The 230,686-nt window shown below is 41.3% G+C and carries 241 protein-coding genes, 1 pseudogene, 2 riboswitches and 1 other annotated feature (2 of these 245 running past the window's edge); of the genes and pseudogenes, 203 read left to right on the top strand and 39 right to left on the bottom strand.

The window, feature by feature from the left end; translation table 11 throughout:
* The 12 genes from MKY17_RS19100 to deoC all read left to right on the top strand — a co-directional run.
* A protein-coding gene (locus tag MKY17_RS19100) for a stage II sporulation protein P (protein WP_144526672.1) crosses the window boundary here: on the top strand, nucleotides 1-555 show its end. Its footprint begins 645 nt before the window's first position; 555 of the gene's 1,200 nt are visible here — the last part of the coding sequence; its start codon lies off the left edge, out of view; its stop codon occupies nucleotides 553-555.
* Nucleotides 556-576: 21 nt separating this feature from the next.
* The gene (locus MKY17_RS19095; RefSeq protein ID WP_098369759.1) at nucleotides 577-900 is read left to right on the top strand and encodes a YqxA family protein; all 324 of its coding nucleotides are present in this window, start codon (nucleotides 577-579) and stop codon (nucleotides 898-900) included.
* Nucleotides 901-1,076: 176 nt separating this feature from the next.
* Nucleotides 1,077-2,912, top strand: a complete 1,836-nt coding sequence (lepA, locus tag MKY17_RS19090; protein WP_144526673.1) for a translation elongation factor 4 — start codon at nucleotides 1,077-1,079, stop codon at nucleotides 2,910-2,912.
* A gap of 89 nt (nucleotides 2,913-3,001) precedes the next feature.
* Nucleotides 3,002-4,153: a radical SAM family heme chaperone HemW gene (hemW, locus tag MKY17_RS19085; RefSeq protein WP_339200321.1), complete on the top strand. Its 1,152-nt coding sequence runs from the start codon at nucleotides 3,002-3,004 to the stop codon at nucleotides 4,151-4,153.
* A 124-nt stretch (nucleotides 4,154-4,277) separates the two neighbouring features.
* On the top strand, nucleotides 4,278-5,306 hold the full coding sequence (gene hrcA / locus MKY17_RS19080) for a heat-inducible transcriptional repressor HrcA (RefSeq protein ID WP_144526675.1): 1,029 nt from the start codon (nucleotides 4,278-4,280) through the stop codon (nucleotides 5,304-5,306).
* Between the two features lie 101 nt (nucleotides 5,307-5,407).
* Nucleotides 5,408-5,998 carry a nucleotide exchange factor GrpE gene (grpE, locus tag MKY17_RS19075; RefSeq protein ID WP_098369763.1) on the top strand — a complete coding sequence of 197 codons (591 nt, stop codon included), beginning with the start codon at nucleotides 5,408-5,410 and terminating at the stop codon, nucleotides 5,996-5,998.
* 37 nt (nucleotides 5,999-6,035) lie between these two features.
* A complete protein-coding gene (dnaK, locus tag MKY17_RS19070; protein ID WP_098369764.1) occupies nucleotides 6,036-7,868 on the top strand; it encodes a molecular chaperone DnaK in 1,833 nt (610 codons plus the stop codon).
* Between the two features lie 306 nt (nucleotides 7,869-8,174).
* Complete coding sequence (gene dnaJ / locus MKY17_RS19065) at nucleotides 8,175-9,290, top strand: molecular chaperone DnaJ (RefSeq protein ID WP_339200319.1); 1,116 nt, start codon at nucleotides 8,175-8,177, stop codon at nucleotides 9,288-9,290.
* Nucleotides 9,291-9,326: 36 nt separating this feature from the next.
* Nucleotides 9,327-10,268 carry a 50S ribosomal protein L11 methyltransferase gene (gene prmA / locus MKY17_RS19060; protein WP_076365212.1) on the top strand — a complete coding sequence of 314 codons (942 nt, stop codon included), beginning with the start codon at nucleotides 9,327-9,329 and terminating at the stop codon, nucleotides 10,266-10,268.
* A 138-nt stretch (nucleotides 10,269-10,406) separates the two neighbouring features.
* Complete coding sequence (locus MKY17_RS19055; RefSeq protein ID WP_098369767.1) at nucleotides 10,407-11,159, top strand: 16S rRNA (uracil(1498)-N(3))-methyltransferase; 753 nt, start codon at nucleotides 10,407-10,409, stop codon at nucleotides 11,157-11,159.
* 6 nt (nucleotides 11,160-11,165) lie between these two features.
* Entirely contained in the window at nucleotides 11,166-12,503 is a 1,338-nt protein-coding gene (mtaB, locus tag MKY17_RS19050; protein ID WP_098369768.1) for a tRNA (N(6)-L-threonylcarbamoyladenosine(37)-C(2))-methylthiotransferase MtaB, read from the top strand.
* 159 nt (nucleotides 12,504-12,662) lie between these two features.
* On the top strand, nucleotides 12,663-13,334 hold the full coding sequence (gene deoC / locus MKY17_RS19045) for a deoxyribose-phosphate aldolase (RefSeq protein ID WP_063233000.1): 672 nt from the start codon (nucleotides 12,663-12,665) through the stop codon (nucleotides 13,332-13,334).
* A 613-nt stretch (nucleotides 13,335-13,947) separates the two neighbouring features.
* On the opposite strand, the gene MKY17_RS19040 is transcribed toward deoC, so the two are convergent.
* Entirely contained in the window at nucleotides 13,948-14,880 is a 933-nt protein-coding gene (locus MKY17_RS19040) for a Na/Pi symporter (protein WP_339200316.1), read from the bottom strand.
* Between the two features lie 236 nt (nucleotides 14,881-15,116).
* On the opposite strand from MKY17_RS19040, the gene rpsU reads away from it, so the two are divergent.
* From rpsU to MKY17_RS18910, 26 genes are all read left to right on the top strand, one after another.
* Entirely contained in the window at nucleotides 15,117-15,290 is a 174-nt protein-coding gene (gene rpsU, locus MKY17_RS19035; RefSeq protein WP_028391853.1) for a 30S ribosomal protein S21, read from the top strand.
* 14 nt (nucleotides 15,291-15,304) lie between these two features.
* Nucleotides 15,305-15,748 (top strand): GatB/YqeY domain-containing protein, encoded by a 444-nt coding sequence (locus MKY17_RS19030; protein WP_098369770.1) that lies wholly within the window; start codon nucleotides 15,305-15,307, stop codon nucleotides 15,746-15,748.
* A gap of 300 nt (nucleotides 15,749-16,048) precedes the next feature.
* Nucleotides 16,049-17,374 carry a nodulation protein NfeD gene (locus tag MKY17_RS19025; RefSeq protein WP_260397974.1) on the top strand — a complete coding sequence of 442 codons (1,326 nt, stop codon included), beginning with the start codon at nucleotides 16,049-16,051 and terminating at the stop codon, nucleotides 17,372-17,374.
* Between the two features lie 35 nt (nucleotides 17,375-17,409).
* On the top strand, nucleotides 17,410-18,420 hold the full coding sequence (gene floA, locus MKY17_RS19020; RefSeq protein WP_179890990.1) for a flotillin-like protein FloA: 1,011 nt from the start codon (nucleotides 17,410-17,412) through the stop codon (nucleotides 18,418-18,420).
* 22 nt (nucleotides 18,421-18,442) lie between these two features.
* Nucleotides 18,443-18,946 (top strand): hypothetical protein, encoded by a 504-nt coding sequence (locus MKY17_RS19015; RefSeq protein WP_098369772.1) that lies wholly within the window; start codon nucleotides 18,443-18,445, stop codon nucleotides 18,944-18,946.
* Between the two features lie 128 nt (nucleotides 18,947-19,074).
* Nucleotides 19,075-19,359: a sporulation protein YqfC gene (gene yqfC / locus MKY17_RS19010; RefSeq protein ID WP_339200315.1), complete on the top strand. Its 285-nt coding sequence runs from the start codon at nucleotides 19,075-19,077 to the stop codon at nucleotides 19,357-19,359.
* Between the two features lie 15 nt (nucleotides 19,360-19,374).
* Nucleotides 19,375-20,562: a sporulation protein YqfD gene (gene yqfD / locus MKY17_RS19005; RefSeq protein ID WP_339200313.1), complete on the top strand. Its 1,188-nt coding sequence runs from the start codon at nucleotides 19,375-19,377 to the stop codon at nucleotides 20,560-20,562.
* A 3-nt stretch (nucleotides 20,563-20,565) separates the two neighbouring features.
* Nucleotides 20,566-21,528 (top strand): PhoH family protein, encoded by a 963-nt coding sequence (locus MKY17_RS19000; RefSeq protein WP_339200311.1) that lies wholly within the window; start codon nucleotides 20,566-20,568, stop codon nucleotides 21,526-21,528.
* 178 nt (nucleotides 21,529-21,706) lie between these two features.
* Nucleotides 21,707-23,881, top strand: a complete 2,175-nt coding sequence (locus MKY17_RS18995; RefSeq protein WP_098369776.1) for an HD family phosphohydrolase — start codon at nucleotides 21,707-21,709, stop codon at nucleotides 23,879-23,881.
* Entirely contained in the window at nucleotides 23,878-24,354 is a 477-nt protein-coding gene (ybeY, locus tag MKY17_RS18990) for an rRNA maturation RNase YbeY (protein WP_076365237.1), read from the top strand. The genes MKY17_RS18995 and ybeY overlap by 4 nt, the downstream gene beginning before the upstream one ends.
* Nucleotides 24,332-24,709, top strand: a complete 378-nt coding sequence (locus MKY17_RS18985) for a diacylglycerol kinase family protein (RefSeq protein WP_063233011.1) — start codon at nucleotides 24,332-24,334, stop codon at nucleotides 24,707-24,709. The genes ybeY and MKY17_RS18985 overlap by 23 nt, the downstream gene beginning before the upstream one ends.
* Before the next feature lie 39 nt (nucleotides 24,710-24,748).
* The gene (locus tag MKY17_RS18980; RefSeq protein WP_076365241.1) at nucleotides 24,749-25,147 is read left to right on the top strand and encodes a cytidine deaminase; all 399 of its coding nucleotides are present in this window, start codon (nucleotides 24,749-24,751) and stop codon (nucleotides 25,145-25,147) included.
* Nucleotides 25,140-26,069: a GTPase Era gene (gene era / locus MKY17_RS18975; protein WP_034308493.1), complete on the top strand. Its 930-nt coding sequence runs from the start codon at nucleotides 25,140-25,142 to the stop codon at nucleotides 26,067-26,069. The genes MKY17_RS18980 and era overlap by 8 nt, the downstream gene beginning before the upstream one ends.
* A 99-nt stretch (nucleotides 26,070-26,168) precedes the next feature.
* Nucleotides 26,169-26,312 (top strand): YqzL family protein, encoded by a 144-nt coding sequence (locus MKY17_RS18970; RefSeq protein WP_098369777.1) that lies wholly within the window; start codon nucleotides 26,169-26,171, stop codon nucleotides 26,310-26,312.
* A gap of 33 nt (nucleotides 26,313-26,345) precedes the next feature.
* Nucleotides 26,346-27,098, top strand: a complete 753-nt coding sequence (gene recO / locus MKY17_RS18965) for a DNA repair protein RecO (RefSeq protein ID WP_098369778.1) — start codon at nucleotides 26,346-26,348, stop codon at nucleotides 27,096-27,098.
* Between the two features lie 58 nt (nucleotides 27,099-27,156).
* Nucleotides 27,157-27,333: a binding site (T-box leader), on the top strand.
* Nucleotides 27,334-27,432: 99 nt separating this feature from the next.
* On the top strand, nucleotides 27,433-28,329 hold the full coding sequence (gene glyQ, locus MKY17_RS18960) for a glycine--tRNA ligase subunit alpha (RefSeq protein WP_034308488.1): 897 nt from the start codon (nucleotides 27,433-27,435) through the stop codon (nucleotides 28,327-28,329).
* Entirely contained in the window at nucleotides 28,316-30,385 is a 2,070-nt protein-coding gene (gene glyS, locus MKY17_RS18955; protein ID WP_339200306.1) for a glycine--tRNA ligase subunit beta, read from the top strand. Before glyQ ends, glyS begins: the two co-directional genes overlap by 14 nt.
* 162 nt (nucleotides 30,386-30,547) lie before the next feature.
* A complete protein-coding gene (locus MKY17_RS18950) occupies nucleotides 30,548-31,186 on the top strand; it encodes a helix-turn-helix transcriptional regulator (RefSeq protein WP_034308483.1) in 639 nt (212 codons plus the stop codon).
* 28 nt (nucleotides 31,187-31,214) lie between these two features.
* Complete coding sequence (locus tag MKY17_RS18945; protein ID WP_076366287.1) at nucleotides 31,215-32,024, top strand: pyruvate, water dikinase regulatory protein; 810 nt, start codon at nucleotides 31,215-31,217, stop codon at nucleotides 32,022-32,024.
* Between the two features lie 514 nt (nucleotides 32,025-32,538).
* A complete protein-coding gene (locus tag MKY17_RS18940) occupies nucleotides 32,539-32,994 on the top strand; it encodes a YaiI/YqxD family protein (RefSeq protein ID WP_076366289.1) in 456 nt (151 codons plus the stop codon).
* A gap of 51 nt (nucleotides 32,995-33,045) precedes the next feature.
* Nucleotides 33,046-34,851, top strand: a complete 1,806-nt coding sequence (gene dnaG / locus MKY17_RS18935) for a DNA primase (protein ID WP_098370092.1) — start codon at nucleotides 33,046-33,048, stop codon at nucleotides 34,849-34,851.
* A 35-nt stretch (nucleotides 34,852-34,886) separates the two neighbouring features.
* A complete protein-coding gene (gene rpoD, locus MKY17_RS18930; RefSeq protein WP_034308477.1) occupies nucleotides 34,887-36,020 on the top strand; it encodes an RNA polymerase sigma factor RpoD in 1,134 nt (377 codons plus the stop codon).
* A gap of 209 nt (nucleotides 36,021-36,229) precedes the next feature.
* The gene (locus MKY17_RS18925) at nucleotides 36,230-36,760 is read left to right on the top strand and encodes a hypothetical protein (protein ID WP_339200304.1); all 531 of its coding nucleotides are present in this window, start codon (nucleotides 36,230-36,232) and stop codon (nucleotides 36,758-36,760) included.
* A 221-nt stretch (nucleotides 36,761-36,981) separates the two neighbouring features.
* Nucleotides 36,982-37,350, top strand: coding sequence for a cytochrome c550 (gene cccA, locus MKY17_RS18920; RefSeq protein WP_098369781.1), 369 nt, complete (start codon nucleotides 36,982-36,984; stop codon nucleotides 37,348-37,350).
* Between the two features lie 214 nt (nucleotides 37,351-37,564).
* The gene (locus MKY17_RS18915) at nucleotides 37,565-38,272 is read left to right on the top strand and encodes a tRNA (adenine(22)-N(1))-methyltransferase TrmK (RefSeq protein WP_339200303.1); all 708 of its coding nucleotides are present in this window, start codon (nucleotides 37,565-37,567) and stop codon (nucleotides 38,270-38,272) included.
* A complete protein-coding gene (locus tag MKY17_RS18910; RefSeq protein WP_098369782.1) occupies nucleotides 38,269-39,387 on the top strand; it encodes a Nif3-like dinuclear metal center hexameric protein in 1,119 nt (372 codons plus the stop codon). Before MKY17_RS18915 ends, MKY17_RS18910 begins: the two co-directional genes overlap by 4 nt.
* 47 nt (nucleotides 39,388-39,434) lie before the next feature.
* Here MKY17_RS18910 and MKY17_RS18905 read toward each other — a convergent pair whose 3' ends face one another.
* Together MKY17_RS18905 and vrrA are read right to left on the bottom strand one after the other, a co-directional pair.
* Nucleotides 39,435-40,379: a 4-hydroxy-3-methylbut-2-enyl diphosphate reductase gene (locus MKY17_RS18905; RefSeq protein WP_098369783.1), complete on the bottom strand. Its 945-nt coding sequence runs from the start codon at nucleotides 40,377-40,379 to the stop codon at nucleotides 39,435-39,437.
* A 126-nt stretch (nucleotides 40,380-40,505) separates the two neighbouring features.
* Nucleotides 40,506-41,192, bottom strand: a complete 687-nt coding sequence (vrrA, locus tag MKY17_RS18900; protein ID WP_098369784.1) for a VrrA/YqfQ family protein — start codon at nucleotides 41,190-41,192, stop codon at nucleotides 40,506-40,508.
* Between the two features lie 643 nt (nucleotides 41,193-41,835).
* On the opposite strand from vrrA, the gene MKY17_RS18895 reads away from it, so the two are divergent.
* Nucleotides 41,836-43,149 carry a DEAD/DEAH box helicase gene (locus MKY17_RS18895; RefSeq protein WP_098369785.1) on the top strand — a complete coding sequence of 438 codons (1,314 nt, stop codon included), beginning with the start codon at nucleotides 41,836-41,838 and terminating at the stop codon, nucleotides 43,147-43,149.
* Nucleotides 43,150-43,161: 12 nt separating this feature from the next.
* A complete protein-coding gene (locus MKY17_RS18890) occupies nucleotides 43,162-44,058 on the top strand; it encodes a deoxyribonuclease IV (RefSeq protein ID WP_098369786.1) in 897 nt (298 codons plus the stop codon).
* Nucleotides 44,059-44,167: 109 nt separating this feature from the next.
* Here MKY17_RS18890 and MKY17_RS18885 read toward each other — a convergent pair whose 3' ends face one another.
* Nucleotides 44,168-44,428 carry a DUF2624 family protein gene (locus MKY17_RS18885; protein ID WP_098369787.1) on the bottom strand — a complete coding sequence of 87 codons (261 nt, stop codon included), beginning with the start codon at nucleotides 44,426-44,428 and terminating at the stop codon, nucleotides 44,168-44,170.
* Between the two features lie 214 nt (nucleotides 44,429-44,642).
* Here MKY17_RS18885 and MKY17_RS18880 point away from each other — a divergent pair, with 214 nt between their 5' ends.
* The 3 genes from MKY17_RS18880 to MKY17_RS18870 are packed head-to-tail and all read left to right on the top strand — an operon-like array spanning nucleotide 44,643 to nucleotide 46,703.
* Nucleotides 44,643-45,407: a metal ABC transporter ATP-binding protein gene (locus MKY17_RS18880; protein ID WP_286176880.1), complete on the top strand. Its 765-nt coding sequence runs from the start codon at nucleotides 44,643-44,645 to the stop codon at nucleotides 45,405-45,407.
* A 21-nt stretch (nucleotides 45,408-45,428) separates the two neighbouring features.
* Nucleotides 45,429-46,262: a metal ABC transporter permease gene (locus tag MKY17_RS18875; protein WP_098369789.1), complete on the top strand. Its 834-nt coding sequence runs from the start codon at nucleotides 45,429-45,431 to the stop codon at nucleotides 46,260-46,262.
* Between the two features lie 15 nt (nucleotides 46,263-46,277).
* Nucleotides 46,278-46,703 (top strand): Fur family transcriptional regulator, encoded by a 426-nt coding sequence (locus MKY17_RS18870; protein ID WP_034308449.1) that lies wholly within the window; start codon nucleotides 46,278-46,280, stop codon nucleotides 46,701-46,703.
* Nucleotides 46,704-46,739: 36 nt separating this feature from the next.
* Here MKY17_RS18870 and MKY17_RS18865 read toward each other — a convergent pair whose 3' ends face one another.
* On the bottom strand, nucleotides 46,740-47,324 hold the full coding sequence (locus MKY17_RS18865; RefSeq protein WP_098369790.1) for a hypothetical protein: 585 nt from the start codon (nucleotides 47,322-47,324) through the stop codon (nucleotides 46,740-46,742).
* Nucleotides 47,325-47,491: 167 nt separating this feature from the next.
* Between MKY17_RS18865 and MKY17_RS18860 the strand changes: the two genes are divergently transcribed.
* Nucleotides 47,492-47,962: a DUF4190 domain-containing protein gene (locus MKY17_RS18860; protein ID WP_286176881.1), complete on the top strand. Its 471-nt coding sequence runs from the start codon at nucleotides 47,492-47,494 to the stop codon at nucleotides 47,960-47,962.
* A gap of 89 nt (nucleotides 47,963-48,051) precedes the next feature.
* Here the strand turns inward: MKY17_RS18860 and ispG are convergent, their stop codons facing one another.
* The 4 genes from ispG to MKY17_RS18840 form a co-directional block, all read right to left on the bottom strand.
* Nucleotides 48,052-49,164: a flavodoxin-dependent (E)-4-hydroxy-3-methylbut-2-enyl-diphosphate synthase gene (gene ispG / locus MKY17_RS18855; RefSeq protein ID WP_185150796.1), complete on the bottom strand. Its 1,113-nt coding sequence runs from the start codon at nucleotides 49,162-49,164 to the stop codon at nucleotides 48,052-48,054.
* Between the two features lie 212 nt (nucleotides 49,165-49,376).
* On the bottom strand, nucleotides 49,377-49,709 hold the full coding sequence (locus tag MKY17_RS18850; protein ID WP_098369792.1) for a hypothetical protein: 333 nt from the start codon (nucleotides 49,707-49,709) through the stop codon (nucleotides 49,377-49,379).
* A gap of 112 nt (nucleotides 49,710-49,821) precedes the next feature.
* On the bottom strand, nucleotides 49,822-49,956 hold the full coding sequence (locus MKY17_RS18845) for an anti-repressor SinI family protein (protein ID WP_260397970.1): 135 nt from the start codon (nucleotides 49,954-49,956) through the stop codon (nucleotides 49,822-49,824).
* Nucleotides 49,957-50,353: 397 nt separating this feature from the next.
* Entirely contained in the window at nucleotides 50,354-51,121 is a 768-nt protein-coding gene (locus MKY17_RS18840; RefSeq protein WP_098369793.1) for a DUF1189 domain-containing protein, read from the bottom strand.
* Between the two features lie 162 nt (nucleotides 51,122-51,283).
* Here MKY17_RS18840 and MKY17_RS18835 point away from each other — a divergent pair, with 162 nt between their 5' ends.
* From MKY17_RS18835 to phoU, 9 genes are all read left to right on the top strand, one after another.
* The gene (locus MKY17_RS18835; RefSeq protein ID WP_098369794.1) at nucleotides 51,284-51,769 is read left to right on the top strand and encodes a DUF456 domain-containing protein; all 486 of its coding nucleotides are present in this window, start codon (nucleotides 51,284-51,286) and stop codon (nucleotides 51,767-51,769) included.
* Between the two features lie 143 nt (nucleotides 51,770-51,912).
* The gene (gene sodA / locus MKY17_RS18830; protein ID WP_034308436.1) at nucleotides 51,913-52,521 is read left to right on the top strand and encodes a superoxide dismutase SodA; all 609 of its coding nucleotides are present in this window, start codon (nucleotides 51,913-51,915) and stop codon (nucleotides 52,519-52,521) included.
* 526 nt (nucleotides 52,522-53,047) lie between these two features.
* Nucleotides 53,048-54,268, top strand: a complete 1,221-nt coding sequence (locus MKY17_RS18825) for an MFS transporter (RefSeq protein ID WP_098369795.1) — start codon at nucleotides 53,048-53,050, stop codon at nucleotides 54,266-54,268.
* A gap of 193 nt (nucleotides 54,269-54,461) precedes the next feature.
* Complete coding sequence (locus tag MKY17_RS18820) at nucleotides 54,462-56,636, top strand: penicillin-binding protein 2 (RefSeq protein ID WP_098369796.1); 2,175 nt, start codon at nucleotides 54,462-54,464, stop codon at nucleotides 56,634-56,636.
* A gap of 332 nt (nucleotides 56,637-56,968) precedes the next feature.
* Nucleotides 56,969-57,934 (top strand): PstS family phosphate ABC transporter substrate-binding protein, encoded by a 966-nt coding sequence (locus MKY17_RS18815; RefSeq protein WP_098369797.1) that lies wholly within the window; start codon nucleotides 56,969-56,971, stop codon nucleotides 57,932-57,934.
* A gap of 84 nt (nucleotides 57,935-58,018) precedes the next feature.
* Nucleotides 58,019-58,960: a phosphate ABC transporter permease subunit PstC gene (pstC, locus tag MKY17_RS18810; protein ID WP_098369798.1), complete on the top strand. Its 942-nt coding sequence runs from the start codon at nucleotides 58,019-58,021 to the stop codon at nucleotides 58,958-58,960.
* Between the two features lie 3 nt (nucleotides 58,961-58,963).
* Entirely contained in the window at nucleotides 58,964-59,842 is an 879-nt protein-coding gene (gene pstA, locus MKY17_RS18805; RefSeq protein ID WP_098369799.1) for a phosphate ABC transporter permease PstA, read from the top strand.
* A 22-nt stretch (nucleotides 59,843-59,864) separates the two neighbouring features.
* Nucleotides 59,865-60,686, top strand: a complete 822-nt coding sequence (gene pstB, locus MKY17_RS18800) for a phosphate ABC transporter ATP-binding protein PstB (RefSeq protein ID WP_141993875.1) — start codon at nucleotides 59,865-59,867, stop codon at nucleotides 60,684-60,686.
* Between the two features lie 18 nt (nucleotides 60,687-60,704).
* Nucleotides 60,705-61,358, top strand: coding sequence for a phosphate signaling complex protein PhoU (gene phoU / locus MKY17_RS18795; protein WP_098369801.1), 654 nt, complete (start codon nucleotides 60,705-60,707; stop codon nucleotides 61,356-61,358).
* A 68-nt stretch (nucleotides 61,359-61,426) separates the two neighbouring features.
* On the opposite strand, the gene MKY17_RS18790 is transcribed toward phoU, so the two are convergent.
* From MKY17_RS18790 to MKY17_RS18780, 3 genes are read right to left on the bottom strand one after another with little or no spacing between them, the layout of a single operon-like run.
* Nucleotides 61,427-61,600: an endolytic transglycosylase MltG gene (locus MKY17_RS18790; protein ID WP_142323935.1), complete on the bottom strand. Its 174-nt coding sequence runs from the start codon at nucleotides 61,598-61,600 to the stop codon at nucleotides 61,427-61,429.
* Nucleotides 61,601-61,608: 8 nt separating this feature from the next.
* Nucleotides 61,609-61,878, bottom strand: a complete 270-nt coding sequence (locus MKY17_RS18785) for a hypothetical protein (RefSeq protein WP_142323936.1) — start codon at nucleotides 61,876-61,878, stop codon at nucleotides 61,609-61,611.
* 2 nt (nucleotides 61,879-61,880) lie between these two features.
* Complete coding sequence (locus MKY17_RS18780; protein WP_098369803.1) at nucleotides 61,881-62,261, bottom strand: hypothetical protein; 381 nt, start codon at nucleotides 62,259-62,261, stop codon at nucleotides 61,881-61,883.
* A 418-nt stretch (nucleotides 62,262-62,679) separates the two neighbouring features.
* Here MKY17_RS18780 and MKY17_RS18775 point away from each other — a divergent pair, with 418 nt between their 5' ends.
* The 5 genes from MKY17_RS18775 (at nucleotide 62,680) to MKY17_RS18755 (ending at nucleotide 66,286) form a co-directional block, all read left to right on the top strand.
* Complete coding sequence (locus MKY17_RS18775; RefSeq protein ID WP_142323937.1) at nucleotides 62,680-63,288, top strand: hypothetical protein; 609 nt, start codon at nucleotides 62,680-62,682, stop codon at nucleotides 63,286-63,288.
* A gap of 117 nt (nucleotides 63,289-63,405) precedes the next feature.
* Complete coding sequence (gene rpmG / locus MKY17_RS18770) at nucleotides 63,406-63,555, top strand: 50S ribosomal protein L33 (protein ID WP_028391797.1); 150 nt, start codon at nucleotides 63,406-63,408, stop codon at nucleotides 63,553-63,555.
* A 177-nt stretch (nucleotides 63,556-63,732) separates the two neighbouring features.
* Nucleotides 63,733-64,305, top strand: a complete 573-nt coding sequence (locus MKY17_RS18765; protein WP_098369805.1) for a 5-formyltetrahydrofolate cyclo-ligase — start codon at nucleotides 63,733-63,735, stop codon at nucleotides 64,303-64,305.
* A 76-nt stretch (nucleotides 64,306-64,381) separates the two neighbouring features.
* Nucleotides 64,382-64,570, top strand: coding sequence for a hypothetical protein (locus tag MKY17_RS18760; protein ID WP_098369806.1), 189 nt, complete (start codon nucleotides 64,382-64,384; stop codon nucleotides 64,568-64,570).
* A 177-nt stretch (nucleotides 64,571-64,747) separates the two neighbouring features.
* Nucleotides 64,748-66,286, top strand: a complete 1,539-nt coding sequence (locus MKY17_RS18755; protein WP_339200297.1) for a rhomboid family intramembrane serine protease — start codon at nucleotides 64,748-64,750, stop codon at nucleotides 66,284-66,286.
* Here the strand turns inward: MKY17_RS18755 and MKY17_RS18750 are convergent.
* The gene (locus MKY17_RS18750; protein ID WP_098369808.1) at nucleotides 66,281-67,138 is read right to left on the bottom strand and encodes a hypothetical protein; all 858 of its coding nucleotides are present in this window, start codon (nucleotides 67,136-67,138) and stop codon (nucleotides 66,281-66,283) included. The genes MKY17_RS18755 and MKY17_RS18750 overlap by 6 nt on opposite strands.
* A 191-nt stretch (nucleotides 67,139-67,329) precedes the next feature.
* Between MKY17_RS18750 and MKY17_RS18745 the strand changes: the two genes are divergently transcribed.
* The 5 genes from MKY17_RS18745 to MKY17_RS18725 all read left to right on the top strand — a co-directional run bounded on the left by MKY17_RS18745 (nucleotide 67,330) and on the right by MKY17_RS18725 (nucleotide 73,213).
* Nucleotides 67,330-67,539, top strand: a complete 210-nt coding sequence (locus MKY17_RS18745; RefSeq protein ID WP_076365307.1) for a YqgQ family protein — start codon at nucleotides 67,330-67,332, stop codon at nucleotides 67,537-67,539.
* Between the two features lie 14 nt (nucleotides 67,540-67,553).
* Entirely contained in the window at nucleotides 67,554-68,525 is a 972-nt protein-coding gene (locus MKY17_RS18740) for an ROK family glucokinase (RefSeq protein ID WP_098369809.1), read from the top strand.
* A 181-nt stretch (nucleotides 68,526-68,706) separates the two neighbouring features.
* The gene (locus MKY17_RS18735) at nucleotides 68,707-70,560 is read left to right on the top strand and encodes an LTA synthase family protein (RefSeq protein ID WP_098369810.1); all 1,854 of its coding nucleotides are present in this window, start codon (nucleotides 68,707-68,709) and stop codon (nucleotides 70,558-70,560) included.
* A 141-nt stretch (nucleotides 70,561-70,701) separates the two neighbouring features.
* Nucleotides 70,702-71,868, top strand: coding sequence for a M14 family metallocarboxypeptidase (locus MKY17_RS18730; RefSeq protein WP_339200296.1), 1,167 nt, complete (start codon nucleotides 70,702-70,704; stop codon nucleotides 71,866-71,868).
* A gap of 172 nt (nucleotides 71,869-72,040) precedes the next feature.
* Nucleotides 72,041-73,213 carry a hypothetical protein gene (locus tag MKY17_RS18725; RefSeq protein ID WP_098369812.1) on the top strand — a complete coding sequence of 391 codons (1,173 nt, stop codon included), beginning with the start codon at nucleotides 72,041-72,043 and terminating at the stop codon, nucleotides 73,211-73,213.
* Between the two features lie 41 nt (nucleotides 73,214-73,254).
* Here MKY17_RS18725 and MKY17_RS18720 read toward each other — a convergent pair whose 3' ends face one another.
* Complete coding sequence (locus MKY17_RS18720; RefSeq protein WP_034308396.1) at nucleotides 73,255-73,428, bottom strand: DUF2759 domain-containing protein; 174 nt, start codon at nucleotides 73,426-73,428, stop codon at nucleotides 73,255-73,257.
* 232 nt (nucleotides 73,429-73,660) lie between these two features.
* Between MKY17_RS18720 and MKY17_RS18715 the strand changes: the two genes are divergently transcribed.
* Complete coding sequence (locus MKY17_RS18715) at nucleotides 73,661-74,287, top strand: MBL fold metallo-hydrolase (RefSeq protein ID WP_098369813.1); 627 nt, start codon at nucleotides 73,661-73,663, stop codon at nucleotides 74,285-74,287.
* A gap of 397 nt (nucleotides 74,288-74,684) precedes the next feature.
* On the top strand, nucleotides 74,685-75,785 hold the full coding sequence (locus MKY17_RS18710) for an SAM-dependent methyltransferase (RefSeq protein ID WP_179890979.1): 1,101 nt from the start codon (nucleotides 74,685-74,687) through the stop codon (nucleotides 75,783-75,785).
* 52 nt (nucleotides 75,786-75,837) lie between these two features.
* Here MKY17_RS18710 and MKY17_RS18705 read toward each other — a convergent pair whose 3' ends face one another.
* Together MKY17_RS18705 and MKY17_RS18700 are read right to left on the bottom strand one after the other, a co-directional pair.
* Nucleotides 75,838-76,080, bottom strand: coding sequence for a DUF2626 domain-containing protein (locus MKY17_RS18705; protein ID WP_076365317.1), 243 nt, complete (start codon nucleotides 76,078-76,080; stop codon nucleotides 75,838-75,840).
* Between the two features lie 85 nt (nucleotides 76,081-76,165).
* Nucleotides 76,166-76,867, bottom strand: coding sequence for a helix-turn-helix domain-containing protein (locus MKY17_RS18700; RefSeq protein ID WP_098369815.1), 702 nt, complete (start codon nucleotides 76,865-76,867; stop codon nucleotides 76,166-76,168).
* A 212-nt stretch (nucleotides 76,868-77,079) separates the two neighbouring features.
* On the opposite strand from MKY17_RS18700, the gene MKY17_RS18695 reads away from it, so the two are divergent.
* The 9 genes from MKY17_RS18695 to MKY17_RS18655 all read left to right on the top strand — a co-directional run bounded on the left by MKY17_RS18695 (nucleotide 77,080) and on the right by MKY17_RS18655 (nucleotide 81,932).
* Nucleotides 77,080-77,460 (top strand): Spx/MgsR family RNA polymerase-binding regulatory protein, encoded by a 381-nt coding sequence (locus MKY17_RS18695; protein ID WP_098369816.1) that lies wholly within the window; start codon nucleotides 77,080-77,082, stop codon nucleotides 77,458-77,460.
* A gap of 103 nt (nucleotides 77,461-77,563) precedes the next feature.
* Nucleotides 77,564-78,640 carry a competence type IV pilus ATPase ComGA gene (gene comGA, locus MKY17_RS18690; RefSeq protein WP_098370095.1) on the top strand — a complete coding sequence of 359 codons (1,077 nt, stop codon included), beginning with the start codon at nucleotides 77,564-77,566 and terminating at the stop codon, nucleotides 78,638-78,640.
* Nucleotides 78,624-79,658: a competence type IV pilus assembly protein ComGB gene (comGB, locus tag MKY17_RS18685; RefSeq protein WP_179890980.1), complete on the top strand. Its 1,035-nt coding sequence runs from the start codon at nucleotides 78,624-78,626 to the stop codon at nucleotides 79,656-79,658. The genes comGA and comGB overlap by 17 nt, the downstream gene beginning before the upstream one ends.
* 77 nt (nucleotides 79,659-79,735) lie before the next feature.
* Complete coding sequence (gene comGC / locus MKY17_RS18680; protein WP_063233178.1) at nucleotides 79,736-80,047, top strand: competence type IV pilus major pilin ComGC; 312 nt, start codon at nucleotides 79,736-79,738, stop codon at nucleotides 80,045-80,047.
* Between the two features lie 7 nt (nucleotides 80,048-80,054).
* Nucleotides 80,055-80,498, top strand: a complete 444-nt coding sequence (gene comGD / locus MKY17_RS18675; RefSeq protein ID WP_098369818.1) for a competence type IV pilus minor pilin ComGD — start codon at nucleotides 80,055-80,057, stop codon at nucleotides 80,496-80,498.
* A complete protein-coding gene (locus tag MKY17_RS18670; protein ID WP_098369819.1) occupies nucleotides 80,485-80,823 on the top strand; it encodes a hypothetical protein in 339 nt (112 codons plus the stop codon). Before comGD ends, MKY17_RS18670 begins: the two co-directional genes overlap by 14 nt.
* Nucleotides 80,771-81,250, top strand: coding sequence for a competence type IV pilus minor pilin ComGF (gene comGF / locus MKY17_RS18665; protein WP_098369820.1), 480 nt, complete (start codon nucleotides 80,771-80,773; stop codon nucleotides 81,248-81,250). Before MKY17_RS18670 ends, comGF begins: the two co-directional genes overlap by 53 nt.
* The gene (gene comGG / locus MKY17_RS18660) at nucleotides 81,243-81,629 is read left to right on the top strand and encodes a competence type IV pilus minor pilin ComGG (RefSeq protein WP_179890981.1); all 387 of its coding nucleotides are present in this window, start codon (nucleotides 81,243-81,245) and stop codon (nucleotides 81,627-81,629) included. Before comGF ends, comGG begins: the two co-directional genes overlap by 8 nt.
* Before the next feature lie 117 nt (nucleotides 81,630-81,746).
* Nucleotides 81,747-81,932, top strand: a complete 186-nt coding sequence (locus tag MKY17_RS18655) for a YqzE family protein (RefSeq protein WP_063233067.1) — start codon at nucleotides 81,747-81,749, stop codon at nucleotides 81,930-81,932.
* A gap of 47 nt (nucleotides 81,933-81,979) precedes the next feature.
* Here MKY17_RS18655 and MKY17_RS18650 read toward each other — a convergent pair whose 3' ends face one another.
* The gene (locus MKY17_RS18650; RefSeq protein ID WP_098369822.1) at nucleotides 81,980-82,780 is read right to left on the bottom strand and encodes a YqhG family protein; all 801 of its coding nucleotides are present in this window, start codon (nucleotides 82,778-82,780) and stop codon (nucleotides 81,980-81,982) included.
* On the bottom strand, nucleotides 82,758-84,446 hold the full coding sequence (locus MKY17_RS18645; protein ID WP_098369823.1) for an SNF2-related protein: 1,689 nt from the start codon (nucleotides 84,444-84,446) through the stop codon (nucleotides 82,758-82,760). Before MKY17_RS18645 ends, MKY17_RS18650 begins: the two co-directional genes overlap by 23 nt.
* A 375-nt stretch (nucleotides 84,447-84,821) precedes the next feature.
* A riboswitch (glycine riboswitch) is annotated at nucleotides 84,822-84,909 on the top strand.
* Nucleotides 84,910-85,134: 225 nt separating this feature from the next.
* Between MKY17_RS18645 and gcvT the strand changes: the two genes are divergently transcribed.
* From gcvT to gcvPB, 3 genes are read left to right on the top strand one after another with little or no spacing between them, the layout of a single operon-like run.
* Entirely contained in the window at nucleotides 85,135-86,241 is a 1,107-nt protein-coding gene (gcvT, locus tag MKY17_RS18640) for a glycine cleavage system aminomethyltransferase GcvT (protein WP_098370096.1), read from the top strand.
* Between the two features lie 17 nt (nucleotides 86,242-86,258).
* Complete coding sequence (gene gcvPA / locus MKY17_RS18635) at nucleotides 86,259-87,605, top strand: aminomethyl-transferring glycine dehydrogenase subunit GcvPA (RefSeq protein WP_098369824.1); 1,347 nt, start codon at nucleotides 86,259-86,261, stop codon at nucleotides 87,603-87,605.
* Entirely contained in the window at nucleotides 87,598-89,055 is a 1,458-nt protein-coding gene (gene gcvPB, locus MKY17_RS18630; protein ID WP_098369825.1) for an aminomethyl-transferring glycine dehydrogenase subunit GcvPB, read from the top strand. The genes gcvPA and gcvPB overlap by 8 nt, the downstream gene beginning before the upstream one ends.
* A gap of 161 nt (nucleotides 89,056-89,216) precedes the next feature.
* Here the strand turns inward: gcvPB and MKY17_RS18625 are convergent, their stop codons facing one another.
* Nucleotides 89,217-89,600: a rhodanese-like domain-containing protein gene (locus tag MKY17_RS18625; RefSeq protein ID WP_076365383.1), complete on the bottom strand. Its 384-nt coding sequence runs from the start codon at nucleotides 89,598-89,600 to the stop codon at nucleotides 89,217-89,219.
* 202 nt (nucleotides 89,601-89,802) lie between these two features.
* On the opposite strand from MKY17_RS18625, the gene MKY17_RS18620 reads away from it, so the two are divergent.
* Entirely contained in the window at nucleotides 89,803-90,639 is an 837-nt protein-coding gene (locus MKY17_RS18620; RefSeq protein ID WP_098369826.1) for a biotin/lipoate A/B protein ligase family protein, read from the top strand.
* A 393-nt stretch (nucleotides 90,640-91,032) separates the two neighbouring features.
* Entirely contained in the window at nucleotides 91,033-93,603 is a 2,571-nt protein-coding gene (locus MKY17_RS18615; protein ID WP_098369827.1) for a vitamin B12-dependent ribonucleotide reductase, read from the top strand.
* A gap of 136 nt (nucleotides 93,604-93,739) precedes the next feature.
* On the opposite strand, the gene MKY17_RS18610 is transcribed toward MKY17_RS18615, so the two are convergent.
* Nucleotides 93,740-93,925, bottom strand: coding sequence for a hypothetical protein (locus tag MKY17_RS18610; RefSeq protein WP_098369828.1), 186 nt, complete (start codon nucleotides 93,923-93,925; stop codon nucleotides 93,740-93,742).
* A 137-nt stretch (nucleotides 93,926-94,062) separates the two neighbouring features.
* On the opposite strand from MKY17_RS18610, the gene splB reads away from it, so the two are divergent.
* Together splB and MKY17_RS18600 are read left to right on the top strand one after the other, a co-directional pair.
* Complete coding sequence (splB, locus tag MKY17_RS18605; RefSeq protein WP_098369829.1) at nucleotides 94,063-95,088, top strand: spore photoproduct lyase; 1,026 nt, start codon at nucleotides 94,063-94,065, stop codon at nucleotides 95,086-95,088.
* An 85-nt stretch (nucleotides 95,089-95,173) separates the two neighbouring features.
* Entirely contained in the window at nucleotides 95,174-96,055 is an 882-nt protein-coding gene (locus MKY17_RS18600) for a patatin-like phospholipase family protein (RefSeq protein WP_098369830.1), read from the top strand.
* Nucleotides 96,056-96,078: 23 nt separating this feature from the next.
* Here the strand turns inward: MKY17_RS18600 and MKY17_RS18595 are convergent, their stop codons facing one another.
* Together MKY17_RS18595 and MKY17_RS18590 are read right to left on the bottom strand one after the other, a co-directional pair.
* Nucleotides 96,079-96,453 carry an SA1362 family protein gene (locus MKY17_RS18595; protein ID WP_081395494.1) on the bottom strand — a complete coding sequence of 125 codons (375 nt, stop codon included), beginning with the start codon at nucleotides 96,451-96,453 and terminating at the stop codon, nucleotides 96,079-96,081.
* Between the two features lie 138 nt (nucleotides 96,454-96,591).
* Nucleotides 96,592-97,545: a DUF1385 domain-containing protein gene (locus MKY17_RS18590; RefSeq protein WP_098369831.1), complete on the bottom strand. Its 954-nt coding sequence runs from the start codon at nucleotides 97,543-97,545 to the stop codon at nucleotides 96,592-96,594.
* 334 nt (nucleotides 97,546-97,879) lie between these two features.
* Between MKY17_RS18590 and MKY17_RS18585 the strand changes: the two genes are divergently transcribed.
* The 28 genes and pseudogenes from MKY17_RS18585 (at nucleotide 97,880) to MKY17_RS18450 (ending at nucleotide 123,576) form a co-directional block, all read left to right on the top strand.
* Nucleotides 97,880-98,392: a YqhR family membrane protein gene (locus MKY17_RS18585; protein WP_098369832.1), complete on the top strand. Its 513-nt coding sequence runs from the start codon at nucleotides 97,880-97,882 to the stop codon at nucleotides 98,390-98,392.
* Nucleotides 98,393-98,486: 94 nt separating this feature from the next.
* Complete coding sequence (gene aroQ, locus MKY17_RS18580) at nucleotides 98,487-98,933, top strand: type II 3-dehydroquinate dehydratase (RefSeq protein WP_076365401.1); 447 nt, start codon at nucleotides 98,487-98,489, stop codon at nucleotides 98,931-98,933.
* Complete coding sequence (locus MKY17_RS18575; protein WP_098369833.1) at nucleotides 98,934-99,995, top strand: aminopeptidase P family protein; 1,062 nt, start codon at nucleotides 98,934-98,936, stop codon at nucleotides 99,993-99,995. It abuts the gene before it with no gap.
* A 26-nt stretch (nucleotides 99,996-100,021) separates the two neighbouring features.
* Nucleotides 100,022-100,579: an elongation factor P gene (efp, locus tag MKY17_RS18570; RefSeq protein WP_034308328.1), complete on the top strand. Its 558-nt coding sequence runs from the start codon at nucleotides 100,022-100,024 to the stop codon at nucleotides 100,577-100,579.
* A gap of 778 nt (nucleotides 100,580-101,357) precedes the next feature.
* Complete coding sequence (gene spoIIIAA / locus MKY17_RS18565) at nucleotides 101,358-102,290, top strand: stage III sporulation protein AA (protein ID WP_098369834.1); 933 nt, start codon at nucleotides 101,358-101,360, stop codon at nucleotides 102,288-102,290.
* Nucleotides 102,283-102,798 carry a stage III sporulation protein SpoIIIAB gene (gene spoIIIAB / locus MKY17_RS18560; RefSeq protein WP_098369835.1) on the top strand — a complete coding sequence of 172 codons (516 nt, stop codon included), beginning with the start codon at nucleotides 102,283-102,285 and terminating at the stop codon, nucleotides 102,796-102,798. The genes spoIIIAA and spoIIIAB overlap by 8 nt, the downstream gene beginning before the upstream one ends.
* A gap of 21 nt (nucleotides 102,799-102,819) precedes the next feature.
* Entirely contained in the window at nucleotides 102,820-103,023 is a 204-nt protein-coding gene (gene spoIIIAC, locus MKY17_RS18555) for a stage III sporulation protein AC (protein ID WP_034308319.1), read from the top strand.
* A 14-nt stretch (nucleotides 103,024-103,037) separates the two neighbouring features.
* Entirely contained in the window at nucleotides 103,038-103,427 is a 390-nt protein-coding gene (gene spoIIIAD / locus MKY17_RS18550) for a stage III sporulation protein AD (RefSeq protein WP_094246647.1), read from the top strand.
* A gap of 33 nt (nucleotides 103,428-103,460) precedes the next feature.
* On the top strand, nucleotides 103,461-104,669 hold the full coding sequence (gene spoIIIAE, locus MKY17_RS18545; RefSeq protein ID WP_098369836.1) for a stage III sporulation protein AE: 1,209 nt from the start codon (nucleotides 103,461-103,463) through the stop codon (nucleotides 104,667-104,669).
* Between the two features lie 16 nt (nucleotides 104,670-104,685).
* Entirely contained in the window at nucleotides 104,686-105,294 is a 609-nt protein-coding gene (gene spoIIIAF / locus MKY17_RS18540) for a stage III sporulation protein AF (RefSeq protein WP_098369837.1), read from the top strand.
* A 7-nt stretch (nucleotides 105,295-105,301) separates the two neighbouring features.
* Entirely contained in the window at nucleotides 105,302-105,973 is a 672-nt protein-coding gene (gene spoIIIAG, locus MKY17_RS18535) for a stage III sporulation protein AG (RefSeq protein WP_063233088.1), read from the top strand.
* A gap of 14 nt (nucleotides 105,974-105,987) precedes the next feature.
* Nucleotides 105,988-106,575 (top strand): SpoIIIAH-like family protein, encoded by a 588-nt coding sequence (locus MKY17_RS18530; protein ID WP_098369838.1) that lies wholly within the window; start codon nucleotides 105,988-105,990, stop codon nucleotides 106,573-106,575.
* Between the two features lie 620 nt (nucleotides 106,576-107,195).
* Nucleotides 107,196-107,687 carry an acetyl-CoA carboxylase biotin carboxyl carrier protein gene (accB, locus tag MKY17_RS18525; RefSeq protein WP_098369839.1) on the top strand — a complete coding sequence of 164 codons (492 nt, stop codon included), beginning with the start codon at nucleotides 107,196-107,198 and terminating at the stop codon, nucleotides 107,685-107,687.
* A gap of 14 nt (nucleotides 107,688-107,701) precedes the next feature.
* On the top strand, nucleotides 107,702-109,054 hold the full coding sequence (gene accC, locus MKY17_RS18520) for an acetyl-CoA carboxylase biotin carboxylase subunit (RefSeq protein ID WP_098369840.1): 1,353 nt from the start codon (nucleotides 107,702-107,704) through the stop codon (nucleotides 109,052-109,054).
* Nucleotides 109,055-109,082: 28 nt separating this feature from the next.
* Nucleotides 109,083-109,496: an Asp23/Gls24 family envelope stress response protein gene (locus MKY17_RS18515; RefSeq protein ID WP_034308298.1), complete on the top strand. Its 414-nt coding sequence runs from the start codon at nucleotides 109,083-109,085 to the stop codon at nucleotides 109,494-109,496.
* Between the two features lie 449 nt (nucleotides 109,497-109,945).
* A complete protein-coding gene (nusB, locus tag MKY17_RS18510) occupies nucleotides 109,946-110,338 on the top strand; it encodes a transcription antitermination factor NusB (RefSeq protein WP_098369841.1) in 393 nt (130 codons plus the stop codon).
* 69 nt (nucleotides 110,339-110,407) lie between these two features.
* Nucleotides 110,408-111,283, top strand: a complete 876-nt coding sequence (gene folD / locus MKY17_RS18505) for a bifunctional methylenetetrahydrofolate dehydrogenase/methenyltetrahydrofolate cyclohydrolase FolD (protein ID WP_098369842.1) — start codon at nucleotides 110,408-110,410, stop codon at nucleotides 111,281-111,283.
* A 148-nt stretch (nucleotides 111,284-111,431) separates the two neighbouring features.
* Complete coding sequence (gene xseA / locus MKY17_RS18500) at nucleotides 111,432-112,784, top strand: exodeoxyribonuclease VII large subunit (RefSeq protein ID WP_098369843.1); 1,353 nt, start codon at nucleotides 111,432-111,434, stop codon at nucleotides 112,782-112,784.
* Nucleotides 112,781-113,014 carry an exodeoxyribonuclease VII small subunit gene (locus MKY17_RS18495; protein ID WP_034308286.1) on the top strand — a complete coding sequence of 78 codons (234 nt, stop codon included), beginning with the start codon at nucleotides 112,781-112,783 and terminating at the stop codon, nucleotides 113,012-113,014. Before xseA ends, MKY17_RS18495 begins: the two co-directional genes overlap by 4 nt.
* A 1-nt stretch (nucleotide 113,015) precedes the next feature.
* Nucleotides 113,016-113,909, top strand: coding sequence for a polyprenyl synthetase family protein (locus MKY17_RS18490; RefSeq protein WP_098369844.1), 894 nt, complete (start codon nucleotides 113,016-113,018; stop codon nucleotides 113,907-113,909).
* A 249-nt stretch (nucleotides 113,910-114,158) separates the two neighbouring features.
* A complete protein-coding gene (gene dxs, locus MKY17_RS18485; RefSeq protein WP_098369845.1) occupies nucleotides 114,159-116,051 on the top strand; it encodes a 1-deoxy-D-xylulose-5-phosphate synthase in 1,893 nt (630 codons plus the stop codon).
* Between the two features lie 4 nt (nucleotides 116,052-116,055).
* Nucleotides 116,056-116,883, top strand: a complete 828-nt coding sequence (locus MKY17_RS18480; RefSeq protein WP_098369846.1) for a TlyA family RNA methyltransferase — start codon at nucleotides 116,056-116,058, stop codon at nucleotides 116,881-116,883.
* A 327-nt stretch (nucleotides 116,884-117,210) separates the two neighbouring features.
* Entirely contained in the window at nucleotides 117,211-117,660 is a 450-nt protein-coding gene (argR, locus tag MKY17_RS18475) for a transcriptional regulator ArgR (RefSeq protein ID WP_034308279.1), read from the top strand.
* Between the two features lie 22 nt (nucleotides 117,661-117,682).
* Entirely contained in the window at nucleotides 117,683-119,398 is a 1,716-nt protein-coding gene (gene recN / locus MKY17_RS18470; RefSeq protein ID WP_098369847.1) for a DNA repair protein RecN, read from the top strand.
* Between the two features lie 161 nt (nucleotides 119,399-119,559).
* Complete coding sequence (gene spoIVB / locus MKY17_RS18465) at nucleotides 119,560-120,852, top strand: SpoIVB peptidase (RefSeq protein ID WP_076365437.1); 1,293 nt, start codon at nucleotides 119,560-119,562, stop codon at nucleotides 120,850-120,852.
* A gap of 330 nt (nucleotides 120,853-121,182) precedes the next feature.
* Nucleotides 121,183-121,974, top strand: a pseudogene (spo0A, locus tag MKY17_RS18460) (sporulation transcription factor Spo0A).
* Nucleotides 121,975-122,382: 408 nt separating this feature from the next.
* A complete protein-coding gene (locus tag MKY17_RS18455) occupies nucleotides 122,383-122,607 on the top strand; it encodes a hypothetical protein (protein WP_098369848.1) in 225 nt (74 codons plus the stop codon).
* Nucleotides 122,608-122,841: 234 nt separating this feature from the next.
* On the top strand, nucleotides 122,842-123,576 hold the full coding sequence (locus MKY17_RS18450; protein ID WP_098369849.1) for a glycerophosphodiester phosphodiesterase: 735 nt from the start codon (nucleotides 122,842-122,844) through the stop codon (nucleotides 123,574-123,576).
* A 43-nt stretch (nucleotides 123,577-123,619) separates the two neighbouring features.
* On the opposite strand, the gene MKY17_RS18445 is transcribed toward MKY17_RS18450, so the two are convergent.
* Nucleotides 123,620-123,856, bottom strand: a complete 237-nt coding sequence (locus MKY17_RS18445; RefSeq protein WP_098369850.1) for a DUF2627 domain-containing protein — start codon at nucleotides 123,854-123,856, stop codon at nucleotides 123,620-123,622.
* 205 nt (nucleotides 123,857-124,061) lie between these two features.
* Between MKY17_RS18445 and MKY17_RS18440 the strand changes: the two genes are divergently transcribed.
* The 15 genes from MKY17_RS18440 to MKY17_RS18370 all read left to right on the top strand — a co-directional run bounded on the left by MKY17_RS18440 (nucleotide 124,062) and on the right by MKY17_RS18370 (nucleotide 143,345).
* Entirely contained in the window at nucleotides 124,062-126,119 is a 2,058-nt protein-coding gene (locus MKY17_RS18440) for a sigma-54-dependent Fis family transcriptional regulator (protein ID WP_098369851.1), read from the top strand.
* A 368-nt stretch (nucleotides 126,120-126,487) separates the two neighbouring features.
* Entirely contained in the window at nucleotides 126,488-127,585 is a 1,098-nt protein-coding gene (gene bcd / locus MKY17_RS18435) for a branched-chain amino acid dehydrogenase (RefSeq protein ID WP_098369852.1), read from the top strand.
* Between the two features lie 132 nt (nucleotides 127,586-127,717).
* Nucleotides 127,718-129,139, top strand: coding sequence for a dihydrolipoyl dehydrogenase (gene lpdA, locus MKY17_RS18430; RefSeq protein ID WP_098369853.1), 1,422 nt, complete (start codon nucleotides 127,718-127,720; stop codon nucleotides 129,137-129,139).
* A gap of 24 nt (nucleotides 129,140-129,163) precedes the next feature.
* The gene (locus tag MKY17_RS18425) at nucleotides 129,164-130,159 is read left to right on the top strand and encodes a thiamine pyrophosphate-dependent dehydrogenase E1 component subunit alpha (RefSeq protein WP_098369854.1); all 996 of its coding nucleotides are present in this window, start codon (nucleotides 129,164-129,166) and stop codon (nucleotides 130,157-130,159) included.
* A gap of 12 nt (nucleotides 130,160-130,171) precedes the next feature.
* The gene (locus MKY17_RS18420; protein ID WP_098369855.1) at nucleotides 130,172-131,155 is read left to right on the top strand and encodes an alpha-ketoacid dehydrogenase subunit beta; all 984 of its coding nucleotides are present in this window, start codon (nucleotides 130,172-130,174) and stop codon (nucleotides 131,153-131,155) included.
* Nucleotides 131,156-131,181: 26 nt separating this feature from the next.
* Nucleotides 131,182-132,468 (top strand): dihydrolipoamide acetyltransferase family protein, encoded by a 1,287-nt coding sequence (locus MKY17_RS18415; RefSeq protein ID WP_098369856.1) that lies wholly within the window; start codon nucleotides 131,182-131,184, stop codon nucleotides 132,466-132,468.
* Nucleotides 132,469-133,121: 653 nt separating this feature from the next.
* Complete coding sequence (locus tag MKY17_RS18410; RefSeq protein WP_098369857.1) at nucleotides 133,122-135,032, top strand: methylmalonyl-CoA mutase family protein; 1,911 nt, start codon at nucleotides 133,122-133,124, stop codon at nucleotides 135,030-135,032.
* A gap of 1 nt (nucleotide 135,033) precedes the next feature.
* Nucleotides 135,034-137,226, top strand: a complete 2,193-nt coding sequence (gene scpA, locus MKY17_RS18405; protein WP_098369858.1) for a methylmalonyl-CoA mutase — start codon at nucleotides 135,034-135,036, stop codon at nucleotides 137,224-137,226.
* Nucleotides 137,226-138,353: a methylmalonyl Co-A mutase-associated GTPase MeaB gene (gene meaB, locus MKY17_RS18400; RefSeq protein ID WP_098369859.1), complete on the top strand. Its 1,128-nt coding sequence runs from the start codon at nucleotides 137,226-137,228 to the stop codon at nucleotides 138,351-138,353. The genes scpA and meaB overlap by 1 nt, the downstream gene beginning before the upstream one ends.
* A gap of 202 nt (nucleotides 138,354-138,555) precedes the next feature.
* Nucleotides 138,556-138,993, top strand: a complete 438-nt coding sequence (locus MKY17_RS18395) for a BrxA/BrxB family bacilliredoxin (RefSeq protein ID WP_034308239.1) — start codon at nucleotides 138,556-138,558, stop codon at nucleotides 138,991-138,993.
* A gap of 309 nt (nucleotides 138,994-139,302) precedes the next feature.
* Entirely contained in the window at nucleotides 139,303-140,112 is an 810-nt protein-coding gene (locus tag MKY17_RS18390; RefSeq protein WP_098369860.1) for a transporter substrate-binding domain-containing protein, read from the top strand.
* Nucleotides 140,113-140,242: 130 nt separating this feature from the next.
* Entirely contained in the window at nucleotides 140,243-140,902 is a 660-nt protein-coding gene (locus MKY17_RS18385; RefSeq protein WP_063233181.1) for an amino acid ABC transporter permease, read from the top strand.
* Nucleotides 140,895-141,617, top strand: coding sequence for an amino acid ABC transporter ATP-binding protein (locus MKY17_RS18380; RefSeq protein ID WP_098369861.1), 723 nt, complete (start codon nucleotides 140,895-140,897; stop codon nucleotides 141,615-141,617). Before MKY17_RS18385 ends, MKY17_RS18380 begins: the two co-directional genes overlap by 8 nt.
* 191 nt (nucleotides 141,618-141,808) lie before the next feature.
* On the top strand, nucleotides 141,809-142,798 hold the full coding sequence (locus MKY17_RS18375) for an aromatic acid exporter family protein (protein ID WP_098369862.1): 990 nt from the start codon (nucleotides 141,809-141,811) through the stop codon (nucleotides 142,796-142,798).
* A gap of 31 nt (nucleotides 142,799-142,829) precedes the next feature.
* Nucleotides 142,830-143,345 (top strand): L,D-transpeptidase, encoded by a 516-nt coding sequence (locus MKY17_RS18370; RefSeq protein WP_098369863.1) that lies wholly within the window; start codon nucleotides 142,830-142,832, stop codon nucleotides 143,343-143,345.
* Between the two features lie 42 nt (nucleotides 143,346-143,387).
* On the opposite strand, the gene prli42 is transcribed toward MKY17_RS18370, so the two are convergent.
* Complete coding sequence (prli42, locus tag MKY17_RS18365) at nucleotides 143,388-143,483, bottom strand: stressosome-associated protein Prli42 (RefSeq protein ID WP_155726463.1); 96 nt, start codon at nucleotides 143,481-143,483, stop codon at nucleotides 143,388-143,390.
* Between the two features lie 167 nt (nucleotides 143,484-143,650).
* Here prli42 and mce point away from each other — a divergent pair, with 167 nt between their 5' ends.
* The 5 genes from mce to gndA all read left to right on the top strand — a co-directional run bounded on the left by mce (nucleotide 143,651) and on the right by gndA (nucleotide 150,220).
* Entirely contained in the window at nucleotides 143,651-144,076 is a 426-nt protein-coding gene (gene mce / locus MKY17_RS18360; RefSeq protein WP_098369864.1) for a methylmalonyl-CoA epimerase, read from the top strand.
* Nucleotides 144,073-145,623, top strand: a complete 1,551-nt coding sequence (locus MKY17_RS18355; protein ID WP_098369865.1) for a carboxyl transferase domain-containing protein — start codon at nucleotides 144,073-144,075, stop codon at nucleotides 145,621-145,623. The genes mce and MKY17_RS18355 overlap by 4 nt, the downstream gene beginning before the upstream one ends.
* A gap of 230 nt (nucleotides 145,624-145,853) precedes the next feature.
* Entirely contained in the window at nucleotides 145,854-146,975 is a 1,122-nt protein-coding gene (locus tag MKY17_RS18350; RefSeq protein ID WP_098369866.1) for a tripeptidase T, read from the top strand.
* Nucleotides 146,976-147,490: 515 nt separating this feature from the next.
* Nucleotides 147,491-148,765: a DNA polymerase IV gene (locus MKY17_RS18345; protein ID WP_098369867.1), complete on the top strand. Its 1,275-nt coding sequence runs from the start codon at nucleotides 147,491-147,493 to the stop codon at nucleotides 148,763-148,765.
* A 42-nt stretch (nucleotides 148,766-148,807) separates the two neighbouring features.
* The gene (gene gndA / locus MKY17_RS18340) at nucleotides 148,808-150,220 is read left to right on the top strand and encodes an NADP-dependent phosphogluconate dehydrogenase (protein ID WP_098369868.1); all 1,413 of its coding nucleotides are present in this window, start codon (nucleotides 148,808-148,810) and stop codon (nucleotides 150,218-150,220) included.
* A 124-nt stretch (nucleotides 150,221-150,344) separates the two neighbouring features.
* Here gndA and MKY17_RS18335 read toward each other — a convergent pair whose 3' ends face one another.
* Nucleotides 150,345-150,518: a hypothetical protein gene (locus MKY17_RS18335; protein ID WP_034308217.1), complete on the bottom strand. Its 174-nt coding sequence runs from the start codon at nucleotides 150,516-150,518 to the stop codon at nucleotides 150,345-150,347.
* Nucleotides 150,519-150,812: 294 nt separating this feature from the next.
* Between MKY17_RS18335 and MKY17_RS18330 the strand changes: the two genes are divergently transcribed.
* Entirely contained in the window at nucleotides 150,813-150,974 is a 162-nt protein-coding gene (locus tag MKY17_RS18330; RefSeq protein ID WP_179890982.1) for a hypothetical protein, read from the top strand.
* A 43-nt stretch (nucleotides 150,975-151,017) separates the two neighbouring features.
* Here the strand turns inward: MKY17_RS18330 and zwf are convergent, their stop codons facing one another.
* Nucleotides 151,018-152,517: a glucose-6-phosphate dehydrogenase gene (zwf, locus tag MKY17_RS18325; RefSeq protein ID WP_339200286.1), complete on the bottom strand. Its 1,500-nt coding sequence runs from the start codon at nucleotides 152,515-152,517 to the stop codon at nucleotides 151,018-151,020.
* A gap of 229 nt (nucleotides 152,518-152,746) precedes the next feature.
* Here zwf and rnz point away from each other — a divergent pair, with 229 nt between their 5' ends.
* From rnz to MKY17_RS18300, 5 genes are all read left to right on the top strand, one after another.
* Nucleotides 152,747-153,688 carry a ribonuclease Z gene (rnz, locus tag MKY17_RS18320; protein ID WP_339200284.1) on the top strand — a complete coding sequence of 314 codons (942 nt, stop codon included), beginning with the start codon at nucleotides 152,747-152,749 and terminating at the stop codon, nucleotides 153,686-153,688.
* 63 nt (nucleotides 153,689-153,751) lie between these two features.
* Nucleotides 153,752-154,570 (top strand): phytoene/squalene synthase family protein, encoded by an 819-nt coding sequence (locus MKY17_RS18315; protein ID WP_339200283.1) that lies wholly within the window; start codon nucleotides 153,752-153,754, stop codon nucleotides 154,568-154,570.
* Nucleotides 154,571-154,777: 207 nt separating this feature from the next.
* Nucleotides 154,778-155,773, top strand: a complete 996-nt coding sequence (locus tag MKY17_RS18310; protein WP_063233125.1) for an ABC transporter substrate-binding protein — start codon at nucleotides 154,778-154,780, stop codon at nucleotides 155,771-155,773.
* 33 nt (nucleotides 155,774-155,806) lie between these two features.
* Nucleotides 155,807-156,838, top strand: a complete 1,032-nt coding sequence (locus tag MKY17_RS18305; RefSeq protein WP_098369872.1) for an ABC transporter permease — start codon at nucleotides 155,807-155,809, stop codon at nucleotides 156,836-156,838.
* Entirely contained in the window at nucleotides 156,813-157,607 is a 795-nt protein-coding gene (locus MKY17_RS18300) for an ABC transporter ATP-binding protein (RefSeq protein WP_076365488.1), read from the top strand. Before MKY17_RS18305 ends, MKY17_RS18300 begins: the two co-directional genes overlap by 26 nt.
* Before the next feature lie 160 nt (nucleotides 157,608-157,767).
* Here the strand turns inward: MKY17_RS18300 and MKY17_RS18295 are convergent, their stop codons facing one another.
* Nucleotides 157,768-158,319, bottom strand: coding sequence for a MerR family transcriptional regulator (locus MKY17_RS18295; RefSeq protein WP_098369874.1), 552 nt, complete (start codon nucleotides 158,317-158,319; stop codon nucleotides 157,768-157,770).
* Nucleotides 158,320-158,557: 238 nt separating this feature from the next.
* On the opposite strand from MKY17_RS18295, the gene MKY17_RS18290 reads away from it, so the two are divergent.
* On the top strand, nucleotides 158,558-158,995 hold the full coding sequence (locus tag MKY17_RS18290; RefSeq protein ID WP_098369875.1) for a VOC family protein: 438 nt from the start codon (nucleotides 158,558-158,560) through the stop codon (nucleotides 158,993-158,995).
* 108 nt (nucleotides 158,996-159,103) lie between these two features.
* Here MKY17_RS18290 and proC read toward each other — a convergent pair whose 3' ends face one another.
* A complete protein-coding gene (gene proC, locus MKY17_RS18285) occupies nucleotides 159,104-159,949 on the bottom strand; it encodes a pyrroline-5-carboxylate reductase (protein WP_339200281.1) in 846 nt (281 codons plus the stop codon).
* Between the two features lie 512 nt (nucleotides 159,950-160,461).
* Here proC and MKY17_RS18280 point away from each other — a divergent pair.
* The 3 genes from MKY17_RS18280 (at nucleotide 160,462) to MKY17_RS18270 (ending at nucleotide 162,934) form a co-directional block, all read left to right on the top strand.
* Nucleotides 160,462-161,430 carry an MBL fold metallo-hydrolase gene (locus MKY17_RS18280; protein ID WP_098369876.1) on the top strand — a complete coding sequence of 323 codons (969 nt, stop codon included), beginning with the start codon at nucleotides 160,462-160,464 and terminating at the stop codon, nucleotides 161,428-161,430.
* A gap of 23 nt (nucleotides 161,431-161,453) precedes the next feature.
* Nucleotides 161,454-162,245 (top strand): SDR family oxidoreductase, encoded by a 792-nt coding sequence (locus MKY17_RS18275; RefSeq protein ID WP_260399628.1) that lies wholly within the window; start codon nucleotides 161,454-161,456, stop codon nucleotides 162,243-162,245.
* 161 nt (nucleotides 162,246-162,406) lie between these two features.
* Nucleotides 162,407-162,934 (top strand): DUF3221 domain-containing protein, encoded by a 528-nt coding sequence (locus MKY17_RS18270; protein WP_098369878.1) that lies wholly within the window; start codon nucleotides 162,407-162,409, stop codon nucleotides 162,932-162,934.
* Between the two features lie 80 nt (nucleotides 162,935-163,014).
* Here the strand turns inward: MKY17_RS18270 and MKY17_RS18265 are convergent, their stop codons facing one another.
* On the bottom strand, nucleotides 163,015-163,674 hold the full coding sequence (locus MKY17_RS18265; protein WP_098369879.1) for an NlpC/P60 family protein: 660 nt from the start codon (nucleotides 163,672-163,674) through the stop codon (nucleotides 163,015-163,017).
* A 414-nt stretch (nucleotides 163,675-164,088) separates the two neighbouring features.
* Between MKY17_RS18265 and MKY17_RS18260 the strand changes: the two genes are divergently transcribed.
* The 3 genes from MKY17_RS18260 (at nucleotide 164,089) to MKY17_RS18250 (ending at nucleotide 166,234) form a co-directional block, all read left to right on the top strand.
* The gene (locus tag MKY17_RS18260; protein WP_339200279.1) at nucleotides 164,089-165,348 is read left to right on the top strand and encodes a UV damage repair protein UvrX; all 1,260 of its coding nucleotides are present in this window, start codon (nucleotides 164,089-164,091) and stop codon (nucleotides 165,346-165,348) included.
* Nucleotides 165,349-165,374: 26 nt separating this feature from the next.
* Entirely contained in the window at nucleotides 165,375-165,707 is a 333-nt protein-coding gene (locus tag MKY17_RS18255) for a YolD-like family protein (protein ID WP_098369881.1), read from the top strand.
* Between the two features lie 203 nt (nucleotides 165,708-165,910).
* Nucleotides 165,911-166,234: an iron-sulfur cluster biosynthesis family protein gene (locus MKY17_RS18250; protein ID WP_098370098.1), complete on the top strand. Its 324-nt coding sequence runs from the start codon at nucleotides 165,911-165,913 to the stop codon at nucleotides 166,232-166,234.
* 40 nt (nucleotides 166,235-166,274) lie between these two features.
* On the opposite strand, the gene MKY17_RS18245 is transcribed toward MKY17_RS18250, so the two are convergent.
* Complete coding sequence (locus MKY17_RS18245; RefSeq protein WP_098369882.1) at nucleotides 166,275-167,174, bottom strand: alpha/beta hydrolase; 900 nt, start codon at nucleotides 167,172-167,174, stop codon at nucleotides 166,275-166,277.
* A gap of 130 nt (nucleotides 167,175-167,304) precedes the next feature.
* Here MKY17_RS18245 and MKY17_RS18240 point away from each other — a divergent pair, with 130 nt between their 5' ends.
* From MKY17_RS18240 to MKY17_RS18230, 3 genes are all read left to right on the top strand, one after another.
* Nucleotides 167,305-167,565, top strand: coding sequence for a YqkE family protein (locus MKY17_RS18240; protein WP_098369883.1), 261 nt, complete (start codon nucleotides 167,305-167,307; stop codon nucleotides 167,563-167,565).
* 161 nt (nucleotides 167,566-167,726) lie between these two features.
* Nucleotides 167,727-168,164 (top strand): MarR family transcriptional regulator, encoded by a 438-nt coding sequence (locus tag MKY17_RS18235; protein WP_098369884.1) that lies wholly within the window; start codon nucleotides 167,727-167,729, stop codon nucleotides 168,162-168,164.
* A 148-nt stretch (nucleotides 168,165-168,312) separates the two neighbouring features.
* The gene (locus tag MKY17_RS18230) at nucleotides 168,313-168,441 is read left to right on the top strand and encodes a hypothetical protein (protein WP_339200278.1); all 129 of its coding nucleotides are present in this window, start codon (nucleotides 168,313-168,315) and stop codon (nucleotides 168,439-168,441) included.
* Between the two features lie 310 nt (nucleotides 168,442-168,751).
* On the opposite strand, the gene MKY17_RS18225 is transcribed toward MKY17_RS18230, so the two are convergent.
* The 3 genes from MKY17_RS18225 to mciZ all read right to left on the bottom strand — a co-directional run bounded on the left by MKY17_RS18225 (nucleotide 168,752) and on the right by mciZ (nucleotide 170,586).
* Nucleotides 168,752-169,177 (bottom strand): Ohr family peroxiredoxin, encoded by a 426-nt coding sequence (locus MKY17_RS18225; protein ID WP_053535641.1) that lies wholly within the window; start codon nucleotides 169,175-169,177, stop codon nucleotides 168,752-168,754.
* Nucleotides 169,178-169,459: 282 nt separating this feature from the next.
* The gene (locus tag MKY17_RS18220) at nucleotides 169,460-170,368 is read right to left on the bottom strand and encodes an aldo/keto reductase (RefSeq protein ID WP_098373677.1); all 909 of its coding nucleotides are present in this window, start codon (nucleotides 170,366-170,368) and stop codon (nucleotides 169,460-169,462) included.
* A gap of 56 nt (nucleotides 170,369-170,424) precedes the next feature.
* A complete protein-coding gene (gene mciZ / locus MKY17_RS18215) occupies nucleotides 170,425-170,586 on the bottom strand; it encodes a Z-ring formation inhibitor MciZ (RefSeq protein ID WP_076365517.1) in 162 nt (53 codons plus the stop codon).
* A 75-nt stretch (nucleotides 170,587-170,661) separates the two neighbouring features.
* On the opposite strand from mciZ, the gene MKY17_RS18210 reads away from it, so the two are divergent.
* Together MKY17_RS18210 and MKY17_RS18205 are read left to right on the top strand one after the other, a co-directional pair.
* Nucleotides 170,662-171,213 (top strand): NUDIX hydrolase, encoded by a 552-nt coding sequence (locus MKY17_RS18210; protein ID WP_098373676.1) that lies wholly within the window; start codon nucleotides 170,662-170,664, stop codon nucleotides 171,211-171,213.
* Complete coding sequence (locus MKY17_RS18205; protein ID WP_339200277.1) at nucleotides 171,214-172,395, top strand: endonuclease Q family protein; 1,182 nt, start codon at nucleotides 171,214-171,216, stop codon at nucleotides 172,393-172,395.
* A 36-nt stretch (nucleotides 172,396-172,431) separates the two neighbouring features.
* Here the strand turns inward: MKY17_RS18205 and MKY17_RS18200 are convergent, their stop codons facing one another.
* Nucleotides 172,432-172,995, bottom strand: a complete 564-nt coding sequence (locus MKY17_RS18200) for a GNAT family N-acetyltransferase (RefSeq protein WP_098373674.1) — start codon at nucleotides 172,993-172,995, stop codon at nucleotides 172,432-172,434.
* Nucleotides 172,996-173,136: 141 nt separating this feature from the next.
* On the opposite strand from MKY17_RS18200, the gene spoIIM reads away from it, so the two are divergent.
* From spoIIM to lysA, 17 genes are all read left to right on the top strand, one after another.
* Nucleotides 173,137-173,784: a stage II sporulation protein M gene (spoIIM, locus tag MKY17_RS18195; protein ID WP_048680177.1), complete on the top strand. Its 648-nt coding sequence runs from the start codon at nucleotides 173,137-173,139 to the stop codon at nucleotides 173,782-173,784.
* 119 nt (nucleotides 173,785-173,903) lie between these two features.
* Complete coding sequence (locus tag MKY17_RS18190; RefSeq protein ID WP_034311309.1) at nucleotides 173,904-174,353, top strand: Fur family transcriptional regulator; 450 nt, start codon at nucleotides 173,904-173,906, stop codon at nucleotides 174,351-174,353.
* A 168-nt stretch (nucleotides 174,354-174,521) separates the two neighbouring features.
* On the top strand, nucleotides 174,522-174,749 hold the full coding sequence (locus MKY17_RS18185; RefSeq protein WP_057914302.1) for a YqzK family protein: 228 nt from the start codon (nucleotides 174,522-174,524) through the stop codon (nucleotides 174,747-174,749).
* A 5-nt stretch (nucleotides 174,750-174,754) separates the two neighbouring features.
* Nucleotides 174,755-175,648, top strand: coding sequence for a site-specific tyrosine recombinase XerD (gene xerD, locus MKY17_RS18180; RefSeq protein WP_214789564.1), 894 nt, complete (start codon nucleotides 174,755-174,757; stop codon nucleotides 175,646-175,648).
* A 303-nt stretch (nucleotides 175,649-175,951) separates the two neighbouring features.
* A complete protein-coding gene (deoB, locus tag MKY17_RS18175; RefSeq protein ID WP_339200276.1) occupies nucleotides 175,952-177,154 on the top strand; it encodes a phosphopentomutase in 1,203 nt (400 codons plus the stop codon).
* Nucleotides 177,155-177,967, top strand: coding sequence for a purine-nucleoside phosphorylase (locus MKY17_RS18170; RefSeq protein ID WP_098373672.1), 813 nt, complete (start codon nucleotides 177,155-177,157; stop codon nucleotides 177,965-177,967). It begins immediately after the preceding gene.
* Nucleotides 177,968-178,032: 65 nt separating this feature from the next.
* Nucleotides 178,033-179,337 carry a pyrimidine-nucleoside phosphorylase gene (locus tag MKY17_RS18165; protein WP_076365531.1) on the top strand — a complete coding sequence of 435 codons (1,305 nt, stop codon included), beginning with the start codon at nucleotides 178,033-178,035 and terminating at the stop codon, nucleotides 179,335-179,337.
* A gap of 206 nt (nucleotides 179,338-179,543) precedes the next feature.
* Complete coding sequence (locus MKY17_RS18160) at nucleotides 179,544-180,710, top strand: D-alanyl-D-alanine carboxypeptidase family protein (protein ID WP_098370830.1); 1,167 nt, start codon at nucleotides 179,544-179,546, stop codon at nucleotides 180,708-180,710.
* A gap of 131 nt (nucleotides 180,711-180,841) precedes the next feature.
* The gene (spoIIAA, locus tag MKY17_RS18155) at nucleotides 180,842-181,192 is read left to right on the top strand and encodes an anti-sigma F factor antagonist (protein ID WP_076365535.1); all 351 of its coding nucleotides are present in this window, start codon (nucleotides 180,842-180,844) and stop codon (nucleotides 181,190-181,192) included.
* Between the two features lies 1 nt (nucleotide 181,193).
* A complete protein-coding gene (gene spoIIAB / locus MKY17_RS18150; RefSeq protein WP_098370829.1) occupies nucleotides 181,194-181,634 on the top strand; it encodes an anti-sigma F factor in 441 nt (146 codons plus the stop codon).
* Nucleotides 181,635-181,647: 13 nt separating this feature from the next.
* Nucleotides 181,648-182,415, top strand: a complete 768-nt coding sequence (sigF, locus tag MKY17_RS18145; RefSeq protein ID WP_098370828.1) for an RNA polymerase sporulation sigma factor SigF — start codon at nucleotides 181,648-181,650, stop codon at nucleotides 182,413-182,415.
* A gap of 284 nt (nucleotides 182,416-182,699) precedes the next feature.
* Nucleotides 182,700-183,995 (top strand): NCS2 family permease, encoded by a 1,296-nt coding sequence (locus MKY17_RS18140; protein ID WP_144526745.1) that lies wholly within the window; start codon nucleotides 182,700-182,702, stop codon nucleotides 183,993-183,995.
* Nucleotides 183,996-184,149: 154 nt separating this feature from the next.
* Nucleotides 184,150-184,770 (top strand): stage V sporulation protein AA, encoded by a 621-nt coding sequence (locus MKY17_RS18135; RefSeq protein WP_144526821.1) that lies wholly within the window; start codon nucleotides 184,150-184,152, stop codon nucleotides 184,768-184,770.
* On the top strand, nucleotides 184,760-185,182 hold the full coding sequence (locus tag MKY17_RS18130) for a stage V sporulation protein AB (protein ID WP_144526820.1): 423 nt from the start codon (nucleotides 184,760-184,762) through the stop codon (nucleotides 185,180-185,182). Before MKY17_RS18135 ends, MKY17_RS18130 begins: the two co-directional genes overlap by 11 nt.
* 43 nt (nucleotides 185,183-185,225) lie before the next feature.
* Nucleotides 185,226-185,807, top strand: a complete 582-nt coding sequence (locus MKY17_RS18125) for a stage V sporulation protein AE (protein WP_098370826.1) — start codon at nucleotides 185,226-185,228, stop codon at nucleotides 185,805-185,807.
* Nucleotides 185,788-187,278: a spore germination protein gene (locus MKY17_RS18120; protein WP_339200272.1), complete on the top strand. Its 1,491-nt coding sequence runs from the start codon at nucleotides 185,788-185,790 to the stop codon at nucleotides 187,276-187,278. Before MKY17_RS18125 ends, MKY17_RS18120 begins: the two co-directional genes overlap by 20 nt.
* A 273-nt stretch (nucleotides 187,279-187,551) precedes the next feature.
* The gene (lysA, locus tag MKY17_RS18115) at nucleotides 187,552-188,880 is read left to right on the top strand and encodes a diaminopimelate decarboxylase (protein ID WP_098370824.1); all 1,329 of its coding nucleotides are present in this window, start codon (nucleotides 187,552-187,554) and stop codon (nucleotides 188,878-188,880) included.
* A 38-nt stretch (nucleotides 188,881-188,918) separates the two neighbouring features.
* Here the strand turns inward: lysA and MKY17_RS18110 are convergent, their stop codons facing one another.
* Entirely contained in the window at nucleotides 188,919-189,788 is an 870-nt protein-coding gene (locus MKY17_RS18110) for a DUF1002 domain-containing protein (RefSeq protein WP_098370823.1), read from the bottom strand.
* 581 nt (nucleotides 189,789-190,369) lie between these two features.
* Between MKY17_RS18110 and MKY17_RS18105 the strand changes: the two genes are divergently transcribed.
* The gene (locus MKY17_RS18105; RefSeq protein WP_076365552.1) at nucleotides 190,370-190,714 is read left to right on the top strand and encodes a GNAT family N-acetyltransferase; all 345 of its coding nucleotides are present in this window, start codon (nucleotides 190,370-190,372) and stop codon (nucleotides 190,712-190,714) included.
* 28 nt (nucleotides 190,715-190,742) lie between these two features.
* On the opposite strand, the gene MKY17_RS18100 is transcribed toward MKY17_RS18105, so the two are convergent.
* Entirely contained in the window at nucleotides 190,743-191,279 is a 537-nt protein-coding gene (locus MKY17_RS18100; protein WP_098370822.1) for a DUF309 domain-containing protein, read from the bottom strand.
* Nucleotides 191,280-191,446: 167 nt separating this feature from the next.
* Nucleotides 191,447-191,539 carry a YjcZ family sporulation protein gene (locus MKY17_RS18095; RefSeq protein WP_081108854.1) on the bottom strand — a complete coding sequence of 31 codons (93 nt, stop codon included), beginning with the start codon at nucleotides 191,537-191,539 and terminating at the stop codon, nucleotides 191,447-191,449.
* Between the two features lie 215 nt (nucleotides 191,540-191,754).
* Here MKY17_RS18095 and MKY17_RS18090 point away from each other — a divergent pair, with 215 nt between their 5' ends.
* The 18 genes from MKY17_RS18090 (at nucleotide 191,755) to MKY17_RS18005 (ending at nucleotide 209,736) form a co-directional block, all read left to right on the top strand.
* Nucleotides 191,755-192,522 carry a segregation/condensation protein A gene (locus MKY17_RS18090; protein ID WP_098370821.1) on the top strand — a complete coding sequence of 256 codons (768 nt, stop codon included), beginning with the start codon at nucleotides 191,755-191,757 and terminating at the stop codon, nucleotides 192,520-192,522.
* A complete protein-coding gene (scpB, locus tag MKY17_RS18085) occupies nucleotides 192,509-193,090 on the top strand; it encodes an SMC-Scp complex subunit ScpB (protein ID WP_098370820.1) in 582 nt (193 codons plus the stop codon). Before MKY17_RS18090 ends, scpB begins: the two co-directional genes overlap by 14 nt.
* A gap of 55 nt (nucleotides 193,091-193,145) precedes the next feature.
* Nucleotides 193,146-193,562: a hypothetical protein gene (locus MKY17_RS18080; RefSeq protein WP_260399630.1), complete on the top strand. Its 417-nt coding sequence runs from the start codon at nucleotides 193,146-193,148 to the stop codon at nucleotides 193,560-193,562.
* 22 nt (nucleotides 193,563-193,584) lie between these two features.
* The gene (locus MKY17_RS18075; RefSeq protein WP_339200269.1) at nucleotides 193,585-194,073 is read left to right on the top strand and encodes a YpuI family protein; all 489 of its coding nucleotides are present in this window, start codon (nucleotides 193,585-193,587) and stop codon (nucleotides 194,071-194,073) included.
* 119 nt (nucleotides 194,074-194,192) lie between these two features.
* Nucleotides 194,193-195,068, top strand: coding sequence for a superoxide dismutase (locus tag MKY17_RS18070; protein ID WP_098370817.1), 876 nt, complete (start codon nucleotides 194,193-194,195; stop codon nucleotides 195,066-195,068).
* Between the two features lie 443 nt (nucleotides 195,069-195,511).
* Entirely contained in the window at nucleotides 195,512-196,075 is a 564-nt protein-coding gene (ahpC, locus tag MKY17_RS18065) for an alkyl hydroperoxide reductase subunit C (RefSeq protein WP_063233159.1), read from the top strand.
* A 178-nt stretch (nucleotides 196,076-196,253) separates the two neighbouring features.
* On the top strand, nucleotides 196,254-197,900 hold the full coding sequence (locus MKY17_RS18060) for an FAD-dependent oxidoreductase (protein ID WP_339200268.1): 1,647 nt from the start codon (nucleotides 196,254-196,256) through the stop codon (nucleotides 197,898-197,900).
* Between the two features lie 148 nt (nucleotides 197,901-198,048).
* Nucleotides 198,049-199,209: a D-alanyl-D-alanine carboxypeptidase family protein gene (locus tag MKY17_RS18055; protein ID WP_098370815.1), complete on the top strand. Its 1,161-nt coding sequence runs from the start codon at nucleotides 198,049-198,051 to the stop codon at nucleotides 199,207-199,209.
* A complete protein-coding gene (locus tag MKY17_RS18050; RefSeq protein ID WP_076365572.1) occupies nucleotides 199,202-199,795 on the top strand; it encodes a nucleoside recognition domain-containing protein in 594 nt (197 codons plus the stop codon). Before MKY17_RS18055 ends, MKY17_RS18050 begins: the two co-directional genes overlap by 8 nt.
* A gap of 4 nt (nucleotides 199,796-199,799) precedes the next feature.
* The gene (locus MKY17_RS18045) at nucleotides 199,800-200,336 is read left to right on the top strand and encodes a spore maturation protein (protein ID WP_098370849.1); all 537 of its coding nucleotides are present in this window, start codon (nucleotides 199,800-199,802) and stop codon (nucleotides 200,334-200,336) included.
* A gap of 315 nt (nucleotides 200,337-200,651) precedes the next feature.
* Nucleotides 200,652-201,392, top strand: coding sequence for a 23S rRNA pseudouridine(2605) synthase RluB (rluB, locus tag MKY17_RS18040; RefSeq protein WP_034308106.1), 741 nt, complete (start codon nucleotides 200,652-200,654; stop codon nucleotides 201,390-201,392).
* A 208-nt stretch (nucleotides 201,393-201,600) separates the two neighbouring features.
* Nucleotides 201,601-202,131 (top strand): thiol-disulfide oxidoreductase ResA, encoded by a 531-nt coding sequence (gene resA / locus MKY17_RS18035; protein WP_098370814.1) that lies wholly within the window; start codon nucleotides 201,601-201,603, stop codon nucleotides 202,129-202,131.
* Between the two features lie 18 nt (nucleotides 202,132-202,149).
* The gene (locus MKY17_RS18030; RefSeq protein WP_339200267.1) at nucleotides 202,150-203,799 is read left to right on the top strand and encodes a cytochrome c biogenesis protein ResB; all 1,650 of its coding nucleotides are present in this window, start codon (nucleotides 202,150-202,152) and stop codon (nucleotides 203,797-203,799) included.
* On the top strand, nucleotides 203,792-204,970 hold the full coding sequence (gene ccsB / locus MKY17_RS18025; protein WP_098370812.1) for a c-type cytochrome biogenesis protein CcsB: 1,179 nt from the start codon (nucleotides 203,792-203,794) through the stop codon (nucleotides 204,968-204,970). The genes MKY17_RS18030 and ccsB overlap by 8 nt, the downstream gene beginning before the upstream one ends.
* A gap of 295 nt (nucleotides 204,971-205,265) precedes the next feature.
* Nucleotides 205,266-205,982 (top strand): response regulator transcription factor, encoded by a 717-nt coding sequence (locus tag MKY17_RS18020; protein WP_098370811.1) that lies wholly within the window; start codon nucleotides 205,266-205,268, stop codon nucleotides 205,980-205,982.
* Nucleotides 205,979-207,772, top strand: coding sequence for an ATP-binding protein (locus tag MKY17_RS18015; protein WP_098370810.1), 1,794 nt, complete (start codon nucleotides 205,979-205,981; stop codon nucleotides 207,770-207,772). The genes MKY17_RS18020 and MKY17_RS18015 overlap by 4 nt, the downstream gene beginning before the upstream one ends.
* A gap of 214 nt (nucleotides 207,773-207,986) precedes the next feature.
* Nucleotides 207,987-208,547, top strand: coding sequence for an RNA polymerase sigma factor SigX (sigX, locus tag MKY17_RS18010; RefSeq protein ID WP_098370848.1), 561 nt, complete (start codon nucleotides 207,987-207,989; stop codon nucleotides 208,545-208,547).
* Entirely contained in the window at nucleotides 208,513-209,736 is a 1,224-nt protein-coding gene (locus tag MKY17_RS18005; RefSeq protein WP_098370809.1) for a GerMN domain-containing protein, read from the top strand. Before sigX ends, MKY17_RS18005 begins: the two co-directional genes overlap by 35 nt.
* Nucleotides 209,737-209,826: 90 nt before the next feature.
* Here MKY17_RS18005 and serA read toward each other — a convergent pair whose 3' ends face one another.
* Nucleotides 209,827-211,401 carry a phosphoglycerate dehydrogenase gene (serA, locus tag MKY17_RS18000; protein WP_098370808.1) on the bottom strand — a complete coding sequence of 525 codons (1,575 nt, stop codon included), beginning with the start codon at nucleotides 211,399-211,401 and terminating at the stop codon, nucleotides 209,827-209,829.
* A gap of 308 nt (nucleotides 211,402-211,709) precedes the next feature.
* A riboswitch (FMN riboswitch) is annotated at nucleotides 211,710-211,846 on the top strand.
* 164 nt (nucleotides 211,847-212,010) lie between these two features.
* Here serA and MKY17_RS17995 point away from each other — a divergent pair.
* Entirely contained in the window at nucleotides 212,011-212,592 is a 582-nt protein-coding gene (locus tag MKY17_RS17995) for an ECF transporter S component (protein ID WP_141993586.1), read from the top strand.
* Between the two features lie 129 nt (nucleotides 212,593-212,721).
* Here the strand turns inward: MKY17_RS17995 and MKY17_RS17990 are convergent, their stop codons facing one another.
* Nucleotides 212,722-212,970, bottom strand: coding sequence for a ferredoxin (locus MKY17_RS17990; RefSeq protein WP_034308087.1), 249 nt, complete (start codon nucleotides 212,968-212,970; stop codon nucleotides 212,722-212,724).
* 290 nt (nucleotides 212,971-213,260) lie between these two features.
* On the opposite strand from MKY17_RS17990, the gene MKY17_RS17985 reads away from it, so the two are divergent.
* From MKY17_RS17985 to rpsA, 19 genes are all read left to right on the top strand, one after another.
* Nucleotides 213,261-214,322: a helix-turn-helix domain-containing protein gene (locus MKY17_RS17985; RefSeq protein WP_098370806.1), complete on the top strand. Its 1,062-nt coding sequence runs from the start codon at nucleotides 213,261-213,263 to the stop codon at nucleotides 214,320-214,322.
* Between the two features lie 2 nt (nucleotides 214,323-214,324).
* Nucleotides 214,325-215,830 (top strand): ATP-dependent DNA helicase RecQ, encoded by a 1,506-nt coding sequence (locus tag MKY17_RS17980; protein WP_339200264.1) that lies wholly within the window; start codon nucleotides 214,325-214,327, stop codon nucleotides 215,828-215,830.
* A complete protein-coding gene (locus MKY17_RS17975) occupies nucleotides 215,820-216,446 on the top strand; it encodes a CPBP family intramembrane glutamic endopeptidase (RefSeq protein WP_098370804.1) in 627 nt (208 codons plus the stop codon). Before MKY17_RS17980 ends, MKY17_RS17975 begins: the two co-directional genes overlap by 11 nt.
* Entirely contained in the window at nucleotides 216,424-217,215 is a 792-nt protein-coding gene (locus MKY17_RS17970) for a LysM peptidoglycan-binding domain-containing protein (protein WP_185151420.1), read from the top strand. The genes MKY17_RS17975 and MKY17_RS17970 overlap by 23 nt, the downstream gene beginning before the upstream one ends.
* Before the next feature lie 142 nt (nucleotides 217,216-217,357).
* Nucleotides 217,358-217,816, top strand: coding sequence for a YpbF family protein (locus MKY17_RS17965; RefSeq protein ID WP_141993581.1), 459 nt, complete (start codon nucleotides 217,358-217,360; stop codon nucleotides 217,814-217,816).
* A 95-nt stretch (nucleotides 217,817-217,911) separates the two neighbouring features.
* Nucleotides 217,912-218,727: a metallophosphoesterase gene (locus MKY17_RS17960; protein WP_098370801.1), complete on the top strand. Its 816-nt coding sequence runs from the start codon at nucleotides 217,912-217,914 to the stop codon at nucleotides 218,725-218,727.
* Nucleotides 218,728-218,825: 98 nt separating this feature from the next.
* Nucleotides 218,826-219,719, top strand: a complete 894-nt coding sequence (locus tag MKY17_RS17955; RefSeq protein WP_098370800.1) for a MerR family transcriptional regulator — start codon at nucleotides 218,826-218,828, stop codon at nucleotides 219,717-219,719.
* 91 nt (nucleotides 219,720-219,810) lie between these two features.
* Nucleotides 219,811-220,386 carry a genetic competence negative regulator gene (locus MKY17_RS17950; RefSeq protein ID WP_098370799.1) on the top strand — a complete coding sequence of 192 codons (576 nt, stop codon included), beginning with the start codon at nucleotides 219,811-219,813 and terminating at the stop codon, nucleotides 220,384-220,386.
* Nucleotides 220,387-220,653: 267 nt separating this feature from the next.
* On the top strand, nucleotides 220,654-221,931 hold the full coding sequence (locus MKY17_RS17945; protein WP_048681753.1) for a Glu/Leu/Phe/Val dehydrogenase: 1,278 nt from the start codon (nucleotides 220,654-220,656) through the stop codon (nucleotides 221,929-221,931).
* Between the two features lie 152 nt (nucleotides 221,932-222,083).
* Nucleotides 222,084-223,052 (top strand): YpdA family putative bacillithiol disulfide reductase, encoded by a 969-nt coding sequence (locus MKY17_RS17940; protein WP_098370798.1) that lies wholly within the window; start codon nucleotides 222,084-222,086, stop codon nucleotides 223,050-223,052.
* 27 nt (nucleotides 223,053-223,079) lie between these two features.
* Entirely contained in the window at nucleotides 223,080-224,045 is a 966-nt protein-coding gene (locus tag MKY17_RS17935; RefSeq protein WP_098370797.1) for an asparaginase, read from the top strand.
* Nucleotides 224,046-224,143: 98 nt separating this feature from the next.
* Nucleotides 224,144-224,830, top strand: a complete 687-nt coding sequence (gene prsW / locus MKY17_RS17930) for a glutamic-type intramembrane protease PrsW (RefSeq protein WP_098370796.1) — start codon at nucleotides 224,144-224,146, stop codon at nucleotides 224,828-224,830.
* Nucleotides 224,831-224,955: 125 nt separating this feature from the next.
* Entirely contained in the window at nucleotides 224,956-225,795 is an 840-nt protein-coding gene (sleB, locus tag MKY17_RS17925) for a spore cortex-lytic enzyme (protein ID WP_098370795.1), read from the top strand.
* Nucleotides 225,796-225,809: 14 nt separating this feature from the next.
* Nucleotides 225,810-227,165 (top strand): germination protein YpeB, encoded by a 1,356-nt coding sequence (ypeB, locus tag MKY17_RS17920; RefSeq protein WP_098370794.1) that lies wholly within the window; start codon nucleotides 225,810-225,812, stop codon nucleotides 227,163-227,165.
* Nucleotides 227,166-227,323: 158 nt separating this feature from the next.
* Nucleotides 227,324-227,809 (top strand): flagellar brake domain-containing protein, encoded by a 486-nt coding sequence (locus tag MKY17_RS17915; protein WP_098370793.1) that lies wholly within the window; start codon nucleotides 227,324-227,326, stop codon nucleotides 227,807-227,809.
* A gap of 193 nt (nucleotides 227,810-228,002) precedes the next feature.
* Nucleotides 228,003-228,188 carry a YpfB family protein gene (locus tag MKY17_RS17910; protein ID WP_098370792.1) on the top strand — a complete coding sequence of 62 codons (186 nt, stop codon included), beginning with the start codon at nucleotides 228,003-228,005 and terminating at the stop codon, nucleotides 228,186-228,188.
* Between the two features lie 191 nt (nucleotides 228,189-228,379).
* A complete protein-coding gene (gene cmk / locus MKY17_RS17905; RefSeq protein WP_098370791.1) occupies nucleotides 228,380-229,054 on the top strand; it encodes a (d)CMP kinase in 675 nt (224 codons plus the stop codon).
* 2 nt (nucleotides 229,055-229,056) lie between these two features.
* The gene (locus tag MKY17_RS17900) at nucleotides 229,057-229,638 is read left to right on the top strand and encodes a lysophospholipid acyltransferase family protein (protein WP_098370847.1); all 582 of its coding nucleotides are present in this window, start codon (nucleotides 229,057-229,059) and stop codon (nucleotides 229,636-229,638) included.
* Between the two features lie 213 nt (nucleotides 229,639-229,851).
* Nucleotides 229,852-230,686 carry the 5' portion of a 30S ribosomal protein S1 gene (rpsA, locus tag MKY17_RS17895; protein WP_098370790.1) on the top strand. Its footprint extends 305 nt past the window's final position, so the window shows 835 of its 1,140 coding nt (coding positions 1-835); it begins with the start codon at nucleotides 229,852-229,854; its stop codon lies beyond the right edge, outside the window.

The raw sequence follows: 230,686 nt of genomic DNA, 5'->3' as shown, positions 1-230,686 counted from the left end.
GGGGAACGGATGGTTGAAGATTTGGCTGATAAAGGGATTGGCTCCTCGCTCGATAAAACGGATATCATGGGAAATCTGAATAATAAAGGCTTGAATTTTTCCAAATCCTATCAAGAATCCAGAAGTTCTGTTCAGACGGCATTGGCCAATAATAAAGATTTAGAATATCTGATCGATATTCACCGCGATTCAAAGCGGAAAAAAGATACGACAATTACGATTAAAGGTAAAGAGTATGCCAAAATCGCCTTCGTAATCGGTGGGAATAACCCGAACTTTGAAAAAAATGCGGCGCTTGCCAATAAACTTCATAAAGCTCTGGAAAAAAAATATCCCGGAATTTCACGAGGGGTTATGAAACAAGGCGGATCTAGCCATAATGGTATATATAATCAAGATTTATCAGGCAATGCCATGCTTATTGAAGTTGGCGGTGTTGATAATACTTTTGAGGAAATGTACTTGACCGTTGATGCCTTTACCGATGTTTTCAGTGAATTTTACTGGGATGCCAAAGCAGTGGATAACCCGACCGGGGATTCGGAAGCGAGGTAATTTGAAAGGAGTTCTCTTATCATGGTTCGATTTTGGTTGAAATGTACAGGGATCGTGCTCGTATTATTTTTAGGTGTTCTGATTGGGATGCAGCAAGCGAACGACGGGATGAAAAAAATGAAGGGGTATGAAGATCCCTCTTTGAATAGTGCATTCATGATTAACCAATCGGACCAAGGGGAGATGGAAGCGGATATCCTTGGCGAAAAAGTAACAAGTCATGATTTGGAGACGAAAAAAGAAAAACTTGAAGAAATGAAAGCCTTCAACTTTTTTTCATCGATCGGCAAAACGCTCGGAGAGTCCATATCAGGGGCCTTTCAAGCACTAATTGATATGATTTAGGTATGTAATAAGTTGAGTGTGCCCTGCCAAAAGGCTGCATCCGAATCCGGAATGCAGCCTTTTTTAATCCTTTGCCCTGCAATGATGCTTCTTTTGTAACTATTCTGTTGAATCTTGCATTTTCTATTGATATAATAAAAAATAGTGTATTGTGTCGACTAGTGGGAGTGAACGTCATGAATAGAGAAGAAAAATTAAAAAGACAATCAAAAATTCGTAACTTTTCCATCATCGCTCATATTGATCATGGTAAATCTACATTGGCGGATCGTATCATTGAAAAAACGAACGCCATGACTCAGCGTGAAATGAAGAGTCAGCTGTTGGATTCCATGGATTTAGAGCGTGAGCGCGGAATTACGATTAAATTGAATGCGATTCAATTGAAATATAACGCGAAAGATGGAGAAGAATATATCTTCCATCTTATTGATACACCGGGACATGTCGATTTTACGTATGAAGTGTCACGAAGCCTTGCAGCGTGTGAAGGCGCTGTCCTTGTTGTCGATGCGGCACAAGGTATTGAGGCCCAAACGCTTGCAAACGTGTATTTAGCTTTGGACAACAACCTTGAAATCATTCCGGTCATCAATAAAATTGATTTGCCGAGTGCAGATCCGGAACGGGTGCGTGGAGAAATCGAGGAAGTGATCGGATTGGATGCTTCCGATGCAGTCTTGGCTTCGGCTAAAGCCGGAATCGGAATCGAGGAGATTTTGGAACAGGTCGTTGAATTGGTTCCAGCTCCACAAGGTGATCCGGATGCTCCTTTCAAGGCGCTTATTTTCGATTCACTGTTTGATGCGTACCGCGGTGTAGTTGCCTATATCCGTGTTGTCGAGGGTTCCGTTAAAGTGGGCGACAAAATCAAAATGATGTCCACAGGCAAGGAATTCGATGTTACCGAATTGGGTGTCTTCAACCCTAAGACACAGCTGTTGGATGAGCTGAACGTCGGTGATGTAGGTTTCCTTACGGCAGCCATTAAAAACGTTGGTGATACGACTGTTGGTGATACGATTACAAGTGCCGTGAACAGTGCGACAGAACCATTGCCGGGTTACAGGAAGATGAATCCGATGGTATATTGCGGTTTATACCCAATTGACGCATCGAAATTCAATGATTTACGGGATGCGTTGGAGAAATTGGAATTAAACGATTCAGCGCTGCAGTTCGAAGCGGAATCATCGCAAGCGTTGGGCTTCGGTTTCCGTTGCGGATTCCTTGGACTCCTTCATATGGAAATTATCCAGGAACGTATCGAACGTGAATTCAAAATTGATCTGATCACAACTGCACCGAGTGTTATTTATGATGTGGTCCAAACAGACGGAACGGTCCTGAAAGTTGATAATCCGTCGAATATGCCGGATGCTCAAAAGATCGAACGGGTCGAGGAGCCATATGTCAAAGCAACGATGATGGCACCGACGGAGTTCGTCGGAGCGATCATGGAAATCTGTCAAAATAAACGCGGTAACTTCATTGATATGGAATATATCGATGAGACTCGTGTAAGCATTCATTACGAAATACCATTATCGGAAATCGTGTATGATTTCTTCGATCAATTGAAATCCAATACAAGAGGCTATGCTTCATTCGATTATGAGATGATTGGCTATCAACCGTCCAAGCTTGTGAAGATGGATATCTTGCTGAATTCTGAAACTGTCGATGCTTTAAGTTTCATCGTTCATAAGGACTTTGCTTATGAACGCGGTAAAGTCATTGTTGAAAAATTGAAGAAACTGATTCCAAGACAACAATTTGAAGTGCCGATCCAAGCGGCAATCGGGCAAAAAATCGTGGCTCGTTCTTCGATTAGTGCAATGCGCAAAAACGTATTGGCTAAATGTTACGGCGGCGATATTTCCCGTAAACGTAAGTTGCTCGAAAAACAGAAAGAAGGTAAAAAGCGGATGAAACAAGTAGGTTCAGTTGAAGTTCCGCAAGAAGCTTTCATGGCTGTTTTGAAAATGGATGACACGACACCCAAAAAATAAATAAAATAAACGATAGTTAGAAAAAAGAGGGTAGAGGAAATCTAGCCTCTTTTTCTATCGACTCATTCGATTAAAAGGTTGTGAACACAATGATCAAAAGCGCCTACCTCCATATACCATTTTGTGAACATATTTGTCATTATTGTGATTTCAATAAAGTATTTTTGCAGGGACAGCCGGTCGACGAATATTTACAGATGATGAAAAGGGAAATGGTGATGCAGCTTTCCAAATACCCGACTGCAGGTTTGGAGACGGTTTTCGTCGGTGGAGGGACACCGACCTCTCTAGATGAAAAGCAGCTTGCATTCTTATGTGAAGCAATCAATGAAACCCTGCCCTTTGATCCTAAAAAGGCTGAATATACATTCGAAGCCAATCCGGGGGATCTTTCGAGGGAAAAACTCGAGATACTTTATGATTCGGGGGTCAATAGACTTAGCTTTGGAGTGCAAAGCTTCAATGATGAATTATTAAAACGAATTGGCCGGACTCACCGGGCCTCTGAAGTATATGAAACGATTCATTTGGCCCAAGAGGTTGGCTTTACGAATATAAGCATCGACTTGATTTATGGATTGCCGGGCCAAACGATGGAAGATTTCAAGGATACGCTGGATAAAGCGATTGCCCTTCAATTGCCGCACTATTCCAGCTACTCGTTGATCGTTGAGCCGAAGACGGTTTTTTATAATCAGATGCGAAGGGGTAAATTAAACCTGCCGCCTCAGGAGCTCGAGGCTTCGATGTATGAGAGGCTGATGGAAGAGATGGAGAAGCATGGTCTGCATCAATATGAAATCAGTAATTTTGCCCGAGCGGGGTTTGAAAGCAGGCACAACCTGACATATTGGGATAATGTGGAGTATTATGGGATTGGTGCAGGTGCACATGGCTATACTGGAGGTAAAAGGGTGGCCAATCATGGGCCTGTGAAGAAATATATCACGCCATTGCTGGCGAACGAGCTGCCTGTGTTGGAAGAACATCCGGTACCGCTTCATGAACGGATGGAAGAGGAGATGTTTTTGGGGCTCCGGAAAACGGAAGGAGTCTCATTGGAAATCTTTAAGAATAAATTTTTTGTTGAAATGACGGATATTTTCAGTAAACCGCTCGAAGAAGGGTCGGTAAAGGGTCTGCTAAAGGTGGAAGACGGGTTTGTACGCTTGACTGAGCGGGGCAAACTGCTGGGAAATGAAGTGTTCCAATCATTTTTAGGCGTTATTGATTCCGACTGAAGGAAATCTATGTTATTTTAACGATGAATTAGCGGTTTTCATTGTTGACATCATAAGCTTCATTTGATAATTTATTAGTATATTAGCACTCGATGAGACAGAGTGCTAACAGAGGTGATCATACATGCTAACTGATCGTCAATTATTGATTCTACAAGTGATAATCGAGGATTTCATCCATTCTGCCCAGCCAGTCGGGTCACGAAGCTTGTCGAAGAAAGATGAAATTACGTTCAGCTCTGCCACAATTCGCAACGAAATGTCTGATCTAGAAGAAATGGGATTTTTAGAAAAAACCCATACTTCTTCCGGTAGGATCCCTTCTGAAAAAGGGTATAGATATTATGTGGATCATTTACTTTCTCCTCAAGCTCCGAAAAAGAATGAAATGAAGATATTAAAATCCGTTTTTGTAGAACGAATTTATGAATTGGAAAAGATCGTTCAGAAGTCAGCGAAAATACTTTCGGAACTGACGAATTATACGGCGATTGTACTCGGGCCAAAAGTGAATGAGCATAAGCTGAAAAAAATTCAGATCATTCCTTTAAGTCCTGAAACGGCAATAGCCATCATTATTACGGATACAGGTCATGTGGAAAATCGAATGATTTCCTTACCGCCTTCTTTTGATATAAACGAAATTGAAAAGATGGTGAACATATTGAATTCCCGCTTGGTCGATGTTCCGCTAGTTGATCTAAAGGATAAGATCTATAAGGAAGTTGCAGTTCTATTGAGCCGCCACATTCATAACTATGGATCGATGGTCTCGAACCTTGCGGAGACCCTGACGGACACAAAGCCCGAAAAAATATTTTTCGGCGGGAAAACGAATATGCTGAGGCAGCCGGAGTTCCATGATATTGCTAAAGTAAGCACGCTTTTATCGATGATTGAGCAGGAACAGGGATTTTATGAACTTATTACCCAAAATCCATCGGGCATCCACGTCAAAATCGGCCGTGAAAATCAAAACACAGTGCTCGATGACTGCAGTTTGATTACGGCAACCTACTCAATCGGGCAGGAGCAAGTTGGCACATTGGCCATATTGGGTCCAACGAGAATGGAATATTCGAGAGTGATCAGTTTGCTTTCGTTTTTCTCGAAAGATTTAACGGCCCTGATGACAAAACTGTATCAAAAATAGTAGCAAAGGTAATATTGTTAAGGTGGCGGAGGAGTATTTTCCGCGGCCTGGCATATATTACTTTAGCATAAATTGTATTACCCTTTTAGGGAGGTGAGATTGTGACAGAAAATAAAAACGAAGAACAAACATTGGAAAATGAAACAATCGAGGAAAGCGCTGCAGAAGCAGTTTTCGCTGAAGAAGAAATTCCAGCGGAAGAAAACCATGGTCAGGTTGAAAAAGATGAACTTCAATTGGCTCAAGAAAAGATTGCCGAACTTGAGGCGAAAATCGAAGAAATGGATAACCGTTATCTTCGTCTGCAGGCCGATTTTGATAATTCAAGACGCCGTGCCAAGCTTGATATGGAGGCGGCTCAAAAATATAGAGTTCAAAGTATTGCTAGTGATTTGGTGGAGGCTCTTGATAATTTTGAAAGAGCTACAAAAATCGAAGCGGATAATGAACAGACAAAATCCTTGCTATCCGGCATGGAAATGGTCTATAAAGCGATTACTGATGCATTGACTAAAGAAGGCATCGAACCGATCAGTTCGGTTGGTGAAGAGTTCGATCCGCGTTTGCATCAAGCGGTCATGCAAGTTCAAGATGAAAACTTCGGTTCGAACATCGTCGTCGAGGAATTCCAAAAAGGATACATCCTTAAAGACCGTGTGATTCGACCTGCAATGGTAAAAGTGAACGAATAGAGTTATTACATATAAATAATTGGGAGGTAGTGAAACTATGAGCAAGATTATTGGTATTGACTTAGGTACAACAAACTCTTGTGTATCTGTACTTGAAGGCGGGGAACCAAAAGTAATCCCGAATCCAGAAGGAAACCGTACAACTCCATCCGTAGTGGCATTCAAAAATGGAGAAAGGCAAGTAGGGGAAGTGGCGAAACGCCAAGCGATTACAAACCCTAACACGATCATTTCCATTAAACGCCATATGGGTACCAACCATAAAGAAGTAATTGAAGGAAAAGAATACTCACCTCAAGAAGTTTCTGCAATCATCCTTCAATACTTGAAATCATACGCTGAAGAGTATCTTGGCGAAAAAGTTACTAAAGCGGTTATCACTGTTCCTGCTTACTTCAATGATGCAGAACGCCAAGCAACTAAGGATGCTGGTCAAATTGCTGGCCTTGAAGTGGAACGTATCATCAACGAACCGACAGCTGCAGCTCTTGCATACGGTTTGGATAAAACGGAAGAAGATCAAACGATCCTTGTATTCGACCTTGGCGGCGGTACATTTGACGTTTCGATCATGGAACTTGGAGACGGCGTTTTCGAAGTTAAGTCCACAGCTGGTGACAACCGTCTAGGTGGGGATGATTTCGACCAAGTCATCATCGATTACCTAGTTGAAGCATTCAAGAAAGAAAACGGAATCGACCTTTCAAAAGATAAAATGGCGGTTCAACGTTTGAAAGATGCAGCTGAAAAAGCGAAAAAAGATCTTTCCGGCGTAACTTCAACTCAAATTTCTTTACCGTTCATCACTGCAGGAGAAGCTGGCCCGCTTCACTTAGATGTAACGATGACTAGAGCTAAATTCGATGAGCTTTCTACAGGACTTGTGGAACGTACTATGGGACCAACTCGTCAAGCGTTGAAAGATGCTGGTCTTTCAGCATCTGAAATCGACAAAGTAATCCTTGTTGGTGGATCTACACGTATTCCCGCGGTTGTTGAAGCGATCAAAAAGGAAATCGGTCAAGAACCAAGCAAAGGTGTAAACCCTGATGAAGTAGTGGCTATGGGGGCTGCAATTCAAGGTGGCGTATTGACAGGGGATGTTAAAGACGTTGTCCTTCTTGATGTAACACCACTTTCACTTGGAATTGAAACGATGGGCGGAGTATTCACGAAACTAATTGACCGTAATACTACGATTCCGACAAGTAAATCACAAGTATTCTCGACAGCGGCTGATAATCAAACAGCAGTTGATATCCATGTCCTTCAAGGTGAGCGTCCAATGTCAGCGGATAACAAGACTCTTGGTCGTTTCCAATTGAGTGACATTCCACCGGCACCGCGTGGAGTTCCACAAGTTGAAGTGACATTCGATATCGATAAAAACGGTATCGTGAACGTTCGTGCGAAAGATCTTGGTACGAACAAAGAACAAGCGATCACCATTAAATCATCTTCAGGACTTTCTGATGAAGAGATCGAACGCATGGTGCGTGAAGCGGAAGAAAATGCCGATAGCGATAAACAACGTAAAGAAGAAGTCGAACTTCGTAACGAAGCTGATCAATTAGTTTTCCAAACGGAAAAAACGCTTAAAGATCTAGAAGGTAAAGTGGACGAAGCGGAAGTAACAAAAGCGAATGAAGCGAAGGATGAACTGAAAGCTGCAATCGAGAAAAATGAGCTTGAAGAAATCCGCGTGAAAAAAGATGCGCTTAACGAAATCGTTCAAGCTTTGACTATGAAGCTTTATGAAGAAGCGGCAAAAGCTCAGCAAGCTGGCGAAGCCGGTGCTGGCGAGTCTGCTAAAGACGATAATGTGGTTGATGCTGAATACACGGAAGTTAACGAAGAAGAGAAAAAATAAATAGTGGCCCAATCGGGACACTGATATATTGGGCAGTATTTCTGCCTGCCATTGTAAAAAAGTCAAAGTCAGGTTATCTTGACTTTGGCTTTTTTTACAGTGAATGGAATCATTGTCGGAAAGTGTTACAATCACAATCACTGGTGGGGAATCGTTGGATTTTAAAGGGAAATGTGTGCAAATTGGCGCTGGCAATACCATTTGCAAAAATGTGTTAAAGCCGTTTGTACTTTTCTAGTTGATTATTATCTTCGTTCAGTGATAATATTACCTTTATGTGAATCGAATCGGGAGTGGATTTTAGATATGAGTAAACGCGATTATTATGAGGTGTTAGGCCTTTCGAAGAGTGCTTCGAAGGATGAAATCAAAAAAGCGTATCGAAAGCTCTCCAAACAATATCACCCTGATATTAATAAAGCGGACGATGCTGCGGATAAATTCAAGGAAATCAAGGAAGCTTACGAAGTATTGAGTGACGAACAGAAAAAGGCCCATTATGACCAATTCGGACACACAGATCCAAATCAAGGCTTTGGCGGTCAAGACTTTGGCGGTTTCGGCGGTTTTGAAGATATTTTCAGTAGCTTTTTTGGTGGCGGCGGACGCAGGAGAGATCCTAATGCACCGCGTCAAGGGGCGGATTTACAGTATACGATGACGCTATCTTTTGAAGAGGCTGCATTCGGAAAAGATACTGAGATCGAAATTCCGCGTGAAGAGAATTGTGATACTTGTAAAGGATCCGGTGCCAAACCAGGTACAAAAGTGGAAAACTGTTCACATTGCCATGGAACCGGTCAATTGAATGTTGAACAAAACACAGCGTTCGGAAGGATTGTGAACCGGAGAGCATGTCACCATTGTCAAGGAACAGGAAAAATCATTCCTAATAAATGTTCAACATGCGGCGGTGACGGAAAAGTCCAAAAACGTAAAAAGATCCAAGTCAAGGTGCCAGCAGGAATTGATGATGGCCAGCAGTTGCGTGTAACCGGCCAAGGAGAGCCAGGAATCAATGGCGGTCCGGCAGGAGACCTGTATGTAGTCTTCCATGTGCGCAGCCATGAATTCTTTGAGCGGGATGGCGATGATATTTATTGTGAAATGCCGGTTACTTTTGCCCAGGCAGCATTAGGGGATGAAATAGAAGTTCCGACGCTTCATGGAAAAGTGAAACTGAAGATTCCTGCAGGTACACAAACAAGCACTCGTTTCCGTTTAAAAGGCAAAGGGGTTCCGAATGTCAGAGGATATGGCCAAGGAGATCAGCATGTGGTCGTATTAGTTGTCACGCCTAAGAAATTAACGGAAAAACAAAAGGACCTGCTTCGTGAGTTCAGTGATATCAGCGGACAAGGTGTAGATGAACATGATGATGGCTTTTTCTCAAAAGTAAAGCGTGCTTTTAAAGATAGGTAAATAAAAGTAAAAGAACAAATTGGGAGTTGGTAGATTATGAAGTGGTCTGAATTTGCAATCCAAACAACGAATGAAGCGGTTGAACCTGTTTCGAATATTCTTCATGAGGCAGGTGCGAGTGGTGTTGTCATTGAGGATCCTCTAGAATTAGTCAAGGAACGAGAAAATGTTTTTGGCGAGATCTACCACTTAAACCCAGATGATTATCCGAATGAAGGTGTAGTCATTAAAGCTTATCTGCCTGTTAACAGTTTCCTTGGCGATACCATTGATGCTATTAAGGAATCAATCAATAATCTCCTTCTTTTCGATATAGACCTTGGGAAAAATGTTGTTTCAATTAGTGAAGTGAATGAAGAAGAGTGGGCGACGGCTTGGAAAAAGTATTATAACCCTGTCAAGATATCAGAACGTTTTACCATCGTGCCAACATGGGAAGACTACACTCCAGTAAGCAGTGACGAATTGATCATTGAACTTGATCCAGGCATGGCCTTCGGAACGGGTACACACCCGACGACGGTCATGTGCATCCAAGCGCTGGAGCGTACAGTACAGCCTGGGGATTTAGTGGTTGATGTAGGAACTGGTTCTGGTGTTCTGAGTATTGCAGCTGCATTATTGGACGCAAAACGGATTCAGTCCCTTGATTTGGATGAAGTGGCAGTACAGTCAGCCAAACAAAATGTGGAACTGAATAACGTGCAGGATAAAGTGTCAGTTTCACAAGGCAATTTACTGGATGGTGTGAATGAACAAGCGGATATCGTCGTCGCAAATATTCTTGCCGAAGTGATCATGCGTTTTACGGATGATGTAGCGAAAGTGGTTAAACCTGGCGGATATTTCATCGCTTCCGGAATCATTCAAACTAAGAAACAAGATGTGAAGGAAGCGATTATAGCATCTGGATTCACCGTTGAGGAAACGATCTTGATGGAAGATTGGGTGGCAATAATCGCGAAAAGAAATGATTAATTGAAAAAGTTACTCTGATTATCGGGTTTTTTGATAGTCAGAGTACCTTTTTTTAGCTTGAATCTTTGCACGGCTTGCATTCTGGATTCCTGACTGTTAGCCTGTGAGTTTTTTAGACTAGACGAAGTGGGTGGCAGTGTGCAGCGGTATTTTCTTAACGAAGTAGACATCAATGGAAACACGGTGAAGATATCAGGCGATGATTTTCACCATATCGCCAGGGTGATGAGAATGGGACCAGGGGAACGGATCATCACGGTGAAAGGTAATGGCATGACAGCTATCGCGGAAATTTCGGAAATTACTGATGATGCTGTTATAGGGACAGTTACCGAATGGAAGAATGAAGAAAAGGAACTTCCTGTAAAGGTTGTGATAGCGAGCGGTCTGCCTAAAGGGGATAAGTTGGAATATATCGTTCAAAAGGGTACTGAACTGGGTGCCGTTGAATTTATCCCTTTTATTGCTGCTCGTTCGGTGGTAAAATGGGACCACAAAAAGGTAGGTAAGAAATTGGAGAGACTCCAGAAGATTTCAAAAGAGGCGGCTGAGCAATCCCACCGCACGGTTATCCCTGCCATCAAGGAACCGATGACGGCAGATCAGCTAGCTGGGTATGCTTCCGGTTTCGATCATAAATTAATCGCTTTTGAAGAAGAGGCAAAACGGGGGGAAACTTCTGTACTCGCTTCTGTCTTGAAAGATATTACCGCTGGGCAATCCATCCTATTCGTATTTGGGCCTGAAGGTGGTTTAGCAGATAAGGAAATTGAAAAACTGACTGATGCCGGTTTTATGGCTTGCGGTCTTGGACCAAGAATATTAAGAACTGAAACAGCACCTTTATATGCACTTTCCGCTGTTTCTTATCATGTAGAACTTTTGAGGTGATGAAAAATGGCAACGGTCGCTTTCCATACATTAGGCTGTAAAGTGAATCATTATGAAACAGAGGCTATATGGCAATTATTCAAAACTGGGGGATATGATCGTGTTGAGTTTGAAAATGCATCAGATGTATATGTCATCAACACATGCACGGTGACAAACACTGGCGATAAGAAAAGCCGTCAGGTCATCCGTCGTGCCATTCGTAAGAACCCGAATGCCGTCATAGCGGTAACGGGATGTTATGCACAGACGTCGCCGGCAGAAATCATGGCCATACCAGGTGTGGATATTGTTGTAGGAACACAAGACAGGGTTAAACTCCTTGATTACATTGAGCAATTCAAGGTGGAACGTGAACCAATCAATGCCGTAGGAAATATCATGAAAAACCGTGTCTACGAAGAGTTGGATGTACCTGCTTTTACAGACCGTACACGCGCTTCACTTAAGATTCAGGAAGGTTGCAATAATTTCTGCACTTTCTGCATCATCCCTTGGGCTCGTGGCTTGATGCGTTCCCGCGATCCAAAAGAAGTCATTCACCAAGCTGAACAGCTTGTCGAGGCAGGCTATAAAGAGCTAGTCCTCACCGGAATTCATACTGGCGGCTACGGAGATGATTTAAAAGACTATAATTTGGCGATGCTGCTGCGGGACTTGGAAAAAGTCGATGGGTTGAAACGTATCCGTATTTCATCCATTGAAGCCAGCCAAATTACAGATGAAATCATTGAAGTGCTGACGAATTCGAAAAAAGTGGTACGTCATTTGCATATACCCATCCAATCGGGTTCCGATACAGTTCTAAAACGAATGAGACGTAAATATACGATGGATTTCTTCGGTGATCGAATCGAAAAGTTGAAAATTGCACTTCCGGGTCTTGCTGTTACCTCTGATGTCATCGTAGGTTTCCCAGGTGAAACTGAAGAAGAATTCATGGAGACATATAACTTTATAGAAAAATATAAATTCTCCGAACTTCATGTTTTCCCATATTCAAAACGGACAGGGACTCCGGCTGCCCGTATGGAAGATCAAGTGGATGAAGATATCAAAAATGAACGCGTCCACCGCCTTATCGCGTTGTCGGATCAGCTGGCAAAAGAGTATGCCTCCCGATTCGAGGGGGAAGTTCTGGAAGTCATTCCTGAAACGAAATTGGAAAATGGCCTTTATGAGGGCTACTCCGATAATTACATGAAAATCGTCTTTCCGGCTTCGGATGAAATGGTCGGTGAAATTGTCAAAGTGAAGATCACAAAGTCTGGCTATCCATTTAGTGAAGGTCAGTTCGTGACGGTAGTGAAGGATTTTCCGTTGCAACAAGCATCCAATATCTAAGACAGCGGTTAATCGCTGTCTTTTTTTTTTATCCTCTTTTTAATGTGTTTTCTTGGCACTTTCGGGTAAAGACTATATATATCGTCAAAGTGGATAAACTATGGTATCATGAGAGGTACGTACAACTAGTTATAGATTGTTTTTGAGGAGGATTTATTAATGTCACAAAATGTAGCAGGTTTAATTGACCACACGTTATTAAAAGCAGATGCAACCAAAGAGCAAATAAAGGTATTATGCGAAGAAGCGAGAGAGTATAACTTTGCTTCCGTATGCGTAAACCCGACTTGGGTGAAATATGCAAGCGAACTTTTGGAAGGTTCAGAAGTGAAAGTTTGTACGGTCATCGGCTTCCCTCTAGGTGCAACCACACCGGAAACCAAAGCTTTTGAAACGAAGGACGCCATCTCCAATGGCGCTCACGAAGTCGATATGGTGATCAATATCGGCGCATTGAAGGACAAGGATGATGAGTTGGTAGAGCGGGATATTCGTGCTGTGGTAGCGGCATCCACTGGTAAGGCTCTTTCAAAGGTGATCATTGAAACTTCTTTATTGACTGATGAAGAAAAAGTCCGTGCATGTGAATTGGCCGTAAAAGCAGGAACGGATTATGTGAAAACATCAACTGGTTTTTCGACCGGCGGAGCGACTGTTGAAGATATCACGCTTATGAGAAAAACGGTTGGCCCGGATATCGGTGTCAAAGCTTCAGGCGGAGTCCGCAATACGAGTGATGCCCAGAAAGTGATTGAAGCTGGTGCAACAAGAATTGGAGCGAGTGCAGGTGTCTCCATCGTAAAGGGCTTAACGGCTGATTCCGATTATTGATTTTAAAAAGGGACCGTATAATAACTCCCTGAAATAAAAAAGGCGGAGAAAAATATTTTATTTTTCTCCGCCTTTTTTTTATTACTTCCATAAAAAAATCGGTTTGTAATTCAACTGGTGATATCCCATGTGTTTGTGCATTGCGCCTATTTCTTCCGTGAAAAAATAGGACCCGTATCATTTTTGGACTTGTACTTGTCATTTTTGGAACCCATAAATTCAAAAAAAAGCTTATTGTGGATTTAATAAATATTAGGGGGGATCAACAGTGAGTAAACTTGCTTATATTAAATGCATGAACATGGGGAGGGAAATGAAAAAAGGTTTTTAATTTTTTCATTTATCATTAACACTACTTTAGATGAGTGGTGAAATTTTGGGTATATGACACTTCAATAACCATTTTATTTATAGGTTTGATTATTTTGATATTAGCTCCTGTTATATCGAGTGGTTTGAGCTTATTGAATCATAAAACTAATTATAAAAAGATTAGCTAAAAAACCTCCCAGTAATCATTTATCCTTTTATATCTGGTGCAGCTACATTTGATGTCCAATCTTCACACGAAGCTGCCCTAAAAGAAAGTCACTAATGACTTTTGGACAGCTCCTTATTTTTTTAAGTTTGGCCGATGCACCAAAAGAATGAGGTTGGAGAATTGCCGTGCGAATGGCAAGACGGCAAAAGAAGTCAAGATATTGAAAATGACACTGGCATGGGCCAGCTGTGTCCCCTTGTTTTCGGTGAAAAAGGCAGCGGTTCTTTCCAGGATGTCCACAAAAGGCAGGAATGCGGCAACCCCTATGACGTTTAGCCAAATATGTGAATAAGCTGTGAAGGCAGCTTGTCTACCGGAACCGATGCTGGCCATGTATCCGGTGATGCATGTGCCTATATTCGATCCGAGCATGATGATGATTGCGGAAGAGACGGATAACTCCCCATTCATCAAAAAGCTCATGGCTATCCCAATGGTTGCCGAACTGGAGTGAATGAGTGCCGTCAATAATATCCCGGCTAATAGGGCATAGCTCATGTGGCCCTCTATGTAATGGATGAGCGTTTGTATGGATGGATAGGCTGCAATCGGTGTCGAAAGCGTTTTAAAACCACTCATCGCCGCGAAGATGGCCGAGATTCCGATCAGTGACATCCCTATGCTTCTCGGTAATGCTTTTGGCATGAAGCAAAGGAAAGCGCCGCTTCCGACACCGGGAATGATCCAACGATCCAGAGAGAAGGTCATGAACTCTGCTGTAAAGGTGGATCCGATATTCGTTCCAAGAATAATCCCGATCGTTTGCGGGAACGTTAAGCTTCCTGCGGAAACGAGGCCGACCGTCATGACCATTACCGCCGAGCTGCTCTGCAGGATCCCGGTAAAGATGGTTCCGGCCATGAAGCCTTTCCATGGCTTATCCGTAACCTTTGAGAGAAAAGTTTTTAATGCTGCACCCGACATATTGAACAGTCCGATTCGTAAAACCGACATACCTGCCAAAAATATCGCAATGAATAAAAGGAATAAAAATAGCTCATGCATGACTGTCACCTCATAGTAAGCTTATGGCCCAATGACGGGAGACATGCTATAAATTGGATTTTCATGCAAGTTGAATCATCGTTTCGTGAAAAATTATGATAATAACATGATGATATTCAAAATAAGTTTGATTTTATTGGTTGACCTGCTAAAGATGATATATTATAATTGTTTAGTACATGTATAACATGTTGACAACTTGAGTTAGTGTGTTGTTTTCGGAGGGAGGGAAAGAGATGTCTAAAACCGTCGTTCGTAAAAACGAATCGCTTGAAGATGCTCTTCGTCGTTTCAAACGTACTGTATCTAAAGCAGGATCGCTTCAGGAAGCTAGGAAGCGTGAATTTTATGAAAAACCAAGCGTAAAACGTAAGAAAAAGTCTGAAGCTGCAAGAAAACGTAAATTCTAAGAGAGGGTGGAAAGATGAGTCTTCTCGAGCGTTTAAATAATGATATGAAACAAGCGATGAAGAACAAGGAAAAGGACAAACTATCTGTTATTCGGATGCTGAAAGCTTCTATTCAAAACGAAGCCATGAAGCAGAGACAAGATTTAACAGATGATGAAGAATTGACAGTGCTCTCTCGCGAATTAAAACAACGCAAAGACTCCCTCCAGGAGTTTGAAAACGCAGGTCGTTCAGATCTCGTGGATAAAGTCCGCACCGAACTAGTATACGTAGAGGCATATATGCCTGAGCAACTTTCAGAAGAAGACATTTCTAATATCGTTAAACAAACGATTGAAGAAGTCAATGCAACATCCAAAGCAGATATGGGCCGAGTTATGGGAGCTTTAATGCCTAAAGTTAAAGGTAAAGCGGATGGTTCACTAGTAAACAAATTAGTACAACAACATCTATCTTAAACTCTAAACTTAAAACTCGAAACCTAACCGCAGGCAAATTGCCTGTGGTTTTTGTGTATTTCATGAATTTTATGCGTATATTATTGAAACGTAGCCCAAGATAATGGGGGCACTTTTAATTTTATTTGCTTTTTTTTGAAACCTTTTTCATATACATACGTAATAACTAAAGAACAGAGTAAAGGGTTGCTTCATTTGCTCCTTATTCGAATTTTAGTTGCGTGCTGAATTTACTGGTAGGTTCTCCTCCTGAATACTGGAGGCACTTACCGCGTCTAATACGGGAAAGGGGGCGTTCCGTTGAAAATTTGGCGTTATTTATCTGTACTCTTATTTGGATTGCTGTTCACCATGTCTTCTTTTGGGGGATCACCGGTATCTGCAAGCGAGAAGATCGTTTACCATGTACCAATAGAAGAAACGGTGGAAAAGGGACTCTCGGCCTTTTTGGAGCGCGCGCTGACCACTGCTGAAGCAGCTGATGCAGATCTTGTCGTTTTCGAGGTGAATACCCCTGGAGGTGCTGTGGATGCAGCAGGGGAAATTGCAAAGTTACTCTCGGATTCACCAATCAAGACAGTTGCCTACGTCAATAACAGGGCTTTATCTGCAGGGGCATACATTTCTCTAAGTGCAGATGAGATCTATATGGTTCCGAGTGCCACCATGGGATCTGCGGCTGTGATTGATTCAGCAGGGAACGCTGCAGGTAAGAAAGCGCAATCTTATTGGTTAGCTGCCATGAAGACAGCTGCTGAACAAAATGGACGTGATCCCATCTACGCCCAGGCGATGGCGGATGTTGACATCGATCTACCCGAATATGGAGCGGAAAAAGGGAAGTTGCTGACATTTACAGCTGAACAGGCAAAAAAGGCAGGCTATAGTGAAGGCACCGTCTCTGGGAAAGCGGAGCTGTATAGTATACTTGGAGTTGAGGATGCTGATATTCGGTCAATCGAAGAAAGCTTTCCTGAGAAACTTGCCCGCTTTTTGACCAACCCGATCGTCGTTCCCATTTTGTTAACGATAGCGGGAATCGGGATTGTGATGGAATTATTTTCACCCGGTTTTGGTATTCCGGGGGTCATTGGAATCACCAGTCTTGTCTTATTCTTCTATGGTCATCTTGTCGCCGGTATCACCGGATACGAATCGTTAGCGATGTTCATCATCGGGGTCATTCTCGTACTAATTGAATTTTTTATCCCAGGGGGGATTATCGGGCTGCTCGGATTTACCGCGATAGTGGGGAGTCTGTTCCTCGCAACAGGTGATCCGGTCCATATGACGATATCCTTGCTAATTGCGGTTACCGTATCCATTTTGGTATTCATCCTACTTGTAAAGGTGTTTGGAAAACAGATGAAATTTTTCAGGAAAATGATATTAACCGATGCAACAAAAACGGAACAAGGGTATGTCAGCAATCCGAATCGTTTGGATTTATTAGGTGTAGAAGGGAAGGCCCTTACAGACTTGAGGCCTTCAGGAACAGCTTTGGTCAAAGAAGAAAGAGTGGATGTCGTGACCGAAGGAAGCTTTATCTCGAAAGGTTCGTCAATCATTATCGTAAAAGTTGAAGGATCAAGGGTAGTCGTCCGGGAAATTCCGGATTCAAATTAAAATTAAGAGATACAGGAAGGATGAATCATTAAGTGATAACTTCAGGAACGATATTTATTGTACTGGCAGTGATTGCTGCCATCATCGTGTTGGCAGTGTTTTTCACATTCGTACCAGTAATGTTATGGATTTCCGCTTTAGCGGCAGGAGTCAAAATCAGTATATTTACATTAGTTGGGATGAGGCTTCGCCGCGTTATACCAAGCAGGGTCGTCAACCCGCTTATCAAGGCCCATAAGGCTGGAATCAATGTTTCAACGAATCAATTGGAGAGCCATTACCTTGCAGGCGGTAATGTCGATCGAGTTGTGAATGCATTAATTGCTGCAGAACGCGCCAATATCACATTACCTTTCGAACGGGGTGCAGCTATTGACCTTGCCGGTCGTGATGTATTGCAGGCTGTTCAAATGAGCGTTAACCCGAAAGTGATTGAAACTCCGTTCATCTCTGGTGTGGCGATGAATGGTATTGAAGTGAAAGCTAAGGCAAGGATCACGGTCCGGGCCAACATTGAACGTCTAGTCGGTGGTGCCGGTGAAGAGACGATCATTGCCCGTGTAGGGGAAGGGATCGTATCGACGATCGGTGCTTCGAAAATGCACACGGATGTCCTGGAACATCCCGATTTGATTTCACGAACGGTTCTATCAAAAGGGTTGGATTCAGGAACGGCATTCGAAATTCTTTCCATTGATATCGCTGAAGTGGATATCGGTAAAAATATCGGGGCCATATTACAGACGGACCAAGCCGAAGCCGATAAGAAAATAGCCCAGGCAAAGGCCGAAGAACGCCGTGCAATGGCTGTTGCGCTTGAACAGGAAATGGTTGCCCGTGTTCAGGAAATGAGAGCGAAGGTTGTTCAATCCGAAGCGGAAGTTCCGTTGGCCATGGCCGATGCACTGAAAAGCGGAAACCTTGGAGTGATGGACTATATGAATATCCAAAATATCACGGCCGATACGGATATGCGCGGTTCCATCAGTAAAATATCCGAAAATCCAAAAGATAACAACAATAACCATAATAATAATAATAATTAGGTCAGGGAAGGGAGGTCTTTAAATGGGAGATTTTATTGATTTCTTTCTCAAGAACCCATTCCTTATCATTGTCTTGATCGGTATTTTAACGTCCATGTTAGGAAAGAAAAAGCAGCCTCAGCAATTTGATGATCCTAACACGCCTCCGAAAAAGAAATGGCAGGAGGTCATGCGGGAGCTTCAAGGTGAAATGCAGCAAGGGAATCCGCAGCAAAGGCCTGCCCCTGCTCCTGTAAGGAAAGTCGAACAGCAGGCAGCTCAGGCTGTTGAAGTGATCGATGAGACGACGAACGATGCGAACAAAAGGATTGCGGAGCTTAGAAGGCTTCAGCAGAAGTACGATCAGGAGCGTTTATATCAAAAAGCGAAGGCGGATCAACTTACATCAACGATTTCTGATAATAAAAGTCCGGTCTATCGCCAAGGGCCGTCTTTTGGTAAAAAACAGCTGATTGATGGCATCATCATGTCAGAAGTGCTGGGACCGCCAAGGGCGAAGAGAAGTCTTCAGAGGTCCAGAAGGTGATTCGGAGCCCCGGGCTTTTTTAAGCCCGTCATTAATTGAGCATGAAAAAATAGACTCTCATTCACTTATAATTTTGTGCTAGAACCCTCTTTCATTTCATACATTGAGATGAAAGGGGGTTCTTTTTTATGGCACACAATTGGGGAAAAAGAGTGAAACAGCTTATGACCAAAACAATGGACCTTCCGCAAGATGTCATGATGGACCTGCCGCGAATTACAATGATCGGACAATTACATATTTATATTGAAAACCATCGTGGCTTATTGGCTTTTACAGACAGCGAAGTGCGATTGATGCTTAAAAATGGGCAGTTGCTGATAAAGGGAAATGCCTTTGTCATAAAGACGATTTTGCCGGAAGAAATCATGCTCGAAGGCAAAATCGATAAGGTCTATTTTATCAATGAATGATCCCGGGAGGTCTCCATGAAAAACCAATGGACAAACTATTATACAGGCTATGTAAAGGTGAAGGCTTATGGCAAAGGTGCAGAACGGCTGATTAATATGCTGACGAGAAGGGGGCTTCATATCTGGGATGTGAAGCGTGTCGGAAGTGAAGCCCTGATTTTCCATATGGATATCAGGGATATCCCCAAACTCCGTCAGGTCATGCGTAAGAGCGATTGTAAAGTAAAGTTCATGCAGGGAAAGGGTTTCCCTTTCCTAATGAAGAGAGTCATGAAAAACAGCGGGTTTTTAGCGGGGATGATCGCTTTCCTGCTTTGTATATTTGTACTTTCCAATATGGTTTGGGGCATCGAGGTTCAAGATGCCAAACCTGCAACCGAGCATGCCATCCGGAAAGAATTGGACAAGATGGGCGTGAAGATTGGGAAAGTGCAATTCTTTGTGGATGATGTGGATACGATTCAGCGTAAGCTGTCGGACCGGATTGGTGCATTGACATGGGTAGGGGTAGAGCTAAAGGGAACGACATACCATTTTCGGGTTGTAGAAAAACGGCAACCTAAAGAGGTCGAGGAAACATCTCCGCAAAATTTGGTAGCTTCCAAAAAGGCGATCATCACTGATATGTTCGTTGAAAAGGGACAATCTATTGTTAATGTGAATGATTATGTAGGAAAAGGACAGCTTCTTGTTTCGGGATTGATTGGAAAAGAGGATAAACAGGAAATTGTATCCGCACAGGGAGTAATAAAAGGGAAAACGTGGTATAAAGCGAAAGTGGAAGTTCCGTTAAAAACCAAGTTTTCTGTTTTTAACGGAGATGAAACGAGCAGGCACTTTTTGAAAATGGGGGGCTTTTCCCTTCCGGTATGGGGTTTCAAGGATCCGGGATATGAAAAACAGGAAAAAGAAACGACAGTGAGGCCATTTCACTTTCTTCAATGGGAACTTCCCATTTCCTATAAACAAGTGACCTTGAGGAGCAAGGAAGATATTGTACGAAGTTATACGGAGAAAGAAGCGGTGAAGGAAGGCAGGAAAATGGCTAAAGCAGAATTGAAAAAGCATTTAGAAGAGGAAGATGAAATCGTCGAGGAAAAAATTTTGCACGAAAGCATGGACAATGGTAAAGTTAAATTATCTATACATTACCAAGTTATTGAAGATATAGCGATTGGACAGCCAATCATTCAAGGAGACTAACGAATGGCAGATGATGTGAAAGTAATTAAGCTCGAAATAGAATCACCCAATGAAGCGATCGCATTATTGGGCAATGGGGATTCAAATGTAAAAGTGCTCGAAGAGGAGCTTGGCATTTCCGTCATAACCCGAGGTGAAGCGGTGAGTGTTGCCGGGGATATCGAGCGGGTATCGATGGGGGAGGAAATCCTCAAGGCATTATTGACAGTGGTCAGAAAAGGAATTGCAATCAGTTCCAGGGATGTGCTTTATGCAATTGAATTGGCAAGAAAAGGCACATTGGAGTATTTCGGTGAATTATATGATGAGGAAATCGCTAAAACGGCTAAGGGGAAATCCATAAAAGTCAAAACGATCGGGCAAAGATACTATATCCAGGCTATAAAGAAACAGGATCTTGTATTTGGAATTGGGCCTGCCGGAACCGGGAAGACCTACCTTGCTGTAGTGATGGCCATCAATGCATTGAAAAATGGACATGTTAAACGGATCATCCTGACACGGCCTGCCGTCGAAGCAGGGGAAAGCCTTGGTTTTCTGCCTGGAGATCTGAAGGAAAAGGTAGATCCTTATCTACGACCGCTGTATGACGCTCTCCATGACCTTCTAGGGATGGAACAGACGCTAAGGATGATAGAGCGCGGAACGATCGAAATAGCTCCTCTGGCTTATATGAGGGGCCGTACGCTTGAAGATGCCTTTGTCATATTGGATGAAGCCCAGAATACGACGGAAGCCCAAATGAAGATGTTCTTGACCCGGCTTGGTTTCGGATCGAAAATGGTCATTACGGGAGATCGGACCCAGATTGACCTTCCGAAAGGTATGAAGTCAGGTCTGATCCGGGTAGAAGAGATCTTGAAGAATGTTAAAGGCCTTTCCTTTGTTTATTTTGAACAAAGTGATGTAGTAAGACATCCGCTTGTCGCCAAAATCATTACTGCTTACGAGCAGGCGAAGTCATAAGAAAAAATCCGCCATTTCAATCGGCGGATTTTTCGTGATGTGTCTAAATGACAAACTTTATGGGGAAAAAGTGGATAAGAAGCTTCATTTATCAATACGAAGGTGAAAATTCACATAAAAACTGTTATGATTTTACATATCTAGAATAATAAACATCATTTTTTTAGGAGGACCTTCCTTGAATCGTATCCAGAAATTTTTCACTCAAATAAAAGGGCTGTTGGTCCATCGCTTTTTTCAAGTGCTTTTGTTCATCATACTTGGTTTGTTTGCGTATGGGTTAATGTTCTCCAATGTTAAGCCGGAAAGGGTTCAGGTAGAGCTTTTTAAGCCTGCGGAACAAACAATACGTTCAACCAAGACTGTGGAAGATACCTATAAGACGGAACAGGAAAAAGAAGAGATTTCAAAACAGGTGGCGGATGTTTATTCTTTAAAAAAGGAATATGCCAAAAATAAAGTCGATCTGATTTCATCCATTTTCGATTCAGCAATAGAGGTGAATAAAGAAACGGACCCCGATGGAGATCATAAAGAAGATGAGGAAAAAGATGATAAAAAAGAGCCCGTAAAGACGGATGCTCAAAAAGTTTCCATATTAAAAGAAAAATTGACCGATGAAGTGAATAAAAATATCGAGGAATCCGTTTTCCTGGCATTAGTGCAGGCGGATGAAGATGAGTTGAAAATAGCGAAGGATTCAACCATTACTGCCGTGAATAATGTGATGGGCTCCCGAATCGCTGCAAGTGACGTCGAAAATGCCAAGAAGAAGGTTGTAGAGGAATTGGGTTATATGAGCATTAGTGGCGATATGAAAAAAGCCTCCACTTCCCTTGCACGTACGGCAATCATTCAGAATGTATTTTTCGATAAGGACAAAACCGAAGAACAGCGAAGGAAAGCGGTTGAAAGCGTGGAGCCAATCAGGATCCTTCAAGGTCAAATCATCGTTGAAGAAAATCAATTAGTGGACAGGGATGTATATAGGCAGCTTGAACTGGCAGGCTTCTTAAATACGGAGTCTACCATTTACCCGTATATCGGCCTGCTGTTATTCATATTCCTGACTTTTGCCGCTTTTTATTACTATTTCTACTATTCCATTTCCCAAAAGGATAACAAGTACAATCAGTTATTGATCTTCAGTCTTGTCTTTATCCTTTCAATGGCTACCATGAAAACGGTCAGCATTCTGGCAGACCTGAAAAACTCGAACCTGGAATACATTTTTCCGGGTGCCATGGCGGCGATGCTCATCAAGATATTATTGAATGATAAGTTAGCGGTGGCAATGATCATATTGCTAGGTTCGTATGGTACGATTATATTTAATGGCGATACACCTGGAAATCTGGATTTCTCGATGGGGCTTTATATCATTTTCGGGGGATTGACGGCAATCATCATTCTATCTAGGCCAAATTTCAAATCAAAGGTGCTGGTAGCGGGGCTGCTATTGTCTTTAATCAATATGGCATTTGTTTTTTCGCTCATCTTTATTATGGACAGCCATTATACTAGAATGGAGTACTTATATTATGCTGCTGCTGCCATAGGTTCTGGAGTGGGTTCAGCCGTTTTGACAATGGGCCTGTTACCGTTTTTCGAGGCTGGTTTCGGGATCTTATCATCAATAAAGCTTATCGAACTCGCGAATCCCAATCATCCGTTATTGCGGAGGATCTTGATTGAGGCACCGGGGACATATCATCATAGTGTAATGGTTGCCAATTTGGCGGAATCCGCTTGTGAAGCCATCGGGTCGAATGGATTGCTGGCAAGGGTCGGCAGCTATTATCATGATATAGGTAAAACGAAGCGGCCGCACTTCTTCATCGAAAATCAGATGAATGAAGAGAACCCGCATGATCGGCTGCAGCCGGAAACGAGCAGGGATATCATTATTGCCCATGCCGTAGATGGCGGGGAGATGCTGCGCAGTCACAAATTTCCGAAAGAGATTGTGGATATTGCAGAGCAGCATCACGGTACGACTTTATTGAAGTTTTTCTACCATAAGGCAAAAAAACAGGATGAGACCACCCTCGAAGCGGCCTACCGATATCCCGGTCCGAGGGCGATAATGAAGGAAGTAGCCGTCATCGGCATAGCCGATAGTGTTGAAGCTGCAGTGAGATCGATGAAGCACCCAACTCCAGATAAGATTGAAGAGCTGGTAAGTTTCATCATTCAGGACAGGATTTCTGATGGTCAATTTGATGAATGTGACATTACTATGAGAGAATTGAGTATCGTGAAGCATTCCTTATGTGAATCGCTGAATGGTATCTTCCACTCCAGGATTGAATATCCGGAGCCGGATAAATTAGGACAGAAGGTGAAAGAATGATTTTAGCTATCGATTTAATGGATGAAACGAATGAAGTAACGGAGGAAGCTCAGCGGCTTGTTGAGAGCATTCTGCAATTTGCGGCAAGAAAAGAAAACATTGAAAAAGACACCGAGCTGTCAGTTACATTTGTAGACAATGATAGGATTCGGGAAATCAATAAAGAATATCGACATAAAGATTCAGCTACAGATGTCATTTCCTTTGCACTTGAAGAAATGGGAGAAGATGAAGTGGAAATTGTCGGTGCGGAAATGCCCCGCATGTTAGGGGATATCATCATTTCCATTGAACGCACGAAAGAACAGGCTGAAGAATATGGCCATTCATTTGACCGGGAACTTGGATTTTTAGCACTGCATGGTTTTCTGCATTTATTAGGATTCGACCATATGAATGAAGAAGATGAAAAAGTGATGTTCACTAAACAAAAGGAGATCTTGGAAGAATATGGACTTTCAAGAGAAGGATAAAAAAAGGTATCCTTTATTAAAAAGTTTCTCTTTTGCCTGTCAGGGAATTTTGGAGGCTGTTCGGACTGAACGCAATATCAAGATACATTTCGCGTTAACGGCAATCGTCGTATTCTTTGGCTGGTACTTCTCATTGAATGGGATGGAGTGGCTTTTCATTTTAGCGGCCATAGCCGGTACGATTACGTTGGAGCTCGTTAATTCAGCGATTGAAAGGGTAGTGGACCTGGTAACGGATCAAATCCATCCGCTAGCCAAGCAGGCAAAAGATATTGCAGCCGGAGCTGTATTCATATATGCTATATTTTCTATAATAGTTGGATTGATTATCTTTTTGCCTAAGTTTGGCCTGTAGGTTGCCGAAATGGTACTCAATTTGAAAGGAAGATGTGAATTGAATACAAAAGAATTGATTGAGGAAGCTAAAAAAGCAAGGGATAAAGCATATGTGCCTTACTCCAAATTTAAGGTGGGGGCAGCCCTTTTAACCGCTGATGGAAAGGTCTATCATGGTTGTAATATAGAAAATGCTGCATATAGCATGTGTAACTGCGCCGAAAGGACAGCTTTATTCAGTGCTTATGCCCATAACGATAAAAAATTCACTAAACTTGCAGTCGTGGCAGATACCGATGGTCCCGTTTCCCCATGCGGGGCATGCAGGCAGGTTATTTCGGAACTGTGTGAAAAGGATATGCCGGTCGTTTTGACCAACTTACATGGGGATATAAAAGAACTAACAGTACAGGAATTGCTTCCAGGAGCTTTTTCACCGGAGGATTTAAATGGATAAACTATTTGATGATACACAAGTAAAAGGTTACAAATCAGGTTTCATTTCGATTATTGGACGACCTAATGTTGGAAAGAGTACATTTCTGAATCGGGTCATCGGTCAAAAGATCGCCATTATGAGCGATAAACCGCAAACTACAAGAAATAAAGTCCAGGGTGTACTTACGCAAAACGATTCACAAATGATTTTCATCGATACACCCGGCATTCATAAACCAAAGCATAAGCTTGGTGACTTCATGATGAAAGTGGCAACGAATACATTGAAGGAAGTCGATTTGATTCTCTTCATGATCAATGCGACTGAAGGATACGGACGCGGTGACGAGTTTATCATCGAAAAACTTCAATCCGTAAAAACGCCTGTTTTCCTGGTTGTAAACAAAATCGATGCAATGCATCCAGATGATTTACTTCCGATCATTGAAAAATACCAACAGCTTTACCCTTTTGCGGCGGTCGTTCCGATTTCTGCACTTGAAGGAAATAATGTTGATACACTGCTTGAACAAATCAAGGAACATCTGCCAGAAGGTCCTCAGTTTTATCCAGCTGACCAAGTGACCGACCACCCGGAACGTTTTATCATTTCCGAATTGGTCCGTGAGAAGGTACTGCACCTGACACGTGAAGAAATTCCGCATTCAGTGGCTGTTGTCATCGATTCAATTAAAAAAATGGACAACAGTGACACCATTAATGTCATGGCGACGATCGTTGTCGAACGTGATTCACAAAAAGGGATTGTCATCGGAAAGCAAGGGAAAATGCTTAAAGAAGTCGGTAGCCGTGCCAGAGTGGATATCGAAAACTTATTGGGCTCGAAAGTTTTCTTGGAACTATGGGTGAAGGTACAGAAGGATTGGCGGAACAAAGCAAGCCAGCTCCGCGATTATGGCTTCAATGAGAGCGAGTATTAATTAACAAAATTTACGCGTCATGAAAGTTCGGAAAACGGTCAAGCTAACCATATGGTCGGATATTCATATTGCTAGTTAAAAATGAAAGGTGGGCTTTATATGTTGGATTTTACCTGGGAGTTATTTACTGAAACAGGTAATGTGGACACCTATTTGCTGTTTAAGGAGATAGAAGTCGAGAGACAGGAAAGACACTTGGTATTGAATGATGAGCTAGCAGAATTTGATTTTCCTGTTTCATAGGTTAGTCTTGGCGAGCATGGGTGGTGTCTTGGTATGCTCCAAAAATGTGAGGGCATTGTCATAAGGCGAACTGCATATGGAGAAAATAACAAAATCATTACTATATATACCCGTGAGTTGGGAAAAATTGGCGTTATGGCTAGAGGAGCCAGTAAACCTAACAGCAGGCTTTCTGCCGTCACACAGCTTTTTTGCTCCGGGTATTTTCTTGTAACCACATCAACCGGACTCGGTAGTCTTCAGCAAGGCGAAATGGTCGATTCACTCCGTTTCATAAGGGAGGATCTTTTTGCCACTGCTTATGCTTCATATATTGTTGAATTGCTTGATAAAAGCGTCGAGGATAAGAAACCGAATCCATATTTGTATGAATTGCTTTCGCAAACATTGCATTACATAAACGAGGAATATGACGCAGAGGTTTTGAAATTCATTTTTGAAATGAAGATGCTGCCCGTCAATGGGATTAACCCAGTGCTGAATCAGTGTGCTGTATGTGGTGAAACGGAAGGGGAATTCTCCTTCTCGCTTCGGGAAGCGGGCTTTATCTGTCACCGCTGTCTGGGGAAAGACCCTTATCATTATAAAATTTCACCTTCAGCCGTCAAATTGCTTCGAATCTTTTATTATTTCGATTTATCAAGGCTCGGAAACATTTCCGTTAAGCCTGAAACGAAAAAAGAACTTCGGAAGATCATCGATGCATATTATGAGGAATATTCCGGTCTGCATTTGAAATCAAAAAAGTTCCTGAAACAGATTGATACGATGAAAGATATGTTTTAGGATCTGACCTATTGACATTCCATGCTAGTTTGTATAAAATTCTAATCATTAAAATAAGAAGATTGCGTTGATGGAAAAGAGTATCTGTCATTCTCCATAAAAAGCGAACCCGGGACGGTGGAAGCCGGGATATGGATTTACAGGGAAGGGCGTTTCCGGAGCATGTAGCTTTGAAAAGAGGCCGTTTTATAAACGGCAATTAGGGTGGAACCGCGGGTATACTCTCGTCCCTATGCATTTCGCATAGGGACGGGAGTTTTTTGTTTGCCAAAATGTAATGGTTTCCGATCCTTAATTTTAAAAAGAGCCGTTTTAAATAACCTGGAGGTGTACGATGAATATTCAAAATATGATTTTAACGTTACAAAAGCATTGGTCTGAACAAGGCTGCATATTGATGAATGCTTATGATGTAGAGAAAGGGGCAGGAACGATGAGCCCATACACGTTCCTGAGAGCCATTGGACCGGAGCCTTGGAGCGTTGCTTACGTAGAGCCTTCCCGCCGTCCTGCTGACGGCCGTTATGGAGAGAACCCTAATCGACTGTATCAGCATCATCAGTTCCAAGTGATCATGAAGCCGTCACCTGACAATATCCAAGAGTTATATTTGGATTCATTGCGTGCTTTAGGGATAAATCCGCTTGAGCATGATATTCGCTTTGTGGAGGACAACTGGGAAAATCCATCACTAGGGTGTGCTGGTCTAGGTTGGGAAGTATGGCTTGATGGAATGGAAATCACTCAATTTACATATTTCCAACAAGTGGGCGGCCTTGAGTGTAAGCCGGTTTCCGTGGAAATTACGTACGGGATCGAACGTCTCGCCTCTTACATTCAAGATAAGGAAAACGTATTTGACCTAGAATGGACAGATGGATTCACAGTTCGGGATATATTTGGTCAGCCGGAATACGAACATTCGAAATATACGTTCGAAACCTCCGACCTTGATATGCTGTTTCAGCTTTTCACGATGTATGAAAAGGAAGCGCATCGCCAAATGGAAGAAGGACTTGTGCATCCTGCATATGACTATGTTTTGAAATGTTCACATACATTTAACCTTTTGGATGCCAAAGGTGCCATCTCGGTGACGGAAAGAACGGGTTATATTGCCCGGTGCCGTAACTTAGCGCGTAAGGTTGCCAAAACCTTCTATGAAGAGCGGGAAAAATTAGGCTTCCCGATCCTGAAAGTGAAAGGGGAGAATACAAATGAGCAAGCGTGATTTGTTATTGGAGATTGGATTGGAAGAGCTGCCTGCCCGTTTTGTGACAGCATCAATGAAACAGTTGTCAGATAAAGTACAGCAATGGCTAACGGAAAAAGCGATTGAATTCGGAACGGTTGAAGCTTTTTCAACACCAAGACGTTTAGCCGTATTGGTGAAAGACGTGGAAGAATCCCAAAAGGATATCGAAGAAGAAGCAAAAGGTCCGGCCAAGAAAATCGCTTTGGACAGTGAAGGCAACTGGTCTAAAGCCGCATTGGGATTCGTCAGGGGTCAAGGCATGACTTCAGAGGACATTTATTTTAAAGAACTCAAGGGTGTGGAATACGCCCATGTGAATAAATTCATAAAAGGACAGCAGACTGCTCAGCTTTTATCTGAGCTGAAGGAAATCATCAGTGGCATGACGTTCCCGAAAAATATGCGCTGGGCCAATCAGGAGCTCCGCTTCGTCCGTCCGATTAAATGGCTGATTGCCTTATTCGGCAATGACACAGTTCCATTTAGCATTGCTGACGTGGAAACGGGCCGTGAAACAAAAGGTCACCGTTTCTTGGGCGATAGCGCAATCATCGAGCAGCCGGAACGGTATGAAGATACGCTAAAAGAACAATTTGTAATGGCGGATCCAGATAAACGCCGACAAGTTATATTGGATCAGATTAAAGAGCTTGAGCAGGAGAAAGGCTGGATCATCCCGGTCGATGAAGATCTGCTTGAAGAAGTCAATAATTTGGTAGAGTATCCAACGGTGTTATTTGGACATTTTGAAGAAGAATTCCTTGAGCTTCCTGCTGAGGTACTTATCACATCAATGAAGGAACACCAACGTTATTTCCCTGTTAAAGATAAGGACGGGAAACTGCTTGCTTACTTTGTAACCGTGCGTAACGGCGATGACCGCCATTTGGATAAGGTTTCTAAAGGTAATGAAAAAGTATTGCGTGCCCGCTTATCGGATGCAGCATTCTTCTATCAAGAAGATCAGAAAAAAGAGATTTCAGATGCTTTGAAAAAGCTTGACAGCATCGTTTATCATGAAGAAATTGGTACATTAGCCGAGAAAACTGCCCGGGTAACAGCAGTGACCGGTGCCCTTGCGGATGCTTTGAATTTAAAAGCGGAAAAAGAAATGGCGCTTCGTACAGCGGCAATTGCCAAGTTCGATTTGGTGAGTCATATGGTTTATGAATTCCCTGAATTGCAAGGGTATATGGGTGAAAAATATGCTCTCTTAAAAGGGGAAGCCAAAGAAGTGGCCGCGGCTATCAATGAACATTATATGCCAAGACATGCGGATGACAATGTACCGCCTTCAGTCATTGGAGCAGTTGTGAGTTTAGCTGAAAAAATTGATACTTTGTCTTCATTCTTCGCTATTGGTGTCATTCCGACAGGTTCCCAGGATCCTTACGCATTAAGAAGGCAGGCGAGCGGGGTCGTCCAAATCTTAGCTGAGAAGAAATGGAATATTTCTTTAGAGGAGCTTATTGTATTAGGCCTTAAAGGCCTGGAATCAAAAGGCATCTTAAAACGTGATCTTGAAGAAGTTAAAGCGGATATGTTCACATTCTTTAAAGCCCGTGTCAAACACCTGCTTCAAGAACAGCAAATCCGTTACGATTTGATTGATGCAGTTCTGTTCAATGAGATAGGCTATATCCACTCTATCGTGGAACGTGCACATGTCTTGAATGCGAAAAAAGACGAAGCTGGCTTTAAAGAAAGCCTGGAAGCTTTAAGTCGGGTCATGAACATTGCCGTGAAATGTGACAATAAGGTGACAGTCGACCCTAGTGCCTTTGAAAATGATCAAGAAAATGCGTTATATGTAAAATATCAAAAAGTGGCAATGCGTTATATGGAATCCAAAGAAGAGAATGAGCGGTTTGAACAGCTTGTTTCGCTTCAAACGGAAATAGAGTCATATTTCGAGAATACAATGGTCATGGCAGAAGATGAAGCAATCCGTAATAACCGTTTATCCTTAATGAAGGAAATCAGTGATTTGGTTGCAGGTTTTGCTGCCATGAATAAGATCATCCTTACATGATCGAAAGGATGTAAGGAAATCGGAAACACTTTAAATAAGGGTTTCCGATTTCTTAAAAAGATAAATGGTCAATAAATAGGACAAAAATGCCCTAATTAAATAATTTAGTATATAATTATTAAATGAATAACTTTTGTTACTTTACTCTGCGAAAGCAGTGGGGTGGTGATTATAATCCAATTGAATAAGCGTCAGGAACAAATTTTACAAATCGTAAAAGAAAACGGACCGATTACTGGAGAACATATTGCGGATAGATTGAACCTTACCAGGGCGACACTTCGTCCAGATCTAGCGATTTTAACGATGGCAGGTTTTCTTGATGCCAGGCCCCGAGTGGGGTATTTCTATACAGGCAGGTCAGGAACACAGCTTTTGACAGATAGCCTCAACCATCTTTATGTACGAGACTACCAATCGATACCTGTCGTTGTTGACGAGGGCATTTCCGTATATGATGCAATAGTCATGATGTTTTTAGAAGATGTCGGAACAATGTTCGTCGTCGATAAGCATGCATTGCTTGTTGGTGTCTTATCAAGGAAAGACTTGTTGCGTGCTAGTATTGGGAAACAAGAGCTTAACTCCATTCCAGTCAATATCATCATGACTAGGATGCCCAATATTACAATGTGTTCAAAAGAAGACCTTTTGATTGATGTTGCCAAAAAATTGATTGATAAACAAATCGACTCATTACCGGTCGTCAAAGACACAGAAAAAGGCTATGAAGTAATTGGAAGGATTACAAAAACCAATATTACGAAAGCATTCGTAGCTTTGGCTGATGAAGGCTATTAGGGGGCTTGCAAAAGGAATGACGGAGAATATGAACGGTTCTATTATATATGTTGTATCGGATTCAGTAGGAGAAACAGCGGAATTGGTTACAAAAGCCGCTGCAAGCCAGTTCTCGGGATCTGCTTTTTCCATAAAGAGAATTCCGTATATTGAAGATGAACAAAATGTGGATGAAGTGATATCACTGGCTAAGTTGGATGGGGCGATCATTGCTTATACTCTTGTCAAGCCAGCCATTAGAGCGTATATGAAAGCACAGGTCGAGAAAGAAAACCTGTCTGCTTATGACATTTTAGGGCCGCTCATGGACATCCTTCAGGAAAGGGCGCCAAAAGGGCCGCTTAATGAACCTGGTCTGGTGAGAAAGCTGGATGATGACTATTTCAAACGTGTGGAAGCCATTGAATTTGCTGTAAAATATGATGATGGACGTGACCCTCGGGGCATTTTACGTGCAGATATCGTCCTTGTGGGTGTTTCACGCACTTCCAAAACGCCATTATCACAGTATTTAGCCCACAAACGCTATAAAGTGGCAAACGTACCTTTAGTGCCTGAAGTGGAACCTCCAGAAGAGCTGTTCCTGGTACCTCCTGAAAAATGCATTGGTTTAAAGATCAGTCCGGAAAAGCTGAACCATATTCGTAAAGAACGATTAAAGTCACTTGGGCTCAATGATCATGCCATTTACGCAAATGTGGAGCGCATAAAAGAAGAATTGACATACTTTGATACAATCATATCAAGGTTGAACTGTCCTATCATTGATGTAACCAATAAAGCTGTTGAAGAAACAGCCAATTTGATAATCAATATCCTTCAAAACAAAAACCGTTGATCCTTATAATTAAGGCAAATCAAAATGTGAGCTAGACACTCTATGTGTCAGCTCACATTTTAATGCCAAGGTCGAATAAGGGAATAACAAGAATAAGTTCAAAATAATTACATAAAATACATCTTGGTTTCCAAGTGTGAATCCGTTGATTTACATGAAAAAACATTCGGAATTTAAATGTTGGCATCTTCTAATCAAATAGACTATAATAAAAAATTGTGAGAAAAAAGTAATCTTAAGGTTTAGACTTAATTAATAAGGAATAAACTAAAGGTTAATGAGATGTCAAGGTTTTTATCATAAAAATAATTCGACATGTTCCGTATAATTCAGGAAGGGCTGGTCTTTTTCAAGGCAAAAGAGGTGCTTTCACTTAAATAAGCAGGTATTCTTTGAAGAATGATGTGCGCTCATTTTAGAGGGAACCCTCTGAATCAATGCTAAAAATTCACCATATCTTCATAAAGTTTAGGGGAGAAAAAGGATTATGCAGAAAGATGTAGAATTAGAAGGTATGAATAATAAACCTACGATACACGTCGATGCCGATGCATGTCCGGTGAAAGACGAAATCCTTCATTGTGCAAGTTTGCACGATGTTGAAGTCTGTTTTGTTGCATCATATAAAAATATGATGAATAACCCTGAAGGTAAATGGGTTTATGTCGATGCAGACAAAGAAGCGGCAGATCTTTATATAGTAAACTCAGTAAAAAAGGGTGATATTGTCGTTACTGCAGATATTGGTTTGGCTGGAACCCTGCTTCCTAAAAACGTTTATGTCCTTTCACCAAGGGGAAAAGAATACACAGACGAGAATATTTTCATGCTCTTGGATATGCGTTATCAGTCGGCGAAACTCCGCAGGCAGGGTAAGCATACGAAAGGGCCGAAAGCATTCACAAAGGAAGATCGGGCATGTTTTACAAATAAACTTATGAAAACATTGTCGAATTTTGCAGGGAATTAGGAACCAGTATCGAATTAGAAACTATCACCAATATTGCAAGGTGGAAAAATGATAAATGGCCGTATAGAAGATGAGAAAATTAATCAAATTCGTGAAGCTGTTGACATTGTTGATTTAATTGGGGAGTATGTCCAGCTGAAGAAGCAGGGGCGCAATTACTTTGGCCTATGTCCTTTTCATGGTGAAAACTCGCCCTCGTTTTCCGTTTCTACGGAAAAACAAATCTTTCACTGTTTTGGTTGCGGGGCAGGCGGAAATATTTTTACCTTCTTGATGGATATTGAAGGCTACAGCTTTGTGGAATCTGCAAAAGTTTTAGCTGAAAAAGGAAATGTTCCTTTGGATGTTGAAATCAATAAGGACTCCAAGCGATCTAACATGCCGGCAGGCTCTCAGCAAATGGTTGAAGCTCATGACCTGCTGAGGAAGTTTTATCATCATCTCCTCGTTAATACGAAAGAGGGGCAGGATGCTCTCGAATATTTACTTAAACGCGGGTTTACTGAAGAGACGATAGAAAAGTTCCAAATTGGCTACTCTTTGGATTCATGGGACTTCGTGTCCAAGTTCCTTTTAAAACGCGGGTTTCCAGCGGAATACATGGAGCAGGCAGGGCTTATTATTTACAGGGAAAAAGACGAGTCATATTTTGACCGTTTCAGAAATAGAGTCATGTTTCCAATTATGGATCATCAAGGAAATACGATTGCGTTTTCAGGAAGAGCGATGGGGGACGATGAGCCCAAATATTTGAATAGTCCTGAAACGCCAATCTTTAATAAAAGTAAAACTTTATATAATTTCCATCATGCAAGACCACACATACGAAAGAAAGAACAAGCAGTCATTTTTGAAGGCTTTGCCGATTGCATTTCAGCAGTTGGCGCAGGTGTGGAGAATGCGGTCGCTACAATGGGTACTGCCCTGACGGACCAGCATATCCAGCTTTTAAAAAGAAATACTGACCAGATACTTATTTGCTACGATTCGGACTCTGCGGGATTGAACGCTGCCAATCGTGCAGTTAATATGCTACAGGACCATGAGTTTTCCGTGAAAGTCGCTCTCATGCCTGATAACTTGGACCCCGATGACTACATAAAGGAATTCGGTGAAAAAAGCTTTGTTTCTGAAGTAATAGGGGCCAGTTTAACCTACATGGCATTCAAAATGCATTATTTGCGTCGAGGGAAAAATGTAAATAATGAAGGAGATCGAATTCAATATATCGAAGAAGTCCTTAAAGAAATTTCGCGATTGCCCAATGCAGTGGAGAGGGATCATTATCTCCGGCAGCTATCCTCTGAATTTTCCCTTTCATTGGATGCGCTGGAACAGCAGCAGCGTCAGGTGTTCTTTACGGAACGCAAGAAGGGGACACTGCCGCAGCCAGCGGCTCCAAAGAAAATGGCCCTGCAATATGAGCATAAGTTAAAGCCTGCTCACCATAATGCTGAAATGAAGTTGATTGCCCATATGCTAAAAAGCAGGGATATGACTTTCAAAATTCAGCAGTTGCTTGGGCAAACGGTCTTTCATGTAGATGAACATCAGGCAATCATCACCTATTTATATGCGTTCTATGAAGATGGACACGAACCGGATACAAGCTTTTTCCTTACTTATTTACCGGATCCAAACTTGAGAAGGATCGTTTCGGAAATAGAAATGATGTCAGTGAATGAGGAAGTTACCGATAAAGAACTGACCGATTGTATAAATCAAGTGTTGAAATATGAAAAGTTGTTAAAGATAAAAGAAAAACAAGTTGAAGAAAAAGATGCAGTTAGACGAAGTGATTATGTCACTGCTGCACAAATTGCCATGGAAATCATTAAATTGCGTAAAATGTTGTAGTCGTTTAGGTGTAAGTCCTGGAAGGAGGGGAACTAATGGCTGAAAAACCAGCACGTTCCAAACAAGTTGATAATGAATTTAGCCTTGAACAGGTGAAAGAAAAATTACTAGAGCTAGGTAAAAAACGGGGCTCTTTGACTTTAGAAAAAATTGCTGAAATGATTGGCGGTTTTGAGTTGGATTCCGATCAAATGGATGAGTTCTATGAGGTGTTAGCAGAAAACGGCGTCGAAATACTCACTGATGGTGAGGAAGACGAAGATGAAGACGATCCAGATGAGAAGAAACTTGCAAAAGAAGAAGAGTTTGACTTAAATGATTTAAGTGTTCCTCCTGGCGTTAAAATTAATGACCCAGTACGCATGTATTTAAAGGAAATTGGTCGGGTCGACCTTTTATCGGCAGAAGAGGAAATATCACTGGCGACGAGAATTGAAGATGGAGATGAAGAAGCGAAACGCCGTTTGGCAGAAGCTAACCTTCGTCTTGTTGTCAGTATCGCCAAGCGCTATGTCGGACGCGGAATGCTTTTCCTTGATTTGATTCAGGAAGGTAATATGGGACTTATCAAAGCAGTGGAAAAATTTGATTACCGCAAGGGATTCAAATTCAGTACGTATGCAACATGGTGGATTCGCCAAGCGATAACCCGTGCCATTGCCGACCAAGCAAGAACGATCCGGATACCGGTGCATATGGTGGAAACCATCAATAAATTGATCCGTGTCCAAAGACAGCTTCTTCAGGATTTAGGACGTGAACCTTCTCCGGAAGAAATTGCGGAGGATATGGACTTAACTCCTGAAAAAGTTCGTGAAATCTTGAAAATAGCTCAGGAGCCTGTTTCATTGGAAACGCCAATAGGTGAAGAAGACGATTCACATTTAGGTGATTTCATTGAAGATCAGGATGCGACTTCCCCATCGGAACATGCAGCATATGAACTTTTGAAAGAACAGCTTGAAGACGTATTGGATACTCTTACTGACCGTGAAGAGAACGTCTTGAGACTCCGCTTTGGACTTGATGATGGCCGCACCCGCACACTTGAAGAGGTAGGTAAAGTGTTTGGGGTCACCCGCGAGCGTATCCGTCAAATCGAAGCGAAGGCGCTACGTAAACTGAGACATCCAAGCCGCAGCAAACGCTTGAAAGATTTCCTGGAGTAGAATATATATGCCCTTAACAGAGCCCTCTTGAATGCCCAGCGTTCGGGAGCGGCTCTTTTTTTCAATTTTGATGTAAAAATATCCTTGTAAGAACAATCCTTTTCCATTTTTTGCTTATAATGGAAATTGAATTTAAAACAGAAACAATTTTACATAGCTAAAAAGCTAAGCTGCTAAAAAGAAATGATCATCATGAGGATGTGAAATTCATGGATGAGATGAGAAAGAAAATCATCATTAAAGAAATAAACTCCTGGAAGGAAAGTCGTATGCTTCCAGAGCAATATTGTAATTACCTGCTTGCGTTATACTGTCAAGGCGAACTGCCGCCATCTAAATCGAATAAAACCGAGAGCAAAAAAAACGACATCTTTTCCGGGGTGTTGCTTGGGGCTCTTTTTGCATTTATTGTATTTTTGAATTATTTTACTGAAATACCCATAAGAATGCAAATGCTTATGACAACAATTTCAATACTTGTTTTTTGGCTGGCGGTCCGCCGCTTTAACGGCAGGAAAATCATTTTTCAAATGTCGTTGATGGGAATGGCCCTATCATTGCTTTTATTAACTGTCAGTTTTGCAGAATTCATGGCGCCCGGCAAAGTGGGTATCCTTTATATTTTCTTGTTCATTAATTGCGGACTCTGGATACTAATGGGCGATAAACTGAAGCTGCTCCATTTTTCCATAGCGGGAGGCCTGGGAGCACTGGTCACTCTTTACTTTTTATTAATATAACCAGCGGTTTTAAATAATGATTTTAGGGTATTATGAACATATGTAAGAAAAAGTAAAATGTTTGGAAATATACATAAGTTTTTGACAATTTTAAGAAATTATATAATATCTTCTATTTTTGGGCTTTTACTTGAAACTCTTTTCAAGTAAAATAATATATAGCTGTTTGTATATAATATTAATTATGGTAAGTTTAGGTTCTACATAGGGGAGGAAATACTATGAATCGCAATCCAGTAATGCCTTTTATTATTATCATGGTTTTTGGTATTGGACTTATGTTTTTACTTTCGTTTAAAGGTTTGGGTGATGCCAAAGATCTTGCTAAGGAGAAAGAGGGCGGCGAAAAGACAGAAGAAACAGAAAATGCCTCAGCATCACCTGAGGACATTTATAAGCAAAACTGTATCTCTTGTCATGGTAACGCCTATCAAGGCGGTGTCGGGCCTGCTCTAAAAGGAGTTGGCGATCGTCTGTCGGTGGACGAGGTTAAAAACGTGATCACTAATGGACGAGGTGCAATGCCACCAGGTTTAGTCGAAGAACAGAACATTGACGCCATGGCCGAATATATTCATGGACTGAAATAAGTCATGAAACTGACTCAAGAAATCGTTGGAAAGCGAACTCTTTGAGTCAGTTTTTTCATTTTTCGGAAAAGGAAGATTCCAGATGGAAGGTTTCTTTTGCCCTGATAGAAAGGGCCCTATTTCTCCTTTCTTCAATTTTTCGATTGAACTTGGTATAATCGAATGGGAAACTAATTATAGTAAGACATTATTTGAATTAAGAGAGTTGATAAATATGAATCATGAAAAACTATCGATGAGATTAGAACGTGTTGCCATACATATACCAAAGGGAAGCATCCTTGCAGATATAGGTTCAGACCATGCTTACTTGCCGTGCTATGCGGTGACTAACGGCTTGTGTGACAGCGCTATAGCAGGTGAGGTTGTAGAAGGTCCCTATCAGTCAGCACGCAAGCAAGTGGCAATGACGGGGCTTGGGGACAAGATAGAGGTCCGTAAAGGAGACGGTCTTGAAGTATTGAATCCTGATGAAGCGACATGCATTACGATTGCAGGCATGGGCGGGACTTTAATATCAAGTATATTGGAAAGCGGAAAAGGGAAACTCGGCAAGGCAGAAAGGCTCATCCTTCAGCCTAATGTCGGTGCAGCGAATGTTCGCAGCTGGCTAATCGAAAACGGCTGGGAACTTAGTGGAGAGGAAATCCTTGAGGAAGATGGAAAAATCTATGAGATCTTAATTGCCAAAAAAGGAGACCCGCTCCGCCCTTATGGGATAAACAAGCAAGCCGGCCTCACTTTCGGTCCATACTTAAGAGAGCAATTCAGTGACATTTTCATAAAAAAATGGCAGCTTGAGAAAAAACATTTGGAAAGAATCATCGCACAATTAGATGAAAGCGGAAGAAGCGGACTGGAAACGAAGCGCAATGAATTAAAATCTCAAATTTCAGTAATTGAGGAGGTGCTTAAAGGGTGAAGACAGTGAATGGCCACGAAATCATTGAAACGTTTGAACAATTCTCCCCAAAGCATTATGCAATGGAGGGAGATCCAATCGGGCTGCATGTCGGGCGGCTCAATAAGCCGGTTACTAAAGTGCTGATTGCCCTTGATGTGCTGGAAGAGGTTGTAGACGAAGCGATAGAACATGGCGTGGAATTGATCATCGCCCACCATCCGCTTATATACCGACCATTGAAAAGGATCGATACAAACGCAGCTGGAGGCCGCATCATCGAAAAGCTGATCAAACATGATATTGCTGTTTATGCTGCACATACCAATTTGGATGTTGCTAAGGGCGGGGTGAATGATTTACTTGCCGAAGCGCTACAATTGCAGGACACAGAGGTATTGATTCCAACTTACGAGACACATCTAAAGAAATTGGTCGTATATGTTCCAAAGACCGACGAACAAAAGGTGAGGGAAGCCCTAGGTAAGGCAGGGGCCGGAGCGATCGGGAACTACAGCAATTGTTCGTTTTCGGGGGAAGGTACCGGACGCTTCTTGCCAGGTGAAGGCAGTGAACCGGTAATTGGCTCTAAAGGAAAGCTTGAAGAAGTAGCTGAAATGCGGGTTGAAACGATATATCCGGAAAATATCGAGAAGAAAGTGCTAGCTGCGATGATTAAAGCCCATCCATATGAAGAAGTTGCTCACGATATATATAAACTGGAGAATAAAGGGGAATCTCTTGGCTTAGGAAAGATTGGTGTACTTGCTGAAGAAATGACACTTGAACAATTTTCCGAACATGTGAAGCGGACTCTCGATGTTGAAAAGGTGCGTGTCGTTGGAGATTTGCAAAGTCCGATAAAAAAAGTGGCCGTTTTGGGCGGAGACGGCAATAAATACTTTACGACAGCGAAATTCAAGGGAGCTGATGTTTACGTTACAGGTGATATGTATTACCATACAGCCCATGACGCGATGATGATTGGATTGAATATCGTGGATCCGGGCCACAATGTTGAAAAGGTGATGAAAAAAGGTGTAGCACGAATTCTTGAAAAAATGTGCCGCGAAAAGAACTACGATGTGGAATTCATTCCATCCCGGCTGAATACCGACCCTTTCCGCTTTATTTAAATAACACGAAAAAGGCAGCCTTAGTGGCTGCCTTTGTTTTTGTGCAATCATTTCTTCACTTTAATCTTAGGTAAAATCTTATGCAATGGCGTTTTCTTTTCGGTATTCCAAGTCGATTCATCATTTTCTTCGTATTGCTCTAGAAATGCGATAACTTCCTTCGTGATCGGAGTTGGTGTAGAAGCTCCCGAAGTGACGGCAACCGTTTTTGCATCCTTTAACCATTCAAGGTTCAACTCGGAAATGTCAGCGATTCGATAAGCTCTCGTGCCGGCAATCTCTTGGGATACTTGTGCAAGACGGTTTGAATTATTACTCTTGGGATCTCCGACAACGATTAAAACATCAGCTTCGCCAGCTTGCTCGGCAACCGCTTCTTGGCGAACCTGTGTCGCTAAACAAATTTCTTTATGGACTTCGGCATGCGGGAACTTTTCCTTGACCTTATCCATGATATCCAAAACATCCCATTGGCTCATCGTTGTTTGATTGGTGACAATGATTTTATCACTATTCAAAGTCAAGGCTTCCACATCTTCATCTTTTTGAACCAGGTGAACGACATCAGGAGCAACTCCGACAGCACCCTCTGGTTCCGGATGGCCTTTTTTGCCTATATAAATGATTTGATAGCCTTCCGATTGTTTTTCCCGAATTAAGTCATGTGTTGCGGTAACATCGGGACAAGTTGCATCGAGCGTCACAAGACCTTTTTTCTCAGCAATCTTCCTAATCTCAGGTGAAACGCCGTGAGCAGTAAAGATGACGGTTCCGCTGTCCACCTGTTCGATGATATCGTTGCGGTTGCTTCCGTCCAACGTGATGATGCCTTCTTCTTCGAACGCATCCGTCACATGTTTGTTATGCACGATCATTCCTAAAATGTAAATGGGACGTGGCAAGGTTTTATCTAAAGCCGCATTACGGGCGATGACCATGGCATCGACAACGCCATAACAATAGCCGCGCGGGGAAATTTTAATCACTTTCATCTATGTGTCCTCCTTCAAGGCAAGAAACTCTCACTTTTTATACCTTTCTATTATATAAGACCATAGATGATATTACAAAACATCATATTTACATAAAATCAGTTATTGGAAAATTTTTTGCAGGCATTATATATAAAGCTTGGGACCGGATCTTTTTTCCCTTTTCGTTTCGGTACGAACTTGGGCGATGGGGCTAGCTTCTTTAGCTTTATCTTTTTTCTTGGAATCCGTTTTTACCTCACTGTTTTTTTGTTCCTCAACCTTTGGACCGCTTTCAACGGAAGCTCCCTCGTCCTCGGTCCCACCGGCTGATGATATGCTCTTGAAAACTTTCCACATGGAAGGCAAATTTTTAACAACTGGCCCGTATTGTTCCACCATAGGCGTGAATTGTTCCGCCGCCTGCAACACTTTTTGCGTGTTGGAAAGCATATTATTAAGCGAATCGGGGTTTTTTAATGTTTCTAAAATACCGCCTCCGCTGCTTCTTGAAGAACTTTTGTTAGTGGAAGCGGCTGGAGCAAACAAATTGGGAGAAGCTCCTTTTTGTTTCGACTTACCGAGTATTTTTGACAATAACCCTTCTTTCTTTGCTGGCGGCATTTCCTGCCGCTGCGGTTGGGTGAAAGGGCCTCGGAAACCTTGGGGTCCCTGTGGCATTTGCGGTCTGTTTTGGACCATCGGCCGCTGCATCTGCTGATAAGGATGGGGAATTTGCCGTGACTGTCCGAATGGAGCAGGGTGCTGCTGCATCCTTCGACCATTGGGTGGCTGAAAACCGGGTCCGGGTTGACGATTTCTATTTGGGAACATAGGTTTCACCTCCTCAGTTTTTATATGCGGTGTAATCTTCTATATAAATTATGCAACTCGGCAAAAAAGGTTTGAGGAAAGAGTGACTGGGCAGTTGTGAAGTAACCGGAAAGAAGGTAAGATGGTAACGGTAGTCTTTTAGCTCCATGTCTGCGGGGGATACGCTATGACCAGGACAGGGGCTTTTCGTTTGCAAGAGTCCATTTTAAGAGAACTAACCTCAGCGCATGCGCTTTTGTGATTTAATTAAATGGGTCACAGGGAAAAAAGTAGATGGCCTGACCTATGGGACAATCCCTATTTTCTTCACGAGCAACCCAAGGCGCTTGCGCTTTTTGTGTAATCCAGCTTCAGCGCCTAGCTCGATGTGAAAAAGAGGATAGCCCTCACAAGGCAAAAAACGCCTTATGGGACAATCCCTATTTTCTTCACGAGCAACCCAAGGGGCTTGCGCTTTTTGTGTAATCCAGCTTCAGCGCCTAGCTCGATGTGAAAAAGAGGATAGCCCTCACAAGGCAAAAAGCGCCTTATGGGACAATCCCTATTTTCTTCACGAGCAACCCAAGGCGCTTGCGCTTTTTGTGTAAAATTTATTATAATAACAGGACATGTCTAATGACTGACAGGATAAAGGAGTTTTTTGATGAAACAAAATCAATTTGAACGATTTAATTTGAAAAGCTACATTCTAGATGCGGTTCGCACTTTAGGGTTCGATAAGCCGACGGAAATTCAAGAGCGCGTGCTTCCGTCGCTTTTAAAGGGAAGTAGCTTAATTGGCCAGTCGCAGACAGGTACAGGAAAGACACATTCCTATTTGCTGCCAATCATGAACAGGCTTGATGCTGGTAAAAATGAGGTACAAGCGATTATTTCCGCACCAACCCGTGAGTTAGCGAACCAAATCTACAAAGAAGCTTTGAAAATTGCTGACCATTTCCCTGAGGATGAGCAGATTCAAGTCCGTTGTTTCATCGGTGGCACTGATAAACAGCGAATGATAGATAAATTGAAGACACAGCCACAATTGGTAATTGGTACGCCGGGCCGGATCAAGGACTTGGTTGAAGCTCAGGCATTACAGGTGTATACAGCTAAAATGCTTGTAGTCGATGAAGCGGACCTTATGCTAGACATGGGATTCATTGAAGATGTCGATTTATTTGCATCACGTATGGCTGAAAAAATTCAAATGCTTGTCTTTTCGGCAACCATCCCAGAAAAGTTGAAGCCGTTTTTGAATAAATACATGGAGAATCCAAAGTATGTTCAAGTGAATCCCAAGCAGGCGACAGCTTCGAAAATTGAACATGTTCTTATACCGCTTCGTCACCGTAACAAAGAGCAGTTACTTCATGATATCATCGTTCGTTATAATCCATATTTGGCGATTGTTTTCACGAACACAAAGAAAATGGCGGATCATGTGGCTAATTCCTTGAGCGAAAAAGGATTGAATGTCGGTCGTATTCATGGGGATTTAACGCCTCGTGAGCGTAAAAAAATGATGAAGCAAATCAATGATTTGGAATATCAATTCATCGTTGCGACAGATCTGGCTTCCCGTGGAATCGATATTGAAGGTGTAAGTCATATCATTAACTATGAATTGCCTTCAGATTTGGATTTTTATATCCATAGGACGGGTAGGACGGCTCGTGCAGGATATTCAGGCATTGCCACTACCATTTATGATACTTCTGATGAAGATTCATTGAACCGCCTTGAAAAAATGGGCATTCAGTTCCGTGATGCCGATATCCAAAACGGTGATTGGGTTGATATCGACGAACGTAATAAACGGAAAAACCGTAAAAAACAAAAATCTGATATTGATGTTAAAGCGAGTAGGCACGTCAAGAAGCCAACTAAAGTCAAGCCAGGATACAAGAAGAAAATTCAACGTGATGTGGAAAACTTTAAAAAACGCGAACGTCGTATACAGAGAAAGAAATAGGGGAGAAATCAGATGCTGAAGATTGGATCGCATGTTTCAATGAGCGGGAAAGGTATGCTTCTTGCTGCGAGTCAAGAAGCGGCTTCGTATGGCTCCAACACATTCATGATCTATACAGGGGCCCCTCAAAACACAAGACGTAAAAAAATCGAGGATTTAAATATCGAAGCCGGAAGACTGCATATGGAGGAGAATGGAATCAGCGATATCGTAGTCCATGCTCCGTATATCATTAATATAGGAAATACCACGAATCCAGCCACATATGAGCTTGGAGTCAACTTTTTACGCAGCGAAATCGATCGGACCGAAGCGATTGGCGCAAGGCAAATCGTACTTCATCCAGGTGCGCATGTTGGTGCAGGCAGTGAACTGGGAATCAAGAGAATCATCGAAGGTTTGAATGAAGTGCTGACTGCCGACGATAAAGTTCAGATTGCCCTTGAAACGATGGCGGGTAAAGGTTCTGAATGTGGCAGGTCTTTCGAGGAGCTGGCGATGATCATTGATGGTGTAACCCATAATGAAAAATTATCGGTATGCTTCGATACTTGCCATACTCACGATGCCGGATATAATATCATCGAGGATTTTGATGGCGTACTGAATGAATTTGATAAATTGGTCGGTGTTGACCGTATCAAGGTTCTTCATATAAACGATAGCAAAAACGAACGCGGCACCCGTAAGGACCGCCATGAAAACATTGGATTTGGTCATATTGGTTTTAAGGCGTTGAATGATATTGTGCACCATCCTCAATTAAGCAATGTTCCGAAAATCCTGGAAACACCTTATGTAGGGGAAGACAAAAAAGACAAAAAGGCACCTTATAAATTCGAAATTGATATGTTCAAGAATAATCAATTTGAAGAAGATGTATTGGAAAAGATCAGATTCCAACAATAATCATAATAGAAAAAGGACGATTCATTGAAATAAAGATGAATCGTCCTTTCATTTTGCATTTGGAGTAAATATGCTCAAATAAAGACTGTCAGCAACAGGCTTAAGATCTTTAAAAAGTGGAAGTAAGGTTGTTGAAGAGGGATTCTATCTCCCTGGCTGTGCTTGCTCCGGCAACTTTTGCAATTTGACCAAGTACATTCTGTCTTTGACGTATATCAAAAATGTTAATATTTTTACCGGCTAGAAGTGCAGTGATATCCTGTGCCTGTTTTTGAGTGAGTGAAACCTTATGCTGTTTAGCAAGGGAAAGCAGTTCATCGGGGCGTATATTGTTGATTTTATGATTGACCATCATTTCAAATAATTTCAAACGATCTCCTCCTTTGTTAAAACATATGAAGGAGGAAGACGTATTTGAACATGAAACTTCGTTTTGGTTACGGTAAATTAGTTCAGTTGCCTTTTTTTGGTGATTCGGGGCGTTTCGGCACTTGTTAAGAAGACCGGATTCTTTACATCTGGACTTCTTTGATTTATACTAACGATTGTTAATCGTAATGATTCTTAAAAAAAAGGTGATCTCTTTGGATAATGTAGTAAACCCCATAGTTAAATTTGAAGATATATCTTACAAATATACAAAAGATCTAGTGCTGGAACATGTTTCACTTGAAATTCCTAGAGGGGCCTTCTTAGCTATCGTCGGGCCGAATGGATCCGGTAAGTCAACGCTTTTGAAGTTGCTGCTTGGTCTGTTCAAGCTTCAAAAGGGCAAAATTGAAATATTCGGGGAAGACATACGACGCTTTAAAGATTGGCAAAAGGTCGGGTTCGTTTCCCAAAAGGCGAATTCCTTCAACTCAGGATTCCCTGCCACTGTTTTTGAAGTGGTTCAGAGCGGTTTGACCAAAAAAATTGGCTTGTTTAAGTTTGCAGGCAAAGAGGATAAGCAAAAGGTGAAGAAGGCTCTGGAATCCGTGGATATGCTTGAATATCAGAACCGTAATATCGGGGAATTGTCCGGAGGCCAACAGCAAAGGGTATTCATTGCCCGTTCACTGGTCAGCGAACCGGAATTGATGATATTGGATGAACCCACGGTTGGCGTTGATTCAAAAAACGTCCATCAATTTTATGAAATGCTTGAGATGTTGAATAAAAAATTAGGAATAACCCTGATTTTAGTAACCCATGATGTTGGTACTGTGACCGATAAAGTCACACATGTCGCTTGTTTGAATAAAAAGCTTCATTTTCATGGGGATGCCCGTGAATATAATGAATTGGATGAAGGTGAGCTCTCGTCCATTTATGGACATGGGGTCCAATTTTTAAATCATAATCATTAATATGTTTTGGAGGATAGCCCAATGATATCGGGGATATTGCAATTTGAATTTTTGCAGAACGCATTCTTGACCGGAATCATCATCGGAGCGATTGCGCCATTAGTGGGCGTTTTTGTCGTGGTAAGGCGGATGTCGATGATTTCCGATGCGCTCAGTCATGTAGCGCTTGCTGGTATAGCGTTTAGTTTATTGCTGCAGAAGAGCTTTCTATCTTTAGCAGGATTGAATCCACTTTATATTGGAATGGCGTTTTCTGTAGGTGGTTCATTATTCATTGAAAAATTAAGAGGGGTGTACAAGCATTACCAAGAGCTTGCAATCCCGATCATAATGTCCGGCGGCATGGGTCTTAGTGTCATTTTCATATCCATTGCAGATGGTTTCAATACCGATTTATATAGTTATTTATTCGGCAGTGTCAGTGCCGTCAGCCGGGCGGACCTGTATGTCATTTTGGCAGTGGGGATAGTCGTAGCCTTGATGCTTACCTTATTGTATAAAGAATTATTTCTGTTATCTTTTGATGAAGAGCATGCCAAAGCGTCTGGAATACCTTATAAGGCGATTCATTTTATTTTTATTGTCATGGTCGCATTGGTCATTGCGGCTTCCATGAAAATCATTGGCATATTACTTGTTTCTTCGCTCATGACGCTCCCGGTAGCAGCTAGTCTCCGCTTTGCGAAGGGCTTTAAGCAGATGATTGGTTATTCGGTATTATTCGGTGAAGTTTCTGTCATTGGCGGATTATTCTTATCATACAACCTTGACCTCGCTCCTGGTGGGACCATTGTAATAATAGCTGTACTAATTCTCATCTTGTCAATTTTGTTTGATAAGTGGAAAAATCGATAGATGGGGTGATGTATTTTGAACGTAACTACTGCCATGCAACTTTTAAAAGATAAAGGTTTTAAGCATACAGGAAAGAGGGAAGAAATGCTTCAGCTTTTCTCTTCCAGTGATAAATATTTAACGGCCAAAGATGTATTGGAGAATATGAAACAGGATTATCCAGGTTTAAGCTTTGATACGATTTACAGGAACCTTTCCTTATTTGTCGAGCTTGGCATCTTTGAAGCAACCGAGTTGGAAGGGGAAAAGCGTTTTCGTTTTACATGCGGTCATTCTTCCCACCATCACCACTTCATCTGTTTGAATTGTGGAAAAACGAAAGAAATCGAACTGTGCCCGATGCAGGAACTTCAGGAAAGCTTGAAGGACTACGATGTTTCGGGGCATAAATTTGAAATTTACGGACGCTGTCCCGCATGTAGCGTATCTTTGGAAGCATAAAAACCATTGACCTCCAGTCAATGGTTTTTTCTTGTCTCATTTTATAGTCGTCACTTTCCCTGTCATCCAATTATTCACCCAGGCTGAGGCTTCTTGCCAATTGTTGACCCGAATCACCCTTTCAGGCACGGGATCTTGATTGTAGGGGGTATTAAATAAAATCACGGGTATTTTACACTCTTCCGAAATCGCCACTGCGTTATCGTGCTTGTCCTCTAAAAAGAGATCGACTTCGAATTTTTTGGCTGCAGCAATCTTATCGTGAGAACCTACAAGTTCTATATGATCATATAGGACTTGATTAGTCGAAAACCAATCCTTCGTTACATCCAATAGGCGGGTGCTCCTGGCACTGATGAAATAAAGGTTGGCTTGTTCTGTCCATTTTTCCAAAACATCTTTCGCACCCTCAGCCAATAATGATTCGGAATATATGAGTGGCTCGGTCTCAATGAACCATTTAGTGAAATCCTCTTTTGGAACATTCACGAAAGGGAATAAGTCATATTCTGTAATGTCTTCATAAGCTAAATTCAGCTGAAAAGCTTTATTTAAAAAGGGGACCATGGAATCAGGTCTTGTGACAGTCCCGTCTATATCGATGCCAAAACGTTTTTTCATGATGAATCTCTCCTCATTTTCAATACTTGTAATAGTGTAACATATCCCCTCATAGCTTTGGTAAAAACCCGTATTTATTTCCAAGACATGAAACCATTTTCACGGTGGTTCCTGCAATTTTTACATACACTATAAATGCTTCACAAACGAAAGTGAGGGATGCGCGAATGGAAAAAGATCAATACTCCAGTATTGACGATGAAATGCAATTGGCGAAAGAGGGAAGTGAACCATCCGTTGTGGATGATCAGCATCATGAACGGTATTATAATGAAGATACACCTGAAGATGACAGACGATATGAGAGTCGTGGGACCATAACCAATATGGATAACCGGTATCAGGAAGAAACGTCTGCCGAGATTTCAGCACCACCTCAGCGAATCAGGTCATATAGAAATGATGAACCTGTAGAGGATAATGTTTCGGGGGATGTGGCATCAAGAGGAAAAGCGATTGGTGTCATATCATTGATCATCTCCATTTTATCGTTATTCATGATGCCTTTCATTTTAGGGATTGTAGGTATCATTGTAGGAATAGTGGCCAGAAGCCGGGGATCGAACCTGGGTACATGGGCCATCGGCATAGGTGCAGTCTCCATCATCGTTGCCATATTCATCCTGCCGTTCTTTTAGCATCATTAAACCCTTTGATGTCATTATGCATCAAAGGGTTTTTCAAACAAAAAAAATCCCGATAATGAAAATTCGGGATTTTTTTTGTTTTATTTATTTAGTGTAGCTGCAGCAGCAGCTTCGGCTCTTTGTTTTTCATAGTACTCTTCAGCGATTTTGTCAATTTCCTTTTTCAGTTCCTCGACCATCGTCTCTTCAGGCACTTTACGTACGATTTGACCTTTTCTAAACAATAAACCTTCACCACGTGCCCCGGCAATGCCGATATCAGCCTCACGGGCTTCTCCAGGGCCGTTTACCGCACAACCAAGCACTGATACCTTTATTGGTGCTTTAACCGTCTGGATGTACTCTTCAACTTCATTGGCGATGGAAATCAAATCAATCTCGATTCGACCGCAAGTAGGGCAGGAAATTAAAGTGGCCATGTTAGAAGCAAGGCCAAATACTTTTAGAAGCTCCCTTGCCACCTTCACCTCTTCGACAGGGTCGGCACTTAAGGAAACACGCATCGTGCTCCCGATTCCTTGACTTAGGATGGCACCTAATCCGGCAGCGCTTTTTACGGTCCCGGAGAACAGTGTTCCTGATTCCGTGATCCCAAGATGTAAAGGATAATCGAATGCTTTTGAAGCTTTTTCATATGCTTCGATGGCTAAATTGACATCGGAAGCTTTCATGGAAACGATAATGTCATGAAAATCGAGGTCTTCCAGGATCTTGATATGGTGTAAAGCACTTTCCACCATTCCATCAGCCGTCGGGAAGCCATATTTCTCGATGATTTTCTTCTCGAGAGAACCAGCATTTACCCCTATGCGGATTGGGATTCCTTTAGCCTTTGCAGCTTTCACGACTGCTTCAACCTTTTCACGGCGTCCGATGTTACCAGGATTTATCCTGATTTTATCCGCTCCGCCTTCAATGGCCTTCAAAGCAAGTTTGTAATCGAAATGGATATCGACTACAAGAGGGATGTTTATCCGTTTTTTTATCTCAGAGATTGCATCAGCTGCCCTTTCATCCGGACAGGCGACACGTACGATTTGACATCCCGCTTCTTCAAGACGAAGGATTTCTGCAACCGTTGCTTCAACATCATGTGTTTTTGTCGTTGTCATGCTTTGTACGATAACTTCATTATTGCCGCCAATCGTTAAGTTTCCGACTTTAATTGGCCGCGTCTTGGTGCGATGTATGATTTCACTCAAGTGGAATTCTCTCCTTTAGGAAAAAATCAGTTTTGATTTTTAATTTGCTTCTCTGAAATATTGTATCAATGTACATACCGCTTGACAAGGAAATAGGACGCATAATCTTTTTTCAATATGAGATATTTCCTATTTCAGGATATACCTGGTGCTTGGAAAACCCCTTTAATGGTACTTGTGAAGGCGCAGAACCCTTTTGACAGTTATTTATAAACGGGTATCTTATATGTTTTGCCAATCTGCATATTTTCGGGCATCAATCCTTCATTCAAACTTTGAAAGTCAGCGATGATCGTTTCGATTGGCTGATTGGATCCGTCTTTTTCCGTTTCAACAATGGAGAGTAAGGTATCCCCGGGTTTCATGGTGATTTCTTTATAAGCGGCAGATGGTTTGGATGCAGGCTGGCTGGCCGGCACGGCCGGTTCGCCTGTAGAGGCCGGTGGATGGGAAGCCGGCAGGGTACCCGTAGTCAAATCAAAATAAATAATAAATAAAGTGAAACAGAATGAGATAAAAAGCAGTAGCCGTTTCAATTTTCCATCCTCCCAAGCTTGTCTTTAATTCATCATACTTGGAGGGGACAAAAAATATGCCTAAAAATGGGCAATTTTTCAAATGGAATGTGAGAGTGACCAATCAAATTTTCTATTTCGGTTGAGTAACATCCTTATTATTTGAATGTGTGCTAAGAAAGGAGCGAATTTCCTTTAGGGTCAGACCGCTCGTTTTTGCCTCCATTATGAGTAACAACCACTGTACATCAATATGACTCTCCTTCACGTCTATCACCCCTTAAATACTATTTCAACCATAAGTATAGGAATAACTTGGTGAGTATTTTGTCGAATTAAGTAAATATAAAAAATGATTACTGTAGTCATATGCGGGAAAGGCATGGATTACTCGATTTTATCCAAAAGCAAAAAGATCCGAACCAGGCGGGTCGGATCTTGGTTTGTAGACTAATGAGTTCTATCAAAATTTACAAGATGATTGGAACGGGTGTGCGGGACTCCTGCTTAGAAAAGCGCGTCTAAGGGAGAACCCGCAGGCGCAAAGAGGACCGCGCGCGGAAAGTCAGTGCCCTACGTTCCAATTTTACAAACCCATAAAAGACTGTAGGCAAACTTGATTCTCATCGAGTTTGCCTACAGTCTGAGTTCGAAATTTTTTAATGTCAATTTCCGATCTTATTGGCTGATGTTTCTTTAATGGATAAATATAACATCATCAATGTCACAAACCAGCTAATGATGGAAGCGAATGGTACATTTGCTTGAAAAGCATCCATGATGGTGAAGAATATGGTGGCAAGCGTTATGCTGTATGCACCGATTCTCCAAAGATGCCGATAGGAAAGAGGACGGCCAAGAGCATTTTTGAAAAAAAGACCGAAAGCGGCAAGGATTGTCACTTTAATGAAGATTCCGCTAGCAGTAAACAGGTATAATATAAGTAGAAGCAATGGAAGGATGATCGGCAGCACAGATTCAACTGAATCAAGCCAAGTGGATATTTCCTGATTATCTCCCTCCAGAACTGAATATGGAGAGGATTGCACGTTGCCTCCGGATACGAAAACCAGATCAGACTTTAAAAGCGCGACAGCCTCATCAGCTTTTGCAGCTACTTCTTCCGGGGTCAAGGCTCCCGTGCCATCTACAAAAATTTGATATCCGTTTTTATTCAGGCTAAATGGCTCATCTTTTTCAGTCGTCAACGTTCCATTTTTGATTTCAAATGGCGGCAAGTCTTCGGATACTGTTTCGTGCATGGCATCTATTCCGTCAGCTACCATTGTACCGAAATAAAAAGCTGAAGGGAGAAAGGCGATGAGACTTATAAAGAAAACGAATAAAATCGTTTTCCCGATACCTTGGTTTTGAAAGGAAGCGATATCTTTTGGAGAATATAAGCTTACCCACAGTTGTTTGAATATGTTCATGTTTTCAGCACCTAACTATATAAGATTCCTAACCAATTTTAACTATATGGGAAAAATAAAACAACCTGTATTCCGCTTCATTGGTTTCAACCATCAGTAATGAGGTAATTATGGAGAGATAAAGTCAAATTATAAATGAAATGAGAAAGGGGCGTTTTAGTTATGGATACACTATTTTGGATAATAATTACCCTCATGTTCATAATGGGATTTGTCGGTCTGATTTTTCCAATCATCCCAAGTGTTTTGTTCATTTTCGGTGGAATATTGTTATATGGACTATTTTATTCTTTTGAACCATTTGGCTGGTTTTTCTGGACGGTCCAAATTTTATTCGTCATCCTTTTATTCGCAGCTGATTATATTGCGAACATGGTCGGGGTCAAAAAGTATGGAGGCACGAAAGCGGGAATTTGGGGCAGTACGATTGGGCTTCTGGTCGGGCCATTCGTGATTCCGTTCGTCGGAATACTAATAGGTCCATTCATCGGGGCATTCCTGGCTGAGATAATAGTACATAAAAAAGACCCGGTTACTGCTTCAAAAATCGGCCTTGGTTCCGTTGTAGGCTTTATAAGCAGCGTAATCACAAAAGGGATCATTCAACTTTTGATGATTGGATATTTTATATTCGTGGTATTCTCATAGGAAATAAAATCGAAAAATGAAAAATTGAGGCATAAGGTTTGAAACGGTTACAAAAATTTGATACTCTATTGCTAGCGAGCTTTAGGTATCTTTCGAGAACTGAAGCCCTCAAAAAAACAGCTTACATAGGGAGGAATTTTATTATGGCTTTTGAACTTCCACAATTACCGTATGCATATGATGCATTAGAACCACACATCGACAAAGAAACAATGAACATTCACCACACTAAACATCACAACACATATGTGACAAACCTGAACAATGCGCTAGAAGGCAACCAAGAACTTCTAAGCAAAAGCGTTGAAGAAATCGTCGCTAACCTTGACGCAGTACCTGAAGCTGTTCGTACAGCTGTACGCAACAATGGTGGCGGACATGCTAACCACACTTTATTCTGGGAAATCCTTTCACCTAACGGCGGCGGACAACCAACTGGTGAATTAGCGGATGCTATCACTTCAAAATTCGGAAGCTTTGACAGCTTTAAAGAAGAGTTCGCTAAAGCGGCTACTACTCGTTTTGGATCTGGCTGGGCTTGGCTTGCAGTCAACAATGGCGAGTTGGAAGTAACAAGCACACCGAACCAAGACAATCCATTATCAGAAGGTAAAACACCGCTTCTTGGATTGGACGTTTGGGAACATGCTTACTACTTAAACTACCAAAACCGCCGTCCTGAATACATCAATTCTTTCTGGAATGTTGTAAACTGGGATGAAGTTGCAAAACGTTACAGTGCTGCAAAATAATTTGTAATTAAAAAAGACAGGATTCCTTTTGTGAAAAGGAATCCTGTCTTTTTTTTGTTTCTTTTATCCGAACGGGAACATTAAAGAAAAACAATATAAAGGCAACTCGTATTGCTGTTTCGCCAAAAGAAGTGAAAGAAACTCACGAGTAAAAGCATCGAATTCACGAGTAACGCACAACTTTACGAGTAAACACTCCAATTCCTGAGTGAAATCTCGAAACTCACGAGTAAACACTCCAAATTCATTAACATACCCTTCGTCTTCGCCAATCGAAGAGTTTTCTTTACACTGTTTTTATTTTTCAAGTTCAAAAGGAAAACAGTGTAAGTGCAACTACTTCTCTGTCTTCGCCAATCGAAGAGTTTTCTTTACACTGTTTTTATTTTTCAAGTTCAAAAGGAAAACAGTGTAAGTGCAACTACTTCTCTGTCTTCGCCAATCGAAGAGTTTTCTTTACCTTTTTTTACATAAATTCTTTTGTTTTTTCAAACACTAGAGTGGAATTTAAAGGAGAGTTAAAACAATGAGTATTTTAGAGAGATGGTTGGGTGAAGCGGGAGGGAAGAAGGATCTGCACCTCCTTTTGTTTATTGGCGGGCTGTACAGCCTAAGTATTGCTTTATCCAATACATTCGTTAATGTGTACTTGTGGAAACAATCCGGTCAAATTGTTGATATTGCCGTATATAATCTAACCGTGGTGCTTTTTCAACCGCTTACTTTTGTCTTTGCTGGCAGGCTGGCGAAAAAGGTTGATCGAATCATTGTTTTGCGTCTGGGTGTTATCTTTTTGGCCCTATTTTATTTATCAGTCTTATTGGTCGGCACACGGGCTACGGATTTCCTTTGGTTGCTTGGAGGACTGTTAGGAATCGGTTATGGGTTTTATTGGCTTGCCTATAATGTATTGACTTTTGAGATTACTGAACCGGAAACAAGGGATTTCTTCAATGGTTTTTTAGGGATTTTATCATCACTTGGGGGAATGGTCGGTCCGATTCTTTCAGGGTTCATCATTTCGAGGCTAGAAAAATTCACGGGTTATTCCATTGTATTCGGATTGTCTTTGCTTTTGTTTTCCGTTGCGGTGTTTCTTAGCTTTTCGTTAAAAAGACGTCCAGCGCATGGCAGGTACTGTTTCCTTCGGATATTGCAGGAGCGGAAAAATAATCGGAATTGGCTCTTGATCACTCGTGCTCACTTTTTTCAAGGAATACGAGAGGGCACATTCATGTTCATCATTTCGATTACCGTTTTCATTCAGACGGATAGTGAACTTGCCTTAGGGAGCTATGGTCTTTTAAATTCGGCCATATCATTCGTTGCGTATTTTTTTGCTTCACGGTATATAAAACAGCCGATGCGAAAAAAAGCAATTCTTATTGGAGGAATCATGTTGTATGCAGGGGTCTTATTGATCGCATTTGATATCACATTCGGGAAGCTTCTCGTTTATGGGGCAATTGTCGCTACCGCTTATCCTATTCTTTTGGTCCCTTATATATCATTGACTTATGACATTATAGGCCGCGCTTGGAAAGCAGCGGAAATGAGGATTGAATATATCGTTGTCAGGGAACTGTTCGTTCATATTGGAAGGATTGTATCCATATCAGGATTCATACTTTCCGTCATGTTATTCGACCTAAAGCAATTACTGCCGATTTATCTGTTAATCGTAGGTGCAGGGCATACCGTGATATATTGGTTTGTACGGAAAATCGATATCATTGACCAAGATTGAATAGAGGCCATAGAGGCCTCTTTTCAATATACATGACTTACGGTTTTAGGATTTATGAGCCGTAAGTCACTTTTTATGTAAAGTTCGTTAGATGTTTAATATTTCTAGAACACTAAGGTAGAAAAAAATATAAATGTTCTATAGAATAGTATAGGACCTATTATGACTATGTAAAAAGGATGTGTGGCTTAGTGTGAATAAAAAGAAAAAGAAAAAGACGCATGTGCCTTTCAGATTGAATATTCTTTTCTTTTTAGTGTTTGTTTTGTTTTCCGCTTTAATTTTACGTTTGGGTGTTGTACAGATTGTTTATGGTGATGATTACCGGCGTGAGATTGAAAGAACAGAGGAAGTGACCGTGAATAATTCGGTGCCCCGTGGGAAAATGTATGACCGGAATTTAAAATTGATGGTCGATAACCAACCACTGGATGCAATTACATATACACGAAAGCAAGGTACGAAACAAACAGAAATGGTGGAAACGGCTGAGAAACTCGCGAAGTTGATCGAAAAGGAAACAAACAAAGTGACTGAGCGCGATAAAAAGGATTTTTGGATTTTGAAAAATCCAAAGCTGGCCGAGAAAAAGATTACGGATAAAGAACGGAAAAAAGTGGAAGAGGGCGAGATGGAAGAAAGTGATTTGTATAAGCTTCAGCTTGATCGGATAACTTTAGATGAAATGAAGCTTTCGGAAAAAGATCTGGAAGTCCTTGCCATCTACAGGGAATTTGCAAGCGGATATGCCCTTACCCCGCAAATTGTGAAAAACAAGAAAGTAACAAAAGAAGAATTCGCCAAGGTGAGTGAAAACCTTGATTCGCTCCCAGGGGTCGATATATCAACAGATTGGGATCGTTTTTATACATATAATAAAACACTCAAATCTGTATTAGGTAAAGTTTCCTCATCTGAAGAAGGATTGCCTAGTGAAAGCCTGGACTACTACCTTGCACGTGATTACAGCCGGAATGACCGAGTAGGAAAGAGTTATATTGAGGCGCAATATGAAGATATTCTCCAAGGGCAGAAAGCGAAAGTAAGGAATGTGACCGATAAATCAGGAAATGTGGTCGATTCCGAAGTGATTACTGAAGGTTCGCGAGGAAAAGATCTTATATTGACAGTTGATATGGATTTACAGCTTGCAACAGAGGAAATCATTGAAAAGCAATTGATTGCCAAGAAAAAAATGGGTAACACCAAATTCTTGGACAGGGCCTTTGTCGTCATGATGGATCCCGATACAGGGGAAGTATTAACGATGGCTGGGAAGAAATATGAGAAGGACCCAAAAACGGGGAAATCCTCGATTGAGGACTTCGCATTAGGAAATATCACGACTTCCTATACAATGGGATCTGCAGTCAAAGGGGCTACCGTTTTAACCGGTTATCAGCAAGGTGCGATCCAGCCAGGTACGTACTTTTATGATACGAAGCTGAAAATCAAAGGTACACCAGCAAAAGGTTCATATAGTGACTTCGGGAACATTAATGATTTGACCGCATTGAAAGTATCTTCGAACGTTTATATGTTCAGAACGGCAATAAATATTGCAGGTGCGCATTATGTGCCGAACGAACCGTTGAATATTAGTTCAAGCGCCTTTTCGACCATGCGAAATTCATTCGCCCAGTTTGGCTTGGGAGTCCGTACAGGGATTGATCTTCCGAATGAAATGAGCGGGTTCAAAGGTTCCGACGTATCTCCTGGTAAACTGCTTGACCTTGCTATCGGACAGTATGATACGTACACACCAATGCAGCTCGTGCAATATGTTTCATCCATCGCAAATGGCGGTAACCGCATGAAGCCGCATATGGTTAAGGAAATCCGCGATCCTGTTGATAATAATGAGGAATTGGGACCTGTTGCCGAAGACGTTTCACCGACTGTCCTTAATCGTCTTGATATGAAGGAAGAGTGGATTGAACGTGTTCAGAGCGGTTTCGATAAAGTTGCGATGGAACAAGGCGGAACGGCTTATAAGTATTTTGGGAATAAACCGTATACAGTGGCAGCTAAAACCGGGACGGCGGAAGCATTCTATGACGGCCCGAACCGGTTGGATTATAGCGAGCCCCAAGAAACGATGAACATCACGCTTGTTGGCTATGCCCCAGCCAAAAATCCGGAAGTCGCTTTTGCGGTCGTTGTACCGTGGGCATACCAAGGACATACAGGCCACAGCATGAGTAAAGAGATAGGTGAAGAAATTATGGATACTTATTTCGAACTGAAAAAAGAACGGGCTAAGAAGGCTAAGGAAAATACCGAAACTTCGACTGATTTGAAAGTGGAGAATGGTAAAGACGTTCAAAAGGACCAGGCTGAAGTTAGGGAAAGTCAAGAAAATGAATAAAAGGTTAAAACACGTTTTTGGGTAAAACCGAAAACGTGTTTTTTTTGTCATAAAATAAAATTGCTCAGTGATGCTATCAGTATGACTCGAGCTTTGCAATTTCCCCTTATGAAAGAGATTTATAATCACTTCAGTTGGAGTAATTTCCCGCACATGTATATACCCTTTGGCCACAAAATAAGAGAGTGATTAAAAGACTTTGACTACCTTTACAATATAAACACAATTATTTACTGAACATTTACAATTGCTTTAAACGGAATTTACAGTCTGAAAGTATGATGTGAGAGTAGGACAAAATATTCATATAAAATTCTTAGGGGGATATACAAATGAGACGTTTCAAATTTATGGCAATGACTGCAGTAATGGGTGGAGTAATCGCAGTGGCAGCTGGATGTGGATCTAATGATACTACAAATAGCGGTAAAGGAAATGAAACGGCTTCAGATCAACTCAAGGGCGAAGTGATTATGGATGGTTCATCGACTGTATTTCCAATCATGGAAGCAGTTGCTGAAGAATATATGGCGGAACAACCTGATGTTAAAGTATCTGTAGGATCATCGGGAACAGGTGGCGGATTTAAAAAATTCATCGCTGGTGAAACGGATCTAAGTAATGCGTCCCGACCAGTCAAAGACGAAGAAAGTGCGTTACTTGATGAAAAGGGAGTTAAGTATACAGAAATGAAGCTTGCGTTTGATGGTATTTCTATCGTTGTCAATAAAGATAATGAGTTCATTGATAAAATGACAGTTGACGAACTAAAAAAGCTTTGGGTTGACAATGGATCAGTGAAGAAATGGTCTGATATACGTCCGGAATGGCCGAAGGAAGAAATTAAATTTTACTCTCCGGGAACTGATTCTGGCACATACGATTATTTCAACGAAGTTATTTTAGAGGAAAAACCAATGGTCGAAAATGCGACTCTTTCTGAAGATGATAACGTTCTTGTACAAGGGGTCGAAGGTGACAAAAATGCGATTGGTTTCTTCGGATTTGCTTACTATGCAGAAAATAAGGATAAATTAAAAGTTGTATCAATCGATAATGGTAAGGGTGCTGTTGAGCCTACCCATGAAACGATTAAAAGCGGAGAGTATGCACCACTGTCTCGTCCTCTGTACACATATGTATCCAATAAAAGTGTAGCTGAAAAGGAACAAGTGGCTGATTATACTCAATTCGTCATTGAAAATGCTGGAGAGCTTTCTGAAGAAGTAGGCTACGTTAGCTTACCGGAAGAAGAGTACAAGAAGGATCTTGAAAAATTGAACGAACTAAAAAAATAATCTGTTTAACAGGCTGCCCAATCTCTTCGTATAAATAGAGGGATTGGGTAGCCCCTTAATATGCTTGTCTGAAATGGAGGATACATGTTGGAACCGAAACAAACAGACACCTATTCCGTACAGCGATTGATTTTAGAAAAGAAAAGCAAAAAAAGATGGAATATAGAGAAAATCATTCCTAAGCTGTTGTTCCTTACAGCTGTGATTTCTGTATTTATAACCATTGGGATAATCCTTACGTTGATTTTTGAAACTTTTATATTTTTTGATAAAGTGTCCATCGTGGAGTTTTTAACAGGACAGAAATGGTTACCTTTTGCATCCACGCCTTCCTATGGGGTTATGCCACTTGTTGTTGGAACGTTGAAGGTAACGGTAATAGCGGCGTTAGTTGCAGTTCCGGTAGGTCTCGCAACAGCCATTTTCTTGAGTGAATATGCATCAGAGAAAACACGGAGAATCATTAAGCCGATTTTAGAAGTTTTAGCTGGGATCCCTACTATCGTTTACGGCTTCTTTGCCTTAACCTTTGTAACGCCAGTATTGCGGGATATTTTTCCTTCCCTTGACATGTTCAATGCCTTAAGTCCTGGGATTGTGGTAGGAATCATGATCATGCCAATGATTGCCTCTTTATCGGAAGATGCACTTGTCTCAGTACCGAAATCGATTCGTGAAGGTGCGTATGCTCTAGGTGCTACGAAGCTGGAAACGACGATTAAAGTGGTATTGCCAGCGGCCATGTCTGGTATCGTTGCTTCAATTGTCCTGGCTTTATCCAGAGCAATTGGAGAGACTATGATCGTAAGTGTCGCAGGTGGATCGACTCCAAGTATGAGTATGGACGTCACAAGTTCTATTCAAACGATGACTGCCTATATCGTACAGGTGAGTACTGGAGACGCAGGGTATGGGACAACGATTTACTACAGCATATATGCGGTTGGAATGACACTGTTCGTCTTTACGCTTATTATGAATTTATTGGCGCAGTTCATCTCCCGCAAGTTCAGGGAGGAATATTAAAACATGAAACTGATAAACAAAAATCATGTTGTAAAGAAAATGCCCACTCGGCTGGCGGTTAACTCGATATGTAAAGGCTTATTCTTCTTAGCAACCTTATTTGGCCTCCTGGTATTGGCCATCTTATTTTATCGGATATTGACTCAAGGAATTGGTCATTTGAATTTGGATTTCTTCCAGAATTTCGCTTCAAGAAGACCGGAAGAAGCTGGTGTAAAGGCAGCTCTTATCGGTTCTATATGGTTAATGGCCGTCGTTACCCCAATTTCCCTTCTTCTCGGTGTGGGAACGGCGATCTATTTAGAGGAATATGCACGAAAGAATTGGATCACCACTTTTATAAAGTTGAATATATCCAATCTGGCAGGTGTTCCGTCAATTGTATTTGGATTACTCGGTTTGACGGTTTTCGTTAGGGCTCTAGCCTTGGATCGCTCCGTGTTGGCAGCAGGTTTGACGATGAGTCTACTCGTCTTGCCAGTCATCATTGTTGCAGCTCAGGAAGCCATACGTTCTGTACCGCGTGATATAAGAGAAGCTTCTTATGGAATGGGTGCAACAAAATGGCAGACGATTTTGAAAGTGGTTCTTCCAGCTGCGATACCTGGTATTTTGACAGGTGGAATACTCGCTTTATCCCGGGCGATTGGGGAAACGGCACCATTAGTGGTAGTTGGTATCCCGCTGTTCATCGCATTTTTACCGCAATCGGTCATGGATACATTTACGGTACTACCGATGCAAATCTATAACTGGACATCACGGCCACAGGAGGAATTCCAGCAGGTTGCGGCTGCAGGTATCATCGTTTTACTTGCTCTGTTAATTTTAATGAATTCGATAGCTGTCATAATCCGTAACAAATTCCAGAAAAGATACTGATTGGAGGAAGGAAAGAATGAATATGACATTAACGGGACCCGAAAAGGCTCCAACAGTTGGAATAGAAAATGCAGATTCTGTTTCCTTAAAGGAAACGGTGTATGAAACGTCAGATCTCAATTTATGGTACGGTGAAAACCATGCTTTAAAAAATATTAACCTAGATATGTATCAAAATGAAGTGACTGCCATTATCGGGCCATCTGGATGTGGGAAATCTACCTACATCAAAACGTTAAACCGGATGATTGAGCTTGTTCCAGATGTTAAAACGACTGGGCAGATTAAATATAGGAACCGTAATATTCTAGATCAGTCTTACAAAGTAGAAGATTTAAGGACACAGGTTGGTATGGTTTTCCAAAAGCCTAATCCCTTCCCTAAATCAATTTATGAAAATGTTATATACGGACCAAAAATTCACGGTATCAAAAATAAAAAGATTCTGGACCAAATCGTGGAGAAGAGTTTAAAAGGGGCAGCCATTTGGGATGAAGTGAAAGACCGTCTGCATGAAAATGCGTATGGCCTTTCTGGTGGACAACAACAGCGCCTTTGTATCGCAAGATGTTTGGCGATTGAACCAGATGTCATTTTAATGGATGAACCGACTTCTGCCCTTGATCCGATATCCACTTTGAAAATAGAAGAATTAGTCCAGGAGCTAAAAAAAGATTTCAGTATAATCATCGTTACCCACAATATGCAGCAGGCAGCACGTATCTCTGATAAAACGGCCTTCTTCTTAAATGGGGAAGTCATCGAGTATTCCGACACTAACACCATCTTTTCGAACCCGAATGATAAGAGAACAGAAGATTATATTACCGGACGTTTTGGCTAATGAAAAGGAGATGCGATAATGGTTGTTCGTGAAAATTTTGAGCTTCAATTAAAAGAATTGCAAGAGAAAATAGTGAAGTTGGCTAATTTAGCTTCAGGTGCGATATCAAAATCATTTACCGCACTGGAAAACAAGAATGTTGAAGAGGCTCTTGAAGTTATTGATGATGATACAATAGCTGATTTACTGGAAGAGGAAATTAATGACTTTGCGATTTTACTGATTGCTAAGCAACAGCCGGTTGCGATTGATTTAAGGCGTATCATTGCTGCCATAAAAATCGCTTCGGATATTGAAAGGATGGCGGACTTTGGTGTGAATATCGCTAAATCAGCCATCCGAATCGGTGACCAGCCATTTATTCTGCCTTTAACACCATTAAAGCAGATGCATGATATTACATTAAAGATGATTCAACTTTCAATAGAAGCATTTGAGAAGGAAGATGTTGTCCTTTCAAGGGAAATCATTGAAATGGATGATGAGGTTGATCGCTTTTATGGAGATATGATTCGAAGTCTCCTTCGCCTTTCAGAAGAAAAAAACCTTCAGCAGGTTACACAGCTTTCCTTAATTGCTCGATATTTGGAAAGGACAGCGGACCATACAACGAATATCGCAGAGAATATTTACTTCCTGGTAAGAGGGAGATATATCAGCAGGAATGAATGAACCCATCCTAATTGAAAAAAGAGAGGCTTTTTCTCGGACATCGTCCATTTAAAAGTCTCTCTTATTCATTAATGGGTCAAAGTATTGGCCAATTGTCTATATGTCATATTATTAGTAACAACAAACTCGCCGATTTGTATATTTTTTGAGAAATCACGGTCATTCATGTAAGCTTCAAATTCAGCAGCATCATCGATGATTTTTTCCTTGGAAAGGCTATCGGCAATTTCGGTTGCGGTCATATTCGTTTTCACTTTAATTGTATGGGTGACGATGGAGGTATTTTTTTTGGAGCCGCTTTCTCCATTGAATCCTTATCTGGATCCTTTGGTTGGACGGTCTTTTTAGCTTCCTCCATAGGAAGTGTAACGACGAATCCCTTCTTCACGAGCAATTCCTTAGCTTCCTCCGCAGTAGGGGTGGTGCCTACGAATAATCCGGTGCCATAATAATAGCCAGCAAAGATTGTTGTGGTAAAAATGATACCGGCGGAAAGACCTTGCAGTCTTGCTTTGTTCATTTTCATTCACCCCGCACTCTTTGCTGCTCGATCACTGAAATGGTTTGTTCCTTCGTTAACGAGGATTGTCTAGCGATCTGGTCCAAAGAAAGACCTTGACTATGTAAAGATAGAACCTGGCTTTTTAGAATTTCATGAATGGGTTCGATATCATTGGGATTGACAGTTGATTTATTCTTTACAGGGGGAACAATGTCGTCCTGGATAACGAATTCCTCTTCAAGAATCTTCACCTTCATCTTTAATTGGTAGATATCCTGCATATACGTTAGTGTCATCTGTTCTAAATCTTCTTCTAATTTGGTAACTTTATCTTTACCGAAAAAGGAAATGATGAGAAGGACGATCGCTAATGAAAAAAGGAGGATGATAAGTGTTTCCATGTTTTCACCTCAAAAGATAAATTTCGACAATATACTTATATTTTACATATATTTTTAAAAAATTGGAGATTTTCATATTCAAAGTGGGCCGTATATTTCATTTATTGTCTATTTTTTTAAAAATATTGTCGAAAAGCCTTATGACCGTCGTTGAAGAAAAAAAATTAGGTATTAAAATGGGAAAAAAAACCTTTGGGAGATAACATACATAAAATTCGACAAAAAGTGTTTATTGTCCATCAGCCAATTCAGTGCTAACATAAAGATAGAATAAATCGAAAAAAACAAAATATTTTGAATAGTTAAAAATTGGTCGACCTATAAGAAAATGGTGTGCAGATTCTAAAGTGGATTGTTTCACTGTCAGCGCCTAACGATAAGTTATATAAGGATAAATAAAGGGGAAGGGATGATTATTATGAATTCGCTATTCGCGTATATGCCGCAGGATAACCAGGATATATTTCGTAAGGGACTAAAGGCTGGGCTATGGATGGATGAGAGTTTTGATTGGTATCCTGAGGAAGATATGATGAGTCATCCTAATGGAGAAATCCGGACACTTTCACAAACATATACCCAAGGGAAGGTGACCTTTTCGAAGTTCACGATTAGGAATACCTCATTCGAGACTAAGCGCCCTAAAGTGTTTTTTCACTATGAAAACGCTTTCGAAAGGCAGGCAGTAGCCTTTTACAGCCCGAATGAACGGGCGATCTTACATGTAGCCCCTCAATCGATTGCCTTATTGGGTGGATTGGTGAAAGGAAAAAGCATCTCTCAATATTGCATCCAAGGTAAGGGAAGCCTTTATCAAGAGGGATGCTTCAAATCATTGAAAGAAGGACTCCTGGCTTATTCACCGCTCGCCAAAGGGGAAGTTACCAGCGTGTTTACGTTAGAGACGGAAATCTTACCGAAAGAATGTGTGGAAGCTGTGGCTTGGGTCATTCATGCTGAAACGAAAGAAGAAGCGAAAGTTATAAATAATCAGCTCCTCCTGACGATGCAAAACGTAAACAATTAAGAATTCAAAAAAGTTAATGTTGGATTTCCAAAAAACATACTAGCAATTCGCATTGAATAATGATATTATAGAAAAGTCCTATGTGAAAATGTCAATATGTTTGGAGGGAAATACACAATGCGCGTGAATATTACATTAGCTTGCACTGAATGTGGAGACCGTAACTATATTTCTAAAAAAAATAAACGTAACAATCCAGACCGTCTTGAGCTTAAAAAATACTGCTCAAGAGAAAAACGCAGCACTACTCACCGTGAAACAAAGTAAGCAACAGGATTTTTCCTGTTGTTTTTTTTATTCATTTTTTTAATTCCTTCTTTCTCACTTTCCTTTAGTGAATATTTTTAGAAAGACTAATGATTCGGCGATTTCCGACACGGTATTTTCGGAAATGAACAAATATTATGAGATAATGATAGAAGTAGACTAAAGGAGTCGGAAGAGATGAGAGAAAACAAGAATAAGCTCCGTCAAGAAGTTAGGTCCCGTTTAATGGAGCTGACTAAAGAAGAACATGAAGAACTATCGAACAGAATCGCTGAAAACTTATTTTCGCTGGAGGAATGGAAAAAAGCTGAAACAATTGGCATCACCATCTCCATCCCGCCTGAAGTTCCAACGGTACGGATCATCGAACAAGCATGGAGTGAAGGAAAAGAAGTGGCTGTTCCAAAATGTGATCCTGAAAAAAAGACAATGGAATTCAAAAAAATTTCGTCCTTCAATCAGCTGGAGTCTGTTTATTACGGATTGCTAGAACCAGTGGCTGATACAGCCAAGGCTCGCAAAGAGGAAATGGATGCATTGATCGTACCCGGTCTTGCTTTTACCAAGGAAGGGTATCGCCTAGGCTTTGGAGGGGGCTATTATGACCGTTTCCTATCCTATTACCGGGGAGATACATTGGCCCTTACATACGAGCTTCAATTAATGGATGAACTCCCGATAGAGGTACATGATATAGCGGTCGGCAAACTAATTACCCCATCCAGGGTTATACGCACGTACGCCCATTAAGAAGAAGTTTATTAATTATCACTTTTAGCTCATAAAAATCCTGTCCTGTATCAAACTATTGATAGGAGGGATTGTTATGCTTCGATTAATTGTTCAAATCTTCTTGGTTGGTTTAGTTGTTTATGCAGGTTACCAAAACAGGTACCGCCTGATAAATGTTGCGCTGTCCAACGGCATACTGAGAAGATTTCTAGTGACTAAATCCTTGGATATGCCAATGTTCAGGGATAAAATGATGCAAAGCATGTTCACTCAGACCAAATGAGGATGCCGGCATCTTAAAAAGGAACCTGATCAGGGGTTCCTTTTTAATTTATAAGGATAGGGGAGAGTGGATTTTAAACAGTCTCCTTTTTTACTTTTTACATGATTTCGTCTATAGTTTTAATTAAAGAAACAGGAATTTTAGAAGCTTAAGTTTCATTGGAAAGTGGGGAAGGCATTGGGATTTAAAGAGGATTATTTGTTTTGGGAAACCATAAGGGAGTTGTCTGCCCATCATGATTATCGAATGATCACTGTCACGGAAAACCATCAGGAGATTTGGCTTGAGAGCGATAAGAATAAGGAGTTTCCAGTCATAAGACTCATTCGACATGATTTGGATTGGGCTAATTGGCTGAAACGCGATATCCACCGAACATTGCAGAATGGGGAAAGGATCAGAAGGAAATTATACAAGAAGCCCATAAACATATTAAGTATCTATGTTAGTAAATTCGCCCCGGTGGATGATCATGACTTTAGTTCACGGGTGGCTTCCTTTAAAAAAACGAATGTTAACACGTTTCTTTTAACGTGTGAAAACTTTCATGATTCGCTGCAAAACCTTGAACTTGTTTTGAAAAAGCCACTCTCAATTCAAATTCTTGAAGAAAATGAAATAGATGAGGAAAAGGTCCTCGCAGTAAAGAAGGCCGCCATCTCGGAGTCAGTCAAAAAGGCTAAGGCAGAGCAGAAGGTTTTTCAAAATGCCAATAAGCCGTTCTTTACATATATATTAATGGCGATACAAATAGCTGTGTTCATCTTGATGGAGTTTAATGGGGGCAGCACCAATTCCAAAACTTTGATCGAGTTTGGAGCTAAATTTTCCCCTTATATCATACAAGGGGAATGGTGGCGGTTCTTTACACCGATGATCGTCCATATCGGGTTCATTCATTTACTGATGAATACATTTTCGTTGTATTTAATCGGTGCTGAAGTTGAAAGGATTTACGGTAATGCCAGGTTCCTTATCATCTATATATTCGCTGGTTTCGCTGGAACTCTAGGCAGCTTCATCATGACCCCGAATCTTTCCGCAGGAGCGAGTGGAGCCATTTTTGGCTGTTTTGGGGCACTTTTGTACTTTGGCATCGTCTATCCGAAATTATTCATGCGCTCGATGGGCTCATCGGTAATCGTATTGATCATCATTAACTTAATATATGGGTTCACTGTTTCGGGAATTGATAATGCAGGGCATATCGGAGGTTTGATCGGAGGGTTCTTGGCTGCTGGAGTGGTCCATCTGCCAAAATCCAAGAATATCTTTCGGCAGCTGGCTTTTCTGATAGGGACGGTAATACTGACCTATGCCCTGCTGCAATTTGGTTTCAATCATCAGGAAAGTGCAGCTATCGATGATAATACCATGGCCATGATGGCCCAAAAGTATATAGATGATGATGAAGAGGACAAAGCGGAAGAGATGCTAGTCAATTATGTGGATGCAAACCCTGAAGCACCGCTATCGCTTTTTATGCTGGGAAATTTATCTTTTGATAAAAAGGACATATACAAAGCTAGGGATTATTATGAAAAAGCGATTGAAAGTAATCCGGATTTGCATGAAGCCCATTACAATCTTGCCTTAGTCTACATGAATCTCGAATCATTCAATCAAGCTAAGGAGCAAGCTGATAAGGCTATTGAGCTTGCCCCGGATAATAAGTCATACACTAAACTGCTGGCGGAAATTGAAAAGCAACTATAACTTTTGACGCAACATGATTGGGGTACCGTCTTTCAGGGTAAACAAGACAAGTATTTCACTTTGATTCTTTGCCATAAGCAAAAGGGGGGTGGTGCTACCTTGTGGACTCACAGTGGTTCCATCCTCCTTTTTTATTCCCAACACATAATTTTTGTAAAGTCCTTCCCATAGTTTCCCCACAATTTCCTCCCGTTTGAATTGGGGGAAGGCAGCAAGCCATTGATTTTTCTTTGACGGCAGATCTGTTAAAGAGATGATATTGTATTGTTCGAGATTAACCTGAAAAGCTTGACCAGCTTTCTCCAAACCATTTCGAACCGTTTGATCTGTCAAGCCGTCCAGCGTTTTTTTCCACTGAACCTGTTCTTCTGAAAGGGGACGGTGGAAAAATTGAAAAGCCGGTGTCGTTACTGTATAGAGTTTATCTTTACTGAGCTGCTGGGCACTGGTGAAAATTGTGTCACTCGGATGAACCTCGGCATAATGAAACGTTACCGCTTCATAACGCCCGCTCTCAGATTCTTTAGATTTCGCTTTTTGAGAGAGTTCTTGTTTATTTTGGCGCCAATTTTTTAAAGCTCCTGCCAATTTTCCATTTTTGTATAAAAGCGATACGTCCTGACGTAAGTAAGCAGGCTGGTCCAAAGAAGACTCCACCCTCCAAGTGATGGTATAGGTGGAATCCCCGGTACCCTTCGGTGTCAGACGGGTGGAGGCATGTTCAAAATGGAGCGAGGAATCGATGGGAAAAAAAATGATGGTTTCCTCTGTCTGTTTATGATTTGATAAATAAAGGATGACAAAAATGGTGGTTAAAACCAAAAAGACGGTATACTTCAATTGTACTTTCATTTTTCCCCTCCGTTTTCACGCGTGATGAATGCATTAAAAACATTAAGCTGTTAAATCAAATCGAAAGAGTCCACATTCTTGATATTTCATCATATGAATATAATTGGACATGTATGAGGGGAAATGGGCGCTTGTTACAAAGAGGCTGATTCGATATACTTTTCCTATAGAAAAGAGTAAAGAGGTTTACAATGAAAACATATTATGATCTTCAACAATACTTGAAAAGATTTGGTACATTTATCTATATTGGTGATCGCTTAGCCGAGCTTGAACTGATGGAAGCCGAAATAAGGGAAATCCACCGTATGCAGATGATGGATACGAAAGATTATCAAATGGCGATTCTTTTAATTAGGCAGCAATTGTCTCTTGAAAGGGAAAAACAGAAAAAAAATTGATAAAAAAGGTGAGAATGATGGAAAAGTGGCTGATGGGTGTGGATTTAGGCGGTACAACTACCAAACTGGCTCTGATCAATTTATACGGAGAGATTATTCATAAATGGGAAATCAGCACAGACATCTCCGAAAAGGGAAAATTCATTACGATTAACATAGCCAAAGCAATTGATGCGAAGCTCGTGGAACTTAATGAACCGAAGAGTAAGATAGTAGGGATAGGGATGGGTGCTCCCGGGCCTGTGAAATTTGTTAACGGTTCCATATATGAAGCCGTCAATCTAGGCTGGAAGGACTATCCTTTAAAAGATTTATTGGAGGTGGAGACATCTCTTCCGGCTGTGATCGATAATGATGCCAATATGGCAGCTTTGGGAGAAATGTGGAAAGGTGCCGGTAATGGCGCTAAAGACCTCGTTTGTGTAACTCTAGGAACGGGTGTAGGCGGCGGGATCATCCATAATGGGCAAATTGTCCATGGTACCAGTGGGGCTGCTGGTGAAATAGGGCATATAACGGTCGTAACGGACGGAGACGCACCATGCAATTGCGGTAAGACTGGTTGTTTGGAAACGGTTGCTTCGGCAACGGGAATTGTCCGTATGGCTTTAGAGGCCTTGAATACCGCCGATGAACAGTCAATGCTTCAGCAGAAAGTCGAAGAGGGAAATGCGGTTACTTCCAAACTGTTATTCCAATGCGCTGCAGCAGGTGATCCTTTGTCCAAAGCTGTCGTAAATAAGGTAGGCAATTATTTGGGGCTGGCACTATCACATGTTGGGAATGTCATGAATCCAGATAAAATCGTCATTGGTGGGGGCGTTTCGCAAGCGGGAGACATTTTGCTTGATCCTGTCCGTTCTGCCTTCGGAAAGTATGCATTCAAACGGGTTAGTAAATCAACGAAAATCAGCCTGGCCACACTGGGCAATGATGCAGGGGTAATAGGTGCAGCCTGGCTCATTAAAAGCCAACTGAATACGTGATCCCTTGCTGCCCTGTGGCAAACAGGGTTATAAGAAAAAAAGATGGAATCTTCAAAAAATACCCCCCTTTTGAGGGGCGGGGGCAATCGTTCCTGCTTTTGCATAGGGGGAGAACCATGACCCATGATTGAGGCGCTCTGCATCATAGTTCCAGCGCTTTTTCGATGAGGAGGGACCAGGATTGAAAAGGGTCTTCAAAAAACAGGGATATTCATTGTTTTGGGTCGTATTAATTTCACTTTGGCTTAAAACATATATTGCTTATAAAACAAGTTTTGAGATAGATATTGATAATTGGATCCAGGAGTTCATACTATTCATCAATCCTGTCAGTTTCCTCTTGCTTACTCTTGGCGTGAATATATTTTTAAAAGAAAATAAAAGGACAGCATACTTATTGATCATGAGTTTTTTCATCACCTTCGTCCTTTTTGCCAACCTTGTTTTTTTTCGTTTTTTCAATGACTTTTTAACCATTCCCGTTCTTTTTCAAACGAGCAATATGAACGACCTTGGAAGCAGTGTACATGAATTGATCAATCCGAGTGACCTTTTGTATTTTGCCGATATTCTGGTCTTGATGCTTCTGCTTAAATACAAACCAAAAACATTCCATGAATGTCGATACAATCCCCAGGACCGTAAATTCTTTTTGTTAATGGCTTTGGGAGTGACATTTTTTAACTTAGCTTTAGCGGAAGCGGCGCGTCCTGAACTCCTGACAAGAACGTTTGACCGTGAAATCCTCGTTAAGAATATCGGTACGTACCATTATCACCTTTATGATGCAATATTACAGACGAAATCATCAGCTCAACGTGCCCTTGCGGATGGCAGTGAATTGTCGGAAATTGAAAATTACGTCCGTGCGAATCAAAAAGAGGTTAATGATGACCTTTATGGTCTGGCAAAAGGCAAAAATGTGATCCTAGTATCATTGGAATCCACTCAAAGCTTTGTAATCAATAAAACTGTCAACGGTGAAGAAATCACTCCTTTTCTGAACCAATTCATTAAAGAGAGCTATTATTTCAATAACCTTTATCACCAAACTGGCCAGGGGAAAACATCCGATTCAGAATTCATTATTGAGAATTCCCTCTATCCTTTAGGTAGGGGTGCAGTATTTTTCACTCATGCCCAAAATGAATACAAAGCCACCCCCGAAATCTTAACGGAAAAAGGTTACAATACGGCTTCCTTCCATGCCAATAATAAAAGCTTTTGGAATCGTGACATAATGTACGGTTCTCTTGGGTACCAACGGTTTTATGATAGTGATGAATACAAAGTCTCTGAAGGGAATTCCATCAATTGGGGTTTGAATGATAAATCGTTCTTCAAGCAATCACTCTCTCACTTGAAGCAGTTGCCTGAGCCTTTTTATGCCAAGTTCATAACGTTAACCAATCATTTTCCATTCACTTTGAATGAAGAAGACCGGACATTGGAACCATACGATTCGAATTCCAAAACATTGAATCAGTATTTTCCGACCGTACGTTATACAGACGAAGCCTTGGAACAATTTATCGGTGATTTGAAACGTGATGGATTATATGAGGATTCCATTATTGTACTATATGGGGACCATTATGGAATTTCGGAAAATCACAACTCTGCCATGGGCCAGTTCCTTGGGAAGGAAATCACGCCTTTCGAATCCATCCAACTTCAGCGTGTCCCGCTCATCATACATGTCCCTGGGCAGGAGGGGAAAACGATTTCCACCGTTTCCGGCCAAATTGATGTAAGGCCGACTCTCCTTCATTTATTGGGGATTGAAAATGATGATTATATCGAATTCGGCAAAGATCTTTTTTCTGAAGAAAAATTAGAATTCACCGTTCTTCGCGATAGCAGTTTCATCACAAAGGATTATCTCTATACGATGGATACCTGTTATGATAAAAAAACCGGAGCGGCGACTGCAAAGGATTCATGTGAAAAGTATTTGGATAAGGCTAAGCAGGAGCTTGAGTACTCCGACAAAATCATTTATGGGGATTTGCTCCGATTTTATGAGCAACGTTGAAAAAGGAAACCTGGCGAATCCAGGTTTTTTGTTTTTTCAGGAGAATCAGTAGCATTACAATTATGAAACACGTGAGACTTCCTGAACATCTTTCTGTTTTTCGCTTCATAAAGATAAAACAATGAAAGGGGCGGAGGCTGAATGAAAGTTGTGAGCAGAAGCGGGGATGATTTGGCATATTACAGTCAATTGTTTCAAATTCCTCGGGTTTTGATTGAGGATGCCAATCCCGCCATTACTGGCGGGGTTTTGCCAAATGGCATGGAAGTACAGATACCTGGGTACATTGTTCAGGAAGAGTCCCGGTTAGATATCGATGTTGCCGAAATCACTTTACAATATCACCTGCCCATCGATGGGATAATATTATTGAATCAAGATGGACAAAAACCTTTTTCCGTACCCGTCCGGGTGATGAATCCCATGATTGTCACCGACAAGCCCTATGAATATCAATCACTTCTTGACGATCTTGATATTCTATCTTTTCATTACCCCTTTATTAAGGTTGAATCGATCGGGAGGAGTGTATTGGGAAAAGAACTACTTGAGGTAAGAATCGGTCAAGGTGAAAAGATCATACATTATAACGGTTCATTCCATGCTAATGAATGGATCACTACGGCTGTTTTGATGAAATGGCTGAACGATTTTCTGCTGGCGGTAACGAATGATCGTACACTATGTGGAATGGATTGTATGCCCTTCTATCGGGATATGACCATTTCGATGGTTCCAATGGTGAATCCGGATGGAGTCGATCTTGTCCTAAAGGGGGAGGAGGCGGCTGAGGGGAAGGTTGATGTTTTAAAAATAAATAATGGTAATCCTGCTTTTTATGCTTGGAAAGCCAATATCCGCGGTGTAGACCTGAATAATCAATATCCTGCCAATTGGGAGATTGAAAAGCGCAGAAAGATTCCAAAAGCCCCTGCTCCGAGGGATTTTCCAGGAGAGACCGAGCTATCAGAACCAGAAGCATTGGCCATGAAGGAGCTGGCAATAAGACGGAATTTTGAAAGAGTGCTTGCACTTCACACCCAGGGAAAAGAATTCTATTGGGGATATGAGGGCCATGAACCTGAACAGGCAGCGAATGTTGCGAAGGAGTTCGAGGAGCGCAGCGGATATCGGGCCGTACAATATGTTGACAGCCATGCCGGGTATAAAGATTGGTTCATCCAGGAATTTAAACGCGGCGGATTCACAATCGAACTGGGAAAGGGCATCAATCCGCTTCCGCTATCCCATTTGCCTGGTATATATGAAGATTCTGTCAAGATTTTGATGGCAGGCCTATATATGTGATGCATCCCCCTAAGGAATATACTTCCAAAAAAATATAAGATCATTATCCGCCACATTTTCTCTTTTTTACTTTATAATGAAAGAGAGTAAGGATTCGATTGGTCTGTCCTTACTCTCTTTCTAATGTCTCGCTCACATATGCCAGGCGTTTTAGTTTTGAAGTGGGAGGTGTGTGGAGATTAAAGTATCCAAAGCAGCACTTTGTATGCGGCTTTCCATTTGTAAGATGTTGTGTTTCGTCCCATTATTTATCTCCACTATCCTTCTTATCTCGGCTTGTGAGCCTTCCAAGGACCTTAGTAAACCCGTAAATGATACGGAAAAAGAACACTCCCAATCTAACCTGGAAACTTCAGTAAGCAATTTAAAGGTCCCGACTGCAGAAACGGAAAAAATCGAAGCCATTTTTGGATGGCTGGATTCAAAAACCATTTTATATTCTGTGAAGCGGGATGGTAATGAATTATCCCAGTTGATGGCATGGAATTTGGAAACGAATGATACTTCCGTTTTCTATCAGCCGGCTTTTGCGTTTTCTGAAGTATCGATCAGTCCGTCTGGTAAGCATATCTTGTTATCGTCCTTCACCTCTTCGGATAAAGCTTCAATCACAATACTCGATAAAACGGGAAATCCATTGTATTCCGTGGCGATCCCAGCCTATGAATTAGCTTATGAGTGGAATTCATTTAAAGATGGCCAGTTGTTTGTATCGAGTTTTTATGAAGATTGGACATACAGCAGTTATGTGTTGAATCCAGATGAACAAACTTTGGAAACTCTGGACTTTCCGCAGCCCTTTGCGCAATGGGCAAGTGAAAATGAATTGATGTTTCTGGATTGGGACAAGGAAGAACCTGCTTTGACGGCTCCCCTAGAAAGAAAAGCGCTGAATGAGGATGGAGCGGACAGTCTTATGCTCGATGTCATTCACTTTAAAAAGATAAAACAAGCGCTGATGACAATTCAAGTGGAGACAGAAAAACAAGATCGGGGTACATATGCATTTTATGATTCTACAAACAAGCCGATCCACTCTTTTTCCGTGCCGCTATTGAAAAGCTTTTCAGATTGGGTGATTCCATCCTATGATTTCATTGAAAAAAATAAGGAATTCATAACGTTCATTCCTAATGAATCAAAAGATGCGGACCAATATGAGGGAAGGTTTACCTTAACTAAATTAAATTGGGAAAAAGGCACACAAGAAGAATTGATGAAGGACATGGAAAATGAACCATTAAGCTGTTCGCTTGATGGCAACTTCTGCTTATATGGATATCAATTTGAGAAAATCATTGATATGAAAACCCATCAAATACAAAGATTGTTCAAACAAACATGATGACCTAAAACAAAAGCTCGCCGGATGGCGAGCTTTTTTCTTCAATGGGCAACAGGAAAACCGCTGTTGATGACAGTCATGACAGTGAACCAGCCAAACACGACTGCACTGCCGGCTGCAAAAATGAATCCTAAGAAGTTTCTCTTTTTTAATGAGGTAAACACAGCTGCTACTCCTAATATAGCCACAAGTCCGAAAACAACCATTAATATCATGTCAAAACCCCCTTTTTACGTAATGAATACTAATCCCTAATAATATACCCAGAGAATAAAGCAACTACCAAAAATATGTAGAAAAGATTGCATTTGTTAATATCTTAATATTTTTTCAATTATTTGTCGAGGTTTAATAGGTGACACTTCTATGACTTGAGTAAACTGGATTAACATTAGCAGCTTAATTAGTGTAAGATGAAGATAGAAAATCATATTGGAGTTGATGGAAATGAAATGGAAACAAATTCCTCTAGGCCCGCTACAAACGAATTGTTATGTAGTTTCCGATGGACAGGATTGCATCATTTTCGATCCGGGTGAAGAGCCACAGAAAATCATACAGTACATACAAACAAAAAATTTAAAGCCTTTGGCGATTTTATTGACACATGCACATTTTGACCATATCGGTGCTCTTGATGCTATTCGGGATCATTATGGGATACCTGCATATATTCATGAAAAAGAGGCCAAGTGGCTGCTTGATCCCGCGTTGAATGGTTCCCAAAACTGGTTCCCTGAAAATCCGATGCGAATGAAGCCTGCCGATCACATCCTGGCAAATGAGCAGGAGCTCACTATTGGAGGATTCACTTTCGAAGTATTCGAAACCCCCGGACACTCACCAGGGAGCGTTTCGTATTATGTGAAGGAAGAACGTCTCCTCTTTTCAGGGGACGTCTTGTTCCAAGGAAGCGTTGGCAGAACCGATTTAATAGGCGGAAGCGAGGCAGTGCTGTTAAATAGCATTGAAACGAAGCTGCTGACACTTTCTGATGATGCTATCGTTTTTCCTGGTCATGGGCCTGTCACGACCATTTTGGATGAAAAGAATACTAATCCCTTTTTGAGATAATGACTTTTGCAGGTGCCATATGGCACCTGTTTTATTTTTAGACTTTATAATGTAAAAATATTGAAATGGGTCATTTCCACAACTATACTTAATATAAAAAACGTTTTGACACTCACCTTTAAAAGGCTTAAAGAAATTTCCGGGGTCTTCCTTGTGTGGATGACTCTTCTGATTCAGCTCTGAAGTAAGATGCATATTTTAATATTTGCTGGAAGCATTCATTTTTTTATGGTGGCACTCTTAAGAACTGTGAGATGAAAAATTGAACATTTTGTGAACCTTAAATTTGTTTTCATGTATGATTGTCGATAAAAAAACTTATTTATGTGTTTTATTAAGAAAAAGGAAAGTTTAATTTTCAATATGATGGAAGATCATGGAGACGGAGGCTATTGTGTTGAAAAATCACTTGAAGGAATTGGTTGCAGGAAGCCCCCAAAAAAGAATTTCCTATCATGACTATATGGATGCTGTTTTATATACGCCAAAAATAGGCTACTATGCACGCGCAAAAGAGAAAATTGGCTCAAGAGGGGATTTTTATACGTCTGGCAATGTTGGGGATGCATTTGGGAGATCACTGGCCAGGTGGTTCGTTTATTTGATAAAAAGGTGCGGAGTTTCACCAAGAATCATCGAGGTCGGCGCAGGGGACGGTAAGCTGGCTTATGACATCCTCGTTTTCATAAAAGAAATGGAACCGCAGATATGGGACTCTCTGACATATATCCTTGTGGATGGCAGTCCATTTCATAGAAAGGTTCAGCAAGAACGTATAGGGATGTTCAAACAGGCAGTTTCTGCCGCCAGTTTAGAAAAATGGACGAATGTAAATGGAATCGTCTTTTCAAATGAACTTTTCGACGCGTTGCCTGTACATGTTATTGAAAAGTATAAGGGAGCCCTGGTAGAGGTATTCGTCACTGAAAAGGAAGGCGATTTGGTAGAAGTGAGGGAACCTTTGGACAATCCTGTCATTCTATCTTACCTTACAGAACGAAATATCACCTTAAATGAAAAACAACGATATGAAGTTCCGCTAAAAATGGTCCGTGAATATGAGAAGATCGTTTCCTGTATCGAATCGGGTATTCTCCTTACGATTGATTATGGCTATACCGAGAGAGAATGGAAGGAGCCAGCACATCTTCAAGGGAGCTTGAGGGGCTATTATCAGCATCAAATGATTAAAGATGCGCTTATGTATCCTGGTGATATGGATTTGACGACACATATCCATTTTGACACATTAATCGAGATTGGAAAAAGGAAGGAACTTTCCAATCAGGGGCTATTCCTTCAAAATGAATTCTTGCTTAAAGCAAGGATATTAGATGAATTGAAGGACCATCAAGGAACTGATCCATTCTCGAAAACGGCAAAGCGTAATCGTGCAATTCGGGGGCTAATTGTTCCAGGTGGATTTAGTGAACATTTCAAAGTGCTGCTTCAATCGAAGAATTTAGCAGAAGATGTGAGGATTTTTCCTGAATGGTGACAAGTAAAAACCCATGAATCAAAATTCATGGGTTATGTAATATTGCTTGTTCTTAATGCGCAGTACCCGGAGTCATCATAAATACGCTCCAGTAGGAAAATCCTGCAAAGAAAACGGTAAGATAGGCGCCGAAAACATAAATATACATGCGCTCAGATAATTTCAAATAACTTAAAAGTACAAAAAAGATCGTTTGTGCAAAGAAAAGCAAAGACGTTTGATGCATATGGCCAAGATAAAAGAAAATTGCCATAATTCCTGTCCAAAATCCACATACTCTGAACATGCGTTCCACCCGAATCCCTCCTTATGTCTAGACGTGTACATTCTAAATAATTATAAATGAAATTGTAAGGTAATGTAAAGGATGCCTTTTGTTTCTATGTGAGAACCGAAGCCTGGTATGAGCATGTTGCACAATTGGACATCATATTTTCTAATTCCACAATATTGACATTCTCAAACAAGGCTTCGAACATACCTTCTAAAAATGAATTGTGCATGGAGCAGATTGCTCTTGGCTCCACTTCAGCAACTTCCTTAAACGGGCAATTGAAGATACGGAAGTATATTTTATTTTCTTCTTCGCTTGCTTGGATTTCAGGAGATAACCCTGCGATCGTAGCCGCATTTTTAAGCATATTGACCTTTTCCCCAAAACCAAGTCGATCGATCGATGTCGAATTCAGGGCTAGTTGCTGATTGATCAATTCCTCCCCGAATACTTTTCCCGTTTCATAAAGTGCCTGTTTTCCTTGTTCCCCTAATGTCATCATCGTCTGGATGGCAATCCTTGAAAGCAGCTGATAGTTCCTATATGGAAAATGAAGCTGAATGACTTTATCAGATAATCGATAAAGTCTGCTGGGACGACCGCCTTTCCCCGTCTTTCGGGCATCCGAGGTCAACATATCGATATCCTCAAGTTTTGACAAATGCAGACGGGCAACATTTGGATGGATGTTAAAAGAATCGGCGATTTGCTGTACCGATACATCACCATGCTTGTTCACAATATGCTGATATATATAATATCTGGTGGGATCAGCTAACACGTTTGTTATTTTTAACGTTTGTTCCATTACACCCTCCTGTTTCCATAGTTTAACTATGTCCATTATAATGCAGGCAGAAAAAAATGGAATAAGAGAAAGGGCAAACTCCTTTTAGTTTAAAAAATGTTCACAAATAAAGCGGCTTAATAAGCAAAAATATATACAATGATTGTACAAATATTATACAATTATTATATAGATTATTAATGTATACAAAATGTGAACGGGGAGTGATTAGTATGGCACAGTTAACTTTCTTTTCGTATCCAAGTTGTACATCTTGCCGCAAAACAAAAAAATGGTTAAGGGCCAATCAAGTTTCCTTCGATGAGCGACATTTATTCAGAGAGACTCCAACTGTAGCAGAGTTAAAAAGAATTCTTGAATTGACATCTGAAGGGCTTGATGAAGTCTTAGCAACAAGAAGTGAAGCATACAAAGACTTACAAGTTAATATTGACGAAATGATGCTTTCTGATGTAATCCAATTATTAACAAAAGAACCGAAGTTATTAAGAAGGCCCATTCTCATAGACGGGCAAAAACTGGTGATTGGTCATAATGTAGACGCATTAAGAAATTTGGTTTCCAAAAGGCTTGATTTGAAAATGAGCATGTGAGATGATTCTCGAAATTTCTTTCGGGAATTTTTTTTTCTGAAGCAGGAATTTGTCGTGGATTGTCGAATCCATACAACAAGAATCATAGGAGGTGATGAATGAATTGATATCGATTGAAAAGACCGCAGAAAAAATACTGACCCGTGCTGTACAGGAATCGGCATCGGATATCCACATTTTTTTTCGCAAGGAGGGACCTCTCATCCAATTCAGGATAGACAATAAGCTTGTTCCAAAGGAAACATTATCATTCTTTGAAGCAGAGAGGCTGATCGCTCATTTGAAGTTCCTTGCCTCGATGGATATAGGTGAGAAAAGGAGGCCCCAGAGTGGTGCCATCACCATCAATTTGGCCAACCAGGTGGTCGGACTCCGCCTTTCCACTTTACCCACTGCCCATCTCGAAAGTTTGGTCATCCGCTTAATACCCCAACAGAATATCCTTCCTCTAGAACAGTTATCCTTATTTCCAAGCACCGTTCAAAAATTGATTGCTCTCCTGAAGCATTCCCATGGCATGCTCATATTTACCGGCCCGACTGGCAGTGGAAAAACCACGACACTATATTCCCTGCTTCACCATGCCCATGAGATGATCAATCGAAATATTATTACACTTGAAGATCCCATTGAAAATGTATCCGAAAAGGTATTGCAAGTCCAAATCAATGAAAAGGCGGGCGTTACGTATTCTGTTGGTCTAAAAGCTGTTCTGAGGCATGACCCTGACGTGATCATGGTTGGGGAAGTCAGAGATGCAGAAACCGCCAAAATCGCAGTGCGTGCCGCATTGACCGGTCATTTGATACTTACAACCATGCATACCAGGGACGCCCAGGGCGCCATCTCCAGGTTACTGGAATTTGGTGTCAGCCTGCTTGAGGTTGAACAGAGTTTGATTGGCGTGACAGCACAGCGGCTGGTTGAATTGCGATGTCTTCCATGTAAAGGGGACTGTGATTTAGCTTGCAAAATGACTGCCAGGAATAAAAGGGCAAGTGTATATGAATTGCTATATGGAAAAAGCCTGGCTGAGGTTCTCCGGATAATGGGAGATGAAAAAGGAAAGGCAACGGTCAGCTACCGCCAATTGAAGGATGAAATCGGAAAAGCGGTTGCGATGGGATATGTGGATTCCGGGGAATATGAACGGCTGGTATACGATGAAACCAAAAAGTAAATGGAAGGTAAAAGAGCAGGCGGTCTTTATTTCGAAGCTAGGTGAATTATTGAATCATGGTTATCCTTTGGCGGACGCTTTACATTTTCTTGAGTTTCAGGAATCAAAGAAGAAAGCGGAAGACTTCATTCAGGCTAAAGCCGATTTAAGGAACGGTTACCCGTTGCACATGGTGCTGACCCATCTTGGTTTTCATCCGCAGCTTGTAAGTTATATATTTTATGGAGAACAATATGGCGACCTGGAACGGGCGTTGAAAGAAGGAGGGCGATATTGGAAGAAAAGAACCGAGGATATGGATAAAGTAAAAAAGTTAATGGTGTATCCCGTATTCTTAGTCTTTTTTGTAAGCATCGTTTTTTATATTCTTCAGAGTATTCTCCTACCCAAATTCCAGACAATCTATTTCACGATGGATGTCGATCAGCACACACTCTTAAAATTAATGGCAGCCTCCACATTCATTCTTCCAGCACTCCCCTTCTTTTTACTCGGATTGCTCCTATTCTTGTATATACTCAAACGATTTTGGTTTAACGGATTGTGCCCATTAAGGCAGCGAAGGATTTTGATGAGAATTCCGATATTCGGAACCTTCATCAAATTATACGAAACTTATTTTTTTGCTAGCCAATTCAGTGGCTTACTTTCCGGAGGGCTATCGATAAACGATAGCATCAAATTATTCTCGATAAATCAACAGCAGCCTTTTTACCAAAAACTAAGCAATATCATTAAGGATGATTTGATCGAGGGCAGATCACTTGAAATGATTTTTCGGGAGCTCCCATATTTTGATGGGAATTTACCGGTGGTCGCTGCAAATGGTCAAAAATACGGCAGACTTGATGCGGAGCTGCTTCATTACAGTCGTTTTTTACTGGAGAAAATTGAAGAGAGAATGAATGCAATCTTGAAAATCATTCAGCCTCTTATGTTCTCACTTATAGGTCTTTTGATTGTATCCATTTATTTGGCAGTTTTGCTGCCGATGTTCTCACTGCTCGAAGGTATATAGGATTTTATTTTTGTATTCCGGAGGTGAAAATGCTCGAAGGTCATCTGGTATTCAGATGGTTTCAGGAGCATGATGATATGTTGAAGAAAGTGATGAATGAACGTGGTTTTACATTAATTGAAATGCTTATTGTTTTATTGGTAATATCCATCCTATTGATTATAACGATCCCCAATATCACGAAGAACCAATCTACGATTCAGTCTAAAGGATGTGAAGCATTCGTGAAGATGGCCCAAGCGCAGGTACAGGCTTATGAGATCGACAATGCTAAACTGCCCGGAAGTATCGGTGAGTTGGAAAGTCAAGGCTATCTCAAACAGACATCTTGTCCTAATGGGGATGATATTAGTTTGGATAGTAAAGGAAAGATAACGGTCGTTGAGTAGGAGAGAAGTGAACATACGGCATTCCAATGGGGGGTATACACTATCTGAAACCCTCATTGTCCTCGTTATTTTTGTACTCCTGATTTCCATCGGTCCTAATCTATATCCTAGCTTCACCAAAGGAATGGAAAATAGGCTATTCCTTTCTCAATTCCATGAAGATCTTTTCTATGCACAACAGTATGCCATCAGTCATGAGAGCTTGATTTACCTCCATATTGATAATACCAAAAAGGTTTATACCGTTTCGTCTTATAAGGAGGGGATCGTTTTAGAGAGAATCATACCAGAGGATATACAGTTTTTAAGTGGCACTTTGGGGTTCAGCTTTCATTTTAATCAGTATGGAAATGCTTCAAAAGCCGGAACGATTATGATTGACACTTCAAAGGGAAAGTACAAGCTGATCCTCAATATCGGTAAAGGGAGGTTCAGGATTGAGAAATTGTAAAGGTTACGTCTACCTTGAGCTGATAGCCGCATTTGCCGTTTGTATATTCCTGGTCCTTGCCATTTTACCCATTCTTGAAGAGTTATTGATGGATCGGAAAGATATTGCCGTAAGGACAGAAGCCCACCATTTATTATATGAAAGATTGACGGCGTTCATGGATGGGGAGATACAAGCAGTTGGTCAGGAAATCATTTACAAAAAAAGATCCTATGAAATGGTTTGGAAGGACCATGGGGATTTCCCGGGAATGATTGAAGGGTGTGTACGTTATGAAGATGAATCGGGTAATCTGGAATCCATTTGTGATGCTGCGAAAAAATGATGGCTTTACGATGATCGAAATGCTTTTTTCTTTAATGATTTTAATGACTACGTCCCTTTTTGTTCTACAGCTTTTTTCTATCATTCACACCCAAATGGGGTCCGTTGATAAATTGCATCCTAAAGAGTGGGAGGTCTTTACCATGCAAATGAAGCAGGAGGTCCGGAGTTCCAAAGTTCAGGATGTAATGGGAAATAAATTATTTTTGCTTTCAGGTGAGCAATTATCATCGTTTGAACAATATGAAGATAAGGTCCGAAGACGAGTGAATGGAATGGGGCATGAGGTCATCTTGCAGAACATTTCGGAATTCCGGGTTGAAAAGGATGGCGGTGTCATTGTTATAAATATAACGGATAAAGCAGGAACTACTTTCAGTCGAAGATTTCACCCTTTCATAAGGAATGTTACGAAAGTCGATGAATAATCAAAAAGGAGTCGTTTTCCCGATGGTCATGATTGTAGCGAGTGTTTTCATCATGTTCACGATACTAATGATAGACCAGTTTATCATTGATAAAAAGTTTTATAAAGAAGTGGAAGAATCGCTTGTGGCCGACCATCTTGTCCATCTAGCCATCATGGATGTGACGGCAGAGTGGGGCGAAGAAATCCCAAAAATCATCCAGGGGGAAATTTCATATCCCAATGGTGTGGTGCGGTATTCCTTGATGAAACAAGAAGGTCCTTACGTATATATCGAGTTTTCTTCCACGACTAAAAATGATCGCGAGGGCAGGGTCATCATTCAATACGATAAAGAAGCGGGGAAAGTGAAAGAATGGTTGGAAAAGCAAGCTGGCTAATACGGATAATCAACACTCTTTTAAAACGGAACGCGACATGTTCACGTGTTCAGGGAACAAGCGAAGGAATAAAAGGAGCGTAAAACGGGCATACTTTGCATAGGGTGATGATTTTATATGTCTACAAACGCTTATATTAAATATCTGACGCAGCAGCTTGTCGAGTATTTTAATCTGACGAAAAAAGAACGAAAAGAAAAGCGCCGTCACAGAAAAGAGGATAAAAATCATGGTATGTCCCATTGGTTTGGCATTGTCCCTTTTGCTTTGTCGATGTTCGTAAGGAAAAATATCAAAAAGTGAAACAGATGTCCCGAAAATTAGGACATCTGTTTCTTTTCGTTCTTTACTTATCCCAACGCCCTATCTGAAAGGTAAAATAATCCTCCGTTGATGATGGATATTCTGATGTTGGGTTCATATTGAGCTTTTAGTGCTTCTTTCTCGGTATAATAACTCTCACTTTTTTCGTCCATATCTTTGTAAAAATGCTCCAATAAATTCAAATCATTCTGCCAGCGCAGCATTGCTTCCTCCGCCCAAGAATGGTCATCATCCTCGAAACTGGTCCTGATGTATGTATCCAGTCTTGCCAATCCACTCTTGGGCATGATCAAAGGTGAAAGCGTAAAGGAGTAATCCGGTATTTTTGGGGTGACCTTTATCGGTAAAACCCGATGGTGAAACTTTTCCATGATCTCACCTGAGATTAGATTCAGTCCTATCGACATGAAAGTATCTTTTTTACGGTCGCATTGATAGGATATTTTCACATTCAGGGTCAGCCAAGGAAACAAAGGATTATTTCCGCCGCCTTTTAATGGAGGAGTATCCTCAAAAAGTCTAGTATACCCTGCCAGCTTTTTGGTTGATTGAATAATTTGATGAAGGCGTGGGGAGCCAAAATGAATCATTTCTCCCTTTAAATCGGATGGAGCTTGTTCTGGATCGGTAATGAAAGTCATCTGTGCTGGGTTCGGAACGCCACCTGTTTTTTCTAGATAATGCCAGTAAAAGGGTCTGTTCATTAATTCTTTATCCATTTCAATCGTCAATTGGACTGTAAGGTGGGTTGGTGCATTATCCAGTATTTCACAATCGTTGGCCTTAAAAAAAGTTATTAAAAAATCATGAATTTCCCGTTGCTGCATGAACCTCACCTTCCTTCATTGATTGAGCGAATTGGATTAACGATGAAAAATTATCCATCTTGATCTTCATTTCGCCCTCTGTTTTGGACTCGCCGACCACATCAATTAAATATTCTTCAATGTTGTTAATATCCAGTTTGGTTAGAATATCATCCAATTCTCCAATTACTTTTTCAAATAAATTTATTTTTTCGTATAGTAACTTCAGAATATGTTCTTCTACTGTATTTTTCGTGGCAAAGTTATAAATCATCACATCTTCTTCCTGACCAAGGCGGTGAATCCGTCCAATTCTCTGTTCGAGCCTCATGGGGTTCCATGGCAGGTCAAAATTAATCAAGTGATGGCAAAACTGAAGGTTTATCCCTTCCCCGCCAGCTTCTGTTGCTATTAATACCTGTATATTCTTTTGGAATAATTCCCGCATCCAGTCTTTCTTTCCGCGCTTAAAACCGCCTCGGAAGGGAACCGAAGAAATTCCATTCTGCTGTAGGTACCATTGGAGATATAGCTGAGTCGCCCGGTATTCGGTAAAGATAATCACTTTGTCATCAATTTTCTTGATCAGTTCCAGTGCTTTTTCAGCCTTGGAGTTCTGAACTGTTTCATTCACTTTAGAAAATAAATCATCAAGCTTTGCCAAAAAGTCAGGGGAAGGCTGATCATATTTTTCTTTCATATTCTTTAATGTATAAAAGACCGCCTCTCTGCTGCTGCATGCTTCCCTTTGGAGAGTGAGAGCCGAAAAGGCGCTTCCTTTTGATCCATCCGAAATAGGCTTGAATTTGGAAACAGCATCGTACAATGCTTGTTCCGTTGGAGAAAATTCAATGGTGATGGTTTCCACATGCCGTTTTGTCCATTCAATGCCAGTATCGGCCCGCCGGTTTCGAATCATGACAGTATTGACCAGTTCCTTTAGGTGTTCATCTTCAATGATGTTCCGGCCTTTCCCTTTATACTTTTCCGAAAAGAGTGAGGCATTTCCCAAGTGGCCCGGTTTCAATAACGAAACGAGGTGAAAAATCTCCTCGACTTTATTTTGAATCGGAGTGGCTGTCAGGAGTAAACAAAATTTCTTTTTCAGATTTTGGACGAATTCATAGTTCTTCGTCTTATTGTTTTTAAGTTTATGAGCTTCATCAATAATGATGAAGTCATATTCCTGAGTAAAAATGATATCTCGATGTGGAGCGCGTTTCGCTGTATCAATGGATGAAATGACCACATCACAGGATTCCCAAACATAACTTTTTCTCTGAACGACTGCCGGTATATGAAACTTGGTATTCAATTCAAAAGCCCATTGTGTGACAAGGGAGGCTGGAACAAGGATCAATACTTTTTTTACAAGGCCCCTAATCATATACTCTTTTAGGATCAAGCCTGCTTCAATTGTTTTTCCGAGCCCCACCTCATCAGCTAAAATGGCCTTTCCATTCATCTTTTCCACCACTTGCTTGGCTGCTTCCAATTGATGGGGAAGCGGGGTTAACTGCGGAAGGTGCTTGGGCGCCTGTAAACCTTCAAAATCAGGGATGATAAGATTTTCCTCCATTTGAACCGCCAACTTATAAAGCTCCCAATTTCCCCATGGACCGTCATTTTCCATTTTTTGCAGAAACTCGTCATTCCATTCAGAATTGAAGGATATATTGATTTTCATAGAAATAACTCCCTCTTAAATCATAATTTCCTTAATAAAAGGTCAAAACCCGAACATTTCGTATGTGAAGTAAGAAAAATATTTCTTTTCAAAAGATATTGCAGAGATAAGTTTCTTAGGGTAGGATATAAGTATATTTAGAAAATTCCAATTTCCAAACGCTACAAAGAATCTTTGTACATCGATTTTGCAGTTCGTGTTTTCTTAGTATGAGCTATAGGCTCCTAATTTATCCAAGATTACTGAAGGAGATCACTCAAACGGTTTCTGAAGTTTTAGGAGAATTGGCAGAGAATGCATTCCATGATGCTCAAAGGTTTTACCGATGCTTGGGGCTATTTCGCTTCCTTTCATTGGTAGACCATTCATATGCGGGTGAAGATAAGGGGAGAGACTACGGATGTAGCGCCGAAGGAGCAAACTTAGCAGTGAATCTCTCAGGCAAAAGAACTCTTATTGGACGCAACTCTGGAGAGCGCCGCCCGTTTTGGGACGGCCACCAAAGGGGAAAACCTATTACATAGGTAAACTTTCAGGTTTCAGGACAGAGAAAAAGCTCAAACGGGCTTTCTCTGTCCTTTTTTGTGCTTTTTTCACATCATGAATCAGGATATACCTGATGCGTAATGACAAGAAGCTTTTGATAATGAAGCCAATTAATTTAAAAAAATCTGAAGGGGGTCATTTTTTGACCAATTTAAAAAGAACACCACTATTTGAGGTTTATCGTGAATACGGAGGTAAAACGATTGATTTTGGCGGCTGGGAACTTCCTGTCCAATTTTCGGGTATAAAGGACGAACATGAAGCCGTACGTACAAAAGCGGGGTTATTCGATGTTTCCCATATGGGGGAAGTCGATGTTAAGGGTCCTGGGAGCCTTTCCTTTTTACAGAAGATGCTGACTAATGATATATCAAAGCTGCAACAGGGCGGTGCCCAATATACCGCCATGTGTTATGAAAACGGAGGCACGGTTGATGATCTTATCGTGTATAAAAGGGCTGAGGACGACTATCTGCTCGTGGTCAATGCAGCGAATACAGAAAAAGATTTCAATTGGCTGCAAGCTAATTTAACGGAAGATGTCCAAATTACGAATGTATCGAGTGACTATACACAGCTGGCACTTCAAGGACCATCTGCAGAAAAGATATTACAAAAACTATCGGGAAATACTGACTTAAGTGAAATTGGATTTTTCAAGTTCAAGGAAAATGTCCTGATCAACGGTATCTCCACGTTGGTATCCCGTACTGGATACACTGGTGAAGATGGGTTTGAGATATATAGCGACAGTGAAAATGGTCCTGCCCTTTGGAAGGCGATTATGGAAGCCGGAAAGGAAGAGGGGGTTCAGCCGATTGGTTTAGGTGCTCGTGATACCCTGCGTTTTGAAGCGAAACTGCCGCTGTATGGACAGGAGCTTTCAGCGGACATCACCCCGATGGAAGCCGGTATTGGTTTTGCAGTAAAAGTGGATAAGGAAGTGGATTTTTTCGGGAAAGCCGTTCTTGCTGAGCAAAAGGAGAAAGGAGCTCCCCGCAAGCTTGTGGGAATTGAAATGATTGACCGTGGCATTCCACGTCATGGGTATAAGGTCTACAGCGGTGATAAAGCCATTGGCGAGGTCACGACCGGTACCCAATCACCAACGTTGAAGAAAAACGTGGGATTGGTACTTATCGATAAGGAATTTTCGGTGCTGGATGCGGAAGTCGAAGTGGAAATCCGTTCCAAACGTTTGAAAGCCGTTATCATACAAACACCTTTTTATAAAAAACCACGTAAATAGAGAGGAATGGTCATTAGATGAAACATCGTTATTTACCCATGACAGAGCAAGATAAACAAGAAATGCTGGAAGCGATAGGGGTATCTACTGTTCAAGAACTTTTCAATGATATCCCTGAAAGCGTTCGTTTTCAAGGAGAATACGATATCAAGCCTGCTAAATCGGAACCTGCATTAATGAAAGAATTATCAAGGCTTGCTGCCAAGAATGCGGACCTTAAAAACTATGCTTCCTTCCTTGGTGCGGGTGTCTATGACCATTACGCACCGGTCATCGTCGATCATGTTTTATCCCGTTCTGAGTTTTATACGGCTTATACACCCTATCAGCCTGAAATTTCACAGGGCGAGCTTCAGGCGATCTTTGAATATCAAACGATGATATGTGAATTGACGGGCATGGATGTTGCTAACTCCTCCATGTATGACGGCGGGACGGCGCTAGCTGAAGCAGCCATGCTTGCTTCAGGCCAGACACGACGCAAGAAGATTCTCATTTCAGGAACCGTTCATCCTGAATCAAGAGAAGTTGTGAAGACATATGCGAAAGGGCAACGGGTGGAAGTGGTCGAAGTTCCTTATAAAGACGGTGTGACGGACTTAGCTGCTTTAAGGGAATTGGCGAATGATGACATTGCAGGAGTGATCGTGCAATATCCGAACTTTTTTGGCCGCATCGAGCCATTGAAAGAAATGGAGGAAATCATTCATGGAGTCAAGTCCATGTTTATCGTTTCCAGTAACCCGCTTGCATTGGGAGCTTTGACATCCCCTGGTGCACTCGGTGCAGATATCGTAGCGGGGGATGCCCAGCCATTCGGCATTCCAGCGGCATTTGGGGGACCTCATTGTGGATATTTTGCCGTTACTAATAAACTTGTTCGGAAAGTTCCGGGCCGACTCGTCGGTCAAACGGTGGATGAAAATGGAAAAAGGGGGTTTGTACTGACTCTTCAAGCTCGTGAACAGCACATTCGCCGTGACAAAGCCACATCCAACATTTGTTCCAATCAAGCTTTGAATGCCTTGGCAGCTTCTGTTGCAATGACCGCGCTTGGGAAAAAGGGTGTCAAAGAAATGGCCGTGCAAAATATTCAAAAAGCGCATTATGCGAAAAAAGTAATTATGGCAAAAGGGGTGGAAGTGATATTCGACGGTCCTTCGTTTAATGAATTTGTCATTAAACTGCCTGCTTCGTTTTCAGAAATCAATAAAAACCTTTTTGAAAAAGGGATGATTGGCGGCTTCGATTTAGGGACGGTTTATCCTGAGCTGAAAGACCATATGCTGGTCGCGGTAACTGAACTTAGAACAAAAGAAGAAATTGATGCACTTGCGCAGGAATTGGGGGATCAACATGAATAATCAAGATCAATCACTCATTTTTGAAATCAGTACTTCCGGTCGAATCGGATACAGTCTGCCAGAAATGGATGTTGCAACTATTCCGCTCGAAGAAATTCTTCCTGCCGACTACATCCGTGAAGAAGAGGCAGAGCTTCCTGAGGTGTCCGAACTGGATATCATGCGTCATTATACAGCACTTTCCAAACGGAATCATGGGGTGGATTCGGGTTTTTATCCGCTGGGTTCATGCACGATGAAATATAATCCGAAAATAAATGAAAATGTGGCACGCTTCAACGGTTTTGCCCATATCCATCCATATCAGGATCCGGCTACTGTTCAGGGAGCATTGGGACTATTATTTGATTTGCAGGAACACTTAACGGAAATCACCGGGATGGACCAAGTGACACTACAGCCTGCAGCGGGTGCTCACGGTGAATGGACTGGATTGATGATGATTCGCGCTTTTCACGAAGCGAATGGCGATACAGAACGGACTAAAGTGATTGTACCTGATTCTGCACACGGTACGAATCCTGCTTCTGCAACTGTTGCCGGACTTGAAACGATTACAGTGAAGTCGGATGAAAATGGGTTAGTCGACCTTGAGGATTTAAAGCGTGTTGTCGGACCGGATACGGCGGCCTTGATGCTGACGAACCCCAATACATTGGGATTATTTGAAGAAAACATTTTGGAAATGGCACAACTTGTCCATGACGCAGGCGGGAAGCTTTATTATGATGGAGCCAATCTGAATGCAGTCCTATCAAAAGCACGCCCGGGTGATATGGGCTTTGATGTGGTTCACTTAAATCTCCATAAAACATTCACAGGCCCGCATGGCGGCGGCGGCCCGGGTTCTGGTCCTGTAGGGGTGAAGTCGGACTTGATTCCTTACTTGCCTAAACCGCTTGTGGTCAAACAAGGTGAGCAATTCGTTCTTGATTATGATCGTCCGCAATCCATTGGCAGGGTAAAACCTTATTATGGTAATTTTGGGATAAACGTGAGGGCATATACGTACATTCGGTCAATGGGTCCTGATGGCCTTAAAGCCGTCACGGAGAATGCGGTCATCAATGCCAATTATATGATGCGTAGGTTAGAACCATTTTTTGACTTACCATATAATCGTCATTGTAAGCATGAATTCGTATTAAGCGGACGCCGTCAAAAGAAATTAGGGGTAAGGACTCTCGATATAGCCAAAAGATTGCTGGATTTCGGGTATCATCCTCCAACCATTTACTTCCCGTTGAACGTGGAAGAAGGAATGATGATAGAACCGACTGAAACCGAGTCAAAAGAAACGCTGGATGCGTTCATCGATGCGATGATCCAGATTGCCAAGGAAGCGGAAGAAACCCCGGAAATCGTTCAGGAAGCTCCGCATACAACCGTTATAAAGCGGCTTGATGAAACTCTTGCTGCAAGAAAACCTGTTCTGCGTTATCAAGCATAGACTGATAGCTTACACGAAAAAAATCCCTGCCTGCCGGCGGGGATTTTTCATGTTTATGTAAGAATTCATTAAAGTTCAACAGTTAACTTTCATTTTCCTAGAGCCCGCATGATGCACAAGAATGCTTTTTAATTTAAAAGAGCCCATGCGGTGATGGGGTCTTATTTCTTTGCTTTGATTTTCCCGGTCCACATCTTGAAACCGCCCTTTAGGTGAAAAAGTTCCCTGTAGCCCTTTTTGTATAGCATGGCTGCAGCTCTTCCGCTGATGATTTCGCTTTGAGCATACAAATATACAGGCTTGTCCGGTCTAATTTCGACCAAGCGGGTTTTCATTTGAGTCATAGGGATGTTTCTTGCGCCTAAGATATGACCATTATCGAAATCATTCGGTTCCCGCACATCGATTAGCTGCACTTTTCTGTAGTTAGCGATAAATTCGTCCTGTGTTAATGTTTTAACGATTTTACGCTGGCGGTACCAATTAAAAAGTGAATACGCAATAACCACTCCCAAGATGATGAGCAGTGTATATAATATTTCCAAACATAAAAACTCCCTTCTACCTTAACGAATACAGACAATCTTTATTATATAATTGCTTTACCCAATAATCAAAAAGAATTTTCATCAAATTCTTCATCGACTTGATAGCACTTTCTTTTTTAGAGTGTTAAAGTCTGTTAAACTACTACATGTGAGTTTTTGTGGGGGAATGAAAAACAGTCTATTGAAACGAGGGGTAAGGATGACTAAAGAAAAATGGGGTTTTATAGATTCGGGGTATTGTTCACCGGCTTTTAATATGGCGTTGGACGAAGCACTGTTAAACTGGCAAAGCAAAGCTGAAATTCCGCCAATTATACGCTTTTACGGCTGGGATCCAGCGACATTGTCGATTGGTTATTTTCAAAAGGCTGAAGCGGAAATTGATTTGGAAGAGGTCAAAAGGCAGGGCCTTGGTTTTGTTCGCAGGCCGACAGGAGGACGAGCGGTACTGCACGAGCATGAATTGACTTATAGCGTAATCGTTCCAGAATCCTATCCGGGAATGCCAACTACCGTTACTGAAGCATATCGTGTCATTTCTGAAGGAATATTAATGGGGTTCAGGAATCTGGGATTGGATGCTTATTTTGCCGTGCCTAGAACCGATCAGGAAAAAGCGGCTTTAAAAACGCCCAGGTCTTCCGTCTGCTTTGATGCTCCAAGCTGGTATGAACTGGTCGTCGAGGGCAGGAAGGTCGCTGGCAGCGCTCAAACCAGGCAAAAAGGCGTCATCCTTCAGCACGGTTCCATTTTGCTTGAACTTGATGATGATAAGCTCTTTAGCGTATTTAAATTCTCAAATGACAGGGTTAAAGAGAGAATGCAAAAAAATTTAAAAAATAAAGCTGTGGCCATAAATGACATTGCCGGAAGAAAGATTACCATACCTGAAGCGAAAGAAGCTTTTGAAAAAGGTTTTGCGGAAGGACTTTCGATCGAGTTAGAGCCATACGTCCTAACTGAAAAGCAATTGCTGGAAGTGAAGGCCATTGCAGAAAGCAAATATGAAAGCGATGAATGGAATTTCATGAGATAGACGAAGTGGGATAATTAGAGTGATTAAATAAAAAAGTTTTTTCAGATTTTTTTGACCAAATAAGCTATCCCTTGCAGGGATAAGCCCTAAAAGGGATGGGGGAAAAAGCAAGGTCCAAATTAATTGAAATCTGATGAAAAATTATTGTAAATCGACATTTTCCTCCCTTTTACTAACTATATTAATTGATTTATCGTTTGACAAAATTAAAAGTTATTCAAAACAAACACAATATATAGTAGTTGAAATATTTAATACGACACTATATGTTGATTTTTGAGTTTCGCTATGATAAATTTAGGGTACTTGTTAAGCGAAACGGACATGTAAGGCTACATAAGGATTTTTGCGGCAGCAAGAACGGATCTTGAAACATATAAAGGAGAGGGAATTATGTCGGTTGTAATAAAAGAAGCTTTAAAGGTTGATCTAGAAAGGTTGAATAAGGATATTTCTTTATTTCCCCAGGTTCACCCTGTAACTGCTGATATGAAAATGGCGCATAAGGGAGTGTCCCGTCTAGTCATGCTTGACCGCTATTCTTTTAAGGATACTGAAAAAATCACACTCTCGGCAGGCGATTTCGTCGTGTTGACGATTAAGGAAGATCCGAAATTCCCGGCAAGGGGTCTCGGTTACATCGTTGAAATTGATTGGGAAACCAAAAAAGCCAAGGTATTGGTGGATGAAGAATTCCGTGGCGTATTGGATAATCCGGAAGAAGTGGAGACGGGAATTGTAAACCGTCCGTTGGATATAATTGAAAAGCCGCTTGAAATATACTATGAACAAATTGCGAAACGTAATGCAACGGGCTTGGCATCAGTGGAAACCACGGAAGAAAAAAGAACGGAATGGTTCAATAAATTCTATGAAGAATTAAAGAACCTTAATTTTGTCCCGGCAGGACGAGTATTGTACGGTGCAGGTTCCAATACGGACGTTACTTATTTCAACTGCTATGTAATGCCATTCGTCCCGGATTCACGTGAAGGGATATCAGAACATAGGAAACAAGTGATGGAAATCATGAGCCGCGGCGGCGGAGTGGGTACGAACGGATCGACACTGCGTCCAAGAAACACTCTGGCAAAAGGGGTGAATGGAAAATCCTCGGGTTCAGTTTCATGGCTTGACGATATTGCGAAACTGACGCATCTTGTTGAACAGGGCGGTAGCAGACGCGGCGCGCAAATGATCATGCTTGCTGATTGGCATCCTGATATTGCGGAGTTCATCATTTCCAAAATGCAAAATCCAAGGATTCTGCGTTACCTAGTGGAAAACACTAAAGATGAAGCCATCAAGAAATATGCGACTGATAAATTGAAATTCACGCCGCACACGGAACAGGAAACGGCTATGTATCAAGGGATCATCAATTATAAGGAGATTCCTGGCCAAGGTGGATTTAGCGAGAAAATCATTAGGGATGCAGAAGAAAAGATCCGTACAGGTGGAACGTATAGTGTCCATAATTCGGATTTTCTGACTGGAGCCAATATCTCTATTTGCCTGACTAAGGAATTTATGGAAGCAGCGGAACAAGATGCGGAATACGAATTGCGTTTTCCTGATGTAGAGAGCTATAATGCCGAGGAAATGGCCATTTACAATGAAGAATGGCATAATGTCGGTGATGTTCGTGAATGGGAGAAAATGGGTCACAAAGTCCGTGTTTACCGTAAAATCCGAGCTAAAGAGCTTTGGAACTTAATAAACATTTGTGCCACATATTCTGCTGAACCAGGTATTTTCTTTATCGATAATGCTAATGAAATGACGAATGCCAAAGCATACGGTCAGCAGGTCGTAGCCACGAACCCTTGTGGCGAACAGCCATTGGCCCCATATTCGGTTTGTAACCTTGCGGCAGTCAATCTGGCTGAAATGGCTGATAAAGATAGCAAAACGGTCAATTTCGAGAAGCTTAAGCAAACCGTCGAAGTCGGTGTGCGTATGCAGGACAATGTCATTGACGCAACTCCTTATTTCTTGGATGAAAACAAAAAACAGGCACTGGGTGAGCGACGGGTTGGACTTGGTGTAATGGGTCTGCATGACCTGTTGATCTACTGTGAAACGGAATATGGCTCTGAAGAAGGAAATATCCTGGTTGACAAGGTGTTTGAAACGATTGCGACTACAGCTTACAGGGCTTCCGTGGAACTCGCAAAAGAAAAAGGCAGTTTCCCGTTCCTGATTGGGGCAACGGACAAAGAAACCAATGAGCTTAGAACACGTTTCACACAAACCGGATTTATGGAAAAAATGCCGGAAGATATCAGGGAAAGTGTTGCTGCACATGGCATCCGTAACTCTCATTTATTGACAGTGGCTCCTACAGGAAGTACAGGAACGATGGTTGGGGTATCAACAGGTCTTGAACCATATTTCTCCTTTACGTATTTCCGCAGCGGCCGTCTGGGTAAATTCATTGAAGTGAAGGCTGACATTGTACAGGAATACTTGGACCGTCATCCAGAAGCCGATTCAGAAGAGCTTCCAAAATGGTTCATTTCCGCTATGGAATTAGCTCCAGAAGCACATGCTGATGTTCAATGCATCATTCAGCGCTGGATTGACAGCTCGATCAGTAAGACAGTCAACGCTCCAAAAGGATATACTGTCGAACAAGTTGAAAAAGTATATGAACGTCTATACAAAGGCGGAGCAAAAGGCGGTACTGTATATGTGGATGGCAGCCGTGACAGTCAGGTCCTTACGCTTAAAGCGGAAGAAAACCAAATGGACGAGCAGCTTGAAATGGATGAATTGACAGATGTGGAAGTTAAGAAAAAAGTTGTATTGGTCGATACGATAAATGAACTGCGTTCGACGAATGTTACAATTGGATCGGAAGTGGGTAACACTTGCCCGGTCTGCCGTAAAGGTGAAGTCCAGGAAATGGGCGGATGCAATACTTGCACGAATTGCGGAGCGCAATTAAAATGCGGGCTATAAGCTGATGGATGGGAAGTCGTTAAGTATGCTGCAAAGCTATCTTAACGGCTTTTTTCATATATGTGGGGTAGTAACAGTCTGTTCAGTTACATAGAAGACCGAATCATCGTAAATTCGGTCTTCCTTTTGCGTTCAATCAACCATTTTCATTTTGCTGCCCTATTTCCTTTTCAGCTAGATATTGGTTGCCATCTTTCAATACCGAAAATTCATCGACCGAGTCTCCAGGTATATTCCTTGGATTTGGAAATTTATTATCTGTTTGGACGGTGATCGCTTGTTTCCCCGTTCCATTTGTCAAGAAGTCTCGTTTATTAACCATATCGCATCTCCTTCATTTTGAATTTCCAAGTAAAAACAATCATGAGGCTAACAGAATAAAGAAAAACTATCCTTATAATATAGATTGTGTAGTTCGATTGAAAATATGAACAAATCGATAAAAGATTGGAGATCGAAATGAAACCATTTATGCCACAGTTAGTATATATTGAGCCAAGGGCACTGGAATACCCGCTTGGCCGGGAGTTAAAAAAGAAATTCGAAGATTTGAACATTGAAATCCGTGAGACCACATCGCATAACCAAATTAGGGATCTTCCTGGAGAAAATGATCTGCAAAAATATCGTGTCGCAAAATCAACGCTTGTGGTAGGAATCAGAAAAACATTGAAATTCGATTCCTCAAAGCCATCTGCTGAATATGCCATACCTCTTGCTACAGGGTGTATGGGGCATTGTCACTATTGTTATTTACAGACCACACTCGGATCAAAACCATATATTAGGACATATGTGAATCTTGATGAGATTTTCGAAGCAGCCGAAAAATATATAAATGAGAGAAAGCCTGAAATTACTCGTTTTGAGGCAGCCTGTACATCGGATATCGTGGGAATTGACCATTTGACACATTCGTTAAAAAGGGCCATAGAATATTTTGGGAAAAGTGAATATGGGGTTCTAAGGTTCGTAACTAAATTTCATCATGTCGACCATCTATTGGATGCTGAACATAATGGAAAAACAAGATTTCGCTTCAGTATAAATTCACGTTATGTGATAAAGAATTTCGAGCCCGGCACTTCGAGCTTCGAAGAAAGGATGGAAGCGGCACGTAAAGTGGCAGGTGCCGGATATCCCCTCGGTTTTATCGTAGCTCCAATATATCGTCATGAAGCATGGAAGGAGGGCTACCATGAATTATTCGAACGGTTGAGTGAGGCTTTAAATGGGGTGGATATCCCTGACTTGACTTTCGAATTAATTCAGCATCGGTTTACTGGCCCAGCAAAAAAAGTGATTCAAAAAAACTACCCTAAAACAAAATTGGAACTGGACGAAACGAAGCGTAAATATAAATGGGGCCGATATGGAATTGGTAAATATGTTTATCAAAAAGACGAAGCCGCAGAACTGGAAACGACTATTCGTGGGTATATAGCGGAATTCTTCCCTAAAGCGGAAATTCAGTATTTTACCTGAATCAAGGCATTTTTCTATTTAAAACTGTCATAAATCGCTCTAATCCTGCTTAGAAATGTAAAGACCGGATTAGGGGAGGGCAGCTATGATTATTGACGGCGTTTTTTCCGGAGGCGGGATTAAAGGCTATGGTTTAGTGGGAGCCCTGCAGGAATTGGAAGAACGGGGATTTGTATTCCATCGAACAGCCGGTACGAGTGCAGGGTCCATAATTGCAGCTTTCGTAGCAGCTGGGTACACAGGTAAAGAAATGGAAAAGCTTTTTCTTGATATAGATTTAAGCGGCCTGCTGGACAAAAGGCGTGGTCTTTTGCCTATCCCGTTTGCCGAATGGCTCCTTTTATATTGGAAACTTGGCCTTTATAAAGGCAACGCACTGGAGACATGGGTCGCCGGTAAACTTGCCGAAAGGAATGTAGTCACCTTTAAGGATATTCGACCGAAATCCCTCCGAATCATAAGCTCTGACATTACAAATGGGAAATTGGTGGTACTGCCTGATGATTTACCGAACTATGGCATTGATCCGAGCACTTTTCCAGTGGCAAAGGCAGTAAGAATGAGTTGTAGCATTCCTTATTTTTTTGAGCCAGTCAAACTTGATGTCGGAAAAAGCAAGTTCCTTTTTGTTGATGGAGGTGTGTTAAGCAATTTTCCAATGTGGCTATTCAATTCAGATCATGTAAGAAAGGAAAGGCCGGTCATCGGCTTGCGGCTAAGTGTCGATGAGATATGGAAACCGCATAAGGTGGATAATGCGGTTGAATTGTTCTCCGCATTATTCAAAACGATGAAAGATGCCCATGATGCACGGTATATTTCCAAGAAACACGTCCATAATATTGTATTTATCCCGATGAAGGGAATTTCTGCAATGGATTTCAATCTGAATGATGAAAAAAAAGGTGAATTGATGAATCGGGGAAGGCAGTGCACGAAAGAATTCCTAAAAAAATGGACTTATTGATTATAAAAAGAAAAATCGGGCTCTTAAAAAGAAGCCCGATTTTTCTTTTTATTCTTTTTCCCTTCGATGACGGTTAAGTGACTATCCGTTTTCTTTCTCCATTTTATTTTCTTTGATGATTTTGCTGCAGAGAAGCTAGCCACATTATCTTTTTTCGAAGTTCGGTTTTTTAGCCTTTTTTTCGATTGGCGGGCAGCCTTTCGGAATGCTTGCTGCTCTTTCTTAACTGGTTTTCCCTTTGTTAATCCGGTATAAATCATATAAATAATCCCTGCGACAATGGCTATTATGAGAATGTTTCTAAAAAAGCCAATCGGGTCATTAAATAGTCGGCTCATTAGTCCGAGGACTCCGAGGGCGATGATTCCGTATATCATGAAAGATATGAAACGTTTCAACAAAGACACCTCCTTAAGAGCATCATAAGCATTATTAGCTTATTTTAAACATCGTTAATGTAAAATATTTGAAAAAAAGTAAAAGGCATTCCCATAGTTAGTATATGATTTTCCATAATCAAAATGTGTATAGATGTTTTACACAATTACATCGGATTCTAAACTTTTTTCTGTCTCTTTTTCCATCCTTAACAGTTCATGGAAGGATGCTAATGCGACTTCGACTTGATCATCGGTGGGAGCCTTGGTCGTCAATAACTGAAGCCAAAGTCCAGGGTAACCAAGGTAGCGCAGAACAGGAATATCCTTTAATTTGTTCGTTGCCTGCAATACCTCGAAGGCAATGCCTAGCACGACGGGGATAAGCAAAATGCGATTGACGACACGAACCCATAACGGATCCGTTGGTACGAGAAGATAGATAAACATCCCTACAATGACAGTAAATAAAATAAAACTGCTGCCACAGCGATAATGAAGGCGGGAACTTGCCTGCACATTTGCCACAGTCAATTCTTTTCCGCTTTCGAAGCAATTGATCACCTTATGCTCAGCTCCGTGATATTGAAAGACCCGCTTGATTAATGGCGTCAAGGAAACTACATAAATATATACGAGCAGTAAGATCAGCTTGAACAAGCTTTCCACTAATACCTGAGCCGTATGGCCACTGAAAATGGGTTCTGTCAATTTTGCGAGGAAGACAGGAACCAAGGTGAAAAGCAATTTCCCAAATAGGAAGGAGATCACACCGATCACGGCAACACCTAGCCAAAGACTTAATTTAGAGGGTTCTTTCGTTTCTTGTTTCGTTTCGACCTGTTTTTCCCCGTCTTCTTCTTCATACTGTTCTGTGGAAAAGTTCAGATGTTTCGAGCCGGTGGCACTTGACTGGATCAATGATACGATCCCCCGTAGAAACGGTATTTTTTTCATAAGCTTTACAGCAGGCTTCGATTCACGCGGTAAATGATAATAAGCGATCGTTGAATCTTTGCGGCGTACCGCAGTGACTGTGTGATGTTTGCCCCCAAACATGACGCCTTCCACTACAGCCTGCCCTCCATAAACGGGTTTTTGAACCTCAGACATTTCTACACCAACCTAATAGTTATTCACGTAGCTCTCTCAAGGGTGCTAACATGTTTATTATCAAGCATCACAAGGGTTTAAAGGTGTTCCAATAAAATTGAATGGAAGCTTTAACCCTGCGATTACTTTATGAATGTTGAATCACAGGAAGATAGTATCCTGTGTACATTATAATCTTCAACAGAGGATGGGTATTTTCCTCTGAAAAAAGTAGATTATTTATGATTTAATCATACAGAATAAATCACAAAACCTCTAGTGATTCTCCTTCCTAAGAATAAAAAAAAATAGTTCTAATTAACAAAGGGCATACTACGTAGCGGAGGTGATTGATATGTCTTCTAATGAAAATGGACAAATTCAACAGGAATATCAAAGCATGTTAATCTACAATGTACTTGCTGTCGGTTTTGTTGGGGGGGCTTTAGCCAGTTCTATCGGAATCATTGCCCATTATTTTAATTTTATGGATTTTAGCCCAAAATTCATACTAACTTCATGGTCCAACATGACCTGGATCGATCATTGGCTCGGTACGGTAATGACCATAATTTTATTCGGAATTCTATCCGTGGGGATCGCTTTTATATACTATAGTCTTTTTAAAAGGATGAAGAGTATTTTTTCGGGTGTTTTTTTCGGAGTGGTTTGCTGGGCTTTGATGGTATTTGTCCTAAAACCGATGTTCGTCGATTTGCCAACCTTTTCTAAGATGTCAGCAAATACGGTTATAACAAGTGTCTGCATTTTTATTATATACGGTCTTTTTATAGGGTTTTCTATATCATACGATCATCAGGAGTATATACGTCAAAAAAACAAAGCCGAGAAGCAATCGGAAAGCTGATTGTTTCTTGGTTGTAAAAAAGTAGTAAGACAATTTGTAATTATGATAGAATGTTCATGGAAAGCATTCTTTTAACATGAGCAGGTGTTTGATGATGACAAAAATTTTACTAATCAATGGTCCGAATTTAAATCGCTTGGGGAAGCGGGAACCTGCGCATTATGGATCCTCGACGCTTGCGGATGTGGAAGCGCAATTAATGCAGCAAGCTCAAGGGTTAAATGTGGAATTAACCTCTTTTCAGACTAACCATGAAGGAGCAATTATCGACAAGCTCCATTGGTCAGAGGATCATGGGATCGACGGGATTATCATTAATCCTGGAGCTTTTACTCATTATAGCTATGCGATTCGTGATGCAATAGCCGGAATTGATGTTCCAGTGGTGGAAGTGCATATTTCGAACATACATGCCCGTGAAAGCTTTCGGCATGAATCAGTGACCGCGGCGGTATCGGCGGGACAGATTGTCGGCTTGGGGATACACGGATATGAATTGGCGTTGCAGGCGATCACAAAGATTGCAAAGGGGAGAAATTAAATGAATAAACTAATGCGCTTAAGGGCCTCAATGGAAAAGGTGGGCATTGATGGTTTTTTGATCACCAGTACATATAACCGCCGATTCATGACCAACTTTACGGGAAGTGCAGGCGTTGTCCTTATTTCCCAAAAAGAAGCTAAATTCATCACTGATTTCCGATACGTGGAACAAGCGGGCAAGCAGGCACCGGATTATGAGATCGTTCAACACAAAGGAACCATCATCGAAGAAGTAGGCAAGCAGGCTAAAGCGATGAATATCGGCAAGCTGGGCTTTGAGCAAGAGCACCTGACTTATGCTACATATAAGGCATACGAAGCGGCCATTGATGGTCAACTTTCGCCGGTGTCGGGTGTTATTGAGAATTTACGCTTGATAAAGACTTCATCAGAGATTAAGATATTAAAGGAAGCGGCTGCTATTGCTGATGCTGCGTTTACACATATTCTGGATTTCCTGCGTCCAGGGATCTCGGAACTGGATGTATCCAATGAACTTGAATTCTTTATGAGGAAACAAGGGGCAACTTCTTCTTCCTTCGATATCATTGTAGCATCCGGCATAAGGTCCGCACTTCCACATGGAGTGGCTACGGATAAAATCATCGAAAAAGGCGATTTTGTCACATTGGATTACGGGGCATACTATAACGGGTATGTGTCTGATATCACTCGGACATTAGCAGTTGGCAAGCCAAGTGAAGAACTTATTAATATTTATGACATTGTTTTGGAAGCTCAACTGCGAGGAATGGCTGGGATCAAACCTGGTATGACTGGCAGGGAAGCGGATGCACTAACTCGTAATCTAATTGAAGAAAAGGGATATGGGCAGTATTTTGGTCATTCGACCGGACATGGAATCGGTCTTGAAGTACATGAAGGTCCAGCATTATCCTTAAGGTCTGATATCATTTTAGAACCAGGTATGGCTGTAACCGTTGAACCGGGCATTTACTTACCGGGTGTAGGCGGAGTGCGGATTGAAGATGATACAATCGTTACAATTGAAGGTAACGAAGCACTTACTCATTCAACCAAAGAGTTAATCATTCTGTAAACATGTACATGTAGGAGGACAAATTTATGATTTCTGTAAACGATTTTCGCACGGGTGTTACAATTGAAGTAGATAATGGAATTTGGCAGGTTATCGAGTTCCAACATGTTAAACCTGGTAAAGGTGCAGCTTTTGTACGTTCTAAACTTCGTAACCTTCGTACGGGTTCAATTCAAGAGAAAACATTCCGTGCTGGTGAAAAAGTCGCTAAAGCACATATCGAAAACCGCAAGATGCAGTACCTTTATGCAAGTGGAGATAGCCATGTATTCATGGATAACGAAACGTATGACCAAATCGAACTGCCTGCTTCAAGCATTGAACGTGAACTTAAATTCCTTAAGGAAAATATGGAAGTACATATCATGACTTTCCAAGCGGAAACACTTGGGGTCGAGCTTCCAAACACAGTTGAACTTGAAGTGGCGGAGACTGAGCCGGGAATTAAAGGAGATACATCTTCAGGCGGCACGAAATCAGCCGTACTTGAGACGGGCCTTTCGGTTCAAGTTCCATTCTTCATCAACCAAGGTGACAAATTATTGATCAACACTAATGAAGGTTCTTACGTATCACGTGCATAAATGAAAGGAGGCCGAGATTAATTTCTCGGCCTCAAATTGTAGACAAAAAGGTTTCGGAATGGTCTTATTCCGAAACCTTTTTGATTTTTTATTGGATTGGACTTCATGATGACGCAGATGATCTGCTTCTTCCATTTATTCTTGCCAAATATGGAGTGTCACCACTTTCTGATGATCCTTACTTTCTGTACACTGTGATAAAAATGAACGAGTCGCACAAATGGATTAGGATGATTTGTACACACGATAGCCCTCTTTAATCTCCATTTTACAAGCTGGCTCCATTTGGTCTAAAGTAATCATTTCAAGCTGATCTCGCTGAATAGAATCATGTTTTAAAAAGAATCCTTATCACCTCAAGTTTTTTCATCCGCCTATTTTAAAAAGACTGTAGGAAGGGGTCTATCTTAATGTTAAACCAAAGTTGATTGGGAACGGAAGGTACGAGACTCCTGCGGGAAAAGCGTGTCCAAGGGAGACCCCACAGGCGCAAAGGCGCCGAGGAGGCTCCCGGACCGCCCGCGGAAAGCGAGTGCCTGGAGTGGAAATCAACGTCCAAATTGTACAAGCCATAAAAAAACTTAGGCAAACTCGTTTTCTTCGAATTTGTCTACAGACTGTAGACCGAGATTAATTTCTCGGTCTTTTTTTGTTTTTTTTTTTATCTCGGAAGATATAAAAAATCAATAATAGGTCTGTTTCTTTAATAGCCTGTCATCATTATGGGCTTGTCGGCATATATTTTATTGAAAGTGGTGTATACAGGAGGATTGTCAAAATGGAAACGATTCTTTCTTTTTTACCGAAAAAATTAAACGAGCAACTCCGGGGTATGACACCGATGATGATCGATAAGATGGAAGAGCTGCGAATTCGGGTTGGAAGGCCGCTTGAGGTCATTGTAGGAGGGGAACCATACTTCTTTTCCTATGAAGTGACCCATCTGGATGCAGATCAATTATTGAATCAAATAGGCCAATTTTCGTTATATACACTTGAGGAAGAATTAAAGCGAGGTTATATAACCATAGCGGGCGGACATCGGGTGGGGCTTGCTGGGAAGGTGATCCTTGAAAATGGGTCGGTCAAAGCGATCAGGGATATATCCTCATTCAATATTCGGGTTGCACGTGAAAAAATAGGTGCAGCTGAACCACTCACTTCATATTTATTTGACGGGGAATGGCAGCATACTATGTTGATCGGTGCTCCGCAAACGGGAAAAACGACCATATTACGTGATATTGCAAGAATGATATCCAGTGGTAATGAAAAACGCGGCATTGCTCCTCAAAAGGTGGGGATAGTGGACGAGCGCTCGGAAATTGCCGGATGTGTTCATGGAGTGCCGCAACTCGAATTTGGAACAAGGGTTGATGTGCTCGATGGATGTCCTAAAGCGGAAGGGATGATGATGATGATCCGTTCAATGTCCCCGGATGTATTGATCGTGGATGAAATAGGTCGTGCAGAGGATACACAGGCTGTGCTGGAAGCGGTGAATGCAGGTATTAAACTCATGATAACCACACATGGCCATACACTGGGTGAGATTAAGAAGCGACCTTTTATCGCGGAAATATTAAAGCAAAACATCTTTGAACGTTTTATAGAATTACAGAGAAGTAAATCCGGTAAGAGGAGCTACAAAGTCCTTGATGCAGCGGGGGTTCCCATTTTCTTGGGAGAAGGTGTGAGCCCGCATGTTTAAGATAATAGGAGCAGCGATAATTATTATTGCAACGACATGGGCAGGTTTCGAAGCTGCGAAAAAATTAAGTATGAGGCCTCGTCAACTGAGACAGCTGAAAGTCGCCATGCAATCGCTTGAAGCTGAAATCATGTATGGTCATACACCTTTGAAAGAAGCAGCAAGGAAACTTTCTAAACAGATGGCTAAACCTTTATCCATCTTTTTCGATACATTTGCAAATCGACTCGAGTCAGGTGAGACCACCGTCAAAGAAGCATGGGATGATAGTTTGAAGAAAATATGGCAATCCCTTGCTTTACAACAGGGAGAATTCGAGATTCTTTCACAGTTTGGGGAGACGCTTGGAAAAAGCGATAAATATCATCAGCAAAAGCAAATCATGCTAACGATGGCACATTTGGAACGGGAAGAGAGCGATGCACTCGACCGCCAGGGAAAATATGAAAAAATGATGAAAAGTCTTGGTTTTTTATCAGGGCTATTATTGATCATCTTGCTGATGTAGGAATATGTGGGGGGAATGAAAATGGGCATTGATGTGGACATCATATTTAAAATAGCGGGTGTTGGGCTAGTTGTGGCATTTCTTCACACGATACTCGATCAGGTTGGGAAGAAGGAATATGCCCAATGGGTGACACTTTTCGGATTTATCTATATTTTATTCATGGTTGCTTCTGTTGTAGAGGATTTATTTCAAAAAATTAAATCTGTATTTCTATTTCAGTAAGGGAGGGATTCGCGATTGAAATCATAAAAATCGTGGCCATTGCCCTAGTTGCCACCTTTTTGGCACTGATCGTCAAAGAGCAAAAACCAAATTTCGCATTCCTGCTAGTCGTTTTTGTAGGATGCTCCATCTTTCTTTTTTTAGCTGACAAAATATACGAAATCATTTTAATGTTAGAAAAAATTGCAGTTAATGCGAATGTAAATACCGTGTATCTAGAGACCATCTTAAAAATAATCGGAATTGCCTATATTGCAGAATTCGCTTCTCAAATTACAAAAGATGCGGGGCAAGGTTCGCTCGCTTCCAAAATAGAATTGAGCGGAAAAATCTTGATTCTTGCCATGGCGATTCCGATTTTGACGGTCATTATCGAAACGATTTTACAGATGCTCCCTAGTTAATGGATTACTCCTACTAGTCAATGAGGTGAATGTATGAAGCAGCGGATGCCTTACTTATCCATTCTATTCGTTTTACTCTTTTTTTTGCATGCATCTATTGGACAAGCTGCCGAAAATCCAGAAAATGGTGAAATCGATCAAGAGCCGATCATGCAGTCCGAACTGGTACAAGCCCAAATAGAAAGGCTTGGTGTTGATGAACTCAAACAATATTGGGATGACATCGTTACGGAATACGGAGGATTCTTACCGGAAAGCCAGAAAGGGAGCTTCATGGATTTTGTAAGCGGCGATAAGAAATTTTCCTTTGAGCAATGGATAAAGGGAATGACAAAATTCATTTTTCATGAACTGCTCGTGAATGGAAAGCTGCTGGGATCACTCATTTTATTAACCGTTTTCAGCATGTTCCTCCAATCTTTGCAGAATGCGTTCGAGCAAAGCTCCGTAAGTAAGGTCGCTTATGCAATCGTTTATATGGTTCTGATCATTTTGGCACTTAACAGTTTTCATGTGGCGATGGAATATACAAAAGATACGATAGATTTGATGATTTCCTTTTTAATGGCGCTCATCCCTTTACTCTTGGCATTGATAGCTGCTTCAGGCGGACTTGTATCGGCAGCATTCTTTCATCCGGTATTGATGTTTTTGATGAATACAAGCGGCATCTTGATCCAGTTTGTCGTCCTTCCGTTATTATTCTTTGCAGCGATTTTAAGCATAGTCAGCACGCTGACCGAACATTACAAAGTGACTCAGATGGCACAACTTCTCCGTAATTTTGCCATCGGTATCCTTGGAGCATTCATGACCATATTCCTTGGTGTGATCTCCGTTCAGGGAGCATCCTCAGCTGTAGCTGACGGAGTGACCATCAGGACAGCCAAATTCGTGACAGGTAACTTTATACCGGTAATAGGGCGCATGTTTACCGATGCAACGGATACCGTCATCAGTGCCTCCGTCCTATTGAAAAATACAGTGGGCTTGTCAGGCGTCATCATTCTCTTGCTCATTACCACATTTCCCGCCATAAAAATCTTGATGATTTCTTTTGTATATAAATTGGCAGCGAGTCTTTTGCAGCCGCTGGGCGGAGGACCTGTTATAAAATGCCTTGACATTATAAGTAAAAGCATGATTTATATTTTCGCTGCATTGGCCATTGTCTCACTCATGTTTTTTTTAAGTGTCACGGTAATTATCGCCTCTGGAAACATTACCCTGATGGTTCGTTAGAAAGGAGGAGGGCTTGGTGAGTTTTTTAGCTGGCTGGGTATCCAACATCATCATATTTGTATTGCTGGCTACTGTGATTGATATGCTTCTTCCGAATTCAGCTTTACAGAAGTATGCAAAAATGGTCATCGGACTTTTACTGATTGCGATCATCATCACTCCTATATTGGGATTATTCAATATGGATTTCGACGATATTCTCACTGCGGCTACTAGTGAATTTGAGGATCAGGAAAAAAAAGATTTAGGAAATTTGACAGAAATGAAGAAAAAAGAAATACAAGCTACCCAGGGTGCATATATTTTAAAACAAATGGCTGTTGACTTACAGGCAGAAGTGGAAGAGGAGCTGATGGTGGATTATAACATGAAGATTAGTTCAATTGATGTAGGGGTCAAGAATGAGGAAGAACCGGGTGTTGATGATCTGCAGAACATAACCATCTCATTGGAAAAGGCAGAAGGGAAAGAAAACTCGGAGATAGAGGCAGTAGCGAAGGTTGATATCAATGCAGATAGCCCATCCACTTCGAATGATGCCAATCTGGATGCTGTCAAAAGGTTTCTGGCAACAAGTTGGTCTGTTGATGAAGAAATCATTGAAATCGCCGGGGAAAGGAAGTGACTGAGTATTGAACAAAGACAAAGGTCCATTATCCTGGCTGCAAAAACTATTAAATAAAGACCCTGACCAAAAAGAGCCTAAGGAAAAAAAACCTTCCCTGTATGTCTATGCTCTAATAGTTGTCCTTTTGGGAGCGGGAATCATGATGGCCGGGAATTTGTTAACCACCAACCAGACTGGACAAACACCTGAAGTGAAGACTGTATTCAATAATGATAAACAGCAGGATGATGAGGGGGATGTTGAAACATTCGGGCAGAAGAAATCAGAATTCAAGACAACAAAAGACTATGAAATATATCTTCAGAATGAAATGAAGGAAGCGCTTGAATCCATCGCAGGCGTCCAGGATGTAAAAGTCGTAATTTACGTCGATGCATCCGAGAAAAAAGTATATGAAAGAAACAAAGTCACCCAAAAACAAGTCACTGAAGAAACCGACCAGGAAGGCGGCAAAAGGACGGTCGAAGACACATCTGTTGATGAACAGCTAGTTTTGGTCAAGAGCGGTGAAAAAGAAGGACCGATCATTTCGGAAACGAAAAAACCTAGTGTACGAGGAGTTCTGGTTGTCGCTAAAGGGGCCGAAAACATTCAAATAAAGAAGTGGATCATCGAGGCTGTCACACGCTCACTTGATGTACCGAGTCACAGGGTTTCTGTCATGCCTAAAAAATAAGGGGGAAAATCTACATGTTATTAAAAAAACAAACCGTTTGGTTATTGACTATGCTAAGTCTGGTCGTTGTGCTTTCAGTCTATTATTTAACCGCTCCTGAAGAAAATGCCGCCGATATGACGGCAACAGAGCAACAGGAAGGAAATAAAACAGAAACTAAAACAGAGAACAAAGCAGATACAAAAGAGGAAAATAAAAGTGAAAAAGAAACGTCCAAAAATACAGAAGGTTCCTCTGTAACCATTGCATCTGGAGATGAGTTCGAATCGTTAAGGATGCAGATTGAAGATGAACGGGCGAAGCTGAATGAAGAATTGACTGCAAAGATGGGCAATACAGAACTATCAGCTGAAGAAAGAGACGAGGCTTATGCAAAAATCGAACAATTAAGTGAAACGAAAGTAAAAGAAAATATCATCGAAAACTTAATAGTTGCCATGGATTACAATGCCGCACTGGTCCGGGTGGACGGTACGGATGTAAAGGTGAGTGTCAAGGCTGATAAACAGACGAAAACAGAGGCCAATAACATTATCCGCCTCGTAAGGAAAGAAGTGAGCGATGCACAAAATGTTGTGGTCGATTTCCAACCGGAAAAGTAAACACACTTACAGAAAATAATGCTGATACAGAACAGTTCAACGTCATAAAATTTTGAAAGCCCCCTTAATAAAAAAAAGGAGGCTTTTTTTATTATGTTTTTTAACTATCTTACAATCTGGAAACTTTAGAGGAAAAGTTTTTTTATGTCAATTGGCATAAGGAACTCAAATAAAAATGGTGATTACGATCATCCGAAATATTCTAGAAAAGTAATTAAACTGGATATTATTGCTGATTTTTTAGGAATTAAATGCGAAATTCAAGAGAAGGCGTTAAGGTGCCCCAGGTGAAAAAAATTCACAATATTATAATAAAGGTGTAAGATAGAAGTACGGATAATAAGTTACAACTAATCTATCATTGAATTTGTATAAGCTAATATTGTATGATGTTAGAAGCTGGTCATAAACTTTTCATTTCTCTTAGGGAAACAATATTTTGAGAAAGTGAAAAATCTGTTATAATACAGATGAGGTTTGTATTCAGTTTATTCGCATTCGCATAAAGAAAGCGGCTACTTTGTGCAGTATTGGACAAAGTAGGATAAGCTAAGGGTAAGGTTACATAAAATATTATTGCCTCACAAACTCATATTAAATTAGACAAGGGGTGCCACAAAATGAAAGTGCAAGAAATTCGTGAAATTATTAAGCTAGTCGATCAATCAAATATCAGTGAATTCGTTTTTGAAAATGAAGGAACGAAAATTAAATTGAAAAAAACTGAAACGGGTACAGTATTACAACCAGTAGCTGCTCCAGATGTTGTTCAAGCCAATGCAGCTGTAGAGGTCAAGCCCGCAGCGGCCCCGGCAGTGCCGAAAGCTGTTGAACCTGCAAAACCTGCTGCTGCCGTCACCGAACAGGAAAATTTACATAAAATCACTTCTCCGATGGTGGGAACATTCTACCAATCTCCTGCACCGGATTCACCTGCATACGTAAAAACAGGCGATAAAGTAACGGGGGATTCCATAGTCTGCATCGTGGAAGCCATGAAACTTTTCAATGAAATCGAAGCTGAAGTAAGCGGTGAAATCGTTGAAGTCCTTGTAAAAGAAGGGCAACTTGTAGAATATGGTCAACCATTATTTTTAGTAAAGCCTGAATGAGGAGCTGTTTCTAAATGATTAAAAAGGTATTAATTGCCAATCGTGGGGAAATTGCTGTCCGAATCATCCGGGCATGCAAGGAATTAGGAATCGAGACTGTTGCAGTCTTTTCAGAAGCAGATAAAGAAGCATTACATGTTCAAATTGCGGATGAAGCATATTGCATCGGTCCTAAATTATCAAAAGACAGTTATTTAAATACAACGAACATTATCAGCACAGCCAAGAAAACGGGATCTGATGCAATTCATCCAGGATATGGATTCCTAGCTGAAAATGCCGACTTTGCTGAGCTATGCCGTGAATGCAATATCATTTTCATCGGTCCTAGCCCCGAAGCGATCAATAAAATGGGAACAAAGGATGTAGCAAGGGAAACTATGCGCAAAGCTGGTGTACCGATCGTACCAGGTTCTAAAGGCATAATTAAAGATACGGATGAGGGTGTAGCCCTAGCTAATGAAATGGGCTATCCAGTCATCATCAAAGCTACTGCTGGCGGAGGCGGTAAAGGTATCCGTGTCGCAAGGACGGAAGAAGATCTCATTAAAGGCATTAACATCACGCAACAGGAAGCTGCGACGGCATTTGGGAATCCTGGCGTGTATATTGAAAAGTTCATCGAGGACTTCCGTCACGTTGAAATACAGGTCATGGCAGATAATCATGGCAACGCCATCCATTTAGGTGAGCGCGATTGTACGGTCCAACGACGTTTGCAAAAACTTGTCGAAGAAACCCCGTCACCAGCGTTGGATGGTGAAATACGTGCGGAAATGGGGCAGGCTGCAGTAACGGCTGCACTTGCCGTTAACTATTCAGGTGCCGGAACAGTAGAATTTATTTATGACTATGTGAATAGAAAATACTACTTTATGGAAATGAATACACGTATCCAGGTTGAACACCCAGTTACGGAAATGGTAACGGGCGTGGATTTGATTAAAGAACAGATCAAAGTTGCTTCAGGTAACAAACTTTCGCTTTCACAAGAAGATGTCACTTTTAACGGATGGTCTATCGAATGCCGGATAAATGCGGAAAATCCAGAAAAGAATTTCATGCCTTCCGCAGGTAAGATTCAAATGTATTTACCGCCAGGCGGCTACGGAGTTCGTGTGGATTCCGCGGCATACCCTGGGTACTCGATACCGCCGTATTACGATTCCATGATCGCTAAATTGATCGTCCATGCATCGACTAGAGAAGAGGCGATCGAGAAGATGAAACGCGCCTTAGGTGAGTTTGTCATTGAAGGGATCAGTACCACAATTCCTTTCCATATTAAGTTACTTCAACATGAACAATTTGTTTCCGGAGAATTTAATACCAAATTCCTTGAAATATATGATGTAATGAACTCATAATGTAAAGGAAGACAGGAGGTGCTTTTGAATGAGTGAAATGGAAGGCCAATTACTCGAAATGAATGATTATAATAGTGGGCTGGGCAAAGTGGAGATTGCGCCTGAGGTGATAGAGGTAATTGCGGGTATCGCTGCATCGGAAGTTGAAGGTGTTGCACATATGCGCGGGAATTTCGCTACGGGTGTTGTTGAAAAGCTTGGTAAAAAGAACCACGGTAAAGGTGTTAAAGTAGACTTAACGGGAGAATCCATCAAAGTCGAACTTTATTGTGTCATGAAGTTTGGTGTTTCAATTCCGAAAGTTGCTCAGGAAGTGCAAGATAACATTCGTGAAGCTTTGTTGAATATGACCGCTATCGACGCTGGCGAAGTGAACATTCATGTAGTGGGCATTGCGTTTGAAAACGCTAAACAAGAAGCGGATTACGAACAAGAAGTGTAAGTGGCTTCATTCGATTCACACCTGCAAAAACCCGGCAAAAAGCCGGGTTTTTGTTTTTTTGAATGTATACTCCATGATACCCCGAATTTTGAGCCTGCTTATAATATTAAATTTAAATGAACATAATAAGGCGGTGTCTGGAAGTTTCCCTTTAATTCAAGGGTGATTTCTGTTAGAGTGTAAAAGGTGAAATATGAGCATGAAAGCTAGGCATGAGCTTTTTGACACTTTCAAAAAGTATGGGACTGTGTTGGCCGTTTAATTGGAAAGTAATCTTGAGATGTTATCTTGATTCAAGATATTGAGTCTTTTGGCCTTGAATTTAGTGGGATTTAGCTTGATTTTTAAAAAAAATAGCGAAAATCTTAATATTTTTGAAAAAATGTTATTTAATGTTCGTTTGTTCTAGCATTTTCATATATAATAGTAGATGTTAAAGGAGTAAGATTATGAAAAGAAGAGAAGCCCGTGAAAAATCCCTTCAAGCACTATATCAGATAGATATTGCCAACTCGAATGCAGAAGAAGCAATGGAAAGCGTACTGGATGGTGCCCCAACTGATGAATATTTCAGGAAATTAGTAATGGGGATAACGGAAAATCGAGAACAAATTGATGGAATGATCAGGGACAACTTAGAGAATTGGACGTTGGAAAGACTGGCGAACATTGATCGGAATTTACTGCGGATCGCGGTTTATGAAATGGTTCACAGTGAAGATGTTCCTGTAAGTGTTGCAATGAATGAAGCTATTGAAATTGCTAAGAAATTCGGTGATGATCAATCGAGCAGCTTTGTAAATGCCGTTTTATCCAAAGTAAAGGTGAAAAGCGGCAGCTAAAGTTGCAGCCTTGAACAAGGATTCTCACTGCAATTTCTTTAGCGAAATTAACTTGGGAGGAATAAACACATGTCAGCTCAAATCATTAATGGTAAAGAAATTGCGGAGTCAGTTAGGCAGGAAATCAGTAAGGAAGTTCAACAATTACGTGAAAAAAATATCGTTCCGGGTTTGGCAGTAATCCTGGTGGGTGACAATCAAGCATCACAAACTTATGTGCGCAATAAGCAAAAGGCCTGTGATGACTTGGGCATGCATTCCGTATTGATTAAAAAGCCTGCGGAACTCTCTCAGGAGGAATTAATTCAGAGCATTGCTGAATTAAACCAGGATGACAGTATTCATGGTATATTGGTGCAGCTGCCTTTGCCTGGACATATTCAGGAAAAAGCGATCATTGAAGCGATTTCGCCTGAAAAGGATGTTGATGGATTCCACCCGATTAATATTGGGCGGATGATGACGGGGCAAGATGCATTTTTACCTTGTACTCCATATGGCGTCATGGTAATGCTTGAGTATATCGACTATGACCTTGAAGGTAAGCATGTTGTCATCGTAGGGAGAAGTAATATCGTCGGAAAACCAGCCGGACAATTATTTTTAAATGCAAATGCAACCGTTACATACTGTCATTCACGGACAAAGGATCTTGCCTATTATACTAAGCAAGCCGATGTAGTTGTGGCAGCTGTCGGAAAGAGGGACACGATCACTAGTGACCATATTAAAGAAGGCGCAGTCGTCATTGACGTCGGAATGAACAGGAATGATGAAGGGAAGCTTTGCGGTGATGTGGCGTTTGATGAAGTGAAAAATAAGGCTTCATTCATTACACCTGTTCCTAAAGGCGTTGGTCCAATGACGATTACGATGCTTATGAAGAATACGGTCAAATCTGCTCAAAAAGCACTTGAACAGAACGAGCAAGCATTAAAAAGCTGAAAAAAACGTTAAATTATTTTAAAGAAGCGGACCTCTTGTTTTATAATAACGGGAGACCGCTTTTTTCCATTCATGGATTGATCAAGTTTCTAGTGTAATCTATAGGCGGTTTTCTTTATATCCGATTTCCATCGGAAGGAGACATTATATGAGCAACCAACAATATTTGAGTGTGTCGGCTTTAACGAAGTACATCAAAAGGAAGTTCGATGCCGACCCCCATTTGCAAAATGTATACATAAAAGGTGAAATTTCGAATTTTAAACAACATACAAGCGGACATATGTATTTTACTTTAAAGGATGAGAAGGCCCGACTCCTCTCCGTTATGTTTGCCGCCAATAATAAAGGGATGAAATTCCTGCCCGAAAATGGTATGAAGGTACTTGTTAAGGGCGATATATCATTATATGAAGCAGGGGGACAGTATCAGCTTTATGTGAAAAGCATGGCCCCTGATGGTGTGGGGGATTTGTATCTTGCTTATGAACAGCTGAAGAAAAAGCTGGAGGCGGCAGGTTTGTTTTTGGCCGAACACAAGAAGCCGATCCCGCAGTACCCTAAGTCTGTAGGTGTCATAACATCGCCGACCGGAGCTGCATTAAGAGATATCCTGATAACCATCAAGCGGAGATATCCAATCGCCAGGATCATCGTTTATCCAGCACTTGTACAAGGGAATAATGCAGCTAAATCGATTGCCAAGGCAATTTCCATGGCTAACGCAAGGGCGGAAAGCGATGTTCTCATTGTCGGAAGGGGCGGCGGGTCGATAGAGGAACTATGGGCGTTTAATGAGGAGATAGTGGCTGAATCGATTTATGATTCCGATATACCGGTAATTTCTGCTGTCGGTCACGAAACCGATTTTACAATTGCTGATTTTGTAGCCGATATGCGTGCTCCTACACCGACTGGTGCAGCAGAGTTAGCGGTTCCTCACTTGAATGAAATACTCGAACGCCTGATGAACCGCAAGAACCGATTGACCCGATCCATTCAAGAAGCGGTGAATTTTGAACGAACCCGTTTGACCAGGCTGGAGAGGTCTTATGCCTTCCGTTATCCACATAAAATGTATGAACAGAAGCTTGAACAGCTAGACAAGACGATGGACAGGTTAGGTAGGACCAGCACGCGATATTTCATGAAAAAGAGAGATGAGCTGAATCAGCTGAACGATATTCTGAAAAAGCAGCATCCTGAACAAGCGGTAAAAAATGCGAAAGATGAATTACAGCAGCATGCAAAGGTTTTACGGAGGGCCATGGAGGCCATCTATCGGCAAAAATCACAGCAGTTCGTCCATATTACAGCCACTTTAACGGCCCTCAGTCCACTAAAAATCATGGAACGGGGCTATGGTTTGGTTTTTGCTGAGGATGAAACATTAGTGAAAAGTACACAGCAAGTATCCAAAGGGGATAAGATAGCGGTTTCGATAAAAGATGGAACACTTGAATGTGAAATTAAAGAAATAAAGGAGCGGATTGAACCATGACAAAAAAACAAGAAGCTACATTTGAAGAAGCGATGGAGAATCTCGAAAAAATTGTAGAGCAGTTGGAAGAAGGCGATGTACCCCTGGAAGAAGCCATCTCCATATATAAACAAGGAATGGATTTATCAAGGCTTTGCCATTCAAAGCTTAAGGCTGTTGAAGATCAGTTGACTCAAATTTTACGCGAAGATGGGGAACTTGAAAACTTCGCTGTACAGGAGGAAGAATGACATGGGTACGGCGTCCTTTGAAATGTTTTCTAAAGAATATAAGGCGGTTATAGAACGGGAAATCGTGGAATATGTAAATAAACTTAAAGCTCCGGCAGTGGTCAAAGAAGCCATGATCTATTCACTGGAGGCAGGAGGTAAACGGATTCGCCCGTTATTGGTCTTTGCGGTTCTGGAGGCCTTTGGAAAAAACTTGAGGATGGGGATTCCTGCAGCGGCTGCCATTGAAATGATTCATACATATTCTTTGATTCATGATGATCTTCCTGCGATGGATGATGATGATCTCCGCCGCGGAAAACCGACGAACCATAAAGTGTTCGGTGAAGCGGTAGCAATACTGGCAGGTGATGCGCTTCTTACATATAGCTTTCAATTGGTGACGGATATGATCGATCCCGAGGTGACGGCTGAAATGAAGCTGAACCTAGTAAGTGAAATTGCGAATTCTGCCGGAGCCGAAGGAATGGTTGGAGGTCAAGTTGCGGATATGGAAGGTGAAAATAAACAGTTGACCCTTCAGGAATTGGAGTATATACATGAACATAAAACAGGGAAGTTATTGACTGCAAGCATCCTTTCCGGTGCTATATTAGCCGGGGCGAATGAAGAACAGCAACTGCATTTACGTGACTTTGCATACCACCTGGGGCTTGCTTTTCAAATTCGCGATGATATTCTGGATATTGAAGGGTCAGTCGAGTTGATCGGCAAGCCGGTTGGCAGTGATGTGGGGAATCATAAAAGCACATATCCATCTTTACTTACGCTTCAAGGGGCAAAGGAAAAGTTGGAACATCATATAGAACTTGCCCATGCCGCTTTAGGAAAAACAACCTTACAAACGGGTTTGTTGAATGAACTAACTGATTTAATAGCAAACCGTAATCATTGATTGTGGCTAAATTTGTTATCAATTGAGGTTTTATGGTATACTCATTGTGCAAAAATATGAGAAAATCAAAATGAATTTTTTTATTGAGATACGTGATAAAATAGGTATAATAAGCCGCCGAAATCACCTGGGTGTTGGCGGCTATTTTTTAACTTAAAACCAATTTTTCGGTCTAGTCGTCCATAGTCCTCTTTAATGAGGCTTTGTTTATGCTTACAACCGAAAATTACAGAAAGTGAGTGGTCCTGTTTGGATCTTCTATCTATAAAAGACCCTTCTTTTTTGAAGAAGATGAATAATGAAGAACTTGTCGAGTTAAGTGTGGAAGTACGTAAATTCCTTGTGGAAAAATTATCGGTGACCGGTGGGCATATTGGGCCCAATTTAGGTGTCGTCGAGTTGACTATAGCCTTGCATAAAGAATTCGACAGTCCGAATGATAAAATTTTATGGGATGTCGGACATCAATCCTATGTCCATAAAATCCTGACTGGCAGAGCAGGAGAGTTCGACACCTTAAAGAAATATAAAGGTCTTTGCGGTTTTCCTAAAATGATTGAAAGCCCCCATGATGTTTGGGAAACAGGTCACAGTTCGACTTCCCTTTCAGCTGCAATGGGAATGGCGGCTGCCCGTGATATCAAAGGTGAAAGCAGTTTTATTTTGCCTGTAATCGGGGACGGTGCACTAACAGGCGGAATGGCGCTTGAAGCGTTGAATCATATCGGTGATGAAAAAAAGGACATGATCGTTATCCTGAATGATAATGAAATGTCCATAGCCCCTAACGTAGGTGCTTTACACACGGTATTGGGAAGATTGCGGACAGCAGGTAAATATAACTGGGCAAAAGATGAATTGGAGCTGCTTTTGAAAAAAATTCCTGCAGTCGGTGGTAAACTTGCAGCTACAGCGGAACGCTTGAAGGATAGCATGAAGTACTTATTGGTTTCAGGAATCTTTTTCGAAGAGCTTGGTTTCACATACCTTGGACCAGTAGATGGTCATAATTATGAAGAATTGCTGGAGAATTTAAGATATGCCAAGAAAACGAAGGGACCTGTACTGCTGCATGTCATCACGAAAAAAGGCAAAGGATATTCACCTGCCGAATTGGATACAACAGGGAACTGGCATGGGACAGGCCCATATAAGATCGAGACTGGCGATTTCGTTAAATCCCCTAGTAAAGGTCCTGCTTGGAGCGCTCTTGTAAGCGATACTGTCAGCAGGCTAGCTCGTGACGATGAGCGGATTGTCGCGATTACACCTGCAATGCCTGTAGGATCGAAGTTGGTGGGCTTTTCTCAAGAGTTCCCAGAGCGTTTCTATGATGTAGGGATTGCCGAGCAGCATGCTGCAACTTTTGCTGCAGGATTGGCAACGCAAAAAATGAAACCTTTCCTGGCTATATATTCAACCTTCCTGCAAAGAGCTTATGACCAGGTCGTTCATGATATCTGCCGTCAAAATTTGAACGTATTCATAGGGATCGATCGTGCCGGATTGGTTGGTTCCGATGGTGAAACGCATCAAGGCGTTTTCGATATTGCTTTCTTGCGCCATGTTCCGAATATGGTGTTGATGATGCCTAAAGATGAAAACGAAGGTCAGCATATGGTCAATACAGCCTTAAACTATAATGATGGTCCGATTGCTATGCGTTTCCCTCGTGGGAATGGTTGGGGAGTTGTGATGGATACCGAATTAAAGCAGATTCCAATCGGTTCGTGGGAAGTTCTTAAAGAAGGAACGGATGCTGCCATCTTAACGTTCGGAACAACGATTCCCATGGCTCTTGAAGCGGCAGAATTGCTGGAGAAAGAGGATTATTCAGTTAAGGTGATCAATGCCCGGTTCATTAAGCCTTTGGATGAGAACATGCTAAGCAGTCTCCTTGGTGAAAAAATGCCAATCTTGACAATAGAAGAAGCGGTTCTTCAAGGTGGTTTTGGTAGCTCTGTACTTGAATATGCTCATGATCAAGGATTTTATGGGGCAATTATAGATCGAATGGGAATACCTGATTATTTCATTGAACATGGAAGTGTCGATGAGCTTCTTGAAGAAATCGGTTTAACGACTGAGACAGCCATCAAAAAGATTAAAATGATAACACCCAAAAAAGAAAAAAGGGCCTGACAATATGAAAGTGATGAAAGAAAGAGTAGATGTATTACTTGTAGAACAAGGCTTGGCCGATACACGTGAAAAAGCGAAGCGTATGGTTATGGCTGGCCTTGTCTACGCGAATGAAGAAAGGTACGAAAAACCGGGGGAAAAAGTGCCGGTCGATCTCGAATTTACGATCAAAGGAAAAGTCATGCCTTACGTTTCAAGAGGCGGTCTTAAACTTGAGAAGGCATTAAGGGAATTCGATTTGCAAGTGAATGGAAAAATACTGCTTGATATAGGATCATCAACTGGTGGGTTCACGGATTGTGCTTTGCAAAACGGCGCCATAATGTCTTATGCGCTTGATGTCGGCTATAATCAGCTTGCCTGGAAGCTTAGACAGGATGAGCGGGTAAAAGTAATGGAACGGACCAATTTCCGTTATGTTACACCCGCCGATCTCGATGGGGAGATGCCAAACTTTGCAAGCATTGATGTTTCTTTCATCTCGCTTACGTTAATTTTACCGGTCCTAAAGACCTTACTCGTCCCGAATAGTGATGTCGTTGCCTTGGTTAAACCGCAATTCGAAGCTGGGAAGGATCAAGTGGGTAAAAAGGGGATTGTTCGTGATCCCAAAATCCATAAACAAGTGTTGGATAAGATCATTTCTTTTTCTTTAAAGGAAGGCTATGATATTAAGGATGCCTCCTTCTCACCGATTACCGGCGGTGATGGAAATATTGAATTCTTACTTCATTTACACTGGCAAGGGTCGAAGGAAGATGGAGCGATATTGCTTTCGAAAACGGTTGATGACATCGTTGGAGATGCCCATGCCCAATTTAAAAAAGAATAGCTAGAACTTTGTATGGGCTCCTTTGGCTGAATGGTTGGCTAAAGGAGCTTTTTAACTATACATTGTGCGTCATGAACTTGGATCATTTATCGGTGGATACATAAAATAGGTAAGTACAAATAATAGACTTGTATTCATTTTTAGAGAAAAAGTTGTACAATTGCATAAAAATCCGATAACATTAATATTAGCCACTTTCTATAGCGGCCTATTTGCACTTACTGATGACCGAAGCAATCCCATAGTGGGACAGCCTGCTTAAGTAAGAAATGAAAGTGATACCATTACCATTAAATGAGCAACAGTTGAGAAGAGGTGCTTCTACTTATGAATAAAGGACAACGACATATAAAAATAAGGGACATTATAACGAATAATGATATCGAAACCCAGGATGAGTTAGTTGAAGAATTGAAATTAGCTGGATACAATGTAACTCAAGCTACTGTTTCTAGGGATATTAAAGAGCTTCACCTTGTAAAAGTTCCTTTAACAGATGGAAGGTATAAATACAGTCTGCCGGCCGACCAACGTTTCAATCCACTTCAAAAATTAAAGAGAATCCTTGTCGATGCATTTGTACGCATTGACTCAGCCAACAATTTACTGGTTATGAAGATGCTCCCAGGTAATGCCCAGGCAATCTGTGCATTGATTGATAATCTAAATTGGCAAGAAATACTCGGGACGATCGGCGGCGACGATACTTGTTTAATTATCTGCCGTTCTGAGGAAGATGCAAAGATCATTTCCGGCAAATTCTTGGACATGCTCTAAAAATGTTGTGAGGTGACCTAGTTTGTTAACAGAACTATCGATTAGGAATTTTGCGATCATAGACAGCCTGTCCGTTTCATTTGAGAAAGGCTTGACGGTCTTGACAGGAGAAACAGGGGCAGGGAAGTCAATCATAATAGATGCCGTTCATCTTTTGGTTGGGGGACGTGGTTCTGCAGAGTTCATTCGGCATGGTGAGTCGAAGGCTGAAATAGAAGGATTATTCCAAATTGAAGATGTAAAACACCCGGTCTTTGCCAAAGCGGAAGAGTTTGGCATCGATATGAATGATGGGATGGCGATACTTCGAAGGGATATCTCACTGAGCGGCAAAAGCGTTTGCAGGGTAAACGGAAAGCTTGTAACGATTTCCACCTTACGTGAGATAGGACGGACGTTGATAGATATCCATGGTCAGCATGAACATCAGGAATTAATGGACGAACGACTCCATCTTCCACTGCTCGATCAATTCGGCGGTGAAAAAATCGCATCTGCACTCACTGAATACCAAAAGCTATATAAACGTTATGAAACCGCTTCTAAACAATTGAATGGTTTGAGCCAAAATGAACAGCAAATGGTCCACCGCCTTGATTTGATCCAATTTCAATTCGATGAAATCCAAAAAGCTGATTTGAAATTACGCGAAGATGAAGAATTGATGGAAGAGCGGAAGAAAATTAATAATTTCGAAAAAATCCATGAAGCGCTGCAAACCAGTTATAATGCTTTAAATGGTGAGCAGCATGCAATTGATTGGCTTTCCGTAGCCATGAATAATTTGGAGGAAGCGGCAGGGCTTGATGAAGGTTTAAAGAACAGCTCTGAAACCGTTTCAAATAGCTACTTCCTGCTTGAGGAGGCCGTGTCTAACATCCGTGACCAATTAGACTCTTTGGATTATGATACAGAGCGAGTGGAATTCATTGAAAGTCGCCTTAATGAAATAAATCAATTAAAGCGTAAATACGGGCGGACCATCGAGGAAATCCTGGAGTATGGGGCCGCTATTGAAGAAGAAGTCGAAAAGCTGCAAAATAGGGAAACCCATATAGCGAAGCTTGAAAAGGAAATGAAATCCATCAAGGCAGATTTAATTGTCGAAGCAAAGAATCTGTCTGAACTTCGCCAGAAATTTGCTCAGCAGCTAACCAAAAAGATTCATCAGGAATTAAAAGACTTATACATGGAAAAGACAATTTTTGAACCACATTTCCTTCAAACGGCCTATACTTTCGATGAATTGTCAGATAGGGGCATCAATCAGTCAGGGCTGGATTCAATGGAATTTTATATTTCCACCAATCCAGGTGAACCATTAAAACCTCTTTCTAAAATCGCATCTGGTGGTGAACTGTCGAGGATCATGCTGGCATTGAAAAGCATATTCTCCAAGCACCAAGGTATAACGTCCATTATCTTTGATGAAGTGGACACAGGTGTGAGCGGACGGGTTGCGCAATCCATTGCCGAAAAGATCTATAAAGTGGCAACCGGATCACAAGTACTGTGCATATCCCATTTGCCACAGGTGGCAGCTATGGCGGATACACACCTTTTCATTGCGAAAAATGTAAGGGCCGGACGCACGAATACTTCGGTAAAGCCGTTAATTGAAACTGAAAAAATAAAAGAAATTGGCAGGATGATTTCAGGAGTAGAGATAACGGATTTGACGAAACAACATGCAAATGAATTAATCCAGCTTGCCAAAAGGCTGAAAATTACATCTTGATGGGCCGGTAAGAAGATTAATTAAACTAATCATAAGCATTCATTGTAAAGCTATCCAAAAACGGATAGCTTTTATTTTTTGCACCTGTTATAAATGACTGTCATGAGGGCTAAATTAAAGGTGTAGCCATTAAGTTTCAGAGAGCGAGGAGAGTGAATGGATTGAAATTTATATGGATAAACAGGATCATCGGTGGAATTCTCCTTGTTTCGCTATTAACATTAGGGTTATACCAGCCATCTCGTGAATATTTTTTAATTCCAAATCATCTTGTACTATTTGAAGGAAGTCAATATAGTATTTCCAAATCATTGCCTGTTTCTGCAAAAACTTCGGGATCCAGTGATGGAATTTCGCTTCATGATGAACAAGCTTCGATTACGCTTGGTGCTGAGAAGCCAGGTACGAATGAAGTGTTACTCGATGTAGCAGGCCTGCCTGCCAAAAAGGTCGACATCAGGGTGTTAAAAGACTTTAAAGTCATGCCTGGTGGCCAATCCATTGGAGTAAAGCTTAATACTCTTGGGGTGCTCGTAGTAGGTCATCATCTTATTGATACTGCGCAGGGGAAAAAATCACCGGGAGAAAAAGCGAAAATTGAAATCGGTGATATTATTACAGAAATCAATGGTCAGACGATAAAGAAGATGGGGGATGTAACCCCTTTTGTTCAGCAGGCAGGCGAAAAGGGTGAGGCGTTGAATCTTGTCATTAATCGTGATAATGAAGTGCTCCACAGTACCCTATTACCTCTAAAAGATAAGAATGAAGGAACTTACAAATTGGGTTTGTATATCCGTGATTCGGCAGCTGGTATCGGAACGATGACGTTTTATCACCCGGATTCAAAAAAATATGGGGCGTTGGGACATGTCATATCCGATATGGATACAAAAAAGCCGATTGTTGTTAAGGACGGACAGATTGTTCAATCGACGGTCACATCCATCGAAAAAGGAAGCAATGGTGATCCCGGAGAAAAATTGGCACGCTTTTCTTCTAATAAAGAAAAAATAGGAAATATCAATCGCAATAGTCCCTTTGGTATTTTTGGGAAATTAAATCAAGATTTTAAAAATGGAATTAACGACAAGCCACTCCCCATCACCCTTTCCCATGAGGTAAAGGAAGGACCAGCAAAAATCCTTACAGTGGTGGATGGTTCTGAAGTGGAGGAATTCGATGTCGAAATCGTCAGTTCTATACCACAGAAGTTTCCTGCAATTAAAGGAATGGTCTTAAAAGTGACGGATAAGGAATTGCTGCAAAAAACAGGTGGGATCGTTCAAGGTATGAGCGGCAGTCCTATCATACAAAATGGGAAATTAATCGGTGCAGTCACCCATGTATTCGTTAATGATCCTACAAGTGGGTATGGAGTCCATATCGAATGGATGTTAAACGAAGCCGGTATAAATATATACGACAAAAATAATTATGAAAAGGCAAGCTAAGAATCCGGGTATCCTTTTGGATGCCCCTTTTTAATGGAAAGTTATGGTTAGCATAGGTTTTGGGTAGGAATTAAATTTGATTTCTTCAAAAAATAGAGGTTTTTTTGTAACGATGTGATAAAATGATAACGATATGAAGATTTTTCGACAATCGCTTTATTCGAATAGCAAACGAAGTCGAAAACAAGAGATATCCGGAGAATAATATTGAATTCCTTATATTTTTTCAAAAATAAAAGGAATTTAGTTTCCATTGTCGAAAAGTTCAATTACAATAGAATTTAGTCATATAGAAAAAAAGACCAATTGTAGTTGAGGAGGAAATCAAGCGTGAAAAAAATTAAGGTGTGCGTTGTAGATGATAATAGAGAACTTGTTGGCCTTCTGGAAGAATACATTTCTGCACAGGAAGACATGGAAGTAATTGGGGTGGCACATAACGGTCAAGATTGCTTGGGGATGCTTGAAAGTGTTGATCCGGATATATTGATCCTCGATATTATCATGCCTCATTTAGATGGGTTAGGTGTACTTGAAAAACTTCGTGAAGTAAAACGGGGTGCTATGCCTAATGTGATTATGCTTACTGCCTTTGGTCAAGAAGATGTAACGAAAAAAGCTGTTGATTTGGGTGCGTCTTACTTTATTCTGAAACCATTCGATATGGAAAATCTGGCCAATCACATACGTCAGGTAAGCAGTAAAGGGCAGGCGGTTTTAAAAAATCATAGTCAATTTAGCTATCGTCCCCAAAATGAATCCAAGCCGAAGAACCTCGATGCCAGCATCACGAGCATCATTCACGAGATTGGAGTGCCAGCACATATTAAGGGCTATTTGTATTTAAGGGAAGCGATATCAATGGTATATAATGATATTGAACTATTGGGTTCTATCACCAAAGTTTTATATCCGGATATCGCAAAAAAATACAATACTACAGCCAGCCGTGTTGAACGTGCTATCCGGCATGCGATTGAAGTGGCCTGAAGCCGTGGAAATATAGAATCCATATCATCTCTTTTCGGATATACCGTAAGCATGACTAAGGCAAAGCCTACAAATTCGGAATTCATTGCCATGGTTGCCGATAAGCTGCGCCTCGAACATAAAGCTTCTTGACAGGGGTAGGGAAAAACCGGTTGTAAGGATTCAGGGTAACAATTGACCATATAAAGGCTAGAGCCGCTAAATATAAATAGGAACTCTCCGTCTGGAGGTAAAGGACAGGAAGAAGTTGCTTCTTGATTTTTTCTAATCGGCAACTTCAAATTTTTTATGCCGGTTAAAAAAATTAAACGCCTTTTATTTATTGGATTTTGAAGGAAATCCCATAAATAAAAGGCGTTTTTGTTTTGTCGAAAAAGCGGTACAAATCATTTTAGACGAAGTAGGTGTTATAAAGCTCCCTTTTCCTTAACTTTTAGATATATATATATATAAAATATAGGTATATATGACCACTATAGAATGAGTGGAATTAATGATTTATGAAAAAATGAGCATTTTGTAATGGAGGCGGATAAAGATATGAATTTTATCACCGTTTGTCAAAAAGGCTTTTCCATTCTTCAGTTGAATCCTATCCTATTGGATTTTTCGCAAATCATGCTTGAGAACGTCAAAGACTTGAAGTATGCACTGACAGAGGCAAGCGGGGAAAGAATTCAATTGGGAAGACGGACGATTACGGAGTTAGACATAGCGGCTGATAAAATGTCCGCAAGTGTAAAACTCAATTGTTCAGAAAACTAACTGAAAGAGAACCATTCAGTAATTATGGGGAATATTTTAGAGAGAAGGAATTTAATGCATGTATTGCAAAATGAGCTGAGCATCAAAGAGCCAACAATTATCGCGAAAGGAACATTCTATCCAGAAAATAATCACCTGCATTTTGATTGAAGGATTGATTTAAATAAAAATAATTTGCTGTTTCTGTTCATAAAATTGGGATATAGCAATTATTGAGAGAGGCGGTGTTTCATCATGACCTTAATCTTTGCGCATCGAGGCTCTGCAGGAACACATCCGGAAAATACGATGTCGGCGTTCAAAGAAGCTGCCCGTGTCGGGGCGGACGGAATTGAAACGGATGTCCAGCTCTCGAAAGATGGAGAAGTGGTCATCATTCATGATGAAAAGCTCGATCGGACCACGAATGCCTCGGGGTATGTAAAAGACCGGACCTTGATGGAGTTGAAAACACTTAATGCTTCTGCAACCCATAAGGGTAAATTGAGTAAAGAAAAGATTCCGACGCTTGAAGAACTATTTATTTGGCTTTACGATAATCAGCTTTTTTGCAATATTGAATTAAAAAATATGCTTTTTCTGTATCCAGGCTTAGAAGAGAAAGTCATCCGGCTCATCCGTACATACGAAATGGAGGAAAGGGTAATCCTTTCTTCATTCAATCATTACAGTTTGGTCAATTGCCATCAATTGGCACCTGAATTGGAAACCGCACCGCTTTATAGGGATTGTCTATACATGCCGTGGATATATGCAAAGGCAATAGGCGGAAGTGCAATCCACCCAAATATCAGGGCTGCCCCTGATGCATTAATTCAAGCATCGGAGAGTATGGGTGTTCCTGTACGGCCATATACCATTAATAAAGAAGCAGAGATGAAGCGGTTATTCAAACTGGGGTGCAGCGGCATCATTACCGATTTTCCCGAGGCAGCCGTACGGATCAGAGAAGGATTGAAATCAAGATAAAGAAAGAAGGTGCCATATGATACATGGCACCTTCTATTTACGTTTAAAATTTAGTGAACCTGCTTTGGACCTTATTTTGTTTTCGATCTCGATGAAGGACGAAGCCGGCGATAAAGGCTATTCCGCCAATCGTAATGAGCAGTCCTATTAAAAATTGCAGCCAAAGGAATGGATAGGGAGGCTGTAAAATACCGAACACCATGTCCCTCATTATTTTTATGCCATAGGCAGCAAAGGCACCAGGTATAAAAAGAATCAAAAAAGCGATTAAACGTTTCATGCGGTCAAATCCCTTCCGAAAATTCCGTCTTTAAAAAATGATAAAGGATATAAATTATTTGTCAAGTTTCGGGAATCTAGATAATGACTGGGAGTTGGCGGCTGTTTTTAAAGGGTACCGATATGGTAAAATGGTTGGGAGTATGAAAAAAATTGCAGGGAATGATCTATTAAAAGGGTTAATTATATCTTAAGGGGGATGGCTCATGCAAAAGGTCATGATAGTAGGGGGAGGAGTGGGAGGGACAACCGTGTTGAAACTCCTATCGGAAAGTGAAGTATTCTCCATTGTTTGTATGGCTGATACGAATGAATCCGCTGAAGGGATGCTTGCTGCAAAGGAACGAAGGATTCCTACAGTGACTGATTGGAGCATGGGATTGGAGCGGGATTTGGACATCATTTTTGATACGACCGGAGACCCATCTGTCTATAAAAAGATAAAAAGGGACATGGGAGAACAAACGATTCTCATTCCTGGAAGTGTCGCCCTCATTATGACTAAGTTATTTGAAGAGAAAAATCGATTAATAAGTAAATTGGAGAATACCTCGGCAAAAATGGACTTGATCCTTAATACGACCAGTGAAGGAATGGTGGTGATTGATCATGAAGGATTCATCATCATGTTCAATGATAGTGCGGAACGTGCATCTGACACAAAGCGCGAAGATGTGATAGGCAGACATATCAAAGATTTCATCCCTTCAACTGGATTGCTGCGAGTGATGCAAATGAACCAAAAAGAAGTGAATCAGGAAATCACCCTTAGCAATGGGATGGAACTCATAACGACAAGGATACCTCTTGTGAATGCCGATAAGGAAATCATAGGGGCTTTTTCCGTGTTTAGGAATAAAACGGAAGCTGTACAATTGGCAGAGCAGATCACTGATTTAAAAGAGATACAGACGATGCTCCAGGCGATCATTCAATCCAGTGATGAAGCCATATCTGTTGTGGATGATCAAGGCAGGGGGCTTTTGATCAATCCGGCATATACAAGAATAACCGGCTTAACAAAGACCCAAGTGATCGGTAAGCCGGCTTCCATCGATATTTACGAAGGTGAAAGTATGCATATGAAAGTGCTTCAAACAAAAAAGCCTGTTCGGGGTGTCAATATGCGTGTCGGACCAAAACATAAGGAAGTGATCGTGAATGTTGCTCCAATTATTGTGGATGGGTGCCTGAAAGGGAGCGTTGGCGTCATTCATGATGTATCGGAAATTCAAGCCTTGACCCACGAATTGAATCGGGCAAGACAGATTATCCGGACGTTGCAAGCTAAATATTCCTTTGATGATATAATTGGGGCTTCCGAAGAGATGAAGCTTCCCATTGAACAGGCGAAATTATCGGCAAGAACACCTGCTACTGTCTTATTAAGAGGGGAATCAGGGACGGGCAAAGAGTTATTTGCACATGCCATACATAATGCGAGCGATAGGAAATTCAATAAATTCGTAAGGGTAAATTGTGCGGCCATCTCGGAATCATTACTTGAAAGTGAACTGTTCGGTTATGATGAAGGAGCCTTTACCGGGGCAAGCAGGGGGGGAAAGGTCGGTTTTTTTGAAGAGGCAAATCAAGGGAGTATCTTTTTGGACGAAATTGGTGAATTGCCAGCCAACATCCAAGCTAAATTACTTCGGGTATTACAAGAAAAGGAAATCATCAGAGTGGGGGGGACTAAGCCAATCCCCATCAATGTCCGGGTGATAGCCGCTACGAATATCAATCTTGAACAGGCCATCGCAAACGGATCATTCAGGGAAGACTTGTATTTCAGGCTGAACCGCATGCCTATTTTCATTGCACCATTAAGAAAGAGAAAAGAAGATTTGAGAGAATTGGCGGAGCATTTGATTAATAAAATCAATCAGGAGTATGGACGGAGCATAGAGGGAATTACAGCAGCAGCTATACATAAAATGCAAATTTACAACTGGCCGGGTAATGTCAGGGAACTGGAAAATATCTTAGGACGGGCAATCATTTTCATGAAATTGAACGAGACGGTCATTGATATACATCATATTCCGGATTTTATCGAAGAGATTCCATTAAAGCAGGAGAAATTATTAATGAAGCCTTCTGGCTACGTATCGGGGAAACCGCTCTCGGAGATAATAGACCAGTATGAAGCCGAAATCATTCAGCAAGCGTTCCATACCCACAAGGGAAATAAAACACTTACGGCAAAAGCGCTGGGGATTTCAGTTAGAAATCTATATTACAAAATGGAAAAACTAAAACTGTGAAAATTTTTGCACGCAAATATTTGCGTACTATGAAAAAAACTGCGTGGAATTTTCTGATTTATTTTAATTTAAGCGAGACTCCACTTCTAACATGAAATTTTTTTGAATTTGTTATAGGCTATAGTTGCCCAACATATTAACCAGCATCTCCTTTATTTGGATAAAAAGGCTCTCATTATGTATTTTATTGGCATGTTATTTGCATATTTAAAAGTGCATGGATCTTTAAAGGGAACCATTCCCCATGGGGAAAATATCATGCAAGTAGCGGATTTTATTTAAAATGAACGTAGTAACAAGTAAGAATGAGGAGTAATACAGTGTCCTCATATCTGACATGTATTAAAACATCTAGGGAGGATTCCTTTATGGAAATTTTTAAATATCTTGAGAAGTATGATTACGAGCAATTGTTATTCTGTCAGGATAAACAATCTGGTTTGAAAGCGATTATTGCCATTCATGATACGACATTAGGGCCTGCGCTTGGAGGCACTAGGATGTGGACGTATGCAACTGAAGAAGATGCCATTGAAGATGCCTTAAGGCTTTCAAGAGGAATGACATATAAGAACGCAGCTGCCGGCTTGAATTTAGGCGGGGGAAAAACCGTCATCATCGGCGATCCCCGTAAGGATAAAAATGAAGAAATGTTTCGTGCATTCGGAAGGTATATCCAAGGACTGAATGGGCGTTATATAACAGCGGAAGATGTAGGTACAACGGTTGAGGATATGGATCTCATTCATGAGGAGACGGATTTTGTCACTGGAATTTCCCCTGCATTCGGTTCTTCGGGAAATCCTTCCCCTGTAACTGCCTATGGGGTATATCGCGGTATGAAAGCTGCTGCAAAAGAAGCATTCGGAACTGATTCCTTAGAAGGCAAGGTGGTTGCAGTCCAAGGCGTCGGGAATGTTTCTTATAACTTATGCCGCCACCTTCATGAGGAAGGCGCCCAGCTGATCGTTACGGATATCAATAAAGAAAGTGTGGCCCGTGCGGTTGAATCCTTTGGGGCGACTGCAGTTAATCCTGATGAAATTTATGGAGTAGACTGTGATATCTATGCACCTTGTGCGTTAGGGGCTGTCATAAATGATCATACAATCAATCAAATCAAGGCGAAGGTCATTGCAGGTGCGGCCAATAATCAATTGAAGGAACCTGTTCATGGCGATCAAATTCATGAAAAAGGTATTATATATGCACCTGATTATGTAATTAATGCAGGTGGAGTCATAAACGTGGCCGATGAGCTTTTAGGATATAATCGGGAAAGAGCCCTTAAGAAAGTGGAAACGGTTTATGATACAATTGAAAGAGTCATCGAGATTGCAAAACGCGATCAAATCCCAACATATAAAGCAGCGGATAGGATGGCAGAGGAGCGAATTGCTCGCATGAGGAATTCAAGGAGCCAATTCTTGCAAAATGAAAAACATATCTTGAATGGAAGAAAATGATTGTAGTTTTACAAGCTATAGATTCCTGTGTTTTTTTAAATAAACACAGGAATTTTCAACATGGATAACGTATTAAACATATGCCAAGTAAAAATGGTGACAAATAGTATGTATTTGTGAGGAGGAGTGGTTTTGGCTGAAGAATTTGACCTCGTTATCCTCGGAGGAGGAACAGGTGGGTATGTGGCGGCAATAAGGGCTGCTCAATTAGGATTGAAAACGGCTGTCGTGGAGAAAGGCAAGCTCGGCGGAACGTGTCTACATAAAGGTTGTATCCCTTCGAAAGCACTTTTAAGGAGTGCGGAAGTTTATCAGACTGCAGTGAAAAGTGAGGAATTCGGTATTGTTACCGGGGATGTAAAGGTAGACTTCCTTAAGGTGCAGGAAAGAAAGAATAAAGTGGTCGATCAACTCTATAAAGGTGTTCAGCACTTGATGAAACAAGGAAAGATAACGGTTTATGAAGGGTTAGGGCGTATACTTGGTCCTTCTATATTTTCACCGATGCCTGGGACAATTTCCGTGGAAATGAATAATGGCAGTGAAAATGAAATGCTCATTCCTCAGAATGTCATCATTGCTACCGGTTCGCGTCCGAAGACACTGCCCGGTTTAGCGATTGATGGGGAATTGGTGCTTACATCGGATGAAGCTCTAAAGCTTGAGAGCCTGCCAAAATCTATGATTATTGTAGGCGGCGGTGTTATCGGCATTGAATGGGCTTCGATGCTCAATGATTTTGGTGTGGAAGTGACAGTACTGGAATATGCAGATAGAATCATCCCGACTGAGGACCATGATATTTCCAGTGAAATGCTTCGTCTCCTAACGAAAAAAGGAGTCAAATTCGTTACGGGTGCGAAGGTATTGCCTGAAACCCTGAAAACGGATGTTTCAGTTTCCATATCTGCAGAAGTCAAAGGTTCGGTAGAGGGATTCACAGCTGAAAAAATGCTGGTTTCCGTAGGCAGATCAGCAAATGTTGAAGGGATCGGCATTGAAAATACGGAAATTATGAAAGAAAAAGGCTTTATTGAAACCAATGCCTTCTTCCAAACGAAGGAATCACATATCTATGCAATCGGTGATTGTATTGGCGGTCTCCAATTGGCTCACGTTGCCTCTCATGAAGGCATTACGGCCGTTGAACATATCGCAGGCCAAAAACCGGAACGGCTGGATTATTCGCTCATTTCAAAATGTGTGTATTCAAGCCCTGAAGCCGCAAGTGTCGGTTTGACGGAAGAACAGGCAAACAAGGAAGGCTATGACCTTAAAATTGGGAAATTCCCATTCCGTGCAGTTGGTAAGGCCCTTGTATTCGGGGAAGCGGATGGCTTTGTCAAAATCATCGCCGATAAGAGAACGGATGATATACTGGGCGTTCATATGATCGGACCACATGTTACGGATATGATTTCAGAAGCCGGACTTGCAAAAGTGCTTGATGCGACACCTTGGGAAATAGGCAAGACAATTCATCCGCACCCAAGTCTTTCTGAAGCAATCGGAGAGGCGGCCCTTGCTGTCGATGGACGTGCCATTCATTCATAAAGAATAAGGTCAGGAGGTTTTATGATGGTAGAAAAACGTCATGAACAATTAGGCTTAAATGAGGAAACGGTTTTAGATATGTACCGGACAATGCTTTTGTCCCGCAGAATTGATGAGCGCATGTGGCTTTTAAACCGATCCGGGAAAATTCCCTTCGTGATTTCCTGCCAGGGGCAAGAAGCTGCACAGGTTGGGGCTGCGTTTGCGCTTGATCGGCAAAAGGATTATGTACTGCCTTATTATCGGGATGTCGGTGTGGTACTGACCTTCGGAATGACCGCAAAAGACTTGATGCTTTCAGGTTTCGCGAAAGAGGAAGATCCCAATTCCGGCGGGCGCCAAATGCCTGGTCATTTTGGTCAAAAGAAAAATAGGATCGTCACAGGTTCATCGCCTGTAACGACACAGGTCCCGCATGCTGTTGGAATTGCCCTTGCAGGGAAGATGGAAGGTAAGGATTTGGTGACATTCGTAACGTTTGGGGAAGGTTCATCCAATCAGGGCGATTTTCATGAAGGGGCCAACTTTGCAGGTGTGCACAAGCTACCGGTCATTTTCATGTGTGAAAATAATAAATATGCGATTTCAGTTCCTATTGAGAAACAGCTATCGTGTGAAAATGTTTCCGACAGGGCGATTGGCTATGGGATGCCTGGAATAACGGTGGATGGCAATGATCCATTGGAAGTGTATGCAGCGGTGAAAGAAGCGGCTGACCGTGCACGAAGGGGAGAAGGCCCTACACTTGTAGAAACCGTTTCATACAGGCTTACACCTCATTCAAGTGATGATGATGACCGAAGCTACCGGACTGCGGACGAAGTGGCCGAAGCCAAAACGAAGGATTCGATAATGACATTTGGAGCGTATTTAAAAGAAGTGGGAATCATGGATGATAACCTTGAGAAACAAATGAATGATGAAGTCATGAAGATAGTAAACGAAGCAACAGATTATGCTGAAAATGCTCCATATCCGAAGGCTGAAAGTGCTATGAATCATGTGTATGCACAAAAGTAAGGGGGTAATAGAATGCCAGTGATTTCTTATATAGATGCCGTGACAATGGCAATGAGGGAAGAGATGGAACGTGATTCCCGTGTGTTCGTATTGGGAGAGGATGTAGGAAAAAAAGGTGGGGTCTTTAAAGCCACTAATGGTTTATACGACCAATTCGGTGAAGCCAGGGTCATCGATACCCCGCTCGCTGAATCTGCAATTGCAGGAGTGGGAATTGGAGCCGCCATGTATGGGCTTCGGCCGATAGCTGAGATGCAATTTGCTGATTTCATCATGCCTGCCATTAACCAAATAGTTTCAGAGGCAGCCAAAATTAGATACCGTTCTAATAATGACTGGAGCTGTCCTATGGTTATCCGTGCTCCGTATGGAGGAGGGATTCATGGAGCCCTTTATCATTCACAATCGGTTGAAGCAATCTTTGCCAATCAGCCGGGCTTGAAAATTGTGATGCCTTCCACTCCGTATGATGTAAAGGGGTTGCTTAAAGCCGCCATTCGCGATGAAGACCCAGTACTTTTCTTTGAACATAAACGCGCTTACCGCTTGATCAAGGGTGAGGTACCGACTGAAGATTATGTACTTCCCATCGGTAAGGCGGAAGTGAAAAGGGAAGGGGAAGACATTACTGTCATCTCCTATGGCCTTTGTGTGCATTTTGCCCTTCAGGCAGCAGAAAAGTTAGCTGCAGATGGAATTTCTGCACATGTTCTTGACTTGCGTACGGTCTACCCTTTGGATAAGGATGCTATCATAGAAGCAGCTTCTAAAACGGGGAAAGTATTACTGGTTACGGAAGATAATAAAGAAGGAAGCATCATGAGTGAGGTCGCAGCCATCATTGCCGAGCATTGCCTTTTTGATTTGGATGCCCCTGTAAAACGATTGGCCGGACCTGATGTACCTGCCATGCCATATGCGCCTACGATGGAAAAACAATTTATGGTGAATCCTGATAAAGTGGAAAAAGCAATGAGGGAATTGGCCGAGTATTAATGACTGTTAAGAAGGAGGAACGAATTATGGCTATGGAATTAATGAAGATGCCTCAACTAGGCGAAAGTGTCACAGAGGGAACCATCAGTAAATGGCTTGTGAAGCCTGGGGATCATGTCACGAAATACGACCCGCTAGCTGAAGTGATGACGGATAAAGTAAATGCTGAGGTTCCTTCTTCCTTCACCGGCATCATCAAGGAATTGAAAGCGGATGAGAATCAAACATTGGCAGTCGGGGAAGTCATTTGCTCGATTGAAGTTGAAGCGGCAAAGACGGATAACGGAAATGCTGGGCAAGTTTCTCATAGTGAGGAAAATGCTGATGCACCTGTTACAAGAGATGTGCAGCAAGCGTCGGCAGAACCATCAAGGAAAGCTCGCTATTCGCCAGCTGTGTTAAAACTTTCCCAGGAGCATGGGATAGATCTTTCAAAAGTTAAAGGAACGGGGAATGAGGGACGGATCACCCGTAAAGATTTACTGAAACTTGTTGAATCAGGGAATCTTCCTAAGGCGGAGGAGCCTTCCGCAATAACCGATTCGGCTCCTGTAGAGATCGCCCCTCAAGTTAATCGTCAAACCAGTCCAGTAACAAACGTGCCGACTGTGGCTGGGGACAAGGAAATACCTGTTACCGGCATCCGTAAGGCAATTGCGTCCAATATGTTGAAAAGTAAGCACGAAATTCCGCATGCTTGGACTATGGTGGAAGTTGATGCAAGCAATATGGTGAAGTTGCGTGATAATCTTAAATCCGAGTTTAAACAAAAAGAAGGCTATAATTTAACGTACTTTGCCTTTTTCGTAAAAGCGGTTGCTCAAGCCCTTACGGAATTTCCAGAGCTCAATTCGATGTGGGCAGGCGAAAAAATCATACAAAAGAAAGAAATCAATATATCAATAGCCGTTGCAACCGAAGATGCCTTATTTGTACCGGTCATTAAAAATGCCGATGAAAAATCAATCAAAGGTATAGCAAGGGAGATACAGGAACTTGCATCCAAAGTAAAGGCGGGTAAGTTAAAAGCAGAGGATATGCAAGGTGGTACGTTCACTGTTAATAACACTGGCTCATTCGGTTCTGTCCAGTCCATGGGAATCATCAATTATCCACAGGCGGCCATTTTACAAGTTGAAACGATTGTAAAACGCCCAGTGGTCATAAATGATATGATTGCAGTACGAGATATGGTGAATCTCTGTTTATCACTTGATCATCGTGTTTTGGACGGTCTGGTATGCGGACGATTCCTTGCAAGGGTTAAAGAAATCATCGAAAAGATTTCCAAAGACAACACTTCCATATACTAAAATGAAGAAAAGGAAGGCCGCAAGGTTATTCCTTCAGACTGTAGGCAAACTCGATGAAAATCGAGTTTGCCTACAGTTTTTTTGATTGGTACAATTTGAACGTTAGTTGGAACTCCAGGCACTCGATTTCCCGGGAGGGTCCGCCTTCGGCGCTCTTGGCGCCTGTGGGGTCCCTCCTTGGACAAGCTATTCCCGCTTGAGTCTCACACACCCGTTCCAATCACCTTTTTTTAAAAAAATTTGATAGAAACCATAACTATGGGATGATGGTGGTTCATGATCATCATTTAGTCCAGCAGTTATTGATTCCCCCTTGCTTTTTGATTTGGTGAAAGATGCGTATGCCGAAGTCGATCGCCAAAGTTTAGACTCTGTCATTTCTCTTTTCCGTAGAAAAACATCGACAAAAATTTTATTTTTGCTATTATTTTATTAAGAGCTGTTCTAATACAGATCAGAGACTGTACTTGATTTAAAAAAAGGCGAAATAGGCTAGTGGTTTCCTTAATAACAGATTTGCTAATTTCTATTGTCTTAAATTTCAAGAAAATTATGGTAGAATGTTAGTATAATCCAGATTAAATTGACGGGAGGGTGGTTTTCTTATCCAAAACTGACTGAGCGTTCGTTCTCCCAAAGAAAGGACAGGGCGTATGAGGCGGCAGAAGATAAGAAAGCGATTACAGATGGAACTGAAAGATGTAAAAAACATAACCTTTCCAAAGCCTTCTTTTGAAGAGTGGAAAGAAGCTGCGGAAGCAAGTTTAAAAGGGAAAAGTGTAGAAAAATTAAAAACGAATACATATGAGGGCATCACTTTATATCCGCTCTATACAGAAAAGGCGGATTCAACGGAAAAAGTAGCTGAATTACCAGGATTTTTCCCTTTCACCCGAGGAACGTCCCCAACGGGATATCACGAAAAACCTTGGCTTGTCGTTCAACCTGTAAGCGGTATCACGGCTGAAGAAGCAAATGAAAAGATGAAGGCTTCATTCAAGCGCGGTCAAAATGTCGTGGCATACCCTGCACGATTGCTTGCCGAGGGCGCAAGGGCAGAAAAATTGTTTAAGGATATCCCATTAAAAGAAATCCCGGTTTTCATTGACCTTAAGGGGAAACAAAAAGGATTATTCCCTCAATTCAAAGCTGTTGCCGAAGCACAAAATACCCAATTGACAGGCGTTATTGCTGAAGATCCCATTGCAGAATGGCTCATTTGCGGTCAGCTGCCAGAAGATACGGATAACTATTTTGCAGACTGGCTGAAGACGATCCAAGACTATCAGAATGTAGGCAGGGATTTAAAAACAGTTTTGATTAATACGGCAGTCTACCATAATGGAGGAGCTAATGCCGTACAAGAAATAGCTTACGGATTATCGGCTGCTGTCCAATATCTATTGGAAGGTCAAAAACAAGGGCTTTCTATTGCTTCGGTTTCCGAAAAAATAGTATTCTCTTTTGCTTTGGATTCAAATTACTTCATGTCCATCGCTAAACTGCGGGCTGCCAGAAGGCTTTGGGCAGGACTTGCAGAAGCTTTCGATACTGCATCGGACCATTTTAAAATGGCGATACATGCCGTTACTTCCGAGTTGACAGAAACGCTTTATGATCAGCATGTCAATATTCTTAGAACCACAAATCAAGCTTTCGCTGCAGCTATTGGAGGCATTCAATATCTTCAAATTCATCCATTCACACACGCAACTGGTGAAACCGATGATTTTTCAGAAAGAATTGCCCGTAACACTCACTTGATTTTAAAAGAAGAAACAAATATCACAACAGTGGCCGATCCTGCTGGCGGTTCATGGTATGTTGAGCAATTAACGGATGAATTGGCTGAAAAGGTTTGGGCGAAATTCCTTGAAATCGATGCAGTTGGAGGGATTCTTGAGCTAATTAAACAAGGCACGCTTCAGAAAGAAATAGCTGAAGTTTACCAAGGCAAAGTCCAAAATGCGGCCTTCAGAAAAGAAAGCATCATCGGAACCAATGTCTATCCGAATCCCGCTGATAAGATTAAAACCCCGACACGGAATATCCATGTGTCATATATGAAAGTGGAGAAGCCGGTTGGCATTACCCCGCTTGACTTGGATCGGGTATCCATTCAGTTCGAACAGATAAGGCTACGCAGTGAAAAGTATAAAGAATTATGTGGAACGGCTCCAACTATTGGTTTGATTAATTTGAAAAATCTCAAATCCTATAAACCTCGTGCAGATTTCGTAAAAAGTCTTGCTGCAGCAGGTGGTATTGAAACAATCGGCAGTAAGGGGTGTCAAACCGTTGAGGAAGCAGTCGATTATGTAGCTGCGACCAAGCTCCCTATCTATTGTGTTTGCGGCAGTGATGCGGACTACTCGGAATTAGCGCCATTAACCATTAAAGAAATTAAAAAGCAATTCCCTGAAATCACTATTTATAGTGCCGGTAAGCAACAAGAAGAATTGGAGATTACACTAAGTGAAGCCGGAGTCAAAGATTTTATCCATGTTAAAACGAATGCAATAGCCATTTTATCGGAATTATTGCAGAAGCTAGGGGTGAACTGAAATGAAAAAACCGAATTTTTCTGCTATAAATCCTGCTAAGTCTGAGATTAAAGGTACAGTGGAAGCATGGAAAAAGGAAGCCGAAAAAGCAGTTGGGAAAAACATTGAGGATCTTCTGTTTGAAACAAATGAACAAATAAAAATCAAACCGCTTTATGTTGAGGAAGATAATCGCGATTTGGAGCATATGGAAAGTGTGCCAGGCATCGCTCCTTTTACAAGAGGGCCGTATCCTTCGATGTATGTCAATCGTCCTTGGACGGTACGTCAGTATGCAGGTTTTTCGACTGCCGAGGAATCCAATGCGTTTTACAGGCGTAATCTGGCGATGGGGCAAAAAGGGCTCTCAGTTGCTTTTGATTTAGCGACACACCGCGGTTATGACTCCGATCATCCGCGCGTTGTCGGTGATGTGGGGAAGGCGGGAGTTGCCATTGATTCCATTCTTGACATGAAAATCCTGTTCGACGGCATTCCGCTTGATCAGATGTCCGTGTCAATGACGATGAACGGTGCTGTATTACCCATCCTTGCATTTTATATCGTGACAGCTGAAGAACAAGGCGTAACACAGGATAAGCTTTCAGGCACGATTCAAAATGACATCTTAAAGGAATACATGGTTCGGAATACGTATATCTACCCACCTGAAATGTCCATGAAAATCATAGCTGATATATTTGAGTATACATCCAAATATATGCCCAAGTTCAATTCCATTTCCATTTCCGGTTATCATCTGCAAGAAGCGGGGGCGCCGGCTGATATCGAACTTGCCTATACGTTGGCGGATGGGCTTGAGTATGCACGTACCGGAATGAAAGCAGGTATTGATATCGATAAATTTGCACCACGCCTGTCATTTTTCTGGGCTGTAGGAATGAACTATTTCATGGAAGTGGCGAAAATGAGGGCGGCTCGTTTCATTTGGTCAAAACTGATGAAACAATTCGAACCGAAAAATAATAAAGCGATGGCATTGAGGACTCATTCCCAAACCTCCGGCTGGAGCCTCTCCGAGCAGGATCCGTTTAACAATGTCGCAAGGACCCTTATTGAAGCGCATGCGGCTGCACTTGGGCATACACAGTCCCTGCATACGAACGCATTGGATGAGGCCATTGCCCTGCCAACTGATTTCTCGGCACGCATTGCACGTAACACACAGCTATATCTGCAGGAGGAAACCGGGATCACAAAAGTAATCGATCCATGGGCGGGTTCATACTATGTAGAATCGCTTACTAATGAATTAATCGAACGGGCTTGGGCTCACATAGAAGAAATCGAAGGTCTGGGAGGAATGGCGAAGGCAATTGAAACTGGACTTCCAAAAATGAGGATCGAGGAAGCCGCTGCAAAGCGTCAGGCTAAAATCGATTCTCAAGATGAAACGATCGTAGGCGTCAATAAGTATCGTTTGAAAAAAGAAGATCCTATTGAAATACTGGAGATTGATAATACAGTAGTTCGCGAAAGTCAGCTTAAGCGTTTAAGCGAATTAAAAGCGAAACGTGATCAGGCAAAGGTGGATGAAGCTCTTCAAGCGCTATCCATGTCTGCCAGAACTGGCGAAGGTAACCTTCTTGAACTGGCTGTGCAAGCTGCAAGAGTACGGGCTTCATTAGGTGAAATCTCCGATGCGATCGAAGAGGTGGCTGGACGTCACAAAGCAACGATCCGTTCTATCAGCGGCGTATATAGCTCGGCATACTCAAAAGAAGCGGAAATTGAGGAAGTCGTCCGCATGACGGAAGAGTTCCTTGAAAATGAAGGAAGAAGACCGCGTTTGTTAATGGCTAAAATGGGTCAGGACGGTCATGATCGTGGAGCTAAAGTAGTAGGAACGGGGTTTGCGGATTTAGGCTATGATGTCGATATCGGTCCATTATTCCAAACACCGAAAGAAACTGCCATCCAAGCCGTGGAAAATGATGTGCATGTTGTCGGAATGAGTTCCCTTGCTGCCGGCCATAAAACTTTGTTGCCGCAGCTTATGACGGAACTGAAGAACTTGGGCCGTGAGGACATTATAGTGATCGTAGGCGGCGTCATCCCTGCACAGGATTATGATTACCTAATGGAAAATGGGGCTACAGCCATTTTTGGACCTGGTACGGTCATTCCACAGGCAGCGAAGAAAGTGCTTCAGGAAATATACAATCGCCTCGGATATGAGGAAGTGGCCCAATAATGAGTGAAGACAAGAAGCCGGAATGGGTCGATCTTAACAATCAGGAAGGTTTTGCTTCTTCATTAAAGCCAGGTGTGGAATTAGCATCCAGCCAAAACAAACCTTCAAAAAGCAAATTCGTCAAAAAACATAATGTAAACATACCGGTCCATGAACTTAAAGAGGGAATCATAAAAGGGGACAGGGCCAAGCTAGCTAAAGGGATTACATTGGTTGAAAGCAATGCATCCCACCACTTAGATCATGCACAGGAATTATTGCAGGCCATCCTACCTCATACAGGGAGCTCGATTCGCATCGGGATTTCCGGAGTGCCCGGTGCCGGAAAAAGTACCTTTATCGAGACGTTCGGAACCTACTTATGTGACAGGGGCCATAAGGTTGCCGTTCTAGCCGTCGATCCAAGCTCTTCAATCAATGGCGGAAGTATACTAGGTGATAAGACAAGGATGGAGGAATTGGCAAGAAACCCCCATGCCTTCATAAGACCCTCACCATCCGAAGGAACTCTAGGCGGAGTTCACCGCAAAACGAGGGAAACGATGTTGCTTTGTGAAGCGGCAGGATTTGATGTGATACTGATAGAAACTGTCGGTGTCGGTCAGAGTGAAGCCATAGTTCGAAGTATGGTCGACTTCTTCATGCTCCTTGTCCTAACAGGTGCCGGAGATGAATTACAAGGGATGAAAAAAGGGATTCTGGAACTTGTGGACGGAATTGTGGTCAATAAAGCCGACGGAGAGAACATTCCGCTGGCGATTAGGACGAAGTCCGAATATAGCAGAATCTTGCACTTCCTTCAGCCAGCAACAAAGGGATGGGCAGGGAAGGCATATGCTTGTTCCGCCATAACCGGTAAAGGAATTCCTGAGCTTTGGGATGTATTGAATGAATTTTCCGACATGACCAAGGAATCGGGTGTTTTTCAAGAACGGAGAAGAATGCAATCTAAGGAATGGCTTTATTCATTGATTGATCACCAGCTTAAAACGATGTTTTATAAAAATGAAACCGTCAAAGGTCTTCTCCCTATACTCGAGAATCAAGTGATGTCAGGGAATAAAACGGTCACTGCTGCTGTTAAGCAGGCCTTTGAATCTTTTACAGAAACATTTAAATCAAATTAAAAAAGAAATAGGATGGGGCAGCGTGGAATGTCTCCTAGCATGCCCCATCCTTTTGTAAGTCCTGTTGGTTTCACACATGATTCTCGCTTCTATTTAAAGATGTTCGGAACGGTTTATGCGGTTTAACAGGTAAATTTATTGAATCACGAAGTGGCAATTGTTATGATAGGATTGAAGAGAAAACTTGGAAGGAGCAAATGCCATGAATATGGATTTTAATTTTTTAATGAACGACGTAGTCAAACAGGCTCGCGATGAGATAAAGACTGCTGGATATACAGAACTGACTACTCCCGAGGAAGTAGAGGAAGTATTTGCACAAAAAGGAACGACACTTGTTATGGTAAACTCCGTTTGTGGCTGCGCTGGGGGAATTGCTAGACCTGCAGCTGCTCATGCAATCCATAATGATAAACGTCCAGATCAGCTTGTAACCGTTTTTGCTGGGCAAGATAAAGAGGCGACGGAGAAAGCCCGTGATTATTTCGAAGGGTATCCGCCGTCATCCCCATCATTTGCATTGCTGAAGGATGGAAAAATCATCACCATGATAGAGCGTCATGAAATTGAAGGGCACCACCCGATGTCTGTAGTAGAAAAATTACAAGACTACTTCGATCAATATTGCGAAGAAGTGTAAGGCCATAGCCATAGCTGAAAAAAACCGCCCTTTCGGCGGTTTTTTTTATTCATGATTTTGCATAAGTCAGGGGCATTTAGGAAAGAAGATAGATAAGGATGCCGATATATTCCCTTTGGAGCTCAAAGCGCGGAACTTAGAAATGAAATTATAGCAATATTCTGAAAAATAAATCTATTATTTACGTTATTGAATAATTATAAGAGTGTGTTAAAATACACATTAGTGTATGAATATTAGTTATTCAAATTTTAACTAAACCAAATTCAATAACAAGAGAATTGAAAATATCATTTTGGAGGAATAATAATGAAGTTGAAAAAGCAGTTAGCATTGTTGCTTACTTCTGTTTTATTAGTAGGTATTTTAGCAGCATGCGGAACATCCGGGAAAGAAGATAAGGACACAGCTGGTACAGAAGACAAAAAGGTCCTGGTAATGGGAACATCTGCGGATTATCCGCCATTTGAATATGTTGAAACATCTAAAAGTGATGAAATCAAAGGATTTGACATCGATATCGCTAAAGCAATCGGAAAAAAATTAGGTTATGAAGTTAAAGTGAAGGACATTGACTTTAATAGTCTTGTGCCTGCTCTGGAAAATAAATCGGTCGATTTCGTTATCTCTGGAATGACTCCAACAGAAAAACGTGAGCAATCAGTCGATTTCAGTGATATTTACTATACAGCTAAAAACATGATCATCACGACAAAGGACAGTAAAATCAAAACTGTTGAAGATTTAAAAGGGAAAACCGTAGGCGTACAGCTTGCATCCATTCAGGAGACATTGGCAAATGACTTGAATAAATCCCAAGATATCGGGATGAAGGTTGAAAAACGGAATCGTATTCCTGAGGTTGTTCAAGAAATGTCAACAGGACGTTTTGATGCCGTGATCATGGAAGATACTGTGGCAAAAGGCTACTTGAAAGATAATAAAGAATTGGTGGGCCATTTGATTGCATCTGGTGAACAAGATGCCGGTTCGGCAATCGCTTTCCAAAAAGGAAGCAAGTTAACTGAAGAATTCAATGCCGAGTTGAAAAAAATGATGGAAAATGGTGAAATGGAAAAATTAATATTAAAATGGTTCGGTGGCAGTGAAACTGAATAATACAGAGAGATGAAAAGCGTTCAGAAGAGATTAGTATGCCTTCTGAACGTTTTTCCGCGCTTTATTGTTATTAAAATGAAGCAGGAGGAAGGACCTAAGATAAAGGCCTTCATAAGAGAGGATGAATGGAGTGAATCTGGAATTTGAAAGGATTATACCTTCCCTTCCATATATCCTGGAGGGGATACCGACTACATTAAAGGTTGTAGCGGTAGCGGCAGTAATCGGATTTGTTTTGGGAATATTATTATCTATACTTAAAATCAGCAGAATCAAGCCCTTAAATTGGATTGCTGACTTTTATACATCCATTTTTCGCGGTACACCTTTGGTGTTGCAATTAATGCTGATTTATTTTGGTTCACCACAAATATTAGGGATTCAAATCGAAGCGTTCCAAGCAGCATTTTTAGCATTCGGGCTAAATTCAGCGGCATACATCTCTGAAATTATCAGGGGAGGCATTTTAGCTGTCGATAAAGGCCAACGAGAGGCTTCGCTTGCACTTGGGGTTCCCTATTCAGGGATGATGCTTAATATTATCCTTCCGCAGGCCATCAAGAATATCCTGCCGTCCCTTGTTAACGAATTGATTTCCTTAACGAAGGAATCAGCCGTTGTCACAATTATTGGATTAGGGGATATCATGCGCCGTGCTTATATTGTCGGCGGTGAGACATATAAATTCTTCGAGCCGATATTATTTGCCGGCCTCATTTATTATGTGATGGTCATGGTTCTCACCATCTTAGGCAAAGTGATTGAAAGGAGAATGAGACGCAGTGATTAAAATTGATGGACTCAAAAAAAATTATGGTAAGCTCGAAGTATTAAAAGGAATCAGCACCGAGATAGGGCAGGGTGAAGTGTTAGCGATCATCGGTCCTTCCGGTTCGGGAAAATCAACTTTCTTACGCTGCATCAATATGCTTGAAATTCCAACTGATGGTCAAATCAGGTTTAAAGATCAAATCATCACTGAAAAAAAGACCAATATCATGAAAGTGCGTGAAAATGTCGGAATGGTATTTCAGCATTTTCATTTATTTCCGCATAAAACCGTACTGGAGAATCTGACATATGCACCTATGAAGGTGAAAAAACTATCAAAGGCCGAGGCTGTAAAACAAGCTCGTGAGCTCTTGAATAAAGTCGGTTTGTCCGATAAAGAAGCGACTTATCCGAATCGTCTGTCAGGCGGGCAAAAACAAAGGGTCGCGATTGCACGGGCATTGGCAATGAACCCGGAAGTAATCCTTTTCGATGAGCCGACTTCAGCGCTTGATCCCGAGATGGTAAAAGAAGTGCTCGAGGTTATGAAGTCACTGGCACATACGGGGATGACCATGCTGATCGTAACGCATGAAATGGGATTTGCCAGAGAAGTGGCCGATCGTGTACTATTCCTGGACGGGGGTCTGCTCGTTGAGGAAAGTGCTCCGGAAGAATTCTTTTCCAATCCGAAAAGCCAGCGTGCAAAAGACTTCTTGGAAAAAGTTTTATAAGCTAAAGAAAATAGTATATAATTGTGAAAAAAGGTAACGTTTAGGTTACCTTTTTTATTTTTTTCCTATAATGTATTTTTGCGTGAATGTATTTAGAAAAATTGGAAATTTAACTCGCAAAGGACTGTGAAAATATCTGATTTCCTGATAGTATTATAATAGATAGAGAAAGAGCCAGGTGATACATAACAATGTTTAAAATCGGATACAGGACGATTAAAACTGCTTTGGGGGCTACCCTGGCAATTATTATTGCACAAATGCTTAATCTCGAATATTTCTCTGCTGCGGGAATAATTGCGATCTTATGCATTCAAGTTACAAAAAAGAAGTCGGTGTATGCCTCCTGGCACCGGTTTTTAGCTTGTTTGATCGCAATGGCCTATGCATCCCTATTTTTTCATTTCATCGCATTCCATCCGCTGATAATAGGTTTGATCCTCTTGATTTTCATTCCAACGACTGTTGCCTTGAAGATTAATGAGGGGATTGTGACGAGCAGCGTCATCATCATGCACCTATACGGGGCGGGTGACATCACTTTATCCCTGCTGATCAATGAAACGATATTAATCGCAGTTGGAGTTGGAGTGGCGCTTGTCATGAATCTGTACATGCCCAGTGTCGATGACAAACTGCTGGCCTACCAGGAAAGCATCGAAACGAACTTTAGTGCGATCTTGATGGGAATTGTCCGCTATTTAAGGGATAATGATCACACATGGGATGGTAAGGAAATCACTGAAACAGCCAATCTTCTTAATCAAGCCAAAAGCCTTGCCTTCAGGGACGTGGAAAATCATTTTTTAAGGGAAGAAGACCTGTATTACCATTATTTCAAAATGCGTGAAAAGCAATTTGAAATAATTGAACGAATTCTGCCCCTGGTCACGAATATTCCACTGGTCGTCAAGCAAAGCGGGATAGTGGCTGATTTTATAGAAGATTTAGCAGAAAACGTCCACCCACAAAATACGGCCATCCTTTATCTGAAGAAACATGAAGAAATGGAGATTCATTTTAGGGGAATGGCACTGCCGCAGACACGGGAAGAGTTCGAATCCAGGGCCGCATTACTGCAGCTCATGAAGGAAATGGAGCGTTATTTATTGTTGAAGCATTCCTTCAAGGGACTACCCAAGCTGAACAGCAACCGAATGAAAAAGAGGCACTTGGCTTAAACTAAGCAAAAAAGTGAAGGAATTGATACAAATGAAATGGATCCTTTCTTTGTTGCTTATGCTACCTTTGTGGCCGTTGCAGGTACAAGCCCAACCTCAATCGGTTATGCCTGGCGATCCGTTTATCATCATCAATAAAGCTAACAATAAATTGGCGTTTATTGATGATAATGAGGTCAAGGAGATTCTGCCGGTCGGTACGGGAAAGAGTCAGGAACTTACACCCGAAGGGATTTTCACGGTCAAAGTAAAAGCAGTCAATCCATATTACCGGAAAAAAAATATTCCTGGCGGCGATCCCAGGAACCCTCTGGGGTCGCGGTGGATTGGATTCGATGCCCGAAATACCGATGGGAGGATTTACGGCATTCATGGTACGAATCAGCCATCATCAATTGGTAAATACATTTCAAATGGCTGTGTACGGATGCTTAAATCCGATGTAGAGCGTTTGTACGAAAAAGTCCCCATCGGCACTAAAGTGTTAATCACCATATCGAACGAGGATTTCAAAACGTTGGCAAAGAAAAATGGAGCGATAAAATAAAGAGAGGGAAGCTTTGCTCCCCTCCCAATTACTACGGTTCTATTACAAAAGAAATGCGATACCTGATAATAAGCTCGTTAATAACATTGAGATAAGCATTAAATACACGACGATTTTTCTAATTTTCTTGTTTCCCATATGCTCTCTCCCTTAAAACAGTTTAATTGATTTTATTTTAACTTGAACATTTAGTAGAAACAAGTAAAAGTATAATGTTCATATTATTCCGAATCTTAAAAGGCTTTAATGCAAGATTAGTAGTATTTTAATGGAGTCATCCAATAATACATAGCATGGGGGTTTTTATGATGATTAAAAATATCGACCATATAGGTATTGCCGTCAAGTCACTGGAGGAAGCCTTGCCACTTTACACGGAAACGTTGAAATTGAAACTTGAAGGAATCGAGACAGTTGGGAGCCAAGGAGTGAAAGTGGCCTTCATCCTGGCAGGCAATACCCGTTTGGAATTGTTGGAAGCGTTGTCACCGGCAAGCCCAATCGCTAAATTCATCGAAAAACGCGGTGAAGGGATTCATCATGTGGCACTTGGCGTCGATGACATCGAAGAGAGAATAAAAGAAATCAAAGAATCTGGATTGCGCATGATTGATGATTCATCAAGAAAGGGAGCGCACAATGCGGATGTTGCTTTCGTTCATCCCAAGTCTACCGCGGGTGTATTATATGAGCTTTGTGAACAAGCATTATCAAAGGAGGAGCAGAAATGACAGACATATACGATACGATCAATGACCTATATGACAGACGCCGCAAAGTGGAAATGGGCGGCGGTGAAGAAAGAATCGATAAGCAGCATGAAAAGGGCAAACTTACTGCAAGGGAAAGAATTGAACTTTTAGTTGATCCGGGTACTTTCATAGAGCTTAATCCTTTTATCAAACACCGTAATACCAATTTTGGCATGGAAAAGGAAGAAGGGCCAGGAGAAGGGGTTGTCACCGGTTACGGAAAGGTCAACGGCCGTGACATTTATCTGTTTTCACAGGATTTTACTGTTTTTGGCGGCGCACTCGGTGAAATGCATGCTCTGAAAATTGCTAATGTTATGGATTTGGCAGCGGAAAATGGAGCCCCTTTCATAGGTTTGAACGATTCTGGTGGCGCACGTATTCAAGAAGGCGTGGTTTCTCTTGACGGATATGGCCAAATTTTTTACCGGAATTCCATTTATTCAGGGGTCATTCCGCAGATTTCGGTTATTATGGGACCTTGTGCAGGTGGAGCCGTATATTCCCCGGCCATAACCGACTTTGTCTTCATGGTTGAAAAAACGAGCCAAATGTTCATAACAGGTCCTAAAGTCATTGAAACGGTTACAGGGGAAAAGATTTCATCTGAAGGATTGGGTGGAGCGACAGTACATAATACCATAAGCGGTAATGCCCATTTCAAGGGAGCATCTGAGGAGCAAGTATTGGCAGACGTTAGACGTCTCCTGAGTTATCTTCCACAAAATAATGAAGAGAAGCCGCCTGTTTTGGAAGCCGACGATGAAGATGACTACCGTCCGGACTTAACGGATGTAGTCCCTTATGAAGGGATCCGTCCATATGATGTTCGGAAAGTATTGGAGCAAGTTGTCGATGAGGGTTCCTTTATGGAAGTTCAAGAGGGTTTTGCGAAAAACATAGTGGTCGGCTTGGCGCGTATCAAAGGGAAATCAGTGGGGCTTGTATGTAACCAGCCAAAGGTATTGGCTGGGGGACTTGATATTGATTCATCAGATAAGGCTGCCCGTTTTATTCGTTTCTGTGACTCATTCAACATTCCGCTAATTACGTTTGAAGACGTTTCAGGGTTTTTCCCTGGCGTTAAACAAGAACATGGCGGGATCATTCGCCACGGTGCAAAGCTGCTATATGCTTATTCGGAAGCAACAGTACCAAAATTGACGATCATTCTGCGTAAAGCATACGGAGGAGCTTACGTGGCTCTTAATAGTAAATCCATCGGTGCGGATCTTACGTTTGCTTGGCCGAATGCTGAAATCGCGGTAATGGGGTCTGCTGGAGCGGCAAATATCATTTTTGCCCGTGAAATTCAAAATAGCCAAGATCCGGAAGCGACACGTGCAGCTAAAATTGAAGAATACCGTGAGAAGTTCGCCAATCCATATGTTGCCGCAAGTCTTGGAATGGTGGATGATGTTATTGATCCCCGTGAAACCAGGATTAAAATCATTCAATCACTTGATATGCTGCGCAACAAAAAAGAAACCCGACCATGGAAAAAACACGGAAATATCCCGTTGTGATCCAACATTGCAAGGAGCCCAAACTATCTGTTTTGGGCTCTTTTCCATACTGGGGAAGATATCATTTTTAAAGAAACCATTTATAAGTCAACATTCACCTTTTTAAAACGACCTATTGGCAGGGAAATGACCAGCATGCCATTCTGGGGTCTTCCTTTTCACATTATTTGCCGGGGCGCCGCTTTTAGAAGTATAATTAAAGAGGAAAACTTTTTTGGAGGTTTTATTTTATGATAAATGAAGAACGTTTAGTTAATGAATTTATGGAGTTGGTGCAGATTGATTCCGAAACGAAAAATGAAGCAGCCATCGCCAAAGTGCTGAAAGAAAAATTGGGGGCACTGGGTGTAGAGGTTTTTGAAGATGATACAACAGCAGTTACCGGTCATGGTGCAGGGAATTTAATATGTACTTTAAAAGGAAATAAAGAAGGCGTAGATACCATTTATTTCACCTCCCATATGGATACGGTTGTACCTGGGAACGGAATCAAGCCTTCCATCAAAGATGGATACATAGTGTCAGACGGAACGACCATTTTAGGTGCGGATGACAAAGCTGGATTAGCGGTCATGTTAGAAACGCTTAAAGTGTTGAAAGAACAGAATATCGAACATGGTACAATCGAATTCATCATTACAGTCGGTGAAGAATCTGGCTTGGTAGGGGCAAAGGCATTGGATCGCTCCCTTGTAACGGCTAAATTCGGTTTTGCACTTGATAGTGATGGAAAAGTGGGCAATGTGGTTGTTGCTGCACCTACTCAGGCGAAAGTATCTGCAACCATTTTAGGGAAGACTGCTCACGCGGGTGTCGCTCCTGAGAAAGGCGTTTCGGCCATTACGATCGCTGCCAAAGCAATCTCTAGAATGCCATTAGGCAGAATCGACGAGGAAACGACAGCTAATATCGGACGTTTCCAGGGGGGACAGCAAACCAATATTGTTTGTGACCATGTTGAAATCCTTGCAGAAGCAAGATCCTTGATTCCTGAAAAAATGGAAATACAGGTAGCGAAAATGAAAGAGGCATTCGAGACTGCAGCCATTGAAATGGGCGGACGTGCTGAAGTTGAAATTAACGTCATGTATCCTGGTTTTAAATATGGTGCTGGTGATCATGTAGTCGAAATCGCAAGAAAGGCAGCAAAGAAAATCGGCCGTCCTTGCGAGCTGGTTAAAAGCGGCGGAGGAAGCGATGCGAATGTCATTGCTGGCTTTGGCATCCCTACTGTCAATCTCGCAGTGGGCTATGAAGATATCCATACTACGAATGAAAGAATCCCAGTTGAGGAATTAACGAAGCTAGCTGAAATGGTTGTCACTATCATCAAAGAAGTATCAGGGGAATAATCACCCGAAATATGACAGGGAGATGGAGGGGAGTTTCCTGATTATATCGAAAATGGCTGACGTATTTCTTGCAGAATGACGATGAAAATGCCTTGCCGATTGAATTCATGTTTCCATCGAAAGGCCTGATGCCTTGCTTGCCGGGATTTCCTGCAACCAGGTAAATCAGCTCCCGGCTATGATGGCCAAAGGTGGATTGCAATAAAGACGGATATCCTCTCCATCAAACTATTGTCCAGGAACACGTGAAATCTTGATTTTACCGAATATATTCAAGGTGTTGCCGTTTGATTACGATCATTTATCAGCAAAAACTCGTATATATTTGCCAAGGTGTTAACAGTATTTAAGGAATATATTTACAGTCATCAATGACATGATGGCTGTTTTTCTTGGAGTGGAAGCATCTTTCAACGTGGTTACCAAAGATAAATAGGGGTACCTTAATAGAAGTGGTTTTTTATTGAGTCTATTATCCGGTATTTTTTAATTTTACAAGGATGTGACGGTCAAACATGAAGGACATGTATCCCAAAAATGGCAGGGTCATTCTCCATGTAGACATGAATAGTTTCTATGCTTCAGTAGAAATGTCATATGATGTTTCATTAAAAGGCAAACCGCTTGCCATTGCAGGCAATGTTGAAGAAAGAAGGGGCATAATCGTCACCTGCAGCTATGAGGCGAGGAAGTTCGGGGTTAAAACGACCATGCCGATTTGGCAGGCGAAAAAACTATGTCCTCAATTAATCATTCAGAAACCGAATTTCGAGCGTTATCGAAAGGCATCACTGGCTATTTTTGATGTTTTAAGGCAATATACAGAGATGGTTGAACCGGTTTCGATAGATGAGGGGTATCTGGATATTAGTGAATGCGCCGAATTGGGTTCGCCTTTAGATATAGCCAATAGCATTCAGGAAAGAATTTTTAATACGATGGATCTCCCTTGCAGCATCGGGATTGCCCCTAATAAATTTTTGGCCAAAACTGCTTCTGATATGAAAAAGCCAATGGGAATCACCGTGTTAAGGAAACGGGACATTTCGGAAAAGCTCTGGCCTTTACAAGTGGACCAAATGCATGGCATCGGGGATAAGACCTCGGAAAAGCTTCAAACTATCGGGATAATGACGATCAGGGACCTTGCACACGCCAATGATAGTCAACTTAAACAGCTTCTAGGGATCAATGGCATCCGTTTGAAAGATAGGGCTAATGGAATCGACCCAAGGGCAGTGGATCCCGAAGCGATTTTTGAGCATAAGAGCATTGGAAACTCGACAACTCTTCCGCATGACTCCTCCAATCAAAAAGAACTGATAGGTGTATTGGATAAGCTTTCCGGAAAGGTAGCCGTCCGTTTGAGAAATAAACGCCTGCTTGGTCAAAAAATAGGTGTGACGATCCGTTACAAAGACCGCCGCACAATAACGAGAAGCAGAACGGTCCCTAATCCAGTTTTTGAAAAAAAGGATATTTTGGATGGAGCTATCGATCTCTTTATGAAAAATTGGAATGGGGAAGGAATCAGGCTTCTTGGTGTCACGGCCTATGATGTCATCGAAAAAGAGTCGGCCTTCAAGCAACTGGATATTTTCTCCTTTCAAGAGGATGCAGAAAAAGAACCTCTGTATGAAGCGATGGAACACTTGCAAAATAAGTACGGAGAAAATATTATTAAAAAGGGATTACCCTTGAAAAACCGTTCAATTGGAACAGACACTAGCTTCAGCAAAGATTTCTTTGGGCAATCCAGGAGGAATGATCCTTCTTTTGACAAAGAATAGCGTACAAGCTGTGTAAAGATATAGAGAAGGGAAAGATGAAGCATGACAAAACAACAGATTGGCGTTATCGGACTAGCTGTAATGGGCAAGAACCTTGCATTTAATATTGAAAGCAGGGGATATTCAATTTCCGTGTATAATCGCTCAGGATCAAAAACGGACGAAATGATGAAGGAAGCGGAAGGCAAAAACGTAACAGCCGCTTATACGCTTGAAGAATTCGTCAATTCTTTGGAAACGCCACGCAAAATTTTATTGATGGTTAAAGCCGGAGCGGCAACAGATGCAACGATCGAGCAATTAAAACCGTTACTTGAAAAAGGTGATATCGTTATTGATGGAGGGAATACCTTCTTCAAGGACACTCAGCGCCGCAATGAGGAATTAAGCAAGCTTGGCATCCATTTCATCGGTACAGGCGTGTCAGGAGGGGAAGAAGGAGCTCTAACAGGTCCATCCATTATGCCTGGCGGTCAAAAAGAAGCATATGAACTTGTTGCACCGATCTTGAAGGATATTTCAGCTAAGGTCGATGGTGATGCTTGCTGTACGTATATCGGACCGGATGGGGCAGGTCATTATGTTAAAATGGTACATAATGGTATTGAATACGGGGACATGCAATTGATTTCCGAATCTTATTTCCTTCTGAAAAATCTCCTTGGACTATCTGCTGAAGAATTCCATGAAGTCTTTACTGAATGGAATGAAGGGGAACTTGATAGCTATTTAATTGAAATTACTGCTGATATTTTCAAAAAATATGATGAAGAAACCGGCAAGCCGATGGTCGATGTCATTTTAGATAAAGCTGGCCAAAAAGGTACAGGGAAATGGACAAGTCAAAGTGCGCTTGATCTTGGTGTTCCGCTTCCAATCATTACGGAATCCGTGTTTGCACGGTTTATTTCAGCAATCAAGGACGAGCGTGTTGAAGCTAGTAAAATCCTTCGTGGTCCAAAAGCCGAATCATTTACAGGCGACAAAAAGGCTTTGATTGAAAATATCCGTAAAGCACTTTATATGAGCAAAATCTGTTCATATGCACAAGGATTTGCACAAATGAAAGCAGCATCAGAAGAAAATGACTGGAACTTGCAATATGGGGAAATCGCGATGATTTTCCGTGGCGGCTGTATCATTCGTGCACAATTCCTCCAAAAAATCAAGGAAGCGTACGATCGTGAAGCGAACTTGAACAATCTGCTTCTAGATCCATACTTCCAAGGGATCGTCGAAAGCTATCAAGGAGCTTTACGTGAGGTAGTGTCAACGGCTGTGATGAACGGAATTCCGGTTCCTTGCTTATCATCAGCACTTGCCTATTTCGACAGCTATCGCACAGAAACGCTGCCAGCTAACCTGATTCAAGCTCAACGTGACTATTTTGGAGCTCATACTTATCAACGCATTGATAAAGAAGGAACGTTCCATACCGAATGGATGGAAAAATAAAAAGTTCAAGCCGGCTTAAAAGGGGATTCCCCTTTATACCGGCTTTTTTTGGTTGTAATTTTCATCATGTTAAGGACCTCGAATGCACAGAAAGAAGGGCGCTTTTTTGCGCCCTCTTTTTTTACTATCTCCGATGCTCTACAAGATCAATGACCCCTAATACAACATGTGCCAAACCGAAACCAAAAACCGTATTAGCTACCATTTTGTTTGAACCCCGGGTCTGCTTCATTGCATAACCCGCAGCTGTCACGGCTGTGCCCAACGCTGTTGGAATTAATCCTTCACGAATGTCCATAAGTTTAATCCCTCCGCACCGAAGTTAGTGGTGCCGTCCTCTGGCACCTTTTCTAGTGTAACCTTAGCAAGGATTTAGCATTCTTTTTCCATGAGGGTGAAAATGGTAAAAATGAACTAGTTGTAAATAGTTCCAATTTATTTACCTTTTTTAGGGAAAATGTAGTATGATGTATGTCATTCATCCTTGCTTTTTAGGTTTAAACATCTGCGGAAAAAGGAATATAAACATCGAAAGAGTTGGACGGACCGTAGGATACAGTAGGCAGAAAGAAGAGAGAAGGAGCGGAGACTTATGTTCATCATCTGGTGGGCTGTAGCCATTTTTTTATTTTTCATTGCCTTAGAATCTGGTGTTTCCTTTTGGCTTAATTCAGAAATAGAGGAAGAAATGTCTAAGCCCAAGGAAATGTTTGATATTATCCGGAATAAATTGCTGAGGAAGAGTGTTTCATGAATGAAGAAGGGATGCAGATTCAAATCTGCATCCCTTCTTCATTTCAATCTACATCATTTTGGTTATTCTTGATTTCCCACCAAATATGTCCATCTTCTTCCAGGAGTTCATCGGATGCCAGCGGACCTGTGGATCCCGCTTCATAGTTAGGGAAAGACTCGTCCTTAGTATTTTCCCATGCATTGGAAATGGTATCGACGAACTTCCATGATAGGGCAACCTCGTCCCAGTGCGTAAAGTTTGTAGCATCCCCGCGCATGCTGTCAAACAATAGCTTTTCATATGCCTCAGGAGAATTGATGTGTTCGATCCCTTTGTTGGAGACGGTCAGCTTCACTGGTTTTGTATTGGATGTCGTCCCGGATTTCTTAACATTTAAGTACAGTGTGATCCCTTCGTCAGGCTGGATATGGATAACGAGAAGATTCGGGTTCAGCGTTTCTTCCGTTTTATAATACAGATTCATTGGGATATCTTTGAATTGAACGACGATATTCGTTGATTTGACATCCATCCTCTTACCGGTACGGATATAAAAAGGAACACCGGCCCAACGGAAGTTATCAATCATCAATTTACCCGCCACATAGGTTTCTGTGTTGGATTCGGGATCTACGTTATGTTCATTTCGGTAGGCCGGAAGTGTTTGACCGTCTATCGTTCCTTCACCATATTGGCCACGGACGAAGTATTGATTGACTTCGTCCACTTTCATTGGTCGAAGTGAGCGCAATGCCCGCACTTTTTCGCTTCGAATCTCTTCTGTCGTCAAAGCGATCGGGGGTTCCATGGCAAGCAAGGCCACCATTTGCAGCAGATGGTTTTGGACCATATCCCTTAGGGCACCGCTGGTTTCATAATAACGCCCACGTTCTTCAACGCCAAGTGTTTCGCTTGAAGTAACCTGGATATTGGATATATATCTGTTATTCCAAAGCGGCTCGAATAGGGCATTTGAAAAACGTATTACCTCAATATTTTGTACCATTTCTTTACCTAAATAATGATCGATACGGTAGATTTCATCTTCAGCGAATGCAGTCCGAATCTGCTCATTCAATTTTTGTGCTGTTTCGAAACTGTGTCCAAATGGCTTTTCTATGACAAGGCGCTTATATCCATTCGTGTCGGTCAGGCCTTGAGCTTTAATCTGTTCGGCAATCGTTCCGAAAAACTCGGGTGCCATTGCCAAATAGAAGATCCGGTTTCCTTCTAATTGATATTGTCCGTCCAACTTTTCGGCAATGTCTTTTAACTGCAGGTATGATTCCGAACTGGAGACATCATGGGAGTGATAATGGAAATGGGTAATGAATTCGTCGACCTTTTCTTCCGCATGTCCGAACGTAAGTATGGAATCCTTGACACTTGTTTGGAACTCCTCGTTCGTCAAGGGCCTCCTTGCTACTCCAACGACGGCGAACTTATTGATTTTCTCTTTTTGAAATAGTCGATATATGGAAGGAAACAATTTCCTTTTCGCTAAATCTCCGGTAGCACCAAAAATCATGATCAATGCTGTTGGTTTATTATTTTCTGTCATGTTAAAACCTCAACTTTCCGTTAAATCTATCTATAAAGTTGGAATTCCCGTATGTGTACCAATTTCTAATTTTACGTTTAGCTTTCCCTCAAAGCAATCAATTTGCGCATTTTTTCTCATATTTCATTAAAAGTTTAATTTGGTTTCGGTTTTAATGAGTCATAAATGAAAGAGCACCTTGGTTATGCTATAGTTAAGTCATAAAGTATTTGCAACGGAGGTAGTATGAGTGGATTTCGTTTTATTGGGTACAGGCGCTGGCGTTCCGGCTAAAGCGCGTAATGTGACATCAATCGCCCTTCAATTATTGGAAGAACGAGGGACGGTTTGGTTATTCGATTGTGGGGAAGCAACACAGCATCAAATATTAAAAACGGCGGTCAAACCGCGAAAGGTTGAAAAGATCTTCATCACCCATTTACATGGTGACCACATCTTCGGACTGCCTGGATTTTTAAGCAGCAGATCTTTTCAGGGCGGAGTGGATAAATTGACCGTATATGGTCCACAAGGCATAGATGCATTTATTAAGACGAGCTTGCAGGTGAGTGGAACTCATTTAAAATATCCCTTGGAAATCATCGAAATAGAAGAAGGCGCAGTGTTTGAGGACGAAAAATTCACGGTGACGGCCATGTCGCTTGATCATGGCATTTACTGCATCGGTTACCGAATTGTGGAAAAAGACCGTCCGGGAAGCTTACTGGTCGACCGGCTGCGGTCTGAAGGTGTGAAGCCGGGGCCTCTTTTTAAAGCATTGAAAAATGGACAAACGGTCCGTCTCGATGATGGCCGTGTCTTAAATGGGAAGGACTATCTCAGTGCTCCGCAAAAAGGCCGGATCATCACGATTCTTGGTGATACAAGAATGTGCAGCAATGCGCTCATTCTTGCTGAATCGGCGGATTACCTTGTTCATGAAGCTACATTTTCAGCGGAAGAGTCCGAAATGGCATCAGCCTATTATCATTCGACCACCGTTCAGGCTGCAGAAACGGCTTTGAAAGCGGGAGCTAAGCATCTAATCCTTACGCATATCAGCTCACGGTATACTCCGGAGGATGCCGAGAGGCTAAAAGAGGAAAGCAAAGCGATCTTTGCAAACACGATTATGGGTGAAGATTTAATGGCAATTAAAGTTCCTTTGTATTCAGAGGAATCGGGCAGCTGAAATCAAAGCCAATGTTTGGTATAATTAATCAATTGTTCATTGGATATTTAAAGGAGTGTAAATATGACTGACAAAAGTGACCTACATACTAAAGCAATGGATTTTCTCCTAAAAACAAGCCGTACTTTTTTCATTCCAATCAGCTATCTTCCAAAGGGATTAAAAGAGGCTATTGGAGCTGCATACCTTTGTATGCGCGCCATCGATGAGATCGAGGACCACCCAGGTCTTCCTTCAGATATTAAGGTTTCCCTTTTACAGGCTCTTAGTGAGCTGCTTGATGCGGATTTCAGGGAAGAAGACCTTAAATCGTTATTTGAACCATATAAGGATGATCTTCCCGAGGTGACCCTGTTTCTTTCGGACTGGATTGAATTTTGTCCTCCCGGTGCAAAAGACAAAGTCTTGGAGTCGACAAAGGAAATGGCCGAAGGCATGGCAAAATGGGTTACGAAGGACTGGCAAATCCATAATGAAGAGGAACTCGATGATTACACATATTATGTTGCAGGTTTAGTGGGGGTCATGCTGTCTGATATGTGGAACTGGTACGATGGAACCGAAACGGACCGTGAACTTGCCATCGCATTTGGCCGTGGTCTTCAAACGGTCAATATCCTGCGTAACCGTGAGGAAGATGCAGAACGCGGTGTAAACTTTTATCCGGATGGCTGGGGTTTCGACGAGATGCTTGCCCATACGGAACATAATCTTGCATTAGCCGATGCATACATTGGAGAGATTGAAACGAAAGAGATCATCCACTTCTGTAAAATACCCTTGGAATTGGCAAAAGCCACATTGAAAGCCCTAAAAGAAGGCAAAGAAAAAATCGATCGTACTACAGTTACCGAAATTGTCAGCCAGGTTGTCGAACACTGATTTTTCATAAAGCTGCTGTGAAAGTTACCCTACCTTTCACAGCAGCTTTTTTCATGTTTTACATTCAGAACTCAAAAAATTCTAAAAAGTTAAAAAATATATTGGAATAATTGGGACTAAACGATTATAATTTAGGAAATAAAAGCGAAAAAGTTGACGTCGCTAGAAAAAACCTAATCTTAAATAAGAAAAAAGCGGGGGGAAAATATGAAAAAGAAATTATATTCAACTGCAGCTATGACATTGGTCGCAGGGTTATTATTGGCTGGGTGTGGAAATGACAAGGAAAAAGATGCGGCAAAGGATGACAGCAAAAAGGATACCTTCAACATTGGGGTAACACAAATCGTTCAGCATGATTCGCTGGATCAGGCTTATGAAGGATTCCAGGCGGCATTGAAGGATAGTGACATCAATGCCAAATATGATCTTCAAATTGCACAGGGTGACCAAAATAACAGTCAAACGATCGCCAATAACTTTGTTGGGGATAAAGTGGATTTAATCTTTGCCAATTCTACTCCTAGTGCTCTTAGCGCTTTGAATGCGACAAAGGATATACCAATCGTTTTTACATCGGTTACCGATCCTGTAGCGGCGGAGCTCGTTACATCTTTGGATAAGCCAGGCGGAAATGTGACGGGTACGACGGATTCCCATCCTGAAGCCATTGCCAAATCAATGAAATTCCTAGCGGAAGAACTTGGCGCCAAGACAATTGGGACCGTTTATAATACAGGGGAGCAAAATTCCGTCGTCCAAATAAAAAACGTAAAAGCGGAAGCGAAAAAAGCGGGATTGAAAGTCGTGGAAGCATCCGTCTCCACTTCAGCCGAGGTTAAACAGGCAACGGAATCATTAATCGGAAAAGCCGATGCTTTCTATATCATTACTGATAATACCGTTGTCTCCGCACTGGAATCGGTCATTTCGGTGGCAAATGATAAAGATATTCCATTGTTTGTTGGTGAGCTTGATTCCGTGAATGCTGGTGGTTTTGCAGCATATGGCTTCAGTTATTATGATATTGGTTATGAAGCGGGGCAAAAAGCGGTTGAAATCTTGAAGGATGGCAAAAAGCCTGGAGATATCCCGGTTCAATATCCACAAAAACTGAAATTGGTCATCAATGAAAAGGCAGCAAAAGATATGGGTGTTGAAATAAAAGAAGAATGGAAAGCAGATGCTGAGTTTGTAAAATAAACTCTGCTTTTGTTCGGGGAAGGAAGAAAAAAAATGTTCTCAGCTTTATTCAACTCTTTTGAGTCGGGAATGATTTATGCGATCATGGCACTAGGTGTGTATTTAACATTCAGGATTCTCGACTTCCCGGATATGACAGTGGAAGGCAGTTTTGTGACAGGGGCCTCTGTGGCCGCCATTATGATCGTTAACGGTTTCTCGCCAGTCATGGCCACGTTTTGTGCCATGGTAGCAGGTTTCATCGCGGGGACAATAACGGGATTCCTGCATACGAAAGGAAAAATCAATCCACTTCTGGCAGGTATCTTAATGATGATTGCCCTCTATTCCATCAATTTAAGGATCATGGGTGCATCTAACATTCCGTTGCTTTCTCAAACGACCATTATCACGAATATCCAGGATGCCTGGGCTGGCACTGGTATGGACAATATGTTGAATGGTCTTTTATCGATCGTGGGCCTTGGTGATAGTTTGCCAAAAACGTGGGCCATACTAATTGTTATGTTGATCGTGGCTTTAATCATTCAAGCTGGAATGTCAGCTTTTTTAAAAACGGAAATCGGTCTTGCTTTACGTGCGACGGGTGATAATGAAGCAATGGTCAAGAGTTTTTCCGCCCATACAGGAAACATGAAGATCCTGGGCCTTGCTATCGGAAATGCACTTGTGGCGTTCTCGGGATCCTTGGTTGCCCAATATAACGGGTTTAGCGATATTGGCATGGGGATTGGAATCATCGTCATCGGATTGGCATCCGTTATAATTGGCGAAGCATTATTTGGCTCAAAAACGATTGCACGTGCGACCCTTGCGGTCATTGGAGGAGCAATTATTTACCGAATTGTCGTAACATTGGCACTGCGCGTAGAATTCCTTGATACGGGTGATGTTAAATTAATTACGGCACTTATTGTGGTAGGGGCACTTGTCATTCCGAAAATTACCGATAAACAAAAGGAAAAAAGCCGAAAGAAAAGGCGTCTCAAAGAAATACAGATGCGCCATGGTGGGACTTTATCGAAAGGGGGAGAAGGATATGCTTCAGTTAAATCAGATTTATAAGGTCTTTAATGAAGGGACACCAGATGAAAAGCTAGCCCTTGGGAATCTGGAACTGCAGATGACAAAAGGCGAATTTGTAACAGTCATCGGGAGTAATGGGGCAGGTAAATCGACGCTGATGAACATGATATCCGGCAAAATTCTCCCTGATGCCGGTGAAGTCATCATTGATGGTGAAAATGTATCGGCCATTGAAGAACATGCCCGTGCTAAAATGATTGGCCGCGTTTTTCAGGATCCCATGCTTGGTACGGCACCACATATGACGATTGAAGAAAATATGGCGATTGCCTATGGCAGAACCAATAGAAGAGGTTTGGGCTTTGGGGTGACAAAAAAACGGAAAGAACTTTTTAAAGAATGTTTGGGTACCCTTCATTTAGGCTTGGAAAATCGGATGACTGCAAAAGTGGGATTATTATCAGGAGGGGAGCGCCAAGCATTATCATTGTTGATGGCGACCTTCACCGATCCTAAAATCCTGCTTCTTGATGAACATACAGCCGCTCTCGATCCTTCCAGGGCAGAGCTTGTTACAAATCTGACGAAGGAAATCGTCGAAAAGAACAAGCTAACGACATTGATGGTGACTCACAATATGCAACAGGCAATCGATCTTGGAAATTCCTTGATCATGATGGATAAAGGACAAATCATTTTTGAAGCAAGAGGTGCTGAAAAGCAGAAGCTTACCGTTGAAAAACTGCTTAACGAATTCCAACGCATCAAAGGCGAAAAAATGCTCAATGACCGTGCAGTGTTGATTTAAGCTGAGAAAAGGCCCGACCCAGGTGAGATTAATCCTTGGGTCGAGCCTTTTTATTTTTGGGGTGATTAATTAGATCGGGTCCTATTACTGAAGAAATGCTCGGCATAAGAAAAATGGCTATCGTGGGGTGCTCATGATCCATCTTGAATGATAATCGATGTTAATCGCTGTCGGCTGTGCTCCATGATGAACTATCGTTCTTTCTGTTTCCAAAAATCATTTTTATGAATGGCTTTTTCTTCGTCTTTTTAGTGGCAGCAGCTTCTTCAGCCGCAAGGAAATAATCAAACGGCTGACCCATTGGTGTTTCTAACGCTTCGATACGGGCTTCGAGTTTCTTAACGAGTTTGTGCATTTCTTCCATTTCACTTCTGTGCTGTAAAAGCTGATAGGATACAACATCGTCCGCTTTTGTTTTCAGACCATTTTCAAGCCTGGTGACCCGTTCTAGCAGTTGATCATGTTCTTTATCCGGTTCGGAGTGTTTCTGGATGGTTGCTTTTCTAATCTTTTTCTCTGAGATGCTGACCTTTTGGAGAATGATGCCCTCGTTCAGCTGATCTTGGATTTTTCTCAATAATGCAATGTCTTCATCCGAAAACTGGTAGTGGCCAAGCTGATTCCGTTCTACTTCCATGTTCAATTGGGTGACCCAGCGTTGAATCGTACTATGGGAAACATTCAGTAACCGGGCAACTGCACTTGTATTCATCGAGATTCCCCCTTTTAGTTGTTGAATTCGATAAGTATGAGGGAATTCCTTTACAGATGACAAAACATGTATTCATTCGGCAAAGAAAGTGGAATTCCTACGTAATTTGCATAAGGAGCGATGTTAGGAACTTTAAGAAGCATTTGTGATGGTGTGGCTGATGGTCAATCAAGCTATAAAGGGAAAAGTGATCCAGATGTCGAATTTACCCTTAAAACATGGAAAAAGGAGGACTAGTATGAACAGGATCAACATTATAACTTTAGGTGTCAGGGATATTACTGAATCATTAAGGTTTTACCGGGACGGGTTGGGGTTCCGTACATCGATTAAAGAGGACGAAGACGAACCCGCAATCGTTTTTTTTAATAATGCCGGAACGAAACTTGCTTTGTATCCTTTAGAGGAGCTGGCCAAAGACATCAATGAGAAGGAACCGCCTAAGAAAAAGGGTTTCCCGGGTCTTACGCTCGCTTATAATGCTAAATCAATTGAAGAAGTGGATGATGTGATCAACAAGGCTGAAAAGGCTGGGGGAACAATCGAGAAATCACCTCAGGATGTTGTTTGGGGAGGATACAGCGGATATTTTTCAGACCTCGATGGTTACTATTGGGAGGTTGCGTATTCAAAGGATTGGAGTTTCGATGAAAATGATATGTTGATTATAAAGTAACGCTCACTCCGGAAGGATTACCCTTTATAGGATGTCCGGATCATAAAAAGGGCTGTTGCCTGGCCGCTGCCGTAGGAGTGGCCAGGCAACAGCCGATCATCATGCGGCTTACTGCGAAACTACATATTTGGCTAGTTCTTTACTTATTTGATTGCCCATTCGCTTCGATTGCTCTGTCGCTTCTTGTACACAGGCAATGAATGCTTCTTCCACTTGATGTGCTTGAAGTGCTTTCAGACCTGCTTCAGTCGTTCCACCTGGTGAAGTTACTTCCTTTCTTAGTACGGCAGGCGTTTTAGGTGATTTCTGTAACATATCGGCCGCACCCATCAGTGTCTGTAGAATCAATTGCTTGGCGGTTTCGGAATCGAGACCTATTTTTTCTGCTGATTTTTCCAATGCCTCGACTAAGTAATAAATATAAGCCGGACCACTGCCTGATAAGCCTGTTACCGCATCTAGCTGGGTTTCTTCGACCACTGCCACCATACCTACCGTTTCAAAAAGGGTAATCGCCGTTTGTAATTGCGAGTCTTTCGTATGACCGTTAGCCGCAAGGGCCGTTGCTGATTTTCCTACAGCTGCCGATGTATTAGGCATGGCACGGACAATCGAGAACCGCTTGTTGGCGATTCCTTCCAAGCTTGTTGTATGAACCCCGGCAACAACGGAAATGAACAGCATTTCCTCACGAATGTATTCTTTTATTGATTGCATCGTTTCTAAAATATCTTTCGGTTTCACCGCCAGTACGACAAGGCTTGCATCCTGTACTAATTTCTGCAGCGATCTTGTGGCAGTTACACCATATTGGTTCTTTAAATAATCAAACCGTTCATCATTTGATTTATTTGTTACAAAAATATTTGCTGGTTCAATTACCTGTTGGGTCACCAGCCCCGAAATGATTGCTTCTGCCATCGATCCAGCTCCGATAAACGCGATTTTTTTCATATTTCCCGCTCCTTTTTCTTTTAAATTTTCGGCCTTTTTTAAAAAAACAAAAAGACCCCTCATCCAATAAAGGACGAAAGGTCTAGCTTCCGTGGTACCACCTTTGTTCAACTTTTCCATAACAAATAAACAGAAAAGCTGCACTTGAATCCTCTAACGCGGGAATTACGTCAGGTTTTCCTGAAGGCTCATAAGGTAGGTTCAATAATGAGGGGGCGATGAAGCCTTTCAGCACATTCCGAGCTTCACTCTCTTTACGCCATCATAAATTTACTTGGCCTTAATCAATGCCACGCCGTCTTTAATTACTTGTGATTATGAAGGATATATCAGTACTCTGTCAATGATAATATATGCAAGGACGATAAAAAGTAGACATGAATTATGTGAAAATAATGACAGTGATTTAAAATACATGTAAAATGGTAATTATACATGATAAGTGTACTAGGAATCTTGTTTAGCGTATAAAAAGATTTATATAAATATAATTTTCTAAGGTGGAAAAGATTATGGCGAATTGGAATGGAGATATTGCAAAACTTGCTTTGCCCACGCCGTTTGCAGTGGGTGATGTGAATGTTTATGTAGTTAAAGGTGATGCTTTAACGTTATTCGATACTGGAGTGAAAACAAAACGATCAAAGGAAGCCCTGACTAACGGGCTTGGGGATTTGGGTCTGAAACTGACTGATATCGAACAAATCATTTTAACCCATCATCATCCTGATCATGCTGGTGCACTCGATTTCTTTGAAAAGGAAATCCCGGTTTATGGACACAAAAACAATCAGCGCTGGCTGACTATCAGTGATGAATTCCTTGAAACCCATAATCGTTTTTTCCTTGATTATGCCACAAAGTTCGGGGTGGCAGAAGAGTTGAAAAATAAACTGATCCATAATCGCGACGAAATCAGTTTCCTTAGTGAACGGAAGCTTCAAGGATATTTGGCTGAGGGTGATGAGCTCCCTGGTCTTCCAGGCTGGAAAGTGATCGAGACCCCAGGGCATGCTCAAAGCCATTTATCATTTTACCGGGAAAGTGACGGTGTCATGATCGCAGGCGATCACTTGCTTGCCAAGATCTCACCTAATCCATTAATGGAACCACCTTTACTTCCCGGAGGCATGAGGCCTCGTCCGTTACTGCAATATAATGCATCACTTCAGAAATTATTGGATTTTTCCATATCCACTGTTTACTCTGGACATGGATCTGAAGTGGAAGGAGATGCGGTTGCCGACTTGATTCAATATCGATTTGAGCGGCAGCATAACCGTGCCATGCAGGTGAAAAGCATGCTTCAAGATAGGCCTTTATCTGCCTTTGAAGTGTGTCAGCAGCTTTTTCCGAAAGTATACCTTCAGGAAGTGGGCCTGACACTTTCGGAAACGGTCGGTCAGCTGGACTATTTAGAAGACTTGGGTGAAGTCGAAACAGAAATCCAATCAGGGGTCATTCTGTATTCAATCGCTTAATGTTCGCAAGGAGGCTCACTTTTTTGAATAAGTTGCAAGGCAAAGTTATTGTTATTACCGGTGCTTCCGGAGGGATTGGCAAGGAAGTTGCCATTCAAAGTGCAAAGCAGGGAGCCCGTCTCGTCCTCTTGGCCAGAAGCCTGGATAAATTACTGCAGCTAAAGAATGAACTGATCACCCAATATGGGATTGATGCATATGCCTATAAGCTTGATGTTGCAGATACTGATCAGGTGACAAATGTATTTAATGATATCCATGCGCAAATAGGAGAAGTGGATGTGTTGGTCAACAATGCTGGTTTCGGCACATTTAAAGAAGCACAGGATACGGAATTAAATGAAACGAAAGCAATGTTTGCTGTCAACGTCATTGGATTAATGGCCTGCACAAAGCTGGTTCTCCCGTATATGAAGCAGAGAAAAGCGGGGCATATCATCAACATAGCTTCACAGGCCGGTAAAATCGCCACTCCTAAATCAACATTGTACTCTTCGACCAAGTTCGCTGTTCTTGGTTATTCAAACGCACTTCGGCTCGAGCTGATGGATGATCATGTTTTTGTGACTACCGTCAATCCTGGCCCTATAGAAACGAATTTCTTTAACATTGCGGATGAATCAGGTACATACTTAAAGAATGTTGAAAAATTCATGCTTAAGCCTGGAGATGTCGCTGCCAAAATCGTAGCGGCGATGCTGACCAATAAGAGGGAAATCAATCTCCCTGGCTGGATGAATTTAGCTGGGAAATGGTATAACATGTTTCCAAAGATCACTGAAACATTAGGAAAAAAAGCATTTTTTAAAAAGTAGGCTAGACCTTCGATACCGGAAAAGGAGAAAGTTGGTCTAATGATAGGCAAAGGGGAATGTCGATGACATTCCCCTTTTTGAAATGACCGAAGTTTTCTATGTTAAATAATTTGGTAACTATTTCAGGGGGAATTCGTCTATTTCTATTAGGAGGGATTTGTATGAAGATGATAGTGAACCTTTATATCTCTATATTCGTTGCCCTTATTCTGGGTAGCTGCCAATCTCCTGATTGGAACATGGAGGAAGTCATTGATAAGGGGGAAGAAGGTTTCATTACGGATCTGGACGATAAAAGGATTTTGATTAAAGGGACGTATTATAAGGTGACCAATGATACATATATTCAAGATCAACATGGTAATGACCTCGAGTATTCCGACCTGGAAATCGGGATGAAAGTGAAGCCATGGCACCGGGGCGGGGTGAAGAAATCATTTCCTGGGAAAGCGGAAGCGGAACTGATTCTTGTTTTGACGGATGAAAAAAGCTTAGCCGAACAAAGGGCGGTCACTGCTGCCATCAATCATGTCAGCAAAGCGGAAAGTCAGCGATTCATGGTTCTCGAAGTCGTCCATTTACCATTAGAGCATGTTTATAATATCGAAATGATGAATCGTTCAAACTTAGACTCTTCATTCATCGTGACAGTAGAGGATTTAACGGATGAAATATTATATATAAAATAAAACAACTGGACTGAATCACTTTGGTTCTGTCCGGTTGTTTTATGGGGATTCGCTCACAAGAATAAGATCTTGTCCTGATTTTATAAAGTTTTCGCACCTAAATATTTTGGTTTCCAATAAGAATTATCCATATCCGTGATGGTTATTCCTTTAGAAGACGTAGCACTAATGAATTGACCATTTCCGATATAGATCCCAACATGGGATACTCCTGTTCTTCCAGAAGAAGTATCAAAGAATACAAGATCACCCTTAGCTGGTGAAGATACTTTTAAACCTGTATTGGAATAGAGCAATGATGTTGTACGCGGTAAGGTAATTCCTTGTGATTTCTGGAATACATAATAGACGAAGCCCGAGCAGTCGAATCCAGTCGGTGTCGTCCCGCCCCATTTGTAAGGTTTGCCTATTAAGGTTTTTGCATAGCTTACCAGGCTTGTATTATTGACATTATAAACACCAAGCGCATTAAATGTGCCTCGGCCGGCAATCCCATCGGCAGTTAACCCTTTGGCTTTTTGGAATTTTTTTACTGCAGATACAGAATAGGTGCCGTAATATGTAGTCAGTGAACCTGTATATGTGAAATAACCTTTGGTTTTTAAAAGTTGTTGTAGTTGTTTGACATCGCTGTGTGTCATTCCGGGTCTGAGGGTTTGATCTCCAATATTTGCAAAGGCTTGCAGTGGGGTTAGCATCATGGCAGATGCAACAGCAGCTGAAGCGATCCATTTCTTCATAATTTTCATTTCCTCTCTATCTATCTCTCTATAATTCTTAACAATATTATCCTACAATACCATTATGACAATTAGACATAAATTTGGTTACAGTTTTATTACAAAAAATGAGCAGTAAGACTAAATTATAAGTGGACGAAAGCCTGTTGAAAAGGGTGGACGAATTTAAAAAAACTGAGCATAAGGATCCATTAAAAAATATTCAAGCTACTAATGATTCTCTTTTAAAAAAACAATTTGGATATGGAGTTTAAATTTGGTATTTTATCCATTTTCAGTATCTATTATATTTTTCAAGGAAATTACAATAAAAAGTAGAAATTTGTATGAAAACTTCCATTGAATAAGAACGTATATTCGGTTAAAGTTATGAATATAATAAAAGCGAACGTATATTCTTGTTAGGGTGAAGAAATGATGGATTATGGAACGATGCCGAAACAATCAATTATGTGTATCGATATGAAAAGTTTTTATGCAAGCTGTTCAGCAGTCATGCTTGGTCTGGACCCGCTTGATTGTTATCTGGCAGTGGTTGGTGATTTGAAGAGGACAGGGAGCATTGTGCTCGCGGCTTCTCCAAAAATGAAGAAGGAATTTGGCATCAAGACAGGGTCGCGGATGTTTGAGATCCCGAATGATCCGAGGATTGTCGTCGTTGAACCTAAAATGGCGACCTATTTAAGGGTTTCGACGGAAATCACCCGCTTGTTTAACCGTTATGTGCCCAAAGAAGCGATTCACGTATATAGTGTGGACGAAAGTTTTGTGAAAGTCGATGGTGCCGCTTCTTTATGGGGAGATGCCCGGATGATAGCTGAAAAGATAAAGGATGAAATCGAACGCGAATTACAGCTCCCTTGTGCAATTGGAATTGGACCGAACATGCTTATGGCAAAACTTTGCCTTGATTTGGATGCCAAACATAAAGGGATTGCCCAATGGAAGTATGAGGATGTGCCAAGCAAACTTTGGCCGATTTCCCCGCTTCGTGAAATGTGGGGGATCGGCAGGCGCGTTGAAAAAACCCTTCATGGAATGGGGATATTTACGGTTGGGCAGCTTGCCAATTATGATCTTGAATTACTTGAAGCGAAGTTTGGAATTATGGGCAATCAGCTTTACCACCATGCGTGGGGAATAGATTTATCCGATATGGGGGCAGCGATCATCGAAGGGCAGGTAAGCTTCGGCAAAAGTCAAATCCTGCTGCGGGATTATAAGGAGGAGCATGAGGTAAAGCAGGTCATGCTGGAAATTTGCGAAGAAGTTGGAAGAAGGGCACGCACCCATCGCAAGGCAGGGAGAACGGTGAGCCTAAGCATTGGTTACAGCAAGGATGAGTTTGGCGGAGGTTTCCATCGTTCGCGTTCGATTAGCGAACCTACCAACATTACGATGGAGTTATATAAAGTTTGCCTGGAGCTTTTTCATGAGAACTATAAGCAAAAAACGGTTCGGAGCATAGAGGTCAGACTCTCGAATATTGTGGATGATAACGAAATGCAGCTGACTTTATTTGATGCTTCGCGCTGGAAGAAGCGGGAATTGAGTTACACGGTTGATCGAATCCGCCATAAATATGGAGCCAAATCGTTATTGCGTGCGGTTTCGTATACGGAAGCGGGTACAGCCGTTTACCGAAGCAGGCTGCTTGGTGGGCATAAGGCGTAAGGGTGACTTTGAAGGGAGGGAAAAGAATGATTCGCGATCGCGGCCGTATCAAATGGACATCGATGATGTTACCGGAGCATGTGAAGATGCTGCGGGATTGGGTGGTGGAGGATGGCTATGAAACGAAGCGCATCCTGGATGAGCAGCAACTGGAAGAAATGAATGCGGTAATGGGGGAAGCGATGGAGGAAAGAAAGGATGTTACGATTGCTCATTATGAAGGAAACCGGTATCAGCTGTTAATCGGCAGGATCCATTATTATAATGAGCCCACCCAAAAGCTTCATATTGTTGATCGGTTTCAGCAGGTTTACTATATCAGGCTTTCCGATATAGCGGATGTAAGGATAATGGAATGATGAGCGGAAAGGCTGTTCCAGGGGACAGCCTTTCATTTTCGAAACGGCATCGTGATGAAAGGGATCACGGGGCGTAAGAGAATCGGCATTGTTAGCACGGTCTTCGTGTGCTGATCTTGCAAAAGGAAGCAGGCAGTTTCTTTAACAGAAGCGTTTTTATCGTTTATAATGGGGAAAGGAAAGACATCGGGAGGCGTGCAATCATGTATATTGAATGGACGGAAACAGCGGCTGAGAAAATAGTCGATAAAGTACAGGGACAAGAAGGATATTTACAGTTGAAATATGATACTGATGGCTGTGGCTGCGTGGTAAGTGGTGTGACCGCGCTATGGTGGGTCAACGAACCTGAAGAAGGTACCGAAAAAGTGGAAACAAACGGGATTCCTCTATATGTGGAGAAATCAAAAATGATTTTTCTTGATGAAGTCATGAAAATAGACTTTGTTCCGGAAGCGAACAGCTTTCAATTAAAAAGTCCGAATCAAATCTTAAATCCGAGGATGAGCTTTTTTAATAAAATCTAAATGAAGCAAAGAGGGAATCTTGGGTTCCCTCTCTTTCTTCTCAGACAAGTTTTAGAAACTGATCGATTTGATCTTCATATTCTCTTGGATTTTCATTATAAGATTGAGCGTGGGCCCCTTTTTTAGCGATGTACAGCTGCTTTGGGCCTTCTTTTGCTGCATATAATTCCGCTGTCATGTAAGCGGGAATGAAACTGTCGTTTTCACTATGGATGAAGAGCACGGGGTTTCGGATATTTTTCATATAATCGATTGGTGATACTTCATTGGTCCAATACCCATCCCGGAGTTTGATGAACGTACGCCCAAGCGGAAACACGGTCCAAGAGGGAAGTGGGACTACATGTTTAAGCTGGTGTTTGATCTGATCCTCGAAATTTGAAAATGGACAGTCGGCAATGTAAAAATCAGCACCATCTTCAAGCATTCCGGCATATAAAAGCAGTGTTACAGCCCCCATGGATTCTCCATGAATGCCAATATGAAGGTTGGGACCTTTACGTCTTTTCAATTCATCGATTACGGCCTTCAGGTCGAATTTTTCATAATGCCCATAACTGCTCGTCTTGCCACCGGATTCCCCATGCCGGCGGTGGTCATAAATGATAGCATTGAAGCCCCGCTTAAGAAAAATGTTCATGTACTTAATCGAATTGACTTTGTTCTCCGTCACACCATGAGAAATGACCACCCACTTATTTGTATCATGCGGTTCCATAAACAAGCATTTCAAGGAATATCCGGATGGTGACGATACCCAAATTTCCGTTTTAGGCAGATTATCAAAATCCTCCGTGATCAGGCGTTTAGCCATGATTTCACGATTCTGGATAAAATCATCTTCCTTCTTTTTCATGTACATGATCCGATTGGAAAAATAAATGCCGACGCCGATGATATACGATAGGATTCCAGCCAGTGTAAACCACCATTTCTTCATGAGAGGTCCTCCTCGGTTAATTTTCTTTATTTTACCATGAGGGAAATGGGAAAACACTGTTTGAAAACCATGACGAGGAAAACGGCAGTCGTGATATAATAATTTCATAAATGTCCAGGAGGTATTAAGGGTGAAAAAGAAACAGCAGCGAAATCAAAATCAAAGCAAAAACCAAGATAAAGATTCATCTTCATTGAAACTTGGTGATATGATCAATCAAGATATCATGTCCCAGCTTCGTCAAAAGCAAAAGGAACTTAATGAGGCTGAACAAGAAAAAAGGGCAGCGGAAGAAGAAAAAAAACGCGAAGAAAGAAAGCGTCGGGAGAAGAATAAATCATTCGAAGAACTATTGGGTGAAAGCAATCTGAACTGGAAGAACTATAAATGAAGAACAGGGGGCAGTTTAAGTTTTAAGAGGGCTGGCTCCCTTTTTCCGTTAAGGAAGAATTCCTTGCTGATATTCCTTTATTTTATAAAGTATAACGATTATATTAAAGATAAGTTCGATATGCTTTCATATCGGATGGACTACAATTAGCTGGTGATAGGATGCAAAGTAAAATAGAAAAAGTACTGGAAGACCAATTATGTTTCCTGCTTTATGCAAGTTCAAGGGAAATGACGAAGAAATATAAACCGCTGCTTGATAAACTCGAAGTGACATATCCTCAATATCTTGTTCTTCTTCTATTATGGGAACAGGATACACTTACAGTAAAAAAACTAGGGGAGCTCCTTGCCCTCGACTCAGGAACGCTTACCCCCATGTTGAAACGAATGGAGCAGAATGGCTTGATTGTCCGTGAACGTTCGTCTGAAGATGAACGGTCTGTCATGATTAAGTTGACGGAAAAGGGACTTGGTTTACAGGAAGAGGCCTGTTTCATTCCAGATCGCATTTCGGCAATGTCGGGTGATGATAAGAAGGTGGTTGAGGATTTAAAAGCTTCGCTGCTCCAACTATTGAAAACATTACAGGAATTTTAGCAAAGAAAAGACGCTTGGTGACCCCAAGCGTCTTTTTGTCGACAAAAGGAGATTCGGAATGGTCTGTACCCCGGACCATGACTATAAAAGAAGACTTGGTTATCCTTTAGAATTTTTACCTTTCTATATGGAATGAAAACTCACTGGATTGAAGAAATTTGCGACATTCCTGCCGAATAACTGGCTAGCCGAGACACCAAAGGCGCTTGCTTTGATGAGGCTTGGCAGACAGTCGGCAGAAAGGGAACGGATTTCTGAAAGAGGGTTTGTGAAATGATTTCCACTCCAGGCACTCGCTTTCCGCGGGCGGTCCGGGAGCCTCCTCGGCGCCTTTGCGCCTGCGGGGTCTCCCCTGGACGCGCTTTTCCCGCAGGAGTCTCGTACCTTCCATTCCAATCAATGTTGTTTTTCTTTTAGATAGAACACGGAGTACCCTAAAAAAACTGTAGACCGACAAAAGAACATGCCTGTCTCAACTGAAATCAACTGCAACTTTTTCAAATAAAAAACTGCAGGCAAACTCGCTTTTCTTCGAGTTTGTCTACAGTCTGAGACGCTTGGGAACCCCAAGCGTCTTTTTGTCGGATTTAATCTACATCTATTTCAAAGGCGACGTCCACATTGCCATTGATTGCTTTTGAATAAGGACACATTTGATGCGCTTTATGAACAAGAGTTTCGAATGTCTCCTTGTCGACCCCGGAGCCCTTCACGGCCAAAGTTACAGCCAAGCTGTATTGATGCATCTCACCCATCAAAAGACTGACGCTTGCGGTGACTTTGGAATCGAAAGAAACGCGTTCAATTTTACCAACTGATTGCAAAGCACTATCAAAGCATGCAGCATATCCAGCTGCAAAAAGCTGTTCCGGATTAGATGCTTCAGGCATCTGTTTAGCCCTAGGTGTTCCAGGCATCGCAATATCAACCGTGAAGTTGCCGTCAGCAGAAATTGCCGTTCCTTCTCTTCCGCCATCAACTGTTACAGACGTTGTAAATAATGTTTTTGTCATCATTTTTTCTCCCTTATCTTCTTATTTTTTAATTGCGCACAATTGAATTGTACAATATTAATTTTGGAATGTCCAATGAAAAAGTTAAAACGTTGGTATGAAGTTAAATTGGTTTGGAAAGGGATTAGAATGATGGGAAACTTGAAAGCGGTACAGAAGCAGTAAGACGAAAAAAACGAAGGAACGGAAAAAGGCTGCCTATCACGTTGGTTAAACGGAGATAGTGCAGCCTAAAGGTTGTCCTGATATTCCTTTGAAACATTTAGTTTAGTTCTATTCTTTTTACTCCCGGTGACTTTCATATTTGTTCGCTTTGGTCAACCGCTTCAAGATATCCAACTCGGTTTTGGACAGTGAAGGGCTGTTAGCGGCCTGGCAGTTCTCACGGAGCTGCTGTACTGAGCTTGCTCCTGGTACAACGGTAGCCACGCTTTGATGTGACAATACATATTGAAGTGCCGTTTCATTCAACTTCCTATCAGAAAGTTTGTCCTTTATTTGCGGAAGCAAATCTTTAAGTTCGTGATAGCTATAGTCAAGGTATCCATCCTCATTTGCCTTTTCAAGCATTTTTTCACTGAGCAGCCCTTTGGCAAGGGGGCCACGGGCGATAATGCTGATCTGGTTGTTGGCCAAAAGGGACAGCCACTCTTCTGGGCGGCGGTCGAGTAGATTAAACTGCATCATTACGGAATCAAGCTCAGACTTTTCAGTGAATTCCTTGATTACATTCGGACGAATCGAGGAAATTCCATAATGTCGGATATAGCCTTCTTTTTTCAAATCTTCAAATGCTTCTACCGTTTCTCCGATATTGTCTGAAATGGTGCCGCCATGTAACTGATAAAGATCAATATAATCAGTACCCAATCGCTTTAAGCTATCTTTTACAGCCGTTTTAATATAGGCGCCAGAAGGATCCCAGCTCCAGGAATCTTTATTTTCATTCCAGCGGTTTCCGACCTTGGTGGCTATGTATACCTTATCGCGGACCGATTTTAAATTCTTTCCGACGATTTCTTCATTCATACCGAAATCATATAAGTCAGCAGTATCAAAATAATTGATTCCTTCATCTAAAGCGGCCTGTATGATTTCGGATGCCTGATTTTCAACAGTCCCCAATGACATGCATCCGAGACCGATTTCAGAAACTAGCAAGTCAGAATTTCCTAGTCTGCGTTTTTTCATGTTATCCACTCCCTTTACATTCATTGTAAAGGAGAAATCCATTTCACTCAAAGAATTCACTTGATCCGTTTTAGAGGAGTGGGCGGCACCTGATCATGTATGTCGGCAATCCAATCATTGATATAGACATATTGATTTTGTAATTGTTTTAGTTTTTGAAGGATTTCCCAACTCTTTCCGGATAAAGTAACGCTTTTTTCCAATACGTAAACTTTCATTAAATCGCCCTCCATCTCTATTATGGTAAAATGTATGAGGAATCATGCTGCAATTAGAACAGAGGAGTGGTCAGGATGAAAAAATTTGAAGAAAAAACGCTGTCATCGAAAAAAATCTTCACGGGAAAGGTAATCAGCCTGCAAGTGGATGATGTAGAGCTTCCAGATGGGAAAATGGGTAAACGTGAAATAATCAAACATCCGGGGGCGGTTGCCATCATAGCTCTCACGGCAGACAATAAAATCATCATGGTTGAGCAGTACCGTAAAGCGCTGGAGAGGAGCTTGGTGGAAATTCCTGCAGGAAAGCTGGAAAAAGGCGAAGAGCCGGTTCTGTCGGCTAAACGGGAGCTGGAGGAGGAGACAGGTTATGAATGTGAAAAAATGGAGCACATCATATCCTTCTATACATCCCCGGGTTTCGCCGATGAATTGGTCCACCTGTATGTGGCCCACAATTTGAAAAAGAAAGAAAATGCGGCCCCACTGGATGAAGATGAATTTGTCGAGATGCTTGAACTCACGTTGGAGGAAGCTCAAACTTATATGGATGAAGGGAAAATCCAGGATGCCAAAACGGCATATGCAGTTCAGTATCTGCAGTTGAAAAAGGCCATGACATCATAAATGAAAGAATTTTACGCTGACCTGCATATCCATATAGGCAGAACGAGAAGCGGAAGGGCCGTGAAAATAACAGGCGCTAAAACGCTAACCTTCAGCAATGTGCTGCAAGTGGCGAGTGAAAGGAAGGGCCTTGATCTAATCGGGATAATCGATTGCCATTCTCCTGAAATTATCGAAGAGATCGAAGCGGGAATTCTTGATGGCGAAATCACGGAAAAGATTGAAGGCGGACTTCAATACAAGAATACAACCATCATTCCAGGCTCGGAGATTGAAATTTATGATCAGAATTGTAATGGACCGATCCATGTCCTCGCCTATTTTCCCACTTTAAAAGCGATGAAGGAATTCTCCTCATGGATGAGCGGACATGTTAAAAATATCACCTTGAGCTCCCAAAGGATTTATTGTGATGGAAGAACGCTGCAAAAGGTCGTGAAGTCACTGGGCGGCCTGTTTATCCCGGCACATGTATTTACCCCATTTAAAAGCTTATATGGAAAAGGGGTGCGATCCAGTCTGACAGAAGTATTCGATCCGAAGCTAATTGATGCCATCGAACTTGGTTTAAGTTCAGATACAGAAATGGTCAAGGATATCGAGGAGTTGCACTCCTATGTATTCGTGACAAATTCCGATGCGCATTCGCTTGGGAAAATCGCCCGTGAATATCAAAAAGTCCTGCTTGAAGAACCAAGTTTCAATGAGCTGGCAAAAGCCCTTAAAGAAAAAGGGAATCGTAAGGTGGCCGTTAATTATGGATTGAACCCCTTATTGGGAAAGTATCATCAAACCGTATGTTCAGGGTGTTTACACCAGGTATTGAGGGATGATGAACGATGTCCCGAGTGTGGTAATAAATCCATTATTAAAGGGGTATCGTCAAGGATCGAAGAACTCTCCATTTCCGAGTTGGACGGAAGAAAAGGAAGGGAAAGGCCACCGTATATCCATCAAGTGCCACTCGATTTCATCCCAGGACTCGGACCGAAATCCATGGGAAAACTGCTGGCGGCATTTGGAACAGAGATGAATATCCTTCATGAAGTTACGCTTGAACAGCTCATGGAAATCGTTCCTGAAAAATTGGCGCGCTACATCGATTCTGCCAGAAAAGGGACGCTTTCTTTTGAAGTGGGGGGCGGAGGAAAGTACGGAAAGGTCAAAAAGGAATTAATCTGAAAAAAGTCCTGACAGATGAGATCTGTCAGGACTTTTTTAGTTTGTTGTTTTTGCATAAATGGAGGTGTCCCGCACTTCCTTGCCGTCTGCACTAAGGCAGTCATTACGCAAAATACCTTCAAGGGTATATCCCAGCCTCTCAGGAATCCGTTTGCTGGCAATATTATTAGGGTCACAGCGGATTTCGACTCTTTTTGCGCCATAATGGTAAAAGGCAAATTTAGTTAACTTTTCCACTGCCTCCGTTATGTAGCCTAGTTTACTGTATCTCGTATCAATCCAATAGCCAATTTCGAATTTAGGGATATCCCAGTTAATTCGGTGCAGACCAGTGGAGCCGAGGAATTGATCGTCTTCTTTCCTATAGATATGGAGTCTGATATCCTCTTTTAAAATAAAGTCCGCAAAGGACTTAAGGACGTTCTGTTCAGAAGTTTCCAACGAAACATCTTGATGTGCAAACGGCAGCCACTGTTTCAATTCAGGTTTAGAATGGACAATGGCTTCGTAAAGGTCCAGGCCATCGCCAGGCTGACAAGGTCTTAGATATAATCGTGGGGTTTCAATTTTTTCGGGAAAATCCATTAATATAGCTTTCATATCCTGCCTCCATATATCATTGATATGGAAAATTATAACACGAATTGGGTTCAAGGCGTTCGGCTGATGGGGAAAGTTTTCTTAGCATAAATGAGAGAGTGAAAACATAGATTCTAGTAAGCGGAGTTGGGAGGATGAAAGATGAAAAAAAAATCTGTCGTACAAAATGCCGTAATGAAACATATTAACGAACATTCCTCATTATATGTCTTTATCACTGTGCTTTTTTTGATGGGTGTCATTTTTGGGGCAATATTGGTGAATAGTTTGAGCTTTACCCAAAAGGAAGACTTGTTCTATTATTTATCGCAATTTTTTGGACAAGTATCCAAGGGTGAATTTGCATCTTCGCATGATATGTTCAGCCAAAGTATTATGCATAATATAAAATATATCGGGGTCATCTGGATTCTCGGAATATCGGTCATCGGTTTGCCTGTCATCCTGGTTTTGTTATTTATAAAAGGGATGGTTGTTGGATTCACAGTCGGCTTTTTAGTCAATCAGATGGGATGGAGCGGGTTCTTATTATCGTTTGTCGCTATTCTGCCCCAAAATATATTCATCGTCCCGATATTCATCGTAATAACTGTCCTTGCCGTCTCTCTATCAATGAAAATGATCAGCCGGATTTTCCTAAAGCAGGTTCGTGAACCGCTGAAGCCGATAATTTCGCGGTATATTTTCTCATTGGTTTTGTCGGGTTTATTTTTGATTACGGCTGCCGTGTTTGAAGCGTACCTATCCCCTTCTTTAATGAAAAATGTCGTAAGTTTATTGGGTCATTGATGAAAATTTACCGTTCCCGCAAATTTTTTTATCATTAACAAGAAATCTATTTTGACAGTTTTCCCTCTTTTGATATAATGGATAGGATAGCGGCGCGGGAGGGAATATTAGGTATGGAAATAGAAAACAGAATTGATAGGATAAAAAAGCAGTTACACTCGTCCAGCTACAAATTAACGCCTCAGCGAGAAGCGACCGTCCGCGTTTTACTTGAGCATGAAGAGGATCATTTAAGCGCAGAAGACGTTTACCTCCTTGTCAAAGAAAAGTCGCCGGAAATTGGATTGGCAACAGTTTACCGTACGCTAGAGTTGCTGACTGAATTGAAGATAGTAGATAAAATTAACTTTGGAGACGGGGTTTCCCGTTATGATTTAAGACAAGAAGGAGCTGCGCATTTCCATCATCATCTTGTTTGTGTGGAATGTGGTGCGGTAGATGAAATCCAGGAAGACCTACTTGAAGACGTAGAAGACATTGTGGAACGCGACTGGAACTTCAAGATTAAAGACCATAGATTAACCTTTCATGGCATTTGTCATCGATGTCATGACAAAGAAGAAAATTAAGGTGAATGAAGTCGGACCTTTTCCATTTAATGGAGAAGGTTTTCTGCGTTTTAAAAACCTATTTTCTCAAGGAAGAGCTGTTTTTGTTTTCTCCTTTCCGAAACACGTATAAAACTTGTCCTGTTGGGCATAGATTGATACAAAGGATCGAATGGGAGGGGAAAGATGATGAAAACATCATTATCGCTTGTTTTGCACACGGCTAAAGTGATGGTTCTCTTTGTTAGCTTCACTGTTCTTTTTTATATAGGAATGGTATGGTTAAATCAGGAATATCAAAGTTATCATCGTTATGATGAACCGAAAGGCATGGCCGTAAAAGTATCAAAGGCTGTTGATACGGGTGATGATGCATGGCTTGAACGCTTAATGTTGTTTTATTTAAACGGGGAGTAATGAATATGGAGAATCAAATTAGGGATTTCATTCATTTTTTAACCATTGAAAAAGGACTTGCCAAAAATACGCTCGTTTCGTATGAGCGTGACTTAAGATCATATTGGAGCTATCTGAAAGATGTTGAAACAATTGAAGCTTGGAATGATTCACGGCGGGTGAACATCCTGCACTTTCTCGTGCATTTGAAGGATCAAGGGAAATCATCGAAGACGGTGGCGCGTCATATAGCTTCCATTCGGTCTTTTCATCAATTTCTTTTAAGGGAAAAAGTAACCGAGCAGGATCCGTCCATACATATAGAAACGCCAAAACCTGAACGAAGCCTTCCAAAGGTATTAAGCATGGAAGAGGTGGAAGCACTATTGGAAGCCCCGAAGAAAATGGATGAATTCGGTTTACGCGATAAGGCGATGCTAGAACTGATGTATGCGACGGGGATGCGTGTCAGTGAGTTGATATCCATGGATGTGAGTGATGTCCATGCATCGATGGGTTTTGTCCGATGCGTAGGGAAAGGAAATAAAGAGAGGATCATTCCGATTGGACAAACTGCATTGGGTGCGATTGAACATTATATGGAAAGTTCCCGGGGGAAAATGGCCAGTCCCAAGCACAGGACAGATTCACTTTTTTTGAATCATCATGGAAACAGGCTGACAAGGCAGGGATTTTGGAAGATTCTAAAAAAACTTGTAAAATCGGCACAAATTGAAAAAGAAATTACACCGCATACACTAAGACATTCTTTCGCTACACATCTATTGATGAACGGGGCTGATTTACGTGCCGTCCAAGAAATGCTTGGTCATGCGGATATTTCGACAACTCAAATTTATACACATATTACGAACGTACGGATCAAGGATGTATATTCAAAATTCCATCCGCGAGCTTAAAAGAATAGTAGAATGATAGAGGAGGTTGTGAATTTAACTGCGAGGCAGTTGGAGGAGCAGCCTTTTTTCTCCGTTTGTACTTGACTGGTAAAAGGGCTGCAAATGATTCCAACGTGCATCTTAAGGCACTTTGTTTCATTCCGAAATATATTATTTGTCTCCATCATGGTAATCGTTTACAATGTAGAGAGGTCAGACTTCTGACGTTCTCAAACGATTTCATTTAAATGAAGAGTAACTGAGCAGAATAAGGGTATTATAGAGAGTATAAAAAGTGATTTACTATTTTAGGAGGAATGACTCATGAAAGGGAATTCAGCATTTAAACGAATATTTGTAATAGTTATGGATTCAGTTGGGATTGGCGAAGCACCTGATGCAGATTTATTCGGCGATAAAGGGGCGGATACACTTGGCCATATCGCAGAAAGAATGAATGGATTGAACATGCCGACACTCGCAAAATTGGGTTTAGGCAATATCCGTGAAATCAAGGGGATTGATAAAGCTCAACAACCTCTCGCATACTTTACGAAAATGAAGGAAGCCTCTACAGGAAAAGATACGATGACTGGACATTGGGAAATCATGGGGTTAAATATATCGACTCCATTCCGTGTATTTCCAGATGGTTTCCCGGAATTATTAGTCAATGAACTCGAGGCGAAGATGGGTCGGGGAATTATTGGGAACGTCCCGGCAAGCGGCACGGAAATCATTGAAAGGCTTGGCGAGGAACATATGAAAACGGGTGCGCTGATCGTTTATACATCAGCTGATTCCGTATTACAGATTGCTGCACATGAAGATATCGTTCCGATAGACGAATTATACAAGATTTGTGAAATTGCCCGTGAAATGACGATGGCTGATGAGTTCAAGGTTGGACGCGTGATTGCCAGACCGTTCACAGGTGAACCAGGCAACTTCAAAAGAACGCCTAACCGTCATGATTATGCGTTGAAGCCTTTTAACCGGACAGTAATGGATGAATTGAAAGATTCTGGATATGATGTGCTCGCAATCGGGAAGATCTCTGATATTTTTGATGGGGAAGGCGTCACTGAATCATTGAGGACCGTATCCAATATGGATGGAATGGATAAATTAATCCAAACGGTAGAACAGGATTTCAAAGGGTTAAGTTTCCTTAATCTAGTCGACTTCGATGCTTTATACGGTCACCGCCGCGATCCAGAGGGATACGGAAAGGCATTGGAAGAATTCGATGCTCGGATGCCGGAAGTCCTTGATAAACTGAATGAGGATGATTTATTGATCATCACTGCCGATCACGGGAATGATCCGGTCCATGAAGGAACCGATCACACACGTGAATATGTACCATTATTAGTTTATTCCAAACGATTTACAGAAGGTGCCGAACTCCCGATAAGAGATACATTTGCTGATATTGGGGCGACGGTCGCTGCTAATTTTGACGTGAAAATGCCTGCCTTTGGGAAAAATATATTGGGCGATTTAAATTTAGGGGAGATTAAATAGATGTTTAATAAAATAGAGACTGCTGCGTCATTTATAAAAAGTAAAATTGAAGGCTCTCCGGAGATAGGACTGATTCTTGGTTCCGGTCTTGGAGTATTAGCGGATGAAATTGAAAATCCGATAACTATTCCATACCACGAAATCCCGGAATTCCCGGTATCGACTGTTGAGGGACACGCTGGACAGCTTGTCATTGGACATTTAAGTGGTAAAAAAGTTGTAGCCATGCAAGGACGTTTCCACTTTTATGAGGGCTACTCCATGGAGAAAGTCACTTTTCCTGTACGTGTAATGAAGCTACTTGGTGTTGAGCAGTTAATTGTAACGAATGCTGCCGGAAGCGTTAATGAAAGCTATGAACCAGGTGACTTGATGCTCATTACGGATCATATTAATTTAATGGGGGCAAACCCATTGATTGGTCCTAATGAAGAGCGTTTCGGCCCTAGATTCCCTGATATGTCGGAGGCTTATAATAAAGACCTTCGGACACAAGCAAAAAAAATAGCAGCTTCACTAGGATTGGATATTAAAGAAGGTGTCTATATCGGAAATACAGGACCGACCTATGAGACACCGGCAGAAGTGAAAATGGCAAGGATCCTTGGCGGGGATGCAGTTGGTATGTCGACAGTTCCGGAAGTTATCGTAGCTAGGCATAGTGGTATGAAGGTGCTCGGAATTTCATGCCTTACAAATATGGCCGCAGGCATTCTTGATCAGCCTTTGTCGCATGAAGAGGTAATTGAAACGACTGAAAAAGTGAAAAGCAGTTTTCTTGAATTTGTTAAGCTTATCGTTAAAGACATATAAAACGAACAAAAAAATCCAAGTACACCTAAGAGAAGCGGTGTCTTTGAAAAAGTGGGGATTCTAATATGAGAATGGTAGATTTAATCGAGAAAAAGCGTGATGGAAAGGCTCTTACTACAGAAGAAATACAATTCATCATCAAAGGGTTTACCGATGGATCGATTCCGGATTACCAAATGAGCGCTTGGTCAATGGCAGTTTATTTCAAAGGCATGAATGAGCAGGAACGTGCTGATCTAACCATGGCAATGGTCGAATCAGGAGATCAAATTGATTTATCGATGATTGAAGGAATTAAGGTCGATAAACATTCAACAGGCGGTGTTGGTGATACCACAACTCTAGTGCTTGGACCATTGGTTGCTGCTGTAGGTGTTCCAGTGGCAAAGATGTCAGGACGCGGTCTTGGTCATACAGGAGGAACGATCGATAAGTTGGAGTCTGTAAAAGGATTTCATGTCGAAATAGAAAATGACGAGTTCATTCGACTTGTTAATAAAAATAAGATAGCTGTCATTGGACAAAGTGGTAACCTGACTCCAGCCGACAAAAAGTTATATGCATTGCGCGATGTTACGGCTACCGTTAACAGTATCGGTTTGATTGCTGGCTCGATCATGAGTAAGAAAATCGCCGCTGGTGCTGATGCCATCGTACTTGATGTTAAAACGGGAGCGGGCGCTTTCATGAAAACTCTCGAAGATTCCGAAGAGTTGGCGCATGCAATGGTTAGCATTGGAAACAATGTGGGCCGAAACACGATGGCCGTCATTTCCGATATGAGCCAACCTTTGGGTTACGCAATCGGAAATGCTTTAGAAGTGAAGGAAGCCATCGATACGCTTAAAGGAGAGGGACCGGAAGATTTAACGGAACTTTCTTTAACACTAGGAAGCCATATGGTATACCTTGCCAAAAAGGCAAGCTCGCTGGAAGAAGCAAGAACCTTGCTGGAAAATGCGATTAAGGATGGTTCTGCACTTAACTCATTCAAGGTTTTCCTAGAAGCGCAGGGAGGCGATGGTTCGGTTGTAGATCAGCCGGAAAAACTACCGCAGGCTGCTCATACTTTCGAGCTGGAAGCGAAAGAGGACGGATATGTATCGGAAATCATCGCTGATGAGGTAGGAACGGCAGCCATGCTGTTGGGCGCCGGGCGGGCAACAAAAGAATCAGAGATTGATTTGGCAGTCGGACTGGTACTTCGTAAAAAAATCGGGGAAACCGTGGCAAAAGGTGAATCCCTAGTGACGATTTACAGCAATTTTGAAGATGTTTCAAAGGTAAAGGAAAAATTGTATGAAAGCATTGCGATTTCAAAAGAGAAAATAGAAAAACCTACATTGATCTATAAAGAGATCATGGAATAAACATTTTCCAAAAAAGGCCGCTTTTGAGCGGCCTTTTTTTACGTTTATCCCATTGAATGTTAAAAGAGGATGCCCATGCGCATCCTCTTTTAATTTGGTTCAATTTGTTACCCTATATCCAGTATATGTTTCAAAATTCATCTTTATTTGTATAAAAATGGGTTTAATGGAAAAAATAAAATCTATAAAGATTGGAGGGTATGGAGATGAAGCGGATTCTTTCTCTATTTTTAACCGTTTTGGTAGCATTGGGGTTTAGCATCCCGCATACAAAAGCAGCTGAAGAAAAAGGAGTCGAATTGGCGGCAAATGCTAAATCCGCTATATTGATTGAACGGGATACAGGTACTGTTCTCTATGATAAAAATGCAGACGTTCGTCTTTCACCGGCAAGCATGACGAAAATCATGACGATGCTGCTGATCATGGAAGCGATCGATAAAGGCGAACTTAGCATGAAGGAGAAAATCAGGACTAGTGAGTATGCAGCATCGATGGGCGGTTCCCAGATCTTTCTCGAGCCGGGTGAAGAAATGACCACAGAACAAATGCTCAAGGGCATATCGATTGGTTCGGCGAATGATGCATCGGTGGCGATGGCTGAACATATAGCTGGATCGGAAGAAGAGTTTGTTAGGAAAATGAACAAAAAGGCGAAAGATCTCGGGTTGAAAAATACAAAGTTCCAAAACGCAACAGGCCTTCCTGTTAAAGATCATTACAGTTCGGCACATGATATGTCGATCATGGCAAAGGAATTATTGAAATACGATACGATTACAAGGTTCACGGGTACATATGAAGATTATCTCCGTGAAAATACCGAAAAGAAATTCTGGCTTGTCAACACGAACAGATTAGTGAAATTTTACCCTGGGGTCGATGGATTGAAAACAGGATTCACAAATGAAGCGAAGTATTGTTTGACAGCGACTGCTAAAAAAGGGAATATGCGTGTCATTGCCGTCGTTTTCGGAGCCGTTTCTCCAAAAGAACGAAACGCTCAGGTCACCAAGATGTTAGATTATGCATTTTCACAATACATCACATACCCGATTTATAAACGCGGCGAAGTGTTAGGTGAAGCCAAGGTAAGTAAAGGACACAAAAAATCCGTGGTGGGAGTCACAAGTGAACCGATTTCAGTTTTGACAGCCAAAAACGGAACGGCAAAGGACTTTACAAAAAAAATCACGCTTGATAAAGATTTGGATGCCCCGATTAAAAAAGGGGATGAAATTGGTACGCTTGAATTGAAGAAAAACGGTAAAGTGTATGTCGAATCTCCGATAGTTGCGAAGGAAACTGTTGAAAATGCCAGCTGGTGGCAATTGTATAAAAGGGCTTTCGGCATGTTTACCCAGGCGAAATAGAATAAATTGTCGCATTGCCTGTTAATCGTACTAATTTAGGCGAAACTCCACTAGTTTTGCTAATAAGGAGGAATCGGCAGGTGAAAAAGAGAATTTGACTCTTTATAAGACAGTGAAGGAGGCTGTATATAATGAGTCTTACGATTAATATGGAGGCGAAAAACAGCGTATTGTGCATTCGTCTCAAAGGTGATTTGGATCATCATACAGCAGAAAAATTGAAAAACCAGGCAGAGGCAGCCATTCAAAAGCATAACATCAAGCATATCATCCTTAACATGGAAGAATTGGATTTTATGGACAGTTCAGGGCTCGGAGTTATTTTAGGGCGCTATAAGCAGGTAAACAAAAAGCAAGGTGAAATGGTGGTCTGTGCAATATCTCCAGCAGTAAAGCGGTTATTTGAGATGTCAGGGTTGTTTAAAATTGTTAAAATGGAACTATCCGAAAAAAACGCTTTGCAAAGACTGGGGGTTGCCTAAGATGAAAAATAAAATGGAAACGAAATTTTCTGCACTTAGCCAAAATGAATCTTTTGCCAGGGTAACTGTTGCGGCTTTCATTGCCCAATTGGACCCGACGATGGATGAATTGACAGAAATCAAGACTGTCGTGTCAGAAGCCGTTACGAATTCGATTATCCATGGTTATGAAAGTGACCCGGAAGGTTGGGTCTACATTTCAGTGGTCATCGAAGACGATACTGTGGAATTGACCATCCGGGATGAAGGACTGGGCATTGAAGACGTCGAGGAGGCTAAACAGCCGTTATTTACGACAAAACCCGAACTTGAACGTTCCGGTATGGGATTCACCATCATGGAAAACTTCATGGATGAAATCAATATAATTTCCCACAAGGGCGAAGGCACGATCATTCGATTAAAAAAGCACTTAACTACAAGCAGAGCTTTGTGCAATTAAGGGAGACTTGCATATGGATGTGGAGGTTAAAAACGAGAAGAGCAAGAAAGGCCAGCCCCATTTAAAAGATGAGGAATTGCGGAATTTAATCCAACGCAGCCAGAGCGGTGACCAAGATGCGAGGAACCTGATTGTCAACAGCAATCTGAGGCTTGTATGGTCAGTGGTGCAAAGGTTCCTCAATCGAGGTTACGAACCGGATGACCTTTATCAAATAGGCTGTATTGGCCTGTTGAAGTCCGTGGATAAATTTGATTTATCGTTTGAAGTGAAATTCTCAACGTATGCTGTGCCTATGATCATTGGTGAAATCCAACGTTTTATCCGTGATGACGGAACGGTTAAAGTAAGCCGGTCATTAAAGGAAATGGCGAATAAAATTCGCAGGGCCAAAGAGGAACTTTCAAAGACGTATGGCCGTGTTCCGACTGTCAATGAATTGGCGGAACATCTAGAGCTGTCGCCAGAGGAAATCATCATGGCCCAAGAAGCTAGCAGGAGCCCTTCATCCATCCATGAAACGGTTTACGAAAATGATGGAGATCCGATTACTCTTCTTGACCAGATTGCCGACAATAATGAAACATCCTGGTTCGATCAAATCGCTTTGAAAGAAGCCATCCATGAATTGAATGAACGTGAAAGGCTGATTGTTTTCCTGAGGTATTATAAAGATCAGACGCAATCGGAAGTGGCGGCAAGGCTTGGCATTTCCCAAGTCCAAGTGTCAAGGCTGGAAAAGAAGATTCTTCAGCAAATGAAAAACCACATGAATCAATGATTCATGTGGTTTTTTTATTGAGCTGAAAATAAATCTTGATTTTAGGAAAAAGTAAAAGTGATTACTTATCAGGTAAGGCGAAAATATGAATGGGGTCGAATTTTTAGTTGAATTTAGGAATAAAAACGAATATTATAGTAAAGGTCGCGTTTCTCATTCGTTTTTTTATCTTTCTTTCAATGAATAACGATCAGGAAAAACGTCGATGCAGTACAATATTAGGACACCTTGTCTTTTCGTGCAAACGGTTGTCGGTGTTTCCTTTAGATCTGGAGGTCTAAAATATGTTTTTGGAAAAGTTTTTCTCCCTGAAAGAAAATGGGACGGATGTCCGCACAGAAGTCATGGCGGGTGTTACGACATTTTTAACTATGGTTTATATCCTTATTGTGAATCCGGCTTTATTGTCTTCAATCGGAATTCCATTTGAACAAGTTTTCATGGCAACGGTCATATCAGCGGTGATTGGTACCCTTATCATGGGGCTTGTTGCAAAATACCCGATTGCGATAGCACCAGGGATGGGTTTGAATGCTTATTTTGCCAGCGTAGTGGGGGCACAGGGCCTTTCATACCAGACCGTATTCGGTACGGTTTTCATTGCTGGTTTGCTATTTCTATTAATTAGCGTGACAAGCTTGCGTAAAATGATAATTGATGCGATTCCTAACTCATTAAAATATGGCATCACATCCGGAATTGGTTTATTCATTGCGTTTATCGGATTGAAAAATGCTGGAATCGTAGTGCCTAATGAATCAACGATGGTGACGCTTGGAGATTTGCACCAGCCTGGAACCGTTTTAGCGCTGGCAGGTTTATTCATTACCTTGATTTTTATGGCCCGTAATATTAAAGGGGCAATTTTCATTGGTATGATCATTACGGCAATCATTGGCTACTTTATCGGTTTGCTCAACTTTGACGGGGTCTTATCTGTACCTCCAACACCGGTATTTTTCGATATCGATATTGCTGGGGTCTTCACGAATTCATTATATTCAATTGTTTTCGCCTTTTTACTTGTGACGATCTTTGATACGACAGGAACCTTGATTGGTGTGACGGAACAGGCTGGTCTAACGAAGGATGGGAAAATCCCTCGTGCCAAGAAGGCCTTTTTAGGTGATGCGATTGCGACGACAGTCGGCTCGATGTTTGGTACAAGTCCTTCGACGGCCTATGTTGAATCGAGTACGGGAGTGGCCGCAGGCGGACGTACAGGATTAACCGCTACTGTCGTGGCAATCTTGTTTGCTGCATCGATTTTCTTTTCTCCGTTGATATCGGCAATTTCTTCAGTTCAAGCAATCACAGCTCCCGTTTTGATCATTGTAGGATGTTTCATGATGGAAGGGCTGGCTAAAGTGAATTGGAAAATTTTTGATGAGGCATTTCCGGCATTTGCGATCATTTTGACGATGCCGCTTACTTCAAGTATATCTACAGGGATTGCGATTGGGTTCATTACATTTCCCCTTATGAAGGTATTCAGTGGAAAAGGAAAATCGGTACATCCTATCATTTATATTTTTGGATTTATATTTTTGATTCAGCTGATTTTCTTCCCCACTCATTAATGTATGAATGTAATCAAAAAGACATGCTGTCATTGCAGCATGTCTTTTTTTGTTTTCAAATTAGTAATATTTGGACATGGTTCACTTCCTGCATTTTCAAACTGTTTCCAAACCATACTACTAGCATAAGGAAATAAAAGGTCGGGATGTGATGATAGTGGCAGTTGTATATATCAGGATGAGGAACCGTGTACAAGTAAAGGGAAATCAAACGGTGAGGATAAAAGATATTGCAAGGATAATCGGACCTGAAGAAGTGATTCCCATTATTGAAGAAATTATATTATTAACGGTCAAGAAGGAAGATAAGAATATTATTGTCGTTGATTTAGCTCAAGTTATCGTGGCCATCCGCAAGATGGATTCGACTATTGAACTGGAGACATTCGGGCCCTCCCAAACGATCATCGAAATCATCCTCTCGAAAAAGAAAATGTCATACCTGACATTCGCCTTGGTTTGGTTTTTGTTATTTGTCGGAGGCGGGATGACAATCATGAATTTTCATGTGGATGTCAGCATGGGGGAAGTGCATCAAAAAATCTTTACTATAATCACGGGAAAAGTGGATGATAAGCCGTTATTGATCCAAATCCCATATAGCTTCGGCCTTGGTATGGGCATGATTCTATTTTTTAATCACTTTTTTAAAAAACGCTTCAATGAGGAACCTAGTCCACTCGAGGTTGAAATGTTCAACTATCAGCAGGATTTGGACAGTTATGTAATCATGAATGAAAATAAGGAGAATGTGCGCCACCTTGATGACCGGTAAAATTATATTTGGAATCTTTGTCGGTTTAGCCGGGGGGTTTGCGACAGGTGCTGGTTTTGTAGCGTTTTTAACTGTACTTGGGGTGATTCCGAGACTGACTCAGCTGACAAAAACAATGAAGATGATTCATTACTACGAAGGAGCCATCATTGCCGGCGTTGTCGCAGGAACATGGTTAGGATTACAGGAAACGGAATTTTCCCTCCCATATTTTTTATTAATTCCGATCGGTTTGGCTGACGGGATATTTAATGGAATGCTTGCTGCTGCCTTAACTGAAGTCCTGAATGTATTTCCGGTTCTGTCAAAGCGAATCGGAATTCAAGAGAAAATCATTTATCTGTTAATGGCACTCGTATTGGGAAAAATAGCCGGATCATTATTCCAATGGATTTATTTAGTGGATTTATAAGTTTATGAGGTAACTATTCCTGATGATGAAAGGTAGGCCCAAGATGGTGACCAAACGAAAAGTGATATTGATTACGGATGGAGATGAGTATGCGAAACGGGCTGTCGAGCATGTAGCCAAGGAAATAGGGGGAAGGTGTATCTCCATGTCCCAAGGTAATCCATCACGATATACGGGCTTGGAGCTAGTTGAATTAATAAAAAAGGCGAAGTATGATCCTGTATTGGTCATGTTTGATGATAGCGGTTTTATCGGTGAAGGATCAGGCGAACAGGCAATGAAGGTGGTTGCCGGTCACCCTGATATTAATGTCCTTGGTGTGATAGCGGTCGCTTCGAAGACTAGAAGGGAAGAATGGACCAAGGTGGATATCTGTATTGACCGTGATGGTAACCTGACACCTAACGGGGTTGATAAATACGGCGCCGAAGAATTTGAACTCGGCAAGATAACTGGAGATACGGTGTATTGCATCGATCAATTACATGTTCCCATAGTAGTGGGGATAGGGGATATCGGAAAAATGTCCCATCAGGACGATTTTAAAAGAGGAGCACCAATAACGAAGCTAGCGGTTGAAATCATATTGGAAAGGAGTGGTCATGATGACTTCAGAAAAACCTGAAAACATGAAACCGATTCCGAGTAGGGTAGCGGAAGTTGACGCGTACATGAAAGAGAAAGTAGGTCTGGGCGTCAGCTTCGACTTAGGAGTAAGAAGGATAAAGGTTTTAAGAAAAGATGTGCATATTTACTATATAAACGGGCTGACGGATTCAGAGTACATCATTGATATCCTCGATTCTCTTATTCATAACAAAAATGCGGAAATCTTGACTACTAAAGTTTTTGATGCAGTCAAAGAGTTGCTCGTACACCAATCCGTTGAGGAAATAAAGACGATGGATGAGCTTGTTGATCAGGTATTATCCGGTTTAATCGTCGTTGTTGTTGATGGTAAACCAATAGGGTTGGTTGTGGATGTCAGGAGTTATCCCGGGAGACAGCCAGTAGAACCCGATACGGAAAAAGTCGTCCGTGGATCAAGGGATGGTTTTGTTGAGAATATCATCATTAACACAGCGATAACCAGACGGAGAATCCGGGATGAAAGATTACGTTTCGAAATGTTGCATGTAGGGGAACGATCGAAAACGGATATATCCATCGGCTACATTAAAGATATTGCCGATCCCGATTTGATAGAAATCGTTCGTAAGGAATTGAATAGTATTGAGGTTGATGGCATAACGATGTCTGATAAAACGATCGAAGAGTTCGTCGTCAAGCAAAGATATAACCCATACCCGCTTGTCAGGTACACGGAACGGGCAGATGTAGCTGCAACACATTTACTTGAGGGGCATGTCCTTATTTATGTGGATACGTCACCGAGTGTCATCATTACTCCGTCCACTCTTTTCCATCACATGCAGCACGCTGAGGAGTATCGGCAGGCACCTACTGTTGGAACCTTGGTGCGCTGGGTACGTTTTTTGGGGATTTTCGTTTCGTTATTCTTACTGCCGATTTGGTTATTGTTTTGTTTAGAGCCTTCCCTCCTGCCGGAGAAGTTCGAGTATATCGGGCCGAATGAAAAAACGCATATACCCATTGTGATCCAAATCTTCATTTCCGATATTGGGATAGAATTTTTAAGGATGGCAGCCGTTCATACCCCGACCCCGCTTTCTACGGCAATGGGCTTGGTTGCGGCAGTTTTGATAGGACAGATAGCGATAGATGTTGGCCTATTTGTTCCTGAGGTGGTTCTCTACGCTTCAGTAGCGACAATCGGTACATTTGTCACTCCAAGTTTGGAATTAGGGGTTGCAAATAAAATTTCCCGTTTAGTCCTGATAGTGTTGGTTGCTTTATTTAAAGTGCCTGGTTTAATTATAGGCATCACACTCTACATTATTATGCTTACTAGTATAAAAACGTTAAATACGCCTTATTTATGGCCGCTTCTCCCGTTTCAGCCAAAGGCCCTGTCACATATAATATTAAGAAGACCTTATCCTGGTACTATAGAACGTCCGAGTATTGTACATCCCCAAGATCTATATAGGCAGCCGAGAAAATCTAAAGGTTGATGTTGTCGAAAAGTTGTGGTAATTTAATTTTATTCGGATAAAGAGGTATTGTTAGGATTCACAAAGAGATAGAGCTACTATGGCTCTTTGGAGTTTAAACCAATCTGTCTTTCCCTTCGAACTACCAAGCAGTCATAGAGAACAATATTTACATGGATATCGATTCGGATGAGGCTTGTTCATATAGAGGACCTATTACAGCAGGGTTTCTTTATTTGAGGCTGCCTCATTTCTTATTAATCTTTAGTTTTAAGTCAGGAAGGTGAGGCTATCATGCATTTGTACGGAACCGGCGGTGTAAATGAACGTGGACATCTGGAGATTGGCGGAGTGGACACGATCGAATTGATCGAGCAATTTGGAACACCATTATATGTTTATGATGTAGAGCTAATTCGCGAACGGGCAAGAGGGTTCAAGAGAACTTTTGAGGAATTGGGGATTTCAGCTCAAGTTGCTTACGCAAGTAAGGCCTTTTCTTCGATTGCCATGATCCAGTTGGCAGAGCAAGAAGGACTTTCTCTCGATGTTGTCTCAGCAGGGGAATTGTATACGGCAATTAAGGCAAATTTCCCAACAGAACGGATTCATTTTCATGGAAATAACAAAAGTGATGAAGAGCTACATATGGCTTTGGATCATGACATTGGCTGTATAGTAGTCGATAATTTTTCAGAGTTGACACTGTTGGAAGAAATTTGTACAAACCGTGAACAAAAGGTGAAAATCCTTCTTCGTGTAACACCAGGTATCGAAGCCCATACGCATGATTATATATTGACAGGACAAGAAGATTCGAAATTTGGTTTTGATCTTATTAACGGCCAGGCCGAAGCTGCTCTTCGGCAAGCGCTGCAAAGTGAATTCCTCGAAGTGCTGGGGCTTCACTGTCATATCGGTTCCCAGATCTTTCAAACGACCGGTTTCCTTCTTGCAGCCAAAAAAATTATCGGCAAGCTGAATGATTGGCACGGCTCGGTAGGGTTTCAACCAAAGGTATTGAATCTCGGAGGAGGTTTCGGGATTCGGTATACACAAGAGGACGACCCGCTACCGGCGTCTCAATATGTTGAGGAAATCGTCAGGGAAGTGCAGAACTTGATTGCGGATTCTGATTTAGTGATGCCTGAAATCTGGATCGAACCTGGCCGTTCATTAGTCGGGGACGCCGGTGTGACACTGTACAAGGTCGGTTCTGAAAAGGAAGTTCCTAATGTCCGTAAATATATTGCCGTTGATGGGGGCATGAGTGATAATATACGTCCCGCTCTTTACGAAGCGAAATATGATGCAATTCTTGCAAATCGGCCGCTTGACCCTGTAGAAGAGACAGTGTCCATTGCCGGGAAATGCTGTGAAAGCGGAGATATGTTGATTTGGGATTTACCATTGCCAAAAGCCGGCCGCGGTGATGTCTTGGCGGTATTTTGTACAGGCGCATATGGATATTCCATGTCGAATAATTACAATCGTATTCCAAGACCGGCTGTCGTCTTTGCCGAAAATGGAGAAGCCCGGTTGGTTATCAAACGAGAGACGTACGAAGATCTTATCCATTTGGATTTGGCCCTTCATGAAGCGGCAGTCGTCACTAAAGAATAGAAAAAAGGATGGCAGTTGCCATCCTTTTTTTATTTGAATCAGCTGAAAAGTGACTTGATCGCGTCTATTAAACTACTGAAGACTTCTTTCAATTTATCCAGAAATGATTGACCCTCTTCGGATTCAAGAAAATTTGAAAGTTTATCTTTAGCTGCAGTAAGCTGATCACCGACAGCGTTCCAATCAATATCCAATTCTTTTAGCTTATTGAATAAATCAATTAAACTTTGAGTTTGAGCATCATTTAAGGTGATTCCAAGGTCTTTTGCTGAAGACTCGACAACCTCGCGGACCTCTTCAGTATTGGCTGGTGGATTTGCAGCCATTTCCTCTTTGATTTTCGTAACCAGTGAAGAGGCTTCTTCTGTACCGATTTCGTCACCCAATTTTGCTGTTTTCACCATTTCTTCATTCGCTGCCTGTTTCACATCTTCAGGAATCTTCTTGTCGGCAGAGATTTCATAGGCTTTAATGACTCCTGTCAAAGCCGCTGTACCGGAAACGGGTATAGGTGCTGTGACATAAACGGTAGCATCTTTTACTCCAGCAGTAGCTAGTGCATTGATATACATTTCATCGGTAACCCAGTTAATGTTTTTCGACTCCAGTTTAAGTCCGGTACCTTTTTCCTCTAAAGTAATGGCAGAAGATGAAATCGCTTTTGTACCGATCAGACGGCTAGCGATATAGTCTCCTAAGTACTCATGTTCTTCCGCATTTGTAACCGTTAGAACCTCAACATCGTTTGGTGCTTTCATTTCTGATAAGATCATATTTTTTTGTTCATTTGTCAAATTCTCACCAAGTGTGACGATCATTTCACCAACAGCTGCATCTGCAAAAGCTTTATATGGCAATAATAGACATAATAAAATGGTCACAATGACCCATTTATTCATTTTTTTCATGATAATCCTCCTTAACTTTTCCTTCTGAATTGGGAATCTTTCAATAAAAGGGCGGCACTTTAAATCAGATTCATAGTATTTGACGAAACAAAGGATAAAAAAGATACATATTTTCCTGAAAAAAATTTATATAGCCCAAGATAGCTACGTTTTTTTAACGAAAAAGTTTGGTGTATCTTTGTCTTTTATACCTAAGAGGGCACTCTAGGAACCTAGATCACTTTACCAATGTAGTAAAATCGAAGCAAGATTGCAAGGATATTTGTCAGTTTGTGTTAAGTTATAGTAGAATGAATTCGTTATTTAAATATTTGGACCATTCATAAAGGGAGTATGGAATGAGGAAAAGTAATAAGGCTCTTTTACTTATGATGCTTATTATCGCTTTGATGTGGGGAATCGTATATTGGCTGTTTATCGCTTAGCACATAGCACAGCGATAAATCAAGTGCTGAAAGTGATGTTGAAACGAACGAGGTTTTTATGTATGATGTAAATGTTATATGTGAGGATTATTATTCAAAGCAAATTAATCGGAAACAGGAAGATAATAAAAACGTTATTTAGTAACGAGGGATATTATGTTGATTAAGTATAAGAAAAGTTATGAGAAGTTTGCCATGGGATTATTATCTTTCATGCCAAATGAAAAAGAGATAAAAACGCTTCGGAATACGATGAAGAATTATGAAACGGATGAAAATCTACAGCTGTTCTTATGGAAAGATGAAGAGATTACGGGCTTGATCGGGATAGAAGTCTCTCCAAACCACATTGAGATACAACATATATCCGTAAATCCATCCTTCCGGAAGCAAGGTATCGGTAAAACGATGGTCAGGGCCATCAAGGAGCAATATCCTGACAAAGAATTAAAAGCAAATGAGTTTACGGAAAGCTTTCTTGACAGGTGTGAAGATTTTTGAATAGGAAAGCTTGAATGGAGGACCACCTTTAAGGGCGGTCCTCCATTCTTGTTTTTCGAAGGGAAAGCTGCCGAGCCCTTTCGGAAATGACATCCGAACGGTCACGCATTAGATGCTTATCAACTATTGCTGAATTAGCCATGTCGCTATCTGTACCCCATATGTACCCTTCTTGCAAACAGATGGACTGGCATTTTTCAATCAAGCTTTGATCGGCTATCGGCAGATTAATGCTTTTATATGGCTTTTGTGATAACATTCGCTCATGGGTGTCCTCGAGCAATTTGAACAGTCGTTCTGGATCGAGTCCCAACTTCAGGAGCTCGGCCTTTTTAAGGTGGAGATTTGCCAGGGCTTTAGACAGGGTCCTTGCAGCCCCTTTATTGTTTCCCCTGCGATCATGATACAGGGCAACCGCAATTTGAATGAGTCCGACCCAATGAGAGTCACGCTCTTTTGGTGCGGTTTCCTTCCAATATTCTTCAAGAATTTCATGACATTCGAAGTAATCCCTTGGCCCATGGAAATGGACAAGGAAAGAAAGGTAGTCTTCCGCGTAATTCAATAGGAGCACCCCTTTTGTTTGATGGAATCATCTAAAGTAAGGCAAAAAGCCATTTTCTTTTAGCTTAACACCCACTATGTATACTCACTAAGTTTAGCATAGAATTTTTTCCTGGAAAATAAAGAAAGCCGATTGCAAGGCAATCAGCTTGATTCATCAGTCATGAATTAACACCATGAAGCACCGACGATAACTAATAATATGAACAATACTACAATAAACGCGAATCCGCCGCCGTGTCCAAAACCACCTGCACCCATAATGAGTACCTCCTTTGTTCTGCTATTCTTACATTTCTAGGTTATGTTGGATTTCGGAATGTGATTGGGCAATGACCCATTTGATGGTAATCCCAAATAAAAACTTTTCTAAGGTCAGTAAATTATTATTTGGATAAAGGGCGGCAATCCACTATACTTGATTAGTAAAAGAAATAGGTCTATATCGGCCAATTAGATTTAAATGAGGTAATTTAATGGGTTATAATATAAAAATTGACGCTTTCGAAGGACCGATGGATTTACTTCTGCATTTGATTAATCGCCTGGAAATAGACATCTACGATATTCCGATGGCAGATATTACAGATCAATACCTAAGTTACATCCATACGATGCAGCATCTTGAATTGGATGTCGCCAGCGAATATCTAGTGATGGCTGCAACGCTGCTAGCCATCAAGAGTAAAACGTTGCTTCCAAAGCATGAAGATGAACTAATGATTGATGAAGATGGGGAAATATTTGAAGAAGATCCACGTGATGAACTTGTGGAAAAACTATTAGAATATAAAAAGTATAAAAATGCAGCCGAAGAATTTAAAGGGATGGAAGAAGAAAGAAGCTTGATTTTCACCAAACCCCCAAGTGATTTATCGGTTTATGTAAAAGAAGCGGAAAGTGATAAGCAAGAGTTGAATATAAGTCTATACGATATGTTGGGGGCTCTTCAAAAACTGCTGCGAAGGCAAAAAATTCAAAAGCCGCTTTACACGAAGGTAACGAAACAAGAGATATCGATAGAGAAACGAATGGATGAAATCATGATTGAGTTACAATCGATTAAAGGAAAGAAAAGTTTTTTTGAACTGTTCTCGCTCCCGGTTAAAGAGCATATCGTCATCACTTTTATGGCGGTGCTGGAACTGATGAAATTAAATGAAATCATCGTTGAACAGGAAGATAATTTTTCGGATATCATGATTGCTGCTAAGGAAGGTGTAGAACCAGTTGGAAGTTATTAATTGGAAAGGGATTCTTGAGGCATTATTGTTTGCTGCCGGAGATGAAGGACTATCCGTCAAACAAATTGCCTCTGTCCTGGAAATTACGGAATATCAAGCAACGGACATCGTTGAAAGTTTAAAAGAAGAATATATATCGGATGTACGCGGGATTCAGGTAATCGAAATAGCGGGTGTTTATCAAATGACGACAAAGAAAGAGCACTCGGATTACTTGAAAAGGCTGGTGGAAACATCAAGCACTCAAGGATTGTCCCAGGCGGCTTTGGAAACACTCGCAATCATTGCCTATAAACAGCCGATTACTAGAGCTGAAATTGATGAAATTCGCGGAGTGAAAACGGATCGCCCCATTCATACACTTGTCACTAAAGTCTTAATAAAAGAGGTCGGACGTGCTGAAGGCTCGGGCCGGGCTTATTTATATGGGACAACAAAAGAGTTTTTGGATTACTTCGGCCTGAATTCCATTGATGAATTACCGCCTCTCGCCGATAATTCGGATGATGGCTTTGAAAATGATGAAGCCGATCTGTTTTTTGAAAAATTTCAGCAAACAATCGAATAACATTTTTCAATAAATTGTGATAATATAGAAAAAAATGAATGCGGGGGGATTGCGGGTGCGAATTGTAGCATGCAATGGATTTGGGCTTGAAAAGGAAAAGTCAAATTCACCTGAGGACTTCTTTAATCGATCCGTTATACAATACATAAAGGATGGAGAAGATAAGACGCTGAATGTACTGTATCTTCGCTATTTTGATGAGATGGTCACTCGTTGGACCCCATATCCCGCCAACCCTATATTCAAAAGCCCTAACAGAGATATTTATATGGCTGATATCATTGCAATGGTCTGTCTACTCAAAGACCCGAGCCTGGTTAACCGAAAACGTATTTATATAAATGCAGAAAAAGAGATGGCTGGTTATTTCGAAAATATAGATTTTGAAAAATTGGAGAAAGTGTTTATATCTATTGACCAAGCTAAACCATATGATATAGAGTCACATGTTGACTATTATATTCAATCTTAATCATTTTGAGGAGGGTTCACGGTTGGGGAATACATTGGTAAAATCTCAGCTTGTAGATGTAAAAGGGTTTTTAGAAACGACAGTGGCTCAACTAGAAGAATTTATGAATGAGACAACCTATTCTAAGCTGCAAGAGGAAAAAAGCGGGGATGAAACCTATTATAAAGGAATCCTTTCTAGTTTAAGAAGAATGCTTGTAAGTTGTGAAGAGGGCTTGGAGGCTTGCCAAATCGTTCTGAAAAATGATGTTTTCAATAAAGCTGCAGCTGAAAAGACGCTTTATAGAGTTTATCATCAATGTATCGAAGAATACTTTTCCCCAAAATCAGATCGGTGGTTTGAGGACAGCAGATCTGCCTATACAGGAAAAAACTCGATTAAATTTCACCAAAGTGTACCTGACAGCATAATATCCATTCTGAAGGCCGTGGAAAGTGGATTCCAGACCATGCGTGAAGAATTGGAGTTTTATGAAACGGATTACCGGACGAAAATGTTACAGTCAAGATAATGAAACAGCTGGGCTTAAGAGGCCTAGCTGTTTTTTTGCTATAAATGGAATCTCCGCTTAATCGAAACATAAAATACTTTGATGATTCATGTGCATAAAGGTTAAGAGGAGGTTGCAAGATGTCCGATGAAAGAGATTATGCTAAAGAGGTAAGTGATTGGGTTGATGGAGTGATGGAATATCTTGAGAAGATCGATATCACCGATTCGCCATTGCTGTCGAATATTGAACGGCTTTCCCAGTTGACAAAAGATATGGATGAGGAAGAAATGGATTATGAGGATATGGTCCTGATTGAAGAAGAGATGGCTCGGGTCTACGAGGAAATTGAAGAACTCGCTAGAGAATTCAGTATACAGGATAGGCAATCAGTGCCAATTGGGAATCATACGCTACCGCCGTTACCTTATGCCTATGATGCGCTGGAACCGACGATTTCAAGGGAAATCATGTATCTGCACCATGATAAGCATCATCAAGCATATGTCGATGGTCTGAATAAAGCGGAATTGATGATGAAAAAAGCGAGGGAAACGAAAGATTTTTCCTTGTTGAAACATTGGGAAAAGGAAGCAGCCTTTCATGGGTCAGGCCATTATCTCCATACGCTGTTCTGGGAAGAGATGATTCCGGGAGGGGGCGGACAGCCAAGGGGGGATTTACTCAATCAGATTGAGACGGATTTTGGAAGCTTTGCAGCTTTTAAAAGTCATTTTAGTGAAGCTGCCAAACAAGTAGAAGGAGTTGGCTGGGCGATTTTAGTCTGGGTTCCGCGTGCGCGGCGGCTAGAAATACTTCAATCGGAATTGCATATGGTTTTGACCCAGTGGGATACGATCCCAATCCTTGTTCTTGATGTATGGGAACATGCTTATTACCTGCAATATAAAAATAATCGGGCAGCCTATGTGGACAAATGGTGGGACGTTGTAAACTGGCCGAAAACTGCCGTAAGGTTCACCGAAGCGAAAAAGCTTATCTGGAAAAAGCAATAACTGATAAAATATAGGAAAGTCTTTTGAGAACCAATTGCAAATATACGAGCCGTGAAGGTTCGTTTTTTTTTGCCTGAAATATTGTATCAAGAATTTTTAGGGAAAATATGGGAAGGATAAGAAGGGGAGTTGCAAATTTTATTTTGGAAGCGACTTATGATTCTCATTTGGATATTATAATTAGATTGAAAAGGAGATGATATCATATCACGAAATAATGAGCATGTGTCTTAGTTAAATCCTTGAAATAACATTGGAAATGTGTTAAGTAGGCTACTTTGAAGTACTATGGGTTTTTAAAAATAATTAATTTATATCAATATAAAAACTGTGACCAATTTGTGAACTTAAAAATTATTAAGGTATATTTATTGACTAATTTCTATTTAATAATTATTATAAACAGGAGCAGATAAAAAAATTAGCTATTGGAGGAATTTATTATGTCATTGATCAATAAACAAGTTGAAGATTTTAAAGTACAAGCTTACCATGCAGGAGAATTCAAAGAAGTTACACTTGAAGATGTTAAAGGAAAATGGGCAGTATTCTTTTTCTACCCAGCTGACTTCTCTTTCGTATGTCCAACTGAATTAGCTGATCTTCAAGATAACTATGAAACATTCAAGGAAATTGGTTGTGAAGTTTACTCAGTTTCAACAGATACTCATTTCAGCCACAAAGGATGGGCTGATGCTACTGATACAATCGGTAAAATCCAATATCCAATGTTAGCTGACCCAGCAAACGTTTTATCCCGTCAATTCGGTGTATTGATTGAAGAAGATGGATTGGCTCTACGTGGAACTTTCATCGTTAATCCAGAAGGACAAATTAAAGCATACGAAATTAATGACCTAGGAATTGGCCGTAATGCTGAAGAACTTGTAAGAAAAGTTCAAGCTGCACAATTCGTAGCAGAACATGGAGATAAAGTTTGCCCTGCAAAATGGACTCCAGGTGAAGCCACTCTTGAACCAAGCCTAGACCTTGTAGGTAAACTTTAATTTTTAATGGGATGGTCCATTTCTACAGGTAATGGACATACCGAGCATTGATTACGATTACTGGGACAACTCGTCCAGCAAGATCTTATGACAAAAGGCACTTACCTAAAATAAGTGCCTTTTGTTTTTCAAAATAATCAGTTTAGCACGTATTATCATTCAGCAAGGAGTACAAAAGATGAAAAAAATATATGATTTATTAATTATTGGTGGCGGACCTGCAGGCCTCTCAGCCGGCGTTTATGCAGGAAGAGCTAAGGTAAAAACAATAATTCTTGAAAAAGGATCTGGCGGCGGACAAGCTGCAACTACCTCGGAAATAGCCAATTATCCTGGTATCCGTCATATATCGGGCCCTAGGTTAGTTGAAGAAATGAAGCTTCAAAACGAAGATTTTGGCGTTGAATTCGCCAAAGCTGATGTAACGGGCGTGGATTTCTCCGGTGAGGTGAAAGTCGTTAAAACCCTTGGCGGGGATTACCATGCCCGCTCCGTCATCATTGCAACGGGTGCTTCTCCAAGAACACTAGGATTTCCAGGTGAAGAGGAATTTACTGGCCGCGGTGTAGCATATTGTTCAACATGTGATGGTGAATTCTTTGAAGGGTTGGAAGTTTTCGTTATCGGGGCAGGATATGCAGCCGCTGAAGAAGCTATATTCCTGACACGCTTTGCTACAAAAGTTACAATCATCGCCCGGGAATCAAGCTTCTCGTGTGCCCCGTCCATTGTGGATAAAGTAATGGCAAATGATAAGATTGAAGTGAAATTCAATACGGAGATCCTTGGGGTATATGGAGACGGGATGATTCAAAGTGCCCGTTTCATCAATAATGCGACTAAAGAAGAATTTGAATATAAGGCGAAGGAAGAAGACAGTACGTTTGGAGTTTTCGTTTTCATAGGATATGAGCCGAAAACAGAAATTTTCAAGAGCCATATCGAAATGGATCATGCTGGTTACATTTTAACCGATGATGATATGAAGACTAATGTGAAAGGTGTCTATGCAGCGGGCGACCTAAGGCCAAAATCCTTACGCCAGATTATTACAGCTGTATCTGATGGGGCGATTGCAGCAACGGATGCCGGTAAATATATTGAAGAAGAAAAAGATCGCCTAGGAATCAAAGATGAACCTGAAGTTGAAAAACCGGCGAAAAAAGAACAGGCCGCTGTCCCGGCAGGTAAGAGCGCTTTATTAAGTGATGCGTTACGCGGCCAATTAAAGGGAATCTTCGGCAAGATGGAGAGCGAAGTAACGTTGGTGTCCATCGTCGATGAAAGTTTGCCAAAATCAGTCGAATTGCGAGACTTCTTGTTGGATGTTGCGGAATTAGGAGACAAGCTGCATCTTGAGTTATACAACAAGGGAGAAAGTCCGGAAATCGAAGAAAAAATCAATGCAGATAAGTTCCCTGTCGTTTCCCTCTTAAATTCGAATGGTGAATACAGTGGCGTCAAATACCACGGTGTACCAGGCGGCCATGAGTTGAATTCCTTCATTTTGGCTATCTATAACCTGGCAGGACCTGGTCAAGCATTGGATTCAGTCGTATTGAATTCAATTAAGGGAATCAGTAAAAAAGCGAACATTAAGGTTATGGTTTCATTGGCATGTCACTACTGTCCAGACGTTGTAGTGGGTGCACAGCGCATTGCGATTGAAAACCCTAACGTTGAAGCTGAAATGGTCGATATAAGCAATTTCCAGGAAATCAAGAAGAAATATAAAGTCATGAGCGTGCCCGCCATGATCATCAATGATGAAGAAGTGGTATTCGGAGCTAAGAAAATCGATGAAATAGCCGCATTATTAGTATGATAGAACACTAAATCGATAGGGGGCCCCTATCGATTTTTTTTATGTTGAAAATCAATAGATATCATGAAGGTTTACATTCTTTTATTCATAACCCTTGTCCATTTGCATAAACTTGTACAAAAACAAGTAAAGAGACGAGGGGGCACTCATGCGTTTTCCATATAAAGGGTTATCAAGTTTGTGTATTGTCATTCTCCTGTTGTCTTTTATTGCACCCGTACAAAGCGCCAATGCAAATGTATCCGTAAGTGCCCATAGTGCGATTTTAATGGATGAGGATAGCGGAAGGGTCATATATGAAGTGAATGCTCATGAAAAGAACCGAATAGCAAGCATTACGAAAATAATGACGGCTATCTTGGCTATTGAATCGGGACTAATGGATGAAACAGTGAAGGTGAGCAGCACTGCCTTCGGGACGGAGGGCTCGTCACTTTATTTAAAAGAAGGAGAAAGAATTAAGCTCGAAGATTTGGTTTATGGCTTGATGCTTCGTTCGGGTAATGATGCAGCAGTCGCAATCAGCGAAAAGGTTGGTGGAAGCCTAGATGGATTCGTGTGGATGATGAATCAAAAGGCGGAAGAAATCGGGATGAAAAATACCCATTTTTCAAATCCACATGGTTTGGATAATACGAAGAACCATTATTCAACCGCATATGATATGGCCATACTCACTCGTTATGCCATGCAAAATGAAACGTATGCAAAGATTGCCGGCACAAAGGAACACAGGGCACCTAATTCCACAGAACAATGGGATTATGTATGGAAGAACAAAAACCGCCTACTTACACAATTGTATGAGTATTGCACAGGGGGGAAAACAGGGTATACCAAACTAGCAAAACGTACCTTGGTCACGACCGCAACAAAAAACGGGCATGACCTGATTGCTGTGACATTGAATGGTCCGGATGATTGGAATGATCATATTCAAATGTACGAATCCGCATTTAAGGATTATAAGCCAACAGAAATTTTACCTGAAGGCATGGTAAAGAATATGGAAAATAAAATATATAAAGGGCATGTCTACATTAAAAATGATTTTTCGTACCCACTGACAAAAGAAGAGAGAAAGTTGGTCAATGTGAAAATGAAATTGTTGAAGCCACAGAGGGCTTGGAAGGATAAAAGGAAAATCCCGGCAGTGGTCGGCAGAGCATCCATCTATCTCGATGGAAAGAAAATAGGTAGTCGTTCGATTTTTTATGGGGAAGCAAAAGAAAGCTTCAAGCAACAATCATTCCAATCTTCATGGGCTGAGGTATTTGAAGCGGTATTGGGAATCGGACGCAATGGTTAATTACATTTGGGTCGGGATGTTTGTGATCGGTATTGTCTTTGGCATGATTAATGGGACGATGGATCAGGTGAATGAAGCTCTATTTGTCAGCGCAAAGGAAGCGGTCACCCTTTGCCTGGGACTGATGAGCATACTTGTCTTTTGGCTGGGTTTGATGAAAATAGCGGAGGAATCGGGGCTGTTAGATAAACTATCCAATTTGTTCAAGCCGTTCATGAGATGGCTATTCCCTGAAGTGCCTCCTAATCATCCCGCTATGGGGTATATACTTTCCAATATGATGGCAAACACATTTGGATTGGGGAATGCAGCTACGCCTCTTGGTATAAAAGCCATGGAACAGCTAAAGAAACTAAATGGGGGAAAAGCAACGGTCAGCCGCTCGATGGTCACTTTTTTAGCCATCAATACCTCAAGCGTAACGTTGATTCCAACTACTGTCATTGCTATCCGCATGAATTACGATGCCCACTCCCCGACGGACATCGTTTTTCCGACCATAATAGCAACGGCCATTTCTGCAGTTGGAGGAATCGCGATAGATCGATATTTTTATTACAAGAGAAAGAGGAGCGGGAGGGAATAGGATGTTGCACTGGATGACCACCATTTCAATTTGGATGATACCGATTTTGATCCTCTGTATATTACTGTACGGCACATTGAAAAGAGTTCCCACCTATGAGACCTTCGTTGAGGGGGGGAAAGAAGGAATCAACATGTCTTTTTCCCTCATCCCTTTCCTGGTAGGGATGCTAGTGGCGATTTCAGTATTTAGGGCATCAGGGGCCTTGGATTTTATTGTACAATCACTGCACCCCTTGCTTTCCCTTCTTCATTTTCCATCTGAGGTTTTACCCCTTGCGATTATTAGACCAATATCCGGAACAGCCGCTTTAGGAATAACCAGCGACCTGATATCTGTTTATGGACCGGATTCCTTTACTGGGCGATTGGCTGCCACGATTCAGGGAAGTACAGATACCACCTTCTATGTATTGACCGTTTATTTTGGAGCTGTCGGGATCAAAAAAATGGGTGATGCCCTAAAGGTCGGTCTTTTGGCAGACTTGATCGGTATCATAGCTGCCGTTATCGTCGTCACATTGGTTTTTGGTATGAATTAAAGACTAGGGAAATGGGCGATTCCATTTCTTTTTTTTTGTCTTTTTTCTTAAACAATCGGCTATGTTAAGTTCTCCATTTTTAAACGAAATCGAACTTTCATCCAAAAGAAACATTTTTTTGTATGGAAAAATAAGCTATGTTACACTCATTATGGAAACCAACCCATTTAACCGTCACATTATTGGTGTAATAATAAAAGAAAAGCTCTTATTCGCGAAAAACCTTTTGTTTTTGCCTCTCAATATGTAATAATTGTATGATTGTGTATGTATAGACAATAACAAACGAATGATTATACTATGGGGTGAAGATAGATGGAACGATTACAAAAGGTGATAGCACATGCTGGACTGGCTTCCCGCCGTAAAGCAGAAGAGTTGATTTTAGAAGGTAAGGTAAAAGTGAACGGCAAAGTAGTGAAGGAATTAGGTGTGAAAGTTGGGCCTAATGATAAGGTTGAGGTTAATGAAGTCCCGCTAGAAAAAGAAGCCCCAGTTTATTTCCTATTCTATAAACCGCGCGGCGTCATTTCGGCAGTTTCTGATGATAAGAATAGAAAAGTCGTAACTGACTTTTTCCCTTACATCAATGAACGGATTTATCCAGTTGGCCGCTTGGATTACGATACTTCAGGCTTATTGATTTTAACCAATGACGGGGAATTTGCAAACACGTTAATGCATCCGAAGCATGAAGTGGATAAAGTGTACGTGGCAAAAGTGAAAGGGATGCCTTTGCGTGAAAGCTTGAAAAAGTTGGATAAAGGTATCAAGTTGGAGGATGGCAAGACTGCACCAGCCAAGACAAGGGTATTGTCTACCGACAAGAAAAAGGAAACGGCGATAGTTGAAATCACAATACATGAAGGCAGGAACAGGCAAGTCCGCCGGATGTTCGAAGCAATTGGCCATCCCGTCATTAAATTGAAGAGGGAACAATATGGTTTCTTGACCTTGGACGGTTTAACAGCAGGAGATTCCCGGGAGCTGACTCCACATGAAGTTAAATTAATGCGGACTTTAGCAACGACCGAACCTAAACAGCGGAGAATGTAAGAAAGAATTTTCCTGTATTAATAGGTTGAAACCACTACCCCATTCTTCCCCTGGAAGAATGGGGTAGTGGAAAACAACCTGTAAATACCTTTTCCTTCATGAATCAGGAAAGAATGTCACAAAACCTTCAGAAATGTAAATAAAAAGGACATGGCGTTAAATGGTATAATGGTATGGTTAAATTTAGTGTGGCCTTAGGAGGATCTCTATGGATAAAAAGAAGCGACGCCTAATTAGCAGAACCATCATTCTCCTGCTTTTAGGTGCAGCTTTAGTGTTTGCCCTTTATACGAACTTCACTAAAGATAAGAATGAAAGTCTGAGAAAAGGATCAGATGCACCCAATTTCGTCTTGACTGATATGGAAGGCAAAGAGCATAAACTTTCCGATTACAAGGGAAAAGGCGTCTTCCTGAACTTTTGGGGTACATATTGCAAGCCGTGTGAATACGAAATGCCTTATATGGAAAATCAATATAAAAACTTTAAAGACCATGGCGTAGAGATATTGGCGGTTAATGTCGGGGAATCTGACTATGCTGTCAATAATTTCATTACAAAGCATGATCTGACCTTTCCTGTCATGATTGATAAAGGTAGGGAAGTGGAAAATGCTTATCGCGTGGATATATTGCCTGTCACCTTTTTGGTCGATAAAGAGGGGAAAGTGATAGATATCATCACCGGAGCTTTGACAGAAGAGAGCATCCAAAAGCATATGGAGAGAATTAAACCATAATATTGGGGAGTTTTTGACATGAAAGAAGTAAAATGCGATTGTGGTCATATAAATCCGTTTGGCACAAAGATTTGTGGTAAATGCGGGATGGTGCTTGGTAACGAAAAAGAAAACAAGCTTATTGATATGAGATATGAGGGAAGTGCCAGGCGTTCACAAACATATAAAAAAACGATCATCGATAAAATATGGAACTTCTTTTCTTCCGTTAAGGTAGGGGTGACGCTCATTGTCATTGCGTTGATCGCTTCAGCTATCGGGACGATTTTACCTCAGGAAATGTACATACCTTCAACAGCTACGCCTGCTGAGCATTATGAACTGGAATACGGCTGGTTCGGAAGAGTGTATTATGAACTCGGGTTTCATAACTTATATAGTTCATGGTGGTATTTGATTATCATAGGCATGCTGGGCATATCACTATTGATTGCCAGTATCGATCGGTTCTTTCCATTATATCGATCGTTAAAAAAACAAGGGGTCGCACGTCATGACGGTTTCATGAAACGTCAGCGGATTTATGGGGTGACAAAGCTTGAAGACCAAGATATAAACCTTGAAGAAGTAAAGGATAGACTAAAAAGGCAGCGTTATCATATACGGGAGGAAAACGGTCATATACTTGCCGAAAAGGGTCGTTTTTCACGTTGGGGACCCTATGTTAATCATATTGGACTTATCATTTTCTTAATTGGAGCATTATTGCGTTCTGTCCCTGGGATGTATATCGACAAAGTACTTTGGCTGCGTGAAGGCGAGAGAAAAGAAATCCCGGGTACAAATGGTGAATATTACCTCCAGAATAATGAATTTACCTTAGAGGTGTATGACAAAGAGAATCAAGAAGATGCGCAGTACAGTGCTGCAATCGATAAAACCGGTACGATCGCAAAAACCTATCAATCCGATGTTACGTTGTATGAGCGCAAGGGAGAAACCTTACCAGGGGAAAAAGTGGACCTTGAAAAACTTAAAGATTATAAAATCAAAGTCAATGAACCTCTGAAACATGATCATTATGCCCTCTACCAAGTAGACTATAAACTGGATGAGCTCAGTACGATGGCTTTTAATTTGATAAATAAAAAAACCGAAGAGAAATATGGAAGCTTAAAGGTTGATTTGAACAATCCACAAAAGAAATACGAGTTGAAAGAAGGATATTCCGTTGACTTGATCAGTTACTTCCCCGATTTCGAGTTCGATGAAAAAGGTGAACCTAGAACGATATCGAAGATTCCGAATAATCCAGCATTTATCTTTAAAATGCATACTCCGGATAAGCCAGAAGGTGAGGTCAGTTTCGTAGCGATTAAAGAGACTGTGGAGCCTTTAGGGGAAAACACTTATAAAATGGCTTTTAATGGTGTGGAAACCCAAGATGTCACGGCTTTGACCGTCAGGAAGGATTTAACGCTTTGGATCTTATTCACGGGTGGAATCATTTTCATGATCGGCGTTGTCCAAGGGTCTTATTGGAATCACCGGCGTATATGGATTAAGAGGAAAGATGATGAGATATTAATGGCCGGCCATACAAACAAAAACTGGCACGGTATTAAAAGAGATATAAAACAAGCGATAGAATCAACATCACTTTCCGAACCAATGGATCAACTTGAAGATGAGAAATCTTCTAGTAAGGGGGAAGTTTTAAATGGCTGAATTAAGCAGTAACTTTTTATATGCAGCTTTCTTATTATATCTTGTCGCAACCTTTTTATTTGGGGGATCGATCAAGGATAAACGCGGAGCGGAGGAAAAGAAACAAAACATATGGGCTAAACTGGGCATTTTCATCACCATTCTCGGTTTCGCGGCGCAAATTGGGTATTTCATCACTAGATGGATTGCTGCCGGCCATGCTCCGGTAAGTAACCTGTTTGAATTTACGACCTTTTTCGGAATGATGCTGGTCGGTGCTTTCATATTAATTTATTTCCTTTATAAAACACCTGCCCTTGGGCTATTCGCTTTACCGATTGCGTTATTGATAATCGCATATGCAAGTATGTTCCCTACAGAAATTTCGCCACTCATTCCTGCTTTGCAGAGCGATTGGCTTCATATTCATGTAACGACTGCAGCGGCAGGACAGTCGATCCTTGCCATAAGTTTCGTTACTGCCATCATTTATTTAATCAAATTCGTCGATCAGACACAATCAAGCAAAAGAACGTTCTGGCTTGAAGGCATCATGTTCACATTAGTCTGCACCATTGGATTCGTTATCATCACTTCTTCTTTTGCTGCGATGGATTATAAGGCGAATTTTGATTGGGTCGATAAACACGGAGCCGAGGTCAAACAGGAATTCAACTTACCGGCTTTGGTTGGTCCCAATGAAGGGAAACTTATCGAGACGGATCGATTTGAACCACTGGTGGACATGCCTCCACTGATCAATGCAAAGAAACTGAATACTGTACTTTGGTCATTCGGTATGGGGCTCGTCTTGTATGGTTTAATAAGGTTGATTGCTCGCAAAAGAGTGGCAGCATTGATTAAACCGATCGTTAAAAATGTAAATTTGAATTTATTGGATGAGATTAGTTATCGTTCGGTCCTTATCGGTTTTCCGATTTTTACACTCGGTGCCCTCATTTTTGCAATGATCTGGGCTCAAGTGGCCTGGACACGATTCTGGGGCTGGGATCCGAAAGAGGTCTGGGCACTGGTTACTTGGTTGTTTTATGCAGCTTTCTTACATCTGCGCATGTCAAAGGGATGGCAAGGGGAAAAATCAGCTTGGCTTGCCGTCATCGGTTTTGCCATCATTATGTTTAACTTGATATTCGTCAATCTTGTTATTGCTGGTTTGCATTCATATGCTTGATTCTGTATTGTAATATTTAGATGAAGGGGGTCTTTTGAAAGAAACATCGAGGAGTTGGCTTATCGATTTTTCTGGAGAATGATCCTTTTTTTCGTCACTCCCTTTAATAAGGATATTTCGGTGAAATAGCATTCATGAACTTTTAGTGAGCGGTCTAAGTCTTTTTTTGTGACAAAATGGTGAAAGGTTCATGGAAGCCATGCAAAATAGGCTCTTTATCGTACTTTGTGCGGAAAAAGTATTAGTCATGGAAGTTTTCATTTTGTAGAATATATGATAGGAGGCTGATTACATAATGTATAATGCTATAAAAATTCTCGTGGTGGATGATGAGGAAAGAATCCGCCGGCTGCTAAAGATGTATTTGGAAAGAGAAGAATACATAATCGATGAAGCTGAAAATGGAGATATGGCTTTAACAAAAGCCCTTGAAAATGATTATGATTTAATTTTATTGGATATTATGATGCCTGGTAAAGATGGAATCGAAGTTTGCCGTGAATTAAGGGAAAAGAAAACGACACCGATTATCATGCTGACTGCTAAAGGGGAAGAAGTGAACCGCGTTCAAGGGTTCGAAGTGGGGACAGATGATTATATCGTAAAGCCGTTCAGTCCCCGGGAAGTCGTATTAAGGGTTAAAGCTTTATTACGTCGCTCTTCAAGCACTAGTTACATGCAGACGGAAACGACGGCAAAAGATGTGATCGTCTTCTCGCATTTAACCATTGATAATGATGCCCACCGAGTACTTGCTGATAACAAAGAGGTTTCATTAACACCAAAAGAATATGAATTATTATATTTCTTGGCGAAATCCCCAGATAAGGTTTTCGACCGGGAGCAATTGTTAAAAGAAGTGTGGCACTATGAATTCTTTGGGGATCTTCGAACTGTTGACACGCATGTTAAACGCTTACGTGAAAAATTAAACCGCATATCCGAAAACGCAGCCAAGATGATTGTCACTGTTTGGGGTGTAGGTTACAAGTTCGAAGTCATTAATGACTGATGCTATGGGGCAGTGTTGTAGGGAAGCTATGGGCAACGATCCTATTGCTCGTGTCGTTTGTATTAATTGTTTTAACCGTTCTGCTGGTCGAATTCTTTGAGAATTTCCAGATTGAAAATATTGAAAATGATTTAACCAAAACTGCTGAACAAATCATTAAGGTAACGAATGAACATCAGGGATCCAGCAATGAGGTTTTACAAATAGCTTCGGAATTAATAGGCAACGAAACGAAAATGATCATTCTTAATGATGACAAAATGATATTCTCATCAATCGGAGGAGATAATGAGTACGAAATCACGCCGGAACTCATTAAAAAAGATTCCGAATTGATCAAGGTTTTTACTGAAAGAAAGACTGTAAAAAAGGAAATGGCGCTATCCGATGATGCAGGCAATGAGGAATTGTCCGCAATCGTAGTAGGCATTCCACTTGAATTGAATGGGGAACAGGATGAAGTTTTCCTATTTCAATCGTTGGAGTCGATGGAAGAAACCACAAAATCGACTACACAGTTCATATTATTGGCAGCAGGCATCGCCATTATTTTGACAACGATTTTTGCTTTCTTTTTATCTACAAGAATCAATGCCCCATTGGTGAAGATGAGGGAAGCCGCACTAGCGATTGCCCGGGGGAAATTTGATACAAAGGTCCCGATCTTGACTCAAGATGAGATCGGCGAGCTTGCCATAGCGTTTAACCAGATGAGAAAACAGCTGAAATTCAATATGAATGCACTTAGTCAGGAAAAGGAACATCTCTCAAGCATTCTTAGCAGTATGGCAGATGGGGTCATTACCTTCAATAAAGATGGCACAATTCTTGAAACGAATCCGCCAGCAGAAAGATTTCTGCAATCCTGGTACTTTGAAAAGGGCTATAACCGGGAAGATAATGTCAATGTCCCATTGGTTTTGATGAATCTTTTTGATGAATCAGAGTCCTTCCATAAGGAGCAAGTCGGTGAAATTACTTTGCAGGGCCGTGATTGGGGATTCATTGTCAGTCCGCTATATACAAATGCCGACAATATTCGGGGAGCGGTGGCCATCATACGGGATATGAGTGATGAAAGACGTATGGACAAACTTAGGACTGATTTCATAGCGAATGTCTCCCATGAGTTAAGAACTCCGATTTCAATGTTGCAAGGATATAGTGAAGCGATTGTAGATGACATTGCGAGCAGTGAAGAGGAAAAGGTGGAAATGGCCCGCATCATCTATGATGAGTCTTTGAGAATGGGCCGTTTAGTCAATGATCTCCTCGATCTAGCTAAATTGGAATCGGGTAAAATGAACCTTAGCTATGAATACGTACCTATTTCTCCTTATTTAAAGAGGATTACAAGTAAGTTTTCCGGGCTGGCTAAAGAAAAGGGGATCACAATATCAGCCAGCATGCAAGACGATCAAATTCAATGGCATTTCGACCCGGACCGCATTGAACAGGTTTTGACCAATTTAATTGATAATGCGATTCGTCATACTCCTCCGGGCGGTAACATTGATGTCATTCAGAGGACAAGTGATCGAAGGGGTCTGATCATTGATGTGAGGGACTCTGGATCTGGAATTCCCGAAGAAGATTTGCCTTTTGTATTCGAGAGGTTTTATAAAGCGGATAAAGCAAGGACCCGCGGCCGTTCGGGCACCGGTTTGGGTTTGGCAATCGTAAAAAATATAATCAATGCCCATGATGGCTTCATTTCGGTAAACAGTTTACCTAATAAAGGGACGACTTTCAGTTTTATTCTGCCTCGAATTATGGAAAATGCTGAATGACGGGTGGCTTGCCAAAAAAATCTTGTTTCATGAGGAACTGAGAAGACAAAGGCAATTGGATTTCTTTCCAACTTGTCTTTGTTTTTTTTCGGAAACAAAATAAGAAGTCCCTGATATGTGGAAATTAACGGAATTTTATAATAAGATTAAAGCCGAAGTATGTAACTTTTGTTTAGGATTGACGACTATATTTATGAACGGATGTGGGGAAATGATGGATTCCGTTTTCCACGATCTATATGAAAAATATCATCAGGAAATATATCAATTCATTTTTTATATGACTAAAAATCGAGAAACGGCTGAGGACCTTGTTCAGGAAGTCTATATCCGGGTGATGAAGGCTTATGAACGCTTTGAAGGAAAAAGCAGTGAAAAAACGTGGATGTACTCGATTGCAAGAAATGTGACGATTGATTACTTTCGGAAACAAAAAGGGTGGAAAGATAAAATCTTTCCTAACTTTGATTGGGATAGGCAATTGATAAAAGATAAGGAGCCCATTCCGGAAGAAGTGGCTATCATGAACGATGAAATCCAAGATATTTATCAATGCTTAAACCGGTGTACCACGAATCAAAGATCGGTCATCATTTTACGATATATTCAGGGATTGTCCATTACGGAAACTGCTGAAGTATTGAATTGGAGTGAAAGTAAGGTAAAAACGACCCAGCACCGTGCTTTGAAGGCTATTAAAAAGTTGATGGAAGATTTATCAGGAAAGGAGGGCCACCGCATTGAGAAGATCCCGTTGGAAAGAAAGCGAAATTGAAGACCTGCTGCGCGAGCTTCCGAAATTAAAAGATGACCGAACCAAGGCAGAGGTGTTTTCGAGAATACATGATAAGAAGAAAAAGAAACACTGGATACCTCTATTTGTGGGTGTTGCCTCCTTATTCTTAATGGTAGTTTTGGCATCATCTTTAATTATTGAAAAAAAAGGAACGATAAGTCAAGAGGACAGCGGCAGTAGTGGGAAATTATCTCTATCTGAAAATAAGGAAATGGCAGATCTTGAACGGCAGGATGGAAGTAACAAAGAAAATCATTCAGCAGATAAACAGGATAATCAAAAGTTTTCGAGTAAGCAAGCGGAAATCGAATCTAAAGACAAGGTTTCAGAAATGGAACCCCGAAAAGGGGAAAAGGAAAAAACATTTGCACGAGCGATCTATCAAGATGACCTTAAAAATGCATCGATCATTACGATGGGTGTCCCAGATGATCAAATGAATTTCATCGTTCCCATTTCAATTAAACTCAAACATTATGACGAAAGTGATAAACTGAATCAGTTAGTTAATCAAATGTCCGATATGGATGGAGAGCAATATGGGCTATCTGACTATTTTCCACTTGATATAAAGATCAGCAAAGGAAATGATAGGACCACTGCTCATATTGATTTTCAAGAAAAAAGCCGACTATTGGATGAAGATACACTTTTTCTCCATTCGATGGAGGAAACGCTTTCATATAACAATATAGAGAAAATGACATTTTCTACAGATGGTAAGCAAGGTGCCATGTTTGCGCACGCGGGATATTTAAAGGAGGTGGACATACCTCATCAAAAAAATCGCACATACTTTCTTTACCAAAGGGATCAGTCCTCCCCAAGGTTCCTTGTTCCAAGCAATATGGGTTATCAGGACTTTGAGGAGGCGCTGCAAGCTGGAAAAGGGGAGGCGGACATCGAGGGAATTTCACCTGCAATCCCGCATGACCTGACATGGGAAAGGGTAAGCTCTAATGGAGATCTTGTGATCATTCAATTATCAGATCAAGCTGCCATTGAAAATAGTAAGGAATCCCTTCAAGCTTTAGAAGCCATACTCTTCATTGCCAAGGATTTTGGTTTTGAAAAAGTGAAGTTTGAAAATGCTCCTATTGAAGAGGTAGGTCAGCTGAATTTAACTGAAGACATAGTGGTGCCCAAAGCACCGAACCAAGTGAATTGATGGTGCGTTAAAAACACCCTGTCTATGGTTGGCAAAAGCCCCTTGCATTCACAGAAAAAGTGCCCGCGCTGGACGGGCACTTTTTTCTTCTTATAATGAGATACGGGCCATGAATGTAATTTCTTCTGTTTCCATTAAAAATTGTTTCATGTTGTCTTCTAATGGTAAATCAAAGCTCAAAACCATGATGGCTTCCCCGCCAGCTTCTTTTCGGCCAACCTGCATGGTGGCGATATTCACTCCGTGATCACCTAGGACCTTACCTACGTTACCGATTACACCAGGTTTATCGGTATGCTGGATATAAAGTAAATTCGGTTCTGGTTGAAAGTCGATTTTGAAACCATTCAAACTTACAATTCGAGAACCGTAATTTTCGATATAGGTTCCACTGATTGTTAATTCACGGTTGTCACCTTTTACTTTAAGGCTGATCAAATTCGAGTAACCTAAAGAGTCCGTAGAGATTTTTTCACCAACGGTTATGCCACACTCTTTTGCGATCAACAGGGCATTCACTTCATTGACTGATGCATCAACTCTTGATCTGAAAAAGCCAGAGATTAGACTTTTTGTAAGAATCGCTGTATCGAAATCCAATGATTCTCCTGCATACGTAACGGAGATTTCCTGAATTCCTTCATTCATGCACTGAGAAGCAATGGATCCCATTTGCTGAACAAGTTGATAGAAAGGCTGTACTTTTTCAAACACTTCTTTAGATATGGCTGGAAGGTTGATTGAACTTGAGACTGGGTTTCCTTCAAAATAGGTCAATACTTCTTGGGCAACCTGTACGGCAACATTTAATTGGGCTTCTTTCGTGGAAGCACCAAGATGCGGTGTAGCAATGACGCTATCCAGTTCAAGCAGTTTATGGCCAAGTGGAGGTTCTTCGACGAAAACGTCCAGTGCCGCCCCTGCAACATGTCCTTCTACTAACATTTCATATAAATCATCTTCGTCTAGAATTCCACCACGGGCGCAGTTTAGTACATATACCCCCTTTTTACAGGTAAGCAGTTTTTCTTTATTGATTAATCCTCTAGTATCATTCGTTAGTGGTGTATGAACAGTAATGATGTCTGCTTTAGGAAGCAATTCATCTAACGGCAGGGCCGTTACGGACATTTTCTTTGCACGATCGACAGTCAGGAACGGATCATAGACAATGACATCCATGCCAAACACTTTAGCACGTTTTGCAATTTCCCCTCCGATACGTCCAAAGCCAACTATACCTAATGTTTTACCACGAAGTTCAGTTCCCGTATATGAAGAACGTTTCCACTCCCCATTCTTCAGTGAAGCGTAAGCTTGCGGAATGTGGCGCATTAATGAAGCCATCATCGCAAATGTATGTTCAGCTGTTGAAATGGTATTGCCGTCAGGTGCATTAACCACGACAATCCCGCGTTTTGTCGCCGCGGGGATGTCTATGTTATCAACACCGACACCAGCGCGTGCTATAATTTTTAACTGCGGCATACGGTTCATTAAATCTTCCGATACCTTCGTTGCACTTCTCACAAGAATTGCATCGATCCGATCAAGTTCGTTTGCAGCTTCCTCTACGGTTTTCTGAATGAGATGAATATTGGATGCCTCTGATAGCGGTCCGAGTCCTTCTGGTTTAATGGCGTCTGCTACTAAAATCCGATACACGTCTAAACACCTTCCTAGGGAAAAGAATTATCTTAAATTTCAGTTAATTTTACAATTGAAATGCTGATTATGTCAATTTGGCTTAACTCGATGTAAGCGCTTAATAACATGATTATCATCTGATCATTTATTTAATATCGTGATATAAATGGCTTCGTCTTCGTTTGCATAGTATAAAAAAATTTTCGTTATTTGTTTTAAACCATTCACTGCGACGATCGATATTCATCCTAAACGCATCTACTGAGATAAAATGCTATCAAAAAAAAGGAATTTCAGATATAATGGGAAGTATAAAAATTTTATAGGTCTATCTTCGGGGCGGGGCGCAATTCCCCACCGGCGGTGATGAAGGAATTTCTTCTTCTAAGCCCGCGAGCCTTACAAGGCAGGATTTGGTGTGATTCCAAAGCCGACAGTATAGTCTGGATGGGAGAAGATGGAGGTTCCTGAGTGCGTTTCAACAGTTATTTGCTGAACGTTTGTTTGATGTAACCTTTAATTTATCCCTTTAATTCTATTGGAATTAAAGGTTTTTTATTGAGCATCAACATATTTTGGAACCCAAACCTCTTTTTCAGGTAGATCGGAAAAGAAGGAGAGAGAACTATGAATAAGAACAAAGTGAAAAAAACGGTTACACTTGCGATGATGGGAAGCATTTCTTATTTATTGATGCTTTTAAATTTCCCGTTTCCAGGATTCCCGCCTTTTCTAAATGTCGATTTTAGCGACATACCAGCACTGATGGCGGCATTGATTTTCGGTCCGATGGCTGGAATTCTAGTCGAGTTCATTAAAAACCTATTGGATTTAGTCATGACAGGGACCTTGACTGCTGTACCTGTGGGGCATATCGCTAACTTTATAGCCGGAATACTGTTTGTCTTGCCAACTTATTATGTATTTAAGAAAATCAATTCAAAAAAAGGGATGACGTTCGCTTTACTTGCGGGGACAGTTTCCATGGCAGTATTCATGAGTGTTTTAAACTATTTTGTCTTTTTACCGGCATATACCTTCTTTATGGGATGGGATGCAATGTCGGCGCCCGAGTCAAGAAAGTTCGTTACGACGGCAATCTTGCCTTTCAACGTGATTAAAGGCGTGCTCATCACATCTGTATTCATGTTGCTGTTCATTAAATTACAGACATGGATCAATAAGCAAATATTATATAAAAATGCTTAACGGCATTGACGATAGAAATGAAAAAACAACCGGATTTCCATATTCGGTTGTTTTTTATGTTTATGAGGAGATGTAATCCAACATTGGCCAAAAGAAAAAGCCATTCTCGATTGAAAATGGCTTGTACCGTTATTCGAATTTTAGTGCATCTCCGTCAAATGCCTCGTCAGCAACTTTAATGGAATCCGTTGGGCATCCTTCAAATGCATCCATCATGTCGTCTATAAGTACATCTGGAATTTCAACGATTCCCTCGTTATCGTCAAGGGTAACAAATGCAATCCCTTCGTCATCATAATCATATATATCTGGTGCCGCTGCTCCGCATGCTCCACAAGCTATGCATGTTTCTTTATCCACAATTGTAAATTTAGCCATGAATATAACCCCTCCTAAGTTGATTAACAACTGATAATCTTTTTATTTCAGATTATTATCTCTTTCTTATTGTAAGACCGAATGCCAAACTTTTCAATAGAAATTGTATTGATAATAACTATCATGTAGCTGAATGTCAACGAAAAACATCGAAATAATTAACTTGGTTCTCTCCATGGTTCGTCATTTAGTCACATAATTTCCCTTGTAATCATTAATAATAACGGCGATTTTTGCAGTTTTTTGTTACAATGGGGTTATTGGTTAAATGAAACAAGGATGTGAGTCCCATGAAGAATTATCTACAGGCCATCATTCTATATGCGATAAAAAAATTTCAAGGCGAACGTTCCATTTATGCTATATACCATATGCTGCAGGGTAAGAAATCGTCACAAACAATCCAGGATGCCCATTTATTCGGGTTAACTGATATTTTTGGGACAATACCCCGATTTACCCGTCAGCAATTAAATCAAAACATTGAACATTTACTTAAGCATGACATGATTAATTTAACGGATAAACCAGATGCGTATGAAATTAGTATGCAAGGTGAGAAAATGTTAGGCGATTACTTTAAAAGTAATCCTTTTCCGACGTATATAAATGGTTGGAAGTATCACAATATCACCCCGGTTTTCTGGGGAAGGTTAAACTTACTCATTCAAACTATATCTCATATTGTCCACAATGAAAGACGTTTTTATCCGATACAACGAAATCCCAAAATCCAATTCTTCGTAAAGGAATTTTTACATGTCCATCGTGAGGATCGAGCGGTGATTGCCCAACATCTATATGATGAATTGATATCCCTTTTAGAAAGTCAAAGTGATATGAAACGAGATATTTTCATTTTGAGGTTAACCGGAATAAACAGGATTGGACTTACGTTTGAACAGATTGCAAAAAGGAAAGATGTAGAAGAAGAGTATGTTCGCTTTACATTCCTTGACTCATTGCATCAAATGCTTGCAGAAATGGAAACGGGAAAGGATTACCCTCTCTTGTCCTCATTAACCAATGATTGGAAAAGAAGTGGGAATCCTCAATTGACACAATCTACAAATATAACTTTACGATACATCCAGGAAGGGAAAAATCTGGGTGAAATAGCTGAAATCCGCAGATTGAAAGTCAACACCATCGAAGATCACCTCGTAGAAATTGTCTTATCGGAAAAAGATTTTCCGATTTCCGATTATGTAACTATCGAGGATGAGAGGGAAATTGCTGAAGCTATTAAGGAACTTGGTACGAAAAAGCTTAAAGCAATCAAGCAGATGGTCGATAATAAACAAGTAAGCTTTTTCCAAATAAGACTTGTACTTGCGAAAATAGGTGAGTGATGATGAACATAGAACGAGTCCTCAAAGAAAAATTCGGATTTGATGAATTCCGCCCTGGACAAAAGGAAGTGGTTGAATCATTGATGTCCGGCCGTAATACCTTAGCGATGCTCCCAACCGGATCAGGTAAATCATTATGTTACCAGCTGCCTGCTTATCTTTTAAATAAGACTGTCCTAATTGTCTCCCCGTTATTATCTTTAATGCAGGATCAAGCAGATCAGCTAAAGATGAGTGGCGAAAAAAGTGTATTGACCCTCAACTCTTTTTTGACGCTAAATCAAAAAAGGAAAGCTTTCGACCGGTTACATAGTTATCGTTTTATTTTTTTATCTCCTGAAATGCTAAGCCTGGATGGCGTGATAAAATCCTTGAAATCCATAGACATAGGTTTGTTCGTCATAGACGAAGCACACTGCATCTCACAATGGGGGTATGATTTCCGTCCGGATTATTTAAATTTAGGAGAAGTGAGGCGTGAATTGAACAATCCGTTGACTCTTGCCCTGACGGCAACTGCAACCGATGAGGTCCGGAGGGACATCGTTGGTAAACTCAACATTGGGCAGGCCAAGGAAATGGTATCATCTGTTGATCGGGAAAATATTGCAATTATTGTCGAGCGAATGTTCAGTTACGATGAGAAGCTAGCCCGTGTACTGGAACTTGTCAGGAAATTTACCGGAAGCGGAATTATTTATTTTTCCTCTAAAAAAGTGGCGGAATCAGTCACTGGGTTTTTACAGGATAACGGGATCGATAGTGTCAATTATTATCACGGTGGAATGGAACAGGAGCAAAGGATGCTCATTCAGCAGCAATTCATTTCCGGCCAGTTGAAAATTATATGTGCAACAAGTGCTTTTGGAATGGGTGTGAATAAATCGGATGTCAGATATGTTATTCATTTTCATATCCCGTCCACGATGGAAGCATATCTTCAGGAGATAGGCAGGGCTGGACGAGATCGGAAACAAAGTGTGGCTGTCTTATTATATAGCGAAGGGGATGAAGGGCTTCCCCTGCATTTGATGGAGCAACAGTTGCCTACGGATTCGCAAATCGATGGTGTATGTTCTTTCCTTAATGCATCACACAAAAATATGGCGAATTTGACCCTCTCGGAAAAAGAACAGCTGTCTCAATCCTTTTCGTTGAACGAAATCCAGCTCCGTTTTTTTACGCAGCTTATCACGGGCAATAACCTAGATCAAATGGCAGAGATGAAAGAGTATTGTCAAAAGAGAAAATCAAGGAATCAGGAAAAGCTGCATAAATTCCTTCACTGGATTTATACACAGGAATGTCGCCGTTTAGGGATACTGGACTACTTTGGAGAAAAGCATCGGGAAGTGAACCACATCTGCTGTGATATCTGTGGGATGGATGTCGAAAAAATGTCTGATGTATGGCCGGAAGTCAAGGTGGACCCGGTCAATTCCTTTTCCACTTGGAAAAAAGAATTGGCTTATATCTTATTAAAGAAGGAAAATGGCAATGAAAAATAAGCAAGCTGAAATTATTAAACAACTTACAGATAAACAGTTGCTATATAATTTGTTTCTTACGCAAATTATTCTCTTAACGTTAGCCTTCTTTTTAGGTATTATTTTATTTAAAGACCGTTCAGCTTTTTTCGACTTATTTATCTTTGATGACCTGAACATTTTGCTTATTGGAATTCCCGCTGGAGTCATTGTCGTGTTATTTGACTTATTGTTTATGAAAGTGACACCATCTTCCTATCAGGATGATGGTGGTATTAACGAACGCATTTTCAGTAATTTGTCATACCCGATGATTTTTGCCGTAACTTTAGTGGTTGCGATAAGTGAAGAAGTATTATTCCGTGGAGTGCTGCAAACACATTTTGGTTTGCTTCTTACGAGCCTCATTTTTGCAGCCGTTCATTATCGTTACCTTTTTAATTGGTTTTTATTTTTAAATGTTTTGGTTTTGAGCTTCTTTATCGGTTTTCTATTTGAAATGACCAATAATCTCATCGTGACGATAACAGCTCACTTTTTGATTGACTTTATCCTTGGTATTTTAATCAGGAACAAAAAGCAAAGAGGGTTTAGCAAGAAAGGGGGTGACTTGAATGAGCCGAGTGCAAAAGAATGAAAAAGAAAACGATCAGGCTGGTGAACTTCGTTCGCGAATTGAACGTCAGAAGGCTAAGTCCTCATTGCCCAAGCGGAGCAAAGTCCACCAGAATAAAAAGAAAAAAAGTAAAGTGAAGAAGTTCCCAATGATACAATTATTAGCATTATTTTTTATTTTACTTCCAATTGGATTTTACGCCCTTTATACATATCTGCAGGATAGGCCTGTACCTGTTGTGAAAAGTGACCAAGTCGTCTTTAGTGAGGAAGCTACTGAATCGATTCCAACTACAGCTACTGCAGATGATTTAAAGGAAAAAGAATCGGCAAAGGCTGAAGCGGAGAAAGAAAAAGAAGAAGCTGAGGAAAAAGCCAAAGCGCAGCAAGAAGCTGAAGAAAAAGCCAAAGTGCAGCAAGAAGCTGAAGAAAAGGCCAAAGCACAGCGAGAAGCTGAAGAAAAGGCCAAAGCACAGCGAGAAGCTGAGGAAAAGGCCAAAGCACAGCGAGAAGCTGAGGAAAAGGCCAAAGCGCAGCAAGAAGCTGATGAAAAAGCAAAGAAGGCAGAAACAGAAAAGAAAAAGGCTGCCGAAAATGTTCAAGCTGCGAAACCGGATAAAGAGGGATACAAAGTTGTCTTACATACTGTTCAAGGTGAAGAAACATTATTTCGAATTTCCATGAATTACTACAAATCACAGGAAGGGATTGCTCTGATCAGGGAGTGGAATGGGCTGAATGGCAATGAAATTTCCAAAGGTCAGGTATTGAAAATTCCTATCAAGAAATAACGATGGCACTCTGTCTTTATAGGCAGGGTGTTTTTAAGATTGGTTGACTTAGTTCAGTGTGAAGGTAAACGTGACAGGTACTTTATCATTTTTTCCTCTACTCTTTCATATCATGATTTGAAAGAGTAGAGGAGGAAATGCGATGGAATCGACAATCATTTTATTGGATGAGAAGACGGATCAAGCAACAAAGCAAATGCTGCAGAATGTCGTGGATCGAAAGAAAAAATTCGAGGCACTTAAAAAGAAGCACCTTCAAAGCTTATGGGCAACCATGATTGTTGCTGCCCTTTTTATGATTTATCTATATTTTTATATCGTTGTACCTTATTCCTATTCCTTTTTCAGTATGTTTAGTGTTTTCGTCGACCATTTTAGTCATTTCCTTTTTTTAGCATCAGCGATTGGTCTATATGGATATATGGTATTAATTAAAAAAAAGCTTGATAAAGCTGAAAAGGAGTTTCAACTGCTACGCTGTGAAATCATTAATAAAAGTAAGCAATTGTGGGAAAAAGAGGAAGAATGGAAAAGCCGCCATAAGGTATTTGAAATGATGAAGAAGAATTATGATATTAACTTATATCATGAAAATAAATGATGATCGCGTTAAATCATATTTAATTGCGGGTAATATGGTTTTATGGTTATATGAAAGTACGTTTGGGATAAGGATGGAAAGAAGGTTTAACTAAGATGTTATGGTTATCTGGATTATTTTTAGTCATCATTCTGCTGTCATTTGCCACGATCTTTTACATGTGGCGTACGGCTATGCTAGATAGGGTGATTTCTCAAGACTTATATTTCAAAGACTTTCCTGAAGGCTTTGGAGATGTTCGGATCTTTTTTATATCCGATCTTCATCGGCGGATCGTTGCGGATAAATTAATTGAGGACGCTCGTGACAAGGCAGATTTGGTGATAATCGGCGGTGACATTAGGGAAAGCGGGGTTCCCTTAGAACGCGTGGAAAAAAATTTATTGAAACTAAAAGAACTTGGTCCCCTTTATTTTGTTTGGGGTAATAATGATTATGAAGGAGACTTCCATGAACTGGATGCGACTCTTTTGAAACATGGTGTGAAAATCCTTGATAATACAGCTGTTTCTTTTGAGTCTCAAAATGGAAGCAAAATCGCTCTTCTGGGCATTGATGATATATCAGAAGAACGTGATAGGCTTGACCTTGCCCTGTCGGATTGCGGGAATGAAGATTTTCGGATTTTGGTGAGCCATAATCCATTGGTCAAGAAACAGTTGACTCCGGAACACCATATTAGTCTTGTCCTGTCAGGTCACACCCATGGCGGGCAGATTCGTATATTCGGATTCGGGCCCTATCAGATCGGCAGCATTGAAAAAGAGGGGGACTGTTTATATATGACCAGTAATGGCTATGGGACAAGCGCAGTGCCTTTAAGGCTTGAGGCTAAGCCGGAAACGCACCTCTTCACCCTGAGAAGGGGGACAGACACTGAAATAGGCGAAGCTGTGGAAAAGAACTATTAGGCTGTTATTAATCGAGCATATCGGAATTTTACAGACCATGAAAAATCCACTATAATTTCAACAAATGATCGTACAGTTATTGGAGGCCTTGTAAAACCATGCAAGAAGGTAAATATAATATAAAGGCAGTTTCAAAACTGCTGGACATTCAGTCGGGAACCCTTAGAGCATGGGAAAGGCGCTATAAATTTATCGAGCCTGTCAGGAATGAATCGGGGCACCGGCTGTATACTGAAAAACATCTGCAAATCCTTAAGTGGCTAATCAATAAAACAAAGCAAGGTTTTACAATAAGCCAAGCCGTTTCACTTCTTGAAAGTACTGGCACTCTAGCTCCTGGAGTTCCTGAAACGAACCGTAAGGATGAACAAGCGATTAAGTTTTCGGATGAATTAATCGAAGCTCTTTTGAATTTCAATGAAAATAAAGCTCATATGCTCATAAGCCAAGCATTCAGTATGTATACAATCGAACAAACCATAGTTGATGTAATTGGCTCAATATTGGTTCAGATTGGGGATAAGTGGGAAAGGGGAGAAATTACTTCCGCTCATGAACACTTTGCGTCCAACATCCTGAAATCCAGGATCAGTTCAGTTATGCATACCATTCCGACTAATGGTTTTCTTCCGAAAGCCCTTACCGTTTGTGCTCCCGGTGAAAAACATGAATTTGGACTGTTGGTCTTTACCGTTTTTTTGAAGAGGAAAGGGTATGAAACCATTTATTTAGGTGAATCCATTGCTGATAATGACCTTTTCACCGTTTTAAACATCATAAAACCCTCTTACCTATTCATGTCATGTTCACTGGAAGAGAATCTTGATGGAACATTTAGGCTGGTTGAAGCATTAATAAAGGATTTCCCGGATTTGAAGGTGGGCCTTGGCGGTGCGGCGCTGAGCCTTATTTCCGAGGAAAACCGTACGGACTTCAGTGGAGTTTTAATGGGGGACACGCAATCGAAGTGGGAGGAATGGCTGAAAGGTTAGCGGCGGCCGGCTTAAGAGAAATAATGGATATGCACCCTGCGACCAAGGCTTCATATGATGTATGAAGATGGTAACCAGGGGGCATTTTTTTATGAAGCTGGAGCGATTAACTAATAATAAAATCAAGATTTTTTTGACCCTTGATGATTTAATTGATAGAGGCATAACAAAAGAAGATATTTTAGGGAATTCCTTAAAGGTCCACAAGCTATTTCAGGATATGGTCGAAGAAGCGTGCGAAGAACTCAGCTTTAAAATGAGTGGCTCCATTGCAATCGAAATTTTCTCTTTGCCTGCACAAGGGTTGATAATCATCGTGACAAAGGACGAAGAGGAATTATTGACTGACGAAGAGGAATTCTTGGATTTACAAGTGAAAATAGATGACTTCCCCCATATTCTGTATGTATTCAATGACTTTGAAGATATCGTTCAATTATGTCGTAGATTATCTTTTCAAGGTTTGCTTAATAGTACTCTTTATCATTTTGAGGGAAGATACTATTTACTTATCGAAAATGTTAAAGACACGACGTATGACACGGTCATATCTTTAGCGGCTGAGTATGGCCATGCATCTACATTGACACTCAGCCGCATCAATGAATATGGAACATGTATAATCGAAAATGAAGCGATACATGTTTTGCTCACACACTTTAGCTGATGTAAAACAAATGAGACGAGGCATCCACATTATGGTAAAAACAATGCGGTTTGCCTTTTTTGTCTCAACTTTCTGCCGAAGAAGATATACGCAAAAGGAGTAAGAAAACAGTTGATATGATAACGTTTTCATTTTTAGAATATTTCCAACTTTTAAATTCCCATTTTTACTCTTGCATTAATGTAACGAAGGTGTATACTAGCACATGAAGAGGACTATTTGTACATTATAATTTTATATATGGAGATTTTCTAGGAGGTACTTTTAATGGAATCGGCAAAAGGCAATAGCCATGTAAATGAAGAAGAAAAACACGACGTACTGAGGTCTACCCAAACTGTAATACATAAAGCCTTGGATAAACTGGGTTACCCGGAAGAAGTTTTTGAGCTGTTGAAGGAACCATTGCGTTTATTAACGGTGAAGATACCGGTCCGCATGGATGATGGCTCGGTTAAAATTTTCACAGGTTACCGTGCCCAGCATAACGATGCTGTTGGGCCTACAAAAGGTGGTATCCGTTTTCACCCTAATGTAACGGAACGTGAAGTGAAGGCATTATCCATTTGGATGAGCTTGAAATGCGGTATCGTTGATTTGCCATACGGCGGGGGTAAAGGCGGTATCGTTTGTGATCCTCGTAATATGTCATTCCGTGAACTTGAAAGGCTGAGCCGGGGCTATGTTCGCGCAATTAGCCAAATCGTGGGGCCGACTAAAGATATCCCGGCACCTGATGTATTTACAAATTCCCAAATCATGGCTTGGATGATGGATGAATACAGCCGTATGGATGAATTCAACTCGCCAGGATTCATTACTGGTAAACCGCTAGTACTTGGTGGTTCTCATGGCCGTGAATCAGCCACTGCTAAGGGTGTGACGATTTGTATCAATGAAGCTGCCAAGAAACGCGGCATCGATATTAAAGGTGCACGGGTAGTCATTCAAGGTTTTGGTAACGCAGGTAGTTTCTTAGCTAAATTCATGCATGACGCAGGTGCTAAAGTTATTGGGATTTCGGATGCATATGGTGCTCTTCATGATCCTGAAGGATTGGATATCGATTATCTTCTCGATCGGAGAGATAGTTTCGGAACCGTAACGAAATTGTTTAAAAGCACAATTTCAAATAAAGAACTGCTTGAATTGGAATGTGATATTTTAGTTCCGGCTGCAATTGAAAACCAAATCACTGAAGAAAATGCTGCTGATATCAAAGCATCAATCGTTGTCGAGGCAGCTAACGGACCTACAACGATTGAAGCGACACAAATCCTAACGGATCGCGGAATCCTTCTTGTTCCTGATGTCCTTGCTTCTGCTGGCGGTGTAACGGTTTCTTACTTCGAATGGGTACAAAATAATCAAGGGTATTACTGGTCAGAAGAAGAAGTTGACGAAAAGCTGGAAAAAATCCTTGTGAAATCTTTTAATAACATTTATGAACTTGCACAATCAAGACGTGTTGATATGCGCCTAGCGGCTTATATGATTGGTGTAAGAAAAATGGCTGAAGCTTCTCGCTTCCGTGGTTGGATCTAAAAGATTCGAATCATGTATTGTTTTATAGTTAAAATCATGTTCATTGCATTATCATTGAAATGATTTGTAAAAACTCCTATCATGTATTGATAGGAGTTTTTATTTTTTAGACGAACGAATTACATAGTGCATGGAAAGGCAGTGGAATAAAGATGAATGTTGAAGAAGTCATTATCATAGGTGGGGGCCCTTGTGGATTGGCTGCTGCGCTCGCTCTTAAGGAAGTGGGAATACAGTCCTTGATCATTGAAAAAGGCAATGTGGTTGATTCCATTTACCGTTATCCGACACATCAAACATTTTTCAGTTCGAGTGAAAAACTCGAGATTGGTGATATTGCTTTTATAATCGAAAACCGTAAACCGGTCCGCAATCAGGCGCTTGCCTATTATAGGGAGGTAGTCAGAAGGAAAGAATTGCGGGTCAATACATTCGAAAAAGTGGAAAATGTGGAAAAACGAGAAGATGGGAAGTTTTTAGTCAAGACATCGAAAGGTGAGTATACAGCTTTGCATGTGATCATATCGACCGGTTACTATGATCATCCTAACTATATGTGCATACCGGGTGAACAGCTCCCTAAAGTGTATCATTACTTCAAGGAGGGCCATCCCTACTTCAATTGTGATGTTGCAGTCATCGGTGGCAAAAACTCAAGTGTGGATGCCGCTCTGGAATTGGTCAAATCAGGAGCAAGGGTTTCAGTCCTTTATAGAGGATCGGATTACTCTCCAAGTATCAAACCTTGGATTCTTCCTGAATTTGAAGCATTGGTCCGCAATGGAACCATCAAGATGGAATTTAATGCAAATGTTGACAGGATAACGGAAGACAGCGTCATTTACCATGTGGGGGATGAGGAAAAAGTCATTAAAAATGATTTTGTATTTGCAATGACTGGTTACCATCCTGACCATTCCTTTTTAGCTTCAATGGGCATTACTATTGATAAGGAGACTGGAAGGCCCGCATATAATGAGGAAACGATGGAGACGAACGTTAAAGGTCTTTATATTGCAGGAGTTCTGGCAGCCGGAAATAATGCGAACGAAATCTTCATCGAGAACGGCAGGTTTCATGGTGGATTGATTGCCTATCATTTGGCTGTTAAAGAAAAGTGAATTATTTAAATGAGGAGCAGTGACAGTATGGAAAAAATATCGTTAATAACGACTGGTGGGACTATTGCCAGTAAAGAAACTGTGAATGGTATGCTGGCCTCTGGTGCATTGACTGGCCATGAGTTGGCATCACTTTGCGAATTGCCCAACGATATCGAGGTAAAAGTGGTTGATCTTTTCCAGATCTCAAGCATGTCCATGTCCTTTGAGAAAATGCAACAGCTTAATTCAGCCATTCAAAAGGAATTGGAGGATCCCGAAGTTACGGGAATCGTCGTGACCCACGGTACGGATACACTTGAGGAAACTGCTTATTTCCTTGATGTCACGAGTATGGATCAACGACCTATAGTATTAACCGGCTCCCAACGTTCTCCTCAAGAGGTGGGCACCGATGTATATTCCAATCTTAGGAATTCGATATTATGCGCTGCGAGTGATCTTATTAGGGATGTTGGAGTAGTGGTCGTTTTTAATGAGCGGATCTATTCTGCAAAATATGTCAAAAAAGTTCATGCTTCCAATTTGCAGGGGTTCGAATCTTTTGGCTATGGATATTTGGGGATAATTGATAATGATGTCGTCAGCATCTATCAAAAACCTTTACATAGGGAGTGTTATGATATTCAGAATAGCATCCCAAGGGTGGATATCATCAAGTGCCATACAGGCGCTGATGGCCTCTTTATTGATGCTGCGGTTGCAAACGGTGCGAAAGGAATTGTGCTCGAGGGTGTAGGAAGGGGACAAGTTACCCCTGTAATGGTTACTTCCATACAAGCTGCAATCGATAAAGGAATTACGATCATCATGACTACAAGTGCAGAAGAAGGAAAAGTTTACCCAGCTTATGATTATGAAGGCAGCGCATTTGATTTAAAACAACGCGGTGTGATATTAGGAGCTGATTATGACAGCAAGAAGGCTCGAATCAAGTTAGCTGTCATGCTGGCAAGTGAAAACCCTATAGATGAGACCTTCTTTAAGTACTGAAGGATTAAATAAAAATTTGGAAGACTTGATTCTTGGATTCAGTTTTTCTTCATTCCATGGTACGATTAAGGAAAAGAAGATGAAAAGAGGGTCAGCTAATGCTGGTCATGTTGTCAGCGGCTATTGCGCCAGGATTGGCGCTACTGAGCTATTTCTATTTGAAAGATCAATATGAAACCGAACCGATATCGGTTGTGGTCAAAACATTTTTATTCGGTGTATTTCTTGTATTGCCGATTATGTTCATACAGTATGTGCTCGAAACCGAACATATCCTGAATACTGATTTAGCAAATGCTTTTTTATGGGCTGCATTGCTTGAGGAATTCTTCAAGTGGTTCATACTCATTTATGTTATTTATCAGCATGTGGCATTCGATGAGCCATATGATGGGATTGTTTACGGAGCTGCAGTCTCCCTTGGATTCGCCACAATGGAGAATATTTTATACCTGCTGGCCAACGGGGTGGAACACGCTTTTCTCAGGGCGGTACTCCCTGTATCCAGTCATGCTTTGTTCGGTGTGATCATGGGATATTATTTGGGCAAGGCGAAATTTTCGGCTTCGAATAATAGGGTCTATTTATTATTGGCATTGATCATACCGATTTCGTTACATGGGGTTTACGATTATATTTTAGTTTCCCAAAGATTTTGGGTGTACTTTATTATGCCATTCATGATTTATCTATGGTGGTTAGGCATGAAAAAAGTAAAGAAGGCACGTTTGTTGTCTGACTTTCACGCGAAAAAACTTTCACAAAATCATTACCTTAGCAAATGACGAATACTATCAAAACGGAGTGCTGGCATATTTTGCCCGCTCCGTTTTTTTTATGTTTGGAATAAAAAAACCCGAAAAGAAGAAAATAGAATTACATTAATTCAAGAAAAAGAGGAGTGTTTTTGATGAAAGGAATTTCGTCAAAATGGAAATGGCTTTTGCTGTTTTCGTGTATAACTATATGTTTCGTAATTTACCCGGAAACAAGAACAAATGCCTTTTCGGGCCAAGTCATTCAAAAGGGTGCGGTTGGGGATGATGTAATTGAGCTGCAGGCACGCCTGCAAAACATCGGTTACTATAAAGGCAAGATTGATGGAGCCTATGGATGGGGCACTTATTGGGCACTTCGAAACTTTCAACAAGATTTCGGGCTTCCAATCGATGGTTTGGCAGGGACAACAACAAAACAGAAGTTGACGAATGCGTCTAATTTCAATAAACAATTTGTTCACGAACAGATCAATAAAGGGAACGAGTTCACCTATTATGGGGGAGTCCCCATTGAAAAACAGGTAAAAGCGAAAGGAAATAAATCTACTTCCGGAGGGGCCGCTTCCGGAAAGGCCCCTTCCAAAACAACGACATCAGCCAATCTTCCAGGAGGATATTCTCAAAACGATATTCAGCTGATGGCCAATGCCGTTTATGGAGAGGCACGAGGGGAGCCATATACTGGTCAGGTTGCTGTTGCAGCAGTAATTCTGAATAGAGTGGAAAGTGCTGCCTTTCCTAATACCATTTCGGGAGTGATTTTTGAACCTGGGGCCTTTACGGCTGTTGCGGATGGGCAGATTTGGCTGACACCGAACGAAAGGGCGAAAGAAGCCGTGGTGGATGCTATCAACGGGTGGGATCCAAGCGGTAATGCAGAATATTACTTTAATCCTAATACAGCAACAAGCAAATGGATCTGGTCAAGGGAACAAATTAAAAGAATCGGAAAACATATCTTTTGTAAGTAAAGAGGTGAAGGAAAATGATCAGGAATATAGTGATTGCCCTGCTTGTTGTAGTTGTTGCGGGAACTGCATTCTGGGGCTATCAAGAACATAAGGAAAAAAATGCTATATTAATCAACGCTGAAAATACGTATCAGCGAGCCTTTCATGATTTAAGCTATCAAGTGGATTTATTGCACGATAAGGTCGGCAGTACTTTGGCCATGAATTCACGTTATTCATTAAGTCCGGCTTTAACAGATGTTTGGCGTATCACTTCCGAAGCCCAAAGTGATGTCGGGCAGTTGCCATTGACCTTGCTTCCTTTTAATAAGACAGAGGAACTTTTATCTAAAATTGCGGACTTCAGTTATAAAACAGCGGTGCGTGACCTTGAAAAAGAACCATTGAATGATAAGGAATATGCGACTCTCCAATCCTTGTACACACAGGCCGGGGACATCCAGGGCGAGTTAAGAAAAGTGCAGTATCTAGTCCTTAAAAACAATTTAAGATGGATGGATGTCGAAATGGCTCTTGCATCAGGGAAAGAAAATTCGGATAACACGATCATCGACGGATTAAAGACTGTAGAGAAAAAAGTATCTGGGTACGGGGAAACGAATGAGATGAATCCGACTTTTACTTCTGCACAACAGAGGGATGAAAATTTCAAAAATTTGCAAGGTGAAACCATTACTAAAGAAGAAGCAATTGCGACGGCAAAAAACTATGCACATTCAAAAAGCAAGAATTTGAAGGTGAATGTGGAAGAGAACGGAAAAGGTTCCGATTTTGGATTTTATAGTGTGAGCATCCTCGATAAAGATTCCGACACCGAATTGAATATGGATTTGACAAAAAAAGGCGGTTACCCTATTTGGTATATCAATAATAGGGACGTGAACAAAACAAATATTGATTTGAATCAAGCCTATACAAAAGCCGAAGAGTTTTTAAAGGAACATGATTTCAGTTCACTTGAATTATTTGAAAGTGCTCAATACGATAATATCGCATTATTGAATTTCGTAACATCAGAAAATGGCGTCAAGATTTATCCAGATTCAGTCAAGGTCAAAATCGCATTGGATGATGGATCCGTTATAGGGTTTTCAGCCGACGAGTATTTAAAATCACATAAAACCAGGGAAATAGGGAATCCGAATATATCCGAAAAAGAAGCTAAGGACAAAATCAACAATAATGTAAAAATAATGGAAGAAGGAAAGGCGTTAATCATCAATGATATCGGTGAAGAAGTTCTTTGTTATGAATTTCTCGGTACGATTAAAGATGATACCTACCGTATTTTCATTAATGCAGATACCGGTCAAGAAGAAAAGGTGGAAAAATTAAAGAACTCCGAACCGATATACGAGAATATAATTTAATTTTAAAAAATGAATCATTAGTTGTAGGGAAATGTGCTTGGTCACTTTCCCTTTTTCTTATTTCATGACATAATAATTTAAAGATAATTGGATTATATAGGAAAAATAGTAGGTAATATTATGCAGTTTCATTCCGATCAAAAAGGACGTGGACGACGATGGTTAAAATTGGTGATATATTAATGCTCGAACCGAAATACTCACAACAGAAGGAAAAGTTCAATTGTATGGTTGTCGAAATGGGACCGGGTTGTGTATATACCGACTTTCCCATCAATGTAGGGACTGGAAAAATAGCATTTCTCATGGATGGGACGAAGTTCAAAGTCACATTTTCCAATGAAGGGCAGGCTGTTTATGTATTCGATTCAGAAGTGCTTGGAAAAGTGAAAGGTAGAATACCCATGATGCAACTATTGCTGCCCGAAGCAGAAACGTTTGTGAAAATCCAAAGGAGGCAATACATGCGCCTGGATGTAACCTTGGATACAGCCATTCATCCAGAACATACCGAGTTTAACCCTTTTCGCGCATTAACGGAGGATATCAGTGCAGGCGGAGCTTCGATAAGGCTTTTAAAAGGAACTAATATTCAATCGGTTTCGCAATTATACCTGGATGGCGCTAGCGTTAAAATCAGGTGAGATTCATTATTTAAGGCTAAAAAGTAAAGTCATTCGCATTGATCCTGCTAAAAATGATGTACAGACAGTAATGAGATTTATATTTGAAAAACAGGTGGATTTAAAGAAAAAAGGCCTGTATGTTTAACATGATTGAATGAAAAACAGCGATTCCATCCATACTGCTAATATAAACGGATGGAGGGTGCGGCTTATGAAAACATTTGAAAGACTATTAATTAAAGTGATCGTCATCCAATTGGCCTGCTTATTTTTTTTCCAGTTCCTTTTGAGCAGGGAGGATCAAATCTTTGATTTGACCAAGCTCTCGAGGTATGAAGGTGTCACCAGCAATAATTATACGAAAATCATTGAAACATTCAATGGGACCCAAAAGTAAAGCGGTGATCCGCTTTTTTTGTATGAAGATTTTCAGGTAAAGGATAACTTTTGATGGCTGTAGCGATCAAGAAAAGAACAAAGGTTATTTTGAAAGTACACATCCCTTTTATTAATGATTTTCCCGCTAGTTGTGATAAAATGAAAGGGTACTAAATAATCAGCATGATTGTAGGATTCTTGGGAGGATTTATGGAAAAAAAATTATCAGTCGCAATCGATGGACCAGCTGCTGCTGGAAAAAGCACGGTTGCTAAAATTGTTGCAGAAAAGTTCAATTACATATATGTGGATACAGGTGCAATGTACAGGGCCCTTACCTATAAGGCCCTTAATCAAAAGATTCGCCTGGATGATGAACAAGCATTATCAGAAGTTCTCATCAATACGGAAATCGAATTAAGACCAAGTGAAAACGGACAGTTAGTGTTCTTGGATAATGAGGACGTGACAGCCCAGATCAGGAACAATGAAGTGACTGGTTCCGTTTCGGAAGTTGCAAAGCACCGGAGCATCCGGGAAGAATTGGTTCGCAGGCAGCAAATCTTTGGTGAAAATGGCGGTGTCGTCATGGATGGCAGGGACATCGGTACGCATGTTTTGCCAAACGCCGAAGTAAAGGTATTTCTAATCGCTTCTGTGGATGAAAGGGCACAGCGGAGGCATCAGGAAAATATATCGAAAGGTTTTCCATCAGATATCGAAAAATTAAGGGAAGAAATCGCAACACGGGACAAGCTGGACTCCGAGCGCGAGGTATCGCCACTGAAAAAGGCAGCGGATGCTATCGAAATCGATACGACTTCATTATCGATTCAGGAAGTTGCAGAAAGTATCATGTCTTTAATAGAAGAGAGGAAAAGATGACATTGGATTTTTACACATTTGCCAAGAACGTCGTAAAAGGCATTTTAATGCCTTCGTTTAGGGTTAAAGCGCTCGGAAAGGAACATATCCCTAAAGAGGGCGGAGTATTGATCTGTGCCAATCACATTGATAATTTGGATCCGCCCATAGTTGGCATGACATCTCCAAGGGATATCCATTTCATGGCGAAAGAAGAGTTGTTTCAAGCACCTATTTTAAAGGGTATATTACCCAGAGTAAATGCATTTCCCGTGAAGCGGGGCAATAGCGATCGGGAATCCCTTAGAAAAGGTTTGAAGCTTTTGAAGGAAGGCAAGGCGATTGGTCTGTTTCCCGAGGGAACCAGAAGTAAAACTGGTGAATTGGGAGAAGGTTTGGCGGGGGCTGGATTTTTCGCGTTGCGGTCTGATGCCGTTATCATACCGTGTGCAATCATCGGCCCGTATAAATTTTTGCGTCCGTTGAAAGTCGTTTACGGTCCTCCAATAAATTTTACCGAATATCGCGAACAGAAAATATCAGCCGATGAAGCTACAAAAATCATCATGGACCATATTCGGAAATTGATTTCCGAGCATAAATAGTCCTTCATACTTGACAATTTTCTGTTTTTGTTAGAATTTATAAAATAAGGGTATTGTTCCTTATTGCAGATGAAAAGGAATATAACTTTATTACTCTAAAAAAACTGTTTTTATCTTTATTAGGAAAGTGTTTTTATTGAACCACTTAAATAAAATATGTGGCCGATGAAGAGGAAATTTGCTGATCAGTCATGGGTTAAGGAGGAGTTAGTAATGACAGAAGATATGAACCAGGTAGAAGTGAACAATTACAAAGTAGGGGATCAAGTTAAAGCAACCGTTTCAAAGGTAGAAGAAAAACAGGTCATTGTCGATGTGGAAAACAGCAAGACGGATGGAATCATACCCATCAGTGAGCTTTCAAGCCTGCATGTCGAAAAGGCGTCAGATGCCGTTGCGGAAGGTGATGCATTGGAGCTGGAAGTCATTAAAGTCGAAGAAGAAGCTCTTATTCTATCAAAACGTAAAATTGACGCTTTAAAAGCATGGGATGACCTGGAATTGAAATTTGAAAATGGAGACGTATTTGAGGCAGAAGTTAAAGATGTCGTCAAAGGCGGGCTTGTTGTAGATCTAGGCGTACGTGGTTTTGTTCCAGCTTCTCTAGTAGAAGACTATTTCGTTGAAGACTTTTCTGATTACAAAAACAAAACTTTAACATTCAAGATCGTTGAGCTTGAGAAAGACAAGAATCGCTTAATCCTCTCACATCGGGCAGTGGTCCAAGACCAAAAGGAAAAGCAAAAAGCAAACGTTTTGGATAAGATTGATAGCGGGCAAGTGCTTGAGGGAGTGGTCCAAAGGATTACCGATTTTGGTGCATTCGTGGATATTGGAGGCGTAGACGGCCTTGTCCACATTTCCCAGCTTTCCCATCAGCATGTCGACAAGGCATCCGATGTCGTTTCCGAAGGGGATAAGGTGCAGGTGAAAGTACTATCCATCGATCGTGATAATGAAAGGATTTCACTTTCCATTAAGGATACCCTTCCGGGACCTTGGGCAGGCATTGCAGAAAAAGCGGCCAAAGGCTCTACACTGGAAGGTA

It is taken from the genome of Peribacillus sp. FSL P2-0133 (assembly GCF_037975445.1).
Classification (GTDB): Bacteria; Bacillota; Bacilli; order Bacillales; family DSM-1321; genus Peribacillus; species Peribacillus simplex_E.
The sequence above is the reverse complement of the archived record's forward strand: the minus strand, read 5'-3'. Positions and strand labels throughout refer to the sequence as shown.

Excerpts from the sequence above, each read along its gene's own strand:
- MKY17_RS19095 (WP_098369759.1), top strand. The coding sequence starts at position 577 with ATGGTTCGATTTTGGTTGAAATGTACAGGGATCGTGCTCGTATTATTT.
- lepA (WP_144526673.1), top strand. The coding sequence starts at position 1,077 with ATGAATAGAGAAGAAAAATTAAAAAGACAATCAAAAATTCGTAACTTT.
- hemW (WP_339200321.1), top strand. The coding sequence starts at position 3,002 with ATGATCAAAAGCGCCTACCTCCATATACCATTTTGTGAACATATTTGT.
- hrcA (WP_144526675.1), top strand. The coding sequence starts at position 4,278 with ATGCTAACTGATCGTCAATTATTGATTCTACAAGTGATAATCGAGGAT.
- dnaK (WP_098369764.1), top strand. The coding sequence starts at position 6,036 with ATGAGCAAGATTATTGGTATTGACTTAGGTACAACAAACTCTTGTGTA.
- dnaJ (WP_339200319.1), top strand. The coding sequence starts at position 8,175 with ATGAGTAAACGCGATTATTATGAGGTGTTAGGCCTTTCGAAGAGTGCT.
- prmA (WP_076365212.1), top strand. The coding sequence starts at position 9,327 with ATGAAGTGGTCTGAATTTGCAATCCAAACAACGAATGAAGCGGTTGAA.
- mtaB (WP_098369768.1), top strand. The coding sequence starts at position 11,166 with ATGGCAACGGTCGCTTTCCATACATTAGGCTGTAAAGTGAATCATTAT.
- deoC (WP_063233000.1), top strand. The coding sequence starts at position 12,663 with ATGTCACAAAATGTAGCAGGTTTAATTGACCACACGTTATTAAAAGCA.
- MKY17_RS19040 (WP_339200316.1), bottom strand. The coding sequence starts at position 14,880 with ATGCATGAGCTATTTTTATTCCTTTTATTCATTGCGATATTTTTGGCA.
- rpsU (WP_028391853.1), top strand. The coding sequence starts at position 15,117 with ATGTCTAAAACCGTCGTTCGTAAAAACGAATCGCTTGAAGATGCTCTT.
- MKY17_RS19030 (WP_098369770.1), top strand. The coding sequence starts at position 15,305 with ATGAGTCTTCTCGAGCGTTTAAATAATGATATGAAACAAGCGATGAAG.
- MKY17_RS19015 (WP_098369772.1), top strand. The coding sequence starts at position 18,443 with ATGGGAGATTTTATTGATTTCTTTCTCAAGAACCCATTCCTTATCATT.
- yqfC (WP_339200315.1), top strand. The coding sequence starts at position 19,075 with ATGGCACACAATTGGGGAAAAAGAGTGAAACAGCTTATGACCAAAACA.
- yqfD (WP_339200313.1), top strand. The coding sequence starts at position 19,375 with ATGAAAAACCAATGGACAAACTATTATACAGGCTATGTAAAGGTGAAG.
- MKY17_RS19000 (WP_339200311.1), top strand. The coding sequence starts at position 20,566 with ATGGCAGATGATGTGAAAGTAATTAAGCTCGAAATAGAATCACCCAAT.
- ybeY (WP_076365237.1), top strand. The coding sequence starts at position 23,878 with ATGATTTTAGCTATCGATTTAATGGATGAAACGAATGAAGTAACGGAG.
- MKY17_RS18985 (WP_063233011.1), top strand. The coding sequence starts at position 24,332 with ATGGACTTTCAAGAGAAGGATAAAAAAAGGTATCCTTTATTAAAAAGT.
- era (WP_034308493.1), top strand. The coding sequence starts at position 25,140 with ATGGATAAACTATTTGATGATACACAAGTAAAAGGTTACAAATCAGGT.
- MKY17_RS18970 (WP_098369777.1), top strand. The coding sequence starts at position 26,169 with ATGTTGGATTTTACCTGGGAGTTATTTACTGAAACAGGTAATGTGGAC.
- recO (WP_098369778.1), top strand. The coding sequence starts at position 26,346 with ATGCTCCAAAAATGTGAGGGCATTGTCATAAGGCGAACTGCATATGGA.
- glyQ (WP_034308488.1), top strand. The coding sequence starts at position 27,433 with ATGAATATTCAAAATATGATTTTAACGTTACAAAAGCATTGGTCTGAA.
- glyS (WP_339200306.1), top strand. The coding sequence starts at position 28,316 with ATGAGCAAGCGTGATTTGTTATTGGAGATTGGATTGGAAGAGCTGCCT.
- MKY17_RS18945 (WP_076366287.1), top strand. The coding sequence starts at position 31,215 with ATGAACGGTTCTATTATATATGTTGTATCGGATTCAGTAGGAGAAACA.
- MKY17_RS18940 (WP_076366289.1), top strand. The coding sequence starts at position 32,539 with ATGAATAATAAACCTACGATACACGTCGATGCCGATGCATGTCCGGTG.
- rpoD (WP_034308477.1), top strand. The coding sequence starts at position 34,887 with ATGGCTGAAAAACCAGCACGTTCCAAACAAGTTGATAATGAATTTAGC.
- MKY17_RS18925 (WP_339200304.1), top strand. The coding sequence starts at position 36,230 with ATGGATGAGATGAGAAAGAAAATCATCATTAAAGAAATAAACTCCTGG.
- cccA (WP_098369781.1), top strand. The coding sequence starts at position 36,982 with ATGAATCGCAATCCAGTAATGCCTTTTATTATTATCATGGTTTTTGGT.
- MKY17_RS18915 (WP_339200303.1), top strand. The coding sequence starts at position 37,565 with ATGAATCATGAAAAACTATCGATGAGATTAGAACGTGTTGCCATACAT.
- MKY17_RS18905 (WP_098369783.1), bottom strand. The coding sequence starts at position 40,379 with ATGAAAGTGATTAAAATTTCCCCGCGCGGCTATTGTTATGGCGTTGTC.
- vrrA (WP_098369784.1), bottom strand. The coding sequence starts at position 41,192 with ATGTTCCCAAATAGAAATCGTCAACCCGGACCCGGTTTTCAGCCACCC.
- MKY17_RS18895 (WP_098369785.1), top strand. The coding sequence starts at position 41,836 with ATGAAACAAAATCAATTTGAACGATTTAATTTGAAAAGCTACATTCTA.
- MKY17_RS18890 (WP_098369786.1), top strand. The coding sequence starts at position 43,162 with ATGCTGAAGATTGGATCGCATGTTTCAATGAGCGGGAAAGGTATGCTT.
- MKY17_RS18875 (WP_098369789.1), top strand. The coding sequence starts at position 45,429 with ATGATATCGGGGATATTGCAATTTGAATTTTTGCAGAACGCATTCTTG.
- MKY17_RS18865 (WP_098369790.1), bottom strand. The coding sequence starts at position 47,324 with ATGAAAAAACGTTTTGGCATCGATATAGACGGGACTGTCACAAGACCT.
- MKY17_RS18860 (WP_286176881.1), top strand. The coding sequence starts at position 47,492 with ATGGAAAAAGATCAATACTCCAGTATTGACGATGAAATGCAATTGGCG.
- MKY17_RS18840 (WP_098369793.1), bottom strand. The coding sequence starts at position 51,121 with ATGAACATATTCAAACAACTGTGGGTAAGCTTATATTCTCCAAAAGAT.
- MKY17_RS18835 (WP_098369794.1), top strand. The coding sequence starts at position 51,284 with ATGGATACACTATTTTGGATAATAATTACCCTCATGTTCATAATGGGA.
- sodA (WP_034308436.1), top strand. The coding sequence starts at position 51,913 with ATGGCTTTTGAACTTCCACAATTACCGTATGCATATGATGCATTAGAA.
- MKY17_RS18825 (WP_098369795.1), top strand. The coding sequence starts at position 53,048 with ATGAGTATTTTAGAGAGATGGTTGGGTGAAGCGGGAGGGAAGAAGGAT.
- MKY17_RS18815 (WP_098369797.1), top strand. The coding sequence starts at position 56,969 with ATGAGACGTTTCAAATTTATGGCAATGACTGCAGTAATGGGTGGAGTA.
- pstC (WP_098369798.1), top strand. The coding sequence starts at position 58,019 with ATGTTGGAACCGAAACAAACAGACACCTATTCCGTACAGCGATTGATT.
- pstA (WP_098369799.1), top strand. The coding sequence starts at position 58,964 with ATGAAACTGATAAACAAAAATCATGTTGTAAAGAAAATGCCCACTCGG.
- pstB (WP_141993875.1), top strand. The coding sequence starts at position 59,865 with ATGACATTAACGGGACCCGAAAAGGCTCCAACAGTTGGAATAGAAAAT.
- phoU (WP_098369801.1), top strand. The coding sequence starts at position 60,705 with ATGGTTGTTCGTGAAAATTTTGAGCTTCAATTAAAAGAATTGCAAGAG.
- MKY17_RS18790 (WP_142323935.1), bottom strand. The coding sequence starts at position 61,600 with ATGACCGCAACCGAAATTGCCGATAGCCTTTCCAAGGAAAAAATCATC.
- MKY17_RS18785 (WP_142323936.1), bottom strand. The coding sequence starts at position 61,878 with ATGAACAAAGCAAGACTGCAAGGTCTTTCCGCCGGTATCATTTTTACC.
- MKY17_RS18780 (WP_098369803.1), bottom strand. The coding sequence starts at position 62,261 with ATGGAAACACTTATCATCCTCCTTTTTTCATTAGCGATCGTCCTTCTC.
- MKY17_RS18775 (WP_142323937.1), top strand. The coding sequence starts at position 62,680 with ATGAATTCGCTATTCGCGTATATGCCGCAGGATAACCAGGATATATTT.
- rpmG (WP_028391797.1), top strand. The coding sequence starts at position 63,406 with ATGCGCGTGAATATTACATTAGCTTGCACTGAATGTGGAGACCGTAAC.
- MKY17_RS18765 (WP_098369805.1), top strand. The coding sequence starts at position 63,733 with ATGAGAGAAAACAAGAATAAGCTCCGTCAAGAAGTTAGGTCCCGTTTA.
- MKY17_RS18760 (WP_098369806.1), top strand. The coding sequence starts at position 64,382 with ATGCTTCGATTAATTGTTCAAATCTTCTTGGTTGGTTTAGTTGTTTAT.
- MKY17_RS18750 (WP_098369808.1), bottom strand. The coding sequence starts at position 67,138 with ATGAAAGTACAATTGAAGTATACCGTCTTTTTGGTTTTAACCACCATT.
- MKY17_RS18745 (WP_076365307.1), top strand. The coding sequence starts at position 67,330 with ATGAAAACATATTATGATCTTCAACAATACTTGAAAAGATTTGGTACA.
- MKY17_RS18740 (WP_098369809.1), top strand. The coding sequence starts at position 67,554 with ATGATGGAAAAGTGGCTGATGGGTGTGGATTTAGGCGGTACAACTACC.
- MKY17_RS18730 (WP_339200296.1), top strand. The coding sequence starts at position 70,702 with ATGAAAGTTGTGAGCAGAAGCGGGGATGATTTGGCATATTACAGTCAA.
- MKY17_RS18720 (WP_034308396.1), bottom strand. The coding sequence starts at position 73,428 with ATGATATTAATGGTTGTTTTCGGACTTGTGGCTATATTAGGAGTAGCA.
- MKY17_RS18715 (WP_098369813.1), top strand. The coding sequence starts at position 73,661 with ATGAAATGGAAACAAATTCCTCTAGGCCCGCTACAAACGAATTGTTAT.
- MKY17_RS18700 (WP_098369815.1), bottom strand. The coding sequence starts at position 76,867 with ATGGAACAAACGTTAAAAATAACAAACGTGTTAGCTGATCCCACCAGA.
- MKY17_RS18695 (WP_098369816.1), top strand. The coding sequence starts at position 77,080 with ATGGCACAGTTAACTTTCTTTTCGTATCCAAGTTGTACATCTTGCCGC.
- comGB (WP_179890980.1), top strand. The coding sequence starts at position 78,624 with ATGAAACCAAAAAGTAAATGGAAGGTAAAAGAGCAGGCGGTCTTTATT.
- comGC (WP_063233178.1), top strand. The coding sequence starts at position 79,736 with ATGTTGAAGAAAGTGATGAATGAACGTGGTTTTACATTAATTGAAATG.
- comGF (WP_098369820.1), top strand. The coding sequence starts at position 80,771 with ATGAAGATGAATCGGGTAATCTGGAATCCATTTGTGATGCTGCGAAAA.
- comGG (WP_179890981.1), top strand. The coding sequence starts at position 81,243 with ATGAATAATCAAAAAGGAGTCGTTTTCCCGATGGTCATGATTGTAGCG.
- MKY17_RS18655 (WP_063233067.1), top strand. The coding sequence starts at position 81,747 with ATGTCTACAAACGCTTATATTAAATATCTGACGCAGCAGCTTGTCGAG.
- MKY17_RS18650 (WP_098369822.1), bottom strand. The coding sequence starts at position 82,780 with ATGCAGCAACGGGAAATTCATGATTTTTTAATAACTTTTTTTAAGGCC.
- MKY17_RS18645 (WP_098369823.1), bottom strand. The coding sequence starts at position 84,446 with ATGAAAATCAATATATCCTTCAATTCTGAATGGAATGACGAGTTTCTG.
- gcvPA (WP_098369824.1), top strand. The coding sequence starts at position 86,259 with ATGAAACATCGTTATTTACCCATGACAGAGCAAGATAAACAAGAAATG.
- gcvPB (WP_098369825.1), top strand. The coding sequence starts at position 87,598 with ATGAATAATCAAGATCAATCACTCATTTTTGAAATCAGTACTTCCGGT.
- MKY17_RS18620 (WP_098369826.1), top strand. The coding sequence starts at position 89,803 with ATGACTAAAGAAAAATGGGGTTTTATAGATTCGGGGTATTGTTCACCG.
- MKY17_RS18615 (WP_098369827.1), top strand. The coding sequence starts at position 91,033 with ATGTCGGTTGTAATAAAAGAAGCTTTAAAGGTTGATCTAGAAAGGTTG.
- MKY17_RS18610 (WP_098369828.1), bottom strand. The coding sequence starts at position 93,925 with ATGGTTAATAAACGAGACTTCTTGACAAATGGAACGGGGAAACAAGCG.
- splB (WP_098369829.1), top strand. The coding sequence starts at position 94,063 with ATGAAACCATTTATGCCACAGTTAGTATATATTGAGCCAAGGGCACTG.
- MKY17_RS18600 (WP_098369830.1), top strand. The coding sequence starts at position 95,174 with ATGATTATTGACGGCGTTTTTTCCGGAGGCGGGATTAAAGGCTATGGT.
- MKY17_RS18590 (WP_098369831.1), bottom strand. The coding sequence starts at position 97,545 with ATGTCTGAGGTTCAAAAACCCGTTTATGGAGGGCAGGCTGTAGTGGAA.
- MKY17_RS18585 (WP_098369832.1), top strand. The coding sequence starts at position 97,880 with ATGTCTTCTAATGAAAATGGACAAATTCAACAGGAATATCAAAGCATG.
- aroQ (WP_076365401.1), top strand. The coding sequence starts at position 98,487 with ATGACAAAAATTTTACTAATCAATGGTCCGAATTTAAATCGCTTGGGG.
- MKY17_RS18575 (WP_098369833.1), top strand. The coding sequence starts at position 98,934 with ATGAATAAACTAATGCGCTTAAGGGCCTCAATGGAAAAGGTGGGCATT.
- efp (WP_034308328.1), top strand. The coding sequence starts at position 100,022 with ATGATTTCTGTAAACGATTTTCGCACGGGTGTTACAATTGAAGTAGAT.
- spoIIIAA (WP_098369834.1), top strand. The coding sequence starts at position 101,358 with ATGGAAACGATTCTTTCTTTTTTACCGAAAAAATTAAACGAGCAACTC.
- spoIIIAB (WP_098369835.1), top strand. The coding sequence starts at position 102,283 with ATGTTTAAGATAATAGGAGCAGCGATAATTATTATTGCAACGACATGG.
- spoIIIAC (WP_034308319.1), top strand. The coding sequence starts at position 102,820 with ATGGGCATTGATGTGGACATCATATTTAAAATAGCGGGTGTTGGGCTA.
- spoIIIAE (WP_098369836.1), top strand. The coding sequence starts at position 103,461 with ATGAAGCAGCGGATGCCTTACTTATCCATTCTATTCGTTTTACTCTTT.
- MKY17_RS18530 (WP_098369838.1), top strand. The coding sequence starts at position 105,988 with ATGTTATTAAAAAAACAAACCGTTTGGTTATTGACTATGCTAAGTCTG.
- accB (WP_098369839.1), top strand. The coding sequence starts at position 107,196 with ATGAAAGTGCAAGAAATTCGTGAAATTATTAAGCTAGTCGATCAATCA.
- accC (WP_098369840.1), top strand. The coding sequence starts at position 107,702 with ATGATTAAAAAGGTATTAATTGCCAATCGTGGGGAAATTGCTGTCCGA.
- MKY17_RS18515 (WP_034308298.1), top strand. The coding sequence starts at position 109,083 with ATGAGTGAAATGGAAGGCCAATTACTCGAAATGAATGATTATAATAGT.
- nusB (WP_098369841.1), top strand. The coding sequence starts at position 109,946 with ATGAAAAGAAGAGAAGCCCGTGAAAAATCCCTTCAAGCACTATATCAG.
- folD (WP_098369842.1), top strand. The coding sequence starts at position 110,408 with ATGTCAGCTCAAATCATTAATGGTAAAGAAATTGCGGAGTCAGTTAGG.
- xseA (WP_098369843.1), top strand. The coding sequence starts at position 111,432 with ATGAGCAACCAACAATATTTGAGTGTGTCGGCTTTAACGAAGTACATC.
- MKY17_RS18495 (WP_034308286.1), top strand. The coding sequence starts at position 112,781 with ATGACAAAAAAACAAGAAGCTACATTTGAAGAAGCGATGGAGAATCTC.
- MKY17_RS18490 (WP_098369844.1), top strand. The coding sequence starts at position 113,016 with ATGGGTACGGCGTCCTTTGAAATGTTTTCTAAAGAATATAAGGCGGTT.
- MKY17_RS18480 (WP_098369846.1), top strand. The coding sequence starts at position 116,056 with ATGAAAGTGATGAAAGAAAGAGTAGATGTATTACTTGTAGAACAAGGC.
- argR (WP_034308279.1), top strand. The coding sequence starts at position 117,211 with ATGAATAAAGGACAACGACATATAAAAATAAGGGACATTATAACGAAT.
- MKY17_RS18455 (WP_098369848.1), top strand. The coding sequence starts at position 122,383 with ATGAATTTTATCACCGTTTGTCAAAAAGGCTTTTCCATTCTTCAGTTG.
- MKY17_RS18450 (WP_098369849.1), top strand. The coding sequence starts at position 122,842 with ATGACCTTAATCTTTGCGCATCGAGGCTCTGCAGGAACACATCCGGAA.
- MKY17_RS18445 (WP_098369850.1), bottom strand. The coding sequence starts at position 123,856 with ATGAAACGTTTAATCGCTTTTTTGATTCTTTTTATACCTGGTGCCTTT.
- MKY17_RS18440 (WP_098369851.1), top strand. The coding sequence starts at position 124,062 with ATGCAAAAGGTCATGATAGTAGGGGGAGGAGTGGGAGGGACAACCGTG.
- bcd (WP_098369852.1), top strand. The coding sequence starts at position 126,488 with ATGGAAATTTTTAAATATCTTGAGAAGTATGATTACGAGCAATTGTTA.
- MKY17_RS18425 (WP_098369854.1), top strand. The coding sequence starts at position 129,164 with ATGGTAGAAAAACGTCATGAACAATTAGGCTTAAATGAGGAAACGGTT.
- MKY17_RS18420 (WP_098369855.1), top strand. The coding sequence starts at position 130,172 with ATGCCAGTGATTTCTTATATAGATGCCGTGACAATGGCAATGAGGGAA.
- MKY17_RS18415 (WP_098369856.1), top strand. The coding sequence starts at position 131,182 with ATGGCTATGGAATTAATGAAGATGCCTCAACTAGGCGAAAGTGTCACA.
- MKY17_RS18410 (WP_098369857.1), top strand. The coding sequence starts at position 133,122 with ATGAGGCGGCAGAAGATAAGAAAGCGATTACAGATGGAACTGAAAGAT.
- scpA (WP_098369858.1), top strand. The coding sequence starts at position 135,034 with ATGAAAAAACCGAATTTTTCTGCTATAAATCCTGCTAAGTCTGAGATT.
- meaB (WP_098369859.1), top strand. The coding sequence starts at position 137,226 with ATGAGTGAAGACAAGAAGCCGGAATGGGTCGATCTTAACAATCAGGAA.
- MKY17_RS18395 (WP_034308239.1), top strand. The coding sequence starts at position 138,556 with ATGAATATGGATTTTAATTTTTTAATGAACGACGTAGTCAAACAGGCT.
- MKY17_RS18390 (WP_098369860.1), top strand. The coding sequence starts at position 139,303 with ATGAAGTTGAAAAAGCAGTTAGCATTGTTGCTTACTTCTGTTTTATTA.
- MKY17_RS18375 (WP_098369862.1), top strand. The coding sequence starts at position 141,809 with ATGTTTAAAATCGGATACAGGACGATTAAAACTGCTTTGGGGGCTACC.
- MKY17_RS18370 (WP_098369863.1), top strand. The coding sequence starts at position 142,830 with ATGAAATGGATCCTTTCTTTGTTGCTTATGCTACCTTTGTGGCCGTTG.
- prli42 (WP_155726463.1), bottom strand. The coding sequence starts at position 143,483 with ATGGGAAACAAGAAAATTAGAAAAATCGTCGTGTATTTAATGCTTATC.
- mce (WP_098369864.1), top strand. The coding sequence starts at position 143,651 with ATGATGATTAAAAATATCGACCATATAGGTATTGCCGTCAAGTCACTG.
- MKY17_RS18355 (WP_098369865.1), top strand. The coding sequence starts at position 144,073 with ATGACAGACATATACGATACGATCAATGACCTATATGACAGACGCCGC.
- MKY17_RS18350 (WP_098369866.1), top strand. The coding sequence starts at position 145,854 with ATGATAAATGAAGAACGTTTAGTTAATGAATTTATGGAGTTGGTGCAG.
- MKY17_RS18345 (WP_098369867.1), top strand. The coding sequence starts at position 147,491 with ATGAAGGACATGTATCCCAAAAATGGCAGGGTCATTCTCCATGTAGAC.
- gndA (WP_098369868.1), top strand. The coding sequence starts at position 148,808 with ATGACAAAACAACAGATTGGCGTTATCGGACTAGCTGTAATGGGCAAG.
- MKY17_RS18335 (WP_034308217.1), bottom strand. The coding sequence starts at position 150,518 with ATGGACATTCGTGAAGGATTAATTCCAACAGCGTTGGGCACAGCCGTG.
- MKY17_RS18330 (WP_179890982.1), top strand. The coding sequence starts at position 150,813 with ATGTTCATCATCTGGTGGGCTGTAGCCATTTTTTTATTTTTCATTGCC.
- zwf (WP_339200286.1), bottom strand. The coding sequence starts at position 152,517 with ATGACAGAAAATAATAAACCAACAGCATTGATCATGATTTTTGGTGCT.
- MKY17_RS18315 (WP_339200283.1), top strand. The coding sequence starts at position 153,752 with ATGACTGACAAAAGTGACCTACATACTAAAGCAATGGATTTTCTCCTA.
- MKY17_RS18310 (WP_063233125.1), top strand. The coding sequence starts at position 154,778 with ATGAAAAAGAAATTATATTCAACTGCAGCTATGACATTGGTCGCAGGG.
- MKY17_RS18305 (WP_098369872.1), top strand. The coding sequence starts at position 155,807 with ATGTTCTCAGCTTTATTCAACTCTTTTGAGTCGGGAATGATTTATGCG.
- MKY17_RS18300 (WP_076365488.1), top strand. The coding sequence starts at position 156,813 with ATGCTTCAGTTAAATCAGATTTATAAGGTCTTTAATGAAGGGACACCA.
- MKY17_RS18295 (WP_098369874.1), bottom strand. The coding sequence starts at position 158,319 with ATGAATACAAGTGCAGTTGCCCGGTTACTGAATGTTTCCCATAGTACG.
- MKY17_RS18290 (WP_098369875.1), top strand. The coding sequence starts at position 158,558 with ATGAACAGGATCAACATTATAACTTTAGGTGTCAGGGATATTACTGAA.
- proC (WP_339200281.1), bottom strand. The coding sequence starts at position 159,949 with ATGAAAAAAATCGCGTTTATCGGAGCTGGATCGATGGCAGAAGCAATC.
- MKY17_RS18280 (WP_098369876.1), top strand. The coding sequence starts at position 160,462 with ATGGCGAATTGGAATGGAGATATTGCAAAACTTGCTTTGCCCACGCCG.
- MKY17_RS18270 (WP_098369878.1), top strand. The coding sequence starts at position 162,407 with ATGAAGATGATAGTGAACCTTTATATCTCTATATTCGTTGCCCTTATT.
- MKY17_RS18265 (WP_098369879.1), bottom strand. The coding sequence starts at position 163,674 with ATGAAGAAATGGATCGCTTCAGCTGCTGTTGCATCTGCCATGATGCTA.
- MKY17_RS18260 (WP_339200279.1), top strand. The coding sequence starts at position 164,089 with ATGATGGATTATGGAACGATGCCGAAACAATCAATTATGTGTATCGAT.
- MKY17_RS18255 (WP_098369881.1), top strand. The coding sequence starts at position 165,375 with ATGATTCGCGATCGCGGCCGTATCAAATGGACATCGATGATGTTACCG.
- MKY17_RS18250 (WP_098370098.1), top strand. The coding sequence starts at position 165,911 with ATGTATATTGAATGGACGGAAACAGCGGCTGAGAAAATAGTCGATAAA.
- MKY17_RS18245 (WP_098369882.1), bottom strand. The coding sequence starts at position 167,174 with ATGAAGAAATGGTGGTTTACACTGGCTGGAATCCTATCGTATATCATC.
- MKY17_RS18235 (WP_098369884.1), top strand. The coding sequence starts at position 167,727 with ATGCAAAGTAAAATAGAAAAAGTACTGGAAGACCAATTATGTTTCCTG.
- MKY17_RS18225 (WP_053535641.1), bottom strand. The coding sequence starts at position 169,177 with ATGACAAAAACATTATTTACAACGTCTGTAACAGTTGATGGCGGAAGA.
- MKY17_RS18220 (WP_098373677.1), bottom strand. The coding sequence starts at position 170,368 with ATGAAAAAACGCAGACTAGGAAATTCTGACTTGCTAGTTTCTGAAATC.
- mciZ (WP_076365517.1), bottom strand. The coding sequence starts at position 170,586 with ATGAAAGTTTACGTATTGGAAAAAAGCGTTACTTTATCCGGAAAGAGT.
- MKY17_RS18210 (WP_098373676.1), top strand. The coding sequence starts at position 170,662 with ATGAAAAAATTTGAAGAAAAAACGCTGTCATCGAAAAAAATCTTCACG.
- MKY17_RS18205 (WP_339200277.1), top strand. The coding sequence starts at position 171,214 with ATGAAAGAATTTTACGCTGACCTGCATATCCATATAGGCAGAACGAGA.
- MKY17_RS18200 (WP_098373674.1), bottom strand. The coding sequence starts at position 172,995 with ATGAAAGCTATATTAATGGATTTTCCCGAAAAAATTGAAACCCCACGA.
- spoIIM (WP_048680177.1), top strand. The coding sequence starts at position 173,137 with ATGAAAAAAAAATCTGTCGTACAAAATGCCGTAATGAAACATATTAAC.
- MKY17_RS18185 (WP_057914302.1), top strand. The coding sequence starts at position 174,522 with ATGAAAACATCATTATCGCTTGTTTTGCACACGGCTAAAGTGATGGTT.
- xerD (WP_214789564.1), top strand. The coding sequence starts at position 174,755 with ATGGAGAATCAAATTAGGGATTTCATTCATTTTTTAACCATTGAAAAA.
- deoB (WP_339200276.1), top strand. The coding sequence starts at position 175,952 with ATGAAAGGGAATTCAGCATTTAAACGAATATTTGTAATAGTTATGGAT.
- MKY17_RS18170 (WP_098373672.1), top strand. The coding sequence starts at position 177,155 with ATGTTTAATAAAATAGAGACTGCTGCGTCATTTATAAAAAGTAAAATT.
- MKY17_RS18165 (WP_076365531.1), top strand. The coding sequence starts at position 178,033 with ATGAGAATGGTAGATTTAATCGAGAAAAAGCGTGATGGAAAGGCTCTT.
- MKY17_RS18160 (WP_098370830.1), top strand. The coding sequence starts at position 179,544 with ATGAAGCGGATTCTTTCTCTATTTTTAACCGTTTTGGTAGCATTGGGG.
- spoIIAA (WP_076365535.1), top strand. The coding sequence starts at position 180,842 with ATGAGTCTTACGATTAATATGGAGGCGAAAAACAGCGTATTGTGCATT.
- spoIIAB (WP_098370829.1), top strand. The coding sequence starts at position 181,194 with ATGAAAAATAAAATGGAAACGAAATTTTCTGCACTTAGCCAAAATGAA.
- sigF (WP_098370828.1), top strand. The coding sequence starts at position 181,648 with ATGGATGTGGAGGTTAAAAACGAGAAGAGCAAGAAAGGCCAGCCCCAT.
- MKY17_RS18140 (WP_144526745.1), top strand. The coding sequence starts at position 182,700 with ATGTTTTTGGAAAAGTTTTTCTCCCTGAAAGAAAATGGGACGGATGTC.
- MKY17_RS18130 (WP_144526820.1), top strand. The coding sequence starts at position 184,760 with ATGACCGGTAAAATTATATTTGGAATCTTTGTCGGTTTAGCCGGGGGG.
- MKY17_RS18125 (WP_098370826.1), top strand. The coding sequence starts at position 185,226 with ATGGTGACCAAACGAAAAGTGATATTGATTACGGATGGAGATGAGTAT.
- MKY17_RS18120 (WP_339200272.1), top strand. The coding sequence starts at position 185,788 with ATGACTTCAGAAAAACCTGAAAACATGAAACCGATTCCGAGTAGGGTA.
- lysA (WP_098370824.1), top strand. The coding sequence starts at position 187,552 with ATGCATTTGTACGGAACCGGCGGTGTAAATGAACGTGGACATCTGGAG.
- MKY17_RS18110 (WP_098370823.1), bottom strand. The coding sequence starts at position 189,788 with ATGAAAAAAATGAATAAATGGGTCATTGTGACCATTTTATTATGTCTA.
- MKY17_RS18105 (WP_076365552.1), top strand. The coding sequence starts at position 190,370 with ATGTTGATTAAGTATAAGAAAAGTTATGAGAAGTTTGCCATGGGATTA.
- MKY17_RS18095 (WP_081108854.1), bottom strand. The coding sequence starts at position 191,539 with ATGGGTGCAGGTGGTTTTGGACACGGCGGCGGATTCGCGTTTATTGTA.
- MKY17_RS18090 (WP_098370821.1), top strand. The coding sequence starts at position 191,755 with ATGGGTTATAATATAAAAATTGACGCTTTCGAAGGACCGATGGATTTA.
- MKY17_RS18070 (WP_098370817.1), top strand. The coding sequence starts at position 194,193 with ATGTCCGATGAAAGAGATTATGCTAAAGAGGTAAGTGATTGGGTTGAT.
- ahpC (WP_063233159.1), top strand. The coding sequence starts at position 195,512 with ATGTCATTGATCAATAAACAAGTTGAAGATTTTAAAGTACAAGCTTAC.
- MKY17_RS18060 (WP_339200268.1), top strand. The coding sequence starts at position 196,254 with ATGAAAAAAATATATGATTTATTAATTATTGGTGGCGGACCTGCAGGC.
- MKY17_RS18055 (WP_098370815.1), top strand. The coding sequence starts at position 198,049 with ATGCGTTTTCCATATAAAGGGTTATCAAGTTTGTGTATTGTCATTCTC.
- MKY17_RS18050 (WP_076365572.1), top strand. The coding sequence starts at position 199,202 with ATGGTTAATTACATTTGGGTCGGGATGTTTGTGATCGGTATTGTCTTT.
- rluB (WP_034308106.1), top strand. The coding sequence starts at position 200,652 with ATGGAACGATTACAAAAGGTGATAGCACATGCTGGACTGGCTTCCCGC.
- resA (WP_098370814.1), top strand. The coding sequence starts at position 201,601 with ATGGATAAAAAGAAGCGACGCCTAATTAGCAGAACCATCATTCTCCTG.
- MKY17_RS18030 (WP_339200267.1), top strand. The coding sequence starts at position 202,150 with ATGAAAGAAGTAAAATGCGATTGTGGTCATATAAATCCGTTTGGCACA.
- ccsB (WP_098370812.1), top strand. The coding sequence starts at position 203,792 with ATGGCTGAATTAAGCAGTAACTTTTTATATGCAGCTTTCTTATTATAT.
- MKY17_RS18020 (WP_098370811.1), top strand. The coding sequence starts at position 205,266 with ATGTATAATGCTATAAAAATTCTCGTGGTGGATGATGAGGAAAGAATC.
- sigX (WP_098370848.1), top strand. The coding sequence starts at position 207,987 with ATGGATTCCGTTTTCCACGATCTATATGAAAAATATCATCAGGAAATA.
- MKY17_RS17995 (WP_141993586.1), top strand. The coding sequence starts at position 212,011 with ATGAATAAGAACAAAGTGAAAAAAACGGTTACACTTGCGATGATGGGA.
- MKY17_RS17990 (WP_034308087.1), bottom strand. The coding sequence starts at position 212,970 with ATGGCTAAATTTACAATTGTGGATAAAGAAACATGCATAGCTTGTGGA.
- MKY17_RS17985 (WP_098370806.1), top strand. The coding sequence starts at position 213,261 with ATGAAGAATTATCTACAGGCCATCATTCTATATGCGATAAAAAAATTT.
- MKY17_RS17980 (WP_339200264.1), top strand. The coding sequence starts at position 214,325 with ATGAACATAGAACGAGTCCTCAAAGAAAAATTCGGATTTGATGAATTC.
- MKY17_RS17975 (WP_098370804.1), top strand. The coding sequence starts at position 215,820 with ATGAAAAATAAGCAAGCTGAAATTATTAAACAACTTACAGATAAACAG.
- MKY17_RS17970 (WP_185151420.1), top strand. The coding sequence starts at position 216,424 with ATGAGCCGAGTGCAAAAGAATGAAAAAGAAAACGATCAGGCTGGTGAA.
- MKY17_RS17965 (WP_141993581.1), top strand. The coding sequence starts at position 217,358 with ATGGAATCGACAATCATTTTATTGGATGAGAAGACGGATCAAGCAACA.
- MKY17_RS17960 (WP_098370801.1), top strand. The coding sequence starts at position 217,912 with ATGTTATGGTTATCTGGATTATTTTTAGTCATCATTCTGCTGTCATTT.
- MKY17_RS17955 (WP_098370800.1), top strand. The coding sequence starts at position 218,826 with ATGCAAGAAGGTAAATATAATATAAAGGCAGTTTCAAAACTGCTGGAC.
- MKY17_RS17950 (WP_098370799.1), top strand. The coding sequence starts at position 219,811 with ATGAAGCTGGAGCGATTAACTAATAATAAAATCAAGATTTTTTTGACC.
- MKY17_RS17945 (WP_048681753.1), top strand. The coding sequence starts at position 220,654 with ATGGAATCGGCAAAAGGCAATAGCCATGTAAATGAAGAAGAAAAACAC.
- MKY17_RS17940 (WP_098370798.1), top strand. The coding sequence starts at position 222,084 with ATGAATGTTGAAGAAGTCATTATCATAGGTGGGGGCCCTTGTGGATTG.
- MKY17_RS17935 (WP_098370797.1), top strand. The coding sequence starts at position 223,080 with ATGGAAAAAATATCGTTAATAACGACTGGTGGGACTATTGCCAGTAAA.
- prsW (WP_098370796.1), top strand. The coding sequence starts at position 224,144 with ATGCTGGTCATGTTGTCAGCGGCTATTGCGCCAGGATTGGCGCTACTG.
- sleB (WP_098370795.1), top strand. The coding sequence starts at position 224,956 with ATGAAAGGAATTTCGTCAAAATGGAAATGGCTTTTGCTGTTTTCGTGT.
- ypeB (WP_098370794.1), top strand. The coding sequence starts at position 225,810 with ATGATCAGGAATATAGTGATTGCCCTGCTTGTTGTAGTTGTTGCGGGA.
- MKY17_RS17915 (WP_098370793.1), top strand. The coding sequence starts at position 227,324 with ATGGTTAAAATTGGTGATATATTAATGCTCGAACCGAAATACTCACAA.
- MKY17_RS17910 (WP_098370792.1), top strand. The coding sequence starts at position 228,003 with ATGAAAACATTTGAAAGACTATTAATTAAAGTGATCGTCATCCAATTG.
- cmk (WP_098370791.1), top strand. The coding sequence starts at position 228,380 with ATGGAAAAAAAATTATCAGTCGCAATCGATGGACCAGCTGCTGCTGGA.